Annotated in this window: 207 protein-coding genes and 2 pseudogenes (1 of these 209 only partly in view); 114 read left to right on the top strand and 95 right to left on the bottom strand. The window is 59.6% G+C overall.

What is annotated here, in order from left to right:
* Positions 1-353: 353 nt before the first annotated feature.
* Both ACP7D9_RS00005 and ACP7D9_RS00010 read right to left on the bottom strand, forming a co-directional pair.
* On the bottom strand, positions 354-1,577 hold the full coding sequence (locus tag ACP7D9_RS00005) for a CaiB/BaiF CoA transferase family protein (protein ID WP_426155574.1): 1,224 nt from the start codon (positions 1,575-1,577) through the stop codon (positions 354-356).
* Positions 1,578-1,588: 11 nt separating this feature from the next.
* Positions 1,589-2,770: an acyl-CoA dehydrogenase gene (locus tag ACP7D9_RS00010; protein ID WP_426154894.1), complete on the bottom strand. Its 1,182-nt coding sequence runs from the start codon at positions 2,768-2,770 to the stop codon at positions 1,589-1,591.
* Between the two features lie 158 nt (positions 2,771-2,928).
* On the opposite strand from ACP7D9_RS00010, the gene ACP7D9_RS00015 reads away from it, so the two are divergent.
* The 10 genes from ACP7D9_RS00015 (at position 2,929) to ACP7D9_RS00060 (ending at position 12,780) form a co-directional block, all read left to right on the top strand.
* Positions 2,929-3,828 (top strand): LysR family transcriptional regulator, encoded by a 900-nt coding sequence (locus tag ACP7D9_RS00015; RefSeq protein WP_426154896.1) that lies wholly within the window; start codon positions 2,929-2,931, stop codon positions 3,826-3,828.
* Between the two features lie 435 nt (positions 3,829-4,263).
* Positions 4,264-5,385 carry a Re/Si-specific NAD(P)(+) transhydrogenase subunit alpha gene (locus ACP7D9_RS00020; RefSeq protein WP_426154898.1) on the top strand — a complete coding sequence of 374 codons (1,122 nt, stop codon included), beginning with the start codon at positions 4,264-4,266 and terminating at the stop codon, positions 5,383-5,385.
* 15 nt (positions 5,386-5,400) lie between these two features.
* Positions 5,401-5,721: an NAD(P) transhydrogenase subunit alpha gene (locus ACP7D9_RS00025; protein WP_003187417.1), complete on the top strand. Its 321-nt coding sequence runs from the start codon at positions 5,401-5,403 to the stop codon at positions 5,719-5,721.
* Complete coding sequence (locus tag ACP7D9_RS00030; RefSeq protein ID WP_426154900.1) at positions 5,721-7,154, top strand: NAD(P)(+) transhydrogenase (Re/Si-specific) subunit beta; 1,434 nt, start codon at positions 5,721-5,723, stop codon at positions 7,152-7,154. The genes ACP7D9_RS00025 and ACP7D9_RS00030 overlap by 1 nt, the downstream gene beginning before the upstream one ends.
* A gap of 214 nt (positions 7,155-7,368) precedes the next feature.
* Positions 7,369-8,862, top strand: a complete 1,494-nt coding sequence (locus ACP7D9_RS00035) for an acetyl-CoA hydrolase/transferase family protein (RefSeq protein ID WP_426154902.1) — start codon at positions 7,369-7,371, stop codon at positions 8,860-8,862.
* Positions 8,863-9,183: 321 nt separating this feature from the next.
* A complete protein-coding gene (locus ACP7D9_RS00040) occupies positions 9,184-9,399 on the top strand; it encodes a DUF1127 domain-containing protein (RefSeq protein ID WP_007911656.1) in 216 nt (71 codons plus the stop codon).
* Between the two features lie 331 nt (positions 9,400-9,730).
* Positions 9,731-10,048: a DUF2388 domain-containing protein gene (locus ACP7D9_RS00045; protein WP_426154905.1), complete on the top strand. Its 318-nt coding sequence runs from the start codon at positions 9,731-9,733 to the stop codon at positions 10,046-10,048.
* 108 nt (positions 10,049-10,156) lie between these two features.
* Positions 10,157-10,474, top strand: coding sequence for a DUF2388 domain-containing protein (locus ACP7D9_RS00050; protein ID WP_426154907.1), 318 nt, complete (start codon positions 10,157-10,159; stop codon positions 10,472-10,474).
* 27 nt (positions 10,475-10,501) lie between these two features.
* Positions 10,502-10,822 (top strand): DUF2388 domain-containing protein, encoded by a 321-nt coding sequence (locus ACP7D9_RS00055; protein WP_039757071.1) that lies wholly within the window; start codon positions 10,502-10,504, stop codon positions 10,820-10,822.
* Positions 10,819-12,780 (top strand): DUF4105 domain-containing protein, encoded by a 1,962-nt coding sequence (locus tag ACP7D9_RS00060; protein ID WP_426154909.1) that lies wholly within the window; start codon positions 10,819-10,821, stop codon positions 12,778-12,780. Before ACP7D9_RS00055 ends, ACP7D9_RS00060 begins: the two co-directional genes overlap by 4 nt.
* A gap of 57 nt (positions 12,781-12,837) precedes the next feature.
* Here the strand turns inward: ACP7D9_RS00060 and trpA are convergent, their stop codons facing one another.
* Together trpA and trpB are read right to left on the bottom strand one after the other, a co-directional pair.
* On the bottom strand, positions 12,838-13,647 hold the full coding sequence (trpA, locus tag ACP7D9_RS00065; RefSeq protein WP_426154911.1) for a tryptophan synthase subunit alpha: 810 nt from the start codon (positions 13,645-13,647) through the stop codon (positions 12,838-12,840).
* A complete protein-coding gene (gene trpB / locus ACP7D9_RS00070) occupies positions 13,647-14,879 on the bottom strand; it encodes a tryptophan synthase subunit beta (protein WP_426154913.1) in 1,233 nt (410 codons plus the stop codon). Before trpB ends, trpA begins: the two co-directional genes overlap by 1 nt.
* A 113-nt stretch (positions 14,880-14,992) precedes the next feature.
* On the opposite strand from trpB, the gene ACP7D9_RS00075 reads away from it, so the two are divergent.
* The gene (locus ACP7D9_RS00075) at positions 14,993-15,910 is read left to right on the top strand and encodes a LysR family transcriptional regulator (RefSeq protein WP_426154915.1); all 918 of its coding nucleotides are present in this window, start codon (positions 14,993-14,995) and stop codon (positions 15,908-15,910) included.
* Here the strand turns inward: ACP7D9_RS00075 and ACP7D9_RS00080 are convergent.
* The gene (locus tag ACP7D9_RS00080; RefSeq protein ID WP_039757078.1) at positions 15,883-16,209 is read right to left on the bottom strand and encodes a DUF883 family protein; all 327 of its coding nucleotides are present in this window, start codon (positions 16,207-16,209) and stop codon (positions 15,883-15,885) included. The genes ACP7D9_RS00075 and ACP7D9_RS00080 overlap by 28 nt on opposite strands.
* 166 nt (positions 16,210-16,375) lie before the next feature.
* Here ACP7D9_RS00080 and ACP7D9_RS00085 point away from each other — a divergent pair, with 166 nt between their 5' ends.
* Positions 16,376-16,591, top strand: a complete 216-nt coding sequence (locus ACP7D9_RS00085) for a dodecin (protein ID WP_039757080.1) — start codon at positions 16,376-16,378, stop codon at positions 16,589-16,591.
* Positions 16,592-16,720: 129 nt separating this feature from the next.
* On the top strand, positions 16,721-16,945 hold the full coding sequence (locus tag ACP7D9_RS00090) for a DUF1161 domain-containing protein (RefSeq protein ID WP_071173980.1): 225 nt from the start codon (positions 16,721-16,723) through the stop codon (positions 16,943-16,945).
* A 163-nt stretch (positions 16,946-17,108) separates the two neighbouring features.
* Here ACP7D9_RS00090 and ACP7D9_RS00095 read toward each other — a convergent pair whose 3' ends face one another.
* Entirely contained in the window at positions 17,109-18,110 is a 1,002-nt protein-coding gene (locus ACP7D9_RS00095) for an LLM class flavin-dependent oxidoreductase (protein WP_056791299.1), read from the bottom strand.
* A gap of 241 nt (positions 18,111-18,351) precedes the next feature.
* On the opposite strand from ACP7D9_RS00095, the gene ACP7D9_RS00100 reads away from it, so the two are divergent.
* The gene (locus ACP7D9_RS00100) at positions 18,352-18,783 is read left to right on the top strand and encodes an OsmC family protein (protein WP_101159624.1); all 432 of its coding nucleotides are present in this window, start codon (positions 18,352-18,354) and stop codon (positions 18,781-18,783) included.
* Positions 18,784-19,023: 240 nt separating this feature from the next.
* Entirely contained in the window at positions 19,024-19,263 is a 240-nt protein-coding gene (locus tag ACP7D9_RS00105) for a DUF1161 domain-containing protein (protein ID WP_101159625.1), read from the top strand.
* Between the two features lie 7 nt (positions 19,264-19,270).
* Here the strand turns inward: ACP7D9_RS00105 and ACP7D9_RS00110 are convergent, their stop codons facing one another.
* Positions 19,271-19,690 (bottom strand): hypothetical protein, encoded by a 420-nt coding sequence (locus tag ACP7D9_RS00110; protein WP_426154920.1) that lies wholly within the window; start codon positions 19,688-19,690, stop codon positions 19,271-19,273.
* A gap of 43 nt (positions 19,691-19,733) precedes the next feature.
* Positions 19,734-20,156 (bottom strand): hypothetical protein, encoded by a 423-nt coding sequence (locus ACP7D9_RS00115; protein ID WP_101159627.1) that lies wholly within the window; start codon positions 20,154-20,156, stop codon positions 19,734-19,736.
* A gap of 58 nt (positions 20,157-20,214) precedes the next feature.
* Between ACP7D9_RS00115 and ACP7D9_RS00120 the strand changes: the two genes are divergently transcribed.
* A complete protein-coding gene (locus ACP7D9_RS00120; RefSeq protein ID WP_426154922.1) occupies positions 20,215-21,291 on the top strand; it encodes an aminopeptidase in 1,077 nt (358 codons plus the stop codon).
* 97 nt (positions 21,292-21,388) lie between these two features.
* On the opposite strand, the gene ACP7D9_RS00125 is transcribed toward ACP7D9_RS00120, so the two are convergent.
* Both ACP7D9_RS00125 and ACP7D9_RS00130 read right to left on the bottom strand, forming a co-directional pair.
* On the bottom strand, positions 21,389-22,042 hold the full coding sequence (locus tag ACP7D9_RS00125) for an HAD family hydrolase (protein WP_426154924.1): 654 nt from the start codon (positions 22,040-22,042) through the stop codon (positions 21,389-21,391).
* Positions 22,043-22,070: 28 nt separating this feature from the next.
* Positions 22,071-22,616: a gamma carbonic anhydrase family protein gene (locus ACP7D9_RS00130; RefSeq protein ID WP_426154926.1), complete on the bottom strand. Its 546-nt coding sequence runs from the start codon at positions 22,614-22,616 to the stop codon at positions 22,071-22,073.
* Positions 22,617-22,678: 62 nt separating this feature from the next.
* Here ACP7D9_RS00130 and prlC point away from each other — a divergent pair, with 62 nt between their 5' ends.
* The 3 genes from prlC to ACP7D9_RS00145 all read left to right on the top strand — a co-directional run bounded on the left by prlC (position 22,679) and on the right by ACP7D9_RS00145 (position 27,158).
* On the top strand, positions 22,679-24,757 hold the full coding sequence (gene prlC / locus ACP7D9_RS00135) for an oligopeptidase A (RefSeq protein ID WP_426154928.1): 2,079 nt from the start codon (positions 22,679-22,681) through the stop codon (positions 24,755-24,757).
* Positions 24,754-25,038, top strand: coding sequence for a YheV family putative zinc ribbon protein (locus tag ACP7D9_RS00140; protein ID WP_101159631.1), 285 nt, complete (start codon positions 24,754-24,756; stop codon positions 25,036-25,038). The genes prlC and ACP7D9_RS00140 overlap by 4 nt, the downstream gene beginning before the upstream one ends.
* A gap of 92 nt (positions 25,039-25,130) precedes the next feature.
* Positions 25,131-27,158, top strand: a complete 2,028-nt coding sequence (locus tag ACP7D9_RS00145; RefSeq protein ID WP_426154929.1) for a M3 family metallopeptidase — start codon at positions 25,131-25,133, stop codon at positions 27,156-27,158.
* Positions 27,159-27,166: 8 nt separating this feature from the next.
* On the opposite strand, the gene ACP7D9_RS00150 is transcribed toward ACP7D9_RS00145, so the two are convergent.
* Positions 27,167-27,811 (bottom strand): tyrosine-protein phosphatase, encoded by a 645-nt coding sequence (locus tag ACP7D9_RS00150; RefSeq protein WP_101159633.1) that lies wholly within the window; start codon positions 27,809-27,811, stop codon positions 27,167-27,169.
* Positions 27,812-28,086: 275 nt separating this feature from the next.
* Between ACP7D9_RS00150 and ACP7D9_RS00155 the strand changes: the two genes are divergently transcribed.
* From ACP7D9_RS00155 to ACP7D9_RS00165, 3 genes are read left to right on the top strand one after another with little or no spacing between them, the layout of a single operon-like run.
* Positions 28,087-28,833, top strand: a complete 747-nt coding sequence (locus ACP7D9_RS00155) for a gluconate 2-dehydrogenase subunit 3 family protein (protein WP_101159634.1) — start codon at positions 28,087-28,089, stop codon at positions 28,831-28,833.
* 2 nt (positions 28,834-28,835) lie between these two features.
* Positions 28,836-30,620, top strand: coding sequence for a GMC family oxidoreductase (locus ACP7D9_RS00160; protein ID WP_313000529.1), 1,785 nt, complete (start codon positions 28,836-28,838; stop codon positions 30,618-30,620).
* Positions 30,621-30,632: 12 nt separating this feature from the next.
* A complete protein-coding gene (locus ACP7D9_RS00165; RefSeq protein ID WP_101159636.1) occupies positions 30,633-31,934 on the top strand; it encodes a c-type cytochrome in 1,302 nt (433 codons plus the stop codon).
* A 66-nt stretch (positions 31,935-32,000) separates the two neighbouring features.
* On the opposite strand, the gene ACP7D9_RS00170 is transcribed toward ACP7D9_RS00165, so the two are convergent.
* On the bottom strand, positions 32,001-32,303 hold the full coding sequence (locus ACP7D9_RS00170; protein ID WP_426154932.1) for a hypothetical protein: 303 nt from the start codon (positions 32,301-32,303) through the stop codon (positions 32,001-32,003).
* A gap of 246 nt (positions 32,304-32,549) precedes the next feature.
* Between ACP7D9_RS00170 and ACP7D9_RS00175 the strand changes: the two genes are divergently transcribed.
* The 3 genes from ACP7D9_RS00175 (at position 32,550) to ACP7D9_RS00185 (ending at position 36,191) form a co-directional block, all read left to right on the top strand.
* Positions 32,550-33,608, top strand: a complete 1,059-nt coding sequence (locus tag ACP7D9_RS00175; protein ID WP_313000521.1) for a PA0069 family radical SAM protein — start codon at positions 32,550-32,552, stop codon at positions 33,606-33,608.
* 237 nt (positions 33,609-33,845) lie between these two features.
* Positions 33,846-34,574: a carbonic anhydrase gene (locus tag ACP7D9_RS00180; protein WP_093096212.1), complete on the top strand. Its 729-nt coding sequence runs from the start codon at positions 33,846-33,848 to the stop codon at positions 34,572-34,574.
* Between the two features lie 90 nt (positions 34,575-34,664).
* Positions 34,665-36,191: a SulP family inorganic anion transporter gene (locus ACP7D9_RS00185; protein WP_426154934.1), complete on the top strand. Its 1,527-nt coding sequence runs from the start codon at positions 34,665-34,667 to the stop codon at positions 36,189-36,191.
* A 125-nt stretch (positions 36,192-36,316) separates the two neighbouring features.
* Here the strand turns inward: ACP7D9_RS00185 and ACP7D9_RS00190 are convergent, their stop codons facing one another.
* The gene (locus ACP7D9_RS00190; protein WP_093096227.1) at positions 36,317-36,967 is read right to left on the bottom strand and encodes a hypothetical protein; all 651 of its coding nucleotides are present in this window, start codon (positions 36,965-36,967) and stop codon (positions 36,317-36,319) included.
* A gap of 370 nt (positions 36,968-37,337) precedes the next feature.
* On the opposite strand from ACP7D9_RS00190, the gene coxB reads away from it, so the two are divergent.
* From coxB to ACP7D9_RS00210, 4 genes are all read left to right on the top strand, one after another.
* Positions 37,338-38,465, top strand: coding sequence for a cytochrome c oxidase subunit II (gene coxB, locus ACP7D9_RS00195; protein WP_101159648.1), 1,128 nt, complete (start codon positions 37,338-37,340; stop codon positions 38,463-38,465).
* An 82-nt stretch (positions 38,466-38,547) separates the two neighbouring features.
* A complete protein-coding gene (gene ctaD, locus ACP7D9_RS00200) occupies positions 38,548-40,134 on the top strand; it encodes a cytochrome c oxidase subunit I (RefSeq protein ID WP_039757110.1) in 1,587 nt (528 codons plus the stop codon).
* 129 nt (positions 40,135-40,263) lie between these two features.
* A complete protein-coding gene (locus tag ACP7D9_RS00205; RefSeq protein WP_016772328.1) occupies positions 40,264-40,815 on the top strand; it encodes a cytochrome c oxidase assembly protein in 552 nt (183 codons plus the stop codon).
* Between the two features lie 25 nt (positions 40,816-40,840).
* Positions 40,841-41,728: a cytochrome c oxidase subunit 3 gene (locus tag ACP7D9_RS00210; RefSeq protein ID WP_101159649.1), complete on the top strand. Its 888-nt coding sequence runs from the start codon at positions 40,841-40,843 to the stop codon at positions 41,726-41,728.
* Between the two features lie 9 nt (positions 41,729-41,737).
* On the opposite strand, the gene ACP7D9_RS00215 is transcribed toward ACP7D9_RS00210, so the two are convergent.
* Positions 41,738-41,941 carry a twin transmembrane helix small protein gene (locus ACP7D9_RS00215; RefSeq protein ID WP_101159650.1) on the bottom strand — a complete coding sequence of 68 codons (204 nt, stop codon included), beginning with the start codon at positions 41,939-41,941 and terminating at the stop codon, positions 41,738-41,740.
* Positions 41,942-42,011: 70 nt separating this feature from the next.
* On the opposite strand from ACP7D9_RS00215, the gene ACP7D9_RS00220 reads away from it, so the two are divergent.
* The 5 genes from ACP7D9_RS00220 to ACP7D9_RS00240 are packed head-to-tail and all read left to right on the top strand — an operon-like array spanning position 42,012 to position 45,920.
* Positions 42,012-42,752: an SURF1 family protein gene (locus ACP7D9_RS00220; RefSeq protein WP_426154938.1), complete on the top strand. Its 741-nt coding sequence runs from the start codon at positions 42,012-42,014 to the stop codon at positions 42,750-42,752.
* Positions 42,718-43,311, top strand: coding sequence for a hypothetical protein (locus ACP7D9_RS00225; RefSeq protein WP_426154940.1), 594 nt, complete (start codon positions 42,718-42,720; stop codon positions 43,309-43,311). The genes ACP7D9_RS00220 and ACP7D9_RS00225 overlap by 35 nt, the downstream gene beginning before the upstream one ends.
* A 10-nt stretch (positions 43,312-43,321) precedes the next feature.
* Positions 43,322-44,401, top strand: coding sequence for a COX15/CtaA family protein (locus ACP7D9_RS00230; protein WP_101159652.1), 1,080 nt, complete (start codon positions 43,322-43,324; stop codon positions 44,399-44,401).
* A complete protein-coding gene (cyoE, locus tag ACP7D9_RS00235) occupies positions 44,389-45,288 on the top strand; it encodes a heme o synthase (protein WP_101159653.1) in 900 nt (299 codons plus the stop codon). The genes ACP7D9_RS00230 and cyoE overlap by 13 nt, the downstream gene beginning before the upstream one ends.
* A complete protein-coding gene (locus tag ACP7D9_RS00240; protein WP_426154943.1) occupies positions 45,285-45,920 on the top strand; it encodes an SCO family protein in 636 nt (211 codons plus the stop codon). The genes cyoE and ACP7D9_RS00240 overlap by 4 nt, the downstream gene beginning before the upstream one ends.
* A 173-nt stretch (positions 45,921-46,093) precedes the next feature.
* On the opposite strand, the gene ACP7D9_RS00245 is transcribed toward ACP7D9_RS00240, so the two are convergent.
* The 3 genes from ACP7D9_RS00245 to ACP7D9_RS00255 form a co-directional block, all read right to left on the bottom strand.
* On the bottom strand, positions 46,094-46,864 hold the full coding sequence (locus ACP7D9_RS00245; protein ID WP_101159656.1) for a MetQ/NlpA family ABC transporter substrate-binding protein: 771 nt from the start codon (positions 46,862-46,864) through the stop codon (positions 46,094-46,096).
* Between the two features lie 65 nt (positions 46,865-46,929).
* On the bottom strand, positions 46,930-47,604 hold the full coding sequence (locus ACP7D9_RS00250) for a methionine ABC transporter permease (RefSeq protein ID WP_101159657.1): 675 nt from the start codon (positions 47,602-47,604) through the stop codon (positions 46,930-46,932).
* Positions 47,604-48,611, bottom strand: a complete 1,008-nt coding sequence (locus tag ACP7D9_RS00255) for a methionine ABC transporter ATP-binding protein (RefSeq protein ID WP_101159658.1) — start codon at positions 48,609-48,611, stop codon at positions 47,604-47,606. The genes ACP7D9_RS00250 and ACP7D9_RS00255 overlap by 1 nt, the downstream gene beginning before the upstream one ends.
* A gap of 262 nt (positions 48,612-48,873) precedes the next feature.
* On the opposite strand from ACP7D9_RS00255, the gene katE reads away from it, so the two are divergent.
* Complete coding sequence (katE, locus tag ACP7D9_RS00260) at positions 48,874-51,015, top strand: catalase HPII (protein ID WP_101159659.1); 2,142 nt, start codon at positions 48,874-48,876, stop codon at positions 51,013-51,015.
* A gap of 46 nt (positions 51,016-51,061) precedes the next feature.
* Here the strand turns inward: katE and ACP7D9_RS00265 are convergent, their stop codons facing one another.
* From ACP7D9_RS00265 to ACP7D9_RS00280, 4 genes are read right to left on the bottom strand one after another with little or no spacing between them, the layout of a single operon-like run.
* The gene (locus ACP7D9_RS00265) at positions 51,062-51,775 is read right to left on the bottom strand and encodes a PA5502 family lipoprotein (protein WP_101159660.1); all 714 of its coding nucleotides are present in this window, start codon (positions 51,773-51,775) and stop codon (positions 51,062-51,064) included.
* Positions 51,776-51,812: 37 nt separating this feature from the next.
* Positions 51,813-52,601 carry a zinc ABC transporter permease subunit ZnuB gene (gene znuB / locus ACP7D9_RS00270; protein ID WP_313000483.1) on the bottom strand — a complete coding sequence of 263 codons (789 nt, stop codon included), beginning with the start codon at positions 52,599-52,601 and terminating at the stop codon, positions 51,813-51,815.
* Positions 52,594-53,379 carry a zinc ABC transporter ATP-binding protein ZnuC gene (gene znuC / locus ACP7D9_RS00275; protein WP_101159662.1) on the bottom strand — a complete coding sequence of 262 codons (786 nt, stop codon included), beginning with the start codon at positions 53,377-53,379 and terminating at the stop codon, positions 52,594-52,596. Before znuC ends, znuB begins: the two co-directional genes overlap by 8 nt.
* Positions 53,379-53,861 (bottom strand): Fur family transcriptional regulator, encoded by a 483-nt coding sequence (locus ACP7D9_RS00280; protein WP_024014990.1) that lies wholly within the window; start codon positions 53,859-53,861, stop codon positions 53,379-53,381. Before ACP7D9_RS00280 ends, znuC begins: the two co-directional genes overlap by 1 nt.
* Positions 53,862-53,927: 66 nt before the next feature.
* On the opposite strand from ACP7D9_RS00280, the gene ACP7D9_RS00285 reads away from it, so the two are divergent.
* Positions 53,928-54,848: a zinc ABC transporter substrate-binding protein gene (locus tag ACP7D9_RS00285; RefSeq protein WP_426154948.1), complete on the top strand. Its 921-nt coding sequence runs from the start codon at positions 53,928-53,930 to the stop codon at positions 54,846-54,848.
* 101 nt (positions 54,849-54,949) lie between these two features.
* Here ACP7D9_RS00285 and ACP7D9_RS00290 read toward each other — a convergent pair whose 3' ends face one another.
* Positions 54,950-55,903 carry a homoserine kinase gene (locus tag ACP7D9_RS00290; protein ID WP_426154950.1) on the bottom strand — a complete coding sequence of 318 codons (954 nt, stop codon included), beginning with the start codon at positions 55,901-55,903 and terminating at the stop codon, positions 54,950-54,952.
* 53 nt (positions 55,904-55,956) lie between these two features.
* A complete protein-coding gene (locus ACP7D9_RS00295; RefSeq protein WP_101159665.1) occupies positions 55,957-56,247 on the bottom strand; it encodes a DUF2782 domain-containing protein in 291 nt (96 codons plus the stop codon).
* A gap of 74 nt (positions 56,248-56,321) precedes the next feature.
* On the opposite strand from ACP7D9_RS00295, the gene polA reads away from it, so the two are divergent.
* The gene (gene polA / locus ACP7D9_RS00300; protein ID WP_426154952.1) at positions 56,322-59,126 is read left to right on the top strand and encodes a DNA polymerase I; all 2,805 of its coding nucleotides are present in this window, start codon (positions 56,322-56,324) and stop codon (positions 59,124-59,126) included.
* Positions 59,127-59,545: 419 nt separating this feature from the next.
* On the opposite strand, the gene yihA is transcribed toward polA, so the two are convergent.
* Positions 59,546-60,190, bottom strand: a complete 645-nt coding sequence (gene yihA / locus ACP7D9_RS00305; protein WP_039757139.1) for a ribosome biogenesis GTP-binding protein YihA/YsxC — start codon at positions 60,188-60,190, stop codon at positions 59,546-59,548.
* A gap of 191 nt (positions 60,191-60,381) precedes the next feature.
* Here yihA and ACP7D9_RS00310 point away from each other — a divergent pair, with 191 nt between their 5' ends.
* From ACP7D9_RS00310 to ACP7D9_RS00340, 7 genes are all read left to right on the top strand, one after another.
* The gene (locus tag ACP7D9_RS00310) at positions 60,382-60,687 is read left to right on the top strand and encodes a c-type cytochrome (RefSeq protein ID WP_426154955.1); all 306 of its coding nucleotides are present in this window, start codon (positions 60,382-60,384) and stop codon (positions 60,685-60,687) included.
* Positions 60,688-60,717: 30 nt separating this feature from the next.
* Positions 60,718-61,329, top strand: a complete 612-nt coding sequence (locus ACP7D9_RS00315; protein ID WP_101159668.1) for a c-type cytochrome — start codon at positions 60,718-60,720, stop codon at positions 61,327-61,329.
* 199 nt (positions 61,330-61,528) lie between these two features.
* On the top strand, positions 61,529-62,170 hold the full coding sequence (locus ACP7D9_RS00320) for a thiol:disulfide interchange protein DsbA/DsbL (RefSeq protein WP_426154957.1): 642 nt from the start codon (positions 61,529-61,531) through the stop codon (positions 62,168-62,170).
* A gap of 14 nt (positions 62,171-62,184) precedes the next feature.
* A complete protein-coding gene (locus ACP7D9_RS00325) occupies positions 62,185-63,063 on the top strand; it encodes an endonuclease/exonuclease/phosphatase family protein (protein ID WP_426154959.1) in 879 nt (292 codons plus the stop codon).
* The gene (locus ACP7D9_RS00330; protein ID WP_426154961.1) at positions 63,060-65,078 is read left to right on the top strand and encodes a GGDEF domain-containing protein; all 2,019 of its coding nucleotides are present in this window, start codon (positions 63,060-63,062) and stop codon (positions 65,076-65,078) included. Before ACP7D9_RS00325 ends, ACP7D9_RS00330 begins: the two co-directional genes overlap by 4 nt.
* 102 nt (positions 65,079-65,180) lie before the next feature.
* Positions 65,181-65,963: an N-acetylmuramoyl-L-alanine amidase gene (locus ACP7D9_RS00335; protein ID WP_101159672.1), complete on the top strand. Its 783-nt coding sequence runs from the start codon at positions 65,181-65,183 to the stop codon at positions 65,961-65,963.
* Positions 65,964-66,038: 75 nt separating this feature from the next.
* Positions 66,039-67,652 carry an EAL domain-containing protein gene (locus ACP7D9_RS00340; RefSeq protein WP_426154963.1) on the top strand — a complete coding sequence of 538 codons (1,614 nt, stop codon included), beginning with the start codon at positions 66,039-66,041 and terminating at the stop codon, positions 67,650-67,652.
* On the opposite strand, the gene ACP7D9_RS00345 is transcribed toward ACP7D9_RS00340, so the two are convergent.
* Together ACP7D9_RS00345 and algB are read right to left on the bottom strand one after the other, a co-directional pair.
* On the bottom strand, positions 67,649-69,439 hold the full coding sequence (locus tag ACP7D9_RS00345) for an ATP-binding protein (RefSeq protein ID WP_397479852.1): 1,791 nt from the start codon (positions 69,437-69,439) through the stop codon (positions 67,649-67,651). The genes ACP7D9_RS00340 and ACP7D9_RS00345 overlap by 4 nt on opposite strands.
* A 10-nt stretch (positions 69,440-69,449) precedes the next feature.
* The gene (algB, locus tag ACP7D9_RS00350; protein ID WP_039757147.1) at positions 69,450-70,796 is read right to left on the bottom strand and encodes a sigma-54-dependent response regulator transcription factor AlgB; all 1,347 of its coding nucleotides are present in this window, start codon (positions 70,794-70,796) and stop codon (positions 69,450-69,452) included.
* A gap of 428 nt (positions 70,797-71,224) precedes the next feature.
* On the opposite strand from algB, the gene ACP7D9_RS00355 reads away from it, so the two are divergent.
* From ACP7D9_RS00355 to ACP7D9_RS00375, 5 genes are all read left to right on the top strand, one after another.
* Positions 71,225-71,509: a hypothetical protein gene (locus ACP7D9_RS00355; RefSeq protein ID WP_329516833.1), complete on the top strand. Its 285-nt coding sequence runs from the start codon at positions 71,225-71,227 to the stop codon at positions 71,507-71,509.
* 74 nt (positions 71,510-71,583) lie between these two features.
* Complete coding sequence (locus tag ACP7D9_RS00360) at positions 71,584-71,748, top strand: DUF1328 domain-containing protein (RefSeq protein WP_003177151.1); 165 nt, start codon at positions 71,584-71,586, stop codon at positions 71,746-71,748.
* A gap of 2 nt (positions 71,749-71,750) precedes the next feature.
* On the top strand, positions 71,751-72,215 hold the full coding sequence (locus ACP7D9_RS00365) for an inhibitor of vertebrate lysozyme family protein (protein WP_016772356.1): 465 nt from the start codon (positions 71,751-71,753) through the stop codon (positions 72,213-72,215).
* 711 nt (positions 72,216-72,926) lie between these two features.
* Complete coding sequence (gene gltP / locus ACP7D9_RS00370) at positions 72,927-74,258, top strand: glutamate/aspartate:proton symporter GltP (RefSeq protein WP_426154967.1); 1,332 nt, start codon at positions 72,927-72,929, stop codon at positions 74,256-74,258.
* A gap of 227 nt (positions 74,259-74,485) precedes the next feature.
* Positions 74,486-75,715, top strand: a complete 1,230-nt coding sequence (locus ACP7D9_RS00375) for a nucleoside recognition domain-containing protein (RefSeq protein WP_426154969.1) — start codon at positions 74,486-74,488, stop codon at positions 75,713-75,715.
* Positions 75,716-75,829: 114 nt separating this feature from the next.
* Here the strand turns inward: ACP7D9_RS00375 and ACP7D9_RS00380 are convergent, their stop codons facing one another.
* From ACP7D9_RS00380 to ACP7D9_RS00420, 9 genes are all read right to left on the bottom strand, one after another.
* Positions 75,830-76,456 (bottom strand): ABC-type transport auxiliary lipoprotein family protein, encoded by a 627-nt coding sequence (locus ACP7D9_RS00380; RefSeq protein ID WP_426154971.1) that lies wholly within the window; start codon positions 76,454-76,456, stop codon positions 75,830-75,832.
* The gene (locus tag ACP7D9_RS00385; protein WP_426154973.1) at positions 76,453-77,391 is read right to left on the bottom strand and encodes an MlaD family protein; all 939 of its coding nucleotides are present in this window, start codon (positions 77,389-77,391) and stop codon (positions 76,453-76,455) included. Before ACP7D9_RS00385 ends, ACP7D9_RS00380 begins: the two co-directional genes overlap by 4 nt.
* Before the next feature lies 1 nt (position 77,392).
* Positions 77,393-78,196: an ABC transporter ATP-binding protein gene (locus tag ACP7D9_RS00390; RefSeq protein ID WP_426154975.1), complete on the bottom strand. Its 804-nt coding sequence runs from the start codon at positions 78,194-78,196 to the stop codon at positions 77,393-77,395.
* Positions 78,193-79,341, bottom strand: coding sequence for an MlaE family lipid ABC transporter permease subunit (locus ACP7D9_RS00395; protein WP_426154977.1), 1,149 nt, complete (start codon positions 79,339-79,341; stop codon positions 78,193-78,195). The genes ACP7D9_RS00390 and ACP7D9_RS00395 overlap by 4 nt, the downstream gene beginning before the upstream one ends.
* Before the next feature lie 54 nt (positions 79,342-79,395).
* The gene (locus tag ACP7D9_RS00400; RefSeq protein WP_426154979.1) at positions 79,396-80,424 is read right to left on the bottom strand and encodes a DUF5924 family protein; all 1,029 of its coding nucleotides are present in this window, start codon (positions 80,422-80,424) and stop codon (positions 79,396-79,398) included.
* Between the two features lie 189 nt (positions 80,425-80,613).
* Positions 80,614-82,005, bottom strand: coding sequence for a M16 family metallopeptidase (locus tag ACP7D9_RS00405; protein ID WP_426154981.1), 1,392 nt, complete (start codon positions 82,003-82,005; stop codon positions 80,614-80,616).
* 107 nt (positions 82,006-82,112) lie between these two features.
* Positions 82,113-83,771: a Na/Pi cotransporter family protein gene (locus ACP7D9_RS00410; protein ID WP_101159685.1), complete on the bottom strand. Its 1,659-nt coding sequence runs from the start codon at positions 83,769-83,771 to the stop codon at positions 82,113-82,115.
* 325 nt (positions 83,772-84,096) lie between these two features.
* Complete coding sequence (locus tag ACP7D9_RS00415) at positions 84,097-84,864, bottom strand: TerC family protein (RefSeq protein WP_313000434.1); 768 nt, start codon at positions 84,862-84,864, stop codon at positions 84,097-84,099.
* Positions 84,865-84,949: 85 nt separating this feature from the next.
* A complete protein-coding gene (locus ACP7D9_RS00420; RefSeq protein ID WP_426154984.1) occupies positions 84,950-86,257 on the bottom strand; it encodes a CitMHS family transporter in 1,308 nt (435 codons plus the stop codon).
* Between the two features lie 328 nt (positions 86,258-86,585).
* On the opposite strand from ACP7D9_RS00420, the gene ACP7D9_RS00425 reads away from it, so the two are divergent.
* Entirely contained in the window at positions 86,586-86,996 is a 411-nt protein-coding gene (locus tag ACP7D9_RS00425; protein WP_101159688.1) for a GFA family protein, read from the top strand.
* On the opposite strand, the gene ACP7D9_RS00430 is transcribed toward ACP7D9_RS00425, so the two are convergent.
* A complete protein-coding gene (locus ACP7D9_RS00430) occupies positions 86,993-87,319 on the bottom strand; it encodes a DOPA 4,5-dioxygenase family protein (RefSeq protein WP_426154986.1) in 327 nt (108 codons plus the stop codon). The genes ACP7D9_RS00425 and ACP7D9_RS00430 overlap by 4 nt on opposite strands.
* Positions 87,320-87,400: 81 nt before the next feature.
* Here ACP7D9_RS00430 and ACP7D9_RS00435 point away from each other — a divergent pair, with 81 nt between their 5' ends.
* A complete protein-coding gene (locus tag ACP7D9_RS00435; protein WP_426154988.1) occupies positions 87,401-88,066 on the top strand; it encodes an NAD(P)-dependent oxidoreductase in 666 nt (221 codons plus the stop codon).
* Positions 88,067-88,124: 58 nt separating this feature from the next.
* Here ACP7D9_RS00435 and ACP7D9_RS00440 read toward each other — a convergent pair whose 3' ends face one another.
* Positions 88,125-89,075, bottom strand: coding sequence for a choline sulfate utilization transcriptional regulator (locus ACP7D9_RS00440; protein ID WP_426154990.1), 951 nt, complete (start codon positions 89,073-89,075; stop codon positions 88,125-88,127).
* A 114-nt stretch (positions 89,076-89,189) separates the two neighbouring features.
* Here ACP7D9_RS00440 and betC point away from each other — a divergent pair, with 114 nt between their 5' ends.
* The 3 genes from betC (at position 89,190) to ACP7D9_RS00455 (ending at position 93,300) form a co-directional block, all read left to right on the top strand.
* Positions 89,190-90,704: a choline-sulfatase gene (betC, locus tag ACP7D9_RS00445; RefSeq protein WP_313000423.1), complete on the top strand. Its 1,515-nt coding sequence runs from the start codon at positions 89,190-89,192 to the stop codon at positions 90,702-90,704.
* Positions 90,705-90,720: 16 nt separating this feature from the next.
* Positions 90,721-91,641 (top strand): choline ABC transporter substrate-binding protein, encoded by a 921-nt coding sequence (gene choX / locus ACP7D9_RS00450; protein ID WP_101159693.1) that lies wholly within the window; start codon positions 90,721-90,723, stop codon positions 91,639-91,641.
* 90 nt (positions 91,642-91,731) lie between these two features.
* Positions 91,732-93,300, top strand: coding sequence for a SulP family inorganic anion transporter (locus tag ACP7D9_RS00455; protein ID WP_426154993.1), 1,569 nt, complete (start codon positions 91,732-91,734; stop codon positions 93,298-93,300).
* A gap of 90 nt (positions 93,301-93,390) precedes the next feature.
* Here the strand turns inward: ACP7D9_RS00455 and aroE are convergent, their stop codons facing one another.
* Together aroE and hemF are read right to left on the bottom strand one after the other, a co-directional pair.
* The gene (gene aroE, locus ACP7D9_RS00460; protein ID WP_101159695.1) at positions 93,391-94,212 is read right to left on the bottom strand and encodes a shikimate dehydrogenase; all 822 of its coding nucleotides are present in this window, start codon (positions 94,210-94,212) and stop codon (positions 93,391-93,393) included.
* Between the two features lie 9 nt (positions 94,213-94,221).
* Positions 94,222-95,136, bottom strand: coding sequence for an oxygen-dependent coproporphyrinogen oxidase (hemF, locus tag ACP7D9_RS00465; RefSeq protein WP_101159696.1), 915 nt, complete (start codon positions 95,134-95,136; stop codon positions 94,222-94,224).
* A 150-nt stretch (positions 95,137-95,286) separates the two neighbouring features.
* Here hemF and ACP7D9_RS00470 point away from each other — a divergent pair, with 150 nt between their 5' ends.
* Positions 95,287-96,264 (top strand): NADPH:quinone reductase, encoded by a 978-nt coding sequence (locus ACP7D9_RS00470; protein WP_426154996.1) that lies wholly within the window; start codon positions 95,287-95,289, stop codon positions 96,262-96,264.
* Between the two features lie 177 nt (positions 96,265-96,441).
* Here ACP7D9_RS00470 and ACP7D9_RS00475 read toward each other — a convergent pair whose 3' ends face one another.
* The 4 genes from ACP7D9_RS00475 to ACP7D9_RS00490 form a co-directional block, all read right to left on the bottom strand.
* A complete protein-coding gene (locus ACP7D9_RS00475) occupies positions 96,442-97,113 on the bottom strand; it encodes a hypothetical protein (RefSeq protein ID WP_426154998.1) in 672 nt (223 codons plus the stop codon).
* Between the two features lie 261 nt (positions 97,114-97,374).
* Positions 97,375-97,932 carry an L-threonylcarbamoyladenylate synthase gene (locus tag ACP7D9_RS00480; protein ID WP_042608257.1) on the bottom strand — a complete coding sequence of 186 codons (558 nt, stop codon included), beginning with the start codon at positions 97,930-97,932 and terminating at the stop codon, positions 97,375-97,377.
* A gap of 55 nt (positions 97,933-97,987) precedes the next feature.
* Positions 97,988-99,085 (bottom strand): DNA-processing protein DprA, encoded by a 1,098-nt coding sequence (gene dprA, locus ACP7D9_RS00485; protein ID WP_426155000.1) that lies wholly within the window; start codon positions 99,083-99,085, stop codon positions 97,988-97,990.
* 84 nt (positions 99,086-99,169) lie between these two features.
* The gene (locus ACP7D9_RS00490) at positions 99,170-100,195 is read right to left on the bottom strand and encodes a LysM peptidoglycan-binding domain-containing protein (RefSeq protein ID WP_426155002.1); all 1,026 of its coding nucleotides are present in this window, start codon (positions 100,193-100,195) and stop codon (positions 99,170-99,172) included.
* Between the two features lie 158 nt (positions 100,196-100,353).
* Here ACP7D9_RS00490 and def point away from each other — a divergent pair, with 158 nt between their 5' ends.
* The 5 genes from def to ACP7D9_RS00515 all read left to right on the top strand — a co-directional run bounded on the left by def (position 100,354) and on the right by ACP7D9_RS00515 (position 105,048).
* Positions 100,354-100,860: a peptide deformylase gene (gene def / locus ACP7D9_RS00495; RefSeq protein WP_016772378.1), complete on the top strand. Its 507-nt coding sequence runs from the start codon at positions 100,354-100,356 to the stop codon at positions 100,858-100,860.
* A 57-nt stretch (positions 100,861-100,917) separates the two neighbouring features.
* Positions 100,918-101,877, top strand: coding sequence for a methionyl-tRNA formyltransferase (fmt, locus tag ACP7D9_RS00500; protein ID WP_426155004.1), 960 nt, complete (start codon positions 100,918-100,920; stop codon positions 101,875-101,877).
* Positions 101,874-103,184, top strand: a complete 1,311-nt coding sequence (rsmB, locus tag ACP7D9_RS00505; protein WP_426155006.1) for a 16S rRNA (cytosine(967)-C(5))-methyltransferase RsmB — start codon at positions 101,874-101,876, stop codon at positions 103,182-103,184. Before fmt ends, rsmB begins: the two co-directional genes overlap by 4 nt.
* Positions 103,185-103,206: 22 nt before the next feature.
* On the top strand, positions 103,207-104,583 hold the full coding sequence (trkA, locus tag ACP7D9_RS00510; RefSeq protein ID WP_016772381.1) for a Trk system potassium transporter TrkA: 1,377 nt from the start codon (positions 103,207-103,209) through the stop codon (positions 104,581-104,583).
* A 150-nt stretch (positions 104,584-104,733) separates the two neighbouring features.
* Positions 104,734-105,048: a tetratricopeptide repeat protein gene (locus tag ACP7D9_RS00515; RefSeq protein WP_313000383.1), complete on the top strand. Its 315-nt coding sequence runs from the start codon at positions 104,734-104,736 to the stop codon at positions 105,046-105,048.
* A 57-nt stretch (positions 105,049-105,105) separates the two neighbouring features.
* Here ACP7D9_RS00515 and ACP7D9_RS00520 read toward each other — a convergent pair whose 3' ends face one another.
* Together ACP7D9_RS00520 and tag are read right to left on the bottom strand one after the other, a co-directional pair.
* Entirely contained in the window at positions 105,106-105,993 is an 888-nt protein-coding gene (locus tag ACP7D9_RS00520; protein ID WP_016772383.1) for a lysophospholipid acyltransferase, read from the bottom strand.
* 41 nt (positions 105,994-106,034) lie between these two features.
* The gene (gene tag / locus ACP7D9_RS00525) at positions 106,035-106,592 is read right to left on the bottom strand and encodes a DNA-3-methyladenine glycosylase I (protein WP_426155009.1); all 558 of its coding nucleotides are present in this window, start codon (positions 106,590-106,592) and stop codon (positions 106,035-106,037) included.
* Between the two features lie 81 nt (positions 106,593-106,673).
* On the opposite strand from tag, the gene glyQ reads away from it, so the two are divergent.
* The 4 genes from glyQ to ACP7D9_RS00545 all read left to right on the top strand — a co-directional run bounded on the left by glyQ (position 106,674) and on the right by ACP7D9_RS00545 (position 111,085).
* The gene (glyQ, locus tag ACP7D9_RS00530; RefSeq protein WP_003187265.1) at positions 106,674-107,627 is read left to right on the top strand and encodes a glycine--tRNA ligase subunit alpha; all 954 of its coding nucleotides are present in this window, start codon (positions 106,674-106,676) and stop codon (positions 107,625-107,627) included.
* Positions 107,624-109,678: a glycine--tRNA ligase subunit beta gene (gene glyS / locus ACP7D9_RS00535; protein WP_101159709.1), complete on the top strand. Its 2,055-nt coding sequence runs from the start codon at positions 107,624-107,626 to the stop codon at positions 109,676-109,678. Before glyQ ends, glyS begins: the two co-directional genes overlap by 4 nt.
* A 4-nt stretch (positions 109,679-109,682) precedes the next feature.
* Positions 109,683-110,222, top strand: coding sequence for a D-glycero-beta-D-manno-heptose 1,7-bisphosphate 7-phosphatase (gene gmhB / locus ACP7D9_RS00540; protein ID WP_426155011.1), 540 nt, complete (start codon positions 109,683-109,685; stop codon positions 110,220-110,222).
* A gap of 83 nt (positions 110,223-110,305) precedes the next feature.
* Positions 110,306-111,085, top strand: a complete 780-nt coding sequence (locus tag ACP7D9_RS00545; RefSeq protein WP_101159711.1) for a lysophospholipid acyltransferase family protein — start codon at positions 110,306-110,308, stop codon at positions 111,083-111,085.
* A 167-nt stretch (positions 111,086-111,252) separates the two neighbouring features.
* Here ACP7D9_RS00545 and ACP7D9_RS00550 read toward each other — a convergent pair whose 3' ends face one another.
* Positions 111,253-112,788 carry an ATP-binding protein gene (locus tag ACP7D9_RS00550; RefSeq protein ID WP_426155013.1) on the bottom strand — a complete coding sequence of 512 codons (1,536 nt, stop codon included), beginning with the start codon at positions 112,786-112,788 and terminating at the stop codon, positions 111,253-111,255.
* 164 nt (positions 112,789-112,952) lie between these two features.
* Between ACP7D9_RS00550 and ACP7D9_RS00555 the strand changes: the two genes are divergently transcribed.
* Positions 112,953-113,672: a response regulator transcription factor gene (locus tag ACP7D9_RS00555; RefSeq protein ID WP_313000372.1), complete on the top strand. Its 720-nt coding sequence runs from the start codon at positions 112,953-112,955 to the stop codon at positions 113,670-113,672.
* 542 nt (positions 113,673-114,214) lie between these two features.
* On the opposite strand, the gene ACP7D9_RS00560 is transcribed toward ACP7D9_RS00555, so the two are convergent.
* From ACP7D9_RS00560 to dnaA, 16 genes are all read right to left on the bottom strand, one after another.
* Positions 114,215-115,033: an AraC family transcriptional regulator gene (locus ACP7D9_RS00560; protein ID WP_178081216.1), complete on the bottom strand. Its 819-nt coding sequence runs from the start codon at positions 115,031-115,033 to the stop codon at positions 114,215-114,217.
* A gap of 166 nt (positions 115,034-115,199) precedes the next feature.
* Positions 115,200-116,183, bottom strand: coding sequence for a quinone oxidoreductase family protein (locus ACP7D9_RS00565; protein ID WP_426155016.1), 984 nt, complete (start codon positions 116,181-116,183; stop codon positions 115,200-115,202).
* A complete protein-coding gene (locus tag ACP7D9_RS00570; protein ID WP_426155018.1) occupies positions 116,180-116,776 on the bottom strand; it encodes a LysE family transporter in 597 nt (198 codons plus the stop codon). The genes ACP7D9_RS00565 and ACP7D9_RS00570 overlap by 4 nt, the downstream gene beginning before the upstream one ends.
* A 20-nt stretch (positions 116,777-116,796) precedes the next feature.
* Positions 116,797-117,540 (bottom strand): thioesterase II family protein, encoded by a 744-nt coding sequence (locus tag ACP7D9_RS00575; protein WP_426155020.1) that lies wholly within the window; start codon positions 117,538-117,540, stop codon positions 116,797-116,799.
* The gene (locus tag ACP7D9_RS00580; protein WP_313000358.1) at positions 117,533-117,925 is read right to left on the bottom strand and encodes a cupin domain-containing protein; all 393 of its coding nucleotides are present in this window, start codon (positions 117,923-117,925) and stop codon (positions 117,533-117,535) included. Before ACP7D9_RS00580 ends, ACP7D9_RS00575 begins: the two co-directional genes overlap by 8 nt.
* A gap of 1 nt (position 117,926) precedes the next feature.
* Complete coding sequence (locus ACP7D9_RS00585) at positions 117,927-118,541, bottom strand: LysE family translocator (RefSeq protein WP_101159718.1); 615 nt, start codon at positions 118,539-118,541, stop codon at positions 117,927-117,929.
* Between the two features lie 17 nt (positions 118,542-118,558).
* Positions 118,559-119,992: a class I tRNA ligase family protein gene (locus ACP7D9_RS00590; RefSeq protein WP_157830913.1), complete on the bottom strand. Its 1,434-nt coding sequence runs from the start codon at positions 119,990-119,992 to the stop codon at positions 118,559-118,561.
* A gap of 53 nt (positions 119,993-120,045) precedes the next feature.
* Positions 120,046-120,276: an acyl carrier protein gene (locus ACP7D9_RS00595; RefSeq protein WP_101159720.1), complete on the bottom strand. Its 231-nt coding sequence runs from the start codon at positions 120,274-120,276 to the stop codon at positions 120,046-120,048.
* The gene (locus ACP7D9_RS00600; RefSeq protein ID WP_313000352.1) at positions 120,270-121,241 is read right to left on the bottom strand and encodes a chlorinating enzyme; all 972 of its coding nucleotides are present in this window, start codon (positions 121,239-121,241) and stop codon (positions 120,270-120,272) included. Before ACP7D9_RS00600 ends, ACP7D9_RS00595 begins: the two co-directional genes overlap by 7 nt.
* 37 nt (positions 121,242-121,278) lie before the next feature.
* Complete coding sequence (locus ACP7D9_RS00605; protein ID WP_426155024.1) at positions 121,279-122,829, bottom strand: amino acid adenylation domain-containing protein; 1,551 nt, start codon at positions 122,827-122,829, stop codon at positions 121,279-121,281.
* Positions 122,830-122,851: 22 nt separating this feature from the next.
* Positions 122,852-123,847 carry a 4-hydroxy-2-oxovalerate aldolase gene (dmpG, locus tag ACP7D9_RS00610; protein ID WP_313000348.1) on the bottom strand — a complete coding sequence of 332 codons (996 nt, stop codon included), beginning with the start codon at positions 123,845-123,847 and terminating at the stop codon, positions 122,852-122,854.
* Entirely contained in the window at positions 123,844-124,734 is an 891-nt protein-coding gene (locus ACP7D9_RS00615; protein ID WP_101159723.1) for an acetaldehyde dehydrogenase (acetylating), read from the bottom strand. The genes dmpG and ACP7D9_RS00615 overlap by 4 nt, the downstream gene beginning before the upstream one ends.
* Positions 124,735-125,099: 365 nt before the next feature.
* Positions 125,100-127,517, bottom strand: coding sequence for a DNA topoisomerase (ATP-hydrolyzing) subunit B (gyrB, locus tag ACP7D9_RS00620; RefSeq protein WP_024014948.1), 2,418 nt, complete (start codon positions 127,515-127,517; stop codon positions 125,100-125,102).
* Positions 127,518-127,522: 5 nt separating this feature from the next.
* Positions 127,523-128,626 (bottom strand): DNA replication/repair protein RecF, encoded by a 1,104-nt coding sequence (recF, locus tag ACP7D9_RS00625; protein ID WP_426155027.1) that lies wholly within the window; start codon positions 128,624-128,626, stop codon positions 127,523-127,525.
* A 14-nt stretch (positions 128,627-128,640) separates the two neighbouring features.
* Positions 128,641-129,744 (bottom strand): DNA polymerase III subunit beta, encoded by a 1,104-nt coding sequence (gene dnaN, locus ACP7D9_RS00630; RefSeq protein WP_016772390.1) that lies wholly within the window; start codon positions 129,742-129,744, stop codon positions 128,641-128,643.
* A gap of 39 nt (positions 129,745-129,783) precedes the next feature.
* On the bottom strand, positions 129,784-131,301 hold the full coding sequence (gene dnaA, locus ACP7D9_RS00635; protein ID WP_101159733.1) for a chromosomal replication initiator protein DnaA: 1,518 nt from the start codon (positions 131,299-131,301) through the stop codon (positions 129,784-129,786).
* A gap of 566 nt (positions 131,302-131,867) precedes the next feature.
* Between dnaA and rpmH the strand changes: the two genes are divergently transcribed.
* From rpmH to mnmE, 5 genes are all read left to right on the top strand, one after another.
* Positions 131,868-132,002 carry a 50S ribosomal protein L34 gene (gene rpmH, locus ACP7D9_RS00640; protein ID WP_003213577.1) on the top strand — a complete coding sequence of 45 codons (135 nt, stop codon included), beginning with the start codon at positions 131,868-131,870 and terminating at the stop codon, positions 132,000-132,002.
* A gap of 16 nt (positions 132,003-132,018) precedes the next feature.
* Positions 132,019-132,420, top strand: a complete 402-nt coding sequence (rnpA, locus tag ACP7D9_RS00645; protein ID WP_426155576.1) for a ribonuclease P protein component — start codon at positions 132,019-132,021, stop codon at positions 132,418-132,420.
* Positions 132,413-132,658 carry a membrane protein insertion efficiency factor YidD gene (gene yidD, locus ACP7D9_RS00650; protein WP_027901580.1) on the top strand — a complete coding sequence of 82 codons (246 nt, stop codon included), beginning with the start codon at positions 132,413-132,415 and terminating at the stop codon, positions 132,656-132,658. The genes rnpA and yidD overlap by 8 nt, the downstream gene beginning before the upstream one ends.
* Positions 132,659-132,660: 2 nt before the next feature.
* A complete protein-coding gene (gene yidC, locus ACP7D9_RS00655; RefSeq protein ID WP_426155030.1) occupies positions 132,661-134,340 on the top strand; it encodes a membrane protein insertase YidC in 1,680 nt (559 codons plus the stop codon).
* Between the two features lie 81 nt (positions 134,341-134,421).
* On the top strand, positions 134,422-135,789 hold the full coding sequence (gene mnmE, locus ACP7D9_RS00660; RefSeq protein WP_426155032.1) for a tRNA uridine-5-carboxymethylaminomethyl(34) synthesis GTPase MnmE: 1,368 nt from the start codon (positions 134,422-134,424) through the stop codon (positions 135,787-135,789).
* Positions 135,790-135,830: 41 nt separating this feature from the next.
* Here mnmE and ACP7D9_RS00665 read toward each other — a convergent pair whose 3' ends face one another.
* From ACP7D9_RS00665 to ACP7D9_RS00675, 3 genes are all read right to left on the bottom strand, one after another.
* Positions 135,831-138,266, bottom strand: a complete 2,436-nt coding sequence (locus ACP7D9_RS00665; protein WP_426155034.1) for a TonB-dependent siderophore receptor — start codon at positions 138,264-138,266, stop codon at positions 135,831-135,833.
* Positions 138,267-138,385: 119 nt separating this feature from the next.
* A complete protein-coding gene (locus ACP7D9_RS00670; protein ID WP_426155036.1) occupies positions 138,386-139,333 on the bottom strand; it encodes a FecR domain-containing protein in 948 nt (315 codons plus the stop codon).
* Positions 139,333-139,839 carry a sigma-70 family RNA polymerase sigma factor gene (locus tag ACP7D9_RS00675; protein WP_426155038.1) on the bottom strand — a complete coding sequence of 169 codons (507 nt, stop codon included), beginning with the start codon at positions 139,837-139,839 and terminating at the stop codon, positions 139,333-139,335. The genes ACP7D9_RS00670 and ACP7D9_RS00675 overlap by 1 nt, the downstream gene beginning before the upstream one ends.
* A gap of 570 nt (positions 139,840-140,409) precedes the next feature.
* Here ACP7D9_RS00675 and mnmG point away from each other — a divergent pair.
* The 16 genes from mnmG (at position 140,410) to glmS (ending at position 156,236) form a co-directional block, all read left to right on the top strand.
* The gene (gene mnmG, locus ACP7D9_RS00680; protein ID WP_101159739.1) at positions 140,410-142,308 is read left to right on the top strand and encodes a tRNA uridine-5-carboxymethylaminomethyl(34) synthesis enzyme MnmG; all 1,899 of its coding nucleotides are present in this window, start codon (positions 140,410-140,412) and stop codon (positions 142,306-142,308) included.
* The gene (gene rsmG / locus ACP7D9_RS00685; protein ID WP_426155041.1) at positions 142,305-142,949 is read left to right on the top strand and encodes a 16S rRNA (guanine(527)-N(7))-methyltransferase RsmG; all 645 of its coding nucleotides are present in this window, start codon (positions 142,305-142,307) and stop codon (positions 142,947-142,949) included. The genes mnmG and rsmG overlap by 4 nt, the downstream gene beginning before the upstream one ends.
* Positions 142,950-142,967: 18 nt before the next feature.
* Positions 142,968-143,765 carry a ParA family protein gene (locus ACP7D9_RS00690; protein ID WP_016772400.1) on the top strand — a complete coding sequence of 266 codons (798 nt, stop codon included), beginning with the start codon at positions 142,968-142,970 and terminating at the stop codon, positions 143,763-143,765.
* Between the two features lie 9 nt (positions 143,766-143,774).
* Positions 143,775-144,647, top strand: coding sequence for a ParB/RepB/Spo0J family partition protein (locus tag ACP7D9_RS00695; RefSeq protein ID WP_007960777.1), 873 nt, complete (start codon positions 143,775-143,777; stop codon positions 144,645-144,647).
* A gap of 148 nt (positions 144,648-144,795) precedes the next feature.
* Complete coding sequence (locus tag ACP7D9_RS00700; protein WP_426155044.1) at positions 144,796-145,203, top strand: F0F1 ATP synthase subunit I; 408 nt, start codon at positions 144,796-144,798, stop codon at positions 145,201-145,203.
* A gap of 16 nt (positions 145,204-145,219) precedes the next feature.
* A complete protein-coding gene (gene atpB / locus ACP7D9_RS00705; RefSeq protein ID WP_016772402.1) occupies positions 145,220-146,089 on the top strand; it encodes a F0F1 ATP synthase subunit A in 870 nt (289 codons plus the stop codon).
* A 133-nt stretch (positions 146,090-146,222) separates the two neighbouring features.
* Positions 146,223-146,480, top strand: a complete 258-nt coding sequence (atpE, locus tag ACP7D9_RS00710; protein ID WP_003097235.1) for a F0F1 ATP synthase subunit C — start codon at positions 146,223-146,225, stop codon at positions 146,478-146,480.
* Between the two features lie 58 nt (positions 146,481-146,538).
* Positions 146,539-147,009: a F0F1 ATP synthase subunit B gene (locus ACP7D9_RS00715; protein WP_016772403.1), complete on the top strand. Its 471-nt coding sequence runs from the start codon at positions 146,539-146,541 to the stop codon at positions 147,007-147,009.
* Between the two features lie 12 nt (positions 147,010-147,021).
* Positions 147,022-147,558 carry a F0F1 ATP synthase subunit delta gene (locus ACP7D9_RS00720; RefSeq protein WP_016772404.1) on the top strand — a complete coding sequence of 179 codons (537 nt, stop codon included), beginning with the start codon at positions 147,022-147,024 and terminating at the stop codon, positions 147,556-147,558.
* A 21-nt stretch (positions 147,559-147,579) separates the two neighbouring features.
* Complete coding sequence (gene atpA / locus ACP7D9_RS00725) at positions 147,580-149,124, top strand: F0F1 ATP synthase subunit alpha (RefSeq protein WP_101159741.1); 1,545 nt, start codon at positions 147,580-147,582, stop codon at positions 149,122-149,124.
* A 50-nt stretch (positions 149,125-149,174) separates the two neighbouring features.
* A complete protein-coding gene (gene atpG, locus ACP7D9_RS00730) occupies positions 149,175-150,035 on the top strand; it encodes a F0F1 ATP synthase subunit gamma (RefSeq protein WP_007911960.1) in 861 nt (286 codons plus the stop codon).
* 27 nt (positions 150,036-150,062) lie between these two features.
* A complete protein-coding gene (atpD, locus tag ACP7D9_RS00735) occupies positions 150,063-151,442 on the top strand; it encodes a F0F1 ATP synthase subunit beta (protein ID WP_039757213.1) in 1,380 nt (459 codons plus the stop codon).
* Positions 151,443-151,487: 45 nt separating this feature from the next.
* Positions 151,488-151,913, top strand: a complete 426-nt coding sequence (locus tag ACP7D9_RS00740; protein WP_016772407.1) for a F0F1 ATP synthase subunit epsilon — start codon at positions 151,488-151,490, stop codon at positions 151,911-151,913.
* Between the two features lie 116 nt (positions 151,914-152,029).
* The gene (glmU, locus tag ACP7D9_RS00745) at positions 152,030-153,397 is read left to right on the top strand and encodes a bifunctional UDP-N-acetylglucosamine diphosphorylase/glucosamine-1-phosphate N-acetyltransferase GlmU (RefSeq protein ID WP_426155048.1); all 1,368 of its coding nucleotides are present in this window, start codon (positions 152,030-152,032) and stop codon (positions 153,395-153,397) included.
* Positions 153,398-153,624: 227 nt separating this feature from the next.
* Positions 153,625-154,401 carry a DeoR/GlpR family DNA-binding transcription regulator gene (locus ACP7D9_RS00750; protein ID WP_101159744.1) on the top strand — a complete coding sequence of 259 codons (777 nt, stop codon included), beginning with the start codon at positions 153,625-153,627 and terminating at the stop codon, positions 154,399-154,401.
* A 2-nt stretch (positions 154,402-154,403) separates the two neighbouring features.
* Positions 154,404-156,236, top strand: a complete 1,833-nt coding sequence (gene glmS / locus ACP7D9_RS00755; RefSeq protein ID WP_397478710.1) for a glutamine--fructose-6-phosphate transaminase (isomerizing) — start codon at positions 154,404-154,406, stop codon at positions 156,234-156,236.
* Positions 156,237-156,383: 147 nt separating this feature from the next.
* On the opposite strand, the gene ACP7D9_RS00760 is transcribed toward glmS, so the two are convergent.
* From ACP7D9_RS00760 to ACP7D9_RS00775, 4 genes are read right to left on the bottom strand one after another with little or no spacing between them, the layout of a single operon-like run.
* Positions 156,384-157,490, bottom strand: coding sequence for a fimbrial protein (locus ACP7D9_RS00760; RefSeq protein WP_426155051.1), 1,107 nt, complete (start codon positions 157,488-157,490; stop codon positions 156,384-156,386).
* 15 nt (positions 157,491-157,505) lie between these two features.
* The gene (locus tag ACP7D9_RS00765) at positions 157,506-160,079 is read right to left on the bottom strand and encodes a fimbria/pilus outer membrane usher protein (RefSeq protein ID WP_426155053.1); all 2,574 of its coding nucleotides are present in this window, start codon (positions 160,077-160,079) and stop codon (positions 157,506-157,508) included.
* A 47-nt stretch (positions 160,080-160,126) separates the two neighbouring features.
* On the bottom strand, positions 160,127-160,867 hold the full coding sequence (locus ACP7D9_RS00770) for a fimbria/pilus periplasmic chaperone (protein WP_426155055.1): 741 nt from the start codon (positions 160,865-160,867) through the stop codon (positions 160,127-160,129).
* A 56-nt stretch (positions 160,868-160,923) separates the two neighbouring features.
* A complete protein-coding gene (locus tag ACP7D9_RS00775; RefSeq protein ID WP_426155057.1) occupies positions 160,924-161,463 on the bottom strand; it encodes a fimbrial protein in 540 nt (179 codons plus the stop codon).
* Between the two features lie 788 nt (positions 161,464-162,251).
* Here ACP7D9_RS00775 and ACP7D9_RS00780 point away from each other — a divergent pair.
* The 4 genes from ACP7D9_RS00780 (at position 162,252) to ACP7D9_RS00795 (ending at position 168,279) form a co-directional block, all read left to right on the top strand.
* Positions 162,252-162,878 carry a response regulator gene (locus ACP7D9_RS00780; RefSeq protein ID WP_426155058.1) on the top strand — a complete coding sequence of 209 codons (627 nt, stop codon included), beginning with the start codon at positions 162,252-162,254 and terminating at the stop codon, positions 162,876-162,878.
* A gap of 99 nt (positions 162,879-162,977) precedes the next feature.
* The gene (locus ACP7D9_RS00785) at positions 162,978-166,523 is read left to right on the top strand and encodes a transporter substrate-binding domain-containing protein (protein WP_426155060.1); all 3,546 of its coding nucleotides are present in this window, start codon (positions 162,978-162,980) and stop codon (positions 166,521-166,523) included.
* A gap of 98 nt (positions 166,524-166,621) precedes the next feature.
* On the top strand, positions 166,622-167,548 hold the full coding sequence (locus tag ACP7D9_RS00790) for a LysR family transcriptional regulator (RefSeq protein ID WP_426155062.1): 927 nt from the start codon (positions 166,622-166,624) through the stop codon (positions 167,546-167,548).
* A gap of 104 nt (positions 167,549-167,652) precedes the next feature.
* Positions 167,653-168,279, top strand: a complete 627-nt coding sequence (locus ACP7D9_RS00795) for a glutathione S-transferase family protein (protein ID WP_101159755.1) — start codon at positions 167,653-167,655, stop codon at positions 168,277-168,279.
* A 10-nt stretch (positions 168,280-168,289) separates the two neighbouring features.
* Here the strand turns inward: ACP7D9_RS00795 and ACP7D9_RS00800 are convergent, their stop codons facing one another.
* From ACP7D9_RS00800 to ACP7D9_RS00835, 8 genes are read right to left on the bottom strand one after another with little or no spacing between them, the layout of a single operon-like run.
* A complete protein-coding gene (locus tag ACP7D9_RS00800) occupies positions 168,290-169,420 on the bottom strand; it encodes a glycosyltransferase family 4 protein (protein ID WP_426155064.1) in 1,131 nt (376 codons plus the stop codon).
* Complete coding sequence (locus ACP7D9_RS00805) at positions 169,421-170,551, bottom strand: glycosyltransferase family 4 protein (RefSeq protein ID WP_426155066.1); 1,131 nt, start codon at positions 170,549-170,551, stop codon at positions 169,421-169,423. It lies immediately after the preceding gene.
* On the bottom strand, positions 170,535-171,911 hold the full coding sequence (locus ACP7D9_RS00810; RefSeq protein ID WP_426155068.1) for a glycosyltransferase family 4 protein: 1,377 nt from the start codon (positions 171,909-171,911) through the stop codon (positions 170,535-170,537). Before ACP7D9_RS00810 ends, ACP7D9_RS00805 begins: the two co-directional genes overlap by 17 nt.
* The gene (locus tag ACP7D9_RS00815) at positions 171,908-173,173 is read right to left on the bottom strand and encodes an ABC transporter ATP-binding protein (protein WP_426155070.1); all 1,266 of its coding nucleotides are present in this window, start codon (positions 173,171-173,173) and stop codon (positions 171,908-171,910) included. Before ACP7D9_RS00815 ends, ACP7D9_RS00810 begins: the two co-directional genes overlap by 4 nt.
* Positions 173,173-173,970: an ABC transporter permease gene (locus tag ACP7D9_RS00820; protein WP_426155072.1), complete on the bottom strand. Its 798-nt coding sequence runs from the start codon at positions 173,968-173,970 to the stop codon at positions 173,173-173,175. The genes ACP7D9_RS00815 and ACP7D9_RS00820 overlap by 1 nt, the downstream gene beginning before the upstream one ends.
* Positions 173,971-175,413, bottom strand: a complete 1,443-nt coding sequence (locus ACP7D9_RS00825) for a mannose-1-phosphate guanylyltransferase/mannose-6-phosphate isomerase (RefSeq protein WP_426155075.1) — start codon at positions 175,411-175,413, stop codon at positions 173,971-173,973. It abuts the gene before it with no gap.
* A gap of 3 nt (positions 175,414-175,416) precedes the next feature.
* Positions 175,417-176,388 (bottom strand): GDP-mannose 4,6-dehydratase, encoded by a 972-nt coding sequence (gmd, locus tag ACP7D9_RS00830; protein WP_426155077.1) that lies wholly within the window; start codon positions 176,386-176,388, stop codon positions 175,417-175,419.
* The gene (locus ACP7D9_RS00835) at positions 176,385-177,299 is read right to left on the bottom strand and encodes a GDP-mannose 4,6-dehydratase (RefSeq protein ID WP_426155079.1); all 915 of its coding nucleotides are present in this window, start codon (positions 177,297-177,299) and stop codon (positions 176,385-176,387) included. Before ACP7D9_RS00835 ends, gmd begins: the two co-directional genes overlap by 4 nt.
* Before the next feature lie 401 nt (positions 177,300-177,700).
* Between ACP7D9_RS00835 and ACP7D9_RS00840 the strand changes: the two genes are divergently transcribed.
* The 6 genes from ACP7D9_RS00840 to ACP7D9_RS00865 all read left to right on the top strand — a co-directional run bounded on the left by ACP7D9_RS00840 (position 177,701) and on the right by ACP7D9_RS00865 (position 185,848).
* Complete coding sequence (locus ACP7D9_RS00840; RefSeq protein WP_426155081.1) at positions 177,701-179,296, top strand: glycosyltransferase; 1,596 nt, start codon at positions 177,701-177,703, stop codon at positions 179,294-179,296.
* Positions 179,290-180,594 (top strand): glycosyltransferase, encoded by a 1,305-nt coding sequence (locus ACP7D9_RS00845; protein WP_426155082.1) that lies wholly within the window; start codon positions 179,290-179,292, stop codon positions 180,592-180,594. Before ACP7D9_RS00840 ends, ACP7D9_RS00845 begins: the two co-directional genes overlap by 7 nt.
* Positions 180,591-181,466: a class I SAM-dependent methyltransferase gene (locus tag ACP7D9_RS00850; protein WP_313000182.1), complete on the top strand. Its 876-nt coding sequence runs from the start codon at positions 180,591-180,593 to the stop codon at positions 181,464-181,466. Before ACP7D9_RS00845 ends, ACP7D9_RS00850 begins: the two co-directional genes overlap by 4 nt.
* Before the next feature lie 100 nt (positions 181,467-181,566).
* Entirely contained in the window at positions 181,567-182,406 is an 840-nt protein-coding gene (locus tag ACP7D9_RS00855; protein WP_101159774.1) for a class I SAM-dependent methyltransferase, read from the top strand.
* 135 nt (positions 182,407-182,541) lie between these two features.
* Positions 182,542-183,726, top strand: a complete 1,185-nt coding sequence (locus tag ACP7D9_RS00860; protein WP_426155085.1) for a DUF3142 domain-containing protein — start codon at positions 182,542-182,544, stop codon at positions 183,724-183,726.
* Entirely contained in the window at positions 183,713-185,848 is a 2,136-nt protein-coding gene (locus tag ACP7D9_RS00865; RefSeq protein WP_426155087.1) for a hypothetical protein, read from the top strand. Before ACP7D9_RS00860 ends, ACP7D9_RS00865 begins: the two co-directional genes overlap by 14 nt.
* On the opposite strand, the gene ACP7D9_RS00870 is transcribed toward ACP7D9_RS00865, so the two are convergent.
* Positions 185,845-186,474, bottom strand: a complete 630-nt coding sequence (locus tag ACP7D9_RS00870) for a LysE family translocator (RefSeq protein ID WP_426155089.1) — start codon at positions 186,472-186,474, stop codon at positions 185,845-185,847. The genes ACP7D9_RS00865 and ACP7D9_RS00870 overlap by 4 nt on opposite strands.
* Before the next feature lie 145 nt (positions 186,475-186,619).
* On the opposite strand from ACP7D9_RS00870, the gene ACP7D9_RS00875 reads away from it, so the two are divergent.
* A complete protein-coding gene (locus tag ACP7D9_RS00875) occupies positions 186,620-187,093 on the top strand; it encodes an Lrp/AsnC family transcriptional regulator (protein WP_397478698.1) in 474 nt (157 codons plus the stop codon).
* 100 nt (positions 187,094-187,193) lie between these two features.
* On the opposite strand, the gene lpdA is transcribed toward ACP7D9_RS00875, so the two are convergent.
* Positions 187,194-188,594 carry a dihydrolipoyl dehydrogenase gene (gene lpdA / locus ACP7D9_RS00880; protein ID WP_426155091.1) on the bottom strand — a complete coding sequence of 467 codons (1,401 nt, stop codon included), beginning with the start codon at positions 188,592-188,594 and terminating at the stop codon, positions 187,194-187,196.
* A gap of 202 nt (positions 188,595-188,796) precedes the next feature.
* Here lpdA and hflK (ACP7D9_RS00885) point away from each other — a divergent pair, with 202 nt between their 5' ends.
* The 5 genes from hflK (ACP7D9_RS00885) (at position 188,797) to cfaB (ending at position 196,112) form a co-directional block, all read left to right on the top strand.
* Positions 188,797-190,758 (top strand): protease modulator HflK, encoded by a 1,962-nt coding sequence (gene hflK / locus ACP7D9_RS00885; RefSeq protein WP_426155093.1) that lies wholly within the window; start codon positions 188,797-188,799, stop codon positions 190,756-190,758.
* Positions 190,755-191,795 (top strand): protease modulator HflC, encoded by a 1,041-nt coding sequence (gene hflC, locus ACP7D9_RS00890; protein ID WP_426155095.1) that lies wholly within the window; start codon positions 190,755-190,757, stop codon positions 191,793-191,795. The genes hflK (ACP7D9_RS00885) and hflC overlap by 4 nt, the downstream gene beginning before the upstream one ends.
* A complete protein-coding gene (gene hflK / locus ACP7D9_RS00895) occupies positions 191,792-192,841 on the top strand; it encodes a protease modulator HflK (protein ID WP_426155097.1) in 1,050 nt (349 codons plus the stop codon). The genes hflC and hflK (ACP7D9_RS00895) overlap by 4 nt, the downstream gene beginning before the upstream one ends.
* The gene (locus ACP7D9_RS00900; RefSeq protein WP_426155099.1) at positions 192,838-194,748 is read left to right on the top strand and encodes a heavy metal translocating P-type ATPase; all 1,911 of its coding nucleotides are present in this window, start codon (positions 192,838-192,840) and stop codon (positions 194,746-194,748) included. Before hflK (ACP7D9_RS00895) ends, ACP7D9_RS00900 begins: the two co-directional genes overlap by 4 nt.
* 176 nt (positions 194,749-194,924) lie before the next feature.
* Positions 194,925-196,112 carry a C17 cyclopropane fatty acid synthase CfaB gene (gene cfaB, locus ACP7D9_RS00905; protein ID WP_426155101.1) on the top strand — a complete coding sequence of 396 codons (1,188 nt, stop codon included), beginning with the start codon at positions 194,925-194,927 and terminating at the stop codon, positions 196,110-196,112.
* Positions 196,113-196,123: 11 nt separating this feature from the next.
* Here cfaB and cls read toward each other — a convergent pair whose 3' ends face one another.
* A complete protein-coding gene (gene cls, locus ACP7D9_RS00910; protein ID WP_426155103.1) occupies positions 196,124-197,563 on the bottom strand; it encodes a cardiolipin synthase in 1,440 nt (479 codons plus the stop codon).
* 131 nt (positions 197,564-197,694) lie between these two features.
* Here cls and ACP7D9_RS00915 point away from each other — a divergent pair, with 131 nt between their 5' ends.
* Positions 197,695-198,213: a DUF3617 domain-containing protein gene (locus tag ACP7D9_RS00915; RefSeq protein ID WP_101159795.1), complete on the top strand. Its 519-nt coding sequence runs from the start codon at positions 197,695-197,697 to the stop codon at positions 198,211-198,213.
* Positions 198,214-198,292: 79 nt separating this feature from the next.
* Here ACP7D9_RS00915 and ACP7D9_RS00920 read toward each other — a convergent pair.
* The 5 genes and pseudogenes from ACP7D9_RS00920 to ACP7D9_RS00940 form a co-directional block, all read right to left on the bottom strand.
* Positions 198,293-199,167 (bottom strand): annotated as a pseudogene (locus ACP7D9_RS00920) (metal ABC transporter substrate-binding protein).
* An 11-nt stretch (positions 199,168-199,178) separates the two neighbouring features.
* A complete protein-coding gene (locus ACP7D9_RS00925) occupies positions 199,179-200,048 on the bottom strand; it encodes a metal ABC transporter permease (protein ID WP_426155105.1) in 870 nt (289 codons plus the stop codon).
* Entirely contained in the window at positions 200,048-200,716 is a 669-nt protein-coding gene (locus tag ACP7D9_RS00930) for a metal ABC transporter ATP-binding protein (protein ID WP_426155107.1), read from the bottom strand. Before ACP7D9_RS00930 ends, ACP7D9_RS00925 begins: the two co-directional genes overlap by 1 nt.
* Positions 200,713-201,609, bottom strand: a complete 897-nt coding sequence (gene folE2, locus ACP7D9_RS00935) for a GTP cyclohydrolase FolE2 (RefSeq protein WP_101159805.1) — start codon at positions 201,607-201,609, stop codon at positions 200,713-200,715. Before folE2 ends, ACP7D9_RS00930 begins: the two co-directional genes overlap by 4 nt.
* 83 nt (positions 201,610-201,692) lie before the next feature.
* Positions 201,693-202,070, bottom strand: coding sequence for a glutamine synthetase (locus ACP7D9_RS00940; protein WP_426155109.1), 378 nt, complete (start codon positions 202,068-202,070; stop codon positions 201,693-201,695).
* Positions 202,071-202,244: 174 nt separating this feature from the next.
* Between ACP7D9_RS00940 and zigA the strand changes: the two genes are divergently transcribed.
* Positions 202,245-203,450 (top strand): zinc metallochaperone GTPase ZigA, encoded by a 1,206-nt coding sequence (zigA, locus tag ACP7D9_RS00945; protein WP_426155111.1) that lies wholly within the window; start codon positions 202,245-202,247, stop codon positions 203,448-203,450.
* Positions 203,450-204,100 (top strand): DUF1826 domain-containing protein, encoded by a 651-nt coding sequence (locus tag ACP7D9_RS00950; RefSeq protein WP_426155113.1) that lies wholly within the window; start codon positions 203,450-203,452, stop codon positions 204,098-204,100. Before zigA ends, ACP7D9_RS00950 begins: the two co-directional genes overlap by 1 nt.
* 4 nt (positions 204,101-204,104) lie before the next feature.
* Here the strand turns inward: ACP7D9_RS00950 and ACP7D9_RS00955 are convergent, their stop codons facing one another.
* Positions 204,105-204,461: an NADH:ubiquinone oxidoreductase gene (locus ACP7D9_RS00955; protein WP_426155115.1), complete on the bottom strand. Its 357-nt coding sequence runs from the start codon at positions 204,459-204,461 to the stop codon at positions 204,105-204,107.
* Positions 204,462-204,502: 41 nt separating this feature from the next.
* Between ACP7D9_RS00955 and ACP7D9_RS00960 the strand changes: the two genes are divergently transcribed.
* Positions 204,503-205,468: a CobW family GTP-binding protein gene (locus tag ACP7D9_RS00960; protein ID WP_426155117.1), complete on the top strand. Its 966-nt coding sequence runs from the start codon at positions 204,503-204,505 to the stop codon at positions 205,466-205,468.
* A gap of 67 nt (positions 205,469-205,535) precedes the next feature.
* Here the strand turns inward: ACP7D9_RS00960 and ACP7D9_RS00965 are convergent, their stop codons facing one another.
* Positions 205,536-205,949 carry a DUF3301 domain-containing protein gene (locus ACP7D9_RS00965; RefSeq protein ID WP_101159812.1) on the bottom strand — a complete coding sequence of 138 codons (414 nt, stop codon included), beginning with the start codon at positions 205,947-205,949 and terminating at the stop codon, positions 205,536-205,538.
* A gap of 117 nt (positions 205,950-206,066) precedes the next feature.
* On the opposite strand from ACP7D9_RS00965, the gene pdxY reads away from it, so the two are divergent.
* Positions 206,067-206,939 carry a pyridoxal kinase PdxY gene (pdxY, locus tag ACP7D9_RS00970; protein ID WP_426155119.1) on the top strand — a complete coding sequence of 291 codons (873 nt, stop codon included), beginning with the start codon at positions 206,067-206,069 and terminating at the stop codon, positions 206,937-206,939.
* A 103-nt stretch (positions 206,940-207,042) separates the two neighbouring features.
* On the opposite strand, the gene ACP7D9_RS00975 is transcribed toward pdxY, so the two are convergent.
* The gene (locus ACP7D9_RS00975) at positions 207,043-207,525 is read right to left on the bottom strand and encodes an acyl-CoA thioesterase (protein ID WP_016772447.1); all 483 of its coding nucleotides are present in this window, start codon (positions 207,523-207,525) and stop codon (positions 207,043-207,045) included.
* 278 nt (positions 207,526-207,803) lie between these two features.
* Between ACP7D9_RS00975 and ACP7D9_RS00980 the strand changes: the two genes are divergently transcribed.
* On the top strand, positions 207,804-209,567 hold the full coding sequence (locus tag ACP7D9_RS00980) for a cation:proton antiporter (RefSeq protein ID WP_426155121.1): 1,764 nt from the start codon (positions 207,804-207,806) through the stop codon (positions 209,565-209,567).
* A 22-nt stretch (positions 209,568-209,589) separates the two neighbouring features.
* On the opposite strand, the gene ACP7D9_RS00985 is transcribed toward ACP7D9_RS00980, so the two are convergent.
* The 3 genes from ACP7D9_RS00985 to uvrD all read right to left on the bottom strand — a co-directional run bounded on the left by ACP7D9_RS00985 (position 209,590) and on the right by uvrD (position 213,493).
* Complete coding sequence (locus tag ACP7D9_RS00985; RefSeq protein ID WP_003187120.1) at positions 209,590-209,997, bottom strand: SMI1/KNR4 family protein; 408 nt, start codon at positions 209,995-209,997, stop codon at positions 209,590-209,592.
* A 136-nt stretch (positions 209,998-210,133) separates the two neighbouring features.
* Positions 210,134-211,009, bottom strand: a complete 876-nt coding sequence (locus ACP7D9_RS00990; protein WP_101159827.1) for a Tim44 domain-containing protein — start codon at positions 211,007-211,009, stop codon at positions 210,134-210,136.
* A gap of 300 nt (positions 211,010-211,309) precedes the next feature.
* The gene (gene uvrD / locus ACP7D9_RS00995; RefSeq protein ID WP_426155124.1) at positions 211,310-213,493 is read right to left on the bottom strand and encodes a DNA helicase II; all 2,184 of its coding nucleotides are present in this window, start codon (positions 213,491-213,493) and stop codon (positions 211,310-211,312) included.
* Between the two features lie 257 nt (positions 213,494-213,750).
* On the opposite strand from uvrD, the gene ACP7D9_RS01000 reads away from it, so the two are divergent.
* The 3 genes from ACP7D9_RS01000 to ACP7D9_RS01010 all read left to right on the top strand — a co-directional run bounded on the left by ACP7D9_RS01000 (position 213,751) and on the right by ACP7D9_RS01010 (position 217,927).
* Positions 213,751-216,624 carry a putative bifunctional diguanylate cyclase/phosphodiesterase gene (locus ACP7D9_RS01000; protein ID WP_426155126.1) on the top strand — a complete coding sequence of 958 codons (2,874 nt, stop codon included), beginning with the start codon at positions 213,751-213,753 and terminating at the stop codon, positions 216,622-216,624.
* A gap of 127 nt (positions 216,625-216,751) precedes the next feature.
* Complete coding sequence (gene hexR, locus ACP7D9_RS01005; RefSeq protein WP_007962240.1) at positions 216,752-217,618, top strand: transcriptional regulator HexR; 867 nt, start codon at positions 216,752-216,754, stop codon at positions 217,616-217,618.
* A gap of 105 nt (positions 217,619-217,723) precedes the next feature.
* Complete coding sequence (locus ACP7D9_RS01010; RefSeq protein ID WP_313000120.1) at positions 217,724-217,927, top strand: PA3496 family putative envelope integrity protein; 204 nt, start codon at positions 217,724-217,726, stop codon at positions 217,925-217,927.
* On the opposite strand, the gene ACP7D9_RS01015 is transcribed toward ACP7D9_RS01010, so the two are convergent.
* On the bottom strand, positions 217,869-218,831 hold the full coding sequence (locus ACP7D9_RS01015) for a LysR family transcriptional regulator (protein WP_313000118.1): 963 nt from the start codon (positions 218,829-218,831) through the stop codon (positions 217,869-217,871). The genes ACP7D9_RS01010 and ACP7D9_RS01015 overlap by 59 nt on opposite strands.
* Before the next feature lie 190 nt (positions 218,832-219,021).
* On the opposite strand from ACP7D9_RS01015, the gene ACP7D9_RS01020 reads away from it, so the two are divergent.
* On the top strand, positions 219,022-220,437 hold the full coding sequence (locus tag ACP7D9_RS01020; protein WP_101159832.1) for an acetyl-CoA carboxylase biotin carboxylase subunit: 1,416 nt from the start codon (positions 219,022-219,024) through the stop codon (positions 220,435-220,437).
* An 11-nt stretch (positions 220,438-220,448) separates the two neighbouring features.
* Complete coding sequence (gene oadA / locus ACP7D9_RS01025) at positions 220,449-222,257, top strand: sodium-extruding oxaloacetate decarboxylase subunit alpha (RefSeq protein WP_397478685.1); 1,809 nt, start codon at positions 220,449-220,451, stop codon at positions 222,255-222,257.
* Positions 222,258-222,456: 199 nt separating this feature from the next.
* Here oadA and ACP7D9_RS01030 read toward each other — a convergent pair whose 3' ends face one another.
* A complete protein-coding gene (locus ACP7D9_RS01030; RefSeq protein WP_426155130.1) occupies positions 222,457-224,721 on the bottom strand; it encodes an autotransporter outer membrane beta-barrel domain-containing protein in 2,265 nt (754 codons plus the stop codon).
* Between the two features lie 301 nt (positions 224,722-225,022).
* On the opposite strand from ACP7D9_RS01030, the pseudogene ACP7D9_RS01035 reads away from it, so the two are divergent.
* Positions 225,023-225,112, top strand: a pseudogene (locus ACP7D9_RS01035) (transcriptional regulator); the annotation flags it as partial.
* Positions 225,113-225,127: 15 nt separating this feature from the next.
* Here ACP7D9_RS01035 and ACP7D9_RS01040 read toward each other — a convergent pair.
* Positions 225,128-225,964 (bottom strand): amino acid ABC transporter permease, encoded by an 837-nt coding sequence (locus tag ACP7D9_RS01040; protein ID WP_123441880.1) that lies wholly within the window; start codon positions 225,962-225,964, stop codon positions 225,128-225,130.
* Positions 225,961-226,239, bottom strand: the end of a protein-coding gene (locus ACP7D9_RS01045; RefSeq protein ID WP_426155132.1) for an ABC transporter substrate-binding protein. Its footprint extends 540 nt past the window's final position; the window shows 279 of its 819 coding nt (coding positions 541-819); its start codon lies off the right edge, out of view; its stop codon occupies positions 225,961-225,963. Before ACP7D9_RS01045 ends, ACP7D9_RS01040 begins: the two co-directional genes overlap by 4 nt.

The following is a 226,239-nucleotide window of genomic DNA, read 5'->3' on the forward strand; positions in this document are numbered from 1 at the left end:
TGCGCTTCCGATCTCTCGTTAGCGGGAGGCGAATTCTACAGCGTTAATCGCTGCTGTCAACACCTCTTTTTCTCCGCTTTCGACCGAGAAGATCGAACCGTTAAAAGAGCTACACATCACTGCTCTTTCAACTCCTTCCAGGCTTCGATGATCTGAAGCAAGCCGCTGCCGAAAACCGCATAACTCTTTGAATCTCAAGGAGTTTTCCGTTTCGACTGCGCCGGAAGTGGGGCGAATTATAGACCTCTGGAATCTGCCGTCAACCGTTAATTTCGCTTTTCTTTCAATTACTTGCGGATTGGCCAAAAAACATCCAAACAGGCGAGAAAGCTGAGCCTTCTATATAGAAGAACTTAAACGACTCCCCCTTGCTTCAGCGCCGCTACCGCACCAGCGTCAAGACCCAATACTCGCTGCAGAACCTGCTGCGTATGCTCACCTAATAAAGGAGGCGCAAAACGATACTCGACCGGAGTCTTGGATAACCGGATGGGACTGGCCACCTGAGGCACCATCCCTGCCAACGCATGCGGCAACTCGATCGCCAGGCCGCGCGCCTTCACCTGCTGATCCTCAAAGACCTGCGACAGATCATTGATCGGCCCACAAGGCACTCCCGCCTGCTCCAGCCGAGCAACCCACTCGGCCGTCGTCTTGAAGACCGTAGCCTGACGGATCAATGGAATCAACACCGCGCGATTCGCCACCCGCAATTTGTTGGTCGCAAAGCGTGGATCATCCGCCCAGTGCGGTTGTCCCGCGACTTCGGCGAATTTGCGGAACTGCCCGTCATTACCCACGGTGAGGATGAAGTCGCCATCCGCTGTAGGAAAGTCCTGATAAGGCACGATATTCGGGTGAGCATTGCCCAAGCGCTTTGGCGCATCGCCCGTTGTCAGGTAGTTCATTGCCTGATTAGCCAGACAAGCAACCTGAACATCCAGCAATGCCATGTCAATGTGCTGACCACTCCCGCCGTGATCCCGGTGAGCGAGTGCCGCCAGAATCGCCACTGTAGAATATAGCCCGGTGAGAATGTCCGTCAGTGCCACCCCGACTTTCACCGGCCCGGCGCCCTCATCCCCCTCAGGACGACCAGTGATGCTCATCAGCCCGCCCAAGCCCTGAATCATGAAGTCATAGCCGGCGCGCTTGGCGTACGGACCGGTCTGGCCGAAGCCGGTGATGGAGCAGTAGATCAGATTCGGGTTGAGCGCCTTCAGCGATTCATAGTCCAGGCCATAGGCCGCCAGACCGCCCACCTTGAAATTCTCGATGAGGATGTCCGACTTCGCCGCCAGGTCGCGCACCAGCTTCTGCCCTTCAGGGCGGGTGAAGTCGATGGTCACCGACTGCTTGTTGCGGTTGGCCGACAGATAATAAGCCGCTTCCGACGTGTTCTCGCCGTAAGCGTCTTTAAGGAAGGGAGGGCCCCAGGCCCGAGTGTCATCACCATTACCCGGGCGCTCTACCTTGATCACTTCAGCGCCAAGGTCGGCGAGGATCTGTCCGGCCCAAGGCCCGGCCAGCACTCGCGATAAATCCAGTACCCGCAGATGCGACAGCGCGCCCATGATCGGCCCTCCTATTAATAGAACGCTTGCAGACCGGTTTGCGCACGCCCGAGGATCAGCGCATGAACGTCGTGGGTACCTTCATAGGTATTCACCACTTCCAGGTTGACCAAATGACGGGCCACGCCGAACTCATCGGAGATGCCGTTGCCACCGAGCATGTCGCGCGCCATACGGGCGATGTCCAGCGACTTGCCGCAGGAGTTGCGCTTCATGATCGAAGTGATTTCGACCGCAGCGGTACCTTCATCCTTCATGCGACCCAAACGCAGGCAGCCTTGCAGCGCCAGAGTGATCTCGGTCTGCATGTCGGCAAGCTTCTTCTGTACCAGTTGAGTCGCGGCCAACGGGCGACCGAATTGCTGACGATCCAAAGTGTATTGACGCGCGGTGTGCCAGCAAAACTCGGCGGCACCCAGCGCACCCCAGGAAATGCCGTAGCGTGCCGAGTTGAGGCAGGTGAACGGACCTTTCAGGCCGCGGACATCCGGGAAGATGTTTTCTTGCGGCACGAACACGTTGTCCATGACGATCTCACCGGTGATCGAAGCGCGCAGGCCGACCTTGCCGTGAATCGCCGGAGCGCTCAGACCTTTCCAGCCTTTCTCCAGAACGAAGCCACGAATGTCGCCGGCGTCATCCTTGGCCCACACCACGAACACGTCAGCGATCGGGCTGTTGGTGATCCACATTTTTGCGCCGGTCAGGCTGTAGCCGCCATCGACCTTGCGCGCCCGAGTGATCATCGCGCCAGGATCGGAACCGTGGTTCGGCTCGGTCAGACCAAAGCAGCCGATCCATTCGCCCGAAGCCAGTTTTGGCAGGTATTTCTGTTTCTGTGCTTCGGTACCGAATTCATTGATCGGCACCATCACCAGTGAGGATTGGACACTCATCATCGAGCGGTAGCCGGAGTCGACGCGCTCGACCTCACGCGCGATCAGACCATAACTGACGTAATTCAGCCCGCTGCCACCGTATTGCTCGGGGATAGTCGCCCCGAGCAGGCCGACTTCGCCCATCTCGCGGAAGATCGCCGGGTCAGTCTTTTCATGGCGGAATGCTTCAAGGACACGCGGCGCCAGGCTCTGTTGAGCGAACTGCTCGGCGGTGTCGCGGACCATGCGCTCTTCTTCGGTGAGCTGTTGATCCAGCAGCAGGGGATCGATCCAGTTGAAGCTAGCTTTACCGCCCATGAGTATGTCCTCGCAAATCGACTGAATTAACGTGGCATTGATCCTAGGCGCGGTTGGCCGCCGCAGCAAACGAGGATTTCGCAACCTCTTGTGCTAATTTCTCACTCCGAAACGTCGCGAACAGCCTTTTACGCGGCGCATTAGTGAGGTTGACGTACATGCGCAGAAAGATACCCAGCACGGCCGCCCTGATCAGTTTCGAAGCGGCCGCTCGCCATGAGAGCTTTACGCGGGCCGCAGAAGAACTTTCCCTCACTCAAGGCGCCATTTGCCGACAGATCGCCAGCCTTGAGGACTTCCTCAGCGTTGAACTGTTCCGGCGCTCACGGCGCGGAGTAAAACTGACTGAGGCAGGACTTTCCTACAGCCGCCGGGTAGCGACTCAGCTCGATGCCGTCGAGCGCGACACGTTGTCGGTTATGGGTCAGCGAGGCGCCAATGTAATTGAACTGGCGGTAGTTCCCACGTTTGGCACGCAATGGCTGTTGCCGCGTCTGAAGGATTTCCAGCACAAGCATCCGGAAGTCACGGTGAACCTGACCAACCGCACCCGCCCGTTCCTGTTTGCCGATACGCAATTCGATGCGGCGATCTATTTCGGCGATGCCGACTGGTCCGGTACCGAGTCCCACAGGTTGATGGGCGAGAATCCGATGCCCGTGTGCAGCCCGACCCTGCTCGGCGACCAAACGCATCTGAACGCTGACGCCATCGCCGAATTACCGTTGCTGCAACAGACCACCCGCCCGTACGCCTGGCGTCAGTGGTTCGACTCGCAACAGCTAAACATCCCCCGCGACATGACAGGCCCACGCTACGAGCTATTCTCCATGCTCGCCCAAGCAGCCATGCACGACATGGGCATTGCGCTGATTCCGCCCTTCCTGATTCAGCGAGAGCTGACTGAAAAACGTTTGGTGATCGCCAATCACCAGGCGCTCTCCAGCTTCAAGGCGTATTACCTGATGATTCCTGAGCGAAAGGTCGAATCTGCATCGCTGAAAGCATTTCGTGACTGGTTGTTACAGCAGGCGAAGAGCTACAGCCTAGAAGACTAGAGGCTCTTATTGATTACTAACCCGGTAGTCAGGAATTTTAAAGCCCTACAGATATAACTATTTGTCGCCATTTCAATGCCTGTATCCGAAGGTCGTACAGACGTCCCATAAGCGGCGTAAGACGTGGCTTTGAGCCCTTCAATGGCGACACATTGCTGCCTATTCACGCCACCTATCAGAAATTTCTAAATATTCAGCCAGAATCCTTGCAGAGCACGGCCTGCAAGGGCTTCAACTGGCCGTCTGCGACATTCGGTCACGGCATGACTTGTAGTTAATTTTCCGTCACCCGTCATAATCCCTTGAAGGGCTCAAAGTTCGCCTGCAAAATGCCGCGCCCCGCCTTGATTTGGCGGGATCGTGCTGATCGGCCGCCCCAGTCGCACCATCCGTAGTGCCTGGGTTTACTCAATAAGATCACGCAGGAGATTTGACGTGCACATTGGTGTTCCTCTCGAAACCCAGACCGGTGAAACACGGGTTGCTGCAACCCCGGAAACCATCAAGAAGCTGATCAGTCAAGGCCATAAGGTCACTGTACAAAGCGGGGCTGGCGTCAAAGCCAGTGTCGTCGACAGTGCCTATGAAGCGGCCGGCGCAAGCATTGGCAGCGCCAATGACGCGTTTGGCGCCGAGCTGATTCTCAAAGTGGTCGCGCCAAGCGATGCCGAACTGACGCTGATCAAGCGCGGCACGGTGCTGGTGGGCATGCTCAACCCGTTCAACAACGAAACCATCGCCAAAATGGCCGAGTGCGGGATTACCGCGTTCGCTCTTGAAGCGGCGCCGCGCACCTCGCGGGCGCAGAGTCTTGATGTGTTGTCTTCGCAGGCGAACATCGCCGGCTACAAAGCGGTGTTGCTCGCGGCTCACTATTACCCACGCTTCATGCCGATGCTGATGACCGCTGCGGGCACCGTGAAAGCGGCGCGCGTGCTGATTCTAGGCGCGGGTGTGGCCGGCCTGCAGGCGATTGCCACGGCGAAACGTCTGGGTGCGGTGATCGAAGCGTCTGACGTACGTCCAGCGGTAAAAGAGCAGATCGAATCCCTCGGCGCCAAGTTCGTTGACGTGCCTTACGAGACCGATGAAGAACGCGAATGCGCGGTCGGTGTCGGCGGTTACGCGCGCCCGATGCCGGCGAGCTGGATGCAGCGTCAGGCCCAGGCTGTGCACGAGCGCGCCAAGCAGGCCGATATCGTCATCACCACTGCGCTGATTCCGGGCCGCAAGGCGCCGACGCTGCTCAGCGCGCAAACCGTGGCGCAGATGAAACCCGGCTCGGTGGTCATCGACCTCGCCGCCGCTCAGGGTGGCAACTGTCCGCTGACCGTGGCCAATCAGGTCGTTGTGGAAAACGGAGTGACCATCGTCGGCCCGACCAACCTCGCCGGCGAAGTGGCTGCCGATGCTTCGGCGCTGTACGCACGCAACCTGCTGGACTTCCTCAAGCTGGTGTTCACCAAGGAAGGCCAGTTCGACGTCAACCTCGAAGACGACATCGTCGCCGCGTGCCTGATGTGCCGCGACGGCCAAGTCATCCGCAAAAACGCCTAAGCAGGGATTCAGACGATGGAAGAGCTTATCTCCCCCGGTATCTACAACCTGATCATCTTCGTGCTGGCGATTTATGTCGGTTACCACGTGGTCTGGAACGTTACACCTGCGCTGCATACGCCGTTGATGGCAGTCACCAATGCCATCTCGGCGATCGTCATCGTCGGCGCGATGCTCGCCGCCGCACTGACCGTCACCCCGCTGGGTAAAACCATGGGCACCCTCGCCGTGGCACTGGCAGCGGTCAACGTGTTTGGTGGCTTCCTGGTCACCCGGCGCATGCTTGAGATGTTCAAGAAGAAAGCCCCGAAAGTAAAAGAAGAGGCGCCGAAGTAATGAGCATGAATCTCGTCACGACGCTCTACCTGATCGCGTCGATCTGCTTTATCCAGGCCCTCAAGGGCCTGTCGCACCCGACCACTTCGCGGCGCGGCAACCTGTTCGGCATGCTCGGCATGGCGCTGGCCATCATCACTACGGTTGGCCTCATCTATAAGTTGGGCGCTGAGCTTGCCACTGCCGGGATCGGTTACGTGATCGTCGGGCTGCTGGTCGGCGGCACCGCCGGTTCGATCATGGCCAAGCGCGTTGAAATGACCAAGATGCCGGAACTGGTTGCGTTCATGCACAGCATGATCGGCCTCGCTGCGGTGTTCATTGCGATTGCCGCCGTGGTTGAGCCGCAATCGCTAGGTATCGTCAAACAGCTGGGCGACGCGATTCCGGCGGGCAACCGTCTGGAGCTGTTCCTCGGTGCAGCCATCGGTGCGATCACCTTCTCCGGCTCAGTGATTGCCTTCGGCAAGCTCTCGGGCAAGTACAAATTCCGCCTGTTCCAGGGCGCACCGGTACAGTTCGCCGGTCAGCACAAGCTCAATGCGATTCTGGGCCTGGCTACGCTGGTTCTCGGCCTGACCTTCATGTTCACCGGCAACCTCACCGCGTTCGCGCTGATGCTGGCGCTGGCGTTCGTGATGGGCGTGCTGATCATCATCCCGATCGGCGGCGCCGATATGCCGGTGGTGGTGTCGATGCTCAACAGCTACTCGGGCTGGGCGGCGGCGGGGATCGGCTTCTCGCTGAACAACTCGATGCTGATCATTGCCGGCTCGCTGGTGGGTTCGAGCGGCGCGATCCTCTCGTACATCATGTGCAAGGCGATGAACCGTTCCTTCTTTAATGTATTGCTTGGCGGTTTCGGTAATACGGCCGATGCAAGTCCTGCCGGTGCGCAGGAAGCCCGCCCGGTGAAATCCGGCTCGGCGGACGACGCAACCTTCCTGCTGACCAACGCCGACACCGTGATCATCGTGCCGGGCTATGGTCTGGCGGTAGCCCGTGCGCAACACGCACTGAAGGAGCTGACCGAGAAGCTGACCCATCGCGGCGTAACCGTGAAGTACGCGATTCACCCGGTGGCCGGTCGCATGCCTGGGCACATGAACGTCCTGCTCGCCGAGGCCGAAGTGCCTTACGATCAGGTGTTCGAGATGGAAGACATCAACTCCGAGTTCGGTCAGGCCGACGTGGTGCTGGTGCTCGGTGCGAACGACGTGGTCAACCCGGCCGCGAAGAACGATCCGAAGTCGCCGATTGCCGGCATGCCGATCCTCGAGGCGTTCAAGGCCAAGACCATCATCGTCAACAAGCGCTCGATGGCCAGCGGCTACGCCGGTCTGGACAATGAACTGTTTTACCTGGACAAGACCATGATGGTCTTCGGCGACGCGAAAAAGGTCATCGAAGACATGGTCAAAGCGGTCGAGTAATTCACCCTTGCAACAGCGAACGCCCCGACTTGTCGGGGCGTTTTTGTTTGCGCAGAACAATGGACAATTTGCCGCGTTGTTGCAGATCCGGTAACGGTGTTTTACTTCAAGCCCGCGAAATAGAGGCCTCGTTTGCGACCTTGGTAGCGGGACAGGCGCCGGCCAAATTCACTAGACTGCGCATCCTGCTACTCGTTGCCCGAGATAATAATCCATGTACCGTGACCGTATTCGCCTGCCTTCGTTGTTGGATAAAGTGATGAGCGCTGCCGACGCCGCTGCTCTGATTGAGGACGGCATGACCGTCGGCATGAGCGGTTTCACCCGCGCCGGCGAAGCCAAAGCCGTTCCTCACGCACTGGCCGAGCGCGCCAAGGTCACTCCGCTGAAGATCAGCCTCATGACCGGCGCCAGCCTGGGCAACGACCTCGACAAGCAACTGACCGAGGCCGGCGTGCTGTCGCGGCGCATGCCGTTCCAGGTCGACAGCACCTTGCGCAAGGCGATCAACGCCGGCGAAGTGATGTTCATCGACCAGCATCTCTCGGAAACGGTCGAGCAGTTGCGCAACCAGCAGTTGAAGCTGCCGGACATTGCCGTCATCGAGGCAGTCGCCATCACCGAACAGGGCCATATTGTGCCAACTACTTCGGTGGGCAACTCGGCAAGCTTCGCGATCTTCGCCAAGCAGGTCATCGTCGAGATCAACCTGGCGCACAACGCCAACCTCGAAGGCCTGCACGACATCTATATCCCGACGTACCGTCCGACGCGCACGCCAATCCCGCTGGTAAAAGTCGACGATCGCATCGGCAGTACGGCGATTCCGATTCCGCCTGAAAAGATCGTTGCGATTGTCATCACCCAGCAGTCGGACTCGCCGTCCACCGTGTCAGTACCGGACGTTGATACCCACGCCATTGCTGAACACCTGATCACCTTCTTCAAGCAGGAAGTTGCGGCCGGGCGCATGACCAACAAGCTCGGCCCGCTGCAGGCCGGCATCGGCAACATTGCCAACGCGGTGATGTGTGGCTTGATCGACTCGCCGTTCGAAGACCTGACCATGTATTCCGAAGTGCTGCAGGACTCGACTTTCGACCTGATCGACGCCGGCAAGCTGAGCTTCGCCTCAGGCAGCTCGATCACCTTGTCCGAGCGGCGCAACAGCGACGTGTTCGGCAACCTGGAAAAGTACAAGGACAAGCTGATTCTAAGGCCGCAGGAGATCTCCAATCACCCCGAGGTGGTGCGCCGCCTGGGCATCATCGGCATCAACACCGCGCTGGAATTCGATATCTACGGCAACGTCAATTCCACCCATGTCTGCGGCACGCGGATGATGAACGGCATCGGCGGTTCGGGCGATTTCGCGCGCAATGCGCATCTGGCTGTATTCGTGACCAAGTCGATCGCCAAGGGTGGCGCCATTTCCAGTGTGGTGCCGATGGTCAGCCACGTCGACCATACCGAGCATGACGTCGACATTCTGGTGACCGAAGTCGGGCTGGCCGATTTGCGCGGCCTGGCGCCACGCGAGCGAGCGCGGGTGATCATCGACAACTGCGTGCACCCGGACTTTCGTCAGGCACTGAATGATTACTTCAGCGCTGCTTGCGCTGTTGGCGGTCACACCCCGCATATTTTGCGCGAAGCCCTGAGCTGGCATATGAACCTGGAAGAAACCGGGCGCATGCTTGCGGTGTAAATCACACAGATCAACACCGGCGCAAACACAATTTGCGTCGGTGGGAAGATTAGCTGAAGCATAACCGTATAAAACTGTACTACTGTACTGGTCATTTCCTACAGCAAAACCCTACTCGGACTCTCTAAAAAGGCACAATCGCACCAATAATGTGCGGACAGGTACAGTTTGCTCAATTTCGACCCGTACACCCTGCATAAACAGTTAACTGCTCGCTCACAATACAAACGAACTGTATCTACAGAGACTAGGCAAACGAGAGGATCATGGGCACCAGTCAAACCACTACCTGATCCCGCCACAAGCGGAAGGATGTCAACCATGGAACGTACACTCAGTTCCGAACTGTTCTTCGAAGACAAAGCTGTAAATACCCAGGCTTCCCTGCCTCTGCGCGTTATCGCCAACCTGATGTTGTGGCAGCGCCGCATCTCCAGCCGCCATCAATTGGCCCGTCTGGATTCGCGTTTGCTGGCTGACGCTGGCATCAGCGAAGCTCAACGCTACGAAGAGCTGAGCAAGCCGTTCTGGCGCTAAGCAGCGTCGCTGGCTCTGGTCGCAAGACCCACCGCCAGCAACCCGAATTGCACAAGCAGAACCCGTCGTGGGAAACCACGACGGGTTTTGTCGTTTCGGGCTCAAAAATTTCTCCCTACGGCGTCTTTGGTTGAACCACTACAATTTACAAAAAACTTATATCTAGCGGTACAGTTGAACGCATCCGTAGTCGCAGCGGTGGCCATCACTGGGCGAATCGCCAGAGGCAGCCTAATATCCACATAGAACGTGGCGAACGTTAAGCATCTGGCGTCTGACTCCTCAGATACCGAGCCACCTCTCACTACGGTTTATCCAAAGGAGTTTCACCATGACCCGTCTTCGTCTGCTCAGTGCCGCTGCCCTGTTGGCGGTAGCTGCCAACGCCAGCGCTACCAGCTTCATCGTGACCACCGACTCCATCGTCGGCGCGCTGAAAGCCACATCCGATGCCACTTCCGATGTGACCTCCTCGTTCCGTGACGACAAGATCGTCCTCGCTGCCCGAGACGACGCTGCCAGCTTCGTAGCCAGCGAAGGCGATATCCGTGGGGTGAAGCTGGAGAGCGCGCTCGACCACATCCGCCAACAGGCGCCCCAACTCAATGCCACCGATGCCCAATTGGCTCAGGCCATTCTGACCCTCTGATCGTTCGCTGCATTGCGGGACACGCCAGCCGTGTCCCGATGTTTCAAGGCTGGCTCTGGCCCGGGCATTTGCGCTAGCCTTCAGGCTCGTTAACAATTGTCGAGTCCCATGCGCTTTCTTCCAACTCTGCTCATCTCATCTACTTTATTCACTGCCTGCTGGGCGATGTCTGCCAACGCCTTCGATGCTTTCAATGCATCGACCCAAGGCACGGTTGTCAGCGGTTACGCCACCAGCATGGTGTCTTCTGCGCCGTTCGACCGTAAACTGCTGCTCGTCGCCCATGATGACGCGGCGGCCTTCGTCGCCAGTGACGGTGAATGGCGAGGCGCACGGCTCGAATCCGCGCTGCATTACCTGCGCAAAACCCGGCCAAAACTTCATGCCAGCGACCTTGAACTGGCAGAGGCAATTCTCGTCCAATAGTTATCCTTGTCCTTCCGGAGTCGTTCCATGCGTAGCCCGCTGATTGCTGCCGCCCTTGGCCTGTTTGTGTTGGCCGATGTGGCCCAGGCGCACACCCTGGTAGCCACCAGTAACATCATCGTTCGTGCCTCCCAGCGCACCATCGATTTCACCTCTGATACCACCACGTCGATTCGCGATTCGAAAATCATCCGCGAAGCCCACGACGACGCCGCCAGTTTCGTCGCCAGCAACGGCGACATCCGTGGTGCGCACCTCGAAGCCGCCCTCAACACCTTGCGTACTCGTGTGCCGGAAGCGCGCGACGCCAGTGATCAGGTACTCGCCGAAGCCATCCTCGCACTGTGAGGTCCGTTGGCGCCTGGCTGCTGGCCGGAGCGTTGTTGCTGCTTGGCAACAGCGCCCACGCCGGCCTGCAATTGCGGCTCAAGACCGAGGGTCTGAGCCCGGCTCAACAACAGGCCAGTCAGGCGCTGATCGATGAGGCCATGACGAAACTGCCGCCGAGCTTCATCGAGCGGCTGGATCGGCGTATCGATGTCGGCTGGACCGACGACATGCCTGCCAATGCTTACGGCCAGGCGACGCTGGTATCCGAGCTCGATCTGAATCGCAAGCTGCTCGCCGGTCTCACCGATGGCAGCGCGGCAAAAGAGAAAACCAATCGCCCCCACGGCACTGTGCGTCAGGAACTGCTCGCCACAGTGCTGCACGAAATCACTCATATCTACGACCGCGCGCGTTTATGGCCAAGTGTCGAGCGCACGTTGATCCAGCGCTGCACCCGGCGCTTCAACAGCGCCGGGCTGATCGGCATTCCCGATGAGTGCCGCGGGCAGAACGGTCGGCGTTTCACCATCAGCGACGACCCGCGCCTGCTCGACCTGGCCGGTTGGCAGCAATACGTCGGCCGCCGTGGCGAGCGCGAACAGCACAACCGCCAGATCGCGCGCAGCCCCGACCTTTACGAAATCTCCAGCCCCAAGGAATTTGTCGCGGTCAACATGGAGTACTTCCTCCTCGACCCGAGCTACGCCTGCCGCCGCCCGGCGCTGTATCGCTACTACAAGGAGCATTTCGGCTGGGCGCCAGCGGCCAAGGACACCTGCAGCAAGACCTTCGCCTTTCTCAATGCGGGCAATGACTTCGCCAAGCAGCCTCTGGGGCAAGTCGATCCGGAGCGCGTCTACGCGGTCGATTACCTGCTGGCCGAGGCCAATCAGAACTGGGTCAGCCGCTGGGGCCACAGCATGCTGCGCCTGGTCATTTGCGCGCCCGGTCGTCCTCGCGGCCCGGACTGCCGTCTCGATCTGGATCAGCACCTGGTGTTGTCCTATCGCGCCTTCGTAGGCGATGTGCAGTTGTCGAGCTGGGACGGACTGGTCGGCAAATACCCGTCGCGGCTGTTCGTGTTGCCGCTGGCGCAAGTGATCGACGAATACACCAAAACCGAATTGCGCAGCCTCGCTTCGGTGCCGCTGAACCTGTCTCGTGAGGAAATCGAAGGCGTCGTCGAACATGCTGCCGAGATGCACTGGAGCTACGACGGCAACTATTTCTTCCTGTCCAACAACTGCGCGGTAGAAGGCTTGAAACTGTTGCGCAGCGGCAGCAATAACAGCCAACTGGTCGGCCTCGACAGCATCATGCCCAACGGTTTGCTGGAAGTGCTCAAAGGCCGTGGCCTGGCCGACACCAGCGTGCTCGACGATCCGAAAGAAGCTTTGCGCCTGGGTTATCGCTTCGACTCGTTCCGCGATCGTTATCAAGCGATGTTCGACGTATTGAAGAAGCAACTGCCGATCAAGCAGACCACCGTCGAAGACTGGCTGTCACTCAGCGCTGAGCAACGCCGCGAATGGTTCGACCGCGCCGACCTGCGCACCAGTGCCGCGCTGTTGCTGCTCGAGCAGGCGAGTTTCCGCCGGCAGTTGTTGCTGGCCCAGGATGAGGTCAAGCAACGCTATCTCGGCGCCCGCGAGCTGGAAAATGGCGGCATGGACAAAGCCAACGCGACCCTGCAGGAGATCCTCGCCAACAGTGGCTTCCTCAGCCGCCCGGCGGAACTGCTCGACTCCAAAGGTTACGGACTGCCGCAGCCGAGCGAGTTTGGCCGACTGGAAGCGGAAAGCAGCCAGCGGCAGAAGAAGCTGCTGGCGCTGTCCGGCGACCTTGATAGCGAAGTGCGCAAGCTGCTCGAACCCAAGCGCGCCGCCGAGATTGCCGCCAGCGAGGCCAACGTCAAGCAGATCGGCGAGCATTTGCGCAAACTGCACAAGGCCTCGGGCGGACTGCAATTACCCTGAGCACAAAAAAGGCTTCAGAACGCTTGTTCTGAAGCCTTTTTATTTTCCTCTGCGGTCTTAGACGCGCGCTTTGCGCACGCCTTGGGACAGCGCCGAACACAGACTCAACACGCCATCGATGGCCTGCTCAGGCGTATCGGCGCTGGCGATGTGATCAATCAACGCCGAGCCCACCACCACGCCGTCAGCCAGACGCGCGATGGCCGCAGCCTGCTCCGGTGTTCGGATACCGAAACCGATGCTGATCGGCAAATCGGTATGCCGACGCAGACGTGCGACCGCTTCTTCGACGTGCTCCAGGGTCGCCGCACCGGCGCCAGTGACGCCGGCCACCGACACGTAATAGACGAAACCGGAACTGCCATTGAGCACGCGGGGCAGACGCGCGTCGTCGGTGGTCGGCGTGGTCAGGCGAATGAAATCCAGACCGGCAGCCTGCGCCGGGTCGCACAGTTCTTCGTTGTGCTCTGGCGGCATGTCGACCACGATCAGGCCATCGACGCCGGCATCCTTGGCTTCGGCGATGAAACGCTCGACGCCGAACTTATGGATCGGGTTGAAATAACCCATCAACACCAGCGGCGTGTCGCTGTTGCCTTCGCGGAACTCGCGAACCATTTGCAGGGTTTTCAGCAGATTCTGTTTGGCGCCCAGCGCCCGGATGTTGGCCAACTGGATCGCCGGGCCATCGGCCATCGGATCGGTGAACGGCATGCCCAGTTCGATCACGTCGGCGCCCGCCGCCGGCAAGCCTTTGAGAATCGCCAGCGAAGTGTCGTAGTCAGGATCACCGGCAGTGACAAAGGTCACCAAGGCGGCGCGGTTTTGTTGCTTGAGGTCGGCAAAGCGGGTTTGCAGGCGGCTCATCAGTGTGTCTCCTGCTGCGACTGTTGCATATGGTGCATCACGGTTTGCATGTCCTTGTCACCACGGCCGGAGAGGTTGACCACCATCAGGTGATCCTTCGGCAGATTCGGTGCGCGTTTGAACACTTCCGCCAGGGCGTGAGCGCTTTCAAGGGCAGGAATGATTCCCTCCAGACGGCAGCATTTGTGGAACGCTTCGAGCGCTTCGTCGTCAGTCACCGAGGTGTACTGGACGCGGCCGATGTCATGCAACCAGGCGTGTTCAGGGCCGATGCCCGGATAGTCGAGGCCGGCGGAAATCGAGTGGGCGTCGATGATCTGGCCATCGTCGTCCTGCAGCAGGAAGGTGCGGTTACCGTGCAGCACGCCCGGCACACCGCCGTTGAGACTGGCCGCGTGCTTGCCGGTTTCGATGCCGTAACCGGCGGCTTCGACGCCGATGATCTCAACGCTCTTGTCGTCGAGGAACGGGTGGAACAGGCCCATGGCGTTGGAGCCGCCGCCGATACACGCCACCAGGCTGTCCGGCAGGCGACCTTCCTGAGCCTGCAACTGATCGCGGGTTTCCTTGCCGATGACGGCCTGGAAATCGCGGACCATTGCCGGATAAGGGTGCGGGCCGGCCACGGTGCCGATCAGGTAGAAGGTGTTGTCGACGTTGGTCACCCAGTCGCGCAGGGCTTCGTTCATCGCGTCTTTCAGGGTGCCGGTACCGGCGACGACCGGGATCACTTCGGCGCCGAGCAGTTTCATGCGGAAAACGTTGGCCTGCTGGCGTTCGATGTCGGTGGTGCCCATGTAGATCACGCAGTCCAGACCGAAACGCGCAGCAACGGTGGCCGTGGCCACGCCGTGCATGCCGGCGCCGGTTTCGGCGATGATGCGCTTCTTGCCCATGCGCCGCGCCAGCAGGATCTGGCCGATGCAGTTGTTGATCTTGTGCGCGCCGGTGTGGTTCAGCTCTTCACGCTTGAGGTAGATCTTGGCGCCGCCACAGAACTCGGTCAGGCGTTCGGCGAAATACAGAGGGCTCGGACGTCCGACGTAGTCACGCTGGAAGTAGGCCAATTCTTCTTTGAATGCAGGATCTTCCTTGGCCGCTTCGTATTCGCGGGCCAGGTCGAGGATCAACGGCATCAGGGTTTCCGCTACATAACGGCCACCGAACGCACCAAAAAGGCCGTTGGCGTCAGGGCCGTTACGCAGATCAGAGGTGTTCGAAGTCTGGGTCATGGGTCGCTCCAGGTGAATTCGGCCAGAAGGCAATGACGCCCACTCTACCTCTGACGCTCTGGACTGAAAACCGATAAGATTGCCGAAACCTGTCAGGAAAACTCACAGATACCATGAACCACGACCTTCCCCCGTTGAATGCCTTGCGCGCCTTCGAGGCCACCGCCCGCCTGAACAGCGTTAGCCAGGCCGCCGAGCAGTTGCATGTCACCCACGGCGCAGTCAGCCGCCAGCTCAAGGTGCTTGAAGAACATCTCGGCATGAGCCTGTTCGTCAAGGATGGGCGCGGCTTGAAACTCACAGATGCCGGCGTGCGTCTGCGCGATGCCAGCGCTGAGGCGTTCGACCGGTTGCGCAGTGTTTGTGCGGAATTGACCCAAAGCACTGCCGATGCGCCGTTTGTGCTCGGGTGTTCCGGTAGCCTGCTGGCGCGCTGGTTTATTCCGCGCCTGGGGCGGCTGAATGCCGATCTGCCGGACTTGCGTTTGCACCTGTCTGCCGGTGAAGGCGACCTCGATCCAAGGCGCCCGGGACTGGATGCGCTGTTGCTGTTCGCCGAGCCGCCGTGGCCAGCCGATATGCAGGTCTATGAACTGGCGGCGGAACGCATTGGCCCGGTCATGAGCCCGTTGTTCAGCGGCTATCGAAAGCTGCAAGCCGCTGGCGCCGCAGAACTGCTCAACGAGCCCTTGCTGCACACGACCTCTCGCCCGCAGGCCTGGCCCAGCTGGGCGCAGGAAAACAACCTCGACGCCAAGGCGTTAAAGCTCGGGCAAGGATTCGAGCATTTGTATTATTTGCTGGAAGCGGCTGTTGCAGGTCTCGGTGTAGCAATCGCACCGGAGCCGTTGGTAATCGAAGATCTGAAGGCGGGTCGCCTGTTTGCGCCGTGGGGCTTCTGCGAAACCCCGGCGCAACTGGCGTTGTGGCTACCCAAGCGCGCCGCGGACGGGCGCGCTCGGCAACTGGCGCAGTGGCTCAAAAACGAGCTGCGCCAGCCTGATCACTCACCGCGTTTGAACAGAAAATAGGCAGCAAGCAAGCCGATTGCACCGACAGCCACGCCGGCTGTGGTCCATGGGTGTTCCTGGGCGTAGTCACGCGTGGCGATGCCGGTCTCGCGGGTTTTGACTTTGACTTCTTCATAGGCGTCGCTGAGCAGGTGACGCGAGTGCTTCAGCGCACTTTCAGCATTGCTTTTCAGCGCCTTGAGGGTCTTGCGCGACTCGTCCGAAGCATCGTCTTTCAAGCTTTCCAACGATTTGAGCAGACTCTCGATCTCGGCTTCCATGCTTTGCAACGAGGCTTTACGTAAAGAGGTGTTGGCCATGGTGGCTCTCCTGCATTGGTGATGAGTGGCGTGTGTTGGTTGGGACTTCAGCATGTCGAGAAAGTGCAGAAATTCTGAACTTCGGCAGCGTAGCGGCGCCGAAATCAACAGTGCAATTGCCTGCTAGGCTCAATTTCACACGCCATTCCAACCCAAGGAGATCGCCATGAGTGACCATCACACGTACAAGAAAGTCGAACTGGTCGGTTCGTCCACCACCAGCATCGAAGACGCCATCAACAATGCGCTGGCCGAGGCCAACAAGACCCTGCGCAATCTGGAATGGTTTGAAGTGACCGAAACCCGTGGCCACATCGAAAATGGCCAGGTGGCGCACTTTCAGGTCACGCTGAAGGTCGGCTTCAAGATTGTCGCCAGCTGAGTTTGGTCCAGTCTTCTGAACTTGCGCGCTGGCCGAGTGCCATAGGGAATGGCAAAGCGCTACAAGGTGAGCGTATCGGGTAGATGACTCGATGCCCGCCTCTTTCAATCCGACCAGGGAGTGCGACCGATGAAGAAGTTCATGTTGGCAGTAGGTTTGTTAAGCCTTGCGGGTGGTGCGTTTGCAGCCGGCAAGCCATGTGAAGAGCTGAAAAGCGAAATCGCAGCCAAGCTCGACGCCAAAGGCGTTTCCGGTTATTCGCTGGAGGTTGTCGACAAGGGCGCAGCGGCTGACGGTGACGTCGTCGGCAGTTGCGAAGGCGGCAGCAAGGACATCGTCTACAAGCGCGGTTGATTGCGCCTGAAATACAAAAGCCGACGTGGATGCGTCGGCTTTTTTGTGGGCGATGATTTTGTGGGAAGGGGCTGCGGCACGCTGCGATCTTTTGTTGTCGATTTCAAATCACAATCAAAGGATCGCAGCCTCGTTTCACTCGACAGCTCCTACAAGGTTCGCGTTACCCCTTCATAACCTGGGCCAGCAGTTCGTAGGAATGGATGCGATCGGCGTGTTCGTAAAGATCACTGGTGAAAATCAGCTCATCCGCCTGGGTCTGCTCGATCAACACTTCAAGTTTGGCGCGGATCTTCTGCGGGCCGCCGACCATCGCCAGGCCGAGGAAATCGCCCACCGCCTCGCGCTCATGGGGCAGCCACAGGCCGTCCATGGTTTTAACCGGCGGACGCTGCACCAGGCTCTGCCCACGCATCAGCGCAAGAATTCGCTGGTACACCGACGTCGCCAGGTAATCGGCTTGCTCGTCGGTATCCGCTGCCACCAACGGCACACCGAGCATCACGTACGGCTTGTCGAGCACCGCCGATGGCTTGAAGTGGTTGCGGTAGATGCGAATCGCCTCATGCATGAAGCGCGGCGCGAAGTGCGAGGCGAAGGCGTAAGGCAGGCCCCGCTCGCCGGCCAGTTGTGCACTGAACAGGCTCGAACCGAGCAGCCAGACCGGCACGTTGGTGCCGGTGCCGGGCATGGCGATCACCCGTTGTTCCGGCGTGCGCGGACCGAGGTAGCGCATCAGCTCGGCGACGTCTTCGGGAAAATCGTCAGCACTGCCCGAGCGTTCGCGGCGCAAAGCGCGGGCGGTCATCTGGTCTGAGCCGGGCGCGCGGCCCAATCCCAGGTCGATTCGTCCCGGGTACAGGCTCTCTAGGGTGCCGAACTGCTCGGCAATGACCAGCGGCGCATGGTTGGGCAGCATTACCCCGCCGGAACCGACACGAATCGTCGACGTGCCACCGGCGAGATAGCCGAGCAACACCGATGTCGCTGAACTGGCGATGCCGTCCATGTTGTGGTGTTCGGCGACCCAGAAGCGCGTGTAGCCGAATTTCTCGGCATGCTGCGCCAGATCCAGCGAGTTGCGCAGCGATTGCGCTGCGCTGCCGTTTTCGCGCACGGGCACCAGGTCGAGGGTGGAAAATTTAACGTCGGACAGTTTTTTCATGAACCTGCATCTCCGGGTGGGGAGGCAGGTTTTTCTTTGCGAACGAAAACCTGCCAAATCCATAAGCGTGTTTTATGGAATGAGGGCATATACCCGAGATTCAATAGCAGCAGCGAAATTTCCTACTAAAAAAGTCAACGATTCAGCCAGGCTGAACTTTGTTCCGCCGTCTATCCTCAGAAGCCTTGCTAGTAAAAACCGCGAAGGCGCGGCGTACCGCGCCACATTTGAGGAGGCAGACATGGCTATCGTGAAAAAGGCATCGGCGCATTGGGAAGGCGATCTGAAAACCGGTCTCGGCTCGATCTCCACCGAAACCGGCGTGCTGCGAGAAGCGCCGTACGGCTTCAAGGCGCGCTTTGAAGGCGGCAAAGGCACCAACCCCGAAGAACTGATCGGTGCGGCCCATGCCGGCTGCTTCTCCATGGCATTCTCGATGATTCTCGGCGATGCCGGCCTTAAGGCAGACAGTATCGACACCAACGCCGAAGTCACCCTCGATCAGGTTGAAGGTGGTTTTGCGATCACTGCAGTGAAGCTGATTCTCAAGGCGAAGATCCCGGGCGCGACTCAGCAGCAGTTTGAAGAGCTGAGCAACAAGGCCAAGGAAGGTTGCCCGGTTTCCAAGGTCCTGAATGCGAAGATCACCCTTGAGGCTTCGCTGGTCAGCTGATCCGACGTTTGCCGGGCTGACGCCTTCGCGAGCAGGCTCGCTCCCACAGGGGATTTGTGCACGTCGCAGATCCAGTGTGGGAGCGAGCCTGCTCGTGAAGGCAATCTCGAAACCAGCTCAGCGGCCGGCAATTAATACAAGGTGTGAGCAAAGTCAGAACCCGCTCTGTAAAACTGTGGTCGAATAATCGACAGCAGCTTCAGCGCACGCCCGTGCGCGCTGCCTCAAGGAGCTTCATCGATGAAACGTATTGGCTTGGCGATCCTTTGCAGTGCACTGGCCACGTCCGCTATCGCAGCCCCGAAGGACTGCGAAGAGCTCAGAAAGGAAATCGAAATCAAGATTCAGGCGAAGGCGATCCCCTCGTACACCCTGGAAATCATCACGGCGGAAGAGGCGAAGCAGCACGACTCGGCCATGATCGTCGGTTCTTGCGAGAACGGCACCAAACGAATCATTTATCAGAAAAACGATAGCTGAGTGTCCGTCACGGCACGCAATTGATCTGCCGCTCGTTGGCCACGATTTGACCCTGAGCATTGATCAGGCGTGCACTGGGTGTGAAGGCCAGCGATCGTGCTTCCAGACGATAACGTTGCCCAGCCTCGAAACGGTCGTAAGCGAGGGTCATGTAGCACAGCCTTTCTTGCGGATCGCTGTCCATGCCCTGACCTCCGCCGAAGATCTCGAAGTCAAAGCGAACCGTCAGTTCATGGCGACCGGGCGCGACCTGGAAAAACCGCCCGTCCGACAGGCGCTGGTTATCCAGACGTTCGGCCATCAACACCTTACCGCCGGGGCTTGGCATGGCGAAGTCGACCCAGGCCTTGTCAGGATCGGCCGCCGGCAGCGGGGTCTGGCAGCCGGCGAGCACACTGGCGGCGAGCAATGTCGTCAACTTGCGCATGATTCAATGTCCTGGAAACGAGGGTTTCCCAGCATAGCGCCGATCAGCTGCTCTGGCAGCCCGCCGGCGTGCCCTGACCGACCACCTTGCGCTGTTCGTCATAAAGCTTGGCCCAAGGCCGGAAGCCGATGCTGCCAGCCTGCAACTGATAGCGTTGGCCGGCGTTGAAATCCTTGAATTTTACGTTCAACTGGCAATCACGCCGCAACGGCTCGGCATTCGGGCCGATGTTGGTGGCCTCGACCGGAAATTGATAGCGAACTTTAAGCTCATGGCTGCCGGGCTGTACCTCGAAATAGCGTTTATCGATGGCCTGCGTGGCATCGACTTGCACGGCTTGCAGCGCCGTGTCGTGTTGGCGGGCGTCGAGATCAATCCAGGCTTGCGAGGGGTCGGGATCGGGCATTCCAAATCCGGCACAACCGGCCAGCGTCAGCAGGCCACCTGTCAGCATCAACATGCGCATAGCGGAGCTCCTTGAGGCGGGATAGTCTTGGGGCAGACTTTCCGGGGAAGTTCTTATTTTGATCAGGCCGTTTTCCAGCCTTGGGTTACTTGATCGCGTTTTTCCGATTTTGTTTCCGGGTGTGTTGCTTTTGTTGCTCAACGGTTGCGCCGGCGTCAGCTACTACAGCCAGCTCGCCAGCGGACAACTGCAACTGCTGCGCGCGCGGGAGCCGGTCGAGAAGGTCATTGCCGACCCAGGCCGCGAAGCCAAATTGCGCGCGCATCTGGCCCAATCACAGAAGGCTCGCCTGTTCGCCAGCGAGCACCTGCACCTGCCGGACAACCGAAGCTATCGCCTGTACGCCGACATTGGCCGGCCGTTCGTGGTGTGGAATGTGTTCGCCACCGAGGAGTTTTCCCTCACGCCGCAAAATCACTGCTTTCCGATTGCCGGCTGCGTGGCGTACCGCGGCTACTACAGCCAGAGCGCCGCCCGTGGCGAAGCGGCGATTCAGCGACTGGAGGGCATGGACGTATCGATCGGCGGTGTCGAGGCGTACTCGACGCTTGGCTGGTTCGATGACCCAATCCTCAACTCGATGATGGGCTGGGGCGACGAGCGGCTGGCCACGCTGATTTTTCATGAGCTGGCGCACCAGCGCTTCTATGTGAAGGACGACACCGAGTTCAACGAGTCATTTGCCACGTTTGTCGAGCAGGAAGGCACGCGGCAGTGGCGCGCGTTTCGCGGGTTGCCGGCGGAGTCGGATGCCAGGCTCAAGCAGCGTGAGCAGTTCATCAGCCTCGTTCTCGACACGCGCTCACGGCTGGAAAAACTCTATGCGCAACCATTGCCCGCCGAGCAGATGCGTGAGCGCAAAGCGGCGGAGTTCGAGCGCTTGCGCAGCGACTATCGGGTAATGCGCGACAGTCGCTGGGCCGCAGACAAGCGTTATGACGCCTGGGTCAATGCGCCGCTGAACAACGCGCGGTTGCTGCCGTTCGGGCTGTATGACCAGTGGGTGCCGGCGTTTGCGGCGTTGTTCCAGCAGGTGGGTGGGGATTGGCCGAAGTTTTATGCCGAGGTTGAACGCTTGGGGAAGTTGCCGGTTGATGAGCGCAAGTCGGCGCTCAGAGCGTTGGCAGCATCCTGATTTCGCATTGGCTGAGCCGGTCTTTTCGCGAGCACACCCGCTCCCACAGGGGGAATGCATTCCAAACGCAGGAGCGGGCTTGCTCGCGAAAGCGGACTCATCCGCGCCGCAGGAATGCCTGATGCAACGCATCCAGCGTTTCAAAGTGATAGGCCGGCGCCTCTGCACTCAACTCTTCGAAACTGCCAAAGCCATACCCCACCGCTGCGGCATCCAGGCCATTGCTGCGTGCGCCGATCAGGTCGTGCTTGCGATCGCCGATCATCAGTGTCTGCGCCGGATCCAGCCCTTCTTCCTGCAGTAAATGCGCGATCAACTCGACCTTGTTGGTCCGCGTGCCGTCCAGTTCGCTGCCGTAGATCACTTTGAAATGCCGGGCAAAATCGAAATGCCGGGCGATTTCGCGGGCAAACACCCACGGCTTGGAGGTAGCGATGTACAACTGCCGTCCCTGCCCGCTCAAGGTTTCCAGCAGCGGCGTCACGCCATCGAACACTCGATTCTCGTAGAGGCCGGTGACCTTGAAGCGCTCGCGATAGAAATTCACCGCCTCCCAGGCCTTGGCTTCGTCGAAATCGTAAAATTGCATGAACGCTTGCAGCAGCGGCGGGCCGATGAAGTGTTCCAGTTTGCTCAGATCCGGTTCGTCGATGCCGAGATTGGCCAACGCAAACTGGATGGAGCGGGTGATGCCCTCACGCGGGTCGGTCAGGGTGCCATCGAGGTCGAACAGTACGGTCTGGTAATGCATGGAAATTCCCGAGCAGGTGTAGGGCGATTCAGAGCTGGTCGTAGCCTTCGGCCAGATGCAGGTCCTTGAGCTTGACGTAGTTCGCCGCGCTGTAAGTGAAGAAGGCGTTTTCCTTGTCGGTCAGCGCCCGCACCTGTTTTACCGGGCTGCCGACATACAGGAAGCCGCTCTGCAGGCGCTTGCCCGGCGGTACCAGGCTGCCGGCGCCGATGATCACATCGTCTTCAACCACGGCGCCGTCCATGACGATGCTGCCCATGCCGATCAGCACGCGGCTGCCGACGGTGCAGCCATGCAGCATGACCTTGTGGGCGATGGTCACGTCATCGCCGATCAGCAATGGAAAACCGTGCGGGTTGAACGGGCCGGCATGGGTGATGTGCAACACGCAGCCGTCCTGCACGCTGGTGCGCGCCCCGATGCGGATACGGTGCATGTCGCCACGGATCACCGTCAGCGGCCAGACCGAGCTGTCTTCGCCAATTTCGACGTCGCCGATCACCACCGCCGAACCGTCGACGAATGCGCCTTTGCTCAAGCGGGGGGTGTGATTCTGATATTTGCGAAGGGACACGATTAGTTCTCTCTCTGTCGCCGATAGCTGCGGTGAGTGTCGATTGTAATTAAGATGGGCGCATGTTTCTTCCAGCCAAGGTGCCAACCGTGAGCGTGAACAACCCTCTTTTGCAGTCCTACGACCTGCCGCCGTTCTCCACGATCCGTGCCGAACACGTCCTGCCCGCCATCGAAACCATCCTCGCGGACAACCGCGCCGCCATCGCCGAAATCCTCAAGACTCAAGGCAAGAACCCGACCTGGGCCGGTCTGGTATTGGCGATGGACGAACTCAACGATCGCCTCGGTGCGGCGTGGAGCCCGGTCAGCCATCTCAACGCCGTGTGCAACAGCGCCGAACTGCGTGAAGCCTACGAGTCCTGCCTGCCGGCCCTGAGCGCCTACTCCACCGAGATGGGTCAGAACCGCGAACTGTTCCAGGCCTATGAAGCATTGGCCAACAGCCCGGAAGCCGCCGGTTTCGACGTCGCGCAGAAAACCATTCTAGAACACGCGCTGCGCGACTTCCGCCTGTCGGGTATCGATCTGCCGGAAGCCGAACAGAAGCGCTACGCCGAAGTGCAGAGCAAACTGTCCGAGCTGGGCAGCCGCTTCTCCAACCAACTGCTCGACGCCACTCAGGCGTGGACCAAGCACGTCACCGACGACGCCGCCCTCGCCGGCCTGACCGACTCGGCCAAGGCGCAAATGGCCGCCGCCGCGCAAGCCAAAGGCCTCGACGGCTGGCTGATCACCCTGGAATTCCCGAGCTATTACGCGGTGATGACCTATGCGCAGGACCGTGCGTTGCGTGAGGAAGTCTACGCCGCCTACTGCACCCGCGCCTCGGATCAAGGCCCGAACGCCGGCCAGAACGACAACGGCCCGGTGATGGAAGAGATCCTCGACCTGCGCCAGGAACTGGCGCAACTGCTGGGCTTCGCCAGTTTCGCCGAGCTGAGTCTGGCGACAAAAATGGCCGAATCCAGCGATCAGGTGCTGAGTTTCCTGCGTGATCTGGCCCAGCGCAGCAAGCCATTCGCCGCGCAGGATCTGCAACAGCTGCGCGCTTACGCCGCCGAACAGGGCTGCGCCGACCTGCAAAGCTGGGACAGCGGTTTCTACGGTGAAAAACTGCGCGAGCAGCGCTACAGCGTCGCCCAGGAAACCCTGCGCGCCTACTTCCCGATCGATAAAGTCCTCAGCGGTCTGTTCGCCATCGTTCAGCGCCTGTACGGCATCGAGATCGCCGAGCAGAAAGGCTTCGACACCTGGCACCCGGACGTACGCCTGTTCGAGATCAAGGAAAACGGCCAGCACGTCGGCCGCTTCTTCTTCGACCTGTACGCCCGCGCCAACAAGCGCGGCGGCGCCTGGATGGACGGCGCCCGCGATCGTCGCCGCACCGTCGACGGCGTACTGCAGAACCCGGTGGCCAATCTGGTGTGCAACTTCACCCCGGCCGACAGCGGTAAACCGGCGCTGCTGACCCACGATGAAGTGACCACGCTGTTCCACGAGTTCGGCCATGGCCTGCACCACCTGCTGACCCGCGTCGAGCACGCTGGCGTATCGGGCATCAACGGCGTGGCCTGGGACGCGGTCGAGTTGCCAAGCCAGTTCATGGAAAACTGGTGCTGGGAGCCGGAAGGCCTTGCGCTGATTTCCGGCCACTACGAGACCGGCGAGCCACTGCCGCAGGACCTGCTGGAAAAAATGCTCGCGGCGAAGAACTTCCAGTCCGGCCTGATGATGGTGCGTCAGCTGGAGTTCTCGCTGTTCGACTTCGAACTGCACGCCACCCACGGTGACGGCCGCAGCGTGGCGCAAGTACTCGAAGGCGTGCGTGACGAGGTCTCGGTCATGCGTCCACCGGCGTACAACCGCTTCCCCAACAGCTTTGCGCACATCTTCGCTGGTGGTTATGCAGCGGGCTACTACAGCTACAAGTGGGCTGAAGTGTTGTCCGCCGATGCCTTCTCGAAATTCGAGGAAGACGGTGTGCTCAACGCTGACACCGGTCGGGCGTTCCGCGAAGCGATTCTGGCGCGCGGCGGCTCGCAGGCACCGATGGTGCTGTTCGTCGACTTCCGTGGCCGTGAGCCGTCGATTGACGCGCTGTTGCGCCATAGCGGCCTGAGTGAGGATGCGGCAGCATGAGCGACGGCCCTGTGATTACCAAAAAGCGCTTTATCGCCGGGGCGGTCTGCCCGGCGTGCAGCGAGCCGGACAAGTTGATGATGTGGAATGAGGACGGCGTGCCGCACCGCGAGTGCGTGGCCTGCGGTTATTCGGACACTCTGAATGAGCAAGGGCTGTCGGTGCCCAAGGAATTGGGCACGCGGGTCAATACCAGCGCGCTCAAGCCGCCAGCGGACAAGAAAGTCCAGGCCGTGCAGTTTTTCCCCAATCCGAAACTGAAGAAAAAATCTGACGAGTAAAGTCACCGCTGCGAGGTGGTATTCCTTTACCGCCTGATCTTCGCGCCTTGACCGTAGGCTGAGTTTTTCAGCCTACGGTCAAGGAAGACGCGATGCCCCCTGCCAACCCCCTGCTGCAACGCTGGCAACTGCCGGCCTGGTCCGAGATACAAGCCGAACATCTGATCCCCGCCTTCGATGCCATCGTTGCTGACAACCAGCGGATCATCGCCGAGGTGATCGCCACGCAGACCGTCCACCCGAACTGGGATGATCTGGTGATCGCCATCGACGAAGCCGACGCACGGATCGCCGAAGCCATCGCCATCGTCGAAGTGCTCGACACGGTCAAAGGCGCTGACCCCGAATGGCTAGCGCAAAGCGCGCAGTGCAGCCTGACAGCGAAGCGCTACCGCTCGCAGAAATTTGCCAACCTGGCGCTTTATCGCACGTATCAAGGTCTGGAGCGGAGCCCGATCGCCGCTAGCTTCGATGCGTTTCGCAAGGCATCGCTGGCCAAAACCCTGCTCGGTTTCCGTCTGACAGGCATTGAATTGCCCGCCGAACAACGACAGCGGCTGGCCACGCTTACCGGCGAAATTGACCTTCAACAGCAAATATTCTTGATCAATCTGCAGCGCAGCAACGCGGCCTGGACCCGTCAGATCGACGACATTGCCACGCTTGACGGTCTGTCTGTGGAGTTCAGGGATCGATTGGCGCTCAACGCGCGTCAGGCCGGAAAAACCGGCTGGCTGCTGACGCTCGATCACAACACTTATGAATACCTGATGAAAAATGCGCGCGACCGCCGTTTGCGTGAGGCGTATTTTATCGCCTTCAATACCCGGGCCTCGGATCAGGGGCCGCATGCTGGCCGGTTTGACAACGGCCCGGTCTTGCAGAAACTGCTCGCGCTGCGCCATGAGCAAGCCCGATTGCTCGGGTTTGAGAGCTTTGCTCATTTGCGCCTTTCCCAGCAAATGGCTGCCTCACCGGTTCAGGTCGAAGCGTTCCTGAAACAGCAGATCGCGCACAATCAAGCAGCGCTGGAACAGGACACACGGGGCTTGCAGGCATTCGCCGCAACTCATGGAGTCGAAGAGTTGCAGGCCTGGGATTTCGACTATTTCGTTGAACAATGGCGCCAGCAGCATTCGGCGAGCGCACTCAAAGGCCTTCGCCAGTATTTCGCACTGGACGAAACGCTGAACCGGTTCTGCCAGTTCATCGAGCATCTGTTCGGCGTCAAACTGACCGAGCGCAAAGACCTCAGCCATTGGCACGAAACGGTGCGGCTATTGGAAGTCAGCGAATACGATCAAGTCATCGGGTTTATCTACATCGACCTCTTTCATCGCCAGGACGCACCCGACTATGCCATGACCCACACCGTGCGCGACCACCATATCAATGCAGAAGGTCGGCCGGCCCTGCCGATCGCCATCCTCCATTGCAATTTTCCGCCCATCAGCGGCGACCACCTCGGCGTGCTGGCGCACAAGGATTTGCGCGTACTGTTTCACGAGTTCGGGCATTGCCTGCAGCATGTGCTGACCCGCTCGCCTCACCATAACCTTTCGGGTATCTCGCAAATGGGCCGTGACTCAGCGGAATTCGCCGGGCAGCTGTTCGAGCAGTTCAGCCTGTCGGACGAGCTTCTTGAGTGGCTGTCCGCGCATTACCAGAACCGTGTGCCGTTGGGCCGTCCGCGGATCAAGTCAGCGCTGACAGCCCTCGCGGCGCACACCAGCCGTGGAACCGCGACGCTACTGCTTCAATCACTGCTCGATCTTGAATTGCACCGCAGCGAGGCCAATGGCCGCAACGTACAACAGTGCCTCGACACGGTGCTGCAACAGATACCGCAACTGAACCTGCCGGCCTATTGCCGGTTTGCCAACGGTTTCGATTATCTGGTCACCGGTTACGAAGCCTCGGTGTACGCCTACAAATGGTCAGGCGTGCTGGCATCCGAAGCGTTCAAGCGCGTCGAACGCGAAGGTGTGTTCAACACACAGACCGGTCGCGGACTGCGCGAAGCGTTTTTCTCCGGCGAATCGGTTTCGCTGCCGGACGCAATGGAGAAATTTCTCGGCCATCCAATACCTGCCGAACTCTTTCCAGCACGGCCGGATTAATCCGCAAGCTACTCGACGTGGGCCGACTGGAACCAGCTTTTCATGGAGCAGGTGGCGAAGGCGCTGGTGCTGCAATCACCGTTTGCCAGCGCTGTGCGCAACTTGTCGACATCCGCCTGCATCATGTAGCGAATCCCGTCCTTGAAGTGGGTGCTGTCGCCGAAACCGCCTTGGGTCATTTCGCTCAGGGCGTCCTCTTTGCTCCACCCCTGCACCACGACTCGATACATGGCCGCCATCAGCCCGCTGCGATCGGAACCGTGCTTGCAATGCATCAACACCGGGCCGCTGGCTTCGGCCGCCTGGATGGCACGCAACGTCTTGAGCACGTCGCTGTCGTCGACATGATTAGTGCGATACGGCAACTGCACTTGCCTGACCCCAGGCGTAGAAAGCCAGTCGCTGTCGGTTTCAGGCAGGAAGTTGATCACCGTGGCCACGTGCAGACTGTTCAGCAATGGCACCGCGCCTCGGTTCGGCAGGGCGCTGCGATACAGGGTCGGCGACATGCGGAACAGATTGAACTGCGCCTCGACCGGCTGCGCCCACTCGGGCGGACGAGGCGACGCCGCGTCGGCCGCCTGCGCGGCACTGCCGTACAACAGCGCAACAAACGAAAAACACAACGCGGGGAACAAGTGCACTCGAGACATGCTGGGCTGACCGATTCGGCAATCTTCATGGAAGGAGTTGCAGCTTCGCGGCTCAGCGGTCAATGCGCCGTGAGCCGGCCGTCAAAGAAATGTGAATCGTCGCCTCACGGGCTTTTTTCCGCCCAAACGGTTTTTCTTGATGCTTAGCCTGCTACCATTTGTCACATGATGTTGCAGACGTGGCGCCCATAGTCGGGCCAGAAACTCGTCATCGCGACGCACCATTCCTCGAGCCGCTCGCAGAAGCGGCTGACTTTTATGCCTGATGAGGTCCCATGTCTGATCAAGATCGAGACAACCCGCGGCGCGAGTTCTTGCGCAAATCCTTGACCCTGATTCCGGTGGTCACGCTCGCCGGTACTGGCCTGGGCAGCAGCGTGCTGCAAGCTGCACCTGAAACTGCGCCCGCCAAACCTGCGGCCCAGCCGGTTCGCGCCGAGGCCGGCGAGTACCAGCCCGGCTATTTCACCGCTGAGGAGTGGGCATTCATCAATGCCGCCGTCGCGCAATTGATCCCCAACGATGCTCAAGGCCCCGGTGCCCTCGAAGCCGGCGTGCCGGAATACATCGATCGTCAGATGAACACGCCGTACGCCGCAGGCGCGCTCTGGTACATGCAAGGCCCGTTCAATGCCGACGCTGCGCCTGAGATGGGCTGGCAGAGCAAACTGGTACCCAAAGACATTTACCGCCTCGGCATCGCCGCAACGGATCAGTGGGTTAAACAACTCAGCGGCAAAACTTTTGCCGAGCAAGACAGCGCTACCCGAGACGATCTGCTCAAACAACTCGAAGCCGGCACGCCGCAGTTCGACGCGGTACCGGCGAAGATTTTCTTCAATTTGCTGCTGCAAAACACCAAGGAAGGCTTCTTCTGCGACCCGATCCATGGTGGCAATAAAGGCATGGTCGGCTGGACCATGATCGGCTTCCCCGGCGCCCGCGCCGATTTCATGGATTGGGTGGAACGCAACGAGCAATACCCCTTCCCGGCAGTGTCGATTCGCGGCGAGAGGGCGTAAGCATGGCAACGGTAATGAAGAAAGTGGATGCAGTCATCGTCGGTTTCGGCTGGACCGGCGCGATCATGGCCAAGGAATTGACCGAAGCGGGCCTCAACGTGCTGGCGCTGGAGCGCGGGCCGATGCAGGACACCTACCCCGACGGCAACTATCCACAGGTGATCGACGAACTCACCTACAGCGTGCGCAAAAAACTCTTTCAGGACATCTCCAAAGAGACGGTGACCATTCGCCACAGCGTCAACGACATCGCCCTGCCCAACCGCCAGTTGGGCGCGTTCCTGCCCGGCAATGGCGTCGGCGGCGCCGGCCTGCACTGGTCGGGGGTGCACTTTCGAGTCGATCCGATTGAATTGCGCATGCGCAGCCATTACGAAGAACGCTACGGCAAAAGCTTCATTCCCAAGGACATGACCATCCAGGACTTCGGCGTCAGCTATGAGGAGCTGGAACCGTTTTTCGACTTCGCGGAAAAAGTCTTCGGCACCTCCGGCCAGGCCTGGACCGTGAAGGGCCAATTGGTCGGTCAGGGCAAGGGCGGCAACCCCTATGCGGCGGACCGCTCCAATCCGTTTCCGCTTGAAGCGCAGAAAAACACCGTGTCCGCACAGCTGTTCGGCAAAGCGGCTACAGAAGTCGGTTACAAACCCTACAACCTGCCTTCCGCTAATACTTCTGGGCCCTACACCAATCCCTACGGCGCACAGATGGGCCCGTGCAATTTCTGCGGTTTCTGCAGCGGCTATGTCTGCTACATGTATTCCAAGGCGTCGCCGAACGTGAACATTCTGCCGGCGCTCAAGCCGCTGCCGAATTTCGAACTGCGGCCCAATTCCCATGTACTGCGGATCAATCTCGACAGCAGCAAGAGCAAAGCCACTGGCGTGACGTATATCGACGGCCAGGGCCGCGAGATCGAGCAGCCGGCGGATCTGGTGATTCTCGGCGCCTTTCAGTTGCACAACGTGCGTCTGATGCTGCTCTCCGGGATCGGCAAACCCTACGACCCGATCAGTGGTGAAGGCGTGGTCGGGCGTAACTTCGCCTACCAGAACATGGCCACGATCAAGGCGTTCTTCGACAAGGACACCCACACCAACAATTTCATCGGCGCTGGCGGCAACGGTGTGGCGGTGGACGATTTCAACGCCGACAACTTCGACCACGGCCCGCACGGCTTTGTCGGCGGTTCGCCGATGTGGGTCAACCAGGCCGGCAGCCGACCGATTGCCGGCACCTCGAACCCGCCGGGCACACCGGCGTGGGGCAGTGCGTGGAAACGCGCCACTGCTGATTACTACACCCACCAGGTGTCGATGGACGCCCACGGCGCGCATCAATCCTACCGTGGCAACTACCTCGATCTCGACCCGGTGTACCGCGACGCCTATGGTTTGCCGCTGTTGCGCATGACCTTCGACTGGCAGGAAAACGACATCAAGATGAACCGTTTCATGGTCGAGAAAATGGGCAAGATTGCCCAAGCCATGGGCCCGAAAGCCATCGCGGTGATCGGCAAGCAAGTCGGCGACCATTTCAACACTGCCTCGTATCAGACCACCCACCTCAACGGTGGCGCGATCATGGGCACCAATCCGAAGACCAGCGCGCTGAACCGCTACTTGCAGAGCTGGGATGTGCACAACGTGTTCGTCCCGGGCGCATCGGCGTTTCCGCAGGGCCTGGGCTACAACCCGACCGGGCTGGTCGCGGCGCTGACCTACTGGTCGGCGAAAGCGATCCGCGAGCAATACCTGAAAAACCCCGGCCCGCTGGTTCAGGCTTAAGGAGCGATGACCATGAAAAATTTCGTTATCGCCACCCTCGCCCTGCTGGGCAGCACCGCAGTTTATGCGGCGCAAGCTGATCAGAATCTGATCAAGCAAGGTGAGTACCTGGCCCGCGCCGGTGACTGCGTGGCCTGCCACACGGCCAAGGGCGGCAAGCCCTTCGCCGGTGGGTTGCCGATGGAGACGCCGATCGGCACGATCTACTCGACCAACATCACCCCGGATAAAACCGGCCTCGGCGATTACAGCTTCGAGGACTTCGACCAGGCCGTGCGCCATGGCGTGGCCAAAAACGGCAGCACCTTGTACCCGGCGATGCCGTATCCGTCTTACGCACGGGTCAATCAGGCCGACATGCAAGCGCTGTATGCGTACTTCATGCACGGCGTCGAACCGGTGGCGCAGGAGAACAAGGCCAGCGACATCCCGTGGCCGTTGAGCATGCGCTGGCCGTTGATGGGCTGGCGTTGGCTGTTCGCGCCGAAAGTCGAGGATTACAAGGCCACTTCAGACGACCCGGTGATTGATCGCGGGGCGTACCTGGTTGAAGGCCTCGGCCACTGTGGCGCCTGCCACACGCCGCGCGCGCTGACCATGCAGGAAAAATCCCTGAGCGCGGCGGACGGCAGCGAATTTCTTGCCGGCAGTGCACCACTCGAAGGCTGGATCGCCAAGAGCCTGCGCGGCGATCACAAGGATGGTCTGGGCAGCTGGAGTGAAGGGCAACTGGTGCAATTCCTCAAGACCGGGCGCAGTGATCGCAGTGCGGTGTTCGGAGGCATGAGCGATGTAGTCACCCACAGCATGCAGTACATGAGCGATACCGACCTCACCGCGATTGCCCGTTATCTGAAGTCGCTGCCGGCCAATGATCCAGCGGATCAGCCGCACCAATACGACGAGAAAGTGGCCAAAGCGCTTTGGAATGGCGATGACAGCCAACGCGGCGCATCGGTGTACATCGACAACTGCGCGGCCTGTCATCGTACTGATGGCCATGGCTACACCCGAGTGTTCCCGGCGCTGGCGGGCAATCCGGTGCTACAGACGGACGATCCGACTTCGCTGATCCACATCGTGCTCAAGGGCGGAACACTGCCCGCGACGCACGCCGCACCCTCGACATTTACGATGCCCGGTTTCGCCTGGCGTCTGTCGGACCAGGAAGTGGCGGATGTGGTGAGTTTCATTCGTGGCAGCTGGGGCAACAAGGGCGCGGAAGTCAGTGCCAAGGAGGTTGCGCATCTGCGCAGTGAAGATATGCAAAACACGTCCGGGGATGATCTCGGCCAGGTCACTCAACACAACTAAAAATAAAACCCTGCATGAAATATTCATGCAGGGTTTTCATTTATGAGGTGTTAGCAATAGTTGTGCTTACGGATTAATGATTGCCACATAAGCTTTGGCCAATGCGATCAACTTTTCCTTGTCATCGCTATCAATGTCACCGTCGCCGTCGACATCTTTCTTGTCGGTACGAATGGAGAAGGTCTTACCCTTGTCGGCCGATACCGCTACGACGTAAATCGAATCGACCAGAGTCTCGGTCGATAGCTGTTGCTCTGCATCCCAGCCCAGTTCCTTGCGCGCCAGTTGCAGTGAAACAATAGTGTTGGAGTCGGTGATACTCGGCTGCATCATTTGCAGAAAAACACCGCGTTGGTTCAAATACGACATTCAATCAAATCCTTTTAATTAGTTGGCCGGAGTCTGTTGCCGGTAGTTCCAGAGCCTATATAGGGAACCTGAGATCGGCAATTAGGCATCTGTATCTTCACTTGTCGTTAATCAAGCAAAAAATATATCCGTCGCAAACTTCATCAGCCAGCGGCATGGCCATTTTCGATAGCATCGCTGAACGGTACTGGATCACAGCGCACACCCTCGGATACTGTATGCATATACAGAGCAGAGGTTCGTTCGATGATCACTCCAGTACCACCCCGCGGCCGCGGCACCGCCACCAACCCGCACAACCGCTTCGCGCCCAGTCGTTCGGTGGCCGAGGATGATGGCTGGTATCAGGAAGTGCCGCAGACGCAAAACACCGAAGTGATCATCGAAAAAGCCAAATCGATCATCAGCCGCAACACCTCGCCGGATCTGCCCTTCGACCGCTCGCTTAACCCCTATCGAGGCTGCGAGCATGGCTGCATTTATTGCTACGCACGCCCCAGTCACGCCTATTGGGACATGTCGCCGGGCCTCGACTTCGAAACCCGGCTGATTGCCAAGACCAACGCCGCCCTGATTCTTGAAGAACAGCTGAGCAAACCAGGCTATCAATGCGCGCCGATCAATCTGGGCTCCAACACCGACCCGTATCAGCCGATCGAGCGGGAATACAAAATCACCCGCCAGACCCTGAAAGTGCTGCTGCGCTATCGACACCCGGTAACCATCGTCACCAAAGGCTCGCTGATTCTGCGCGATCTCGATTTGCTCACCGAACTGGCGCAGCAACGGCTGGTGTCGGTGATGATCAGCCTGACCACCCTGGACGACGAACTGAAACGCATCCTCGAACCGCGCGCCGCTGCGCCCAAGGCGCGCCTGCGCGCAATCCGGGTGATGCGCGAAGCAGGCATTGCGGTCGGCGTGCTGTGTTCGCCGATGATTCCGATGATCAATGACAACGAGATCGAAAGCCTGCTCACCGAAGCCCACGCCGCCGGTGCGCAAAGCGCCGCATACATGATGCTGCGCCTGCCGCTGGAAGTCGCGCCGCTGTTCGAGGAGTGGTTGCAGGCGCACTATCCGCAACGCGCCGCGCATGTGCTGAGCCTGATTCGTCAGAGTCGCGGCGGCGAACTCTACGACAGCCGTTTCGGTGCGCGTATGCGCGGTGAAGGACCGTTTGCCGAACTGCTCGCACAAAGATTCGCCAAGACCATCAAAAAGCTTGGTCTGAACAAACGCGAGGGCTATAACCTCGACTGCACGGCCTTCTGTCCGCCGGGTCGCCAGATGTCGTTGATTTAGCGACAATTGGCTTTGGGTTGACGGGTTGGACTCCTTCCGCCGAAACACGCCAGTCACGTTTTTTGTGACCTGGAACACACGTTCTAGAGCGTTTCATTCAGTTTCAATTAAGTTTCGGCGGCTACCTTGTTCATCGAGTGACTGACGGGTCGGGATGACCCGGATGGTTTAAACAGCCACTGGCTTCATACCGGAATACCGGGGAAGACTCCCTGAATCCGCACAAGAGGATCAATCATGAGTGACAAGGATAAACAGTCGTTGGCTGCCTCGGCGCAAAGCCCTGAAGCGGAATCCGCCGATGCAGCACTGCGACAGATCGTTGATGGCTTTTTACGTTTTCATCATGACGTTTTTCCGCAGCAGGAAGAACTGTTCAAGAAGCTCGCCACCGCCCAGGCGCCCAAGGCGATGTTCATCACCTGCGCCGACTCGCGCATCGTTCCCGAGCTGATCACCCAGAGTTCGCCAGGCGATCTGTTCGTGACCCGTAACGTCGGCAACGTGGTTCCGCCGTACGGCCAGATGAACGGCGGCGTTTCCACCGCTATCGAGTACGCGGTACTGGCGCTGGGCGTGCAGCACATCATCATTTGCGGCCACTCCGATTGCGGCGCCATGCGGGCGGTACTCAACCCCGACAGCCTGGAAAAAATGCCGACGGTCAAAGCCTGGCTGCGCCACGCCGAAGTCGCGAAAACCATGGTGCACGACAACTGTAACTGCACCGACGAAAAAGAAAGCATGCCGATCCTCACCGAGGAAAACGTCATCGCCCAATTGCAGCACTTGCGTACCCATCCTTCGGTAGCCTCGCGCATGGCGAACGGTCATCTGTTCATCCATGGCTGGGTCTACAACATCGAAACCAGCGAAATCAAAGCTTACGACGCGGACCAGGGTCGTTTCCTGCCTCTCGACGGCAGCCATCCGATTCCTGTGGCGACGCCCAAAGCGCGCTTCTAAATCTTCCCAACAATCTGTGTGGTATGACGCCGGCCGCTGATTCAGCGGCCCGGCCTCGCCACGCCTGAAGAAAACTTCGGGAGAATCGCCATGCGTGCGGCTCAATTGAAAGCGGTGTTGCCACGGGAGCTGCTCGCTTCCGTGGTTGTGTTTCTGGTCGCCCTGCCGCTGTGCATGGGCATCGCGATTGCGTCAGGGCTGCCGCCGGCCAAGGGTCTGATCACCGGGATCATCGGCGGTCTGGTGGTCGGTTGGCTGGCGGGTTCGCCGTTGCAGGTCAGCGGGCCGGCGGCGGGGCTTGCGGTGTTGGTGTTCGAACTGGTGCGCCAGCACGGCATCGAGATGCTCGGGCCGATTCTGCTGCTCGCCGGATTTCTGCAACTGGTCGCCGGGCGCCTGAAGCTTGGCTGCTGGTTCCGCGTCACGGCGCCAGCGGTGGTCTACGGCATGCTCGCGGGCATCGGCGTGTTGATTGTGCTTTCGCAAATCCATGTGATGCTCGATGCCAAGCCGCAACCCTCCGGGCTCGACAACCTCACGGCATTTCCGTCGGCCGTGGCGCAAGCCTTGCCGTCGTTCGGCTGGCAGGCGGGTCTGCTCGGGTTGTCGACAATTGCGGTGATGTGGCTGTGGGAAAAATTCCGTCCACATTCGCTGCGTTTCGTTCCCGGTGCGTTGCTGGGTGTCGGTCTGGCAACAGCCGCGAGTCTGCTGCTGGCATTGCAGGTCAAGCGTGTTGAAGTGCCGGCGAATCTGGCCGAAGCGATCGATTGGCTCAAGCCTGCCGACCTGATGAGCCTGGCCGACCCGACGCTGCTGATTGCCGCGTTCGCCGTAGCGTTCATTGCCAGTGCCGAAACCCTGTTGTCGGCGGCAGCGGTGGATCGCATGCACAGCGGTGTGCGTTCGGACTTCGACCGTGAACTGTCGGCGCAAGGTGTCGGCAACATGCTCTGCGGCCTGGTCGGCGCGCTGCCGATGACCGGGGTGATCGTGCGCAGTTCGGCCAACGTCCAGGCCGGTGCGACCACGCGTTATTCGACAATTTTCCATGGCCTGTGGCTGCTGGCATTCGTGCTGTTGCTGTCGAGCGTGCTGCAAAGCATCCCGGTGGCGAGCCTGGCGGGCGTGCTGGTGTATACCGGTTTCAAACTGGTCGACCTCAAAGCCTTTCGTGGCCTGGGTCGATACGGGCGGATGCCGATGTTCACCTACGCTGCCACAGCGCTGGCGATCATCTTCACTGATCTGTTAACCGGCGTGCTGATCGGTTTCGGCCTGACCATGTTGAAGCTGGCACTCAAGGCTTCGCGCCTGAAAATCAGCCTGATGGACCTGCCGCAGGACGGCGAGATGGAATTGCGTCTGGTCGGTGCGGCAACCTTCCTCAAAGTGCCGGCGCTGACCCAGGTGCTGGGCAGCATTCCCCACGGCACGACGGTGCATGTGCCGCTCAACAACCTGAGCTACATCGACCACTCGTGTCTGGAACTGCTGGAAGAATGGGGCCGGGCGAATGCGGCGAAGGGTTCGAAGCTGTTGATCGAGTCGCGCGGATTGAAGCGCAGGCTGGAAGGCCGGGTGCGAACCAATACCGGGATCGGTGCGGCGGGTTGAATCTGCGGGTTGAACTCGCCCCCCTGTAGGAGCTGCCGCAGGCTGCGAACTTTTGATCTTGATTTTGAAAAACAACATCAAAAGATCGCAGCCTGCGGCAGCTCCTACATTGAACTGTGTATGACTCAGGCAGCAGGCTGATCCAGCTCAAGCCCCACACCCAACCGGCGGCTCATGCACGGCCAGCGTTTCCACGCCGCGCCGGTGTCCGGGCTGCTGAGTTTGTCACGGTAGGCTTCCACCGACTCCAGGGCAAAGCTCTCGTCGTTGAGCATCTCGTCGATCGCGTGATGCACCGCTTCGTCCAGTTGGTTGGCGAATGCCTCACCGATCAATTGATGAGCAATCAAATTGGCGACCGTCATGTCCAGGGGGATCAGTGGCTGGCCGAAATGCTTGATGTACAGGTCGTTGACCTCTTCGACAAAACGGTGCGCCAGATAGGCCTCGTCGAGCAGGCTGTCCAGGCCGACATGCCCGGCCATGATGGCCGGCGGCTGGAGGAAATACTGCTCGGCAATTTTCAGCACCGGTTTGATCTGCGATTCGATTCCCGCTTCCCTGGCGACTTCATTGGCTGCGTCCAGCAGGTCGGGTACTTCATCGATGTAGGCGGCGACAAAACGCGTCAGCACGCCGTTGGCGTCGGCTTCCGGCAACTGGATCGCCGGGTGCAGGTGAGGCAGTTTGCTTTCCAGCTGACGGGTCAGCAGGCCGGTGTCTTTTTCGTGTTGTTGGGCTTTTTGGATCTGCTCGCGCAATGCGGCGGTGTTCATGAAAACTCCAGGAAACAAGGCAATGAAATAGGGAAGACATAACTTAGCTGGCTTACGAAAAACGCTAAGACGCATTTGTCATAATTATTTCATCCTTGATGCAGCTGCGTTATATCCATTTGCCACCACTCGTCTGCATCCTTCTCCATTCGGGCACTTGAACGCAAGCGGCGGTTGTTTCAGCTCATTGACGTGCGCGGGTTGCAATTCCCGGGCGCTGTCTATACTCGCCAATGAATGGAGTTAGCTGATGACGCCCGACTGCACCCGCAGCAAGGCCCGGCGATTCAAGTTCGTAGTCTGATGCAGCCGCTCCCTTGCCGCAGGCGATACGCCGGCGGGATAACAAGAACGATAAGGGGAACCCGCAATGATGCGACATCCACATGTCTGGATGGGCCTCCTGTTGTGGTCGATATTCAGCCAGGCCAACGCCGCCTGGACAGTGAATATGGCGCCTGGAGCGACTGAAATCAGTCACGCAGTATTCGACCTGCACATGACCATTTTCTGGATTTGTGTGGTGATCGGGGTCATCGTCTTCGGCGCCATGTTCTGGTCGATGATGGTACACCGCCGCTCCACCGGCCAGGTCGCGGCGAAATTCCATGAAAGCACCGGCGTCGAGATCATGTGGACTGTCGTGCCGCTGCTGATTCTGGTGGCCATGGCCGTTCCCGCCACCGCGACGCTGATCAAGATGTACGACACCAGCGAGCCGGACATCGATATCCAGGTCACCGGTTATCAGTGGAAGTGGCACTACAAATATCTGGGCCAGGATGTCGAGTTCTTCAGCAACCTGGCCACCCCCGCCGAGCAGATCCACAACAAGCAAGCCAAGGGCGAGCATTACTTGCTCGAAGTCGACAAGCCGCTGGTGCTGCCGGTCGGCGCCAAGGTGCGCTTCCTCGTCACTTCCGCCGACGTTATTCACTCATGGTGGGTGCCGGCGTTTGCGGTCAAGCGCGATGCGATCCCCGGTTTCGTCAACGAAGCCTGGACCCGTATCGACAAGCCCGGCCTCTACCGTGGCCAGTGCGCCGAACTGTGCGGCAAGGATCACGGCTTCATGCCGATCGTGGTCGAGGTCAAGGAGCAGGCCGACTACGAAAAATGGCTCGCCGAGCGCAAGGCCGAAGCCGCGCAGCTCAAAGAGCTGACCAGCAAGGAATGGACTCTCGACGAACTCAAGGAGCGCGGCGACAAGGTCTACCACACCACTTGCGTGGCCTGTCACCAGGCTGAGGGCCAGGGCCTGCCGCCGATGTTCCCGGCGCTCAAAGGCTCGAAAATCGCTACCGGGCCGATCAAGGATCACCTGGGCATCGTCTTCCACGGTAAACCCGGCACCGCCATGGCGGCGTTCGGCAAGCAGCTGTCGGAAGTCGACATCGCGGCGGTCGTGACTTACGAACGTAACGCCTGGGGCAACAACAAGGGCGACATGGTCACGCCTAAAGAAGTGCTGGAGCTGAAACAGGCGGAAAGCCAATGAGCCGGTCAATTGCGTACTCCGTGAACCGGTCGGGGCCGCACGCCCCGGCCTGCCCCGTCCACTTTCGTGAAGGAGACCGGCCATGAGCGCTGTCATCGATGACCACGGTCATGCCGACCACGCCCACGGCCCCGCCAAAGGCCTGATGCGCTGGGTGCTGACCACCAACCACAAAGACATCGGCACGCTGTACTTGTGGTTCGCGTTCTGCATGTTCCTGCTCGGCGGCTCGTTCGCCATGGTCATTCGTGCCGAGCTGTTCCAGCCCGGCCTGCAGATCGTCCAGCCGGAATTCTTCAACCAGATGACCACCATGCATGGCCTGGTGATGGTCTTCGGTGCGGTGATGCCAGCATTCGTCGGCCTCGCCAACTGGATGATCCCGCTGATGATCGGCGCGCCGGACATGGCCCTGCCGCGGATGAACAACTTCAGTTTCTGGCTGTTGCCGGCGGCTTTTCTGCTGCTGGTATCGACGCTGTTCACCCCGGGCGGCGGGCCGAATTTCGGCTGGACCTTCTACGCGCCGCTATCGACGACCTACGCACCGGAAAGCGTGACGTTCTTCATCTTCGCCATTCACTTGATGGGCATCAGCTCGATCATGGGCGCGATCAACGTGGTCGCGACCATCCTTAACCTGCGCGCCCCCGGCATGACCCTGATGAAAATGCCGCTGTTCGTCTGGACCTGGCTGATCACCGCATTTCTGCTGATTGCAGTGATGCCGGTGCTGGCCGGGTGCGTGACGATGATGCTGATGGACATTCACTTCGGCACCAGTTTCTTCAGCGCTGCCGGCGGTGGTGACCCGGTGCTGTTTCAGCATGTGTTCTGGTTCTTCGGCCACCCCGAGGTGTACATCATGATCCTGCCGGCGTTCGGCGCGGTCAGCCAGATCATCCCGACCTTCGCGCGCAAGCCGCTGTTCGGCTACACCTCGATGGTTTACGCCACGGCGAGCATCGCGTTTCTGTCGTTTATCGTCTGGGCGCACCACATGTTTGTGGTCGGCATTCCGCTGGTGGGCGAATTGTTCTTCATGTACGCGACCATGCTGATCGCCGTGCCGACCGGGGTGAAAGTCTTCAACTGGGCCAGCACCATGTGGCAGGGCTCGATGACCTTCGAGACACCGATGCTGTTTGCCGTGGCGTTCGTGATCCTGTTTTCCATCGGCGGCTTCTCCGGGCTGATGCTGGCGATTGCCCCGGCGGACTTCCAGTACCAGGACACCTACTTCGTCGTCGCGCACTTCCACTATGTGCTGGTGCCCGGGGCGATCTTCGGCATCTTCGCCTCGGCGTATTACTGGCTGCCGAAATGGACCGGGCACATGTACGACGAAACCCTCGGCAAACTGCATTTCTGGCTGTCGTTCGTCGGCATGAACCTGACCTTCTTCCCGATGCACTTCGTGGGTCTTGCGGGCATGCCGCGACGCATTCCGGACTACAACCTGCAATTCGCCGATTTCAACATGGTCTCGTCGATCGGCGCGTTCATGTTCGGCGCCACGCAGATCTTCTTCCTCTTCATCGTCATCAAGACCATCCGTGGCGGCGCGCCGGCCCCGGCGAAACCGTGGGATGGCGCCGAAGGCCTGGAGTGGAGCGTGCCGTCACCGGCGCCGTATCACACCTTTACCACGCCGCCGGAAGTGAAATGAAACGCCTGGCTTCTGTGGGACGGGGCTTGCTCCCGAATGCCATTTTTCATTCAACAGTTGAGTTGACTGATCCGACGCATTCGCGAACAAGCCCCCTCCCACAGGGGTTCTCGATTGAGGATTGGAACCATGGCTGACTCGATCTCGCTGAAGAAACTGGTCACGCGCCTGCTGTTGGTCGTGGTGGCGATGTTCGTCTTCGGCTTCGCCCTGGTGCCGATCTATGACGTGATGTGCAAGGCCTTCGGCATCAACGGCAAGACCGGCGGCCAGTACGCGGGAGAGCAAGTGGTCGACACCTCGCGCCAGGTGCGCGTGCAGTTTCTCTCGACCAACACCGCCGACATGCCGTGGGACTTTTATCCCAAGCATGACGAACTGACCGCCAATCCCGGCGCGGTCAACGAGATGGTGTTCATCGCGCGCAACCCCACCGACAAACCGATGAGCGCGCAAGCGGTACCGAGCATCGCGCCGAGCAACGCGGCGGCGTTTTTCCACAAGACCGAATGCTTTTGTTTTACCCAGCAGGTGCTGCAACCCGGTGAACAGATCGAGATGCCCGTGCGTTTCATCGTTGACCGCGACATGCCCAAGGAAGTGAAGCACCTGACGCTGTCCTACACGCTGTTCGATATCACCGCCCGACATCCACCGGTGGCTGTTAATACCGGCGGTTGAGCGTGGCCGATAAGGAGAACAATAAATGGCAACTCATGAGCATTATTACGTCCCGGCCCAGAGCAAATGGCCGATCATCGCCACGCTCGGGATGTTCGTCACCGTGTACGGCCTCGCCACCTGGTTCAACGATCTGAAGGCGGCACGCCCGGATTCCCACGGCCCGCTGATCTTTTTCGTCGGTGGCCTGCTGCTCGCGTACATGCTGTTCGGCTGGTTCGGTGCGGTGATCAAGGAAAGTCGCGCGGGGCTTTACAGCCCGCAGCTGGACCGCTCGTTCCGCTGGGGCATGAGCTGGTTCATCTTTTCCGAAGTGATGTTCTTTGTCGCCTTCTTCGGCGCGCTGTTTTATATCCGCACGGTTTCCGCGCCGGGTCTGGCGGGCGAAGGCAGCAAGGGCGTGTCGCAAATGCTCTGGCCGAATTTCGAGTACGTCTGGCCACTGCTGAACAACCCGGACCCGAAACTGTTCCCGCCGCCCAAAGACGTTATTAGCCCGTGGGGCCTGCCGCTGATCAACACCATTCTGCTGGTCAGCTCCAGCGTGACCATCACCATCGCCCACCACGCCTTGAAGAAGGGCCATCGCGGCGCACTGAAATTGTGGCTGGCGATCACCGTGCTGCTGGGCATCGCGTTTTTGGGTTTCCAGGCCGAGGAATACATCCACGCCTACAAAGAGCTGGGGCTGACCCTCGGCTCGGGCATCTACGGCGCGACGTTCTTCATGCTCACCGGGTTCCACGGCGCCCACGTGACCATCGGCACGATCATTCTGTTCGTGATGCTGATGCGGATCATGAAGGGCCACTTCGACAACGAACACCAGTTCGGCTTCGAAGCAGCGAGCTGGTATTGGCACTTCGTCGACGTGGTGTGGATCGGTCTGTTCTTCTTCGTCTATGTGCTCTGAACGCCGACGCTACCAGGGCGCATGCGACACCAACTGGCCGCTGTAGAAACCCCAGGCCATCAAGCCGACGGTGAACACGGCCAGTGCCACCCGAACACTCAAGGCGATGACCAGCCGATGGGAGCTGCTGTCGTCCTTGACCAGGAAAAACAGGCCGCTGAACAGACTGACGACCGTGGCAATCAGCATCAGGGCGATCGCTGCTTTGAACATGGCATGACTCCGGGGGACAGGCGATGCACTTGAGTATAGCGATCGCGATGACTGACTTTATGGCGCGGCCATGAAGCACTTTCGCCCGGGCGTGATCCCCACCGTGGTGGTCGCGTTGTTGCTGCCGCTGATGGTTGCGCTGGGCTTCTGGCAACTGGGCCGGGGCGCTGAGAAAAGCGCGCTGCTGGCCAGTTATGCCGAACGTCGCGTGGCCGAACCGATGGCCAGCAGTGAACTCGCAACCAGCGCCGATCCGGCTTATCGCCGCGTGCACCTGCACGGCCAGTTCGACCCCGCCCACACGCTGTTGCTCGACAATCGCCAGCGTGGCGGCAAGGTCGGCGTCGAATTGCTGCAACCGTTTCAGGATCAACGCAGCGGCCTCTGGCTGCTGGTCAATCGCGGCTGGCTGCCATGGCCCGATCGGCGCGTGCCGCCGCAATTCACGACACCGGCCGAGGCGCTGACGCTCGACGCCTGGGTCTATGTCGCCCCCGGCGCAACGTTCCAGTTGCACGCCGATCCGGTCAGCAGTGTCTGGCCGCAAACCATCACCGCCGTCGAGCCGGGCAAATTGTGGCAAACCCTGGAGCGCGACGGTTTCGCCTTTGAGCTGCGCGCCGAACCCGGCCCGGCCAGCTATCAGACCGATTGGCCGGTAGTCGCGATGGGCCCGGAAAAACACCTCGGCTATGCCGTGCAATGGTTTGCCATGGCCACGGCCCTGCTTGGGCTTTACCTCTATTTGGGCTGGCACAACGCAAAGGAGAAACGCCATGGGAAGCGCCATGAATCCACCCAGCATGTCTGAGGCCAAACCTGCTCCCAGCCGTCGGCGCGGGCGCATTCAATTGCTGTTGATTGTGCTCGGCGTAGTCGGGCCGATGCTGCTCGCCACCGGCATGTACAAGTTGCAATTCTGGGTGCCGGAAGGACGCAGCTACCACGGCGAGCTGATCGGCAACGGCCAGACCCGCGCCGACCTTGGCGTGCAGGCCGATGAGCAGCGCTGGCAGATTCTGGTCACGGCGCCAAAGGATTGCGCAGTCGACTGCCAGCAACTGGTGTACCTGGCCCGGCAGATCCAGATCAGCCTCGGCCGCGAAGCCGGACGCGCCAGCCATGCGCTCGCCGCCGCGCAACCATTGAGCGCCGAGTACGACGGCAAACTCGATCGCGAATACCCGCAACTGCAGCGTTATCCACTGGATGCCGGCGTGTTCGCCAGGACCAACGGCGACAAAGCCTTGCCGCAGCTGTGGATCGTCGACCCGCACGGCAATCTGGTGCTGCGCTACGAGCCGAACGTGAAGGGCAAGGATCTGCTCAACGACCTGCGTCATCTGCTGAAACTGTCGAACATCGGATAAGGGCATCGTCATGGCCAAACCTGGATTTCGCCTCGCGCTGTTTGCCACCCTGCTGGCACTGATTGTGGTGCTGCTCGGCGCCTATACGCGCCTGACCCACGCAGGCCTCGGCTGCCCCGACTGGCCGGGCTGCTACGGGTTTATCAGCGTGCCGAAAAGCGAGGCGCAACTGGCCCATGCCGAACTGCATTTCCCGGATGCGCCAGTGGAGGCGCACAAGGGCTGGAACGAGATGATCCACCGCTATTTCGCCGGCACCCTCGGGTTGCTGATTTCGGTATTGGCCGGGCGCGCCTGGGTAAACCGGCGCCATCCGGGCCAACCGGTGAAACTGCCGCTGTTTCTGCTGGCGGTGGTCATCGCTCAGGCCGCATTCGGCATGTGGACGGTGACGCTCAAGCTCTGGCCGCAAGTGGTTACCGGGCATTTGCTCGGCGGCTTCGCCACGTTGAGTCTGCTGTTTCTGTTGACGCTGAGGTTGTCCGGCGTGCTGCCGGCACTGACGGTGCCCAAACGCCTGCAATATTGGGCGACGGCGGGGCTGCTGTTGGTAATCGGCCAGATTGCGCTGGGCGGCTGGGTCAGCTCCAACTACGCAGCGGTGGCCTGCATCGACTTCCCCACCTGCCACGGCCAATGGCTGCCGCCGGCGGACTTCGCCAATGGCTTTCATCTGACCCAGCACATCGGCCCGAACTATCTCGGCGGCCAACTGGACAGCGACGCGCGCACGGCGATTCATCTGACACACCGCATCGGCGCTTTGCTGGTGACAGTCGTGCTGCTCGGTCTGGCCTGGCAATTGAAGGTGGTGGGCATGACGCGTCTGGCTGGCTTGCTGCTGATCGCCCTCGCCGCGCAGATCGCCCTCGGTATCAGTAACGTGCTGTTTCATCTGCCGCTGCCAGTGGCCGTCGCCCACAACGCCGGCGGTGCGGCGCTGTTGCTGACCTTGGTACTGGTCAATTACCACGCGCGCACCAGTCTGCTGCGGGTGACCCAACCGGTGCTGGCGCGCTGGCGCTTGGGTGCGCACAAACCTGCCGTCGCGCCCATCGCATTGAAAGGGGAAACGCCATGGCGAGTCTGATCGGCGAACGTGCGACGCAAGCGCTGTGGCGCGATTATCTGGAGCTGACCAAGCCGAAAGTCGTGGTGCTGATGCTGATCACCTCGCTGGTCGGCATGTTCCTCGCCACCCGAGCGGGCGTGCCGTGGACGGTGCTGGTTTTTGGCAATCTGGGCATTGCCTTGTGCGCCGGCGGTGCGGCGGCCGTCAATCATGTGGTCGATCGGCGCATCGATGCGGTGATGGCGCGCACGCACAAACGGCCACTGGCCGAAGGCCGGGTTTCACCTGCGGCGGCGCTGACATTTGCGTTGCTGCTGGCGTTGCTCGGCCAGGCGCTGCTGCTGACGTTCACCAATCAATTGACCGCATGGCTGACCCTCGCCTCGCTGCTCGGCTACGCGGTGATCTACACCGGCTTCCTCAAACGCGCGACGCCGCAGAACATCGTCATCGGCGGCCTCGCTGGCGCCGCCCCGCCGCTGCTCGGCTGGACCGCCGCTACCGGCCATGTCAGCGCCGAACCATTGCTGCTGGTGCTGATCATCTTCGCCTGGACCCCGCCACATTTCTGGGCGCTGGCGATTCATCGCAAGGAGGAATACGCCAAGGCCGACATTCCGATGCTGCCGGTGACCCACGGCGAGCACTACACCAAAGTGCACATTCTGCTGTACACCTTCGCGCTGCTGGCGGTGAGTCTGCTGCCGTACGTGATTCACATGAGCGGCGTGCTGTATCTGGTCTGTGCGCTGGCGTTGGGCGCGAGGTTTCTGCAATGGGCCGTGGTGCTGTACCGTGGCACTCGGCCGCACGCGGCGATCAACACCTTCAAGTACTCTATTTATTACTTGTTCCTGTTGTTCATCGCCCTGCTCGTAGACCACTACTTACTGTTGAACCTATGACCCGAACCCAGAAAACCGTCTTCATCCTCGCTGCCGTGATCGCACTGATTCTCGGGCTTACCGTCAACAAGGTGCTGAGCGGCAAAGGTCAGGGCGACCCGACTGCGCTGATCGACGCCGGGATCATCCTGCTGCCACAGAGCCGCAATCTGCCGGACGTGACCATGACCGATCAGGACGGCAAACCGGTGGCGATCGATGAGTTGAAAGGCAAGTGGAGTCTGTTGTTCTTCGGCTACACCTTCTGCCCGGACATCTGCCCGACCACCCTGGCGCAACTGCGGCAGATCAAGAGTGAACTGCCGAAAGAGGCTGTGGATAAATTGCAGATCGTGCTGGTCAGCGTTGACCCCAACCGCGATACGCCGAAACAGCTGAAGCAGTATCTGGGCTACTTCGATCCGCAGTTCATTGGCCTGACGCCAACGTCGATCGAAGAGCTGCAAACAGTCGCGAATGCAGTGAGCATTCCGTTCATTCCCGCCGATACCAGCAAGCCGAATTACACCGTCGATCACAGTGGCAACCTGGCCGTGATCGGCCCGGACGGCACGCAGCGCGGGTTCATTCGGGCGCCGCTGAATAACGCCAAACTGGTGGCGCAGTTGCCGGGGATGCTTAACCGCAAGTAGTGACACCACTGATCCAGTGTGGAGCGGGCTTGCTCGCGAATGCGGTGGCTCAGATGAAGAAATGCTGGCTGATACACCGCTTTCGCGAGCAAGCCCGCTCCCACAGGGACGGTGTTTCAGGCACAAAAAAGGGGACGCTCATGGCGTCCCCTTTTTCATTGCCGCCGCCCCGATCAGAACGCCGGCAACACCGCGCCTTTGTACTTCTCGGTGATGAACTTTTTCACTTCCGGCGTGTGCAGCGCAGCCGCCAGTTTCTTCATCGCGTCGCTGTCCTTGTTGTCCGCGCGGGACACGAGGATGTTCACGTACGGCGAGTCGTTGCCTTCGATCACCAGCGCATCCTTGGACGGATCGAGCTTGGCTTCCAGCGCGTAGTTGGTGTTGATCAGCGCCAGATCGACCTGGGTCAGCACGCGCGGGATGGTCGCGGCTTCCAGCTCACGGAATTTCAGGTCTTTCGGGTTCTGCGCGATGTCCTTGATGGTCGACAGGATATTGGTCGGATCCTTCAGGGTGATCACGCCAGCCTTGGCCAGCAGCAACAGCGCACGGCCGCCGTTGGTGGCGTCGTTCGGGATCACCACGTTGGCGCCGCCCGGTAGATCCTTCAGGTCCTTGAGCTTGCTCGAGTACGCGCCCAGCGGCTCCAGGTGTACACCCGTCACGGCTACGAGATCGGTGCCCTTGGCCTTGTTGAATTCATCGAGATACGGCTGGTGCTGGAAGAAGTTGGCGTCCAGACGCTTTTCCGCGACCTGTACGTTCGGCTGAATGTAATCAGTGAAGACCTTGACCTTCAGATCCACGCCTTCTTTGGCCAGGGCCGGTTTGACGAATTCGAGGATTTCCGCGTGCGGCACCGGAGTGGCGGCAACGGTCAAGGTTTCGGCGTGGGCCGAGAATGCTGCGACGGCAGCGAAAGCAGCGATCAGTTTTTTCATTCAGCTAACTCCTTTTCCGGCGCCCGCCAGCGTGCGGCCAGCGCCTCATTGATGACCAGAACCGATTATTTGCGCGAGAAATGCACGACCAGACGATCGCCCACCATTTGCAGCACTTGCACAAGGATCAACAGCAGCACAACGGTGACGATCATCACGTCGGTCTGGAAACGCTGGTAGCCGAAACGGATCGCCAGGTCGCCCAGACCACCGGCGCCGACCACACCGGCCATCGCCGTGTAGGACACCAGTGTAATCGCTGTCACCGTAATCGCTGCGAAGATGCCCGGACGGGCTTCCGGCAGCAAGGCGTTCATGATGATCTGCCGCGTGGTCGCGCCCATCGACTGGGTGGCTTCGATGATGCCGCGATCGACCTCACGCAAGGCGGTTTCCACCAGCCGCGCGAAGAACGGCGTAGCGCCCACCACCAGCGGCGGAATCGCACCGGCCACGCCCAGCGAAGTGCCGGTGATCAGCACCGTGAACGGGATCATCACGATCAGCAGGATGATGAACGGCAGCGAACGCAGGATATTCACCGCCAGCGACATGATCGCGTACAGACCACGGTTTTCCAGCAACTGGCGCGGGCTGCAAAGAAACAGCAGCACACCCAGCGGCAAGCCGAGCAGCACGGTGAACAGCAGTGAACCGCCGAGCATCAGCATCGTGTCGCCGGTGGCCAGCCAGATTTCGTACCAGTCGATATTGGTGAAGAAACTGATCAGGTCTTCCATTAGCGCAATACCTCCATGTGAACGTCAGCGGCGGTGAAGCGGGCGAACGCCGCTTCCATGTCGCCACCGGTGACGGCGAGGGTCAATTGCCCGTAGGGAATGTCTTTGATGCGGTCGATGCGACCGGCAAGGATGCTGTAGTCGACGCCGGTTTCCCGGGCGACGGTACCGAGCAACGGCGCGTAGGTCGCTTCGCCCTGGAAGGTCAGACGCACGATCCGCCCCGGCACATGGGCGAAATCGTCACGCTGCTCGCTCTCGTCGATCTGCTCGCTTTCCTGCACGAAACGCTTGGTGGTCGGGTGCTGTGGATGCAGGAACACGTCGGCCACCGAACCCTGCTCGACGATCACCCCGGCGTCCATCACCGCGACCTGATCGCAGACGCGACGGATCACGTCCATCTCATGGGTGATCAGGACGATGGTCAGTTTCAGTTCGCGGTTGATCTCGGCCAGCAATTGCAAAACCGAGGCGGTGGTCTGCGGGTCGAGGGCGCTGGTGGCCTCGTCGCACAGCAGAATCTTTGGCTTGGTCGCCAGGGCGCGGGCGATGCCGACGCGCTGCTTCTGGCCGCCGGACAGTTGCGCCGGGTACTTTTTCGCGTGGTCGGACAGACCGACCCGCGCCAGCAACTCGGCCACGCGCTGGTTGATTTCACTGCTCGACAGCTCACCGGCCAGGGTCAGCGGCAAGGCAACGTTGTCGGCGACAGTCTTGGAGGCGAGCAGGTTGAAGTGCTGGAAGATCATCCCGACCTGCTGGCGGAAACGGCGCAGGCCGTTGGCGTCCAGTGCGGTGACTTCTTCGCCATCGACGATGATCTTGCCGCCACTGCAATCTTCCAGGCGATTGATCAGACGCAGCAGGGTACTTTTGCCCGCACCGGAATGGCCAATCAGGCCGAACACCTGACCGTTCTCGATGGCGAGACTGGTCGGGTGCAGCGCGGGAATATCCTTACCGGCGACGCGGTAAGTCTTGTGGACGTTTTGAAACTCGATCACGTAGCGAACCTTGTGGGGCGCGTTGGAAAAGGATCAGCGGTTAGCCGGGCGCGCATTTTAGCCTGTCCGTATAGAGGTTCTTAGCATTTATTTCGCAATTAACCTTCAATTTGGCAATAACGCGATCAAAGGTCAGATAAACGGAACGGCTGAAACGCTCATCAGTCACTAAGTAAGCGACTTGAAACCCTGGGTGCCGTGCCCGGGAATCACTCAAGGGTCTGCGGAAGGCATCCGGGGCCAAACGAGGAGTTTACGTCTGATGAGCATCAAAAAGCCTGCACCCGATAAAAGCGAGATGGCCGGAACCGACACCCCGGATCGCGCCAACACCAACGCCAAGCTCGAGAGTCTTGAAGAATTCCGTTCCGACGCTACCGGTCAGGCACTGCGCACCAATCAGGGTGTGAAGATCGCGGACAACCAGAACACCCTTAAGGCCGGGCCGCGCGGGCCGTCGCTGCTGGAAGACTTCATCATGCGTGAAAAGATCACGCACTTTGACCATGAGCGGATTCCAGAGCGCATCGTCCATGCCCGCGGCACCGGCGCGCACGGTTTCTTTCAGAGTTACGAGAACCATGCAGCACTGACCAAGGCTGGTTTCCTACAGGATCCGGGCAAGAAAACCCCGGTGTTCGTGCGCTTTTCCACAGTTCAGGGACCACGTGGTTCCGGCGATACCGTGCGTGACGTGCGCGGCTTTGCGGTGAAATTCTTCACCGACGAAGGCAACTTCGACCTGGTCGGCAACAACATGCCGGTGTTCTTCATTCAGGACGCGATCAAGTTTCCCGACTTCGTTCACGCGGTGAAACCCGAGCCGCACAACGAAATCCCGACCGGCGGCTCGGCCCACGATACGTTCTGGGACTTCGTCTCGCTGGTGCCGGAATCGGCGCACATGGTGATCTGGGCGATGTCCGACCGGGCGATTCCGAAAAGCCTGCGCAGCATGCAGGGCTTCGGCGTGCACACCTTCCGCCTGATCAACGCCGAGGGCAAATCACGCTTCGTCAAATTCCACTGGCGCCCTACCGCCGGCACCTGCTCGCTGGTGTGGGACGAGGCGCAGAAGCTCGCCGGTAAAGACACCGACTATCACCGACGCGACCTGTGGGAAGCGATCGAGATGGGCGACTACCCGGAATGGGAACTCGGCGTGCAGATCGTCGAAGAAGAGAACGAACACGACTTCGACTTCGACATTCTCGACCCGACCAAAATCATCCCCGAAGAAATCGTGCCGATCACGCCGCTGGGCAAAATGACCCTCAACCGCAACCCGGACAACTTCTTCGCCGAAACCGAGCAGGTCGCCTTCTGCCCGGGCCACATCGTGCCAGGCATCGACTTCTCCAACGACCCGCTGCTGCAAGGTCGGCTGTTTTCCTATACCGACACGCAGATCAGCCGACTCGGTGGGCCGAACTTCCATGAGCTGCCGATCAACCGTCCGGTGGCGCCATTCCACAACGGCCAGCGTGACGCGCAGCACCGCACCACCATCGACAAGGGCCGTGCCTCTTATGAGCCGAACTCGATCGACGGTGGCTGGCCGAAAGAAACCCCGCCGGCCGCGCAGGACGGTGGTTTCGAGAGCTATCCGGAGCGCATCGACGCAGCGAAGATCCGCCAGCGCAGCGAGTCGTTCGGCGATCATTTCTCCCAGGCTCGCTTGTTCTTCAACAGCATGAGCGAGCACGAGAAAGAGCACATCATCGCTGCCTACAGCTTCGAGCTGGGCAAGGTCGAGCGTGAGTTCATCCGTGCCCGTGAAGTGAACGAGATCCTCGCCAATATCGACTTGACCCTGGCCAAACGCGTGGCGGAGAACCTCGGTTTGCCGGCGCCAGCCAAAGGTACGGTCGAAGTGCGCAAGACTTCGCTGGAGCAATCGCCAGCGCTGAGCCAGGCCAATCTGCTGCCAGGCAATATCAAGACGCGCAAAGTGGCGATCCTCGCGGCCAACGGTGTTGATGCTGCGGCCATCGAGGCAATGAAGAAAGCACTTGAAGCCGAAGGCGCCCACGCAAAACTGCTCGGCCCGACCTCGGCGCCAGTCAAAGCCGCTGACGGCAAGGCATTGCCGGTGGATGCTTCGATGGAAGGTATGCCATCAATCGCTTTCGACGCGGTGTTCGTGCCGGGTGGCGCAGCGTCGATTACCGCGTTGAGCGGCGACGGCGTGGCGTTGCATTACCTGCTCGAGGCCTACAAGCACCTGAAAGCGATCGCGCTGCACGGCGAGGCCAAGCAATTGCAGGACCTGTTGAAGCTGGATGCGGATGCGGGGTTGGTGCAGGGCGCGGATGTGGGGGCGTTGACCAAGCCGTTCTTCGCGGCGATTGGCGAGCATCGGGTCTGGGCGCGGGAGGCTAAGGCCAAGGCGATTCCAGCGTAAAAGCAAAAGATCGTCCGAAGGCTCGGGCCGCGTTCGGACGATCTTTTTATGGTTTACGCGGACTTAAAACCATCTGCGCTGGCACTGTGCGCAGGATCTGCTTCTCGATCTGCAAATCAAAATCAGGATCGAGCTTTTTGACTCGCTTGGTCAGCAAGGTCGCCAACCACGGATAATCCGCAGTCCGTGGAGCCTGGATGCTGACGGCGCAATCGTAATTCACCACATCGGCGGCGATCGCATCGAGTTGTCGCTGCAACTTGTGAATATCACCGATGTTCAACGCAACCGTGGTGCTCTCGGCTGTCGGGTCAATGACCTTGGCTTTTGGTCTGGCTTCAGCCGCCAATAACGCCGCTTCAGCCTTCTCCAGCTCGGCCTTGCGCGCTTCGGTGATCGCACCGTTGACCCCACCGGTCAGCGCGGGCGCCTTGGGCATCAAGGCGCGGGCACGGCTCAGCGCGGTGGCCGCAGCGTTGACATCACCTTTCTGCAGGACGATCTGGCTGCGGCGCAGGTACGCCTCAGCCAGCTGCCGCTGGTATTGCTCAAGGGACTGATCATTGGGGGTTGCGGCCTGCAACGCGGCCAACTGGTCTTCGGCGGTGGCCAGTTCGCTGCTGGCCAGGCTTTGCTCCAGCTGTGCGATGGCCGTAGCCCGCGCGTCCGGGACTTCAGCCACCGGCGGCGTGCTTTGGCAGGCGCCCAGCAGCACGGAAAATGCGACAAGGAGCAGATAACGGGAGGCGAACGGCTTCATTCCTGCGACTCTCTAATTGCGCAAAAAGCGGCCAAGTCTACACCCCACGACGGGGCAGAACAAAACTCAACAGAAACAGCGCGGCTGCCGTCACCACGATAGACGGCCCCGCCGGGGTGTCCTTGAACCACGACAACGCCAGCCCGCCACACACTGCGAGCATGCCCAGCAGGCTCGCGCCCAGGGCCATCTGCTCTGGCGAACGGGCGTGACGCTGTGCCGCAGCCGCCGGGATGATCAGCAGCGAAGTAATCAGCAGCACGCCGACAATTTTCATCGCCACCGCAATCACCACCGCGATTAACAGCATCAGCGCCAAGCGCAAACCTGCCACCGGCAGGCCTTCGACCCGCGCCAGTTCTTCGTGCACGGTGACCGCCAGCAGCGGACGCCACAGCGCGACCAGCAACACCAGCACCGCTGCGGTGCCGCCAAGAATCCAGGCCAGGTCGCCCGGACTGATCGCCAGCAGATCGCCGAACAGATAGGCCATCAGGTCGATCCGCACTTCATGCATGAAGCTTAGTACCACCAGGCCGAGAGAGAGCGTGCTCGGCGCAAGAATTCCCAACAGCGTGTCGGACGCCAGTGGCTGGCGTTGTTGCAGAGTCACCAGCAACACCGCCAGCAGCAGGCAACCGACCGTCACCGCCACCGTCGGGCTGACATCCAGCAAAAAGCCCAGCGCCACGCCGAGCAATGCGGCGTGTGACAGGGTGTCGCCGAAATAGGCCATGCGCCGCCACACCACAAACGAGCCGAGTGGCCCAGCCACCAGCGCCAGCGCCAGACCTGCGAGCAGGGCATACAAAAGAAAATCAGCCATGCTTGCAGCCGTCTCCATGAACATGAGGTTGCCCGCCGAGCGGGCCCTTGACCACCGAACCATGCAGATCGTGGGCGTGGTCGTGATGGTGGTGATAGATCGCCAGGCTCGGCGCGTTCTTGCCGAACAGCTCGACGAATGCCGGATCGCCGCTGACCTGCTCGGGATGCCCGGAGCAACAGACGTGACGGTTGAGGCAGACCACCTGATCGGTGGTGCTCATCACCAGATGCAAATCGTGAGAGACCATCAGCACGCCGCAACCGTGGCGGTCGCGCAGACGCGTAATCAGGCTGTACAGCTCGGCCTGCCCGGCCACATCGACGCCCTGCACCGGCTCATCGAGCACCAGCAGCTCAGGCTCGCGCAGCAGCGCCCGAGCCAGCAGCACGCGCTGCATTTCACCGCCGGAGACGCTCTGCACGGGGCTGTCGATCACGTGTTCGGCGCCGACTTCCTTCAACGCGGCCAACGCCCGCGGGCGGTCGACGCCGGGCACCAGACGCAGAAAGCGCAGCACTGACAAGGGCAAGGTTGGATCGACATGCAATTTCTGCGGCATGTAGCCGACGCGCAGTTTCGGCTTGCGCCAGACGCTGCCGCTGTTCGGCTTCAACAGCCCGAGCACGGCGCGTACCAGCGTGGTCTTGCCGGCGCCGTTGGGGCCGATCAACGTAACAATCTGCCCCGGCTCGACGCTCAGCTCAATGTTGTCCAGCACGGTCTGCCCGGCAAACGTGACGGCGACCTGCTCCAGACGGATCAGCGCGTTGCTCATCAGGCCCCCTGGCAACCGGCGCACAGGCCAACCACTTCGACGGTCTGCGCTTCGACGATGAAACCTACGTCTTTGGCGCTGCTGATGATCGCGTCGCTGATCACTTTTTGCTCAAGTTCGATAGCGGCGTGGCACTCGCGGCAGATCAGGAACTGGCCCTGATGCGCGTGCTCCGGGTGTACGCAGCCGACGAAAGCATTGAGCGAGGAGATGCGATGAACCAGGCCGTTTTCCAGCAGGAAATCCAGCGCGCGATACACCGTGGGCGGCGCGGCGCGGCGGCCGTCCTGCTCGCTGAGCACGGCGAGGATGTCATAGGCGCCCAGCGGTTTGTGGCTTTGCCAGACCAGCTCCAGCACGCGGCGGCGCAGAGCCGTCAGGCGCAAGCCTTTCTGCGCGCATAACGTATCGGCCTCGGACAAAGCGCTGTGCACGCAATGGGAGTGGTCGTGGGGACGGCTGGCAATCGGTGTAATAGGCATGAGCGGCGACGAGATTTGCTGGAGACGTTATTATGTTACCCGTTCTCGCTTCCTTGAGTGGTCATCGTGTCCCGACTTTTTTCTGTTTTTGTCGCTTTTGTTGCCAGTTTTCTGCTGATCGGTTCGGCTCAGGCCGAGGTCAAAGTGCTCACCAGCATCAAGCCGTTGCAGTTGATTGCTGCTGCGGTGCAGGACGGCGTGGCGATTCCGGAGGTGCTGCTGCCGCCGGGCGCCTCGCCGCACAATTACGCCCTGCGCCCATCCGACGTACGGAAGGTGCAGTCGGTCGATCTGCTCTACTGGATCGGCCCGGACATGGAAGGTTTCCTGCCGCGCGTACTCGGCGGTCGCAGTCTGCCGAGCGTCGCGGTGCAGGATTTGCCGGGGCTCAAGCTGCGGCATTTCGGCGCGGACAACCATTCCCACTCCGAAGAGGCCGATGAACACGATCACGATCATCGCCCCGGCTCGCTGGATGCGCATTTGTGGCTGTCACCGGTCAACGCGCGGGTGATCGCCGACAAAATGGCCGCAGACCTCAGCGCCGCTGACCCGGCCAATGCCCAGCGTTATCAGAGCAATGCCAAAGCGTTCGATGAACGTCTGGATGCGCTGGACCAACGCTTGAAAAAGCGTCTGGCCAATGTTGAAGGCAAGCCGTACTTCGTCTTTCACGAGGCCTTTGATTATTTCGAGGACGCCTACGGCCTGAAGCACGCCGGGGTCTTCGCGGTGGCCGCCGAGGTGCAGCCGGGCGCCCAGCACGTCGCGGCGATGCGCAAGCGCTTGCAGGAAGTGGGCAAGACCTGTGTGTTCAGCGAGCCGCCGTTGCGTCCGCGTCTGGCGGAAACGCTGGTGTCCGGTTTGCCGGTGAAACTGGCCGAGCTGGATGCCTTGGGTGGTTATGCGCCGGCGACGGCTCAGGGCTACGAGCAGGTGCTGGAAAAACTCGGCAATGACCTGGCCGGGTGCCTGGAATCGTTGTAACCCCAGCACCGGCGCTGCCCCGTTCGCGAGCAAGCCCGCTCCCACATTGGATTTGTGAACGACACAGACCTCATGTGGGAGCGGGCTTGCTCGCGAAGCTTTTAAAGGGCAAAAGGCAACGGGGTGCTGACCCTCTGCCGCTGCGCCAAGCGCTGCTCAAACTCCTGCGGATCGTGAATCAACACGTCCTGCCCGGCGAACTGCTCGGCGGCGATCAGGCGTGACAGCCAGAACCGCACACAAGCGACGCGCAGCATCGTCGGCCACAATTCGGCTTCCGCCGCCGTGAACGGGCGCAGCGCCGCGTAGGCACCGAGAAACGCTCGGGCACGCGGGCCATCGATTACGCCAGCCTCATCCGAACACCAGTCGTTCAACGCGATTGCCACGTCATACAGCATCGGCCCCGAGCAAGCGTTGTAGAAGTCGATCAGCCCGGTCAGATGGGTGCCTTCGAACATGGCGTTGTCGCGAAACAGATCGGCATGAATGTTCGCCCGAGGCAGCGCGAGGATCTTGTCTTTGCGCTCAGAGATTTCATCCAGCGCGCTTTGCAGCAGCGCACGCGGCTCAACGCTCAGGTGCGAGAGAAACTCCGTACCCTCCTCCAGCATCCAGTCCAGACCACGATCGGTCTTGCGCTTGATCATGTGCTCGCCCTGAGTCGCCAGATGCAGATGCGCCTGCAATTCGCCGACCTGTGCGCAATGCTGGGCGTTGGCGACCTTGATGTGCTTGCCCGACAGGCGCGGTTGCAGCAATGCCGGTTTGCCTTTGAGTTCACGCAAGGCGACGCCGTCCGTGGTGCGCAGGGCGTAGGGCACCGGCAGATCGGCTTCGTGCAGCACGTCGAGCAAGTCGATGAAGAACGGCATCTCCTGCACCGGGCCGCGCTCGACGAGGGTCAGGACAAATTCGCCCTGCTCCAGGCTGATGAAGAAATTGGTGTTTTCGCTGCCGGCGGCGATCCCCTGGAAATCAAGCAGGCGGCCGAGCCCATAAGGGGCGAGAAAAGTTTCCAGCTCGGGCCGAGCCAGGGGAGTGAACACAGACATGTCTTAACTGCCAGTACGGGCGCCGCAACGGCGGCGCCGGGTGAATTGAAAACCTACTTCCATTCGAAGATCTTCCATGACGGGATCAGCATATCCGGCTGATCCGAGCGGATGAAATTCGCATCCGTCCCGTCGGCGCGCACCAGAAAATACGGCGGCGCACCCTTGGGCGTGACCTTGATCGCATACAGGAACCCGTTCTGACGGTACTCCTGAATGGTCTTGTCGCCCTCCGTGCGGATGGTCACCTCGGGGTCACCGCCCGGTGCATCATCCGCCGCCATCGCGGTCAGTGGTGAGACAGCGATCAACCCGACCAGCAGCAAGCGATTTAACGTACGCATGATAACCTTGTCCCTTTGTCGTCAACGGTCCCGCTATTCTAGCCCCGGACCCGCCGAAAAGGTTGATCCTGCTCATGAGCCAAGCCCCCCTCGTCCTGGTGGACGGTTCGTCTTACCTGTACCGCGCCTTTCATGCACTGCCACCACTGACCACGTCCAAAGGCCTGCCGACCGGTGCGGTCAAAGGCGTGCTCAACATGCTCAAGAGTCTGCGCAAGCAGTACCCGGACAGCCCGTTCGCCGTGGTGTTCGACGCCAAGGGCGGGACATTTCGCGATGAGATGTACGCCGAATACAAAGCCAACCGCCCGAGCATGCCAGATGACATGCGCGTGCAGATCGAGCCGCTGCACCAGAGCGTGATCGCCCTGGGTTTCCCGCTGCTGTGCGTGGACGGCGTCGAGGCCGACGACGTGATCGGCACCCTCGCCCGCAGCAGCGCGGCGGCGGACCGTCCGGTGATCATCTCCACCGGTGACAAGGACATGGCGCAACTGGTCGACGGCCACATTACCTTGGTCAACACCATGTCCGGTAGTTCGATGGATGTGGAGGGCGTGAAGGAGAAATTCGGCGTCGCTCCGGAGCAGATCATCGATTATCTGGCGCTGATGGGCGATTCGTCCGACAACATTCCGGGCGTTCCCGGCATCGGCCCGAAAACCGCGTCCGGTCTGTTGGTCGGGGTCAATGGCGGCCTGACTGAGCTGTACGCCAACCTCGACATCGTCCCGACCCTGCCGATTCGCGGCGCCAAGACCCTGCCGGCCAAGCTCGAAGAGCACAAGGAAATGGCATTCCTCTCCTACCAGTTGGCGACCATCAAGATCGACGTGCCGCTGGATATCGGCCTCGACGATCTGCAGATGGGTCCGGAAGACCCAGCCAAACTGTACGAGCTGTACACCCTGCTGGAATTCAAGAGCTGGCTCAATGATCTGGATCGCGATGCCAAGCGTCTGGAACTGAGCGCGGCAGCCGAGCCTGCGCCCGCGCAGGATCTATTCAGCGCCCCGCCAGCCGAGGCAGCCGCCGCGCCTGCTGAAGCCGCGTACGAAACTATCCTCGATCAGGCACGCTTCGACGTCTGGCTGGAAAAACTGCGCAACGCCAAACTGATCGCCTTCGACACTGAAACCACCGGTATCGACGCGCAGCAGGCGCAACTGGTCGGCCTGTCGTTCGCCGTGCAGGCCAACGAAGCCGCGTACATTCCGCTGACCCACTCCTACATCGGCGTGCCGGAGCAGCTGGATCGCGACAGCGTGTTGCGCGCGCTGAAACCGATTCTTGAAGATCCAGACAAGCTGAAAGTCGGCCAGCACGCCAAGTTCGACATGAACATCCTCGCCAACTGCGCCATCGGTGGCGATCAGAGTGAAGGCATCAACGTGCGCGGTGTCGCCTTCGACACGATGCTTGAGTCCTACGTGCTCAACTCCACCGCGACCCGCCACGACATGGACAGCCTCGCGCTGAAATACCTGGACCACACCACCGTGAGCTTCCAGGACATTGCCGGCAAAGGCGCCAAGCAGCTGACCTTCGACCAGATCGCGCTGGAACAGGCCGGGCCGTACGCCGCCGAAGACGCCGACATCACCCTGCGCCTGCATCAGGCGCTGGTAGAAAAACTCAATGCCATTCCGAGTCTGGCCAGCGTGCTGACCGATATCGAGATGCCGCTGGTGCCGGTACTGGCTCGCATCGAGCGTCAGGGCGCCTTCGTCGACGCAGAACTGCTCGGCATCCAGAGCATTGAGCTTGGCAACAAAATGGTCGCGCTGGAGCGTGAAGCCTTCGAGATTGCCGGTGAGGAATTCAACCTCGGCTCGCCGAAGCAACTGGGCGTGATTCTCTATGAAAAGCTCGGCCTGCCGGTGCTGAAGAAAACCGCCAAGGGCCAGCCGTCCACCGCCGAAGAAGTGCTGGCGAAACTCGCCGAAGACGATCACCGCTTGCCGAAGGTGCTGATGGAGCACCGCTCGATGAGCAAGCTGAAAAGCACCTACACCGATCGCTTGCCGGAGCAGATCAACCCGCGTACCGGGCGCATTCACACCTCGTATCATCAGGCCGTGGCCTCCACCGGGCGGCTGTCCTCCAGTGATCCGAACCTGCAGAACATCCCGGTGCGCACCGCTGAAGGCCGGCGCATTCGCCAGGCATTCGTCGCGCCGAAGGGCTACAAACTGCTGGCGGCGGACTACTCGCAAATCGAATTGCGGATCATGGCGCACCTGTCCCGCGACGAAGGCTTGATGAACGCTTTCCGCAACAACCTCGACGTGCACACCGCAACCGCTGCCGAAGTGTTCAAGGTCGAGCTGGATCAAGTGACCTCGGACCAGCGCCGCAGCGCCAAGGCGATCAACTTCGGCCTGATCTACGGCATGGGCGCGCAGAAGCTTGGCAAGGACATTGGCGTCGACACCAAGACCGCCAAGGCCTACATCGATACTTACTTCGCCCGTTATCCAGGCGTCCGTGAATACATGGAACGCACCCGCGCGCAGGCGGCCGATCAGGGTTACGTCGAAACTTTCTTCGGTCGTCGCCTGTACTTGCCGGAGATCAACTCGAACAAGCCACAGGAACGCGCCGCCGCAGAACGCACGGCGATCAACGCGCCGATGCAGGGCACGGCTGCGGACATCATCAAGAAAGCCATGGTCGCTGTGGACGACTGGCTGGCGACGTCAGGGCTGGATGCGCGGGTCATCCTGCAGGTACACGATGAACTGGTGCTGGAGGTTCGCGAGGATCTGGTTGAGCAGGTCAGCGCCGAGATTCGCCTGCACATGAGCGAAGCGGCGAAGCTCGATGTGCCGCTGCTGGTGGAAGTGGGTGTCGGCAACAATTGGGATGAGGCGCACTAAGACTTCAGCGTTGCCGCGACTTGCTGTCGCGGCAAGCCGCGCAGAACGGGCTTAGACCGATAAATGCCTGAAGCTATTCCAAAGCTTTTTGAAAAAAATCTGAACTAATCTGCCGATCCAACACTCAGAGGTACTGAATGGCTGGTGAAGCCCTTCGATGCTCCTATGTTGTGTTAAGTGTTGGCAGATATCTGAACCCCGCCCTAGCGGTTCGGAACTTAAACCCCGGAACTTCTCCCTCCCCAATGAAGTCCGGGGCTTTTTTTGCCAAAAAATCGGCTGTAGCGCGGCCATGCTGCGTTGAAAGCAGGTCTAACAATGCTCATTTAGGTTCCCTAAAGTCGAGCGCGACCCCGGCCGTTTTAGCCCTACTTTCGCCTTGCCTGGCCACACAACAACCAATTTTTCCCCATTCCGAATTACTCGGCTGCCGCCTCGGCGCCTTTGTCTGCCAGTTCCATCCAGTCGGCCAGTACAGTGTAGGCCTCTTCCAGGCCCATGCGTTTTGGTGCGGAGAACAACTGGATGGTGATCGAGTCGCCCCAGCCTTTGCGGATTTCCGACTGTACTTTCAGCAGAGTATTTTTTGCCGCGCCGTAGGTGAGCTTGTCGGCTTTGGTCAGCAGGATGTGCATCGGCATGCCAGCAGCGACGGCCCAGTCGAGCATCAGCAGGTCGAAGTCGGTCATTGGATGGCGGATGTCCATCATCAAAATCAGACCTTTCAAACTCTCCCGGCCACCGAGGTAAGCCTCGAGGTGGCGCTGCCAGTGTTGCTTGAGCGGGATCGGTACTTTTGCATAACCGTAGCCCGGCAGGTCGACCAGACGGCGATCATCGTCTAGCTTGAAGAAATTCAATAGCTGTGTGCGACCCGGAGTTTTCGAGGTGCGCGCCAGGCTGGCATGAGTCAGGGTGTTCAGCGCGCTGGATTTGCCGGCGTTGGAACGACCGGCAAACGCCACTTCGAAGCCTTCGTCGTCAGGGCATTGATCGACTTTGGCGGCACTGAGCATGAACGTGGACTGTTGGCACAGGCCGAGGATGGGATTCTTGAGTTGCATGGGATTTCCGATGTGGGCGGCGCCGGGATTGGGCGCGGAACGCGGTGTCGCTTCCGTTTCAGTGACGCCAGTATATAATGCCGCAGATTTTGTGTGTGCTTTGTCCCAGCGAAGGATGAAGTTCACGAGAGCGTCAGACTTTGATTGCGCATTAGAACGCAGAACGCTCTCAACCCTGAAAAGGTCGTTTTATGACGAAATGGCTGCTGGCTGCCGGAGTCTTGGTGCCGCTTTATAGCGCACAGGCTACACAGGATCCGGAAGCCGTGTACAACCGTGTTTGTGGTGCCTGTCATTCCGGCCAACTACCCATGGCGCCCAAAAGAGGCGATCAGGAAGCTTGGACGCCGAGGTTGGCGAAAGGTATGGGGACGCTGGTGCAACACGTGACCCAGGGTTTCAAGGCGATGCCGCCGCGTGGTTTGTGCATGGACTGCAGTGCCGAGGATTACCAGGCCATCATCCTGTGGATGAGCGAGAGTAAGCCCGGTCCATAACTTAACCCTTAGCCGTAGTTGGATTAGCTGATGAACAAATTGATCGTGAGTCTGCTGTTGACCGTGGGAATTTCAGGCTTCGCCCATGCTGCCGGCGATGCCGCAGCAGGCCAGGCCAAAGCTGCCGTGTGCGGGGCCTGCCATGGCCCGGACGGCAACAGCATGGCGCCGAATTTTCCGAAACTGGCAGGTCAAGGTGAACGTTACCTCGACAAGCAATTGCACGACATCAAGTCGGGCAAGCGCGTGGTGCTGGAGATGACCGGCCTGTTGACCAACCTGAATGATCAGGATCTGGCCGATATTTCCGCCTACTTCGCCAGCCAGAAAGGCAGCGTCGGTGCCGCCGATCCAAAGATCGTCGCTCGCGGTGAAGCGCTGTTCCGTGGCGGCAACCTGGAAAAAGGTCTGCCAGCCTGCACCGGCTGCCATTCGCCAAATGGTGCCGGCAACGCTGCAGCAGGCTTCCCGCATCTGGGTGGCCAGCACGCTCAATACATCGCCAAGCAACTGACCGACTTCCGCAAGGAAGACGGTGGTCGCGCCAATGACGGCGACGCGATGACCATGCGCACCATCGCACGCAAGCTGAGCGATGAAGACATCGCTGCGGTTTCCAGCTACATCCAGGGCCTGCACTGAGGCTCTGATTCGAGGGTTGAACGAGGCGCGCAACGCCTGCCACGTTAACGCTCGATTAATCCTTCGCAGCGAGTATAAAAAGGGTGGCTCAGGCCGCCCTTTTTTGTGGCCGCTGCCGTTACACTACAGCACTCATGCCCGCCAGGATCTGTGTCAAAACAGGTCGAGCGAGGCGACCCAAATTGTTCAGGAGTAAAGCATGCGTAATCTGATCATCAGCGCCGCACTCGTCGCTGCCAGCCTGTTCGGCGTCACCGCCCAGGCCGCTGAAGCCCCTGCCGCCCCTTATGTCGAACTGGCCAATCCGGTGCCGGTGGCAAAGCCTGGCAACATCGAAGTGGTCGAGCTGTTCTGGTACGGCTGCCCGCATTGCTACGCCTTTGAACCGGTGATCAATCCATGGGTTGAAAAACTGCCATCCGACGTCAATTTCGTACGCATCCCTGCCATGTTCGGTGGTCCATGGGATGCTCATGGCCAAATGTTCCTGACCCTGGAAGCCATGGGTGTCGAACATCAGGTTCACAACGCGGTATTCAACGCGATTCAGAAAGAACACAAGAAGCTCACCGACAAGAACGACATGGCTGACTTCCTCGCCACTCAAGGCGTGGACAAGGACAAGTTCCTCGCCACTTTCGACTCGTTCGCCATCAAGGGTCAGATCGTCAAGGCCCGCGAGCTGGCCAAGAAGTACGAAATCACTGGCGTGCCAACCATGATCGTCAACGGTAAATACCGCTTCGACATCGGCTCCGCCGGTGGTGCCGAGCAGGCACTGAAACTGGCTGACGACCTGGTCGCCAAAGAGCGAGCGGCAACCAAGGCGGCTGCCAACTAAGCGCGGCTTTCGCCATGCGCCGCTGGAAGTCCGAACGCATCGTTGGCCTGCATGATCCGCAGGTCAACGAGCATCACCTGGCGTCTACGGGCCTGCCCGCGGACGAGCGTCTGCGCTTGCTCAGTTTCAACATCCAGGTCGGCATCAGCACCGAGCGCTATCGCCATTACCTGACCCGCAGCTGGCAGCATCTGCTGCCGCACAACGGGCGTTCCGGCAATCTGCAGAAGATCGGTGATCTGCTTGGCGACTTCGATCTGGTCGCTCTGCAGGAGGCCGATGGCGGAAGTCTGCGCTCAGGCTACGTCAATCAGGTCGAACACCTGGCCCACCTCGGCGCCTTTCCCTACTGGTATCAACAACTCAATCGCAACCTCGGCCGACTGGCCCAGCACAGCAATGGCGTGCTCAGTCGCCTCAAGCCGTGGGCGATCGAAGATCATCCGCTGCCCGGCCCGAAAGGTCGCGGCGCGATCCTGCTGCGTTTCGGCGAAGGTCCGCAAGCGCTGGTGGTGGTGATGATGCACCTGGCCCTCGGCGCGCGGACGCGCAGCCTGCAACTGGCCTACATTCGTGACTTGATCAGCGGCTACAAGCATCAAGTGTTGATGGGCGACATGAACACCCATGCCAGCGACTTGCTCGAACATTCGCCGTTACGCGATCTCGGCCTGCTGGCCCCGCAGGTGGAAGCGACCTTCCCCAGCTGGCGCCCGCAGCGGTGCCTTGATCATATTCTGCTCAGCCCGACCCTGACTTTGGAAAAGGTCGAGGTACTGGCCCAGCCCATTTCCGATCACCTGCCGGTCGCGGTGGAAATTCGTCTGCCGGGTTCGCTCACGGCCGACGCATTGCCCGCGTTGAGCCCTGCCCCTCGCGGAACCTGTGAATGAGCGACGACGCCCAGCGCTGGAAAGAGAAGTACCTCAAAAGTATCGAACAGCAGGACAAGCTCGAACGCCGCTGGGCCGCGCGACTCGACCTGCTGCGACGCGGTCTGGTGCGCAGCACGCTGGCCGCCGAGGGCACCGACAAGGCTGTCGATCAGTGCATGAAGGAAATGCGCGAGGTAGTGCGCACCGATGACATGGACGCCGGCCTCGCCGCCCTGCTGCCGCGCCTGGAAAAAGCCGTGCTCGACTCGGAGCAGCGCCGTGAGACCCGTATCGATCAGGTCAGCACCGCGCTGACCGCGCTGGTCACCCAGCTGCAAGCGCTGCCATTGCCGCGCGAAGTTGCGCAGCCGCTGAAGAAATTCGCCAAACAACTGGACAGCCGCGTCGGTCAGGCGCGGGAAATGCCGCTGCTGCTGAGCGAACTTAGTGGCTTGCAGGGCAAGGCCTTGAGTCAGTTGGAGACGCCCGCCGAGCCGGGCCGGCCGGGCTTGTTGCAGCGTCTTTTCGGCAGTCGCGAGCCTGACGAATCCATTGCAGCGCTCGCAGACACTTCCGCCGCACCAGCGCCGCAGCCGGTCGCCACCGCGCAACCTGAACCGGAGCCAGCGCAAATGGCACCGATCGCAGACGCCGAGCCTGCAATTGCTGCGCCCGCCGCGACCGTCGAGGCGCCTGTACAGGACTCGCCCGAAGCGCAAATCGTCGCGTTCGCTACGCCTGTTGTCACCGTCGATGCCGAGCCAATGCCGCTTGAGCCCGCCGCTCCGGCCGCGCCAGACTCAGCTGCGCAACCTCTCGCTGCCCAGGCATTCAACCCGGACGAACTGAGCCATCCCGGCGATCCATCGCCGTTGATTCTCGACACTCTGCCCTTGCCCGAGCCGATCGCCCAAGCCTTGGCTGCCATCGACCCGGATCAGTCCGAGCACGACATCCTCTTCGCCCTGCCGGACTCGCCCGAGCCGTCTTACAGCTCCGTGGCCCGTCATATCGAAGACACCTTGATCGGCCTGCTCGACGACCTGACCCTGCCCGAGCGCCACCGGCCGCAAGCCGAAGCCATGCGCGAACGGCTCGAACATGGTCTCAACTGGTACGAATTGTTACCGATCCTCGACGATCTCGCAACCTTGATGCTGGCGATTACCGACAGTGGCCAGCATGAATTTGAAGCCTATCTGCAGCAGCTCAACGAACGCCTCGAAGCGTTTCAGAGCAATCTGCAAGCCGCCAGCGAAGGGCATGCCGACAACAGCTCGGCGGCGCGGGCCATGGACACTCAAATCCGTGAACAGGTCGACGGCTTGCAGAGCAGCGTCCAGCAAGCGGCCGACCTCGATGACCTCAAGCATGTGCTGGAGAATCATCTGGAAGGCCTGCTGGGAACGATGGACCAGCACCAGAAGCAGCGCGACACCCGCGAGCAGGAAGTCGCCGCCAGACTGAAAAGCCTGTCGGAGCGGGTGGCGCATATGGAACAGGAAGCCTTGGGCTTTCGCGAACACCTTGAGGAACAGCGGCAGAAAGCCCTGATCGACCCGCTGACCGGCCTGCCCAACCGTGCGGCGTGGAGTGAACGCCTCGAGCATGAAATCCAGCAATGGCAGCAGCATGGCAATACCTTGAGCCTGGCCATGCTTGACCTCGATCATTTCAAGCGCATCAACGATAATTACGGTCATCTGGCCGGCGATAAAGTCCTCAAAATCATCGCTACGGTACTGCGCAAACGCCTGCGTGGTTCGGACTTCATTGCCCGTTTCGGCGGCGAAGAATTTGTCCTGTTACTGCCAGCAACGCCGCCGGCGGTTGGCGCAAAATTGCTGGAAACCCTGCGCGCAGCGATTGAAGCCTGCCCGTTTCACTTCAAGGGTGAGCGCGTAACCATCACGGTTTCCATGGGACTCGCATCGTTCAGAACCGGAGAACATAGCGATCTTGTGCTGAAAAGAGCCGATCAAGCGCTGTATCGGGCGAAAAATGCCGGCCGCAACCGAGTGGAGCTGGGCTGAGGCAATTGTTCCATTTTGTTTAAATCCGCCCGCTGGCGGCCTCAGGTGAAATCCGTACGTTACACTGTTGCATTATCGTCTTCTGCGTACCGTCCTCTGCCTATGAAATTTTTTGCCCTTGTTGCTTCGCTGCTCGTCCTCGCTGGTTGCGCCAGCGGCCCGCGCTACAACACCAGCCATCCGTCAGCCAATTACGACAGTCGCATCCAGTTCGTTGTGGTGCATTACACCTCGGCGTCGCTGGAGCGCTCGCTGCAGTTGCTGACCCACGGCGAGGTCAGCAGCCATTACCTGATCGGCGATGACAAGGGCGGCACGATCTATAAGTTGATGGATGAAAACCAGCGCGCCTGGCACGCCGGCGAGAGTCAGTGGCAGGGCCGGACCTGGTTGAATTCCAGTTCTATCGGCATTGAAATCGTCAATCCCGGCTACAAGGACACCCCGACCGGGCGCCTGTGGTACCCCTACAGCGAAGCGCAAATCCAGTCGCTGATCACGCTGCTCAAGGACATCAGCAAACGCAACGGCATCAGCTCCCGGCACATCATTGGCCACAGCGACATCGCGCCGCTGCGCAAGCTTGATCCCGGGCCGCTGTTCCCGTGGAAGCGTCTGGCTGATGAAGGGCTGGGGCTGTGGCCGAACGAGCAAGCGGTGGCACGTCAGCAGGCAGTATTCGATAGCAGCCCGTTGCCGGAGATCGGCTGGTTCCAGGCGCAACTCGCGCGTCTGGGTTATGACACGCCGCAAACCGGTGAGCTGGACGTCGCCACGCGCCATGTCCTCGCCGCGTTCCAGATGCATTACCGCCCTGCCCGCTTCGACGGCACGCCGGATGCGCAAACTGCAGCACTTCTTCTGGTGCTCAACCAGACAAAATAATGACGCCCGCCCGACGGTCAGGGCGAAATCGCAATCAGCAGCTATAACTCATGGTAATTCTTCGGAAATCCCTTGATGGCTGCGACCCGAGAGACGCTGCGTAGCTGGTTTTATCGCCCTGTTTTTTTGGCGATGATTGCGGCTGTCCTCAGTGCCAGTCTGTTGATTGCCGGCGGCATGTTCGCGGCGATGCGCCAGATGGAAATGCGCGAGAGTCAGGAGATGAACGCCCAGGGCGAGCGCTTTCTCGCCCGTCTCGAACAATTGTTCGGCCAGTTGCGCGAAAGCCTCGACGATCTCGAAGCCCAGCCCTTGCGCGGCTGCGACGAAGAAATGATCGCGACGTTGCAGCAAGTCACCTTCAACTACCGCTTCGTCTATGAAGCCGCATATATGGACGCCTCGCGGTTCTGCTCCAATCGCCCGCATCAGGAAGGCCTGTCATTGAATCGCGCGCCGGACATCCAGGGCCCGACCTACAGTTATTGGCTGAACACCACGACCGAACCGGATGAAAACCGCGCGGCGCTGATGCTCGGCCGCGGCAATTTTCGCGTCGCCACCTCACGCGGGCATTTGACCGACATGGTCGATCTGTCGCCCGGCAGCAGCCTGCTGGTGGTGCTCAACCACGGCACTCGTGCCATCCCGGTGCTGGGCACTGAACAGGCCTGGCCACCGACCGAACCCTGGCCACCGAAAAGCCGTGATGCCCTGCAAGTGACGCAGACGCGGCTGATCTACCGCATGCCCACCAATAACCCGGAATATCAGCTGGTGCTCATTACGCCGCGCACTGGCATGCATGTCCCGGCAGTGTGGTGGTGGTTGTTGCCGGTGTGCCTGATTGCCGGGGCCATCGTCGGTTTCCTGACCTTCCTGCTGGTGCGCCAGCGCCAGTCCCTGGATGCCGAACTGCACGGGGCGATCCGCCGGGGCGAACTGCAGGTGCTGTATCAACCGATCTTCGACCTCGACAGCCGCAACTGCGTTGGCGCCGAAGCCTTGCTGCGCTGGCGGCGCCCGGACGGCACGCTGACCAGCCCCGACCTGTTCATTCCGATGGCCGAGAACACCGGACAAATCCGCCAGATGACCGACTTCGTGCTGCAGCGCCTGCTTGAGCAGTTGGGCCAGTTACTGCGCGCCAATCCGCAGCTGTACATCTCGGTGAACCTCGCTGCCTGCGATGTCATGGTGCCGCGCATCGGCCAGGTGATGGCGCGCCTGCTGGCGCTGCACCGTGTCGCCGCGCGGCAGATTGCCTTCGAAGTCACTGAACGCGGCCTCATCGATGTGGTGGTGGCGAGGGAAAATCTGCAAGCGCTGCGCGATGTCGGCCATCAAGTGCTGATCGATGATTTCGGCACGGGCTATTGCAGCCTCGCCTACCTGCAGACCCTGCCGGTGGACTGCCTGAAGATCGACAAGGCCTTTATCGATGCGCTGGGCCATGACGCGGCGAGCAGCGGCGTCGCGCCGCACATCATTCACATGGCGCAGGCGCTGGATCTGAAAGTGATTGCCGAAGGCATCGAGCTGGAATCCCAAGCGACATTGCTCAGCAGTGAAGGCGTCAAATTTGGACAGGGCTGGTTGTTCGCCCATGCGCTGAGCGCCGTGCAATTCATCGAACTGATCACTCGCGGCAGACGCCTCGCCGGACGGCGTATGGACGACGAAGCTTAAACCGCCAGCGCCATGTAGAACTGCGTGCCCTGCCCCGGCCGCGAATAAACACCCATGCGCCCGCCGTGCAACTGGACGATTTCCTTGCACAGCGCCAGCCCGAGACCGGCGCCGCCCTTCTTGCGTCCGACCTGCACGAACGGCTCGAAGATCCGCCCCTGCTGGCCGTAGGCAATGCCTTCGCCATTGTCTTCGACGCTGATGATCACCCGCTCGCCATGGCGGCGCGCCTGCAGACGGATCTGCCCGTCGCGGGCGGTGTGGCGCAGCGCATTGTCGATGAGGTTGTCGAGGACGCGATCGAGTTGCGCCTGATCCGCCTGCAACCTCGGCAATGGCCCTTGAATCTCGACATTCAGCGCTACACCTTTGGCCGCCGCCGCGTCGGCAAAACGCAGTTGCGCCTGCTCCAGCAAGTCTTCGATGGAGCATGGCGCCAGGGTGAGTTTTTGCAGACCGTTCTGGTAGCGCGAAAAATTGAGCAAGTCGTTGATCAACTGCATCAGGCGCTGCATTTCTTCGTTGACCGTATCCAGCAGGTCAGCCTCGCGCGACTCCGCCGGGAATTTCGCCCGCTCGCGAAACAACCCGAAGGCCATGTGCATGCCCGTCACCGGCGTGCGCAGCTCATGGGAAGCGCGCAAAACAAATTCGCTACGGACCCGCTCGAACGCACGTTGTTCGGTGACATCGTGCAGCACCATGACCGCGCCGAGAATATGTCCCTGGGTGTGGCTGACCGGCGTCAGGCTGTAGGTCAGCAGACGCGACTCGCCATCGACTTCGATGCTGAGATCTTCCGGCGCCCGTTCCAGCGTGCCGCCGCGCAGGACCAATTGCAGTTGTGCATCCAGCTCCGGACGACCGAGTGCAGTGCCCAGGCCCTGGCCGAGTCGGTCGTCTTCCCAGCCCAACTGGCGCTGAGCCACCGGGTTGAGGTGTTCGAGCTGGCCCTGGCGATCAATCATCAACAAACCGTCGTCGATACTGTCGAGCACCGCTTGCAAGCGCTGCTGACCGGCCAACAGTTCGTCGACATTCATCGCCTGGTGTTCGCGCAATGCCTCGGCCATCAGGCCGAAGCGCCGCGACAACAGATTCACTTCCATGGCCGTGGAAATCGGCAGGGTCACGTCATAGTTGCCCTGGCCGATGTTGTCGGCAGCTTTGGCCAGCGCTTCGATAGGCGCGCCGAAACGTCGGGCGATGCCTTGAGCGGTGACGAAACCGATGATCAGTACCGCCAGCCCGACCAGGCCAAGCAGCCCGGCAATCAGCAAGGCGCGTTCGCGGGCAGCGTGCTGGACCGCGTTGATGGTTTCCAGCGCGTGTTTGTGCTCAGCGATCAAACCATTACGCAGAATATTGAAGCGCTCGCGGAAATCCGCGCTGGTGCTGGCGTTCCTGGCCGCTTCGGCAGTCACATCGAACGAGGCAAGGAAGTGCAGGTAATCGGCCTTGGCCTGGCGGAAACCGTAAGGCTGGTCATCGCCCTCCTGCTGCTGGGCGATGCCCTGATCGAGCAGCTCGAAATAGTGTTGCTTGGACGCTTCGAACGCAACGGGATCGGGTTTTTCCGCGAGCATGATGATCAATTGATCGCCAAGGGTCTGGCGCAGCTTGAGTCCCAGATCCAGCGTGACGAAATTGCTGCGTACCAGCGCTTCCTGGGACCCGGCCATCTGCATCACGCTGACCAGCCCGAGCAGAAGCCCAAGCAAGGCCACAGTGATCAACGCAGAAATGCTCAGGAACAGGCGCGTACGCAGCTTGATCGCCAGTTTCATCGCGCACTGCTCACAGGTTGTACTGCTTGCGTTTGCGATACAGGGTCGAGGCGTCGATGCCGAGGGTTTTCGCCGCTTGGTCCAAGGTGCCGGCGGTGGCCAGCACCGCGCCAATGTGCGCTTTCTCCAGTTCATCCAGGCTCAGCGCCGCGCCAACCCGTGGCGCGTTGTTGGCCGGTTGTTCGGCCATGCCCAAGTGACTGATTTCTACGCGTTCCTGCGGGCAGATGATGCTGGCCCGCTCGACCACGTTGCGCAGTTCACGAATGTTGCCCGGCCAGCGATAGCCGAGCAGCGCTTCGCGCGCCTCATCGCTGAAGCCGCGCGCCGGGCGTGCGTACTCTTTGACGAAACGTGCGAGGAAGCGATCGGCGAGGGTCAGGATGTCTTCGGCGCGCTCGCGCAATGGCGGCAGGTGCAAAGTGATGACGTTGAGGCGATAGAGCAGGTCTTCACGGAAACGGCCGTCGCGGACCATGTCTTCGAGGTTGAGGTTGGTGGCGGCGAGGATGCGCACATCGGCGCGGCGAGTCACCGGATCGCCAACCCGCTCGTATTCCTTGTCCTGGATGAAGCGCAGCAACTTTGGTTGCAGGGTCAGAGGAAAGTCGCCGATCTCGTCGAGAAACAGCGTACCGCCGTCCGCCTGGTTGACCCGACCCAAGGTGCTTTCACTGGCACCGGTGAACGCGCCACGGCTGTGACCGAACAGCTCGCTTTCCATCAGCTCGGCAGTCAGCGACGGACAGTTGATAGTGACGCAGGACTTCTTCTCGCGTTTGCTCCAGCCGTGGATCGCACGGGCCAATTCGCCTTTACCGGTGCCGGACTCGCCGAGGATCAGAATGTTGGCGTCAGTGCTCGCCACCTGACGGGCCGTCTCCAGCACGACTTTCATCGCCGGGCTGTGGGAGTCGAGCCCGTCTTTTGGTTTGCGGATCTCGCCTTCGAGCGCTTCAAGACGCGCGGAGAGCTGGCGCACTTCCAATTGTTTGGCGGTGGCCAGACGCAATTGGTCGGGGCTGCATGGCTTGACCAGATAGTCGGCGGCACCCGCCTGGATGGCATCAACAGCGGTGTCGACCGCCGAATGGGCGGTGACGATCACCACGCGCATCCACGGCGCCTGTATGCGCATTTGCGCGAGGACGTCGAGACCGTTGTCCTCGCCCAGACGCAAATCGAGGAAGCACAGATCGAAGACCTGACGTTGCAGCAGCGCTTCGGCCTGAGCTGCACTGTTGGCCGTGGCTACCGTATAGCCTTCATCTTCGAGGCAATAACGAAACGTACGCAGGATGGCGGATTCATCGTCCACCAGCAGAATGCGGCCTTGTTGCTCAGTGGCAGATTCCATTTTTCCTACGCTCCATAGTGATTAGTCTTGGGTTAGTCCCGGAAAAATCGGGCAAGTTGCATGGTTGATTCTGAACGATACCAGCCATAGGAGGGTAGCTCTCTACTACCATAACGGCCAATTCATTGATTTCGTTGAGTTTTAAAACATTTTGCGTTTTGCAGGGCAGATCCTGCGTCCTCTTCTGACATCCGCGTACCGGTAGCAATTCCATATCATCGAAATTTCCCACGAAATAATCGTGCATTGCGCACGACCGCAGAAGAGCCATCGTGCAGGATGCGTCGCAGTAAATTTCTCATACGCATACAACCCATTGTTTTTATTGGGTTTTTTAGACTTTAAAAAACTGGCATGCAGACTGCAATACCTCACTCAGCCCGGGCAGAACAGCACTGCCCCAACCGAACAAGCGTGAGGAACACAGGATGACTCGCCCAATCGCCGCCCAAGTACGTATTTCGCCACTGCAGATCCAGCAGGGTCTGTTCGGTGTACTGGCGTTGTTGATCACCCTGATCGTCTGCCAGCAGTACATGAGCTGGGAAAACAGCCGTAAACCCGAGCCTCTGATTTCGATGCAGCACAGCACGCAAAAGCACTTCAGTGCCGTGAGCAGCAGCCAGGCCGAAAACGCTTCGATGCACATGATCGATGTCGACCAGGCGCAACCGCTGGATCAACTGCCTCGCGAAGAACGCTGGGTTTTCTAACCCGCTGAATACATTCGGACGCGCAGCGTCGGAAACCGCAAACACCCCTAAATAGAGAAGTAAGGAGAATCACCATGTTGAGCTGGGCAATTACATTCTTGATCATTGCCATCATCGCCGCCGTTCTGGGCTTCGGTGGTATCGCGGGCACCGCCACGGGTATCGCCAAGATTCTCTTTGTCGTGTTCCTGGTGATGTTCATCGCTTCCTTCTTCTTTGGCCGTCGCGGCCGAGGTTAACGATGATCGGTCTCAAGACATTGGCCGCCGCCCTGCTTCTGGGCGGCAGTGCCATGGCCATGGCGGCCAATGACGGCCAGACCCGGGTCAATGAACTGCTCGCTTCCGACGCGCAGTACCGTGAAACCTGGGAAGGCGTGATCAAAAAGGAAGAGCGCGTACCGGAATGGGTGATCAACCTGTCCGGCACCTCCGAGCAACAGATGCATGCCGTTACGGAAGATGGCGATCAATATCTGGTCGGCCCGCTCTGCGAGAGTCAGGACAAGTGCCTGAATCACCGTTTGATCGTTGCCTTCAGCTTCGACAAGGATGACGCCTACGCCATGCTGGTCGATGTGCCGGAAGGTCTGCCGCAGGACAAGTCGCCGACGCGACATGCGACCTATCGCTTCTTCGGCAAACCTGATCAGGGCATGCAGGATCTGCTGATGGAAACCCTGAAGAAAGATCCGAAGTGGTACTGATGCAGGACGCACAAGGTTTTTGAACACGAAAGCAGCGCCCGCTGCTTTTCATTGCGCCACCCGACGAGGGCGGTGCATGACCAGGGGGCCGGGACGTTCTGACTGATGCAGGGTCGGAGTGACCTACGGGTACAGGGAGTACCTGCGCAAGGGCCGGGTCAGGGTAAAAGCTGCGCCGCAGGTTCGTCGACCCCAGAGTCTGACGAACCTGCGCTGGGCTTTGAACCAGCTCGAATGTTGATCCAGCACGCCAATCCCTTCTGTGAATCGCCCACACTGCGCGCAAAATTGTTTGCGGCGTTTGCGGCGACCGTATATCGACAAAGATCGCGCTCGATCCGTGTGACTTCTAGTCTTGCGATTCAGACTTTTTCCACAAATTTCTGCCGAATTCGCCTGTGAAAAATCCATTCGGCCTACGCTGTAATGGCCGGTTCACGGCGCTTATGCCGGCTTAAATGTCACAATCGAACCGCTTGGGACGCCAGTTTCAATTGAAAAAGCTCATGCCGATTCGGCATAGGGTAGGCGTTTACGGCATTAGACGGCGCCATCTTGCATCGGAATAGTTGCGCCTTTTTTCGCCTGCCGAAGAGCCGTAACTACGCGATTCGGGGCACCTTATACGGAGGCAGATGCACAGACTTTTCCGCTGATCAGCGTTCCAGTTCCTGCATGTGCCTGAGTCAAACGCAAGTAAGGGTAAAGATAATGAAGAAGGCAAAAATCAGCCTCGCCTGGCAGATCCTCATCGGTCTGGTTCTGGGGATTGCACTGGGTGCGTTGCTCAACCACTTCAGCGCCGAGAAGGCCTGGTGGATCAGCAACGTCCTGCAACCGGCAGGCGATATCTTTATCCGTCTGATCAAGATGATCGTGATCCCGATCGTCATTTCCTCATTGATCGTCGGCATCGCTGGCGTCGGGGACGCCAAGAAGCTCGGGCGTATCGGCCTCAAAACCATCATCTACTTCGAAATTGTCACCACCATCGCCATCGTGGTCGGCCTGGTGCTGGCCAACGTGTTCCATCCGGGCACCGGCATCGACATGAGCACCCTGGGCACGGTGGATATCTCCAAGTACCAGGCAACCGCCGCCGAAGTGCAGCATGAGCATGCGTTCATCGAAACCATCCTCAACCTGATCCCGTCGAACATCTTCGCGGCCATGGCCCGCGGTGAAATGCTGCCGATCATCTTCTTCTCCGTACTGTTCGGTCTCGGTCTGTCGAGCCTGCAGTCGGACCTGCGCGAGCCGCTGGTGAAGATGTTCCAGGGCGTCTCGGAAAGCATGTTCAAAGTCACCCACATGATCATGAACTACGCCCCGATCGGCGTATTCGCACTGATCGCGGTGACCGTTGCCAACTTCGGCTTTGCGTCCCTCGTGCCGCTGGCAAAACTGGTGATTCTGGTTTACGTGGCCATCGCTTTCTTCGCCTTCGTGGTGCTGGGCCTGATCGCCAGGCTGTTCGGCTTCTCGGTGCTCAAGCTGATGCGCATCTTCAAGGATGAGCTGGTGCTGGCCTACTCCACCGCCTCCTCGGAAACCGTGCTGCCACGGGTGATCGAGAAGATGGAAGCCTACGGCGCGCCGAAAGCGATCTGCAGCTTCGTGGTGCCAACCGGTTACTCGTTCAACCTCGACGGCTCGACCCTGTATCAGTCGATCGCGGCGATCTTCATTGCCCAGCTCTACGGGATCGACCTGTCCATCAGCCAGCAATTGCTGCTGGTGCTGACCCTGATGGTCACCTCCAAAGGCATCGCCGGCGTACCGGGCGTGTCGTTCGTGGTGCTGCTGGCCACCCTGGGCAGCGTTGGCATCCCGCTGGAAGGCCTGGCGTTCATCGCCGGTGTCGATCGGATCATGGACATGGCACGTACCGCATTGAACGTGATTGGTAACGCCTTGGCGGTGCTGGTCATCGCACGCTGGGAAGGCATGTACGACGACGCCAAGGGCCAGCGCTACTGGAACTCCCTGCCGCACTGGCGCAGCAAGGAAAAACTGCCGGCGGGCGAGACCTTCAAGCAATAAAGTAAAACCTGTGGGAGCGGGCTTGCTCGCGAAGACGTCCTGTCAGAAACGTCATTCGCTGAATGACACACCGCTTTCGCGAGCAAGCCCGCTCCCACACGCGATCTGAGTCAAACCCATGATTTCATTGCCCCATCAATGGGGCACACAAACCCCGGAGCAATCCGGGGTTTGTCGTTTCTGGCGACCCCGTTATCATTCGCCGCATTCTTCGGGGGGTTTGACTGATGCTTAATGGCCTGTGGCTTGGCTTCTTCATCGTGGCAGCCGTGTCGGCACTGGCGCAGTGGCTGGTCGGCGGCAACGCCGGGATCTTCGCGGCGATGGTGGAAAGCATTTTCGCCATGGCCAAGCTCTCGGTCGAAGTCATGGTGCTGCTGTTCGGCACCCTCACCTTATGGCTGGGCTTTCTGCGCATTGCCGAAAAGGCCGGCATCGTCGAGTGGCTGGCCAAGGTCCTCGGCCCGCTGTTTCTGCGGCTGATGCCCGAAGTCCCCGCCGGCCACCCTGCCCTTGGCCTGATCACGCTGAACTTTGCCGCCAACGGTCTGGGCCTGGACAATGCCGCCACGCCGATCGGCCTGAAAGCCATGAAAGCGCTGCAGGAGCTCAATCCCAGCGCCACCATCGCCAGTAACGCGCAGATCCTGTTTCTGGTGCTCAACGCCTCGTCGCTGACCCTGCTGCCCGTGACCATTTTCATGTACCGCGCCCAGCAAGGCGCGCCGGATCCGACGCTGGTGTTCCTGCCGATCCTGCTGGCGACCAGTTGCTCGACCATCGTCGGTTTCCTCTCCGTGGCCTTCATGCAGCGTTTGCGCATCTGGGACCCGGTGGTGCTGGCCTATCTGGTCCCCGGCGCGCTGCTCCTCGGCGGCTTCATGGCCCTGCTCGGCACGCTTTCCGCGACAGCGCTGGCGGGATTGTCGTCGATCCTCGGTAATCTCACGCTGTTCGGCTTGATCATGCTGTTTCTGCTGATCGGTGCGCTGCGCAAGGTCAAGGTCTACGAGGCATTCGTCGAAGGCGCGAAAGAAGGCTTCGATGTGGCGAAGAACCTGCTGCCGTATCTGGTGGCGATGCTTTGCGCAGTGGGTGTATTGCGCGCCTCTGGTGCGCTGGACTTCGGCCTGGACGGCATCCGGCATCTGGTCGAGTGGGCCGGTTGGGACACACGCTTCGTCGATGCGCTGCCGACAGCGATGGTCAAACCGTTTTCCGGCAGCGCCGCGCGGGCGATGCTCATCGAGACCATGCAGACTTCCGGCGTCGACAGCTTCCCGGCGCTGATCGCGGCGACGGTGCAGGGCAGTACCGAAACCACGTTCTACGTGCTGGCGGTGTACTTCGGCGCGGTGGGGATTCAGCGCGCGCGGCACGCGGTGGGATGCGCGTTGCTGGCGGAGTTCGCCGGGGTAGTAGGTGCGATCGCTGTCTGCTACTGGTTCTTTGGCTAAGCAAAAAATTCCATTGTGGGAGCGGGCTTGCTCGCCAAGACGGCGTGTCCGTCACATAGCGTTGCCTGACGCTCCGCCTTCGCGAGCAAGCCCGCTCCCACAGCTTGTAGGGGATCAGCGGGACTGTGGCGCTAATGTCTGGCCTTGCTCGACCGCCCAAGCGACTACTTCGGCCGTAAGCCGATCACTGGCCTGGCCAAACCCGGCGACCACCGCCGGCACCTGCACATCGCTCAACGGCTGGTGTTCTTCAAAACGGCGGCTGGCGAGGATGCGTTGGTCGTACCCGCGCACCAGCAACGCATCGACCCGCACCACAACGCCGGCCTGCGCGCCCTGATATTCGGTCTGAAAGGCCTGCAAACTGCCGCCCAGTTCCAGATCTGCCTGAAAATTGCTGTCGTCCGTGCTCAAGAGCGTCACGCGACCATCCCGCGCAAAACCGTCGAGCAAGCGATTGCGCAGCAGCACCGGCGCCGGATCGCTCCAGCGCGAGCCCTTGTAGCTGCTGATCACATCACCTTGCGGGATCACCGCGATGCTCGGCCGGTTCAGTGCTTCGCTGGCCTGCAACTTATTCAAGCGCAGCGACCAGGACTGCGTCGCCGCCGGGCTGGCCGAGGCGGGCGCTGGCGCGGCGGGCAGGCGATAGACGTCCGAGGGTTCGGACTTGGGCAATATCGAGCACGCGCCGATCAGGGTCAGACCTGCGCCGAGCAGGGCGATTCGAGTCAACGTCATGGGGTGAATTCCTTGTTCTTGTCGCTGCCCAGCAGGTACCCGCTGGGGTTGGCCTCGAGGCGTTGGGAAATGGCGCGCAGCGAGGTCAGCGTCTCGCGCAGTTCGCGAATCGCCGGGGCCAGGCCGTTGAGGCCCTGCATGCCGTTATCCAGCGAATGCTGGTTTTTGCTGAGCAGGCCATTGATGGTCACGCTGCTTTGCTCCAGCGACTTCATCGCCTGCTCGGCGCTGCCCAACGCCTGCTTGCCCTGATCGTTGAGCAAGCCGTTGGCGTTGCGCATCAGCAGCGAGGTCTGTTCGAGCATGCTGCCGGCCTGCTTGCCGACCGTCGCCAGTTGCTGCATGGCTTGTTTGATATCGCCACGCTGGTCGTTGATGGTGCCGGTGGTCTGTTCGAGATGGGCGAGGGTCTTGCTCACGCGCTCGACGTTCTCGGCGGAGAACATGTGATTGGCGTTTTGCAGCAAGGCACTGATGCCGGTCATCAAATCGCTGCTGTCGTTGAGCAGGCGCGAGATAGGCGAGGGCGAGGCGATCAGCGTCGGCAGACTGCCGTCATGGCCGCGCAGTTTCGGGCTCTCGGGCGTGCCGCCGCTGAGCTGGATGATCGAGGTGCCGGTGATGCCGGTCAGCGCCAGTTTGGCCTGGGTGTTTTCCTTGACCGGCGTGTCGCCCGCCAGACGAATCCGCGCCAGCACCCGGCGCGGGTCTTGCGGGTCGAGGCGCAGGCTGACCACGTCGCCGACCTTGATCCCGCTGTACTGCACCGAGCTGCCCTTGGACAGGCCGCTGACCGCCTCGTTGAACACCACTTCGTAATCCTTGAACTCGGTGTCGACACTGGACTTGGCCAGGAACAGACCGAAGAGCAGGGCGCCTGCCACCACGATCACTGTGAACAGGCCGATCAACACATGATGGGCTCGGGTTTCCATGTCAGACCTCGTTGAGCAGTTTGGCGGCGTCCAGCGCCGAGCGGCCACGCGGGCCGTGGAAGTATTCGTGAATCCACGCGTCGTCGGTTTCCGAGACCTCATCAATCGGCCCGGCAACCAGTACCTTTTTCTGCGCCAGCACCGCCACCCGGTCGGTGATGGTGTAGAGCGTGTCGAGGTCGTGGGTCACCAGAAACACGCTGAGGCCGAGCGCATCGCGCAGGGTCAGAATCAACTGATCGAAGGCCGCCGCGCCAATCGGGTCGAGGCCGGCAGTGGGTTCGTCGAGAAACAGGATGTCCGGATCCAGCGCCAGGGCCCGCGCCAGGGCCGCACGCTTGATCATGCCGCCGGACAGCGACGCCGGGTACTTGTCCGCCGCCGACAACGGCAGCCCGGCCAGCGCCAGTTTCACCGCCGCCAGGTGTTCGGCGTCGTGGCGGCTGAGGCCGGCGTGTTCAATCAGGGGCAGGGCGACGTTTTCGGTCACGGTCAGCGACGAGAACAGCGCGCCTTTCTGGAACAGCACACCGAAACGGCGTTCTATCAGCGAGCGTTCATGCTCGGCCAGGTTCGGCAGGTTCTGGCCGAAGACCTTGACCATGCCTTCGCTGGGCCGATTCAGCCCGACGATGCTGCGCAGCAACACCGATTTGCCGGTGCCGGAGCCACCGACCACGGCGAGGATTTCGCCTTTGTACACGTCCAGATCAAGGTTCTCGTGCACGCTCTGCGGGCCGAAGCGATTGCACAGGCCACGGACCTCGATCACCGCCTCCGAGGGCGCGCGGGGTAAACGACTCACCAGCCCATCTCCATGAAAAACAGCGCAGCCACCGCGTCGAGCACGATCACCACGAAAATTGACTGCACCACGCTGGAAGTGGTGTGCGCACCGACCGACTCGGCGCTGCCGCTGACCTTGAAACCTTCCAGACAACCGATCGCCGCGATCAGGAAAGCGAAAATCGGCGCTTTCACCATGCCGACCAGAAAGTGCTGTACACCGATGTCCGATTGCAGCAGCGACAGGAACATCGCCGGCGAGATGTCCAGCGACACCGCGCAGACCACACCGCCGCCAACAATCCCCGAGAGCATCGCCAGAAAGGTCAGCATGGGCAGCGCCACCAGCAGCGCCAGCACCCGTGGCACCACCAGCAGCTCCATCGGGTCGAGACCGAGGGTGCGGATGGCGTCGATTTCTTCGTTGGCTTTCATCGAGCCGATCTGCGCGGTGAACGCGCTGGCGGTGCGCCCGGCCATCAGGATCGCCGTCAGCAACACGGCGAATTCGCGCAGGAACGAGAAGCCGACCAGATCCACGGTAAAAATTGTCGCGCCGAAACTGGCCAGCACCGTGGCGCCGAGAAACGCCACCACCGCGCCGACCAGAAACGTCAGCAGGGCCACGATTGGCGCGGCGTCGAGGCCGGTCTGCTCGATGTGCGCGATCATCGGCGTGATGCGCCAGCGCCTGGGCCGAAACAGGCCACGGGCGATGACTTCGAGAATCAGCCCGACGAAGCCGAGCAGTTGCAGCGTGTCGGTCCAGACCTTGTCCACCGCGCGGCCGATGCGCGTCAGCAGTTGCACGCTGACGCTGACTTCCGGCTCTTTGATCGGCACGCAGAAATCGCTCAGCGAGCGGTACACGGTTTGCAGCAAGGCGCGGTCGGCCGTCGAAAGGGTGCAATCGGGGTGTTCGGCAGACTTGCCCAGCCGTTCGGAACCGAGCAGTTCGACCAGCAACGAGGCGCCGGCGGTGTCGAGAGCGCCGAGGCCGTTCAGGTCGATCGGGGTACTGGCGTCGTATTGACCGTGGAGCTTTTCACTCAGGTGCTTGAGCGCCGTGTAATGGGCCAGCGTCCAGTCGCCGGTGACCCGCAGGCGAGCAGGACTGAGCGCGGTGTCCAGGTGGGCACTGCCGGGGGTTGGGCTGCTGGTCATAAGCTCCGTGCTTGTACGGCCGTTACGAGAGCCTACGTAATAGCACGAACCGGATTACTTTTCTTTGGCCGGTGTGCTGTCCGTAATTGCGAAACGCAGCACGCCGATCAACTGGCCATCCTCGGTCAGCACGCGCACCTGCCATTTGCCCGTCGGGTTACCGGGGAAATTCTGCTTGTGCGTCCACGCCCGGTAGCCTTCCTTGCGCCCGCCGTGAATGTCGAGGGCGATGCGGTCAACCTCTTTGCCGTTGAAGGTCCAGACGTGATAGATCCGCTCATCGAGGCCACGCGGCGCGTTGATCGCGGTGTAGGCGTAGAGCCCGCCGCTGCGGATCTGCTCGGCGCTGACGGTATCGAGGCTGGCGCCGGGGGTGCGATCCTGCAGCTGCGTGCTGATCGCCACATCGGTCATCCACAGCGTCGCCGGCGGCACCCAGGAACGCAGCGCCCAACCGACGCCACCGATGCCGACGGTAATGAACAGAATCGCCAGGGCGTTGCGCACCGTGCGGATCGGGAAGATCGACGCCAGGCTCGGGAACGACAGCAGCACGGCAATCCCCAGCGCCCATTTGAAACTCTGTGCGGTCGTCAGGTGCATGATCACCGGCAATGCGGTGAGCAGGGCGGCAAACAGCGTCAGCGTGTGCAATGCGAGAAATGCCCAGCGCCGTGGCGCCAGCCATTTGTAATACAGCGGATCGACGATCGAGATCAGTGCGGCAATGCCAAGCAGGCCGGTGAAAATCAACTGACCGCTGTTCCAGGTGGTGGTGATGAAGAAGAACGGCAGGACAAAAAACAGGCTTTCCTGATGGATCATCTGCGTCGCGTAGCGCAGCAGCGGCTGGGGGATCTCGCGTTTGAAGATCCGTGTGAACAGCCCGGTCAGGGTGTTTTCCAGCATCAGCCAGATCCAGCTGAGCAGCATGATCACCGTGATCCAGCTGGCCAGCCCCTGTTGGCGATCGACGAGGATGAAACTGCCGACCCCGGAAATGAAACCACCCGCCGCAATGACCCCGGGGTAGCGCTTGATCAGCTCGAGAATGCGCTGGACCAGGAGGGTTAATTTCGACATGTGGGCAATTCACTGCAGGGTAAGGAAATACCCCGACAGAGTAGCGTCCGCCGGGCGTTGTGGCGAGGTTGCGGGTCACATAAATCCACCACATTCCCTGTGGGAGCGGCTTGCTCGCGAATGCGGTGGATCATCCGGCAATGCAGTGACTGACCCGGCGAATTCGCGAGCAAGCCCGCTCCCACAGGGTCAGTGTTCGGCCGGTTTGCGGTGGCGATGCAGACGCCAGCCGATCACGATCAGCAGCAATACGCCGACACCACCGGCGACCAGCCACAACACCTGATCATCACTGATCAAGGGCTTCTCGATCCTGATATACCCCGGCTGCAACAGCAGCTCGCGCATGGCCTTGTTCGCCGCGTCCAGCGTCACCCCTTGCAACTCCCGAGCGGGATTGGCAAAGCGGCCATCCTGATAGTCGGCCAGCGCGCTCCAGTAATAGTCCGCCAGCGCGCTGTTGCCCTGCACGGCCCAGGCCTGATGGGCGATGGCAGCTTGCTTGATGCGGGCGAAGGTGCTCGGGTCAAGGCCGTTTTTCAGCAGGTCGGCCTTAAGGTCCGCCAGCACCTGAATGGCTTCGTCGACGTCATCGCGATCAAGGTCAGCGTTGAGGCTCATAAAGCCGACACCGCCGAACACTTCGCGCTCGGCCCACGGCCCGTACGACAGGCCGTGGTTGAGACGAATCTGCCGATACAGCGCCCAGTCGAGGTAATCCTTGAGAATGTCGAAGGTCTGGTCGTACTGATCGTCAAGCACCGGTTCCGGCACCAGCCAATGCAGCTTGGCGCTGTCGCCGATGAAGCCACGGGTGAGGGTGCGTTCATGGGCGGCGCTGGTGCGAATGTCCGGCAGCGCCCGATGCTCGCTCGGCTCGACCGGCTCCAGCTCACCCCAGGTGCGCTCCAGATAGGCCGGCAGCAGTTTGTCGAGTTCGCCGACGACGATCAGGGTCATGTTGTTCGGCGCGTACCAGGCCTTGCGCACCTTCTCCAATTGCTCCTGGGTAAGATGGCCGACTTCGGCGCGCTGCGGGCATTTCAATCCCAGTTCGACAGCCAGTTGATTGCTCGCGGTATGCCCGAGGTCCTGACGGTCGAGGAAGCGTTGCAGTTTGGTGTAATGGCCGCCGTCCTCACGCTCGACGACCCGTTTCGCCGCGTTGATCGCGTTGTCGTCGATGCGTGTCTGAGTCAACAGCGCGAGGAGCAGGTCGAGTACCTTGCGCTGGTTTTTCGCCGGGGCTTCGATGACGAACGTGGTGTCGGCATTGCTGGTGAACGCATTCCAGTCACCGCCCAGCGCCTGCATGCGCTCCTCCAGACCGCCTTCGCCAGTGGCGTCGATACCGCTGAACAGCAGGTGTTCGAGCAAATGCGGCAGCTCTTTCTCGTCGCAATCGAAATCATCGAGGCCGACGCCGACCACCAGCCGGATTGCCACATGCCCACGCTCAGTGCCGGGCTTGAGCATCAACTGCAAACCGTTGGGCAGCGCATAGCCTTCGACTTGAAAACGATCCAGGGCGAAGGCGGGCAGGGAGCCGAGCAACAGGCAGGCGAACAACAGGCAACGCATAACAGGCTTCCATACGGCTGATTTGGAGATCCGTGTCGTCAGTTGCGACCCCAATCGGCGGTCTCAAGGCTGAACCACTGTAACTGACTGACCGCAGCCTCAGACGTTCAAGGCGAATGCGTAATGTCGGCCATGTCATCCACCGCCAGCGCGCCGGTGTCCGCCGTTTCCAGCACCACATAGGCGCTGCTGCAGAACAGCGAGTTGAGCCGCTTCATGTCGGCAATCAATTCCAGATGCAACGAACTGGTCTCCAGACTCTGCACGATCTTGCGCTGCAAACGGCTGACGTGCGCGTGGGCCAGACGCCGCTCCTGCGCACGAAAACGGCGTTTCTCGCGCAACAACTGCCGCGCGCTTTCGCGGTCGCCACTGAGAAACACCGACAGGCCCAGGCGCAGATTGGCGATCAATTGCTGCTGCAGGCCGGCGAGATCTTCCAGGCCTTCCTCAGAGAACGAACGCCGCTGCGAGGTTTTCTGCTGCTGGATCTTGCGCAGCATGCGCTCGATCAGGTCGGCGGCAAGTTTCAGGTTGATCGCCAGCTCGATGATCTCAGCCCAGCGCCGACTGTCCTGCTCGCCGAGATCCTCGCGGGGCATCTGCGCCAGATAAAGCTTGATCGCGCTGTACAGTGCTTCGACATCGTCGGTCAGGCGGCGCATCTCCTGCGTGACGGCGGTCTGCTTGCCGCGCAGCACATCGAGGGAGGCGTCGAGCATGTTGTCGAGCAGATCGCCCATGCGCAGGGTTTCCCGCGCAGCATTGGCCAGCGCCAGGCTCGGCGTGACCAGTGCCGTCGGGTCGAGATGCCGCGGTTTGGCGGTGCCGTTGACCTCCGGCCGCTCCGGCAGCAACCAGGCACATAGCCGCGCCATCGGCCCGACGCTGGGCAGCAGGATCAGGCAGCGTGCGGTGTTGTAGAGCAGGTGGAAGCCGATGACCATTTCCTGGGGGCTGAAATCGAGGCTGTCGATCCAGTGCACCAGCGGGTCGAGCACCGGGATGATCAGCAGCAGACCGATCAGTTTGTACAACAGGCTGCCCAGCGCCACTTGCCGGCCGGCGGCATTCTGCATGCTGGTGCTCATGAAGGCGAGAATGCCGCTGCCGATGTTCGCGCCGATCACCAGACCGATCGCCACCGGCAGGCTGATCACCGCAGCGCCGGCCAGCGTGGCGGTCAGCAGCACGGCAGCGAGGCTGGAGTAGGAAATCATCGCGAACAGCGCGCCGACCAGGGCGTCGAGGAGGATGTCGCCGGTCAGCGAGGCGAAAATCACTTTCACCCCTTGGGCGTGAGTAATCGGCGCGGCGGCTTCAACGATCAACTGCAGAGCGAGGATGATCAGCCCCAGCCCGATCGACACCCGGCCCATCTGCCCGAGCCGCGTCTGTTTACGTGAGAGAAAGAAAATCACCCCGAGGAAGATCAGCAGCGGCGACAGCCACGACAGGTCAAACGTCAGCACCCGCGCCATCAACGCGGTACCGACATCGGCACCCAGCATGGTCGCCAGCGCCGGGGTCAGCGCCATCAGGCCCTGGCCGACAAACGAGGTGACCAGCATCGCCGTGGCGTTGCTGCTCTGCACCATCGCGGTGACGAGAATACCGGCGATGAACGCCAGCCATTTCTTCGACATGTTCTGGCCGATGACATGTCGCAAATTGGTGCCGTAAACCCGCAGGATGCCGGTTCGGACGATGTGCGTGCCCCAGATCAGCAGGGCAACGGCGGACAACAAATTGAGCAGGGTGAGCATGCAGACCCCCTGTAGTAGCAGCGCCCCAGAGGGGCAAGTGGACGGCACCGCGCGGTTTCTACGTTTTTGATACTTAAGCTGTAGTTGGCTAACGGTCTGGGCGCCAGCATTGCACAGCTAAAGAACGGAATGAAACAAAACTGTCATGAAAGCCGCTGTATCCGGCCCCGGAATTCGACACGTTTTCCCTGCGTGGCCGAAAACGACTGTGGGAGCGAGCTTGCTGGCGAAAGCGGTGGGCCAGCCAACATTGTTGTCGACTGGCACTTCGTCTTCGCGAGCAGGCTCGCTCCCACAGGTTATTGCGCTTGAGCAGACGAGCAGATTATTGGCCCGGCACATCCTTGCGCAGTTTCACCGGATCCTGCTGCTGTTTCTTTTTGGCCATCGCGCCGCGCAGTTTGATGTTGATCGCTTCCACCGCCAGCGAGAACGCCATGGCGAAGTAGACGTAGCCTTTCGGCACATGCACGTCGAACGACTCGGCGATCAGCACGGTACCGACTACCAGCAGGAACGACAGCGCGAGCATTTTCAGCGACGGGTGCTTGTCGATGAATTCGCTGATCTTGCCCGAGGCCAGCATCATCACCAGCACCGCCACGATAATCGCCGCAACCATGACCGGTACATGAGAAACCATGCCGACCGCAGTGATCACCGAGTCCAGCGAGAAGACGATATCGATGATCGCGATCTGAATGATGGTGTAGAGGAAGTTGCCGCCCTTGCCCGATGGCGCGTCGTCGCTTTCGTCTTCGCCTTCCAGCGCGTGGTACATCTCCTGCGAGCTTTTCCAGAGCAGGAACAGGCCACCGAAGAACAGGATCAGGTCACGACCGGAAATGCCCTGACCGAACACCTCGAAGAGGTCGGCGGTGAGGCGCATGACCCAAGTGATCGACAGCAGCAACAGGATCCGCGTGATCATCGCCAGGGCCAGACCGAAGATTCGGGTGCGCGCCTGCATGTGCTTGGGCATGCGGCTGACCAGAATCGAGATCATGATGATGTTATCGATGCCGAGGACGATTTCCAGGGCGGTCAGGGTAAAGAAGGCAACCCAGATTTCGGGGTTGGTCAGCCATTCCATGTGTATTCCTTTGAGCAATTGTTAAACCGAAAAAGGTCCGGGCCTCAAACCGCGAAGCCAGGACCCGAATCGGTGAGTCTTGGGCTTATAGAGTGCTGAACAGCGGGAAAGTCCCCAACAGCAGCGCAGCAATCAGAATGCAGATACACACCAGGATCGCCCATTTCAAGGTAAAACGCTGATGATCACCGAAATCGATACCAGCCAGCGCCACCAACAGATAGGTCGACGGTACCAACGGGCTCAGCAAGTGGACGGGCTGACCGACGATCGAGGCACGGGCCATTTCCACTGCAGTGATTCCATAGTGACTGGCCGCTTCGGCCAGCACCGGCAACACGCCGTAGTAGAACGCGTCGTTGGACATGAAGAAGGTGAACGGCATGCTCACCAGCGCCGTGATCACCGCCAGATACGGGCCGAGGAACTCCGGAATCACCGCCAGCAGGCTCTTCGACATCGCATCGACCATGCCAGTGCCGGACAGGATACCGGTGAAGATACCGGCCGCAAAGATCAGCCCGACCACTGCCAGCACGCTGCCGGAATGTGCGGCGACGCGATCCTTCTGCATTTGCAGGCACGGGTAGTTGACGATCATCGCAATACTGAACGCCACCATGAACAGCACCGGCAGCGGCAGCAGGCCGCCGATCAGCGTGCACATCAGGCCGAAGGTCAACGCGGCGTTGAACCAGATCAGTTTCGGACGGCGTGCGTCAGGGAATTGCGAGACGCTGATTTCGCTGTGATCGATCTCATCGCCGACCAGATGCAGCTCGCCGAGGCGGGCACGTTCACGTTTGCCGTAGAAGTAGGCAATCAGCAGGATCGCCACTACACCGACGGCCATCGCCGGAATCATCGGCACGAAAATATCCGACGGGTCGACATGCAGAGCACTCGCCGCACGGGCGGTCGGGCCGCCCCATGGGGTCATGTTCATCACGCCGCCGGCGAGAATGATCAGACCGGCCATGATTCGCGGGCTCATGCCGATGCGGCTGTACAGCGGCAGCATGGCGGCCACGCAGATCATGTAAGTGGTCGCGCCGTCACCATCAAGGGAAACGACGAGCGCCAGAACGGCGGTGCCGACCGAAACTTTCAGCGGGTCGCCCTTGACCAGTTTGAGGATCTTGCGCACGGCCGGGTCGAACAGGCCGGAGTCGATCATCAGGGCGAAATACAGAATGGCGAACATCAACATCACGCCGGTTGGCGCCAGTTTGGTGATGCCCTCTAGCATCATCGGACCGATTTTCGGCGCGAACCCACCAAACAGGGCGAACAGGATCGGGATGATGATCAGGGCGATCAGCGCGGACAGGCGCTTGGTCATGATCAGGAACATGAACGTGATGACCATGGCGAAGCCAAGGAAAGTCAGCATGGGATTACTCCAGGCGTAGCGCGGCTAATGGAATGAGCGGACCGGGCGGGATCAGCGCAGAACGGGAGGCGCGAGGCGTACGGGCGGAGTAACCAGCAGGGAGAGGGAAAAACGGCGGGTTGCAGAAGACATCAGAATCACCATTGTTGTTGTTAATTGGGCCGGGTCTGTGGAACAACCACAGGTCTTGGGCCAACCGGTCTGTTGCCGGGAGTGAGGCGATCCTAATCGGGGAAGCTTTCAGCTACCTTTCGCGATCGAAAGCGATGAATGAACGGTCAACCGGTGGGTGGCTGCAACGAGAGCCAATGAATACGGGAGAAGAGCGGTGGAGACGAACCAGACACATAACGGCGGCTGTCACTGCGCGCACATCCGCTACCGGTTCAGCGCAGCGCTGCAGGACATTGCGCATTGTCACTGTGCGATCTGCCGCAAGGTCAGCGGCGGTATCGTCACCACATGGATCACCGTGCCGGCGGCGAACTTTCAATGGCTGGCCGGAACGCCGGCACGCTATGAATCGTCCGCCAGTTGCGCGCGATACTTCTGCTCAAACTGCGGCGCGCAACTGGCATTGCTGACCTCGCTCAGCCCCGACACCATCGACGTGACCATCGCCACGCTGGATCATCCTGAAATCGCGCCGGCCGAGCGGCACATCTGGACTGACAGCCGATTGCCCTGGCTGCGTCTGGATGAGCATCTGCCGGGCGAAGCCGAAGAAACTCTCGATTAAAACACCGACAGATTCAACGGCCGCAGCGCGCCCATCCAGATGGCGTGTTCGGTGTGATCGAGCAAGTCATCGCCCGTGTCCGGGTGCAGGAATACCACCAGGCCCTTGCGGTTGAGCGCCAGCCAAGGCAGCACTTCGCCGATCAGCTCGGGGCCGAAGGCCAGTTGGCAGCTCCAGTCGGGGTGCGGGCCCACCGGGCGTTCGTGCACGCGGCCCATCTTCAGCGCAAACAGCTGCGCGGCCTGTTCGCACAAGGCCCGCGCCTGGTCGATGGTCCGCGCGTCGAAATAGACATGGGCGTGGTAGCCCTTGATCCCTTGCATCGTGTCGCCTCTCAATCGGTTCGAACCCTTGGCTGTTTCCACCGTCACAGGCCATATGGGCCAACTATAAGGAAAACAGCCATGAAAAATGCCGAAACCCCAGTGGTGAAAGTGGTGCTCTATGGTGCCATGGCCAGCCTGGGGGGTGCGTTGATGGCTGAATTGCTGCGCCGCCAACACGAAGTGATCGCCATTCTCGACGATCTCACCGCGCTCGCGCCGCGACCCGGACTGCGCACTAAAACCGGCGACTTGTTCGACGCCGAGCGGGTCAATCAGAGCGTCGCCGGCACCTCGGCGGTGATCTGTCTGCTGGACGCGCCGGGGCTGCCGTTCAGCAGCGACCATGTCGAGCGCTCGGTCACTCTCGGCCCGGTCGAACAGGTGCTGGCAGTCGACGCACTGGTCGAAGGCTTGCACCTGGCCAGCGTGCCGCGCTTGTTCCTGGTAGGCAACTTCGGTGTACTCGACGAGCCTGACAGTGACGAGCGTCTGCAACGTCACGCCGCTGAAGAAATCCTCGAGGCGGTGCAAAGCAGCGCACTGCGCTGGACCCTGGTCAATGCGCCGCATGGCGTTGCCGGATTGACCATCGAGCATTTCAGTCAGGTTGGCGGCAATCTCGAGCCGGGGCTTGCCGAACCCTTGGAGCGCTTGAACCGCGTGGCAGTGGGGATTGCCGATGAGCTGCGGCTCAATCTGCATGTGGGGCAGCATGTGAATTTTGTAGCGGCTTCAGATATTTAAAAGATCGCCTGCAGGAGCTGCCGGAGGCTCGGGCCGCGATCGGACGATCTTTTGCTCTTCACACCGCAATCGAGGGCAGGGCCAGACCGTTAAGCGATTCGGCACTGCTGGCCTGTTCCGCCATTAACCAATCAACAAACTCTTGAATCAACGCACCCCGACGTTTGCGCTGCGGCAGCACCACGTAATACCCCAGCCGCGACAGCGTGGTTTGCGCCAGCGGCCGGCACAGCAAACCCTGCATCAGCAAGTTATCCACAAGGTGGCGCCAACCAATCGCCACACCTTGCCCGCCAATCGCCGCTTGAATCAGCAACGTGTAATTGTCGAAGCGCAACTGACCCGGCGCCGGCGGCGTGGTCAGGCCAAGTTGACGGAACAGCCCGCTCCAGTCGAACCAGTTGCTGCTGTTTTCGCCGCGCAGGTGCAGCAGCGGAAATTCCAGCAGAGCCTGCGCGGGCAACGGCAATGAACGGTCCTTGAGCAGCAGCGGGCTGCACACCGGGAACACTTCTTCGCTGAACAGCCAGTGGCTCTCGCCCTGCTTGAATCGACCATCGCCAAACAGGATCGCCACGTCGATGTCGGTGCGCAGCATATTGTGGTTGCGCTCGCTCGTGACGAGGCTGACATCGATGTGCGGGTTGGCTTCGTGGAAGCGGTGCAGGCGCGGCATCAGCCAATAGGCGGCGAACGCGAAATCGGTCGCGACCTGCAGCACTTCATGTTGCTGCTGAGCGCTGATTGCGCTCAATCCTGCGTCGATGTTATGCAAACCCAAGGTAACTTGCTCGAAAAGCAGGGTACCCACCTCAGTCAGCTCAATGCCCCGGTAAATCCGATCGAAGAGGCGTGTTCCGAGTTGTTCTTCCAGGCGTTTGATCTGCTGGCTGATCGCCGGTTGTGTCGTACCAAGCTCAACCGCAGCCGCAGTGAAACTGCGATGGCGCGCCGCCGCTTCAAAGGCGCGAAGAAGATCGAGGGATAGGTCGCCGAGGGCCTCATACATAAGCTGTGCTTATCCTAGTCATTGTCTGTGGCGGGCTTTACCGAAGAAAGCGTGGGATCCATGCTCGGTTGCAGCACTCTCGCATAAATATTCAACATGGAATGCCGCGATCACATGAAGCGCAAGAACATTCTTTTCATCATGGCCGATCAAATGGCCGCGCCAATGTTGCCGTTCTACGGCCCATCGCCTGTAAAACTGCCAAACCTGTCCCGCCTCGCCGCCCAGGGCGTAGTGTTTGATGCCGCGTATTGCAACAGCCCGCTGTGCGCACCGTCGCGCTTCACTCTGGTCAGTGGTCAGCTGCCGAGCAAGATCGGCGCCTATGACAACGCCGCTGATTTTCCTGCCGATATCCCCACTTATGCGCACTACTTGCGCCGACTCGGCTACCGCACTGCGCTGTCGGGCAAGATGCACTTTTGCGGGCCGGACCAACTGCACGGTTATGAAGAACGCCTGACCAGCGATATCTATCCGGCCGATTACGGTTGGGCGGTGAACTGGGACGAGCCGCAGGTACGACCGAGCTGGTATCACAACATGTCCTCGGTGCTGCAGGCCGGGCCGTGCGTGCGTACCAATCAGCTGGATTTCGACGAAGAGGTGGTGTTCAAGGCACAGCAATATCTGTTCGATCACATCCGCGAGGATGGCGACCAGCCGTTTTGCCTGACCGTGTCGATGACTCACCCGCACGACCCGTACACAATTCCCAAGAAATTCTGGGATTTGTATGACGATGCCGATATCCCGCTGCCTACAGCCTTGAACCAGGACGAACTCGATCCGCACTCGCAACGGCTGCTCAAGGTTTACGATTTGTGGGACAAGCCGCTGCCTGTGGATAAAATCCGCGATGCCCGTCGCGCCTATTTCGGGGCTTGCAGCTATATTGACGCCAACGTCGGCAAACTGCTGGAAACGCTGGACGATACCGGGCTGATTGACGACACCATCATTGTTTTCTCCGGCGACCATGGCGACATGCTCGGCGAGAAGGGCCTCTGGTACAAAATGCACTGGTTCGAGATGGCCGCGCGGGTGCCGCTGCTGATCAGCGCACCGGGACAATTCCAGGCGGGCCGGGTCAGCGCCGCGGTTTCCACCGCCGACCTGCTGCCGACGTTCGTGGATCTGGCCGGAGGGAGCCTCGAACCGGGCTTGCCGCTGGACGGCCGCTCCTTGCTGCCGCACCTGCAAGGGCAGGGCGGGCATGACGAAGTGTTCGGCGAGTACATGGCCGAAGGCACCGTCAGCCCGTTGATGATGATTCGCCGGGGCGCCTACAAATTTATCTACAGCGAAAGCGACCCGTGCCTGCTCTTCGACGTGGTTAACGATCCGCGCGAAGAGGAAGAGCTGAGCCAGTCGCCGCAACACCGTCAGGTGTTCGAAGACTTTCTTGCTCAAGCGCGGACCAAATGGGATATCCCGGCGATCCATCGGGACGTGCTGGCCAGCCAGCGCCGACGCCGGTTCGTCGCCGATGCATTAACCATCGGCAAGCTGAAGAGCTGGGATCACCAGCCGCTGGTCGATGCCAGTCAGCAGTACATGCGCAACCACATCGACCTTGATGATCTGGAGCGCAAGGCCCGTTATCCACAACCCTGCCAAAACCAATAATGTTAAGGGGAAGTCCATGCGCAAGTTATCCACAGCTGTGACCGTTGGCCTGATCGCGTTGAGCAGCGCCTCGGCTTTTGCCGAGCAAGGCTGCGAGATCGTGAAAATGGCCGATCCGGGCTGGAGCGACATCGCCGCGACCAATGCCATCACCGGGTTTCTGCTGGACGGCATGGGCTACAAGGCCAAAGTCGATACCCTTGCGGTGCCGATCACCTTTGGCGGTTTGAAGGACGGCCAGGTTGACGTATTTCTCGGCAACTGGATGCCGGCGCAGCAGGGCTTTTATGACAAATTCGTCGCCACCGGTGATGTGACGCAATTGGCGAAAAACCTCGAAGGCACTGAATTCACCCTTGCTGTCCCCGACTATGTCTGGGAGGCGGGTGTGCATGATTTCGCTGACCTGAACAAATTCGCCGACAAGTTCGACAAGAAAATCTACGGCATCGGCTCGGGCGCCCCCGCGAACATTTCGCTGCAGGAAATCATCAAGAAGAACGACTTCGACATGGGTCAGTGGAAGCTGATCGAGTCCAGCGAACAGGCGATGCTGGCCGAAGTATCGCGGGCGGTGAAGAAACAGAAATTCGTCACCTTCCTCGGCTGGACCCCGCACCCGATGAACGTGCAACTGAAAATGCGCTATCTGAAGGGCGGCGAAAAATACTTCGGCGACACCGGCAACGTGTTCACCCTGACCCGCAAAGGCTACGCCGAGGCCTGCCCGAATGTGGGCAAGTTGCTGACCAATCTGGCGTTCACTCAGGACATGGAAAACAGCATCATGGCCGAGGTAGTGAACAAGAAAATCAGCAATGCCGCGGCGGCGAAGGCGTGGATCAAGGCGAATCCGGCGGTACTGGACAAGTGGCTCGATGGCGTGAAGACGGTGGATGGCAATGATGCACTGGTGGCGGTGAAGGCGAAGCTGTAAATGCATCCGCCGATCGTTCTAACGCTCTGCGTGGGAACGATCGGCGGGAAGGGCTGATACCCTTGTTGAAAACTCCAACCGTGAGGATCCATGGCCTTTCCCAGCCGTCATTCACTTTTTCCTTTCCTGAGCTGGTTGCCACGGCAAACCCGCGCCAGCGTCGGCAGGGACCTGATCGTCGGCCTCAGCGGTGCGATTCTCGCGTTACCCCAGTCGATTGCCTACGCCCTGATTGCCGGTCTGCCACCTGAATACGGTCTCTACGCAGCGATCATCCCGGTGATGATCGCTTGCCTGTGGGGCTCATCGTGGCATCTGATCTGCGGCCCGACGGCGGCGATTTCGATTGTGCTCTACGCCAGCGTCAGCCCCTTGGCCGTTCCGGCGTCGCAGGACTACATCACGCTGATTCTGTTGCTGACCTTCCTGGCCGGGATTTTCCAGTGGTTGCTCGGCCTGCTGCGCTTCGGCGCACTGGTGAATTTCGTCTCGCACTCGGTGGTGCTCGGTTTCACCCTCGGTGCGGCGGTGGTGATTGCCATCGGGCAATTGCCCAATCTGCTCGGGCTGGAATTGCCGGCCAGCACCACGGCGCTCGCCAGTCTGATGGATCTGGTGCGGCATCTCGGGGCTGTGGATAAGCCTTCGCTGATCCTCGGCGTCGCCACAGTCATCGTCGGCGTGGCGCTGAAAAAACTCCTGCCACGCTGGCCGACGCTGTTGATCACGCTAGTGCTGGCCAGCCTGCTGGTATGGATCTGGCCGGCGATGTTCGGCCATGTGCATCTGGTCAGCGCTTTCGTCGGTCGCTTGCCGCCTTTCAGCGCCTTGCCGCTGGATCCGGAGGTGATGCTGCGCCTGCTGCCGAGCGCCGTAGCGGTGGGCATGCTCGGGCTGGTCACCAGTCTGTCGATTGCGCGCTCGATTTCCGCCCGGTCGCAGCAGTTGCTTGATGCCAATCAGGAAGTCCGCGCGCAAGGCTTGTCGAATATTGTCGGGGCGTTCTTTTCCGGCTCGCTGTCAGCCGGATCGTTTACCCGCTCGGGATTGAGTTACGAAGCGGGTGCCTGTTCGCCACTGGCCGGGATTTTTTCTGCGGTCTGGGTAGCTTTGTTTGCGATCTTCGGCGCCGGGCTGATTTCGCATATTCCGATTCCCGCCATGGCCGGCAGCATTCTGCTGATTGCCTGGGGCCTGGTCGATCACCGAGCAATTCGGGCATTGCTGCGGGTCAGTCGTGCCGAGTTCGTGGTCATGGCGCTGACGTGCCTCGCAACGCTGCTGCTGGAACTGCAGACAGCCATTTACGCAGGCGTGCTGGCGTCGCTGTTTTTCTACCTCAAGCGCACTTCGCAACCGCGTGTGCAGCATTGGCCAGACGGTGAGGACGATGTTTTACGCGTCGGCGGTTCGATCTTTTTCGGCGCCAGCCATTACCTGCAAGTGCGCCTGCAACGGTTGCACGGAGCGCGGGTGGTAATCGAGGCACAGCAGATCAACTTCATCGATTATTCAGGGGTGGAGATGCTGCATCAGGAAGCGCGGCGTTTGTTGGGCCAGGGCCGCAGCCTGACCTTGCGCCGGGCACGGCCACAGGTCGTGGAAGAATTACGCAAGCTGGAAGGGGCGGAAAAATGCCCGATCCGCTTTGAGGATTGATCCAGGATCAGCTGAGTGGCCATTCGCGAGCAAGCGCGCTCCCACCGTGCAATGCGATCAAATGTGGGAGCGAGCTTGCTCGCGAAGCTCTTAAAGGGCTAATTGTCGGCGCAGTTCGGCGAGCACCGGAGCGGTATCCGGGCGCACGCGGCGCCATAAGTAGAACGCCTCCGCCGCCTGCTCGGCGAGCATGCCCAGACCATCCATTGCCAGCGCCGCGCCGTGCTCGGTGGCCCAGCGACAGAACGCAGTCGGTTCCTTGCCGTACATCATGTCGTAGCACAGCGTCTGGCCCGGCTCGATCAGGCTTGGCGCAATCGGCGGAACGTCACCGGTCAGGCTGGCGGAAGTAGCGTTGATGATCACGTCCACCGGTTCGCGCAACCAGTCGAAGCCACTGGCTGCTACCGGCCCCAGGTCGCAGAACAATTCGGCCAGCAGCTCAGCCTTGTCCACCGTGCGATTGGCGATGATCACTGAGGCCGGATTCTCCGCCAGCAATGGCTCCAGTGCCCCGCGCACCGCGCCGCCGGCGCCGAGCAAAAGGATGCGCTTGCCGGTCAGGCTGAACCCGGCATTGACCGTCAGATCGCGGACCAGGCCAGCGCCATCGGTGTTGTCGCCGAGGAGTGAGCCATCGTCCAGTTTGCTCAAGGTGTTCACCGCCCCAGCGCGCTGCGCGCGTGCGGTCAGGCTGTTGGCCAGACGGTAAGCCTCTTCCTTGAACGGCACCGTCACGTTGGCACCGCGCCCCTCCCGAAAGAACGCGGTGGCGCAGCCGGCAAAATCATCAAGCGGCGCCAGCAGCGTGCTGTAATCGAGGCGTTGGCTTGTCTGTTCAGCGAACAGCTGGTGAATCATCGGCGACTTGCTGTGGCCGATCGGGTTACCGAAAACGACGTAACGATCCATCACCAATCCTCAGGCCTCGGCCAGCCAGTCGCGATCCTGCAGGAAGTATTCGGTCAGGCGCGCTTCGGCGCTGCCTGGCTCGGCCTTCCAGTCATAACCCCAGCGCACTTGCGGCGGCAGCGACATCAGAATCGATTCGGTACGTCCGCCCGATTGCAGACCAAAGAGGGTGCCACGGTCGTAAACCAGGTTGAACTCGACATAGCGACCACGGCGGAACTCCTGGAATTCGCGCTGCTGTGCAGTGAAGGCATCGTTTTTGCGCCGCTGCACAATCGGCAGGTAGGCGTCGATGTAGGCGTCGCCGATGGCGCGCATGAACGCGAAACTGGTGTCGAAATCCCACTCGTTCAGATCATCGAAGAACAGACCACCAATGCCGCGCGGCTCATGACGGTGCTTGATGTGAAAGTAGGTATCGCACCAGGCCTTGTAGCGTGGATAGACATCAGCGCCGAACGGAGCACAGGCTTGCTCGGCGACGCGGTGCCAGTGGACGCAATCTTCCTCAACGCCGTAATACGGGGTCAGGTCGAAGCCGCCGCCAAACCACCAGACCGGTTCTTCGCCTTCTTTTTCAGCGATGAAAAAGCGCACGTTGGCGTGGGACGTCGGCACGTGCGGGTTGTGCGGATGGATCACCAGCGATACGCCGAGCGCCTCGAAACCACGCCCGGCCAGTTCCGGCCGATGCGCACTGGCCGAGGGTGGCAAGCCGCTGCCGAAGACGTGGGAAAAGTTGACGCCGCCCTTTTCGATCAACGTGCCGTTTTCCAGCACACGGGTGCGCCCACCACCGCCCGCCGGCCGGGTCCAGGCGTCTTCGACGAAGCATTTGCCGCCGTCTTCGGTTTCGAGCGCGGCGCAGATGCGGTCTTGCAGATCGAGCAGATAGGCCTTTACGGCGTCGGTGCGGGTCGTCATGGCTTCACCTTGAATCGGGCGGCGCCCCGGCAGGCGGGCGGCGCAAATGGGCGCGTAGCATACCATCGCAGACCGGCGCGCCGCAGTTGACGAAGATCAAGCGGGGGAGTTGGATAGAGGGCTTAGTGACGACCCAAGGAGAGCAGGCAGATGGCAAAGCGTATCCAGTTCGGTGCCCACGGCGGTCCCGAAGTGCTCGAATATGTAGATTACGAACCCGCTGCGCCCGGGCCGAATCAAGTGCGCGTGGCCAACCATGCGATCGGCCTGAATTTCATTGACACCTACTACCGTAGCGGCCTGTATGCGCCGCCCGCCTTGCCGTCTGGCCTGGGTTCGGAAGGCGCCGGCACCGTCGAGGCGGTGGGCAGCGACGTCACCCGGTTCAAGGTCGGCGATCGTGTGGCGTACGGCAGCGGCCCGCTCGGCGCCTACAGCCAGGTACATGTCCTGCCGCAAGACAATCTTGTACACCTGCCCGACGAAATCAGCTTCGAAACGGCTGCCGGGGTCATGCTCAAGGGCCTGACCGTGCAATACCTGCTGCGCCAGACCTACGAACTGAAGGGCGGCGAAACCATTCTGTTCCATGCGGCAGCGGGCGGCGTCGGCTCGCTGGCCTGCCAATGGGCCAAAGCGCTAGGCGTGAAGCTGATAGGCACCGTCAGTTCCAGGGAAAAAGCCGAACTGGCCAAGGCCAACGGCGCCTGGGCCACTATCGACTACAGCCATGAAAACGTAGCCGAGCGTGTGCTGGCTCTGACTGACGGCAAGAAAGTCCCGGTGGTGTATGACGGCGTCGGCAAGGACACCTGGCTCACGTCCCTGGACAGCGTGGCGCCACGTGGCCTGGTGGTGAGTTTCGGCAATGCCTCGGGCGCGGTCGATGGCGTCAATCTTGGCATTCTCGCCGCAAAGGGCTCGCTTTATGTCACCCGGCCGACATTGGCGACCTACGCCAACAACGCCGAGAACCTGCAGCGCATGGCTGACGAGTTGTTCGAGATGATCATCAGCGGCAAGCTGAAAGTCGACATCAGCCAGCGCCATGCATTGGCGGATGCGGCGAAAGCACAAACTGAACTGTCGGCGCGGCGAACAACCGGTTCCACAATTCTTTTGCCATAGTTCCATGTTGATACTCGGCGAACTCTTCCATGAGTTCGCCGAGTATCTTCCAGCTATATCAAGTACATCTTGCGATGAAGTTTCTTTGCCGCCGGTCTACGAGCGGCAAGCTTGCTGCGCAACTTCTTCGACTCGTACACGAGCCATTTTTCAGCCCACTCTTCAAACATTGGCGGATCAATACTGGCGGTTATGAACATCGCGGTACTCCGGCTGATGATGCACGTTCATGTTCACAGGCTGATCCAGGGCCATCAGTATTTGTCGCCACTCGGCGGACAACAGCCAATAGTCGCCACGGGCACGCTGTTCGATATGCATTGCGTGCGTAGCGATCGGGGTCAGGCCGAAACGCTGAAACAGTTGCCGCTGTGGCGATCTGCACAAGGCCGTCACCCCCTGATATCCGCGATCGATTGCCCATTGCGCGGCGGTGGCGAGCAGGCCATTGATCGACACCGGTCGATGCTGCTGGGAAAGGGTAATCAGCCGACTGAATTCGACGTGCCGCGCCAATGCCACGGTGGGAGAGACATGATGTTGCGTCAGTGAGGCCCATTCGAACGGCGCCGGAGTTGCGCGCAGCACCGCAATGAGTTGATCGCGCTGGTACAGCAAAAAGTGTGTGCTGCGTGCGGTAATCGCCAATCGGGCGTCCAGCGCCCGGGCTCTTGATGTGAGCATGTAATGCTGCAACCGCAGGCGAAACTGTCGACCGATGAAGCGTTCAAATTCCCCGGCATCCGAGCCTGCCTCAAGAATGGCCACACGATAATCGGCCTGTTGATTCTTGAGTGTCTCCTGAAAGCCCTGCAGATAATCCTTGAGGTGTAAATCCGTAATATCCATTACTTCTCCGCAGCCATTAACATTTCGAAGTTGCTTCAAGCACATTGAAAGAATGGATGCTTTTGGAGATCTCGCCACTGCACGTGTTCTGATAATCCCGTGGGAAAATTTACGAATATTTCAGACTTAACGCTTCGTCTGACGCATGAAAGAACAATGGCAACGGATAAGCCCTAAACGGATGCATGAATAAACTGCAGGCATGCGCAAACTCCTCGCCTGAACCGCCGAGGAGTGCGCAAAAAGTATAAAGAAGTGGCGTCAGTCAGGGCGAATGACGTTACCGCTGGCCAGGTCGCGGATCACGCTGGGGTTCTTGCGTCCGCCAAGGCTGCCACCCAGCACCAGGTCAACCTGCCCACGGAAATACTGTTCGACCCGCAAGCGCGTGCGTGCCGGCGGCCGCCCCTGAGGATTGGCGGATGTCGAGATCAACGGCCCGACCAGTGAGCACAAATCGCGCACCTGAGGATGATCACTGACCCGCAGTGCCACGGTGTCATGCACGCCTGTGACCCATTCCGGCAACAGATTCTGGTGTGGCACCAGCCAGGTGTTCGGCCCCGGCCAGGTGCTGGCCATGCGGTCGATCCAGTCCTGCGGGAAGTCCTCGAAAAGGAAATCGAACTGGCGGATGTTGTCAGCGACGAGGATCAGTCCTTTGCTCACCGAGCGATTCTTGATCGCCAGCAAGCGGTCCACGGCGTCTTCGTTCCACGGGTCGCAACCCAGCCCCCAGACGGCTTCGGTTGGATAGGCAATCACCGCGCCGGCGCGAACTTCACGCGCGGCTTGTTGCACACGCCAACTGTTGACCATGAAAAAACTCTCCACAAACAGGTTTCGCGCAGTTTACCGATCTTCCTTGTAAAACCTAGCGTGACCGCGCCAACCAGCGACCGTTTTCGCACACCGCACGGCCGTCGATCTCCAGCTCGGTCAGCGTCGCAAGCACTTTGGGCAGCGCCCAGCCACAGCTCGCGGCCAGGGCTTCGCTGGTGTGGGGCGCCGCGTGAAGCAGCGCAAGCAACGGATGATCATCCTGCGGCGAAGCTGTGGATAACAACGGCTGCTGCCAGCCACGCAGGGCTTCGAGAATGTGTTCGATAGTTTCCACGAGCACCGCGCCGTCGCGAATCAACTGGTGACAACCGCGGGCGCCGGGGTGATGGATCGATCCTGGAATCGCGTAAACCTCACGCCCTTGCTCGGCCGCCAGTCGCGCGGTGATCAACGAGCCGCTGGCAACACTGGCCTCGACCACCAGCACGCCAAGGGATAAGCCGCTGATGATGCGGTTGCGTCGGGGGAAGTTGCTCGGGCTCGGCCCGGCGTCCAGCGGAAACTCGGAAAGCACCGCACTGCCCGAGGCAATCATTGCCTCAGCCAGGCCTTGGTTGCGTTGTGGATAAAAATTTTCCAGGCCCGTACCAAGCACACCCACGGTCTGGCCGCCAGCGTTCAGTGCGGCCTGATGCGCAGCGGCATCAATGCCCAGCGCCAGACCACTGGTGATGACAAAGCCGGCCCCGGCCAGACTGCGGGAAAACGCCGCCGCCGTGTCCATCCAGGGACGCGAAGCGCGGCGGCTGCCGACCATCGCCAACTGCGGTTTCTCCAGAATCGACGGATCGCCGGCAACGAATAAAAGCGGCGGCGGATCGGGAATTTGCGCCAGCAATGCTGGGTAATCCGCTTGATCCCACATCAACAAATGTTGGCCGGGGCGCTCTAGCCAGCGCATTGCATGGCTGGCGCCATCGCGCACCGTCGGACAACGTCGCGCCTCGGCGCAGGCCGATGGCAACCCCAGCGAGCGCCACGCACTGGCCGGCGCACTGATGGCTTTCGACGCCGAGCCGAACGCTTCGAGCAGTTTGGCAAAACGCTTGGGGCCGATATCCGGCATGCGGTGCAGGCGCAGGCGCGCCTCCAGTTCCGCCGGGGAAATGGCCGTACTGAGCGACAACATGAATGGATCATCCTTGATCGTTCTATGCTCCGAACCATTCGGAACAAGCTGTGGATAACTCTGTTGGTAACTTGTGAAGCAAGCTTACGGATTTCGCACCTTGTCGAGCACCGCCAACGAACGCGAAGCGTTGAGCACCAGGCCGTAACTGAGTTTGTCATAGGTGCGAAACACCATCAGCAAGCCGGCACGCTCATCAGGAATTTTCAGCGGCTGGCCGGTGATCCGGTCACGCACGGTTTCGCCGGTTTTCATCACCGCCAGTACATTGCCTTCGGCCAGACCGTCGCGTTTGCCCCTGTTCAGCGTGACGACGTCCATCACGCCGATCTGGGTGACGCCACGCGGCACGTCGATAATCAGGCCGTCGATGGATCGATTCGGCGCGCTGGGCATGAACGTCGAGTTGATCGAACGTTCTTCGCCGCTGAACAAGCGGTCACCAAGCCGCACCTCCTGGGTGGTGCGCTGCAGGGCGAGGGTGGCGACATCGCCTTCGGCAGCAACGATTTCGCCACCACCGATATCGTCCGCGTTGATACCGAGGAACTCCTTGGTTTGCGGGTCGGTATACACCTTGCCTTGGCGGAAGATGCCGTACACCGGTTGCTCTGGATCGAAATGGCCGCGGGCGAAGATGCGGTCACCGGTGCCACTGAGCACCCGTTCGGCGTCGCCGGCAACGATGTATGGCGCCTTGTCGAAGTCTTCGGCCTTGTCGACGATGCGGTTGCTCAGCAGAAAACTGTTGATGGACTTCAGCGGAATGCTCGGAATCGCCTCGGCCACCGGGCTGGTGCGAATGCGTGGCGAAAGCTTGATGGTGCCGCGCGACTCGCCACGGTTGACGGTCAGTTGCGGCTGGCCATTGACGTAGCTGAGCGTCAGCGTGTCGCCGGGATAGATCAGGTTGGGGTTCTCGACCTGCGGGTTGGCCCGCCAAAGCTGTGGCCATTGCCAGGGCTCGCGCAGGTACTTGCCGGAGATGTCCCAGAGCGTGTCGCCCGAAACCACCGTGTATTGCTGTGGAAAACCATCCCTGAGTTGCACTTGCCCTTGAGCGCCGCCGGCCGCAGCCAGAAGCAGCAGGGCGAGTAGTGTTTTCCTCATGCAGTGAATCCCTTTATCATGTGCATTCGCGTGAATCGTCAGAGCCCCCGTGGCTCGCTTCTGTTTTCAGAAGCTACGCTTCACAACGGTAGCCTGCATCCTCGGACCCGCCAGGCCATCGACCCGACTTTACTCAACGTGTGCAGCAATCGAAGCCTATGGCCATTTTAAACATCCTCGAATTTCCGGACCCGCGTCTGCGCACTATCGCCAAACCAGTGGCTGTAGTGGACGACGAAGTGCGTCAGTTGGTCGACGACATGTTTGAAACAATGTATGAAGCGCCGGGCATCGGCCTCGCCGCGACCCAGGTCAACGTGCACAAACGTATCGTCGTGATGGACCTGTCCGAAGACCGTACCGAGCCACGGGTGTTCATCAACCCCGAGTTCGAACCGCTGACCGACGAGATGGACCAGTATCAGGAAGGCTGCCTCTCGGTACCGGGCTTCTACGAAAACGTCGACCGCCCGCAGAAGGTCAAAATCAAGGCGCTGGACCGCGACGGCAAGCCCTATGAGCTGATAGCCGAAGGTCTGCTCGCGGTGTGCATCCAGCACGAATGCGACCACCTCAACGGCAAATTGTTCGTCGATTACCTGTCCACGCTCAAACGCGACCGGATCAAGAAGAAACTGGAAAAGCTGCACCGCCAGAACGCTTGATGCCCCTCTTCAAAGGCTTGCTGCGGCAAGCCTTTTTCTTTTTATGAGACGCCTTTCATGACTGAGCCACTGCGCATTGTTTTTGCCGGTACCCCGGAATTCGCCGCCGAGCACCTCAAGGCTCTGCTGAGCAGCCCGTACGAGATCGTGGCGGTCTACACCCAGCCGGATCGGCCGGCCGGCCGCGGGCAAAAACTGATGCCGAGCCCGGTCAAACAACTCGCTCTGGAGAATAATATCCAGGTGTTGCAGCCGCCGACCTTGCGCAATGCCGACGCTCAGGCGGAACTGGCCGCGCTGAAACCGGACTTGATGGTGGTGGTCGCCTACGGCCTGATCCTGCCGCAAGCGGTGCTGGATATTCCGCGTCTGGGTTGCATCAACAGTCATGCGTCGCTGCTGCCACGCTGGCGCGGTGCGGCGCCGATTCAGCGCGCCGTCGAACACGGCGATGCCGAAAGCGGTGTGACCGTGATGCGCATGGAAGCCGGACTCGACACCGGGCCGATGCTGCTCAAGGTTGTCACCCCGATCAGCGCCGATGACACTGGCGGCACACTGCATGATCGCCTCGCCGAAATGGGTCCGCCCGCCGTGGTCCAGGCAATTGCCGGCCTCGCTGCGGGCACCCTGGAAGGCGAAGTGCAGAACGACGAACTCGCCACCTATGCGCACAAACTGAACAAAGATGAAGCACGCATCGACTGGAGCCGTCCGGCGGCAGAGCTGGAACGTCTGGTTCGCGCCTTCAACCCATGGCCGATCACCCACAGCACGCTCAATGGCGAAGCGTTGAAAGTGCTGGCCGCGAAAGTCGCCGACGGCACTGGCGCTCCGGGTGAAATCCTCAGCGCCAGCAAGGACGGCCTGATCGTCGCCTGCGGTGCACAAGCGCTGTGCCTGACTCGTCTGCAACTGCCCGGTGGCAAAGCGCTGAACTTCAGCGACCTGTTCAACAGCCGCCGCGAGAAATTCGCCGTCGGCAGCGTGCTGGGTGCAGCGGTGGACGCGCAATGAATCCACGTCTGGCCGCCGCCAAGGCACTCGCCGCCGTGCTCAGCGGCAAGGCTTCGCTGAACAGCTCCCTGCCCCCGCAGCTGGACAAGGTCGAGGATCGCGATCGCGGTTTCACTCAGGATCTGGCCTTTGGCAGTGCACGCTGGCAGCCACGCCTGTCGGCATTGGCAGAGAAGCTTTTGCAGAAACCGTTCAAGTCTGCCGACGCCGATGTCGAGGCGCTGCTGCTGGTCGGTCTTTACCAGTTGCTCTACACCCGCGTACCGGCTCACGCCGCCATCGGTGAGACCGTCGGTTGCGCCGACAAGCTGAAAAAACCCTGGGCCAAAGGCCTGCTCAACGCCGTGCTGCGCAATGCCCAGCGCGAAAGCGAGACGATTTTCGCCGAACTCGAACGCGACCCGGTGGTGCGCACGGCGCACCCGCGCTGGCTGCAAAAATCCCTCAAGGCGTTCTGGCCGCAGCAGTGGGAAGCCATCTGTGCAGCGAACAACGCGCATCCGCCGATGATCCTGCGGGTCAACCGCCGCCATCACAGCCGCGACGCCTACCTCGCGCTGCTGAACGATGCCGGAATCGCCGCGACACCTTGCGAATACAGCCGCGACGGCATCGTCCTCGAAGCCGCCGCCGATGTGCGCAGCCTGCCGGGTTTCGCCGAGGGCTGGATCAGTGTGCAGGACGAAGCCGCGCAACTGGCCGCCGACCTGCTCGACCTGGCGCCCGGCCAACGCGTGCTCGACGCCTGCTGCGCGCCCGGCGGCAAGACTTGCCATATCCTCGAAGCCGAACCGGCGCTGGCCGGCGTGGTGGCGGTGGATCTGGAGGCCAAGCGTCTGGTGCGGGTGAAGGAAAACCTTGAACGCCTGGGCCTGAGCGCTGAGCTGATCGCCGCCGATGGCCGCGACACGGCGAAATGGTGGGATGGCAAACCGTTCCAGCGCATCCTGCTCGATGCACCGTGCTCGGCCACCGGGGTGATCCGTCGCCATCCGGACATCAAACTGACCCGCCAGCCCGACGACATCGTCGCCCTCGCACAACTGCAAGGCGAGTTGCTCGACGCCATGTGGAAAACCCTCGAAGTCGGCGGCATCCTGCTCTACGCCACCTGCTCGACATTGCCGACGGAAAACACTGAGGTGATCGCTGCGTTCCTCGAGCGCACCCCCGGTGCCCGCGAACTGGATCTGGCCACTGCGGCCGGCATCAAACAGCCCCATGGTCGCCAACTGCTGGCCCAGCAGGGCGGCCATGACGGGTTCTACTACGCCAAGCTGATCAAGATCGCTGCCGCACGCAGCTAAACGGATTCAACGGAGTGACTGGATGAAAATCATCATCCTCGGTGCAGGACAGGTCGGCGGTTCGCTGGCCGAACATCTGGCCAGCGAGGCCAACGACATCACCGTGGTCGACACCGACGGCGAGCGCCTGCGCGACCTCGGTGACCGCCTCGACATCCGCACGGTTCAGGGCCGGGGCTCGCTGCCCTCGGTGCTGCGACAGGCCGGTGCCGACGACGCCGACATGCTGGTCGCGGTGACCAACAGCGACGAGACCAACATGGTCGCCTGTCAGGTCGCGCACACGCTGTTCCACACCCCGACCAAAATCGCCCGGGTGCGCGAAGCGTCGTACCTCAATCGCGAGGAACAGCTGTTCCAGAACGAAGCGATTCCGGTCGACGTGCTGATCAGTCCCGAGCAGGTCGTGACCAATTACATCAAGCGTCTGATCCAGCATCCCGGCGCCTTGCAGGTGATCGACTTCGCCGAAGGCGCGGCGCAGCTGGTGGCGGTGCGCGCCTATTACGGCGGGCCGCTGGTCGGCCAGCAACTGCGCCAGTTACGCGAGCACATGCCAAACGTCGAAACCCGCGTGGCGGCGATCTTCCGCCGTGACCGGCCGATCCTGCCGCAGGGCGACACGGTGATCGAGGCCGACGACGAAGTGTTCTTCATCGCCGCCCGTGAGGATATTCGCGCGGTGATGAGCGAAATGCGCCGCCTCGACGAAACCTACAAACGCATCGTCATCGCCGGTGGCGGGCAGATCGGCGAACGCCTGGCCGAGGCCATCGAAAGCCGTTATCAGGTGAAGATCATCGAGATGAGCCCGGCGCGCTGCCGCTACCTCTCCGACACCCTCGACAGCACCGTGGTGCTTCAGGGCAGCGCCTCGGACCGCGATCTGCTGCTGGAGGAGAACATCGCCGACGCCGATATCTTCCTCGCCCTGACCAACGATGACGAAGCCAACATCATGTCGTCGCTGCTGGCGAAACGGCTGGGGGCAAAGAAGGTCATGACGATCATCAACAATCCGGCTTACGTCGACCTGATTCAGGGCGGCGACATCGACATCGCCATCAGCCCGCAACTGGCGACCATCGGCACCCTGCTCGCCCACGTACGCCGAGGCGATATCGTCAGCGTGCACTCACTGCGGCGCGGCGCGGCGGAAGCGATCGAGGCGATTGCCCACGGTGATGCGAAGTCGAGCAAGGTCATCGGCAAGCCGATCGAAAAGATCGGCCTGCCGCCGGGCACTACCATCGGCGCGGTGATTCGCAACGAGAAAGTGATCATTGCCCACGACGACACGGTGATCGAAGCGGGCGACCATGTGATTCTGTTCCTTGTGGACAAGAAGCATATTCGCGATGTGGAGAAGCTGTTTCATGTGGGGTTGAGCTTTTTCTGACCTGAAAACAACGTTGCCCGAGATGGCCCCTTCGCGAGCAAGCCCGCTCCCACCTTTGGAATGCGTTGCCCTGTGGGAGCAGGCTTGCTCGCGAAAGGGGTATTGCTGAGCAAGACTCACCTCTGACACACCGCAGAAAGGAACGCGCCTATGCTCGAATCCCTAGAAAAAATGCTCGCCAAAGGTGCGGATAACGCTCTGTTGCGTTTCGGCCTGGGCAAGGGTTATCTGGACTTGGGCGAAAACGCCAGGGCTGCCGAGCATTTCCAGCACTGCGTTACGTTCGACCCGAAGTACTCAGCAGCGTGGAAGTTACTGGGCAAGGCGCAGCTGGCGCTAGGCGATCACGCCGCTGCGCGTCAGGCCTGGGAGCAGGGCCTGGAAGCGGCCCGCGCCCACGGCGACAAACAGGCCGAAAAGGAAATGACCGTGTTTCTGAAGAAGCTCGAGCGGCAGGCGCCTTGAGCTACAGACAGCGCAAGGTGACGCCGTCTGCATCAGCCGCCAACCTGTCGCAGCGGCTCAGTACCAGCGCGCTTCGCCCGGCGGACGCTTCTTGAAGCGCTTCATGCTCCACATGTATTGGCTCGGATACGCCGCCACGTAACGCTCGACCACTTTGCTCATCGCCGCGCAGGACTCGGCGGTATCGGTGCTGTACATGGCTTCGGGTGCGGCTTCGAGGATCACTTTGTAGCCCGAGCCGTCAGGCAGGCGCAGAGCATGCAGGAACACGCCGACCGCTTTGCCGCCGGCCAACATGTTCGGCACGAATTTGCTGGTCAGTGCCTGAGTGGCGAAGAAGGGCACAAAGATCCCGGCGGATTCGGCCGGCTCCGGATCGGCGGGAATGCCCACGGCACCACCTTTGCGCACTTCCTTGATCACGCTGAGAATGCCTTCCTTGGTTGACGCGGCGACCTTGTTGCCCAATTGCACGCGCTGTTTTCGCAGCAATTCATCCACCGCCTTGAGCTTCGGCGGCCGATAGAAAATGATCGGTTTGCACTGGCTGCAGTAGAAGTGGTTGAGCACTTCCCAGTTGCCCAGATGGCTGGTGATGCCCACCACGCCTTTGCCCGAGGCCAGCGCCTCTTTCAATACGTCGAGGCCTTCGACTTCGCGGACCAGGTCGATCGAGCGCTGCGCCGGCCAGATCCACGCACAGGCGCTTTCGGTCAGCGACTTGCCGATGTCTTTCAGACTCTGGCCGACCAGACGCTCGCGCTCGGCCGCATCCATCTGTGGGAAACACTTGGCGAGGTTGATCCGCACCACGTCGCGGGAGCGGTTGGGGGTTTTCCACATGATCCAGCCAATCGCCGAACCCACGGCCTGCACGGCCCGCCATGGCAGCAGGGCAAACAGCCGCAGCGCGCCTACCAGCAAGGCGCCTTTAAACTTTTCCACAGGTCACTCCTGATCTTTGTGCTGTGCGCGAGGCGGGCATTCTAACCGGCGCTGACCAGCTGCGCGTAGCGGTCGCAGTCCTGGGTGTGGTCCATGACCATGCCCGAGGCCTGCATCAGCGCGTAGCAAATGGTCGGGCCGACGAACGTGAATCCGGCTTTTTTCAGCGCTTTGCTCATCGCCAGCGCTTGGGGGGTGATCGCCGGAACTTCGCTGCGATCCTTGAAGTGATTGATGATTGGCTGGTCGCCTACAAACGACCAGAGCAACGCCACCGGATCCTCCAGCGCCAGCCACGCCTGGGCATTACGCCGCGCGGCGTTGAGCTTGAGACGATTGCGGATGATCCCCGGATCGAGCATCAGTTCGTCGATTTCGGCGTCGCTCATCTGCGCGACACGCTGCACATCGAAGCCGAACAGCACCTGGCGATACCGCTCGCGCTTGCGCAGCACAGTGATCCACGACAGCCCGGCCTGGAACCCTTCGAGCAAAAGCAACTCGAACAAACCCTGCGCATCGCGTAGCGGCGTGCCCCACTCCTGATCGTGATAGGCCATGTACAGCGGATCTTCGGTACACCAAAAGCAGCGTGGCATAAGGCTCCAGGGGGCGTGCGCAGCAACGAATCGGGTATACTCCCGCTCTTTAAATCGCAGCCCAAGAAACAGGTGAATTTCGTGAGCCAGCCTACGCCAGCCGTGCGTACCTTCCAAGACTTGATCCTCGCGCTCCAGCAATACTGGGCCGAGCAAGGTTGTGTGGTACTTCAGCCCTACGATATGGAAGTAGGCGCCGGCACTTTCCACACCGCGACCTTCCTGCGCGCCATCGGCCCGGAAACCTGGAACGCCGCGTACGTGCAGCCAAGCCGCCGTCCGACTGACGGCCGCTACGGCGAAAACCCGAACCGTCTGCAGCACTACTACCAGTTCCAGGTGGTCCTGAAGCCGAACCCGGACAACTTCCAGGAACTGTACCTGGGCTCGCTCAAGCACGTCGGCCTCGACCCGCTGGTGCACGACATCCGCTTCGTCGAAGACAACTGGGAATCGCCGACCCTCGGCGCCTGGGGTCTGGGCTGGGAAGTCTGGCTCAACGGCATGGAAGTCACCCAGTTCACTTACTTCCAGCAGGCGGGCGGCATCGAGTGCTACCCGGTAACCGGCGAGATCACCTACGGTCTCGAGCGTCTGGCGATGTACCTGCAAGGCGTGGATTCGGTCTACGACCTGGTCTGGGCTGACGGCCCGTTCGGCAAAGTCACTTACGGCGACGTGTTCCACCAGAACGAAGTGGAGCAGTCCACTTACAACTTCGAACACGCCAACGTCGACAAACTGTTCGAACTGTTCGACTTCTATGAAAGCGAAGCCAAGCGCCTGATCGAGCTTGACCAGCCGCTGCCGTTGCCGAGCTATGAAATGGTGCTGAAGGCGTCGCACACCTTCAACCTGCTGGATGCGCGCCGGGCGATCTCGGTGACTGCGCGTCAGCAATATATTCTGCGCGTGCGCACCCTGGCGCGTTCCGTTGCGCAAGCCTATCTGCTGGCTCGCGCCAAGCTGGGCTTCCCGATGGCGACCCCGGACCTGCGTGACGAAGTACTGGCCAAGCTGGAGGCTGCACAATGAGTGCGCAAGATTTTCTGGTTGAACTGGGCACCGAAGAACTGCCACCCAAAGCTCTGAACACTCTGGCTGAAGCGTTCCTCGCCGGTATCGACAAGGGCCTGCAAGCCGCCGGCCTGAGCTACGAAAGCAAAACCGTCTATGCCGCGCCACGTCGTCTGGCCGTGCTGATCACTGCGCTGGCCACTCAGCAGCCGGATCGCAGCATCAACCTCGATGGCCCGCCACGTCAGGCCGCGTTCGACGCTGACGGCAATCCGACTCAGGCTGCCCTGGGTTTTGCCAAGAAGTGCGGCGTCGAGCTGAGCGAAATCGATCAGAGCGGGCCGAAACTGCGCTACAGCCAGAACATCGCTGGCAAGCCGACCGCGAGCCTGCTGCCGACCATCGTCGAAGATTCGCTGAACGACCTGCCGATCCCGAAACGCATGCGCTGGGGTGCGCGCAAGGAAGAATTCGTGCGTCCGACCCAATGGCTGGTGATGCTGCTCGGTGATCAGGTCATCGACTGCACGATCCTTGCGCAGAAGGCTGGCCGTGATTCCCGCGGTCACCGTTTCCACCATCCGGACGCCGTACGCATCGGTTCGCCGTCGAGCTACCTCGCCGACCTGCGTGCCGCTTACGTACTGGCCGATGCCAACGAGCGTCGCGAAATCATCAGCAAGCGCACCGAAGAACTGGCGACCCGTCAGGAAGGCACCGCGATCGTGCCGCCGGCGCTGCTCGACGAAGTGACCGCGCTGGTTGAATGGCCGGTGCCGCTGGTGTGCTCCTTCGAGGAGCGTTTCCTCGACGTACCGCAGGAAGCGCTGATCACCACCATGCAGGACAACCAGAAGTACTTCTGCCTGCTGGATGCCGACGGCAAGTTGCTGCCACGTTTCATTACCGTGGCCAACATCGAGAGCAAAGACCCGCAGCAGATCATCGCCGGTAACGAGAAAGTGGTTCGCCCACGTCTGACCGACGCCGAGTTCTTCTTCAAGCAGGACAAGAAGCAGAAGCTCGAAAATTTCAACCTGCGCCTGCAGAACGTGGTGTTCCAGGAAAAACTCGGCAGCGTCTACGACAAGGCCGAACGTGTTTCCAAACTGGCCGCCTACATTGCCGCGCGCATCGGCGGCAACGCCTCGTGGGCGGCCCGCGCCGGCCTGCTGTCGAAGTGCGACCTGGCCACCGAAATGGTCGGCGAGTTCCCGGAGATGCAAGGCGTCGCCGGTTACTACTACGCCCTCAATGACGGCGAGCCGCAGGATGTCGCGCTGGCATTGAACGAGCAGTACATGCCACGCGGTGCGGGTGCCGAATTGCCGGCGACCCTGACCGGTGCAGCTGTGGCCATCGCCGACAAGCTCGACACCCTGGTCGGCATCTTCGGTATCGGCATGCTGCCAACCGGCAGCAAAGACCCGTATGCCCTGCGTCGTGCCGCGCTGGGTGTGCTGCGTATCCTGATCGAAAAGAAACTCGATCTCGACCTGAACGACGCCGTGGCTTTCGCCGTGACTGCGTTCGGCGGCAAGGTCAAGGCTGCCGGCCTCAACGAAGCCGTGCTGGAATTCATCTTCGACCGTCTGCGGGCGCGCTATGAAGACGAAGGCGTGGACGTCGCCACTTACCTGTCGGTGCGTGCTCTGAAGCCAGGCTCGGCGCTGGACTTCGACCAGCGTGTACAAGCGGTGCAGGCCTTCCGCAAATTGCCGGAAGCAGCAGCGCTGGCGGCGGTGAACAAACGTGTGTCGAACCTGCTGAGCAAAGTCGAAGGCTCGGTGCCGACCGTGGTCGAGGCCAAGTATTTCGACAACGCCAACGAGTTCTCGCTGTACTCGGCGATCCAGCAAGCGGATCAGGCGGTTCAGCCAATGGCCGCGGCGCGTCAGTACAACGAGTCGCTGGCGCGCCTGGCAGCACTGCGCGAACCGGTCGACGCGTTCTTCGACGCGGTGATGGTCAATGCCGACGACGCCAATGTGCGGGCCAACCGTTACGCGCTGCTGGCACGTCTGCGAGGTCTTTTCCTCGGCGTTGCCGACATTTCGCTGCTGGGTTGAGGGATTGCTGTTGAAGCTGCTGATTCTCGATCGAGACGGGGTGATCAATTACGACTCCGATGCCTATATCAAGTCGGTAGAGGAGTGGATTCCGCTGCCCGGCTCGATCGAAGCGATCGCGCAGTTGAGCAAGGCTGGCTGGACGGTGGCGGTGGCCACCAACCAGTCAGGCATTGCTCGTGGCTATTACGACCTCGCCACCCTCGAGGCCATGCACGCGCGCCTGCGCGAGCTGGTCGCGGAGCAGGGCGGTGAAGTTGGCTTGATCGTGTACTGCCCGCATGGCCCGGACGAAGGTTGCGATTGCCGCAAACCGAAACCCGGAATGCTCAAAGCCATTGCCACGCATTACACGGTGCCGTTGACCAACGTCTGGTTTGTGGGCGACAGCCTTGGTGACCTGGAGGCCGCCAAAGCCGTCGATTCACAGCCAGTTTTGGTGAAGACCGGAAAAGGCGAAAAGACTCAGGGCAAAACCCTGCCGGTTGGCACACTGATTTTTGACGATCTGGCGGCGATTGCCGCAGAACTTATCCACAACTAGAGTACTTCTGAATTTCCTGGCCAGGGATTGCTCGGGAGTGCGCTTGAACAGTCGGGCATTGCCCCGTAACGGTAACCGTCGCCATGTCGATACTGCGGGCCTTCAGAATTTTTCTTTTTTATCTGCTGCTGGGCACAACAGCGTTGCTGTGGTGCAGCCTGAGCTTTTTCATCGCGCCTTTTCTGTCCTTCAAGGCGCGTTATCGTTTCATCAACGTGTATTGGTGCCGTTGCGCCCTGTGGCTGACCAAGGTGTTCCTGGGCATCCGCTACGAAATCAAAGGCGCGCAAAACGTGCCAGACCGGCCCTGCGTGATTCAATCGAACCACCAAAGCACTTGGGAGACATTCTTTCTCTCCGCTTATTTCTCGCCATTGAGCCAAGTGCTCAAGCGCGAATTGCTTTATGTGCCGTTCTTTGGCTGGGCCATGGCCATGTTGCGCCCGATCGCCATCGACCGCGACAACCCCAAAGCCGCACTCAAACAAGTGGCGGCCAAAGGCGACGAGCTGCTCAAGGACAACGTCTGGGTGCTGATTTTCCCGGAAGGCACCCGAGTCCCTTACGGTACCGTCGGCAAATTCTCCCGCAGTGGCAGCGCATTGGCAGTGAATGCGGCACTTCCAGTGCTGCCGATTGCACACAATGCCGGCAAATTCTGGCCGAAAATCGGCTGGGGCAAACAGGCTGGAGTGATCACCGTAGTCATCGGCGAACCGATGTACGCCGAAGGCAGCGGGCCGCGCGCCATTGCAGATCTGAATGACCGTGTACAAGCGTGGAACGAGAAAACCCAACGCGAAATGGGCTCACTGCCCCCGGCGCCCCAGGCACCGGTCGCGAACGATCGACTGGCTGTCTGATTTTTGTGGATAACCTGTGTACGCTTTCGTCGCAATTGGCCGCAATCGCTCCATAACTTACTGATTTTTCTCTATATTTCTAAATCGAAAAGTTAGGCTGAATCCGTGCATAAGTTTTATTCGGATGTAAAAAAACCGGCTGTTATAGCCGGTTTTTTTGTGCCTCTTCATTCTGCAATCAGCGGCAAATCGATCCGGAACGTGGTGCCCGTATCAACCACGCTGTGGCACTCGATCACGCCACCATGATGATCAATAACAGCCTTGACCATCGACAGACCCAAGCCCACGCCGTCAATGCCCTGGGCCGAGGAGAAGCGTCGATACTGGCTGAACAGCTCAGGCAATTCATCGGCGGCAATTCCTTTGCCCTGATCCGTCAACTCGCAGCGCAGCCACTGCTCGTGACAACTGACCTTCAGTTGCACAATGCTGTCTGCCGGGCTGTACTTGATTGCGTTCTCCAGCAGGTTGAACAGGGCGCGCGTCAGCAAACCCTGATCGGCCAGAAGCAGCCGCTCCTGACATTCTTCATCGACCTGATTGAGCAGCTCGATGCCTTTCTGCTGTGCGATGGGCAGGGCTTGATCCAGTACGTCCAATACCAGCATCGCGAACAGCGTCGGTCGGAACTGGTAGGTTTCGGACTCGGCCCGTGCCAGCAGGACAAACCCATCGGTCAGATCCAGCGCGCGGCGAACCTGGCGCTCGATCTGCTCGAATAAAGGCGCATCGGCGCCCGCCTGGTGACGGTGGACATCGAGCAGAGCGAGGATGGCCGAATGAGGCGCGCGCAGGTCATGGGAAAGAAAGCGCAGCAGAACGCCGCGTTGTTCCTCGGCGGCACGTTCGGCACTCAAGTCCGTCAGGCTGAGCAACCAACCAATCGGCGTATCGCCGTCCACCGGCAGCAGCGCCGCTCTTTCGAGACGCAGACTGCGCTCCTTGTGATCGCGAAATTCCAGCAGCGCCAGCGTCGCCAGCGCCGGTCGCGGGGCTGTGGATAATTCCGGATAACCGAGCCGTGCCAGTTGATCGAGTACGTCATCGCCCACCAAGGGATCTTCGAACAACTCGCGCGCCTTGCGATTGCCCAGCAGGATCTTGCCCTGCGGATCGCTGATCAGCGTTGCCACCGGCAGATATTCCAGGCCATCGGCAATGAAGCGTCGGGTATCGCGGGTGCGGCTCATGGCTTGTTCGAGCGCCATGATCTGGCCCTGCAACCGGTCAGCGCCGGTGAAGCGGGTCCGGCGTCGCTCCGGGAAGACTTTCGGTTCGCTGTCCAGACGTGCCAGCTCCCAGCCGAAGTAGGTCAGCACCACACTCAGGCGCCGCCAGTTCCAGATCAGGTAACCGAACAACATGCCCAACGCCGCAGACGTGGGCGACCACCAGTAACGGATCTCGGCAAGCAGGGCGCTGCCAATCAGCGCACAGGCCATGCCGATCAAGGTCACCCACAGCGCCCAACGCGGGCGCCACAGCAATAACCCCAGCACACACGCGACCATCACCACCGACAACAGCGCGCCGAGCACCGGCGATGGATTGTGCAGATTGACCTGAGCGCGATAAGACAGCAAGGCAGTCAGCGGCAACAGCACCAGACTTATCCACAACCATTCCTGAACCAGCCGCCGGAACAGCCGCTGTACCTGGCTCGGCACACGACTTTCAGGTCGACGTTGAGGCTTATGCATGGCGCAAACGGCAGGGCAGGGTGGATGATTTCATAGGTCTCAGGTCTGAGGCTCGGACTCGAAGAATCATAGCGGACACCGACCATCGACGGGCCGCTTCTTTCATAGCGGCTGTAGAGTCGTTATTGTCGACATCCCAGCCCCAGCGACAAGGAACACCGCCGATGCGCGTTGCCATTCTGGACGACGAACCCGCCGAACTGCGCCGGGTCGAGCAGACCCTGGAGCAAATGGCCGAGGCTGGAGAACAGCCGTGGTCACTGCACAGCTTCGAGCGCGGCGAAGACTTGTTGCGCTATCTGCGCCGGGAGACGTTTGACCTGCTGATCCTCGACTGGCAACTTCCCGACCTCACAGGTCTGGCGCTGCTGCGCTGGACCCGCGAACACATGGACGCGCCACCGGCGGCGATCATGCTCACCAGCCGCGACGGCGAGAACGATATCGTTCAAGCCTTGAATGCCGGAGCGGACGACTATGTCAGCAAGCCGTTTCGCCCAAACGAGTTGAAGGCGAGGGTGGCAGCGGTATTGCGTCGGCATAGCCAGCCACGCAACGCGGCGGGAGAAGTACAGACGTTTCACGATCTGGCTTTTGACGACGCCGAGTTGACCGTCACTCGGGAAGGCAAACCGATCCTCATGACGGAGCGCGAATACCGGCTGGCGCGGTGTCTGTTCAGCAATCTGGGTCGGCCGTTGTCGCGGGACTATCTGTATGAACGCTTCTGGCCGAACGAAGAGACGACGTCCTCGCGGCCGCTGGATACGCACATCTACCGGCTGCGCAACAAGCTGGGGCTTACGGCGGATCGGGGTTGGCAGTTGCTGACGATTTATGGGTATGGGTATCGGTTGGAAAGTGTGGCAACCGGGAATGAATAAGCGGCAACGACCGGTAAGCTTATCAATCAAGGAGAAGGTTTCGAGGCACTGACTGTGCACGCCGAGATCAATCGGGCCGGACGCTTATTGGCTTGCGCCATGTGTAATAGAGAAATACCACGGCCAACAGGGTGAAGGGGACGGCAGTGACGGGAGCAAATCCTGAGACTATGTAGCCCGCTGTTCCACCTACGCCAATTGCCAATGCAAGAAAGAAGAAATCACTCTTTATATGTGAGCTTCGGATAACCCTTTTTAGCATCTTCGTTTTCCTCCGCGAAGTTATACATCGCGATACAGTGCGCGCCGCGTGAATATTGTTTTGGCAGTAGTGACGTCGCTCGACGACAAAGCCCCCCGATTACCGAAGCGTAGGAGAACTTTTAAATTCTGGTTGATTCCAGAGGAAGTGGAAGCTGTGGGGCACTGGCTGCGACTGCGACTGCAACAATTTCGCAATTTGTGCAGTCACCATTTGCGTGAGTATTCGCGAAATAACGGATCGAGAAAATCACAGTGCCCTCACACTCAGACTAACCGACTCAAATCAGATCTCTGTCCCTCGAGCGGCACCAGCGCGCAGGTGATACTCCGAATGCTTTTTTGAACTGCTTGGTCATATGGCTTTGATCAAAAAAACCTGCTTCAACCGAGGCTTCCACCAGCGACCTACCTGCAAAGATTGCGGCTTTTACTCGATCCAGTCGCCGCATTGTCAGGTAGCGGTGTGGACTTGTACCGAAGTAGACCCGATAGTCCTTGGATAAACTCCATTTGTCTCGCCCAGTACACTCGGCAAGATCATCCAGGCTGACTGGTTGCTGCAGATTATCGTTCATGTATTCACGAGCTCTATCGGCCGCCGTGAAACAACTGGCACCTGTAGCTGCACGCTCGCCACATACAGCCTGCAGCGTGGTGAAGAGTTGAAAGATAGCGTCATCTTCCTCCAGCGGATCAAGGGGGTCATCCAGCGCAGAGAGGATATTGTCAGTCGCAGCAGCGAACCGCGGATCATTTGAAATGCCCCCTTTCAGGAACGGCAGGGGCTTACCGTGCAGTACCTGTTGAGCCAGCTCTGGGGTGATATAGAGCATTCGATAACGGAACCCCGAATCGCTACCGGCATGGCCGTCATGCTCTTCATCGGGATGCAGGACAAGGGTTTCCCCTGGCAGGCTATTTCGATTTTCCCCACGATAGCGAAAGCTTTGCACGCCCGACAGCGTCCGGCCAATGGCGTAAGTGTCATGCCGATGAGGGTCAAAACCATGGGCGCTGAAAAATGCTTCCAACCGCTCGAGTTTTGAAGTGTGAGGCGAATGTCGTACCCAATCCTTTGGAGATGGAAGCTCAATCATGGCCGGTTCACCTGGCTTTTGAATATTCCTGACATAGTGCTGATCCTTAGCTGAATGGTCTAACGTCTGACGATTGGCAGGAAAACAAGCGTTTCCAGCTTTCAGAAAGCTAGCACCGCGCTGTCTTTTTTTGAAGAGCAGACTACTTCCCATCCGCAGCTTCAACCTAAGGTATGAGTACGATAGACCCCGTCGTGTTACGACTCTCCAACAACGCGTGTGCTCGCTCGGCTTCTGAAAGCGCAAAGGTAGTACCCACTCGAACCTTCATACCCTCACGCAGGCATTGGAAAAACTCTTCTGCAAGGCTTCGCAATACCGCCGAATCGCTGATGTAGTCGAACAATATGGGCCGACTGACCGTAAGTGACCCAGCGCGGGCCAGTTGCGCCAACGCCACGTTTTCAACGGGCCCTGATGAGTTGCCAAAACTGATGAGATGTCCGCATGGAGCAGTGGAGTCCAGCGAGGCCTGCCAGGTAGAGCGTCCGACTGAATCGTAGACGAATTTCGCCCCTTGAGCGCCTGTTAACTGCCGCGCCTGGTGAGCGATGTCTTCGCCAGCAAGGATCGTCGCCCAGGCTCCCGCCGAACGCGCCAATTGCGCCTTGGCTTCAGTTGAGACTACGCCTATCAGGCGGATGCCTTTGCGCTTGGCGTATTGGCATGCCAGCAAGCCCACACCGCCGGCTGCGGCATGAAAAAGAACCGTATCGCCGCTCTTCGGCTGACAGACCTTATTAAACAGGCAGATCGTTGTAAGCCCCTTCAGCAACCCGCCCGCGGCGGTTGTGAAACTGACATCGTCCGGCAGGTGAACCAGTCGAGTTTGATCTACACAGAGTTGCGTAGCATAAGCACCAAGCGACGATTGAACGTAAGCAACCCTGTCCCCGACCCGAAAGTGCGTCACATCCTCTGCGCATTCGATCACTGTACCGGCGCCCTCGGTTCCCAATCCTGAGGGCAATGCCGGAGGGGGATACAAGCCGGAGCGAAAATAGGTGTCGATAAAATTCACACCGATCGCCTGATTGCGGATTCTCACTTCTCCCGGGCACAACGGGTTGACGGTCGAAGACTGGTACTCAAGTACGGAAGGCGACCCGTGGGAATGGAAGATCACTCGTAATGCTTCATCAGTATTCATTCAAGGGCCGATAAGGTCAGGTAAATGGAAAACGAAAGCAGTGACAGCCCGATCAGCTTGGGCACGCAGAGTTGCATGGCATGGCTTGGTGCTGTCCGCACGACCTGCCCCAGCCAGGCCCAGGCAAGCCCGATCGGTACCACGATCAGGACAAAGGACAGCAGCGCCCAACTATAGAGTTGCGCCGTTCCATAAACTTCTCGTGGGAATACCACAGAGGCAAACAGGAGGGCCTTGGGATTAAGCAGCGTGGCGGTCAGCAGTGACTTTGGGCTCACTGCCGGGCGGCGGGACCCGCTCGCCATTAGCTTCGTTGTAGCAATGCGCGCAGCCAGGTAAGCGAGGTAAGCCGCGCACAGTAACTTCACGGCTGTTCCCACACCCGGGTACCGTGCGGATAACGCTATGAGTACGAACCCCCAGGCGCTGATTGCAATGCTGTAGCCCAACGCTTCAGTGGCGATCAGCGGCAAAGTTCTGGCTGGGCCGCAGGTGTAACCGGATGTCATCAGCAAAGTGTTGGTAGGGCCAGGCATCATCAAAATCAACGATGCACCTGTGGTGATGTTGAGAAACACGTGAATGAAATCCATTTCAAAGGCAATCCGTTGAGTTACAAGGCGATAAAATTTCGCAGGCTTTCCATGACCTTCGGCATGTTCTGACGAACGAAAAAGTGGTCGCCGGGAAACATTTGCTGGAAACAATTTCCCTTGGTTTTGCTGGACCATGCTTTTAAACCGGCGATCGGAACAGAAGGGTCGGCATCGCCGCCGATGGCAAGAACGGGTATCGAAACCGGATCAGCGTCAGCGAGATTGATGCTTTCTGAAAGGGCGAAGTCGCTACGCAGGGTCCTCAGGGCAATCGCACGTAAGCCCGGGTTTGCCGCAACTTCATGAGGAAGGCCTCCGAGCCCCATGATGTAGTCCATGAACTGCTCGTCAGTCATCGTTGATGAATGCAGTCGATCGGCGGGAGCTGCGGAACTTGCACACGCCGTAAGCGAGACTATCTGCGCATCGGGATAAAGAGTGTCGCAGTGAGTGGTGAATTTATGCGCGATGCCAGCTCCCAGGCTGTACCCGAACAGGTGCAATGGCAGATCAAACAGATCGCTGGCAGCCTGCATCAATGGCGGTAAAAGTTCATTGATATCGGTGATGAACGACTCGCCGAAACGTGCTTCCCGTCCCGGAAGCTGTATGGCGCAAACTTCAATTTGCGGGCCTAGTAGCGATTGCCAGTCTCTGTAGAACGAAGCGCTACCGCCGCCAAACGGAAAACAAAGCAATCGACTTTGAGCTGTCGGCTGCACGGTTCTCTGTAACCATCTGGTCGAGGATGGGCTACTCATCGTGCGCCTCGACCGGCTGCTCGAAATAGGCATTGCCATTCGCTGCGAACCAGTCGCGACGGGGCGGCGTAAACACGTCAAGGTCGACGGTGTCCTCCAGGCACTCTGCAGCGTGCGGAATATTGGCTGGAAAGTGCAGAACGTCTCCCGCGCACAAGATAGTGCTTTGTTCCATTTCCAGTCCGTAAGTGAAGCGGATTTTGCCTTTGAGGATATAAGTCATCTGTTCGTTGGGATGACTGTGATGCTTAACGATGGCGCCGGCCTTCATTGTCAGCTTGACCATCATCAATTCATTACCGCCGATGATCTGGCGGGCTATCAGGTCGCTCAACTGCTCTACCGGGACGGTGTCCCAATTGGTCACAGGCTGTTGCTTGTGCATGTCAGAGTCCTTGAGCATGAACGTAAAAGTCGTAGAGCATGAAGGCCGCGCAGATGGCCAGAGCGATGCCCATCAGTCGATTGAAGAAATTGAAGTAAGACTCCTTGGTGATTCGCTTGCCCAGCACTGCACCCAGCAACGAATAAATTCCCGGTGCGCCGGCGCCGCCCAAAGCGATCATGGTCGATACAACCGCGATGCTGATACCGGTGACATGGGCAGCCGGAAACATCACAGTCGTGATGGGCAGAACCACCATCATCCCTTTGGGATTCAACGCCTGGATCAAAAAGCCGTTCCAGAATGTCAGTGGTTTATCCGCCGCCTGTGTGTCTTCAGTTTTCCCGGGCAAAACCACTTTTGAGGTAAACACCTTGAACGCCAGGTACAAGGTGTAAAGCCCCCCGATGAGCGCCAGATAGGGCAGTACGGAACGAGAAATCAACGCTTCGCCCGTGTAACCAAAAATAAGGAACAACGCGAACATCGCGCAGCCTACGCCGATGAAAAACCCGACGGTGCGGCGAAACTGTCCGGTAAGTCCGGCGTTCAGGCCCATTACATTGACAGGGCCGGGGCTGTACATGACGCTGAACGCGTAGAGGAAGATTTCCATGTCGTGATCTCTTGTTTTCAGGCCGATTCAAGGCCAAATGTAGAAAGAATCGAGGTGTAAGCAGACTGATCAATGACTTCGTCATTAGCGACCATCTGCTTTTGCCATTGGTAGAAGGTCCGGAAGGCCGAGACGGGATCGCCCTGAGTCAGCGCGGTAGTCACTTGAGCGGGGGGCAGGGCGCCGTTCTCTCCCAAGCGAGTCGAAAGCTTCTGGCAACCATTGAGGAAGCTGTCGATCTGGTCGATTAACGCCTTGCGAATCACCAACACCTTTTCAGGTTCTTCGCCGACCAACAGCGCGAGATCCACCGCTGGATCGCCATCGCTGCGGCTACCGGCATACTCGACAGACTCGAGTAACGTTAGCGGGACAAACGCCTCCAGGCCACCCAAATCAAAGATCAGTCCGGCAAGCACGCCTATGTTTTTCTTCTGGATTGCCGCATCGACCTGAAGATGATCCGGCCGGTGTGTAACCGTGGTCACCGCAGCCTGAAAACTCGGACTGAAATCCACCCGAACGGGTAATCCTTGTGTGGCGTCCGGATGAAAAGTCCCGTATTGGGGACTCCAATACAGCTCAGCCCTGTCTGGTGAAGTTTGCTCGATTCGGGCAATCACTTCGCCAGGTATGCGTTTATCTTCATGCAACCGGGCACTACCCTTGCGCAGAAGGACGTTGATCGTGTTGTTGTGGACGTCCATCGCGGGCTTGCCATCAAGCCAACCGGTGCGGATGGCGAAACCAGCTTTCAGCACCGGCGGGGTTGGCATCGAGTGCTCATCGACCTGCGCATCAAGAGAAAGAGCAAAGCGAATCGGCAAACCGACCTGCCTGGCGAACTCAAGATCGGTCTTGTTGTGAGCAGGATTAACCAGAACGGCACCTGTACCGAAGTCGGGTTTCACCCAATCGGCGACCCACACGGACATCAGATCGCCAGTCAATGGATTGCGGACATAGGCACCGGTGAAATAATTGTCAGCATCGGGGCGTTCGGTCAGCCGTCGTGTGAACCAGTGATATTTGTGTACGGCGATGGCGCAGGCTGCCGTGCAGGAGCTCCAGTCCGTTACGAATACATCGATGGACTCTTGCGAATCGAACAGCTTCAGCGAACAAATTGCGCCTTGGGACTGACGCACACTTTTTCGAATTCGCGCGACGATCTTTTCCGACCAGAATGGAATCTGGGTCGAGATCTGCACCGCGGCATCGCTGGATGGGCCATAGAAGGCTTCGAATGAACCATCTTCGAGTGTATTGAAGTGCACTTGGCCGTTTTCCAGCAGCCGGTTCAGCTGCAGGCCCGCCTCGATCTTGTCGGCGGTGACCGGCGCGCATTGGGTTGCGCGGCTCATGAACGCGGCGAACAGCGAGCTGCGCTTGAAGCTCAAGTCGGCAGCGTCGCCGGTTTGTGGCTGCTCCAGCAATGCAAAGGTTTTCATCATCTTTTCTCCAGTTAAGCCGGTCCACGCAGCTGACGCAGACCGGCCCGGGGTTAGGCCGTTTGCTCGGTCAGCGTTGGTTGAATGGCCTTACTCAATTTGATAACCGAGGAGTTTCGGAACAGTGATTCCATGTTGATGTGAACTTTCAGATCGTCATGCAGTTGGCGTTGGATCTCGGCCATCATCAGGGAGTGACCACCTACGTCGAAGAAGTCCTCATCCACTTTCAGCTGCGGATAGTTCAGGACGTCTGCACAGATCTTGTGAATAGCGTTCAGCATGGAGTTTTCTCCTCTTTCGCAGAGAACGAGAACGCTTGCCCGCGGTTATTGGCGTTGCGAATTTTGTTGTGGTCGTAGGTGTCCTCACCGGAGACAAGCACCGTCGCGTAGTCGGCGAGGTCGAATGTTTCGCCGTGCGCGTTATACGTCTTCAGATCGGGATAAACCCGCACGTGGGTCGGAACATAGCGACCGGAAATGGCCAGGCGGGTCTGCCGTTCGGTGGTATTGTCATGAGAAGCGTGCGCGCAGGAGGCCGTGAAAATAACGCACTCGCCGGCTTGCAGTTCCATGTCCACAGGGTTCGCGCTTTCAGGGTCCCATGATGGATCGACCTTGAATTCAGAAAAGTCGTAACCGAAAAAACCGGTGTCGGTCTGGGTGTGCTGGTATTCACCGTTACGCCCCGTAGAGACGCTTTTCTTCTCGTCGTAGTAATACTTTTTATGCGAACCCGGCAGGAAACGCATACACGCAGTTTCCTTGGTTGCTGGTGTGAACGCGGTCCATACCGTCAGATCGATATAGGCATTCCAATCTGTCTGAGTCGGGACAATGAGCGGATTGCCATCGGTGTAGCTGTAGTCACGAACCTGATGCCATTCGGTACCCCGGCCGCCAGGAAACTTCGCGAACCATTCCGAGCGCCAGCACAGCAGATCGGCACCCAGAATGCCGCGAAGGTACTTCAGAATCGTTGGGTGCATGATGTGACGGGACAATTCGGGGATATCGAAATGTCGGTCATAGTTCATGTTGTTGTCGTAAAGAATGTGCGAACGATCATGGTTCGCAGCGCGTAGTGCGCGCAGGATTTCTGCCGCTTCATCCGGTTCGTAAAGTTTGATCGGACCAATGAAGCCATTCTTTTCGAAGAATTCAATATCCTTCTGAATGTCATCAGTGATCACCGCGCTTGCAGGTAATCCAGTCGTTGCAGATATTTTTTGATCCATCTGACTCATGTGATGCTTCCTTTTTTGGATGTTGCGTACGCTTGGTTCAGGCCAGGCTCAACAGAGCCTGCCGATCAATCTTGCCGTTCTGGGTAAGGGGAAACTTTTTGCACGCCACATAGCGGCGCGGATGCATGTGGCGGGGCAGAAGACGCCCGAGCCGATGACCGATATCGCGGATCGGTGGAAGTGCGTCAGCGGTCGCGACGAAGGCAGTCAGCTCGGGATCCTGGTCAGGTACGGCTTGAGTGTTCAGGACAATAGCGTCCTCGGCAGTTGGCAAGGCGTTGCGAACTCCGTTCTCGATCTCGGACAGATTCACCAGCATCCCTCGGATCTTGATCTGGTTATCCCGTCTTCCCAGACACACAGATTTGTCCTCAGACAGGTGCCGAGCGTAGTCACCGGTGAAGTACGCCCGCTGTAGGACGCCATCGATGGATATTTCCCGAAAGCGTTCTGCCTGCAGGGTCGAGTTGTTCAGATAGCCTCTGCCTACCCCAATGCCGGAGATCACGATTTGACCGATATCACCGATCGAAACCTGTCGGTCGTCGTCATCAAGTATGTCTACCCGGCAGTTACCGACGGGGCTTCCCATCGGAATGCCTTCAGCCAGATAGGACTCGTAGTTGGACATCGAATAGGACGTAGCCACATCGGTACACTCGGCGACACCATATTGGTGAATCAGCTTGCAGGCTGAGCCTTTTTTCCGCGCCCACTCCATCACCCGGGTGGCAGCCAGTGCTTCACCTCCGATGAACAAATGCCGTAGCGTCGCGAGACGATCACCCGCCTGGCCGGCCTGGATGATTACGTAGAGAGAACTTGGCGCCAGATGAATACTGCGAATCTGGTGACGCTCAATGAGGTCGACGATCTCGTACCCGTCGAACATGGCACTGCTCGTGAGTGAAATCGCCGCACCGCTGTACAGAGGCGTTACCAGGCTGCGCTGGGAAATGTCGAAACCGAATGCCGATACCAGGAGGCCGTTGGCTTCTTGGTCAAGGCGGTATTCGGCAACATGCCAACTGATCAGATTCGCCCAGCTGCGATGGGTGATCGCAACTGCTTTCGGAATACCTGTGGTGCCCGACGTGAATACGGTGTAGCAAAGATCATCTTCCTGGGCAGGCGACACCATCGCAGCGGCGCAAGGGGCTGCCGCCAGTTCCTGGCGCAAGGACTCGATCTCGACGACGGTAAGCGGCAAGTCCTGAAGCAGACCAGCGGCCTTTTCGGATGTAAAAATGAGTTTGAGGTTCGCCAACTGCTGAATCATCAAAGTCAGCCTGGAGGCGGGATTGGCGGTATCCAGTGGTACATAAGCGGCACCGCTTTTGAGAATGCCAATAATGCAGACCAGGGTTGAGACAGAGGGCTGAAGAAATATTCCGACGAGGTCTCCCGCTTGTATTCCTTGTTCACCGAGATAGCGAGCCAAAGCGCTGGTCTCGCGATCCAGTTGCGCGTAAGTCAGTGTTTCATAGGCACTGCGTACAGCAATCGCACCAGGTGTTTCAGTTGCCCAGTACGCTACCTTTTCATGAATCATGGGCGTGCGAAGACCCTGCTTATCAGTAACAGACATCGACTTAATTCCTGAAATGAAGTCAGCTGGCAGTAGAAAGTCTGGCCGCGGTCTCGACGATGATGTCTTCCTGTCCAGCCACTAACTTGCGTTGACCCAACAATTGATAGAGCTGATATTCATCCACGCTGAACTGTTCCGCGGCGCGCCTTATATGCGGAGCAAACCCTGAGAACAGTCCGTAAATTCCGCTAGCGATATTGGCCGCGCCAATGTGCGGCGTCAGGCAATCGAGATACTGTTCCGAGGTGCGCGCCAGCCTGGCGATGGATTCGAAGGAACACTGGGTCCGATAGCCCAAGCGATTCAGCACGGCGATCAAAGTCTCCAGCTGCGTATTGCCAGCCCCTGCGCCAAAGCCCTTGATGCAAGCATCCAGCAGTTGAGCACCCTCCTCGACAGCAGCGAGCGAATTTGCAACCGCCATGCCGAGGTTATTGTGCGCGTGGAAGCCAAGCTTGGTGTCGGTAAGCTCCTGTATAGCCTGAATTCGCCAGCGCACATCATCAGGGGTCAGGTAACCCGCACTGTCCATCAGGATAACGGCATCGGCACCATAGCTCGCCATGAGCGACGCCTGCTCGGCCAGCAAATCTGGTTCCGCCATATGACTCATCATCAAGACACCGTAGACGGTCTTGCCCTGATTCTTGACCGACTCGATATAGGGAGCGGTAATGTTGGCTTCCGTGCAGTGACTGGCTATACGGAAAATATCCACACCGACTTCAATAGCCATTTCAAGATCAGTCGACTTACCCAACCCGGGGATGAAGTGAATACCCAGACGTCCGTGTTGGATGGCCGATCTGGCAGTTTCAAGCATTTCCCGATCGTCAATGTTACTCAGCCCCAGAAGGGCCGAAGAACCGCCTAGTCCGTTGCCATGACCCACTTCAATTACATCGATTCCTGCAGCGTCGGCCTGCTCGGCATATAGGCGAATCTGTTCTTTGGAGAGTTGGTGGCGGACAGCATGGTTGCCATCACGCAAAGTGCAATCAGTAATGGTAATCATGCGGCGCTACGCTCCCAGCAGGCAGAGTGGAATTCGGCTACTGCAATCGCGGCACAATTGATGATGTCGAGGTTGCCGGCATAGGCGGGAAGGTAATCACCGCTACCGCGCACCGTTACACTCATTGCCAGGTGGCCTTTCGACTCGATTGGTTCCAGTACCATCTGATAGCCAGGCACGTATTGTTGAACACGAGCAACCATCTGCCTGACAGTAGCCCGCACCTTCTCGATGCATTCGTAACGGCCCTTGGCAAATACCGTCGTCTGCATGTCGATGCCAGGTTTGGCCGGATTGATGTTCAGAACTGCCTTGGTCAAACCCGCACCGCTAAAGTGTCGTAACGCTTGCTCGGTGGTCAAAATGTATTGATTAATGTTTTCCCGCGTCGCGAGTCCGGCGCTGTCCGATGCGATGGTCGAAGCAACTTCGATGTACTCCAGAGATTCGAACGATTGAGCAATCGCGTACGCCAACGGAATACTCGCCTGGCCGCCACAAGTAACCAGATTCACGTTGCGTTCACTGGCGATGCTGTCGAGGTTGATCGAAGGCACGCAAATTGCGCCGAGCTTTGCCGGGGTCATATCAATCGCCAGGAGGTTAGCCCTGCGAAATACCTGATCGTTCATTCTGTGCGATTGAGCAGACGTCGCGTCGAAAACAATATCGAGCTCAGTGGCGTGTTGGGCCAGGAACTCAATACCATCTGACGAAGTAGCGATGCCCAATTCGCGGGCCCTAGCCAAGCCTTCGCTATTGGAGCTGCGTCCGATCACCATTCTGAGATCCAGATGATGAGAGCGCATCGCCTTGTACATCAGGTCGATTCCTATGCTTCCCGATCCGATTATCGCTGCGCGCTTGCGAGGTATTACTGATTCCATTTTTGCTGACTCCTGACCTGACATCCATCCCCGTTACCTCGCTCGGGACTCTGTTCCTCAGAGTCCCTAACCCGTTTAGAAACCTTAAGCCAGCAGGTTGGGGGATTGCTTGTACGTTCTTGGGTTCAGAGAGGAAATGGAGAAGATTCATCGGCGCAGGCATCTGAGGTCATTCAGAGATGGCATTGCGTCTGGAGAAGGATGGGCGAACCGGGCCCGGAGACCGCAATTTGGAAAGCAGAGGCCAGAAGTTGAGATTACTGAAAATAAAAAAGGCCAATTCAATGAATTGGCCTTTTTGCGTTTGAGTCAGTCAATCATCTACTTGTGAAAAAGTGATCAACTGAGGTAACAACCTACACGGATCAGAAATCCAGGTTGGACACCGCCAACGCGTTGCTTTCGATGAAGTCCCGGCGAGGTTCGACCGCATCACCCATCAGGGTGTTGAAGATCTGGTCTGCACCGATGGCGTCTTCGATGGTGACTTTCAGCATGCGGCGCACGCTTGGGTCCATGGTGGTTTCCCACAGCTGATCCGGGTTCATTTCACCCAGACCTTTGTATCGCTGAATGGTGTGGCGCTTGGTACTTTCGGCCATCAGCCAGTCGAGGGCTTCCTTGAACTCAGTAACAGCTTTCTTGCGCTCGCCACGCTGGATGTACGCGCCTTCGTCGAGCAGGGTGCTCAGCTGCGCGCCCAGGGTGACCACAGTTTTGTAGTCGTTGCTGCCGAAGAAGTCGCGGTTGAAGGTGACGTAGTTCGACAGGCCGTGGGAGATCAGTTCGACCTCCGGCAGCCAGACGCCACGTTCACGGTCTTCGCGCAGGCTGGCTTTGTAGACCAGGCCGGACTTCTCGTTGGTACGCAGACGAACTTCATACTGGGCCAGCCACTCTTGCATTGCTGCATGATCGCCCAGGGTTTCCAGGCTGACGGCTGGCAGGTAGATGAAGTGCTCGGTCAACTCCTGTGGGTACAGGCGCGACAGACGCTTGAGCGTCTTCATGACCATACGGAAGTCATTCACCAGACGCTCCAGCGCTTCACCGGAAATGCCGGGGGCTTCTTCGTTCAGGTGCAGGCTCGCATCTTCCAGGGCCGACTGAGTCATGTACTCTTCCATGGCGTCGTCGTCTTTGATGTATTGCTCTTGCTTGCCTTTCTTGACCTTGTACAGCGGCGGCTGGGCAATGTAGATGTAGCCACGCTCGATCAGCTCCGGCAACTGACGGAAGAAGAAAGTCAGCAGCAGGGTGCGGATGTGCGAACCGTCGACGTCAGCGTCGGTCATGATGATGATGTTGTGATAGCGCAACTTGTCGATGTTGTACTCTTCGCGACCGATGCCGCAGCCCAGCGCGGTGATCAGCGTGCCCACTTCCTGGGAAGAGATCATCTTGTCAAAGCGAGCTTTCTCGACGTTGAGGATCTTGCCCTTCAACGGCAGGATCGCCTGGGTCTTGCGGTTACGTCCCTGCTTGGCAGAGCCGCCCGCGGAGTCACCTTCCACCAGGTACAGTTCGGACAGCGCCGGGTCTTTTTCCTGGCAGTCAGCGAGTTTGCCCGGCAGGCCGGCGATGTCCAGCGCGCCTTTGCGGCGGGTCATCTCACGAGCCTTGCGCGCCGCTTCACGGGCACGGGCGGCGTCGATCATCTTGCCGACCACCAGCTTGGCTTCGTTCGGGTTTTCCAGGAGGAAGTCGGAGAAGTATTTGCCCATTTCCTGCTCGACCGCAGTCTTCACTTCGGAAGACACCAACTTGTCTTTGGTCTGCGAGCTGAACTTCGGATCCGGCACTTTCACCGAGATGATTGCGGTCAGGCCTTCACGGGCATCGTCACCGGTGGTGGCGACTTTGTGCTTCTTCGCCAGACCTTCCTGCTCAATGTAGTTGTTCAGGTTACGCGTCAGCGCCGAGCGGAAGCCGACCAGGTGGGTGCCGCCGTCTCGCTGCGGAATGTTGTTGGTGAAACACAACAGGTTCTCGTTGAAGCTGTCGTTCCACTGCAGGGCGATTTCCACGCCGATGCCGTCTTCGCGCTGGATGTTGAAGTGGAACACCTGATTGACCGCAGTCTTGTTGGTGTTCAGGTATTCAACGAACGCACGCAGGCCGCCTTCGTATTTGAACAGCTCTTCCTTGCCGCTGCGCTCATCCTTGAGGACGATGCCGACACCGGAGTTGAGGAACGACAGTTCACGAATGCGCTTGGCGAGGATGTCCCAGCTGAAGTGAATGTTCTTGAAGGTTTCGCTGGAAGCTTTGAAGTGAATCTGGGTGCCGGTGGTTTCGCTGTCGCCAACGATGGCCATCGGTGCCTGAGGTACGCCGTGAACGTAGGTCTGTTCCCAGATCTTGCCGCTGCGGCGGACGGTCAGAACCAGCTCTTCGGACAGCGCGTTCACTACCGAAACACCTACACCGTGCAGACCGCCGGATACCTTGTAGGAGTTGTCGTCGAACTTACCGCCAGCGTGGAGGACGGTCATGATGACCTCGGCGGCGGAAACGCCTTCCTCTTTATGCACGTCTACCGGGATGCCACGACCGTTGTCTTTAACGGTGATGGATTCGTCCGGGTGGATGATGATGCTGATGTCGTCGCAATGGCCGGCGAGGGCTTCGTCGATCGAGTTGTCGACCACCTCGAACACCATGTGGTGCAGACCGCTACCATCGTCGGTGTCACCAATGTACATACCGGGACGTTTGCGTACGGCATCCAGGCCTTTCAGCACTTTAATGCTCGTTGAGTCGTACGTATTTTCTTCGCTCAATGCCTTCACTCCCGATGGTCGTGGGTCTGGGTGATACGGCCCTGTTCCACGTGGAACAAAGCGACTGGCGTTTCCGTCTGCCAGCCTTCCCTCAGTAATTCGTGATCTACACAGGTGATGAACACCTGGCAGCGTAAGTCTTCCAGCAAGCGGCACAGCGCGCGACGATGGCTCTCGTCCAGCTCGGACGGCAAGTCATCCACCAGATAAATACACTGACCGCGGCGGGCCTGGCTGACCAGGTGCCCCTGGGCAATCCGCAGCGCACAGACCACCAGCTTCTGCTGACCCCGGGACAAGATGTCCGCGGCATTGTGTGCGCCCAATCTAAGACGCAAATCAGCGCGTTGCGGTCCGGCCTGGGTGTGCCCCATCTGCTGGTCCCGTTGTACGGAACCGGCAAGTACGGCGCTCAATTCGCGGTCTTTGTCCCAGCCTCGGTAATAGCTGAGCGTCAAACCGTCGAGCTCAACCAGTTCGCTCAAGGTCTGCTCGAAGACCGGTTTCAAGGCTGTGATGTAAGCGCGGCGGTATTCATCGATTTCAGCGCTAGCCTGGCACAGTTCCCTGTCCCAAACCGCTTGCGAAACGGCGTCAAGTGTACCATGCCGCAGCCAGGAGTTTCTCTGGCGCAAGGCCTTCTGCAAACGCTGCCAGGTCCCCATGAACCGAGGCTCAACGTGGAACACACCCCAATCGAGAAACTGCCGACGAATCTTCGGCGCGCCTTCCAGCAGACGGAAGCTGTCCGGGTTGATCAACTGCAGTGGCAGGATCTCCGCCAACTGCGCAGCGCTGCGCGCGTTCTGGCCATCGATACGGATCTGGAATTCGCCCTGACGGTCTCGGGAGATCCCCAGCGCACTGTGTCCGCCCTCTGCCAATTCAACCTGACCGAATACCGTACAGGCGAGTTGCTCGTACTGGATGACCGGCAACAGGCGCGTGCTGCGAAACGAACGGGCGAGCCCCAGCAGGTGAATGGCTTCCAGAACACTGGTTTTGCCGCTGCCGTTGGCGCCGTAAAGGATGTTGATGCGGGGGGAGGGGGAGAAGGTCACCGGGTGCAGATTGCGCACCGCGGTGACCGAAACGCGACTTAACGACATTCAGGATCCGCTGATTACAGACGCATCGGCATGACAACGTAAGCCGAGTCGTCATTGTCGGACTCTTGCACCAGCGCACTGCTGTTGGAGTCAGACAGGATCAGGCGAACCTGCTCGGTGGTCATCACGCCCAGCACGTCGAGCAAATAGCTGACGTTAAAGCCGATTTCCAGCGAGCCGCCATTGTATTCAACGCCCACTTCTTCTTCCGCTTCTTCCTGCTCCGGGTTGTTGGCCTGGATCTTCAGCTGACCGCTGGCCAGTTGCAGACGGATACCACGGTACTTCTCGTTGGACAGAATCGCGGTCCGGCTGAATGCTTCACGCAGTGCCTGGCGATCGCCCAGGACCAGCTTGTCGCCACCCTTTGGCAGCACACGCTCGTAATCCGGGAATTTACCGTCGACCAGTTTCGAGGTGAACGTGAACTCGCCGGTGGTCGCACGAATGTGGTGTTGACCAAGGACAATGCTGACATTGCCATCCGGCTCGGTGAGCAGACGCGCCAGTTCGAGGATACCTTTGCGCGGCACGATCACCTGGTGCCGATCCGGCTGACCGATATCGGCCTGCATTGAACACATGGCCAGACGGTGACCGTCAGTCGCGACCGCGCGGATCACACCCGCAGAAACTTCCAGCAGCATGCCGTTGAGGTAGTAGCGCACGTCCTGCTGGGCCATGGCGAAGCTGGTGCGTTCGATCAGTCGACGCAGCTTGCTTTGCTCCAGGCTGCAGGTCAGCGAGCCCGGGCCTTCTTCGACGGTCGGGAAATCGTTGGCCGGCAGGGTCGACAGGGTGAAACGGCTGCGACCAGCCTTCACCACGAGCTTCTGCTCGTCGACTTTGATGTCGATCAGCGCATCGTTGGGCAGGCTTTTGCAGATGTCCATCAGCTTGCGCGCCGGCACCGTGATGGAGCCCGTTTCGGCAGGCTCTTCAAGTTGCACACGACCAACCAGTTCGACTTCCAGGTCGGTACCGGTCAGCGACAGTTGCTGGCCTTCGACAACCAACAGCACGTTGGAGAGTACCGGCAAGGTCTGTCGGCGCTCGACGACGCCTGCGACCAGTTGCAGGGGTTTCAACAGGGCTTCGCGTTGAATGGTGAAATGCATGGTCTAGTCCCTTGCCTTAATAAGCTGCGCTGGTGTTCATCAAGTGGTCAATGTACGCAGCAGGTTCTTGTAGTCCTCGCGGATGTCCGCGTCGGATTCCTTAAGTTCATTGATCTTGCGGCAGGCGTGCAACACGGTGGTGTGGTCGCGACCGCCAAACACATCGCCGATTTCCGGCAGGCTGTGGTTGGTCAGTTCCTTGGACAACGCCATCGCCACCTGACGCGGACGTGCAACCGAGCGCGAACGGCGCTTGGACAGCAGGTCGGAGATCTTGATCTTGTAGTATTCGGCGACGGTGCGCTGAATGTTATCCACAGAGACCAGTTTGTCCTGCAACGCCAGCAGGTCTTTCAGGGATTCGCGGATCAGCTCGATGGTGATGTCGCGGCCCATGAAGTGCGAGTGGGCGATCACGCGTTTCAGCGCGCCTTCCAGCTCACGGACGTTGGAGCGAATACGCTGGGCAATGAAGAACGCGGCGTCATGGGGCAACTCGACCTTAGCCTGATCGGCCTTTTTCATCAGGATCGCCACGCGGGTTTCCAGTTCCGGCGGCTCGACGGCAACGGTAAGGCCCCAGCCGAAGCGGGATTTCAGACGTTCTTCAAGGCCTTCGATTTCTTTCGGGTAGCGGTCACTGGTAAGAATGACCTGCTGACCACCTTCAAGCAGGGCGTTGAAGGTGTGGAAAAACTCTTCCTGAGAGCGCTCCTTGCGAGCGAAGAACTGAATATCGTCGATGAGCAAGGCGTCCACCGAACGGTAGAAGCGCTTGAATTCGTTGATCGCGTTCAGTTGCAGCGCCTTGACCATGTCGGCCACGAAACGCTCGGAATGCAGGTACACGACCTTGGCATTCGGATTCTTCTTTAATAGGTGGTTGCCCACCGCGTGCATCAAGTGGGTTTTACCCAAGCCGACGCCACCATAAAGGAACAATGGGTTGTAACCGTGCTTGGGGTTGTCCGCCACTTGCCAGGCCGCCGCACGGGCGAGCTGGTTGGATTTACCTTCTACGAAATTCTCGAAGGTGAATGTACGGTTCAGGTAACTGGTGTGCTTGAGCGCACCTTCGACCTGCACGGTGCGCTGTTCGGCGCGAACCGGGGCCTGTTGCGAAGCAGCGCCGGCCATCGGGTCGAAGCTGTCACGGGACGGCTCCTCACTGACTTCAGCAGTTTTCTGCGTGGAACGCTTGGCCGGAGCGGGCGCCGGTGCCAGGTTGTTCGTCGGCACGTTATTGGCCTGCGCCTGGGAAACCTGCGCCGCCGCCAGCGGGGCATTCGGTGCGGCACGCGGTGCGGAGCTGCGTTTGCTGCCTATTAACAAGGACAGCGCCGGCGTCGAGCCATTGCCGTGCTCATCCAGCAATTCAAGAACCCGGCCCAGGTACTTTTCGTTGACCCAGTCCAGCACGAACCGATTCGGTGCGTAGACGCGCAACTCGTCGCCTTCGGCTTCGACCTGTAGTGGACGGATCCAGGTGTTGAATTGTTGGGCAGGCAGCTCTTCGCGCAAAAGCTCTACGCACTGCTGCCAAAGTTCCACTGACACGGATATCCCCTAAGTTGAAAGCCGGTGAGGCAAAAACAAGCGGCCATTGTAGCGGCGAGCCGTTAACTTATCCACATGCAGGTAGCTCCATCGCCATCATTTATCAACGCACAGGCGTCACGAAAGGCGACCAACGGTCTGTGAATAAGCCCTGTGGATAAACACCTCTGAGGGCACTGGACAACTGGGGGCTGAACCCGGTGGATAACTGGCCTGTGGATAACAGGCCCTTTCACTCACAGCTTATCCGATAGCGCAGCACAGGCTGAACACGGTTTTCCCCTGTAGTTGTCATTCTCTGTACATCACATGGAATAAGGCCTCGTGGCGGTTATCCACAGAAGAACCCGTGCCTAGCTTTTACAAGCTTTACAGAAAAGCTTTAAATAATTCCCTTCTTTATTTTTATATCTGGCGGACAGGCTTTCGAGCTAAAACCCCACTCGGATCTATTTATAAGGAAACGCTGGTTGGAAATTGACCTGAAGGCTTGCTTTCTCTAGAATCCCCGGTCTCTTAAAACGGGGGCCATTCCGGCCCGTTGTGGACGAACCAGGTAACACGACATGAAACGTACTTTCCAACCAAGCACTATCAAACGCGCTCGTACCCACGGTTTCCGTGCTCGCATGGCTACCAAGAACGGCCGCGCAGTCCTGTCGCGTCGTCGCGCCAAAGGTCGTGCGCGTCTGGCAGTTTGATAATCCGGTACTGGAGGTGAGTCAGGACTTCAGTCGGGAAAAGCGTCTGCTTACCCCCCGGCATTTCAAGGCAGTCTTTGACTCCCCTACCGGCAAGGTTCCGGGGAAAAATCTCCTGCTCCTTGCACGCGACAACGATCTTGATCACCCCCGACTAGGGCTGGTTATCGGGAAAAAGAGCGTAAAGCTCTCCGTTGAGCGCAATCGCCTCAAACGTCTGATGCGCGAATCGTTCCGTCTGCACCAGGATTCACTGGTCGGCTGGGACATCGTTATCGTCGCGCGCAAAGGTTTGGGTGATGTAGAAAACCCCGAATTGATTCAGCATTTCGGCAAACTCTGGAAGCGTCTGGCGCGTAACAAGCCAGTTCCGGCAGTCACAACCGAAACTGTAGGGGTAGACAGTACCGATGCGTAAACTGGCCCTCGTTCCGATCCAGTTTTATCGCTATGCCATTAGTCCTTTAATGGCCAGCCACTGTCGCTTCTACCCCAGTTGTTCCTGCTACGCGTATGAAGCCATTGAAAATCATGGCCTTCTGCGCGGTGGCTGGCTGACCTTTCGTCGTTTAGGTCGCTGTCATCCGTGGAATCCCGGTGGTTATGACCCGGTTCCACCTGTCCCTACCTCCCGTTCTTCTTCGATGGCCGAGTAATCATGGATATCAAACGCACGATCCTGATCGTCGCCCTGGCAATCGTGTCCTACGTCATGGTTCTTAAATGGAACCAGGATTATGGCCAGGCTGCCCTGCCGACTCAGAATGTTGCTTCCAGTACGACTACATCCGGTTTGCCGGACACCGCCACTGGCACCAATGCCGCCAGTGACGATATTCCGCGCGCCGCCAGCGATACCAGCGCACCTGCCGAAACGCCGGTTGCCGCCAGCAAGGACCTGATTCAGGTCAAGACCGATGTGCTCGATCTGGCGATCGATCCACAAGGTGGCGACGTTGCGCAACTGACTCTGCCTCTGTATCCACGTCGTCAGGACCGTCCTGACGTGCCGTTCCAGCTGTTCGACAACGGCGGCGAACGTGTTTATCTGGCGCAAAGCGGTCTGATCGGCACCAACGGCCCGGATGCAAACCCGGCCGGTCGTCCGGTTTATTCCTCGGAGAAGAAGGTTTACCAACTGGCTGACGGTCAGGATCAACTCGTGGTTGACCTGAAATTCAGCAAGGACAGCGTCAACTACATCAAGCGTTTCACCGTCAAACGTGGCCTGTACGACGTTGCCGTTTCCTACATTGTGGATAACCAGAGCGCTCAGCCCTGGAACGGCGCGATGTTCGCTCAGCTGAAACGTGATGCAAGCGCGGATCCTTCGTCCACAACAGCTACTGGCACTGCGACTTACCTGGGCGCTGCCCTGTGGACAAGTTCGGAGCCGTACAAGAAAGTGTCCATGAAGGACATGGACAAGGCGCAGCTCAAAGAAACCGTCACCGGTGGCTGGGTCGCCTGGCTGCAACATTACTTCGTGACTGCGTGGATTCCGGCCAAGGGCGAAAACAACATCGTCCAGACCCGAAAAGACAGCAAAGGCAACTACATCATCGGTTACACCGGTCCTACGTTGACCGCTGCTCCGGGTGCCAAGGTTGAAACCAGCGCTGTGCTGTACGCCGGTCCGAAAAGTCAGGCAGTGCTGAAAGAGTTGTCCCCAGGTCTGGAATTGACCGTCGATTACGGCATTCTGTGGTTCATTGCCCAGCCTATCTTCTGGCTGCTGCAACACATCCACGCGATTGTCGGTAACTGGGGCTGGTCGATCATCTTCCTTACCATGCTGATCAAAGGGATTTTCTTCCCGCTGTCAGCGGCCAGCTACAAGTCGATGGCGCGCATGCGTGCCGTGGCGCCGAAATTGGCTGCGCTGAAAGAGCAACATGGCGATGACCGGCAGAAGATGTCGCAAGCCATGATGGAGCTGTACAAGAAAGAGAAGATCAATCCACTGGGCGGCTGCTTGCCAATCCTCGTGCAGATGCCGGTCTTCCTGTCGCTGTACTGGGTTCTGCTGGAAAGCGTGGAAATGCGCCAGGCGCCGTTCATGCTGTGGATCACTGACCTGTCGATCAAGGATCCGTTCTTCATTCTGCCGATCATCATGGGCGCAACCATGTTCATCCAGCAGCAGCTGAACCCGACTCCTCCGGATCCGATGCAGGCGAAAGTGATGAAAATGATGCCAATCATCTTCACCTTCTTCTTCCTGTGGTTCCCGGCAGGTCTGGTGCTGTACTGGGTAGTGAACAACTGCCTGTCGATTGCACAACAGTGGTACATCACGCGTAAGATCGAAGCGGCAACGAAAAAAGCCGAGGCGTAACTTGCACTGTGGATAACACCACTCAAAACGCCCCCTAGTGGGGCGTTTTGCTATCTGCCACTTTTGTCTGGATGCCGCTTTATGAGCACACCCCGTGAAACCATCGCCGCCGTCGCCACCGCCCAAGGTCGCGGCGGTGTGGGCATCGTCCGTATTTCCGGGCCGTTGGCCAATGTGGCGGCAAAAGCCATCAGCGGCCGAGAACTGAAACCGCGATACGCCCATTACGGGCCGTTTTTCAGCGACGATCAGCAGGTGCTGGATGAAGGTCTGGCACTGTATTTCCCGGGGCCGAACTCGTTCACCGGCGAAGACGTCCTGGAATTGCAGGGCCACGGTGGCCCGATCGTGCTCGACATGTTGCTCAAACGCTGCCTGGAACTGGGTTGCCGTCTGGCCCGTCCGGGTGAATTCAGCGAGCGCGCCTTTCTCAATGACAAACTCGATCTGGCCCAGGCCGAGGCCATAGCCGATTTGATCGAAGCCAGTTCTGCACAAGCGGCGCGCAATGCGTTGCGTTCATTGCAGGGTGCATTCTCGCAGCGTGTGCATAACTTGACCGAACAGCTTATCGGTCTGCGCATCTATGTCGAAGCCGCCATCGACTTCCCCGAAGAGGAAATCGACTTTCTTGCCGACGGCCATGTGCTCGGCATGCTCGACAAGGTGCGCGACGAGTTATCCACAGTCTTGCGCGAAGCCGGGCAGGGTGCGTTGTTGCGCGACGGCATGACTGTGGTGATCGCCGGTCGGCCAAATGCCGGCAAATCCAGCCTGTTGAATGCATTGGCCGGTCGCGAAGCCGCGATCGTGACCGAGATCGCTGGCACAACGCGGGATATTCTGCGCGAACATATCCACATCGACGGCATGCCACTGCATGTGGTCGACACCGCCGGTCTGCGCGATACCGATGATCATGTGGAAAAGATCGGCGTGGAACGAGCCTTGAAAGCCATTGGTGAAGCGGATCGGGTTCTGCTGGTGGTCGATGCAACCGCGCCGGAAGCACTGGACCCGTTTGCCTTGTGGCCTGAATTCCTCGAGAGCCGACCGGATCCGTCGAAAGTGACGCTGATCCGCAACAAGGCTGATCTGTCCGGCGAGATGATTGCGTTGGAAACCAGTGACGACGGTCACGTAACGATCAGTCTCAGCGCCAAGTCCGCTGAAGGTCTCGATCTGCTGCGTGACCATCTCAAGGCGTGCATGGGTTACGAGCAGACCTCGGAAAGCAGCTTCAGCGCACGCCGCCGGCATCTGGAAGCACTGCGCCACGCCAGCGCGGCGCTGGAACATGGCCGCGCCCAATTGACCGTGGCCGGGGCCGGCGAATTGCTCGCCGAGGATTTGCGCCAGGCTCAGCATTCGCTGGGGGAAATTACCGGAGCGTTCAGCTCAGATGATTTGCTGGGAAGAATCTTCTCCAGCTTCTGCATCGGCAAATAACAGAGGGGGCTGTGGATAATTATCCACAACCCTCTTTGCTGTCACCAATTGTAGGAAACCGTACCAAGCAAAGTACGATCCTCACCCCAGTAGCAGCGGCCGGCGTCGTTGCAGCCCGACACATATTCCTTATCGAACAGGTTCTTGGCGTTCAGGTCGAGACTCCAGTGTGTATCGATCTGGTAGCCAACAGCCGCGTCAACCAACGTAACGTCGCCAGCATTCAGCTTCCCGTATAGCGAAGGGGAGGTGTAAGCAAACGCGCTGTCGAAATAACGCACACCACCCGCGACGTACAAACCTTTCAGATCACCGTCGAGAAAGCGATATTTCGCCCAGGCGGAGGCTTGATTACGTGGCACTCCGGTCATTTGGTGTCCTTTGACCAGCGACGTCGGCGCATCCTTGGTGATCTTTGCATCGGTGTAGGTGTAAGCCGCCGTGACGTTGAGGTTTTGCGTCAGATTACTGTTGAGTTCCAGTTCCACACCTTTGGCGCGGCTCTCGCCCACCTGGCGATAGGTCGAGGTCGTTGCATCGAAATAGGTGTCGTCCTTCTTGCGCAGGTCATACAGCGAGGCCGTGAATGCCGTATCCCAGCCGATCGGCTCGTACTTGAGACCCACTTCATATTGACGGCTGGTGATCGGATCAAGCGGTGCGCCGGCATTGGAAATCTGCTGCACCGGCACGAATGCCGTGGAATAGCTGACATACGGCGTCATGCCGTTGTCGAACTGATACATCACGCCGCCCTGATAGGTGAACTTCTTGTCCTCGGAGCTGATGTTGCTGCCTCGCGCCACTTTGTCGCGAAAGTCACTGTCGACCCAGTCCTGGCGCCCGCCGAGCAGGAACAGCCAGTGGTCGTACTTGCTCTGAATCTGTGCATAAACGCCTTTCATCTGTTGCTCGAGCAAGGTGTTTTGCACCGCAATCGGCGTGGTCGGGTCGCGCAGATAAACCGGGTTATACACATCGATCGGCCCGACGATGCCGGCGTTCCAGTCCTGGTTGAAGGAAGTGCGATCGTAGCTGGCGCCAAACAGCACGGTGTTTTCCAGATCTCCCGCCTGGAACTTGCCTTCCAGCTGGTTATCCAGCGAATACACCATGGATTTGTTGTAGCGATCGTAGGCGGTCATGTTCAACCGTGTGCCGAAGCCGGCGTTGTTCAGATTGCCCGGCCAGGTTTCGTGGCGGGTGATGCGCGACTGCATGTAGCGCGAGTTCTGGCGGAACTGCCAGTCATCGTTGAACGAATGGCTGAACTCGTAACCGGTGCTCCAGGTTTCCCGTTCGAAAGTATTCCAGTCCGGGTCGCCGAGCATGGTGTCTTTGGCCAACTTGCCATTGGGGTTGCTCAGCAACGTGCCAGCGGCCGGCAGGCCTAGCTCCATGTTGGTGTGATCCTTCTGGTAGTTGGCCAACAGAGTCAGCGTATTGAAATCGTCGAAATTCAGCGTTAGCGAAGGCGCGATATAAATGCGGTCGTCGGGAACGTGATCGGTCTGGGTATCGGATTTGCGCCCTAGCATCACTACACGCCCGAGGACGTTGCCGCTGTCATTGAGCGGGCCGGAGACGTCGACGCCGATCTGCCGGCGATTGTTAGAGCCATAACCCAACTGCACTTCGCCGTGAGGCGAGGCAGTCGGGCGTTTGCTGACCAGATTGACCAGACCGCCCGGTGCATTTTCGCCATACAGCAGCGAAGACGGGCCACGGAACACCTCAACCCGTTCGAGTCCGTACGGCTCGGTGCTGGTGTCATAGCGATTGCCCTGCACGCGCAGTCCATCGCGCAGCAAACCGTAGCCGTAATCGGTGGCGTTGAAACCACGGATGTAAAACAAGTCTCCCGCCAGACTGTCACCGGCGGCGAACGGTGGGGCGAAGATTCCCGGCACGTAGCCGAGGACGTCGGTGAGTGTCTGAGATTTCTGATCTTTGATACGTTGCCCGGTCACCACTGACACCGAACGCGGTGTTTGCGATAGCGGTGTACTGGTTTTGGTACCGATCCGGCTGCTCTGCGCCTTGTAGCCAACGTCGGCGGCATAATCCAGATCCATTGGATTGGCCAACTGCGCGTTGATGTTGGTCGGGGCCAGTTCCAGGGAATCTCCGTTGGGCAAGGTCTGCAGAATGTAGCTGCCCGGGGCTTGGGGCACGGCCTGTAAGCCTGAGCCTTGCAACAATTGAGCGAAACCCTGTTCGACGCTGAAGTCGCCGTTCAACCCGGCGCTGCGCAAGCGACTGGTCTGCTGCGGCGAGAACGACAGAATCACATTCGCGGCAGAGGCGAACTGGCTCAGGGCATTGTCCAGCGGACCGGCGGCAACGGTGTAACGCTGGGATGCGGTTGCAGCGAAGGCACTGTGGCTGGTGACCAGACAGGTCGCTGCGCTGGCCATCATTAAGCTGTAAGCCATGCAGTGAGGAGAAAAGCGCTGACGGAACGTGGGAAGACGCATAGGTGGATGTGCCCTGAAGGTGGCGAAGAGCCGCGTTTATCGCGATTACCTGTAGGGCCGGGTCAGGGCAAAAAAAGATAACCCTCTTTGCACTTATTTTTCCCCAAGCGTTGTTTAGATCAGGTTCTGTGGCTGATCGAGACCCAGTAACGGCTGAAATAGCGGACATTGATCGGCAACGAAGCCTGAAGGTTGGCCAGCACTGCGTCGGTCGAATCAAGCCGGAACGTCCCGGAGACCCGCAAGTCCCGCGCGCGGCGATCGCAATGCAAAACACCGCTGCGATAGCGTCCCAACGCTTCGATGACATCGCCCAAGCGCGCATTCAGAACGATCAATTGACCGTTGATCCAGGCCACTTCCGATGATTGAAAAGGATGAGTCAGGCCGACATACCGACTATCGAAATCCGTGCTTTCGCCTGCTTTCAGGATGAGCGCAGCGGTGGATGACTGCGCAGGTTGAACGCTGACTCGATCTTCCAGCACGCCGACCCGGGTCGAGCTCGACATTTGATGCACCGAGAACCGGGTGCCCAATGCCTGGATTCGACCGTCGCGGGTTTGCACGTAAAACGGGCGCTGGTCGCCAAGCTTGCCGGTTTGAATGAGGATTTCGCCCGAGCGCAAGCGAATCAGGCGCTGGGCTGCGTCGAAAGCAACATCTATGGCCGAGTCGGTGTTCAGCTTGATCTGGCTGCCATCGGCGAGGCTGACGGTCCGACGCTGGCCTACACCGGTTTTATAGTCGGCCCAGACGTATCCAAGGGATGTGCGTTGTTGGACATTCCAGCCCACGAAACCTGTACCCGCTGCAAGCAGCAACAGTTTGAGTACCTGGCGCCGTGGTTGGCCACCATTGAGGGCGCGACGTTTCAGATCCTGCGGCAGCGTACCGAGGTGGCGCTGCAATTGTTCCATCTGGTTCCACGCCGCCAGATGCGCCGGATCGCTTTCTATCCACAGCTGCCAGGCTTTTTGTTCGGCAAGGCTCGGTGGCTGGGACTGCAATTGCACGTACCAGCTGGCGGCGGTTTCGAATACCTGGCGGTTGGGGGCGATGGCCATTAATGCTGCGCCATGACAACAGCACATTCAGTCAGGGCGCGGATCATGTGTTTCTTGACTGTGGTCAGCGAAACCTTCAGCTGCAGAGCGATCTGTTGATAAGTCATGCCATCCACCTGCGAGAGGATGAATATCCGCCGTGCCCGCGTGCCAAGGCCGGCCAATGCTTTATCCACAGCGACCAGCGTTTCAATAATCAGCGCCTTATCTTCTTCGCTGATGACCAGGCCTTCGGGCCGAGCCGCCAATGTCTGCAAATACGCGGTTTCGATGGAGCACCGTCGATAGCGATCGATGACCAGACCGCGTGCGATGGTCGCCAGGTAATCCCTCGGCTCTCGAATATGCGCCGCATTGCGCGCCGCCAGAATTCTCAGAAACGTGTCATGTGCCACATCGGCTGCATCGCAGGTGTTATGCAGTTTGCCCTTGAGCCAACCATACAGCCACGAATGGTGTTGCTCGTAGATTTGCTCAATCGCAGCGGTGTGGGCGGGTAGGGACATGGGGAGGAACTGGCGAGTTAATGATAATGGCTATTATTAGCCTCTGTTACCTTCTCTCACAATAGACTTTTCACTTCCTGCTATGGCTTCCCCATGCCTCACCGATCCTTCGCTGAGGCTTTTCTGCGCCTGAAAAAACCCCTTCCGGCAATTTTCTGTGGATTAAGCTCTGTGAATAACTGCCGGTAAGGTCAGTTGATAACAGGGCTCGAAAACTGAATATAACCCGCCCTGTGGATAACCATGCTGTTCATCCACAGGCTTAAACCGGTTATCCAAGGGCCTCATTGGCACCTGAACACAGGGTTTTGAAAGTCTGTACACATTGTAAAATAAGGGCTGTGGCGATCTATCCACAGAAAGCACGCTCAGTAAGAATAAACATAAAAACAAAGGTTTTATAAATTTCTCTCTTTTTTATTCTTTTAACCTCGAGTTCTCCACAGCTGGTTAAATTTTGTTCAAAGGGTTCTTTAGAAAGGGCGAAGTCCCTATACTTGCCGACCAGGTTCAGAAACCTGAGCTCAACTATTTCCTGAATGACCTACTTAAGCAGGCACGAGGTGCGTGGTGGATTTCCCTTCCCGTTTTGAAGTGATCGTCATCGGCGGCGGTCATGCCGGTACCGAGGCAGCACTGGCGTCAGCACGCATGGGCGCAAAAACCCTGTTGCTCACGCATAACGTGGAAACCCTTGGCGCCATGAGTTGCAACCCGGCCATCGGTGGTATTGGCAAAAGCCATCTGGTCAAGGAAATCGACGCCCTCGGCGGCGCGATGGCCATGGCCACCGATAAAGGCGGCATCCAGTTTCGCGTATTGAACAGCCGCAAAGGCCCGGCCGTACGGGCCACCCGTGCGCAAGCCGACCGGATTCTCTACAAGGCCGCTGTTCGCGAAATCCTCGAAAACCAACCGAACCTGTGGATATTTCAACAGGCTGCTGACGACCTGATCGTTGAGCAGGAGCAAGTCCGCGGTGTCGTCACGCAAATGGGTCTGCGTTTTTTCGCCGACTCCGTGGTGCTGACCACCGGTACGTTCCTCGGCGGACTTATCCACATTGGTCTGCAGAATTTTTCCGGTGGCCGTGCCGGCGATCCGCCGTCGATCGCGCTGGCGCACCGTTTGCGTGAACTGCCGTTGCGTGTCGGCCGTTTGAAAACCGGCACACCGCCGCGTATCGACGGCAAATCTGTGGATTTCTCGGTGATGACCGAGCAGCCAGGCGATACGCCGATCCCGGTGATGTCGTTCATGGGCAACAAGGAACAGCATCCACGGCAGGTCAGTTGCTGGATTACGCACACTAACGCTCGCACTCACGAAATCATTGCCGCGAATCTTGATCGTTCGCCGATGTATTCCGCTGCCGGTGAAATCGAAGGCGTCGGCCCGCGTTATTGCCCGTCGATCGAAGACAAGATTCACCGCTTTGCCGACAAGGAAAGCCATCAGGTGTTCATCGAGCCGGAAGGTCTGACCACCCATGAGCTGTACCCGAACGGGATATCCACAAGCTTGCCGTTTGATGTGCAGTTGCAGATCGTGCAATCGATCCGCGGCATGGAAAACGCGCACATCGTGCGTCCGGGTTATGCAATCGAGTACGACTACTTCGATCCGCGCGACTTGAAGTACAGCCTGGAAACCAAAGTCATCGGCGGTCTGTTCTTCGCCGGGCAGATCAATGGCACCACCGGTTACGAAGAAGCTGGCGCGCAAGGTCTGCTCGCCGGGGCCAACGCTGCGCTGCGTGCCAAGGGCAAAGAAGCCTGGTGTCCGCGTCGCGATGAAGCGTACATCGGCGTTCTGGTCGACGACCTGATCACCCTCGGTACCCAAGAGCCGTACCGCATGTTCACTTCACGCGCCGAGTACCGCCTGATCCTGCGCGAGGACAACGCCGACTTGCGTCTGACCGAAAAAGGTCGCGAGCTTGGTCTGGTCGATGACGCGCGTTGGGCGGCCTTCTGCAAGAAACGCGAAAGCATCGAGCTCGAAGAGCAGCGTCTGAAGAGCACCTGGGTACGGCCGAATACCCCTCAGGGCGAGGCGATTGCCGAGAAATTCGGCACGCCGCTGACCCACGAATACAACTTGCTCAACCTGTTGAGCCGTCCGGAAATCGATTACGCCGGTCTGGTCGAGGTGACCGGGCAGGGCGCTGAAGATCCACAGGTTGCCGAGCAGGTCGAAATCAAGACCAAGTACGCCGGTTACATCGATCGTCAACAGGATGAAATCGCCCGGCTGCGCGCCAGTGAAGACACCAAATTGCCTGTGGATATCGACTACACGAACATTTCCGGTCTCTCCAAGGAGATCCAGAGCAAGCTCGGCGCGACTCGCCCTGAGACGCTCGGTCAGGCTTCGCGAATTCCGGGCGTGACCCCGGCAGCCATTTCGCTGTTGATGATTCATTTGAAAAAACGCGGCGCGGGCCGTCAGTTGGAGCAAAGCGCTTGAGTGCCCAAGTCACTTCGCAACACGCCGAAGAGTTATCCACAGGAGCCCTTGAGCTCGGTATTGAGCTCACGCATACCCAGCACGAATTGCTGCTGGGTTATCTGGCCCTGTTGATCAAATGGAACCAGGCCTACAACCTCACTGCCGTGCGCGATCCGGACGAAATGGTTTCGCGTCACTTGCTCGATAGTCTGAGCGTGATGTCGTTCATCGAAAACGGCCGCTGGCTCGACGTTGGCAGTGGCGGCGGGATGCCAGGTATTCCGCTGGCGATCCTGTATCCGGGATCGCAAGTGACCTGCCTGGACAGCAATGGCAAGAAAACCCGCTTCCTGACTCAGGTCAAACTCGAACTCAAGCTGGATAACCTGCAAGTTATCCACAGTCGCGTCGAAGCGTTTCAGCCTGCCCAGCCGTTCAACGGGATCATTTCCCGGGCATTCAGCAGCATGGAAAACTTCACTAACTGGACTCGCCACCTGGGCGACGCCGATACACGCTGGCTGGCAATGAAGGGCGTTCATCCGGCCGATGAGCTGGTAGCATTGCCGGCAGATTTCAAACTCGATAGCGAACACGCCCTGGCCGTCCCCGGTTGCCAAGGCCAACGCCATCTGCTGATACTGCGCCGCACGGCATGATTGGGAACACAAGCAAGAATGGCTAAGGTATTCGCGATAGCGAACCAGAAAGGTGGTGTGGGCAAGACCACCACCTGCATCAACCTCGCAGCATCCCTGGTCGCGACCAAGCGCCGGGTGCTGTTGATCGATCTCGATCCACAAGGCAACGCCACCATGGGTAGCGGTGTGGATAAACATGGTCTGGAAAACTCGGTCTACGATCTGCTGATCGGCGAATGCGACTTGGGCCAGGCCATGCACTTCTCCGAGCACGGCGGTTACCAACTGCTCCCGGCCAACCGCGACCTGACCGCGGCCGAAGTGGTGCTGCTGGAAATGCAGATGAAGGAAAGCCGTCTGCGTAGCGCGCTGGCGCCCATCCGTGACAACTACGATTACATTCTGATCGACTGCCCACCGTCGCTGTCGATGCTCACGCTTAACGCATTGGTCGCCGCTGACGGCGTCATTATCCCCATGCAGTGCGAATATTTTGCGCTGGAAGGTTTGAGCGACCTTGTGGATAACATCAAGCGCATCGCTGAACTGCTGAATCCGAACCTGAAAGTCGAAGGCCTGCTGCGGACCATGTATGACCCGCGCCTGAGCCTGATGAACGATGTCTCGGCGCAGCTCAAGGAACACTTCGGCGATCAGCTGTACGACACGGTGATCCCGCGCAACATCCGCCTGGCCGAAGCACCGAGCTATGGCATGCCGGCGCTGGCTTACGACAAGCAATCGCGTGGCGCGCTGGCCTATCTGGCCCTGGCGGGCGAGATGGTTCGCCGTCAGCGCAAAAATTCACGTATCGCCGCTGCCCAGCCAACTTAAGGAATCCCCATGGCCGTCAAGAAACGAGGTCTCGGACGTGGACTGGATGCACTGCTGAGTGGTCCGACGGTCAGCGCGCTGGAAGAACAAGCCGCGCAGGCTGACACCCGCGAACTGCAACACCTGCCGCTGGACCTGCTGCAGCGCGGCAAATATCAGCCGCGCCGCGATATGGATCCCCAGGCACTCGAAGAACTCGCGCAGTCGATCAAGGCCCAAGGCGTGATGCAGCCGATCGTAGTACGACCGATTGGCGGTGGCCGCTTCGAGATTATCGCTGGTGAACGCCGCTGGCGCGCGAGTCAGCAGGCCGGGCAGGAAACCATCCCTGCAATGGTGCGCGATGTGCCTGATGAAACGGCCATTGCGATTGCGCTGATCGAAAACATCCAGCGTGAGGATCTCAACCCGATCGAAGAAGCAGTCGCCTTGCAGCGTTTGCAGCAGGAGTTCCAGCTGACTCAGCAGCAGGTTGCCGAGGCTGTGGGTAAGTCTCGAGTGACTGTGGCTAACCTGTTGCGACTTATTGCACTGCCTGAGGTCATCAAAACCATGCTGTCGCACGGTGATCTGGAAATGGGTCACGCACGTGCCTTGCTCGGTCTACCGGACAATCAGCAGGTCGAAGGGGCGCGACATGTTGTCGCACGAGGGCTGACTGTGCGCCAAACCGAGGCACTGGTTCGCCAGTGGTTGAGTGGCAAACCGGAGCCTGTGGAAGCTGCAAAACCCGACCCGGACATCGCCCGCCTCGAGCAGCGGCTGGCCGAGCGCCTGGGCTCTGCGGTGCAGATTCGCCACGGGAAGAAGGGCAAGGGCCAATTGGTGATTGGTTATAACTCGCTTGATGAGCTTCAAGGTGTGCTCGCGCACATCCGCTGAAACATTTCCTCATGTAGCGTGCAGTCGGAAATCACTACCTGACAGTTGAATAGGGGCAGAACCGCCCCTATACTCTGCGCGCATTTTGTCGGCACAAATTATGCCAAGTTATTGAATTCTGGCAGCCGACCATTGGAGAGCATTTGTGATGGAAACCCGCACGCCAAACCGCTTGCCTTTCCATCGCCTGGCGGTATTTCCGGTGTTGATGGCTCAATTTGTCGTTCTGCTTATTGCCGCTTTGGCGCTCTGGCAATGGCATGGAGTCGTTGCCGGGTACTCGGGACTTTGCGGAGGCCTGATAGCCTTGCTGCCCAATGTGTATTTCGCTCATAGGGCATTTCGGTTTTCCGGCGCCCGAACAGCCCAGTCCATCGTACGGTCTTTTTATGCCGGCGAGGCAGGCAAACTGATTTTGACGGCAGTGCTGTTTGCACTGGTGTTCGCAGGTGTGAAGCCACTGGCGCCAATCGCAGTATTTGGCGTGTTCGTGCTGACTCAGTCGGTCAGCTGGTTCGCTCCCCTGCTGATGAGAACAAGACTTTCGAGACCTTAGGGCGTTTGAGGCAACCATGGCAGAAACAACCGCTTCGGGCTATATCCAGCACCACTTGCAGAACCTGACTTTCGGTCAGCTACCCAACGGCGGCTGGGGCTTTGCCCACACCGCAGCAGAAGCCAAGGAAATGGGCTTCTGGGCTTTCCACGTCGATACTCTCGGCTGGTCGGTCGCGCTGGGTCTGATTTTCGTTCTCCTTTTCCGCATGGCGGCAAAGAAAGCGACGTCGGGTCAGCCGGGTGCTTTGCAGAACTTCGTTGAAGTATTGGTCGAATTCGTCGATGGCAGCGTGAAAGACAGCTTCCATGGCCGTAGCCCGGTGATTGCACCGCTGGCACTGACCATCTTCGTCTGGGTGTTTCTGATGAACGCCGTCGACCTCGTACCGGTCGACTGGATTCCTCAGTTGGCCATCCTGATCTCCGGTGATGCGCACATCCCGTTCCGCGCCGTGTCGACCACCGACCCGAACGCGACCCTGGGCATGGCGTTCTCGGTGTTTGCACTGATCATTTTCTACAGCATCAAGGTCAAGGGCATCGGCGGCTTTATCGGCGAACTCACCCTGCACCCGTTCGGCAGCAAGAACATCTTCGTTCAGGCCCTGCTGATCCCGGTGAACTTCCTGCTGGAATTCGTCACCCTGATCGCCAAGCCGATCTCTCTGGCTCTGCGTCTGTTCGGCAACATGTATGCCGGCGAGCTGGTGTTCATTCTGATCGCTGTGATGTTCGGCAGCGGCCTGCTCTGGCTGAGTGGCCTGGGCGTTGTTCTGCAGTGGGCGTGGGCAGTGTTCCACATCCTGATCATCACCCTGCAGGCGTTCATCTTCATGATGCTGACCATCGTCTACCTGTCGATGGCGCACGAAGAAAACCATTAAGACGAGTCTCGACTAGTCTGATGTCCTTCCCGGTGAAACGGGAAGGGGCTCCTGACGGGGCATCTGAAACGATTTGTTTTACCGCTTTAATCTAAAAAACCTAAACCATACGACGTAAAAGTCGGGAGGAAAGATGGAAACTGTAGTTGGTCTAACCGCTATCGCTGTTGCACTGTTGATCGGCCTGGGCGCACTGGGTACCGCAATTGGTTTCGGCCTGCTGGGCGGCAAGTTCCTGGAAGGCGCAGCGCGTCAGCCAGAAATGGTTCCAATGCTGCAAGTTAAAATGTTCATCGTTGCCGGTCTGCTCGACGCCGTAACCATGATCGGTGTTGGTATCGCTCTGTTCTTCACCTTTGCGAACCCGTTCGTTGGTCAGATCGCTGGCTGATTACTCGGATATTCCGGGTAATTTGGTGTGATGGACAACGTAACTGCGAGGTGTTGGCGTGAACATTAATGCGACCCTGATTGGCCAGTCCGTTGCGTTCCTGATTTTTGTACTGTTCTGCATGAAGTATGTATGGCCTCCGGTCATCGCTGCTCTGCACGAACGTCAAAAGAAGATCGCTGATGGTCTGGACGCTGCCAGCCGTGCAGCTCGCGACCTGGAGTTGGCCCAAGAGAAAGCGGGTCAGCAACTGCGCGAAGCGAAAGCTCAGGCAGCTGAAATCATCGAGCAAGCCAAGAAACGCGGTAACCAGATCGTCGAAGAGGCTGTTGAAAAAGCCCGTATCGACGCTGACCGTGTGAAGGTTCAGGCTCAAGCCGAGATCGAACAGGAACTGAACAGCGTCAAAGACAAGCTGCGTGCCCAAGTGGGCTTGCTGGCTGTTGGCGGCGCCGAGAAGATCCTGGGTGCCACAATCGATCAAAACGCGCACGCAGAGCTGGTTAACCAACTGGCTGCTGAAATCTAAGCGAGGGCGATCATGGCAGAACTGACCACGTTGGCCCGACCTTACGCTAAGGCGGCCTTCGAGCACGCTCAGGCCCACCAGCAACTGGCCAATTGGTCAGCCATGCTCGGCCTGGCAGCAGCGGTGTCGCAAGACGACACCCTGCAGCGCGTGCTCAAGGCCCCGCGACTGACGAGCGCAGAAAAGGCCGCCACGTTCATTGACGTGTGCGGCGACAAGTTTGATGAAAAGGCACGCAATTTCATCAACGTCGTTGCCGAAAACGACCGTCTCCTGCTTCTGCCGGAGATCGCCGCTCTGTTCGACCTGTACAAGGCCGAACAAGAGAAATCGGTAGACGTTGAAGTGACCAGTGCTTTCGCATTGAACCAAGAACAGCAAGACAAACTCGCCAAGGTTCTCAGTGCACGACTCAACCGGGAAGTGCGCCTGCAAGTTGCGGAGGACGCTGCCTTGATTGGTGGTGTCGTGATCCGCGCCGGCGACCTGGTTATCGATGGCTCGATTCGCGGCAAAATCGCGAAACTTGCCGAAGCATTGAAATCTTGAGTTTGAAGGGGCAGCAGAGCAATGCAGCAACTCAATCCTTCCGAAATAAGTGAAATTATCAAGGGCCGCATCGACAAGCTCGATGTGACCTCCCAAGCCCGTAACGAAGGCACTGTCGTCAGCGTATCTGACGGCATCGTGCGGATTCACGGTCTGGCCGACGTCATGTACGGCGAGATGATCGAGTTTCCGGGCGGCGTCTACGGTATGGCCCTCAACCTGGAGCAGGACTCCGTAGGTGCCGTGGTATTGGGCTCCTACCAGTCGCTGGCTGAAGGCATGAGCGCCAAGTGCACCGGCCGCATCCTCGAAGTTCCTGTTGGTAAGGAATTGCTGGGCCGCGTAGTCGATGCTCTGGGTAACCCTGTTGACGGCAAAGGTCCACTGGGCAACACCGAGACCGACGCGGTCGAGAAAGTTGCTCCAGGCGTGATCTGGCGTAAGTCGGTAGACCAGCCTGTACAGACTGGCTACAAGGCTGTCGATGCCATGATCCCGGTCGGCCGTGGCCAGCGTGAGCTGATCATCGGTGACCGTCAGATCGGTAAAACCGCTCTGGCGATCGACGCGATCATCAACCAGAAAGACAGCGGCATTTTCTGCGTCTACGTAGCGATCGGTCAGAAGCAATCGACCATCGCCAACGTGGTTCGCAAGCTGGAAGAAAACGGCGCACTGGCCAACACGATCATCGTGGCTGCCAGTGCTTCGGAATCTCCTGCGCTGCAATTCCTGGCACCGTACTCCGGTTGCACCATGGGTGAATTCTTCCGCGACCGCGGTGAAGACGCGCTGATCGTTTATGACGATCTGTCCAAGCAGGCAGTGGCTTACCGCCAGATCTCCCTGCTGCTGCGCCGTCCACCAGGCCGTGAAGCTTACCCAGGCGACGTGTTCTATCTCCACTCCCGTCTGCTGGAGCGCGCATCCCGCGTTTCGGAAGAATACGTAGAGAAGTTCACCAACGGCGCAGTGACCGGCAAAACCGGCTCCCTGACCGCACTGCCGATCATCGAAACCCAGGCTGGCGACGTTTCCGCGTTCGTTCCGACCAACGTGATTTCCATCACCGACGGTCAGATCTTCCTGGAATCGGCCATGTTCAACTCGGGCATCCGCCCTGCAGTGAACGCCGGTGTTTCGGTATCCCGTGTGGGTGGTGCCGCTCAGACCAAGATCATCAAGAAGCTCTCCGGTGGTATCCGTACCGCTCTGGCTCAGTACCGTGAACTGGCGGCATTCGCCCAGTTCGCTTCTGACCTGGACGAAGCGACCCGCAAGCAACTTGAGCATGGTCAGCGCGTTACCGAGCTGATGAAGCAGAAGCAATACGCACCAATGTCGATCGCTGACATGGCGCTGTCGCTGTATGCCGCTGAGCGTGGGTTCCTGACTGACATTGAAATCACCAAGGTTGGCAGCTTCGAACAAGCGCTGATTGCTTTCTTCAACCGCGATCACGCCGATTTGATGGCCAAGATCAACGTTAAAGGTGACTTCAATGACGAAATCGACGCTGGCATGAAAGCCGGTATCGAGAAGTTCAAGGCCACCCAAACCTGGTAAGCCGCAGCGGGAGCCGCGAGGCTCCCGCTTGCTAACCTGATAGGTGTTACATGGCAGGCGCAAAAGAGATTCGCAGTAAGATTGCGAGCATCAAAAGCACGCAAAAGATTACCAGCGCCATGGAAAAAGTGGCGGTCAGCAAAATGCGCAAGGCACAAATGCGCATGGCTGCTAGCCGTCCTTATGCGGAGCGTATCCGCCAGGTAATTGGGCATCTGGCCAACGCCAACCCGGAATACCGCCACCCGTTCATGATCGACCGCGAAATCAAGCGCGTCGGTTATGTCGTCGTGAGCAGTGACCGTGGTCTGTGCGGCGGCTTGAACACCAACCTGTTCAAGGCCCTGGTCAAGGACATGGCGGTAAACCGCGAAAACGGCGTCGAGATCGATCTGTGTGTAGTCGGTAGCAAGGGTGCGGCCTTTTTCCGCAACTTCGGCGGTAACGTCGTTGCAGCTATCAGCCACCTGGGTGAAGAGCCGTCGATCAATGATCTGATCGGCAGCGTCAAGGTGATGCTGGATGCCTACCTGGACGGCCGTATTGACCGCCTGTCCGTGGTGTCCAACAAGTTCATCAACACCATGACGCAACAGCCTACCGTGGAGCAGTTGATTCCACTGGTGGCAACCCCGGATCAGGATCTCAAGCACCACTGGGACTATCTCTACGAACCGGATGCCAAAGAGCTGCTTGACGGCTTGATGGTCCGTTACGTCGAGTCGCAGGTCTACCAGGCGGTGGTCGAGAACAACGCGGCTGAACAGGCTGCGCGGATGATCGCGATGAAGAACGCTACCGACAACGCCGGTGATTTGATCAGCGATTTGCAGCTGATCTACAACAAGGCGCGTCAGGCTGCGATCACCCAAGAGATCTCGGAAATCGTCGGCGGCGCTGCCGCGGTTTAACGGTTCAAATATTCAGAGGATCCAGCTATGAGTAGCGGACGTATCGTTCAAATCATCGGCGCCGTTATCGACGTGGAATTTCCACGCGACAGCGTACCGAGCATCTATAACGCGCTGACTGTACAAAGCGCGGCCGCAACCACTCTGGAAGTTCAGCAGCAGCTGGGCGACGGCGTGGTGCGTACCATTGCGATGGGTTCCACCGAGGGCTTGAAGCGCGGTCTGGAAGTCAGCGACTCTGGCGCAGCCATTTCCGTACCGGTCGGTAAAGCGACCCTGGGCCGGATCATGGACGTCCTCGGCAACCCGATCGACGAAGCTGGCCCGATCGACACCGAAGAGCGCTGGGGCATTCACCGCGCAGCTCCTTCGTTCGCCGAGCAAGCAGGCGGCAACGACCTGCTGGAAACCGGCATCAAGGTTATCGACCTGGTTTGCCCGTTCGCCAAGGGCGGTAAAGTCGGTCTGTTCGGTGGTGCCGGTGTAGGCAAAACCGTAAACATGATGGAACTGATCCGTAACATCGCCATCGAGCACAGCGGTTATTCCGTGTTCGCCGGTGTGGGTGAGCGTACTCGTGAGGGTAACGACTTCTACCACGAGATGAAGGACTCCAACGTTCTGGACAAAGTGGCACTGGTTTACGGTCAGATGAACGAGCCGCCGGGTAACCGTCTGCGCGTAGCACTGACCGGCCTGACCATGGCCGAGAAGTTCCGTGACGAAGGTAACGACGTTCTGCTGTTCGTCGACAACATCTATCGTTACACCCTGGCCGGTACTGAAGTATCCGCACTGCTGGGCCGTATGCCTTCGGCAGTAGGTTACCAGCCGACCCTGGCTGAAGAGATGGGCGTTCTGCAGGAACGTATCACTTCGACCAAGGAAGGTTCGATCACCTCGATCCAGGCGGTATACGTACCGGCGGACGACTTGACTGACCCGTCGCCAGCGACCACCTTCGCCCACTTGGACGCCACCGTCGTTCTGTCCCGTGACATCGCTTCCCTGGGTATCTACCCGGCGGTAGATCCACTGGATTCGACTTCGCGCCAGCTGGACCCGAACGTGATCGGCCAGGACCACTACGACACCGCTCGCGGCGTTCAGTACGTTCTGCAACGTTACAAAGAGCTGAAAGACATCATCGCGATCTTGGGTATGGACGAACTCTCGGAAGCCGACAAACAGTTGGTTAACCGTGCTCGTAAAATCCAGCGCTTCTTGTCCCAGCCGTTCTTCGTGGCTGAAGTCTTCACCGGTGCTTCGGGTAAATACGTTTCCCTGAAAGACACCATTGCTGGCTTCAAAGGCATCCTCAACGGTGACTACGACCACCTGCCAGAACAAGCGTTCTACATGGTTGGCGGCATCGAAGAAGCGATCGAGAAAGCCAAGAAACTGTAATCCCGGCGCCCGGCAACGGGCGCTAATTTAGGTTGAGGCAATCAGATGGCTATGACAGTCCATTGCGATATCGTCAGCGCGGAAGGGGAAATCTTTTCCGGCCTGGTCGAGATGGTGATTGCGCACGGTGCACTGGGTGATCTTGGTATCGCTCTGGGTCACGCGCCGCTGATCACTAATCTGAAGCCAGGTCCGATCCGCCTGATCAAGCAAGGCGGGGAAGCCGAGGTGTTCTACATCTCCGGTGGTTTCCTCGAGGTTCAGCCGAACATGGTCAAGGTACTTGCCGATACCGTGCAACGTGCTGCTGACCTGGATGAAGCTCAGGCGCAGGCCGCTCTCAAGGCTGCCGAGAATGCCCTGAACGAAAAAGGCGCGGACTTCGATTACGGCGCCGCTGCCACACGTCTGGCCGAGGCTGCAGCTCAGCTGCGCACCGTCCAGCAGATCCGCAAGAAGTTTGGCGGTTAATCCGTCAGCCGCTTGTTGTGCGATTGATAAAAAAGGGTAGCCTCGGCTACCCTTTTTTCTTTTCCGAATTCAAACCCCGGTCGCAGTCGCTGACCACCCAGGATTGGTAGCCAGTCATGTCTCTTGAAATCGTTATCCTCGCGGCCGGTCAAGGCACTCGTATGCGCTCGGCGCTGCCAAAGGTGCTGCACCCGATTGCCGGCAACTCCATGCTCGGCCATGTTATCCACAGCGCTCGGCAACTTGATCCACAGCGCATTCACGTCGTGATCGGTCATGGGGCCGATGTGGTGCGTGAGCGCCTGGCGGCTGATGACCTGAATTTCGTGCTGCAGGACAAGCAGCTCGGCACGGGTCATGCCACCGCTCAGGCCGTGCCGTTCATCAATGCGGACACCGTGCTGATCCTCTACGGTGACGTGCCATTGATTGAAGTCGAAACGCTGCAACGTCTGCTCAAGCATGTCGTACCGGGTCAAATGGGCTTGCTCACCGTAGAACTGGATGACCCGACCGGTTACGGCCGTATCGTGCGCGATGCCGACGGCAAGGTTGCGGCGATCGTCGAACATAAGGACGCCAGCGAAGCGCAACGTGCGATCACCGAAGGCAATACCGGCATCCTCGCCGTGCCGGCCAATCATCTGGCGGACTGGATGAGTCGCTTTTCGAACAACAACGCGCAGGGCGAGTACTACCTCACCGACGTGATCGAGATGGCTGTCAGCGACGGCTTGGTGGTGGCCACCGAACAACCCCACGACCCGATGGAAGTGCAGGGCGCCAATGATCGCAAGCAGCTTTCTGAACTGGAGCGTCATTATCAGCTGCGCGCCGGCCGTCGCCTGATGGCCCAGGGCGTGACCCTGCGTGACCCGGCGCGTTTCGATGTGCGTGGTGAAGTCAGCGTAGGCCGCGATGTGCTGATCGACATCAACGTGATTCTCGAAGGCAAGGTGATCATCGAAGACAACGTTGAGATCGGCCCGAACTGCGTAATCAAGGACAGCACCCTGCGCAAAGGTGTGGTGATCAAGGCCAACAGCCATATCGAAGGCGCCATTCTTGGCGAGGGCAGCGACGCTGGCCCTTTCGCGCGTTTGCGCCCGGGCACGGTACTCGAGGCTCGCGCCCATGTGGGTAACTTCGTTGAGCTGAAAAACGCGCACATGGGCGAGGGTGCCAAGGCTGGCCACCTGACCTACCTGGGCGATGCCGAAATCGGCGCACGCACCAACATCGGTGCCGGCACCATCACCTGCAACTACGATGGCGCCAACAAGTGGAAAACCGTGTTAGGTGCTGACGTATTTATCGGCTCGAACAACTCGCTGGTGGCGCCTGTGGATATCTCCCACGGGGCGACTACCGCAGCCGGCTCGACCATCACGCAGAATGTGGATAACGCCCAGTTGGCGGTCGGACGAGCACGTCAGAAGAACATCGACGGCTGGAAGCGGCCGGAAAAAATCAAAAAGTCCTGATTTATCCACAGCCTGACTTAGCCACGCCAATCCAATGTGGAAGCGGGCTTGCTCGCGAAAGCGTCATGTCGGTCAACATCAAAGTTGAATGATCAACCGCTTTCGCGAGCAGGCTCGCTCCCAGGCTAATTTCAAGCATTCTGAATTTTTCTCCTTGCGACTTGACGGCAACCTTTCGATAGAGTTTCATTACTTGCGTTATCTTTCGAATCGAAACTTAGGCCGCCATGTCCAAGCGCAATACTCCCCAGCGTCGCCATAACATCCTCGCCTTGCTCAACGAGCAGGGCGAAGTCAGTGTGGATGAGCTGGCCAAGCGTTTCGAAACTTCCGAAGTTACGATTCGCAAGGATCTGGCGGCGCTGGAAACCCATGGTCTGTTGCTGCGTCGCTATGGCGGTGCGATCACCATGCCGCAAGAGCTGGTCGCGGAAACCGCGCAGAGCATCTCCAAATACAAACAGGCGATTGCCCGCGCGGCGGTCAAACGCATCCGCGAACACGCACGCATCATCATCGACAGCGGCAGCACCACCGCGGCGATGATTCCCGAACTGGGCCAGCAACCTGGCCTGGTGGTGATGACCAATTCCCTGCATGTCGCCAATGCCCTGAGCGAACTCGAACACGAGCCGGTGCTATTGATGACCGGCGGTACCTGGGATCCGCATTCGGAATCCTTTCAGGGCCAGGTCGCCGAGCAGGTACTGCGTTCCTACGACTTCGATCAACTGTTCATCGGCGCCGACGGCATCGATCTGGTGCGCGGCACCACCACCTTCAATGAACTGCTCGGCCTCAGTCGAGTGATGGCCGACGTCGCGCGCGAAGTCATCGTGATGGTCGAGGCCGACAAGATCGGTCGCAAGATTCCCAACCTGGAGCTGCCCTGGAGCAGCGTCCATACCCTTATTACCGATGATCGCCTGCCGCAAGAGGCACGCGATCAGCTTCAGGCCCGTGGGATCACATTGATCTGTGCGGCTGTCAGTCAGGAGAAATAACCATGTGTGGCATTGTCGGCGCTGTAGCTGAACGTAACATTACCGCCATCCTTCTCGAGGGCCTGAAGCGCCTCGAATACCGCGGCTATGACAGCGCCGGCGTGGCGATTTATACCAACGATGAAACCCTGGAACGCATGCGCCGTCCGGGCAAGGTCAGCGAACTGGAAACCGCGTTGGCCGAGCAGCCGCTGGCCGGCCGTCTTGGTATTGCCCACACCCGTTGGGCCACCCATGGCGCGCCGTGCGAACGCAACGCTCACCCGCATTTTTCCGGTGACATCGCGGTGGTGCACAACGGCATCATCGAGAACCACGAACCCCTGCGCGAACAACTCAAAGCGCTGGGCTACGCGTTCAGCTCCGACACCGATACCGAAGTGATCGCGCACTTGCTGACCCACAAGCTCAAAGAACAACCGGACCTGACCGCCGCGCTCAAAGCGACCGTCAAGGAGCTGCACGGCGCCTACGGTCTGGCGGTGATCAATGCCCGGCAACCTGATCGTCTGGTTGCCGCGCGCAGTGGCAGCCCACTGGTGATCGGCCTGGGTCTGGGCGAGAACTTCCTCGCTTCCGACCAACTCGCTCTGCGTCAGGTCACTGACCGTTTCATGTACCTGGAAGAAGGCGATATCGCTGAAATCCGTCGCGACAGCGTGCAGATCTGGGACGTGAACGGCACCGCCGTCGAGCGCCAGACCGTGCAGTACACCGACGGCGCCGAAGCCGCTGACAAGGGCGAGTTCCGCCACTACATGCTCAAGGAAATTCACGAGCAACCGACCGTGGTCCAGCGCACTCTCGAAGGTCGCCTGAGCAGCAATCAGGTGCTGGTGCAGGCCTTTGGTCCGCAGGCCGCCGAGCTGTTCGCCAAAGTACGCAATGTGCAGATCGTCGCCTGCGGCACCAGCTATCACGCCGGCATGGTCGCGCGTTACTGGCTCGAAGAATTGGCCGGTATCCCGTGCCAGGTCGAAGTCGCCAGCGAATTCCGTTATCGCAAAGTGGTGGTGCAGCCGGACACGTTGTTCGTGACCATCTCGCAGTCCGGCGAAACCGCTGACACCCTGGCCGCATTGCGCAACGCCAAGGAGCTGGGCTTCCTCGCCAGCCTGGCCATCTGCAACGTCGGCATCAGCTCGCTGGTGCGCGAATCCGATCTGACCCTGCTGACCCAGGCCGGCCGCGAAATCGGCGTCGCTTCGACCAAAGCCTTCACCACGCAACTGGTCGGCCTGTTGCTGCTGACTTTGTCGCTGGGACAAGTACGCGGCACGTTAGCCAACGGTGTTGAAGCCACGCTGGTTGAAGAGTTGCGTCGCCTGCCGACTCGGTTGGGCGAAGCGCTGGCAATGGACAGCACCGTGGAGAAAATCGCCGAGCTGTTCGCCGAGAAAAACCACACGCTGTTCCTCGGCCGAGGCGCGCAATTCCCGGTAGCGATGGAAGGCGCCTTGAAGCTCAAGGAAATTTCTTACATCCACGCCGAAGCCTATCCGGCTGGCGAGCTCAAACACGGCCCGCTGGCGCTTGTGGATAACGACATGCCGGTGGTCACGGTCGCGCCGAACAACGAACTGCTGGAAAAGCTCAAGTCCAACCTGCAGGAGGTGCGCGCCCGTGGCGGCGAGCTGATCGTGTTCGCAGACGAGAAGGCCGCAATGACTAACGGCGAAGGCACTCACGTGGTGCAGATGCCGCATATCCACGACATCCTCTCGCCGATCCTTTACACGATCCCGCTGCAACTGCTGTCGTACTACGTCGCTGTGCTCAAGGGCACTGATGTCGACCAGCCGCGAAATCTGGCGAAATCCGTCACAGTGGAATAAGTTATCCACCGTAGGTGCACGCTGGGTCAGGCATCCGGTGTTCATCCCGAACGAGAAGTGCGACATCGCGCAATAGATGTTCCGCAATGCAAAAAGCCCCTGATATCAGGGGCTTTTGTTTTTACGGTCTTGCGGTCAGCGAATCGGTTACTGGTAATCGATTGTAAACACCACAGCACCGTTGGCAGGTCCAGGGGTCATGGTGGCGGCTGTCTGGATGTAGCGCGCTTTCAACGGAATTGCGTAACTGGCGCCTTCCGTCGTGGTTGTTACGACACCGCTTGGGCGAAGCGTTGCCAGCGGCACCGGTACCGGTACTGCGTCCCCCGTCCCTATCTGGATGCCAATGCCTGTGGCGGCTGGCAAGGTACCGCTCGGTGCGGGCGTCAGGCTGATGATGCCCTGTGCCGCGTCAATAACGCCGTCGGTGGAGTCAAGGCGGAAACGCAGGATATTGGAGGCTCGTCCTTGTTCAGTAGGGGTGTCAGTAACAGCATCAAAGATTGGGCTGCTTGGGCTCCCGGGGAACGTTCCGTGGAACGCAGGGCAATTATTCAGGCTGATCTGAAAACTCTGCCACGGTGTACCGGTGCCCACACCGGCAAACTCATTGACTGAACGGGTGCCCAGTGGAACGTTGACGTCCGGCGTGACGCAGGTGCGCGAGACAACATTCATGCTGCCGATGAAATTGACGTTTTGCAAATCCAGTGTGGTGCCTAGACTTGACCATTCCAGTTTAAGGCTTGGTAAGGATGCTCCCTGAATAGTGCCAGGCGATACATCACCGGTTTTTATAAACAACAGATCGAAGCCTAGCTGCGGCTTTTCTACACAAACAGCGGTCCCGTTGCCGCAATTCGGTGATGTTGCATTATTGGGCGCAGCGTCCCCCTCCGACCAGAGATAAACACCGATACCGGGAACTCCGGTCTCATAGACCTTTCCCTCGTACTGACCTGACCAACTCGAGGGCGGAAGTGGCGTAGACGACAACGTTCGATCACGGAGACGGGGATATGAGCCTGGGACGCATCTGATTTGTGAAAGAGTGTCGGAAGCCGTAAAAATCTGTTTGAAGAGTATTGTTCCCAACGGAACGTCTCTGCCGACGGTGATATTCGAACCGATCAACGCGACTGATCTGTTGACCGTATCGAAGCCTGGAGCGAATTCACAAGTGGCCATGGCCGTGCCGGATAGCATTGTGAAGGCCAGCCCGAGCAAGCCATTTATCTTAGTACGTGTACGCATTGTGGCCTCTTCTGATTAATGGCTGGCGCTTGGCTTGGCAGGGTTAGCGGCTGTCGCACAGATAGCGGAGGCCGACGCTGCTTGTTTCTGCGAGCGCAAGGTATTCAACGGAATCACACAGTTTTCCCCGGCTTTTTCACCAAAACGGATAATCAGTGCCTCCGCCGTTGGCTGAACCCGAGCGAACAACTGACCGCCCTGACCGACTACGCCCACCGGGTTACCTTTGTCATCGCTGACTTCAGTGCCAAATGGCAGCGGACGACCATCCGCCAGCGTGGCACGCACGAGTACCGATTCACCCTGGCGGGTTTCGAAGTTCAACTTGACCACAGCACCTGATCGTGGAGCGACTTGCTGGCTGGTCTCTTCCAGTTCTACATCCAGCGAGCTGCCGATTGGATCGAGCGCAACTTCGTTCAACTCGTAGGGGCGCAAGTAAGGGATGACTGCGTAACCATTACCATCGACTTTCAAGCCAGGGTAACCGGCCACCCTTGCGTTTTCCGCACCCGCGGCATGGACGATCCCGATGGTGTCGCCGGTATAAGGTGTAAAGGTGACGCCACCGCCATGTGCGACGATTCCTCCACTGACGCCAATCGACGCACTTTCGTATGTATCGCTCTGACTCATCGAAGCATTGAGCATCGCTTTGGAACTGGTGTAACCACCGTTCAGCGACGTGGTATTGGAACTTGTGGCACCGTCGTGGCCTACGGTCACGCCATATTGATACTGTCGCTCATCACCGGCGGTTCCGCTGAGGGTTGCCTGCTCATTCATATCGCCATTGTCGTTACGGCCAACGCGCATCGACAATTGCGGACGGTTGAGTGTCGTGCCGAATTCCAGCGGCATGCTGACCGTGAACAGGTAGTTGGTCTGCATGTCACCGGTGCCAAAACGCGCACGGTTGGCGCTAACGCCGAAATTGATCTGGCGATAATTCGTGTAGTAACCGGCCTGGTATTGAAGGTCGTTACCCCCGCGATCCCAATAATCCTGGGTAAACCCCGATAGGACCAATTGACCATAGTTACCAAGGCGCTGGTTGGCAGTAACGGAAAACCGGCTTTTCTGGCGACCAAACATCGACGTGTCCAGATTGCCCTCTTCCGCGTCGCGCAGGGTGAGCGCGTCATCGAGGTCGAGGAAGCCGCTGCTGGAAAAACGATAGGCTGCGACGGTGAAGTTACTGCCGGTACTCAGAATGTTTTTGCTGTACGACAAGCGCACGCTTTGTCCGTTTTCCGTGCCTGACTTCAAGCGAGTCTGGGCTTGGGTCATGTCGATGGCCATCGCCCCCACTGGGGTGCTGAAGGCCATACCCGCCAATATGGAGTTATAGTCATCTGTCGCTTGCACACCGGTGTACCCGGTAAAAGTATTGTTCAGACCTCGTTGATAAGTGGCCTGAAGCAACTTCTGCTGGTTATCGATGTAACCGATCCGGGTTTCACCTGCGGTGACGCTGTAACGGGACGTTCCGGGCCGCAGTAATTGACTGACAGAGGCGAACGGAACAATGAACGTCTGACTTGAGCCATCCGCTTCAAGCACCGTGACGTCCAGGTCACCGCCGTAGCCGGTTGAATACAGATCGTCGATCACAAAAGCGCCAGGCGCTACGGAGTTCTCGTAAATCAGATTGCCGTTCTGACGAATCGTCACTCGAGCGTTGGTGCGGGCAATACCGCGAACCACGGGTGCGTAACCGCGCAGAGATTGCGGCAACATCCGGTCATCGGTCGCGAGCTGAGCGCCACGGAATGACACGGTGTCGAAGATCTCACCGGACGTGTTGCTTTCACCCAGGGTCAGCTGACTACGCCAGGACGTGATGTCCCGTTGCGCGTAAGTATTGAGGGCCTCGTATTTGTGGCCGGTATCCTGATCCCAACTCGACGAACCATTGTGGCGCAGGCGCCAGTCGCCCATGTTGAAACCGCCATTGAGGCTTAAATAAGCGGAATCGTAGTTACCGCCCACATCGTTATTGGAGTGGTAGGCGTTGAAGTTGTAGCTCAGCAGGCCGGCGGTGATTCCGCGATCCCAGAGTTCAGGGCTGACATAACCGCGAGCATCACGACGAACAATGGCTTGTGGTAATGAAACATCCAGTTCCTGCGTGTTAGGGTCGAAGCGCGCAGAGGCATCGGGAATCAAGTTCGCCAGTTCAGCGCACTGCGGATTCGAGTCCAACAGGTTGTTGGCGATCGGGCTCAATTTTTCCATTTCGATGCCGATCAGTTGCATCAGCTTTCGATCAAAGCAGATCTTCGAATCGGTACCATCGGGTTTACCGACAATACGGATTTCCTGGCGGCTCATCAGCACACCGTTCACCGAGATATCGGCGCGGTACTGACCAGGAATAATCGGGTTACCCTTTTCGTAACGCGTCAGATCAATATTCGACGAACCAGGCGCAAGGAAGCTGCTGTTAAACTTAACTTCTTCGTTCGCAACAGCAAGATTTATCATCAAAGAAGAGGGTGCGCCAACCAAGAACATGGTTGTCCATGTTATTTTACCGAACACGTTTCTGGCCCACAGATCAATTCCGAGGCGAAAGTTGCCGTTCATAGTTATCTCGTAAATTAAAAAATGGACCTGAAAGACGAGCTGGACAATTACTTGTTGAGGTCTGCAGTTATCTTGTTGTAAGCGCCATAGTCATTAATGGCTTCAAATTCGATTTTGCTCAACGAAGACGGGGCACTGTTCAATTGCTTGACCGCAAAAGACCTGGTTTCTCCGGGGCCGATCATTGCCGGGGCGACTTCGTAGCGTTTACCCCCATCCACCAACGTGATACTTGCCTGGGACACGTGATAGGCCGAAGGGTTGAACGCTTTGATCGAATATCCGCCACCCGCCACAGACGGGCCTGCGCTCCACTTTACTTGAACAGGCGCCTCTGCAGGCTTGCCAGGCAAATTAGCGGGGCGGTAGAACAATTTAAGCCGCGTTCGAAAAGCCATATACATCTTGTTGTCGGCTGTTGCGACACTGTCGGTTGGCGGTATCTCCAACACGTTGAGCCAGTAAACGCTTTCCTTGTCCGCAGGCAAAGTTGCGCCCGTGAACATCAGCCGCAGGCTTTGTCCTTTATTTGGATCAATTCGTGAAACCGGGGGCGTTATGACAAACGGAGCATTGGAGTTAGTCGGGCTCGCCTTGACATCACCTGAATCAATCCAGGATTGGATAAGAACAGGCGAACCACCGTTATTGTTAAGTTTGACAGTGACCTCTTTCTGGCCTGCCGGGTATATAACCCGAGTGCCCGTGACCACTACACCTGCAACCGATTGGCCAATGGACATAAAAGCAACCATGCCCAATGCCAAGCCAAGAAGATTCTTTCTCATACACGCCCCCGTTTGAGTTTTGCGCTGCAATCAGCTGATCGCAATACCCAAAAATATCACCGATAATCGATAGCGAAAGTGACTTGGCTTGTTACGAGACCCGCAGTTGTGGTGCCGGTAGCATAATATTCGACGGCGTAAGGCATGGTGACGGCACCGGATGCATCGATGGTGTAGCGAGTGTTGCCACCTATCTGCGTGTCACTGCCGATCTGGATAGGCGAACCGGTTCCACCATCCAGCAATTGCAGTTCTACGTTGGTAGCACCATTAGCGTCAGTGTTACGCATACGTCCTGTCACCGGGTCTACTGTACTGCCCGCCTCGTAAAATGCGGTGACGCTAGTTGAAGTCTGCTGACACCCTGTCAAGCCAATCAGAAACGACGTCGCGCCCGCTGTTTGACCTGCAGCAGTAAGGAGACTGGTCGAGACCTTGGGAAGATTTTTGGTTTGTGGGCTCGCACCACCATCAATCGTGACGGTGCAGGTTTGTGCAACCAGCTGACCAGCGAAGTTAATGGTGCCATCAGAAGCCTGTACGCTTCCTACGGTTGCAACGCTCATCAAGGCCAGGGCAATTACTTTGCGATTCATATCAGTACTCATTCTTCATGGGGGACAGGGACTGGACGGAAATGGCGCTGATCGAAATGAGCGGCTTGATCCGGACAGGGCGCACATCATAGATGCAGGTGTCGGATTCAACTGTAGTTCGATTCCCTGTGTTGCGTAGGAAAATTCCCAGTGATTTTTCCAAATAGAAAATAGTAAGTCGTTGAAGTGAACTAGAGCAATTATACAAATCGAATCTCATCGGGATTTTTTATTTGGACTCAATAAGTTAGGTATTTAACAGCACCTATGCGACGACTTCACTTCGAAAATGTGACGGGTAAGAAGTTGTACAAGAACTTTGTAAAAAAATAGGTATTTCCCTCTACTTAAACACTTTGAAAAGACGGCATCATCAACCTGTTTTGAAAGCGACGTCGTTTTTGTATCGTATCCTTGGCATATAAAGGTATGTCAGGCAGGGATCGAAAAACTGTTCATAGTGCCCACCGTGCTTATGCCTTGACCCGCTAGCCGTCACGTAGCCCTTAATCGTAGGCCGGCCATTCAAATATGCTGCGCAACTGCTTTAATAGAAGAGTGAGCTTGGCTAAGCGTTATCTGGCAGGCGCTCAGGATCTGGCGAGCTGGCGTAACGTGGCTTTGAATGCCTACTGGTTGGCATGGATTTTTGCAATGGTCTTGAGAAATTTCCTAAACTCGACTGACATTCAGGTATGTTGCGACTCGACATCGGTCTGGTCCTCATTCCGATCGTCGTCCGTGCACTCAGCAACGTCTTTCGTCCACTTGTCCTGTAGGGTTTTTTTATGTTTAAAGCGATCATCGTGGACGATCATCCTTTCATTCGATCTACGGTCAGAATGCTGTTGAATCAGCAGCACTTCGATGTGGTAGCCGAGGCTGATAACGGCGCTGATGCGGTGCAGTACGCGCGCGAACACAGGCCGGATCTGATTATTCTGGATATAGCCATGCCCAAGCTTGACGGGCTGGAGGTTATTTCGCGCATCAGCGCACTGAACCTGTCCTGTAAGGTGCTTGTGCTGACTTCGCAACCCGCACCGGTTTACTCCATACGCTGCATGAGGGCCGGCGCGGCGGGGTTTCTTTCCAAGACCAATGAACTGGGCGAACTGGTAAAGGCGATCAAGATCGTGATGGACGGTTACACTTTCTTTCCCAACCTGAACAACACTTCATTGGGGCGCATCGATACCCAAGCGAGCGATCAGGTACTTATCCAGAGTTTGTCGGATCGAGAACTTACGATTCTGCAACAACTTGCCAGTGGGATGAGTAATAAAGATATCGGCGAGGCGATGCTGCTCAGCAACAAGACGGTCAGTACCTACAAAACACGGCTTATTGAAAAGCTCAACGTCAAATCGGTGGTCTACCTCGCTGATTTTGCCAAGCGCAACAATCTTATCTAGACCACTATGAACTTTAAAATCTGCCTGGCCGGTCTGTTTTTGTGCGGCGCCTTAACGGGCCTGCCTGTGTTGGCAGATCCGCAGCCTGATAGTTTGCGAGTGCTCGGCCGATCCGATGTTGCTGAGTACGCAGTATCGCTGGATGAAGTCGACTGGGGTTGGCTACGCAAAAAGGGCAAATTGTTACTCGGTGACAGCAGTCCGGATTATCCGCCCTTTGCGATCACCGGTAACGGCAATGATTATGAAGGACTGACCGCCGATTATGCGCAGTTGATCGGGCAACTGCTGCATATTGATATTGAGGTGCGGCGCTACGCCTCGCGCAGTGATCTGCTGGGTGCTCTGAAATCGGGCGAGATCGATATGATCGGTACGGCAAACGGCTTTGAGGCGGCCGATCCTGAGCTGGCGATCACGCTGCCTTACGCGGATGATAATCCCAGCCTGGTTACGCGCATTGACGAGCGTCCTGATCTTTCGCAAGACCTGGCCGGCAAGCGCGTGGCGATGCTGTATCACTATCTTTCGCCGTTGACGGTCAAGGCCTTTTACCCTGAAGCCAAATTGCAACTCTACCCTTCAACTCTGGCGGCCATCGGCGCGGTGGCGTTCGGCCAGGCCGACATTTATTTGGGCGACGCGCTCAGTTCGAACTATCTCATCAAAAAGAACTACCTGAACAATGTGCGAATCAGCGATTTTTCACAAATGGAGACGCAGCCGTTCAGCTTTGCGGTTCAGGGCGGCAATGGCCAGTTACTGCGTATCCTCAACGCGGCGTTGAAAGTCGTCCCCAGCGAAGAACGCATGCGAATTCAACACCGCTGGAGCGCTGGCGGGATTGCCATTCGCGGGCAGCACGCGCTGCACTTCAGTATTAAAGAACAGCACTGGCTGAATGCGCACCCGCGCATCGTCGTAGCGATCAACGATAACTTCGTCCCCCTGACGTTCGTCGATGAGGAGGGCAATTTTCGCGGCATCAGCGCTGACGTGCTCGCCAAGATCAGCTTGCGCACCGGGTTGCAATTCGATATCCGGCGCGTCGATTCGGTCAGTCAAATGATTGATGAAGTCACCAGTGGCAGGGCGGACATGCTGGCAGCGTTCACGCCCAGCACCGAGCGCGAAGGTGAGCTGCGTTTTACCAGGCCTTATCTGATCAACCCGTTCGTGCTCGTCACCCGACGCGGCGGCGATGGTACCGCTTTGACGTTGGACAAGATGGCCGGAAAGCGCCTGGCGCTGATTACCGGCAACTTGATGCGCCAGTACCTCATCGAGCAGTTTCCTGCTGTGCAATTGGTTCCTGCGCGCAATGCGCATGAGGCTATGGACATGGTTGCCACAGGCAAGGTCGACGGCGCACTCAACTCGCTGGTCAGTGCGCGTTTCATGATCTCGCGCCAATACCGTGACACCTTGCAGATCATCAGCACGGTCGGGACTCAGCCTGCACCTCTCGCGCTAGCGACTGATCGTGGCGCACTGGAGCTGTACTCGATTCTCGACAAGGCCTTGTTGAGCATAAGCCCGGAAGAAATGGATGAACTGACCAACCGCTGGAGTAGCGAGTTGACGGTGAATGACAGCTACTGGCTGCGCAATGGCAGCATGATCATTCGTGGCTTCGTGATCGCAAGCGTGCTGCTGCTGATGGCATTGGGCTGGATTGCTTATCTGCGACTGTTGATGCGCAAGCGCCGCCAAGCGGAACTGGCCCTCAATGATCAGGTGGAGTTCATGCGTGTGCTGATCGATGGCACGCCGCATCCTATTTATGTGCGTGATCGCGAAGGTCGCCTGATGATCTGCAACAGCGGTTATCTCCAGGTGTTCGGCGTGGCGCGTGACGCGGTCATCGGTAAAACCGTGACTCAGGGCCTGTTGATTGATGCAGTTCAGGCGCAGGGGTATCAGGATGATTACCTGCAAGTCATGAAGGACGGTAAACCGAGCATTCAAGACCGCAGTCTGACGCTCCCTGACGGACGCAATCTGACGATCTATCACTGGATGCTGCCGTACCGGGGTAATGACGGAACCGTGAACGGCATGATTGCCGGGTGGATTGATGTCAGCGAACGACTTCACCTGTTGCAGGAGCTACAAATCGCCAAGGATGCGGCCGACGGCGCCAATCGTGCCAAGACCACATTCCTGGCGTCCATGAGTCACGAAATCCGTACGCCGATGAACGCCATCATTGGCATGCTGGAATTGGCCATGAAGAAGGCCGATCAAGGTCAGACTGATCGTTTCGCGATCGAGGTGGCCTCGGGAGCAGCGCGAGATCTGCTGGATCTTATAGGCGATATCCTCGACATCGCGCGGATTGAATCCGGGCGCCTTTCGCTGGCGCCGCAACGTGCCAATCTGCGCGAACTGGTGGAATCGGTGGTGCGTATCTTTGACGGCCTGGCGCGGCAGAAGCAATTGCGCCTTCAACTGGAAATGGACGCTTTAAGCAATGTCGATGTGCTGATTGACCCGATGCGCTTCAAACAGGTGCTGTCGAATCTGTTGAGCAATGCGATCAAATTCACTGAGGTCGGTCACGTCCAGCTGGGAGTGAATGTCGACTGCAGCGACGATGAGCGTCTGCGCCTTTGCGTGCGCATCAAGGACAGTGGCCGTGGGATCTCTGAGGACGACCAGGCCAAGTTGTTCAGCCCGTTCTCCCAGGCAGGCAACCATGGGCAGTCGGCTCGCAGTGGTTCCGGTCTGGGCTTGGTGATCAGTCGCACACTCTGCGAAATGATGGGCGGAAGCCTGACGTTGTCGAGCCAGCTGGGGCAAGGTACGGAGATTGAAGTGCGCCTCAGCTTGCCGACCCTTGACCCGTTGGTTAGCACGCCGCTTGAAAACCTCGAGCCGCCGCAGGGCGGCCGGCAGAGCCTGAATATCCTGGTGATCGACGACTATCCGGCCAACCGTTTGCTACTGTCGCAACAGCTGAGCTACCTCGGCCATCGGGTCACCGACGCCGAAGACGGCGCTCGCGGTCTGCGTGCCTGGCGCAGTGGGACATTCGATGTGGTCATCACCGATTGCAACATGCCCGTCATGAACGGCTACGACCTGGCCCAGGCGATTCGTGACGATGAGGCCGCCCGAGGCGCGCCACGCTGCCTCGTGCTGGGGTTCACTGCGAATGCCTTGCCCGAGGAGAAAACGCGTTGCACCCTGGCCGGTATGGACGATTGCCTGTTCAAACCGATCAGCCTCAAGGATTTGAGTCAACGTCTCATTGCCGTTGTGCGACAGCCGCGCTCAGCTGTGGAGCTGCCGACCGGACCCTCCACTGCCGATGACATGGATCTGAGCGATCTTGAACAATTGACCCATGGCGACTCGGACTCGATCAAACTGCTGTTAAGCGACCTGGCCACCAGCAACGACGAAGACAGGGTCAAATTGCTGCGCTTGTTCACCGCGCATGATCTTCCGGGACTGTCCGATCTGGCACACAGGATTAAGGGGGGCGCGCGCATTATCAAAGCTCATTCATTGATCCAGGCGTGTGAGGCGCTTGAAATTGCCAGCGTGGGCGCCGATTCAGATGCCTTGACCGAAGCCGTGGACGTGCTGCATCAAGCAATGGATCGGCTGTCCGAGGTATTGAATGAACGTCTGGCGTAACGGATTATCACCGATCGTTGGGTGACAATTTTTGTGTTCGGCACCAGCCCCGCAATCGCAGCCTCGGCTGCGATTGTCGTATCCGCCCGAGGTATCCCATGGATCGTTTCCAGGAAATGCAGATCTTCGTTGTCGTTGCCCAGGAGCAAGGCTTCTCGGCAGCATCGCGGCGTCTGGGTTTATCGGCGGCGAGTGTCACGCGGGCGGTGGCGGCCCTGGAGCAGCATATCGGTACGCAGTTGCTGGTGCGCACCACGCGCACCGTGCATCTGACTGAAGCAGGCCAGCGATATTGTGACGATTGCCGGCGGATTCTCGCCGAAGTGCAGGAGGCCGAGGACTCGGCGGCCGGCAGCCATGCCTTGCCGCGCGGGCAGTTGACGATTACTGCGCCGGTGTTGTTCGGTGATCTGTTCGTTACGCCCGTGATGGCCGATTACCTCTGTCGCTATCCGGATGTGACGATCAATGCGCTGTTGCTGGACCGGGTCGTCAACATGGTCGAGGAGGGCATTGATGTCGCGGTGCGCATCGGTGAGCTGCCGGACAGCAATCAGCATGCGATTCGCGTCGGTGAAGTGCGGCGGGTGATCTGCGCTTCGCCGGATTTTCTCGCCAGCCATGGCCGTCCGGAGCATCCGCAGGCCTTGGCCGATCTCCCGGTGGTGGCGACGTCGGCGATCGGTCAGCAACGCAACTGGCCGTTTCTCGACGGCGGTGAAGCGCTCAGCGTGCGCACCGAACCGCGCCTGACCGTTACGGCCAATCAGTCGGCGATCACCGCCGCGCGCAGAGGCCTGGGCCTGACGCGAGTGCTGTCCTATCAAGTGGCTGACAAAGTCGCGGCGGGCGAGCTGGAAATCGTCCTCGCCGAGTTTGAATTACCGCCGTTGCCGATCCATGTGGTGTATCAGGGCGGGCGCAAGGCGCCGGCGCGAATCCGCAGTTTCGTCGACTTCGCCGTGAAGGCGCTGCGTGAGCACCCCGCCTTGAGCGCTGTGGCGTTATTGCACGAGATGAAATAATCGATTGCAGGGGCTGGTTATTCTGTTGTTCCAGCAACCCATAGATGATGACTCCATCGGCGCGCTCATCCCCGTAGCGACGTCACTTTCCAGCGGAGTCGACCATGCAAGCGATCAAACTCTACAACTTTCCCCGTTCCGGCCACGCCCACCGCGTCGAGTTGATGCTGTCGCTGCTGCAACTGCCGACGGAACTGATCTTTGTTGATCTGGCCAAGGGCGAGCACAAGCAGCCGCAGTACCTGGCGATCAACAGCTTCGGACAAGTGCCGGCGATTGATGATAACGGCGTGGTGCTGGCCGATTCCAATGCGATTCTGGTGTATCTGGCGCAAAAATATGGCAACGGTCGCTGGCTACCAACCGACCCGGTGGGCGCGGCGCATGTGCAGCGCTGGTTGTCGGCAGCGGCGGGACCGATTGCCTTTGGCCCGGCGGCGGCACGCCTGATCACCGTGTTTGGCGCGCAACTGAATGCCGAGGAAGTCATTGGCCGTGCGCATAACCTGCTCAAGGTCATGGAGCTGGAGTTGGGCAAAACGGCGTATCTGGCGGGCGAGGAGCCGAGCATCGCTGACGTGTCTGCCTACAGTTACATTGCGCATGCGCCGGAGGGCAATGTCTCGCTGGATGACTATGCCAACGTTCGCGCCTGGCTGGCGCGGATCGAAGCCTTGCCCGGTTTTGTCGCGATGCCGCGTACCGTCGCGGGGTTGCAGAAAACCGCGTGATTTCCTGCACTCAAGCGTAGGACAGCGCCTTTTCAGCCAGCAGTTCCTGATACAGCTCTGTCCACTTGCGGCCCATCTCATCGGCGGTGAACAACTGCCGGTAACGCGCTTCGGCTTTGAGACCCATTTCGGCGGCACGCGCAGGGTTTTCCCATAGCGTACGCATGGCTTCACGAAAGGCCTGTGGATTGCTCGGAGGTACCACCAGCCCGGTTTCGTTGTGAATATTGATGAAACTGGTGCCGGTGCCGATTTCGCTGGAGATCATCGGCTTGCCGTACATTGCGCCTTCGAGCAACGAAATCCCAAAGGCCTCCGAACGCAGGTGCGAAGGGAAGACGATGGCGTAGCTCAATTGCAGCAACGCGACCTTGTCCTCATCACTCAGTCGTCCAAGGAAATGGATATTGCGCAGGCCCAGCTCAGCGGCCTGTGCATGCAGTTCCTGCTCCAGCGGCCCGGCACCGACGATCACCACGGGATAATCGACGTCTTTGAGTGCATCGAGCAGGATGTGCAGCCCCTTGTAATAACGCATCACCCCGACGAAAAGAAAAAACTTATCCCCAAGCTGTTGGCGCCAGCGGTTCATCCGTTCGCTATCGGGCTGTGGATAACCTGCCTTGTTCAAACCGTAAGGAATAACCCGTGTCTTGTGTTGAAACTGCTGCAGTACATCGCTGGTGTGCAGATAGTTGGGCGAGGCGGCGACGATACGGTCCGCGTTGGCGAGGAAGCGGTTCATCAGTGGCCGATAGAGCTTGAGCAAATACTTCTGGCGAATGATGTCCGAGTGATAGGTGACCACGCTCGGCTTGTTCACGGCGCTGGCGAAATGCACCAGGTCCATGAACGGCCACGGGAAGTGATAGTTGATCACGTCGGCCTCGGCGGCCAGCTCGCGGAACTGCTTGAACACACTCCATGAAAACCCGGTCGAGGCAAACTGGATATCCAGCTTCGCCCGATACACCTGGTGTTGACCGAGTTGCACCACCGGCGGGGTCGGGTCTGCACTGAGGGTCAGCACCTGTGCATCGATGCCGTGCTGGGCACCGCTCTCGCACAACTGGAAGATGACTTGTTCGATGCCGCCGACCGAATCGGGCAGGTATGTCTTGAAGAAATGAAGAACGCGCATTCAACCTCCCATGGCCTGGCGGTAGGCACCGGCCGTAGCCTGTGCACAACGCTTCCAGGTAAAAAGCCTCGCCTGCTGCAATCCTGCTTCGCGGCAGGCCTGCCAATGCGGTGAGTCGTCAATCAAACGGCTCATTGCGTCACGCAGGCCCTCGGCATCGTCCGCTTCAATATAGTTGCCAGCCGCGCCGGCCACTTCCGGCATCGCCGAAGAGCGAGTCGTCACCACCGGCGTGCCACTGGCCATGGCTTCCAGCACCGGCAAGCCAAAACCCTCATACAGCGATGGAAATATCAGCGCCCGGGCGCCGGCCAGCAGTTGCGCCAATTGCTCATCGGGCAGATAGCCGAGCAGACACACATGGCCGCTGGCCAACGCCTGGCGCAATGGTTCGTTGAACTGCTCGCGCTGCCAGCCGGCCATGCCCGCGATCAACAAGGGAAATCGCTGGCGTACGGCGTCGGATAGCAGGGCGTGGGCCTGCAACGCCAGGCTCAGGTTCTTGCGCGGCTCAAGGGTGCCGACGCAGAGGAAATATTCCCGTGTCTGAACGGCGTGGGCCTTGAGCACACTGTCGATTTCCTCGGTTTGCCGAGGACGGAAACGTTCGGCCACGCCTAGCGGCGCCACCACGAATCGCTGCGCAGGAAGATTGAAAAAAGCCTGGGCCTCGTCAGCGATGGCCTGTGAGTCGGTCAGAATGATTCGCGCCTGTGCCACGCCTGCGGCCAGACGGCGTTCGATTTCCCTCAGCCGTGCCGGCGGCTGGGTTTGCGGGAAATGCAGGTGCGTCAGGTCATGCAGGGTGATCACGGTCGGGCCGTCGAAGGCCAGCGGCCACAGGCTCGGTTCGTGATAGAGGTCGATCCCTTGCGCGCGCCCCTGATCGAAGCGTTTCTGCTCCAGCCAGCGCCGTGCCTGATAAGCCCCGGGTATCTGCCGCAACAATGGCGTCATGCGCGAATAGCCGGGCATGGCAGCATCCGGCAAAACGCAACTCCAGCCCCAGCCGTGAAACAGGCTGATGTCCACATCCGATTCGCCACGCAAGGCGTTGACCAGCTCGGCAACGTAATGGCCGATGCCGGTGCGCGGTGCTTGCAGGATGCGAGCGTTAAGAGCAATGCGCATGCTGATGTTCCGGAGCCGGCAGCGAAGCATTGAGGTTGCGCACAATACGCTCGACCAGTTGCGCGCTCGCCTCACGCCAGCTCAGCCAGCGCCAGTGTTCAAGGCTCAGCGGTGCCGGAAAAGCGCCGGAGCGCTCCATTCCGACCACCAGGTCAGTCAGCGACTGCGGATTGGTCAAATCGAAGTAGGCCATGTACTCGCCACCAATTTCGCGGAACACCGGAATGTCGGAGGCCATTGCCGGTAACCCTCGTTGCATGGCTTCTACCAGTGGCAGACCGAAGCCTTCGACATGGGACGGAAACACCAGCGCAGTAGCGTGGGAGTAGGCGTATTCGAGGCTTTTGTCGGACAGCGTGTTGTACATGAACAAACGCCGGTTCAGTTCGGGGTGTTGGCGGATGCGATCGATCAGTGCCTCACACTTCCAGCCAATCTTGCCGACAATGCACAACCGGGCTGGCGAGCCGACGGACCAGGCGCGTTCGAACGCATCAAGCAAATAGGCGTGGTTCTTGCGCGGCTCGATGGTGCTGACCATCAGAAACACTGGTTCAGGGGTTATGAACAGCTGCAGCAAGCCGCGGTCGACTTCCGCCTCGGCTTCGCTCAGGTCCAGCTCGGAGCCCAGATGGAAGTAATCGAACCAGCGTTGGTCGACCTGATGCGAGCCGATGCGGCGCTGCATTTCCTCATGCACCTGATCGCGGATCGTCGCCGAGATCGCTACATAGCCATCGGCCGTGCGCGCGATCCAGTCAAACCAGTCGTTGAACACCTTGACCAGACCGGCATCGCAAAACTGTGGATGGGTCAGCGGGATCAAATCGTAGATAACCGAAACGATACCCACCCCGTCACGCTTGAGTTGTTCGGCGAGGGGGAAAAAGTTCGCGTGCCACGATGAGTCCAGCAGCACCAGTTGATCACCCGCCCGGTGGGCCAGCGGCACGCAGCGCTCAGGAATGTGTTTGCCCCGCAGCGCGCGTTCAAACAGGCGCATCGGCAGACTGAAACAGCCAAACGCGGTTAGCCTGCAGCCGATATACAGCACCCGTCGGGTGAAATGCGAGCGGTTGAACGGCCAGCGCCGTTCCAGTGCGCGGTGACGTAACCAGAAGGCGTTGGCCCACTCCTCGAGTTTCACCCTTACGCCGATCATGTCGAGCTTGAGCGACTTGATTGGCGCCAGGCTTTTTACCTGGTAGAGAGCACCCTCGATCATCACTACCGGGATGCATTCAATGCTTTCATCGGCGCTCGGCAGTTGCTGGATGACGTTGCGCACTACGCGTTGAATGCCCGAATTGGCGGCAGGGTGCTCGAAAACATAGGTGCATTCCACCAACAAGCGGGTCATGGCAAGCTCTCCGTGTCGGTCAACTGGGCGAGGGGCGCGCTGCTGCGGGTAATGTCGGTCTGCGCCTGCAACCAGGAGCAGCCGACGAAGTCTTCCTGGCGATTGTTGATCACGTGGAAAATCAAACCGTAGTCGCGCCACTCGAAGTTGCGGTCCAGATGCGAGTCCAGCCGGGACAGACTCAAGGCGACCGAGTAGCTGCCCTTGCCCAGTCGCATGTCAAAGGCGAAACGGAAAGTTACTCGCTCGCCCGCGCTGAGGTCGGTCACCGCTTTGTCCAGACGATGGGTATTGATGCCGTAAATCGCTTGTCCCAGGCGATCCTTGATCATGAAGCCAAGAATAAGCCGCTCGATGTCCTGGCGGATTTCAGTCTGTACTTCCAAGACCACCGGCTGACCGACCTCGGCGACCTCAAGGCTGCGGCCCTGTGCGTCGAGCAGGCGAACGTTGAGAATGCCCGCTTCGCCGGTGCCGGAAATCGTCTGCACCTGGCCATTGGCAAGCATCTCTTGCCGTACGATCTGGCCCTCACGCTGGGCGAGCATGGCGTTGTAGTAGTCCATGACTTCTTCGGGTTTGCCACGCATGGCCAGGCGGCCATTCTCCAGGAGGATGGCGCTGTCGCAGATTGACTGAATGGCCGAGCGGTCATGGGAAACGATCAGCAGGGTGGTGCCCGCCCTGCGGAAGCTACGGATGCGCTCGAAGCTCTTGTGCTGGAAATAGGCGTCGCCGACCGACAGCGCCTCGTCGACGATCAGGATGTCCGGGCGGCGCGCGGTAGCGACGCTGAATGCCAGGCGCATCTGCATGCCGCTGGAATAGGTACGCACCGGATGATCGATGGCCTCGCCGATCTCGGCGAAGCCTTCGATTTGCGGCATCAGCGCGTCGATCTCTTCGACCTGCATACCCAGCAGTTGCCCGGCCATGACGGCGTTCTGGCGACCGGTAAAGTCCGGGTGAAAACCCATGCCCAATTCCAGCAGCGCGGCCACCCGCCCCTGCAGATGGATGTGTCCGCAAGTCGGTTGGGTAGTGCCGGTGATCATCTTGAGCAAGGTGCTTTTGCCCGCGCCGTTGACGCCGACGATACCCACGGCTTCACCGGGCTGGATTTCGAAGTCGACATCACGCAGCACCCAATGCAAGTCATGCCGAGCGCGGGAGAACGGCACCAGCCATTCGAGCAAGCGGCTCCAGCGGTTCGGGTATTGCTTGTAGGCTTTGGCCAGGCCGGTGACGCGTATGTGTCCCATCAGAGTTCGTCCACCATTTCACCGACTCGCTGGCGGAACAGGCGTAGCGCCATGGCGCAGAGCAACAGTCCGATGATCAGTAACGGCAGCAGGGCAGGCCAGTGCGGCCATTGATTGTAGAGGAAGACGTTCTGATAGCTGGTCATCAGCGCGGTCATCGGGTTGAAACTGATGATGTGCTGAATGCCCGATGGCAGGATCGACAATGGATAAACGATGGGCGTGAGCCAGAACCAGAACTGCAGGCAGATACCGAACATTTGCCCGACATCGCGAAAGAACACATTGAGCATGCCCAGCAACATCCCCAGTCCGGCGGCGAAAATCACCTGCACGACCAGCAGCGGTATCAGCGCCAGCAGGGCCATGCCGGGCAGGCGGCCGCTGACCAGAAGGAAGCCGAAGAACAGGCCGAGAATGATTGCAAAGTTGATCCCGGCGTTGAGCAGAGTGATCACCGGCAAGCAGATGCGCGGGAAACTGAGTTTCTTCAGCAGGTTGGCATTTTCCAGAAACATGGTCTGGCTGCGTGTGGTGATTTCCGCGAACAGACCCCAGGTCAGCAAACCGGCGCACAGGTAGACGCTATAAGCCAGACCATCCTCCACGCCCGGCAGGCGAGCGCGCATGATCTGCGAAAAAATTACCGTATAGACAACAATCATCGACAGCGGGTTGAGCACCGTCCACAGCGCGCCGAACAGCGAGTTGCGATATCGCGACTGGAACTCGCGTTTGACGCTGCCGAGGATGAATCCCCGGTAGCTGCGCATTGAGCGGTACAAAGAAAGCAGCATTCAGACCGTCCTGCCGTATTGATCTTCGAAGCGAACGATATCGTCCTCGCCCAGGTACTCGCCGCTCTGCACTTCGATGATCACCAGATCGATCACCCCAGGATTTTCCAGGCGATGGCGGTGACCGGCAGCAATGAATGTCGATTCGTTCTTGGCGACCAGCGTGGTGCCGGAACCGTTGTTGGTGACCTTGGCCATGCCTTCGACCACCACCCAGTGCTCGTTGCGGTGATGGTGCATCTGCAGCGACAGCTTGCCACCGGGTTTGACCACAATGCGCTTGATCTTGAAACGCGGGCCTTCTTCCAGAACGGTGTAGGTGCCCCACGGTCGGCTCACCGTGCGATGCAGGCGATAGGCCTCGTGGGACTTGTCCTTGAGCTGTTTCGCCACGCGGCGGACATCCTGAGCGCGGTCGGCATGCGCGACTAATACGGCGTCGGCGGTGTCGACAATGATCAGGTTATCCACCCCCACGGTCGCTACCAGCCGGCCTTCGCTATGCACGAAGTTGTGGTGGCTGTCGATGAAGATGGCTTCGCCGCTGGCGCGGTTGTTGTCGGCGTCGGCGGGAATCAGCGCTGCGACCGCGTTCCACGAACCGATGTCGCTCCAGTCGAAACCGGCGGGCACCACAACGACTTTTTCCGAGCGCTCCATCAGCGCGTAGTCGATGGAGATGTCGGTGATTTCGGCAAACAGCGTCGGCGACAACTCCTGTTGCAGGCAGCCGACCGTTTCGACCGGCGTGCTGGCAGCCATGCAGGCGCGGGTCTGTTCCAGCAACTCGGGGGCGTGCAGTTGCAGCTCGGCGAGGAGGGTCGCGGTGGTGAAGCAGAACATCCCCGAATTCCACAGGAAGTTGCCGCTTTCCAGGTAATGCGTGGCGGTTTGCAGGTCGGGTTTCTCGACAAAGCGCTGCACCCTGGCCGCGCCTCTGGCATCCAGCGGCGCACCGGTTTCGATGTAGCCGAAGCCGGTTTCCGGGGCGGTCGGAACCACGCCGAAGGTCACCAGATAACCATCCTTGGCCAGATTGACTGCATGCTCGACCGCACTTTTCAGGGCGTCCTGATTGACGATCAGATGATCCGCCGGCATCACCACCATGATTGCGTCGTCGCCATGCAGTGCCTGCAACGACAGCGCTGCTGCCGCGATCGCCGGTGCGGTATTGCGCCCGCTCGGCTCAAGCAAAAAGTGCCCGCGATGGCGTGACACCCGGGCTGCGCAGTAGTGGTCCTTGCTCTGGAAGTAGTACTCGCGATTGGTCACCGTGACGATGTCGCCCCAGCCATCGAGCAACGCTGCCGCGCGCTGGTAGGTCTTGGCCAGCAACGACTGGCCATCGGGCAGGGTCATGAACGGCTTGGGGTGGCCCTCGCGGGACACCGGCCACAAACGGGTGCCGGCACCGCCGGACAGAATCACGGGGATGAGCATGGCCTACTCCTTGGCAACGCGTTTCATGTCCGCATCCATCATCATGCGGATCAGGGTGTCCAGGTCGGTTTTCGGTTTCCAGCCCAGCACGCGCTGGGCCTTGGCCGGGTTGCCGAGCAACACTTCGACTTCGGCCGGGCGAAAGAACGCGGGGTCGATCTTCACGTAATCACGGTAGTTGAGGCCGACGTGATCGAAGGCGATGCGGCACATTTCGCGCACCGTGGTGGTTACGCCCGTGGCGACCACGAAGTCGTCCGGTTTGTCCTGTTGCAGCATCAGCCACATGGCTTCGACGTAATCGCCGGCAAACCCCCAATCACGTTTGGCGTCAATGTTGCCCAGGGCCAGCTCCTGCTGTTTGCCCTGCTTGATGCGTGCGGCGGCATCAGTGACCTTGCGGGTGACGAACTCGATGCCGCGCAGCGGTGATTCATGGTTGAAGAGGATGCCGCTGCTGGCGTGCAGGTTGAAGCTTTCACGGTAGTTGACGGTGATCCAGTGGCCGTAGAGCTTGGCTACACCGTAAGGGCTGCGCGGGTAGAACGGCGTGTTCTCGTCCTGCTGTTCAGCTTGGATCAGACCGAACATTTCGCTGGTCGAGGCCTGATAGAAACGCGTGTGCGGGCTGAACTGGCGGATCGCTTCGAGCAGGTGCGTCACGCCCAGTCCATCGACGATGCCGGTGGTGACCGGTTGATCCCACGAAGCGGCGACAAAACTCTGTGCGGCGAGGTTATAGACTTCATCCGGTGCCGATTTGATTACCGCACGCTGCACCGAGCAGGCATCGGCCATGTCGCCGTCCAGATAGATGATATCGGCTTCGATACCCATCTCGCGCAGGCGCCAGCGTGAATCGCTGCTGCGTCGGGCGACGAGGCCATGAACCCTGTAACCCTTGTCCAGCAGCAGTCTGGCCAGATAGGCGCCGTCCTGGCCCGTGATCCCGGTAATCAGTGCACTCTTTGTCATTCTTGGCGTACTCGCATCTCCCAGTCGGACAGGATCGCCCGCAGGGATTGTTGTGTGGTGGTGGCGGGCGCCCATCCTGTGGCGTTGGCCAGTTTGGCGTGGCTGCCGCAGACGCGCCGCTGGTCGGCGCGACGCATGCGCGCCGGATCCTGCACCAGCTCTACGTCGACTTCGGCCAGATCGGCCAATTGTTCGATCAGGCTGCGAATGCTTTGCTCGCGGCCAGAGCAGATGTTGTAGACCTGCCCCGGTGTGCCGTTTTCCAGCAGTGCGAAGTAGGCGCCAATTACGTCGCTGACATCGAGAAAATCCCGTGTCACGTCGATATCGCCGACTTGCAGTTGCGGCGCTTGCAAGCCCTGTTTGATGCGGCAGATCTGCCGGGCAGCGCTGGCGATGACGAAGCTGTCTTTCTGCGCGGTGCCGATGTGATTGAACGGACGCGCAACCAGCACCGGCCAGCTTTCGCTCAGGCCCCATTGCAAGCTGAGGAACTCTGCCGAGAGTTTGCTCACTGCATACGGATTGCGCGGCAGCGGCGGTTGCTGCTCGGTGATTGGCAAATCCTGTTCGCCGACCTGGCCATAGACGTCGCCGGAGCTGACATACAGGAAAGTGCCGGCAAAGCCGCGAGCCTTGAGCGCCTGCAACAGGTTGAGTGTGCCGAAGAGATTGATGTCGAGGGTGCGGGCCGGGTCACGAAAGGCTTCCGGCACGAAGGTCTGGCCGGCCAGATGAATGACCGCATCGGGCAATTCCGGCCAGAGATCGGTGAGGCTGTCGGCGTCTGTGAGGTCGTAGGGCGAAGCGGCAGGCAGCAGCGCCCACGACGAACCCGGCGCAGCCAGACGAGACTGAATGTGTTGTCCCACGAAGCCGTTGAGGCCCGTGACGAACAGACGTTTTTTCAAACAGCGACCCCTTGGTCATGACTTGCGCCGCTTTTCCACAGGCTTTAAGGAGAGGTCTGTCAGACCGCAGGAAAAGCCTGAAAAACTATGGGCGAAGTCCGTTGTTGTAGTTATTTGCGCTCAATCTGGGCCAATTGCACGGCAATTTCAACAGGGCAAACCGTGACTGGTCAGTTCTCGTCAGCGTAGCCGGATTTATTCTTGGCGGGCGGTTCCCGGAGCCGCAATGGATGTGTTTAGAATGGCGCTCGTCGCCCTCCCAGGGTTTGCCCGAGGGCATCGCGCAGCGGGGGACGCCGACCACTAAAACAAGAACGAAGACGTGTCTGGGGAGACTGACCCATCAGTGCCCGGCCGTCATAGCATGAAGTAGCCGGGATGGCGCTTCATCGTGGGATGCCATGAATTTCATTCTCTATTCGGACGTCAACGACAGCTCCATCAGTGCCAGCCTTGGGCGCCCGGAATACAGCTATTACTTCGTGCTCAAAGCTTACCGTCCAGTGCTGGAAAGCCTTGGCCAGGTGCATGTGGTGGCGTCGCCTGATGCGGTTGATCCGTTGTATCTGCGATTGCGTCAGGCCGATCAGGAATGCCTGTTTCTTTCCTTTGCCCCGCCTCACAAGACCCCAACGGGGCTGCAATGCCCGATGGTCTGCGTGATCGCTTGGGAGTATGACTCGATTCCCAGCGAGTTCGCTGCCGGCGATGAACGCCAGGACTGGCGTCAGATGCTCGCGCGCCATGGCCGGGTGATTACCTTGTCGTCTCATACCGCGCAGGCGATCCGCCGCAGCCTCGGTGAAGATTTCCCCGTACTGGTTTTGCCAACGCCGCTGTGGGAGCGCTTTGCGCAAGTTCGACAGGATTATCCCAGTGTGCCGGTCAACCCCGGCAGCACCTTGCAAATCAAGGGGTGCATCATCGACAGCCGCACCTTGGGATTGTCCGCCGACGGCCTTATCGCGCCGATTCACAGCGAGCAGGAACTGGAAACCCGTGGTCTCGCTCAAGCGCCCGAACTGACCGTCCACCGACGGGCATTGATCACCAGACACTATTTGCGTGAATGCTACCGGGCCCTGAAGAGCCCTTCCGAGCACCGTCCTCTGTTTCTGCTCAAGCACAACCTGTTGCAGTGGTATCGCGAAGCGCTCAGCGATCTGTTGCCCGCTACCGTTCGGCACAAGCTCGCCGGCTGGCGTGCATCCTCACGCGATGTGCTGCCGGTAACGGTCTCGCAGGCACTGGACCAGGCCGACCACCCGCAGGCGTCACTGCCTCACACGGACGCACAGGTCCAGATCGACGTCAGCGGCGTGGTGTACGTCAGCGTGTTCAATCCGCAGGACGGGCGCAAGAACTGGCATCACCTGATCACTGCGTTCTGCTGGGCCATGCGTGATGTCGAGGACGCCACCCTCGTGCTGAAAATCACGCAGAACGACTTGTCGAGCTACTACGTCCACCTCATTACCTTGCTGTCACAACTGTCGCCCTTCGCCTGTCGAGTGATAGTCATGCACGGATACCTGGAAGATGACGAATTCGCCCGTCTCTATGGCGCCGCCAGCTTCTACGTCAATGCGTCGCGCTGCGAAGGTTTGTGCCTGCCATTAATGGAGTTCATGTCTTGCGCCCGGCCAGTGATTGCCCCCGACCACACCGCGATGGGCGATTACATCGACGAACGTGTCGGCTTCGTCGTCAAGTCGAGTCGCGAGCCGACCATCTGGCCCGAGGACGTGCGCATTCTTTATCGCACCTTGCGCCACCGCCCCGATTGGGGATCGTTGAAAACCGCCTACGAGAACAGTTACATCATGGCCAAGAACAATCCGCAGGCTTACCAGGCCATGGCAGCGGCGGCCAGTGAGCGCATGCGCGAATACTGCGGATTCGGTCCTGTACAGAAGCGCGTGGCGACATTTTTCGGGCTCGCGACGACCAGCGCAAACGTCCCCCTGTCGGTCAAGACCGGAGCGGGCTCATGCTGATCATCATTCATTCGGAAACCAACAAGAGCAATATTCAGCAGAACCTCGGACGGCCCGAGTACAGCTATTATTTCGTGCTGAAGGAGTTCCGCCCTGTACTGGAACGAATCGGTCAGGTGATCGAGGTCAGCCAGCCCGACGAACTGGTCGACCGTTTGTACTTCGACTGTTTGAGCCGCGGCGAGGCGTGCATTTTCCTGTCCTTTTCCCCGCCGCACCGTACCCCCATTCATTACGCCTGCCCGACCATCCCGGTTTTCGCCTGGGAGTTCAGTACCATCCCCACTGAAAGCTGGCAGGGTGAACCCCGCCATGACTGGCGCGTGGTCCTGCAGGCCTGTGGTCGGGCGATTACCCATTCGACATTCACAGTCAAAGCGGTCAGCGAGGTCATGGGAGATGACTATCCGGTGTGTGCGATTCCCGCCCCGGTGTGGGACCGTTTCGCCGAGCGCGGTGAGCATTTGCTCAGGCATCCGGTCGTAGATGGCGTAACGCTCAACCTGCACGGGCTGCTGATCGACAGTCGCAAGGCGGACCTGCGTGCCTACGGCCCACCGGCACTGCGCGAAGGTGCGCCAATACCCCTTGATGGACCGGCCGCAGATTGCCAGTTGCACCTGGAAGGCGTGGTCTACACCTCAGTGTTCAACCCTTACGACGGTCGCAAGAACTGGCAGGACATGATCAGCGCGTTCTGTGCCTCATTTCGCGAGATCAGTGATGCGACCCTGGTTCTGAAACTGACGCACCACGACATCGCCAACGCGCTGACCGACATGCTGCACCACCTGTACAAGAACCAGTTCTATAAATGCCGGATCGTGCTGATCCACGGCTATCTGGCCGATGCCGATTACGAAGCGCTTGTGCAGGCCACCAGTTACGTGGTCAACAGTTCGTACGGCGAGGGTCAGTGCTTGCCACTGATGGAATTCATGTCGTGCGGCAAGCCAGCCATTGCGCCCGTGAACACGGCGATGGCCGATTACGTGAGCCGCGACAACGCGTTCCTGGTCGACTTCACCGAGGAGCTCACGGCCTGGCCGCATGACCCGCGCGCGGCCTACCGCACCTTGCGTTACATGACTGACTGGGATTCGTTGTGTGCCGCCTACCGCGACAGCTACGAGGTGGCAAAAAACGACCCACCGCGTTATGCGGCCATGTCCGTTGCGGCGGTTCAGAGCCTGCAACGCTTCTGCAGCCAAGCCAGCACCGAGCAGCGGTTACGTGCCTTCCTCGAGTTGCCGCTGCCAGCTGCCGGCCCGCAGCCTGCGCAGGTCACGCTCGCATGATCGGGCGTCTGCTCGCTCGCTGGCTGCCCTCGCGTGCGGCATTGCCGCCGGCGCAGCCACCTGTACCCGTATCGCCCCGTGACGTCGGTCTGCATGACGCAGTACTCGACGGCTGGTTCCGGAACGACAGCGGCGAACTGCTTCAGGGGTTTGCGATAACGGCAGACGATACCGTGCTCGACGTCGGTTGCGGCGAGGGCGTGGCCACATTGTTTGCCGTGCGTCAGGGCGCTTCGGTGATTTTCACCGACAGCGAACACGATAAGGTGCGAAACCTCGCGCGTGAAGTCCAGGCGCAAAGTACAAATGCCAGCCTCGGACTGGTCAGCAACAGCCTGCCCTTACCGCTGGCCGACGGCTGTGCCAGCAAGGTCGTGTGCATGGAAGTGCTGGAACACATCGCCGAACCCGAGCCCTTCATGGCCGAGCTGGTACGCATGGGACGGCCCGGTGCGCAGTACCTGCTCAGCGTACCGGCACCGGTCGGCGAGCACCTGCAAAAAGGCATCGCGCCGGCCAGCTACTATCAATCGCCCAACCACGTGCAGATTTTCACCCCTGAGCGCTTCGCCGCGCTGGTGGAAGAGGCCGGTCTGGTGATCGAGCATCGTCGGGCCAGCGGTTTCTTCTGGGTGATGGGCATGATCTTTTTCTGGGCGGGCGAACGCGCTGCGGGACGTGATCCGGCTGGCGCGGTGCGAGATCGCATCCAGGCTCCATTCATGCCTTTGATGGAGAGCTGGGCGAAAACCTGGCAGGACTTGCTCAACCAGCCCGGCGGACTGGCGATCAAACAGATCCTCGACAGCTTTCTGCCCAAGAGCCAAGTGATCATCGCTCGCAAGCCAGTGCAGGAGGTAGACGTGCCATGAACGGCAGACTGATCTTTGAACCTGTGCGCAACCGCCGTGCCTCGCTGATGCAGGGCCTCGGTGCGTCACGATCCGCTATTCCTGTCCCTGGAGCCACTTCATGCTCAGCCTGTTGAAAAAACTCAGGGCTGCGACGCCAGCCCCGGCGCTGTCGCAGCCCGTTGCAGCGGTCGCCAGCAAGGTCGATCCATACATGCTCGGCCTGTACGATGCCAAGCTCAGTGGCTGGTTCAATCAGCAGACCAATGAGCTGTTCAAAGGCTTCGCTGTGTCAGCGGATGACACGCTGCTCGACGTAGGCTGCGGCGATGGTGGCAACGTGCATTTCTGCGGCATGCGCGGGGCGAAGATCATCATCGCCGATATCGATGCAGGCAAGGTCGACGCCACCCGGCAGCGTCTGAGCGATACGCCGGCGCGAGAGGTGGAATGTCACGTCACTGACTGCAACCCGCTGCCGATTGCCGACGCAACGGCGACACGTGTGGTATCCACCGAAGTCATCGAGCACGTCGACGATCCGGCGCAGTTTCTTGCTGAGCTGGTGCGCGTGGGCAAACCCGGCGCGATGTATTTGCTGAGTGTCCCGCATCCGAGTTCCGAGGAGTTGCAGAAAGACATCGCCGCGCCAGAGTATTTTCAGAAGCCCAATCACATACGCATCATCAGCGAAGAGCAATTCAAGGCAATGGTCACCGAGGCCGGGCTGGAGATTGTCAGTCACACCCAGTACGGCTTTTACTGGTCGATGTGGATGCTGCTGTTTTGGGAAGCGAAGGTTGATTTCAGCAATCCGGATCATCCGCTGCTCGATCACTGGGCCGAGACCTGGCAAGCGGTGCTGGATTCCCCGCGCGGAGCGCAGATCAAACAGGCGCTGGATGCGGTGGTGGCCAAGAGTCAGGTAATCATCGCGCGCAAACCTGCGGCATCCGTGTAGAAGCTGCGGCACGCTGCGATCTTTTGATCTTGATTCTTGAAGCCATGTCCAAAGATCGCAGCCTCGTTTCACTCGACAGCTCCTACAAGGGTTTTGTGTAACCTTGCGGCCTGTGGTCTCGGGGATTTTCAAGGTATGCGGTTTATTGTGGGTCTGTTTCTCGGTGTGTTGCTTGCGGGGTGCGAGCAACACGCCGCGCCAGCCCTCGACCAGCAACTCTACGTCTGGCAACGTCAATGGACGCCGGCGCATGAAGCGGCATTGCGCGACAGCCACGACGACTTCTCGACACTGCGCGTGCTGGCGTTGCAGGGTTTTGCGGGGGCGCGGTGGAGCAGGGCGCGGGTTGATCCGGCGTTGTTGACAACCGATGGCCGCCCGTTGATCGCAGTGATTCGCCTCGATGGCCAGATGCTGTCGCTGGACCAGGAGCAGGTCACCGCGCAGATTCTGCAAGTCATCGCCGATTGGCAGGCGCAGGGCCTTACGCTGAACGGTATCGAAATCGACCACGATGCCGGTAACGCACGGCTGACCGGATACGCTGGATTCCTCAAACATTTGCGCGCGGCCTTGCCGCCATCGTTGCCTTTGAGCATCACAGCGCTGCCGGCCTGGCTCGATAGCGCGCAGTTGCCAGCGCTGTTGCAAAGCGTCGACAGCAGCGTGCTGCAAGTTCACGCCGTGAGTGATCCGCGACTGGGTCTGTTCGATCACGAGCAGGCGTTGAAGTGGGCCAAGGCCTGGGCACGTGTCAGTGCCAAACCGTTCTATCTGGCGCTGCCGGCCTACGGCGTTGCGCTGTTGGAAAATGACGGCGGCGCGCCCGTGGTGGAAAGCGAAGTGCAACTTGAGCGCGGCGGTCAGCGCCGGGAATTGCTCGCCGATCCGCTGCAACTCAGCCAGCTGGCCAAGGCTTTGCGCGAAGCTCCGCCCGAGCATCTCGCCGGGCTGATCTGGTTTCGCCTGCCGCTGGCCAATGATCGTCGCGCCTGGAGCCTGACTACGTTGCGCGCCGTGGCACGCGGCGATGTGCTGAACAGCCGATTGGGTCTGTCATTCAAAGAACTGGGCGGACTTTATGACGTTCAGCTCGAAAACCGCGGCAATCTCGACAGCCCCTGGCCCGCGCGAATCACGCTAAAGGCGCAGGGTTGCGCCGGCGCCGATGCGCTCGCCGGTTACTCGTTGCAACAAAGTGCCAATCTGCTTACCTTCTCCCGCCTGCGTGACGGCCGCTTGCCGGCGGGCGGGCAGCGCGCTATCGGTTGGGCGCGTTGTGCACATATTGATCAAGGAGGTTCGCATGTTGACCCGTAACTGGCCCCGCCATCTGCTTTGCCTGAGCCTCAGCCTGCCGCTGGGTTCGGCGCTGGCCTGCGGCCCGGACTTCCCCATGCGCCTGCTCGACAATCGCGCGCAGACCCTGGCCGATCTGCCCGAAGGCAGTTTCAGTTTCGAAATCAGCCGTTTGGGTAAAACCATTGCCGGGCTGAAAATTGTCACCGCCGCGACCCATAATCCCAATGATTACGCCGAAGACAACGCGTCCGAGCTGGCGCGCGAACAGGCTGAGCAGCTTGGCCTGAGCACCGAGCAATACGCCGTGGTCAAGCGCCTGCGCGGGCTCAGCGATGCACGTCAGGCCGAGGAGCAGGGCGCCAGTCTGCCGGCGGAAATCCGTTTGTACGTCGCCGGCGCCGTGGCCTTCGCCAGCGGGGATCATCAATTGGCCACGGAGTATTTCAACAAGGTGCTGGGGCTGCCGGCAGAGCAGCGTCCGTTGCGCAGCACGTGGGCGGCTTATTCCCTGGGGCGCATCGCCTTTGCCATGAGCAACCAGGCGCACGACCGCAGCGCAGCGCTGGAGCAGGCACGCGATGCCTTCCGCCAGGCTCGGCAGTTGAGCATCGACGGCTTCAGCGATCCGCTGGAACTGGGCGTTGCCAGTCTCGGTGAAGAGGCACGCGCGTTGCGCAGCGCGGGCGACTGGAGCGCCGCCATCGAACTCTACGAAGCCCAGAACCTGCATGGCTCGGCGGTCGGCTACACGTCGCTCAAGCAACTGATGAACGAGCTGGCCGAGTTGCCCGAGGCTCAGCTGGCGGAACTGCTGCAGCAGCCAGCGGTGCAGCAACTGGTCACGGCGTGGCTGGTCAGCCGTCAGGGCTGGTCATTCGGCGAACAGCCGGCAAACCAAAAAAAGCTGGTAACGCTGTTGCAGAACAACACCCGTGGCAGCCACGACAATGCCGATCGACTGGCGGCGATGAGTTATCAGCAGGGCGACTACGCGTCTGCCAAGGCCTTTCTGGTAAACGCCGGGGACGGCGGGCTGGCCTGGTGGCTGCGGGCAAAACTGGCGGTGCGTGAGGGGGACATAACTGCCGCCGCCGCAGCGTACGCCAAAGCCGCCCAAGCCTTCCCGCAGAACGAGGACTGGGGTTATCGCCGCACACCGGACTGGGCGTTTGAAACGCTGCAGCCCAAATGCCGGGTCGAGGGCGAAAGCGCGATCCTGGCGCTGCAGCGCGGCGAATACCTGCAGGCTTTCGTGCAGTTGTATCGCAGTAACAGCATCTACTGGCTTGATGCCGCCACCGTTGCCGAACGGGTGCTGACGGTCGAGGAGCTCAAGCAGTACGTCGATGAGAATGTGCCGGCGCCGCCGCCGTTGACTCAACAGGAGCGCGATAACTACGTGCCGCTGTCGGTGGCCGCCAACCTGCGCAATCTGCTCGGTCGGCGGTTGCTGCGTGAAGGGCGTTACGAAGAAGCGATCGCTTATTTCGCCAGTGACGATTTGCAACACAAGGCCCGGCTCTATGGCGAGCAACGGCTAAAGGCCGATGCTGCGTGGTGGCCGAGCAAACGCGCCAGTGCGTTGTACAACGCCGCATGGACGGCGCGGGAGTGGGGCATGGACATCCTCGGTTATGAGATGGCGCCTGATTACGCCACATTCGGCGGCAACTACACGCTGGAGAGCACGAAGCTGGATGTCGGCCCGCTGATTTCCGCGGCGCAAGTGCAGCGCCAGCAGGCGAGCGCCGCGCAACCGGACCAGCGCTATCACTATCGTTTTGTTGCTACGTCATTGGCCAGCCGCGCGGCCGATAACCTGCCGCACACCAGTCAAGCGTTTGCCGCGGTGTTGTGCAACGCCGCCGGCTGGAACAGCAGCCTTGAAGACCAGAGTGCGCTGTATCAGCGCTACGTCAAGGAAGGTCCTTATGTGCCGTGGGCACAAGACTTCGGTAATCAATGTCCGTACCCGGACTTCGAAAATGCCGACAAGCGCTACGTCACCCAGGTCACCGATGCCGTCCGTGCGACGCTGCGACCGTACAAGTGGCCGGTGCAGATCGGCGCGGTGCTGCTGGTCGCTGCTGCTGCGCTACTGCTGATCACCCGTCGCCAGCGCAAGGTACGCAAGGCTTAAGCCTGTTGAATGAAGCTCAGGCGTACGGCGAAGCCAATCAACAGGCTGCCGAACAGCCATTGCTGAACGCGCTGAGCCGTTGGACTGTGTTGCAGCCAACGGCCCAATGCCGCACCGGTCAGGGCGACAACACTGTCGAACAGCAGGCCGACGCTGACCAGCACCAGGCCAAGTAGAGCGAACTGGCCCAGCACCGGCGTGCCATGACTGACGATGAATTGCGGCAGCAACACTGAGCAGAACAGCAAGGCCTTGGGGTTGAGCAGGTTGGTCAGCAGGCCGCGCCGGATCGCCTGCCGCCATTGATCTTCGCCGGGTAGCTGCTCTTGCGCTTGCAGGTTCGGTACGAGCGGGCTGCGAAAACATTGAATGCCGATCCACAGCAGGTACGCCGCGCCCGCGATGCGCACCACGTCAAACGTCCACGGTGCCGTTTTGAACAGCGCCGCCAGCCCCAATGCCGCCAATGCCACGTGGCAGGCGCGGGCGATCGCCAGGCCCAACGCGGTGGCCAATGCCGCGCCGCGACCCTGCCGCGCACCGGTCTGCAACAGCAGGATCATGTCTGGCCCCGGCAAAAGAAGCACCACAGCCAGCGTCAGGATAAACAGCCAGAGACTTGCCACGTCACGCCCTCGTTCGTTGTTGATGTGTGGGCGCCAGTCTAGAGCGAGAGGGCGGGGCAGGTGCTTGCGTAGTCGGCTTCAAAACAGGGCGGGTTTGGCATAACCTGCTGGTTTTCTGAGCTGTACCTATCGGGATCTGCCAAAGATGAAACTCGACACTTACGACCGCAAGATTCTCGCCGCGCTGCAACGCAACGGCCGCTTGAGCAATGTCGAGCTGGCGGAAGAAATCGGCCTGTCCGCCTCACCGTGTTTGCGGCGGGTGCGCATGCTGGAAGAGGCAGGGGTGATTCGCGGCTATCAGGCCAATCTGGATCGTGATGAAGTCGGGTTGGGGCTGACGGTGTTTGTCGGCGTCAAAGTCGAGCGGCACAACGAAGAGCGGGCCGAGGCTTTTTATGCCGCCGTCACTGCATTGCCCGAGGTTGTCTCAGCGTTTCTGGTGTCCGGGGAGTCGGATTTCCTGTTGCAGATAGTCGTGCCTGACCTGCGAGCGTATGACCGCTTTGTCAGTGGACACCTGCTCAAACTCCCGGGGGTGAGCGATATTCGCAGCAACTTTGCCATTCATACGGTGAAAGCGCCGGGTGCGTTGCCGTTAGGGCATCTGCCGCTGTAGACCGGGTAGCGCCATTGGCGAGCAGGCTCGCTCCCACAGGGGTAACGCATTCCAAAGTGGGAGCGAGCCTGCTCGCGGAGGCGGCGGCAAGGTTTGAAAGCTACATTTGCGTCGCCATCCCCTCGACATTCATCGCCGCCTGGCGCAAGGCTTCCGAACGCGTCGGATGCGGATGGCAGGTCAGTGCGATGTCCTCGGCCGACGCGCTGAACTCCATCGCCACACAAAACTCGCCGATCATCTCGCTCACGCTCGGCCCGACCAGATGCACGCCGAGCACTTCATCGGTGCGCTCGTCGGCAAGGACTTTGGCAAAGCCTTCGGTTTCGTGATTGATCTTCGCCCGGCTGTTGGCCGTGAAGGGAAACTTGCCAACCTTGTAGGCACGGCCCTCGGCCTTGAGTTGTTCTTCGGTCTGGCCGACGCTGGCCAGTTCCGGTTGGGTGTAGATGACGTTGGGGATCAGCGCGTAATTGACCTCGCCCGCCTTGCCGTGGATCTGCTCGACGCAGGCCATGGCCTCGTCTTCAGCCTTGTGCGCGAGCATCGGCCCGGAGGTGACGTCGCCGATCACCCAGACTCCGGCGGCTTCGGTGCGATGTTGTTTGTTGGCGAGCATGCCGCGTTTGTCGGTACTCAGGCCGACGTTCTCCAGCCCCAGGCCTTGGGTGTACGGCCGGCGCCCGATGGCCACCAGCACATAATCGGCTTCGATCAGCTCAGCCGTGCCGCCAGCGGCAGGCTCGACACTCAGCTGCACGCCTGTAGCAGAATGGGTGGCGCTGGTGACCTTTGAGCTCAACTTGAAGGCGATGCCCTGTTTGCTCAGCGCGCGCTGCAAGGTCTTGCCGGCCTCGGCATCGACACCGGGGCAGATGCGGTCAAGGTATTCGACCACGGTGACCTGCGCGCCGAGTCGCCGCCATACCGACCCCAGCTCCAGGCCGATCACCCCGGCACCAATGACCACGAGATGTTTGGGTACTTCACCGAGCGACAGCGCGCCAGTGGAATCGAGGATGCGCTGGTTGTCGATCTCGACGCCAGGCAGGGGAGTGGGCTCGGAGCCGGTGGCAATAATGATGTCCCTGGCGGTGAGCTCGGTCTTGTTGCCCTGGCCGTCGGTCACCGTCACTTTGCCCGGGCCGTCGATGTGGCCCCAGCCCTTGATCCAGTCGACTTTGTTCTTGCGAAACAGGAACTCGATGCCCTTGGTCAGGCCGGCGACGCTTTCGTCTTTCTGTTTCATCATCTGCGCAAGGTTCAGCGTCGGTTTGACCTCGATGCCGAGGTTGGCGAACTCCGGACCCACCGCAGCGGCGTACAGCTCTGAGGCGTGCAGCAAGGCTTTGGACGGCATGCAACCGACGTTCAGGCAGGTGCCGCCCAGCGTTGAACGCCCCTCAACGCAAGCGGCCTTGAGCCCGAGCTGGCCGGCGCGGATCGCTGCGTTATAACCGCCGGGGCCACCGCCCAGAATCACCACGTCATAGTTGCTCATGCGCTTGCTCCAGGTTGCTCGATGGGAATAGCCAAGATTAGTTGCGATAAAAATTATGCGCGTAATATGAGCGTTGCCGGACATTTCGGTCAAGGCTTCAGGCAAACGACAGCTGCGGCGTTTTTGAATAAGCGCAGTTGTGTACGAATATTTCACAGTTTCCGTTATATCGTAACGCTACGACCAATTTAGCCGGGGTGATATGCAAGTCGATCTTGAGTTGGACGCCACGCCAGTGACCGGGCTGGCGCGGTTTCAGCAGGCAGCCGCGCAGGGGCGCAAGTTGCGCCGGCTGGCTTATGGTCTCGGCGCATTGGCCGGGCTGGGCTGGATGCTGGCGTTTTTCGTCGGCCTGTTTGCGCCGCAATCGCTGTGGCTGCCGTTGTTGATCAACCAGAGTGCAGCGTTGCTGGTGCTGGTCGCCGGAGCGCAATCGGCGTGGTGGGTGGCGCAATGGCGCGCGCGGGTCATGCATCCGCCAGTTTCGCCGCCGGCAATGGTGGAGGCGGGCGTTGCAGGCGATGGCTGGTATGAAAGGTTGCTGGAGCGCTTGAGTCAGCGCAGCCGGCATCTGCTTGGACAAATCGGTGCGCCAACGTTATGGCTCGGCGGCTGGGCGTTACTGGTTCTGCTCAGTACAGAGCAGGTCTGGAATCTCACTTTACCTTCGGCGGCGTTGGGTCTTTCGGCGAACCTCGGTGCGGCATTGGCGTTGTTACTGGCGTTTGCCGTGCTGGTGGTAGAGCGGCAACTGGCGCAGGAGCCGTCGGCGCAATGGCCGGAAGCGGTGGCACTGGCGCAACTGTCCCGGGTGGTAATCATCACCCTTTTGATCAGCGCATTGTGTCTGCTGTTTGCCAGCGAAACCGCAGTCTGGCCAGTGCGCGTTGCGGTATTCAGCGCAATCCTGCCGATGTCGGTGGCCATGGAACTGCTGTTGCGCGCCGTCCTGTCAGTCTTCAGCCCGCGCCGTGAACAACTTGAGCCGACCCTGCTGGCGCGCAGTGTCATCGCCGACATGCTGCGCTGGCCGCCACAGCCGTGGCTGGCGTTGCAACACGAAATGCACAATCGGTTCGGCATCGATCTGCGCCAGGTCTGGGCCTTCAGTTATATGCGCCGGGCCTTGTTGCCGGTGTTGGCGGTGGTCGCCCTGAGCGGTTGGCTGCTGACCGGCATCCATGAAATTCCCCTGCAAGGTCGCGGGATTTACGAGCGCTTCGGTAAACCGGAACAGGTATTCGGCCCTGGTTTGCATGCCGGTTTGCCTTGGCCATTGGGGCGGGTGATCTCCGTTGAAAACGGCGTGGTCCATGAACTGGCGACCAGTGTCGGCGACAAGCCAATCGCCGTGCAGTCCGACTCCGCTGAAGGCCCGGCGCCGCTGACCGCCAACCGGTTGTGGGATGCCAGCCACGTCAATGACAAATCCCAGGTCATCGCCAGCAGCCGCGGCGCGCAACAGGGCCTGCAAATCGTCAACATGGACGTGCGCTTTGTTTATCGCATCGGTTTGAACGACGAGGCGGCACTCGCCGCGACTTACAACAGCGCCGATGTCCCGACCCTGATTCGCAGCACCGCCAGCCGCATTCTGGTTCACGATTTCGCCTCGCGCACCCTCGACGGTTTGCTGGGCGATGACAGGGCAGGGCTGGCCGAAAAAATCGGCCGCGCGGTGCAAAGCGATCTGAACCACCTGAACAGTGGCGTGGAAATTCTCGCCACAGTGGTGGAAGCGATTCATCCGCCGGCGGGCGCGGCGAATGCCTATCACAGTGTGCAAGCGGCGCAGATCGGCGCGCAGGCGTTGATCGCTCGCGAGCGCGGGGCGGCTGCGCAGGCCACTCACGAGGCGCAGTTGCAGGCGAGCACGGCGCGGGATCAGGCAACGGCCAATGCGCGGGAGATCAATGCCGCTGCACAAACGGCCGACCTGAAATTCGGCGCCGAACAGAAGGCGTTCGCCAGTGCCGGCCAGGCCTTCGTGCTGGAGCAATATCTCAGCGAGCTCAGTCAGGGCCTGAATAAAGCCAGGTTGCTGATACTCGACCATCGACTCGGCGGCAGCGCAAATGCGCCGACCATCGATCTGCGCACTTTCACTTTGCCGACTGATCCGTCCTCCCCACGCACTACCGTTCAGCCAGGAGCTACCCATTGAGCCAGTCGCCTGTTCATGATGTTCACGACCACAGCGGCCACGACCACGGCCACGGCGGGCATCACCATCATCATGGCCATCATCACCACGGCAATCCGCAAGAGGCCGGACCATTTCCGTGGCGCCGTATGGGCTGGGCCGCGTTGCTGGTGGCGTTTGCCGTGGCCGCCGCGAGTCTGGTGCAAGTGCGCTCCGGTGAAGCCACAGTCATCACCCGTTTCGGAAATCCGTCCCGGGTCTTGCTTGATCCGGGTTTGAACTGGCGGTGGCCTGCACCATTCGAAGCGGCGATCCCGGTGGATTTGCGTCTGCGGACAACCTCCAGCGGTTTGCAGGATGTCGGCACCCGCGACGGTTTGCGCATTATTGTTCAGGCTTACGTGGCGTGGCAGGTAGAGGGTGATCCTGAACAGGTGCAGCGCTTCATGCGCGCCGTGCAGAACCAGCCGGACGAAGCGGCGCGGCAGATTCGCACCTTCGTCGGCTCGGCCCTGGAGACTACGGCCAGCAGTTTCGACTTGGCCAATCTGGTCAACACCGATGCCAGCCAAGTGCACATCACCGATTTTGAAGCGCAGTTACGTCAGCAGATTGATCAACAGTTGCTCGCCACTTATGGCGTGCGCGTGGTACAGGTCGGCATCGAGCGACTGACTTTGCCTTCGGTCACACTCAGCGCCACGGTCGACCGCATGCGCGCCGAACGCGAAACTATCGCCACTGAACGCACAGCCATCGGCAAACGCGAAGCGGCGCAAATTCGTTCCGCCGCCGAGCGCGATGCGCGCATCGTTCAGGCCGATGCAACAGTTAAAGCCGCTGACATCGAAGCGCAATCTCGGGTCGAAGCGGCGCAGATTTACGGTCGCGCCTATAACAGCTCGCCGCAGCTTTACAACCTGCTGCGCTCGCTCGATACCCTGGGAACCATTGTCAGGCCGGACACTAAACTGATTCTGCGCACCGATGCCGCACCGTTCCGCGTATTGGTCGATGGCCCGCCGACTTTCGACAACAAGGCCGGATTGCAGCCATGACAGACGAAGTTCCACGTGGAACACATTCGTTGAACAGTCCTTGGATTCAGGCTGGGCGCCTGGCGTTTATCGCCCTGTATGCGGTGACGGTGTTGGCCGCTCTGGTATGGGTATTTTCGAATGTGCGGCAAATCGATCCGCAAAACCGCGCAGTGGTCATTCATTTCGGTGCGCTGGATCGCGTTCAGAATGCCGGACTGCTATGGGCGTGGCCGCAACCTTTCGAGCGGGTGGTTGTGTTGCCAGCGGCGGATCGGGTGATCGAGCGTCGGGTGGAAAATCTGTTGCGCAGCGACGAGGCGCTGAAGGCTGACCGTGTGGCCTCTTTTGCTACGCCATTGAACGATGCTCTCGCTGGGTCGGGTTATTTACTGACCGGGGACGCCGGCGTAGTGCAACTGGACGTACGCGTTTTTTACCAAGTTTGCGACCCCTACGAATTCGTGTTGCAGGGCGAACATGTGCTGCCGGCACTCGATCGGTTGGTGACGCGCAGTGCCGTGGCGCTGACCGCTGCGCGCGATCTCGACACCATTCTCGTCGCCCGCCCGGAACTGATCGGCGCCGACAATCGGGCGGCCGAGCGGCGCGAGCGGTTGCGCGGTGATCTGGTGCGAGGTATCAACGCGCGTCTCGCCGAATTGAAGGCGAGCGGGCAGGGCATCGGTATCAGCGTGTCGCGGGTCGACGTGCAATCGAGTCTGCCGGAGCCAGCGGTCAGTGCTTTCAATGCCGTTCTGACGGCCAGTCAGCAGGCGGATAAGGCCGTGGCCAACGCGCGGACCGAGGCGGAAAAACTCACGCAATCTGCCACTGAACAGGCTGACCGCACGCTGCAAGTGGCGCACGCGCAGGCGGGCGAACGCCTTGCGAAAGCCACGGCCGATACCGCCACCGTCTTGAGTCTGGGCAAATCCGTGGACTCGCAAATGCTCCTGCGTCTGTATCGCGAACGCATGCCGAAAATTCTTGGTCAGGCCGGGTCGGTCACCACTATTGACCCGAAAGACGATTCTCGATTGATCATTCAAGGAGCCAGTCAATGACGGCGACCTCTGCTGCTCCTGGTCTGTTGTCCTCAGCTGAACAACGTCGCGCCGCACGCCAATTGACCTTGGCGATGCTCGCGCTCGGGCTGCTGGGTCTGGGTTTGCTCTGGCGCTGGATGCTCCCGCAGCAAATCGGGGTCAGCCAATTGCTGCTCGGGTTCGCCTCGTTGCTGGTAGCGGTTCCAGTGATGCGTTCGGCGTGGTACAGCCTGCGTTATCCCAGCCTGCACGGCATCACCGACCAGTTGATCGCGTTGGCCATGCTCGGTGCGTGGGCGACCGGCGATCTGCTCACCGCAGCGTTGTTGCCGATCATCATGATCTTCGGCCATGTGCTCGAAGAGCGCAGTGTCATCGGCTCCCAGGAAGCGATTCATGCCCTTGGCCAATTGACACGAAGCCATGCGCGCAAGCTGCAAGCAGACGGTTCGATCATCGAGGTGGATAACAGCGCGTTAAGCGCTGGGGATATTGTCGAAGTGCGCGCCGGCGATCGGGTGCCGGCGGATGGCCAAGTGTTGTTCGGACAGGCGAGCCTCGACACTTCGTCGATTACTGGTGAATCGGTGCCGGTGGACGCTGAAGTCGGCACACTGGTGTTCGGTGGGGCCATCAACCTCGACGGAGTGCTGCGCATCGAAGTGACCCGCACCGGCGACGAATCCACGTTGGGCAAAGTCATCGCCCTGATGCAAAACGCCGAGCGCTCGAAACCGCCGATCACGCGATTGCTCGAACGTTACGCCGGTAGTTATATGGTGCTGGTGTTGCTGCTGGCAGCGGTGACCTGGTTCGTGACCAACGACGCCCAGGCAATGCTCGCGGTATTGGTGGCGGCGTGTCCGTGTGCTTTGGTGCTGTCGGCGCCGGCCACGGCAATTGCCGGCGTAGCCGTGGCTGCTCGCCATGGGATTCTGATTCGCAGCTCGGCGTTCCTTGAAGAGCTCGCCGATCTGACCTCACTGGTGGTCGACAAGACCGGCACGCTGACTTACGGCACGTTGCGTTTGCAGTCCATCGACAGCCTCGAAGCTGACGCTGCCCAAGTGCGAGCGCTGGCCGCCAGCCTCGGCGCGGCCAGCAGTCATCCGGTCAGCCGCGCACTCTCGGTGCTGGTCACTCAGCAAGCCTATTGGCCGTTGAGCGATATCCATGAACGCCAGGGCCTTGGTGTCATAGCAGTAACAGAGAAGGGCGAAGCTGCGCTCGGCCGTCCCGAATTGTTCGCGCAACTGGGCGTCTCCACGACCGCCGTGCCTGATCACGATGGCCCAATCGCCGGCCTGGCTTTGAACGGCAAATTCCTCGCCTGGCTGTTGCTCGCCGACAGCGTCAAACCCGAAGCGCGCTTTGCGTTGAGCCAGTTGCGCGAACTGGGGCTGGGCCGACAACTGCTACTGACGGGTGATCGGCAGAGTGTGGCCCGAACCCTGGCGCAAGAAGTCGGGCTGAGCGAAGTCCAGGCGCAGGCGCTGCCGCAAGACAAGCTCAATCGAGTGCTCAGGGAAATCGACAACGGCTTTCGCCCGATGGTGGTTGGCGACGGCATCAACGATTCCCTCGCACTCAAGGCCGGCGTGGTTGGCGTAGCGATGGGCGCAGGCGGCGCCGACATTGCCCTGGCGTCGGCGGACATCGTTCTGATTGGCAGCGATTTGCGTCGCCTCGCTACCTGCGTGCGTTTGAGCCGTCGGTGCCGGCGCACCTTGCAGGTCAATGTGATCATTGGTCTCGGCTGGACGCTCGCCATCGTGGTCTTCGCCGCTTTCGGGTGGCTGGGCGCGGCCGGGGCGATGATCGCGGCGTTGCTGCACAACCTGAGCACCCTGTTGGTGCTGGGCAACGCGGGACGTTTGCTGCGCTTTCAGGAGCCCTTGCTCAAGCTCGACCCCCAGGAAAAATGAAAGAAAATTCATCGAACCGCAGGCTGCGCAGGCAGTCATCTACCGTAAGGCGCGGATTATCTGCTGTTCAGCCGAGGCGCCGGTGATGGTAGACAGGGCGGATCGAATCGATAGCCTGCTATTTTTCCAGGTTGGTCTACCCTCAGATCAGACGTCTGAAACAAGGGGGATTTTCCATGCTCGCGCAACTTCCACCGGCCTTGCAGAACCTGCAGCTACCGCTTCGCCTGCGACTCTGGGACGGCCATGAGTTCAACCTGGGCCCGGCGCCAAGCGTCACCATCGTGGTCAAGGACCCGCAGATGGTCACTCAGTTTACCCACCCAAGCCTGGATGCGCTGGGTGCGGCGTTTGTCGAGGGCAAGCTGGAACTGGAGGGCTCGATCAGCGAAGTCATCCGGGTCTGCGACGAGTTGAGCAGTGCGTTGCTCGATGAAGACGAAGCCAGTCAGCCGGTGCGTGCGCATCACGACAAGGACACCGACGCCAAAGCCATTTCCTACCACTACGACTTGTCGAATGCGTTCTACCAGCTCTGGCTGGACAGCGACATGGTGTATTCCTGCGCCTATTTCGAAACCGGCAGCGAAACGCTCGAACAGGCGCAGCAAGCCAAATTCCGCCATTTGTGCCGCAAGCTGCGCTTGCAGCCGGGCGAGTATCTGCTGGATGTCGGCTGTGGTTGGGGCGGTCTGGCGCGTTTTGCGGCGCGCGAGTTCGGTGTCAAAGTGTTCGGCATCACCTTGAGTAAAGAGCAGTTGGCGCTGGCGCGGGAGCGGGTCCAAGCCGAGGGCCTGGAAGACCAGATCGAATTGCAGTTGCTCGACTATCGCGATTTACCGCAAGACGGTCGTTTCGACAAAGTGGTCAGCGTCGGCATGTTCGAACACGTCGGCCACGCCAATCTCGCCGAGTACTGCACCACCCTGTTCGGAGCAGTGAAGGAAGGCGGGCTGGTGATGAACCACGGCATCACCGCCAAGCACACGGACGGCCGTCCGGTGGGGCGCGGCGCTGGGGATTTCATCGAGAAGTACGTATTCCCCAACGGTGAATTGCCGCATCTGGCGATGATCTCTGCCGAGATCAGTGAAGCGGGTCTGGAGATTGTCGATGTAGAGAGCTTGCGACTGCACTATGCGCGAACGCTCGATCACTGGAGCGAGCGCCTGGAGGACAACCTCGAAGCGGCAGCGAAGCTGGTTCCGGAGCAAGCGCTGCGTATCTGGCGCCTGTATCTGGCCGGCTGCGCCTACGCCTTCGCCCGGGGCTGGATCAACCTGCATCAGATTCTCGCCGTGAAAGCGCACCCGGATGGCAGTCATGAACTGCCGTGGACCCGCGACGACATCTACAACCCCTGATACCCGAGGGTTCAGAGAATCGGCGAAATCAGCCGGGCGATCCGCATACCGACCTGTTGCAGGCGGTGGATTTCCCGGCTTTCTTCTTTGGCCACCTCGTCGGCCTGGGCGAAATCATCGTTGAGCATGTGTTCCACAGCGGCGGCGAACGCAGTGTCGACGGTGAGCAGCATCACTTCGAAATTGAGGCGGAACGAGCGGTTATCCAGGTTGGCACTGCCAATGGCGCTGATCTCGCTGTCGATCAACACCACTTTCTGATGCAGAAAACCCGGGCGGTAACGGAACACCCGCACCCCTGCACGCACCGCTTCAAAGGCATACAGGCTGGACGCGGCATAGACGATGCGGTGATCGGGCCGCGACGGCAACAGCAGCCGTACATCGACACCGCGCAACACCGCCAGCCTCAATGCCGCGAACACGGCTTCGTCCGGGACGAAGTAAGGGCTGGTGATCCACACTCGTTGCGTCGCCGCGTGAATGGCTTCGACGAAAAACAGCGAGCAGGTTTCGTAGGCGTCGGCCGGGCCGCTGGCGAGCAGTTGGCAAAGCACGCCATCGGCCGGGTACTCGTCTGGCAGGATCAACGGCGGCAGAGTGCGTGCGGCCCAGAACCAGTCTTCGGCAAATGACTCCTGCATGCAGGCAACCACCGGCCCGCGAACCTTTACGTGAGTGTCGCGCCATGGCGCCAGGGGCGGTTTCTCCCCCATGTATTCGTCGCCAACGTTGTGACCGCCGACAAAGCCGACCACGCCGTCGACCACGACAATTTTACGGTGGTTACGGAAGTTGACTTGAAAGCGGTTAAGCCAGCCGCTACGCGTGGCAAAGGCTTTGACCTCGACGCCAGCATCTCGCAGCGCTTGGACGTATTGATGGGGCAGGGCATGGCTGCCGATGCGGTCGTAGAGCAAGTGTATGGACACACCTTCGGCGGCTTTCTTCAGCAGCAGGTCACGCAGGCGCTGGCCGAGCCGATCGTCATGAATGATGAAGAACTGCACAAGTACCGCTTCTTTTGCTTGTTCGATGGCCGTGAAGATTGCGTCGAAGGTCGCAGCGCCGTTCACCAGCAGCTGCACCTCGTTGTTTGCCAGACACGGCATGCGCCCCAGTTTCGGCATTGCCCGCAGTGAGGCATAGGCGTTCGACGCGCGGGCGGCCAGGGCTTCCTCCACCCATGGGCGCCAGTTCAGTTCGGAAATGGCCAGGCGCATCTGTTCGTTGGCCTGGCGCCGGGCCTTGATGTAACCATCGAAGGTGCTGCGACCAAATACCAGATACGGAATAAGCGTGAGGTAGGGAATGAAGATCAGCGACAATGCCCAGGCGATTGATCCCTGCGCGGTGCGCACGGTGAGCACCGCATGAATCGCAGCGATCGAACCGAGGGTGTGTAGCAGAGCAATCAAATAACCGAAAATGTGCGGTCCGAAATAATCCATGGGGCAGCCTTGCTCCGCGAGATGCAATGCTTAACAGACCATGTTCTGCTGCGAATGTCTCTATTTAATCGGTGCATGAACCGACGCAATCGGCCGGCGTCTAACGGCCACAACTGATCAGGAGTTTCTCGATGAACGTTCGTCTGCTGGGTTTGGCGCTGGGCCTGGGTTTGGCATTGCCGGTGGTTGCGCAGGCGCAGATGCTGCAGCCGGGGTTGTGGGAAATGTCTTCGAGCAATCTGAAGGTCGATGATCAGGCCATGGATGTGCAATCGATCCTTGGCCAGATTCAGGGCCAGATCACCCCGCAGCAGCGCGCTGCGCTGGAGAAAAACGGCATCAACATCGGCGGTAAAGGCATCCGCGCCTGTTTGACGCCGCAGCAGGTGGCCACCAACGATATCCCGCTGGCCGATCCGCAATCGGGCTGCAAACAGCAGATCACCGAGCGTACCGGCAACCAATGGAAATTCCGCTTCAGTTGCCCGAAAGCCCAAGGCACCGGTGTAGCGACATTCCTCAGTGACCGCGAATTCACCACCGTCGCCAACGGCACCTTCAATGCTATCGGCATCAACCAGAAAGGCAGCCTGGAAACCCGGGCCGTATGGCTGGGTCAGGATTGCGGCAGCGTAAAACCTCGCGCATGAATCCCTCGCGCTCCCCAGCTGGAACCTATTCCAACTGTGGGAGCGAGCCTGCTCGCGAATCAATAGAACACCGCACAACTCATGGCTGACTTAACGCCTTGTACAGCGTGTTCAGGTTGTATTCGAACAACCCGGTAAAGGTGCTCGCCGGGCCACTGCCGCCAATGCATCCGAGTACAGCGTGCCGCCGATGTGCGCGCCGCTTTCATCGGCGATCTGCTTGAGCAGCCGTGCATCCTTGATGTTTTCCATGAACACTGCTTTGACGTTGGCCTGGCGAATCTGTGTGATCAGCGCAGCCACTTCGGCGGCCGATGGCTCGCGTTCGGTGGACAAACCCTGCGGCGCGATGAAGTCGATGCCGTAGGCCTGACCGAGGTAGCCGAATGCATCGTGGCTGGTAACGATCTTGCGGTTGCCCGGCGGCAGCGCTCCGAGTTTGCTTTTGGCTTCGGCGAGCAGGGCGTAGATCTGTTTGAGATAGGTTTGGCTGTTGCGCGCATAGTCAGCCTCGTTGGCCGGGTCAGCGGCGATCAGTGCCTTTGTGATATTGGCGACGTACAACTCGGCGTTCGCGAGGTTGTGCCAGGCGTGTGGATCCGGAACCGTTTCGCCATCCTCATCGAGCGAACGTGGAATCACTCCGCGACTGGCACTGATCACCGTCGCTTTGCTGTCGGTGCTGGTCACCAGGCGATCCAGCCAAGGCTCGAAACCGAGGCCGTTCTTGATGATCACTTTTGCTTTGAGCAACACCTTGGCATCGTCCGGTGTCGGCTCGTAGGTGTGCGCATCGGCATCTGCGCCGACCATGTTGGTGATCCGAACGTGCTCGCCGCCGACCCGATGAACCATGTCGGCAAGAATGCTGAAGCTGGTGACCACCGGCAGTTTTTCGGCGGCCGACAATGACATCGACAGCATCAGGCTGAACAGCACGAGTAGAGCGCGCATCGGGAAACACCTCATTGGGATGTGAGTAAAGGCGGGCGGCGCAGCAGACCGTGGACCGGTCCTAACACCACCGACAGCAGATAGCCGACCCCCGCGACCAGCACGATGGCCGGCCCGCTGGGCAGCGAGTAGTAAAACGACAGCAGCAAGCCGAGCCACACTGACAGGCAGGCCATCACGGCAGCGACGGCAATCAGTATCGGCAGACGACGACTCCAGAATCTCGACGCGGCAGCCGGAAGCATCATCAATCCCACCACCATCAGCGCGCCGATGGCCTGAAAACCGATCACCAGATTCAGCACGACGAGGGTAAGAAACACACCGTGGGCCAGAGGCCCGAGACGGCTGACTGTGCGCAAGAACAGTGGGTCCAGTGTGTCCAGCAGAAGTGGTTTGTAGATCGCCGCCATCGCCATGAGGCTGACAGCCGAGACCCACAGCATGCCGGTCAGCGTCGGCCCGTCTACCGCCAACGCTGAGCCGAACAGCAAATGCAGAAGGTCGAGGCGTTTGCCGGCAATGCCGAGAATCAGCACGCCGCTGGCGAGTGAAATCGGATAGATCGCGGCGAGGCTGGCGTCCTCTCGCAAACCCGTGCGCCGGGTGATCCAGGCTGCAAGTCCGGCCATGCTGAGGCCGGCGCCGAGGCCTCCAAGCGTCAGGGCAGGAAGACTCAGACCGGCAAACCAGAATCCCAGCGCTGCACCAGGGAGAATGCCGTGCGCGACAGCGTCGCCGATCAAACTCATACGCCTGAGAATCAGAAACACGCCCAAGGGCGCCGTGCTGCACGCCAGCACCAGGCCGCCGATCAAGGCGCGGCGCATGAATACGAATTCGCTGAACGGCTGCCAGAAATGGCCGACGGTGGCGAGCATCAGGCGACCTGCATGTGCGGTGTAGGCCGAATCAGTTCTCGGCTGGTTGCGTACACCCAGTGGCCGTTTTTGATCAGCAGCGTATGCGGAACATGTTCTCGCACCGCCGCCAAGTCATGGCAGACCATGACCAGTGTCCGGCCCTCGGCGTGCCAGTGGTGAATGTGCTGCCAGAGCAATTGCTGGCCGAGTTCGTCGAGTGCGCCGTGCGGTTCGTCCAGCAACAGCACTGGGGCATCAGCGAGGCTCAGTCGCGCGAGCAGGGCGCGTTGGAGCTCACCGCCCGACAGGGCCATCAACGGACGCTGTTCGAGTCCACTCAAATGCCAGTCTTCCAACGCGTTTTTCAGTCGCTGCGTGCGCAGTTGTGTCGATAGCCGACGGCCCCAGAAACCTGCGGCGATGAGCTCTTGGAGGTTGATTGGAAACTGGCGATCCAAATGCTGCTGTTGCGGCAGAAAGGAAATGCCGCTTTGCCGTGGAACAGCCATTTCCACCTTACCGGCTAAAGGCTTTTGCAGACCGGCGATGACCTTCAGCAGGCTGCTTTTGCCACAGCCGTTGGCGCCGATGATAGCGGTCAGGCTGGCACTTTCGAACTCAAGATTCAGGGGGGGCGTCAGCGGTTGGCCGGGTGCGCCCCAGACCAGCGATTGGCAGCGGATCATGGCTGCTCCCGTTGCCAGCTGCTCTCTGCAACGGCGTCATGGGCGTGGAGGCTCTCGGCGTGGATTACGCGAATATGGAATTGGCTGATGCCGGGCGTGCGTTGGAGGGCCAGGTTGAGACGGCGCGCGGCGTCTTCGCAGAACATCAGGTTTTGCCCATTGGCGAGAGCGAAGGCTTGCTCGTCGGGTCGCTTTACTGCGGTCTGTACTGCGGTGCCCAGTGCTGCTTCGGCGTCATTGATGATCGCTGTCAGCGGTAACTCGGCGATGAAATGGTCGAGATGCAGGTGCAGTTGCGCATAGCTGCGCTGGCTATGCGGTGTCGCTACGATTCCTTTGGTTGAGCCGAGCCATGCCAACACGTCTGCGTGTTGCAAAGACCTGTTGGCGAAATCATCGACGAATTGCTGCTGAATCAATTGCCTCGCCAAGGCTGCGGAACAGGGGCATGTCGAGGAATAAGGCACCTCGATTTTTAGTTCCACGTGGAACATCTGCTGTTTCAGGCTCGCTGAAATGGACGCCGGATAGGATTTCCAGCCGGATAGGGGGCTGACTAACGCCGGTCGTTTCAGCAATAAGTCGGTGTGAATGTTCAGATATGCGCAGGCGGATAGACCTTCGTGACTTATCAGAAAACCCTTGAGTACCTGATGCAGCAGAGCGGGAGAAAGGCTTCGCTGTTCGAGGGCTTCGAGTGCCACGTATAAACGAGACATGTGAATCCCACGCGCTTCGCCATCATCGAGACTCACGCCAGCGTCTACTTTGGCGCTGAGGCGTTGGCCTGCAAGCAATACCGGCAGGGCGATTCCATGCATTCCCACCCAATCGAGAGGCAATGCCTGGCGTGCAAATTGAGCGGCGATATCCGGGAGTGTAAGAGCATTCATAGTTGAGACCGTCGTATTGATCTCATTTTACGTTACATTATAACAATCCATTCAGCGACGCTTTTTTCATGAAGAGGTTTTCACTAGCAGCCCGTCATCCGGCTGCAAGTGAACCTTGCGCTGCTCCCTCCGGAGCTGGAGAAACGGTTGATGGTCGTCCAACCGACACGACGCGTGTAGCCAACCCAAGCCTCGCCGTCGGAGGCGATGCCGGTAAAAAAGGTCAATTGACCGAACCGACTATCGGTTTGCGCCCAGTAGCGATGGCCATTCTTTTCGAACCCCTTCAGATACAGCGTGGCACCGACCGTATAGACGCTATAGGCATTGCCGTCGGCGTCCTCGCACGCCAGCAGGTTGGCGCTGCGTGTGCAGTGCGCAGGCCCCTGAATCTGCGCTTGAGCCTGGCTCGCAAGCGTCAAACCGTAACTCAGTAGCAGATATTTCAGCGCATTGTTCATTGCGGTTTACCAAGAACGGTGGTGGGCGAATCGCTTATTTCTTGCGAGTCGAGGGAGTAGTGCGACTTGATAGTTATACTATAACATTGTTTTGGCCCCAGCCTGAGCTGCCGATTACAAACCAGCGTTCAGCACATGAAGCGCGAATCGGCCGCTATTAACGAGGATTATCCAATGTCAGCCAGATTGCCCGTCACCGTACTTTCAGGATTTCTTGGAGCCGGGAAAAGCACGCTTTTAAATTACGTACTACGTAATCGCGATGGCTTGCGCGTCGCGGTGATCGTCAACGATATGAGCGAAATCAATATTGATGGTAGCGAAGTCCAGCGTGATGTCAGCCTGAACCGTGCTGAGGAAAAGCTCATCGAGATGAGCAATGGCTGTATCTGCTGTACGTTACGAGAAGACTTGCTGGAAGAGGTCAGCAAGCTCGCCCGGGAGGGCCGTTTCGACTACTTGCTGATCGAATCCACCGGCATTTCCGAACCGCTTCCGGTTGCCGAAACCTTCACCTTCCGTGACGAACACGGGCAGAGCCTTGCCGACACTGCGCGCCTCGACACCATGGTCACGGTCGTCGACGGGGTGAACTTCCTGCGTGATTTCCAGGCTGCCGAAAGCCTCGCTTCTCGCGGCGAAATCCTCGGCGAGGAAGATGAGCGTTCCATCACCGATCTGTTGATCGAACAGATCGAATTCGCCGACGTCCTGCTGATCAGCAAAATTGACCTGATCAGCCAGCACGAGCGTGAAGAACTCAGCACCATCCTCAAGCGCCTGAATGCCCGCGCTGAAATCATTCCGATGGTGATGGGCGAAGTGCCGCTGGAGAAAATCCTCAACAGTGGCCGTTTCGATTTCGCAAAAGCCGCACAAGCGCCCGGATGGCTACGGGAATTGCGCGGTGAGCATCTCCCTGAAACACAAGAGTACGGCATCGCCTCGACGGCCTATCGAGCGCGCCGGCCATTTAACCCGCAACGCTTTTTCAACTTCATCGACCGGCCTTGGCTGAACGGAAAGCTGCTGCGCTCCAAAGGCTTCTTCTGGCTCGCCAGCAAACCCACTGACGCCGGTAGCTGGTCACAGGCCGGCGGCCTGATGCGCCATGGTTTTGCCGGTCGCTGGTGGCGTTTCGTTCCGAAGGATCAATGGCCGGAGGACCAGGAAAACGTCCAGGCGATCATGGGAAACTGGACGCCGAGCGTAGGAGATTGCCGCCAGGAACTGGTTTTCATCGGCCAGAACATCGACTTCCTGCAACTCACAGCCGAGCTGGACGCATGCCTGCTGACCGATGAAGAAATGGCAATGGGTTCAGAAGGCTGGCGCTTGCTGCCTGATCCATTTGGCCCTTGGCACGAAGAGGCTGCCTGATGCTCGCACTCAAGCCCCACCATCAACGAACCCGCCATCAACATCGGGGCCTGACGCCCGAAACATTGATGCGAATCCTTGACGAAGAAAGCAATCTCGCCGTCTGGCAACGCCAGCTACCGCTGCACATCGTCGACTTTGCGCAATGTGTGCTGTCGCTCAACGAGCCCCTGGCCGAGTCGCTTTGCCTGGAATTACCTGACGAGGACGCCGAACCGGATCTCGCCGGACTGGCTTCAGGGCTGCGTGATCTGCAAGGTTTCGAAGGTTTCATGAGCGACCTCAAATGGCTGATCAGTGCCTTCGCCTGTCTGCTCGGCGCGCGGCGGATCGGCGTGCGTCTGCGTGTACTGGACAAGGCCATGTGTCCGCGCTTCCACATCGATCACGTGCCCGTGCGCCTGATCACTACCTATGCTGGTGTTGGCAGCCAATGGCTAGAAGAAGGGGTGATGGATCGTACGCAACTTGGGCAGGCCAATGCCGAACCGCAGGATGCACGGTTGATTCACCAGCTCGGCAGTGGCGACATCGCGCTGCTCAAAGGCGAAAAGTGGCACGGCAATGAAGGCTTCGGCCTGATCCATCGTTCGCCGCAGCCGGCACCCGGTGAGCGGCGCCTGCTGCTGACCCTCGATTGGCTTGGCTGACAGTTCAGGGCTTGCGCCAGTCACCGCGGCTCTGACCTTCGCAATACGGTTTGAGATAGGCCGCATCAGTGGCCACGCCGTAATAGTGGATATCCTGGCGATAGGGCATATTGGCGACTTGCGCGTTGCTGCACACGCCGAAAGCCCCGCTCGGGCACTGGTCGACGTATTGCACTTCGACCTTCTGTCCGGCCAGCGTCGGTTGGCAGAAGCCGTCATTGAACAATTTCTGCGGTATCGTCCGGTTCTGCTGACAGACTTTGACGTCGAGTCGTTCGCCCTGTGTGTGCACCACGCAGGCTTGAGCCCATGCTTCGCTCGATAGCAGCGTCAACAGCAACGACCAGCCCCAGCTGCGCATCTTCGATCTCCTCAATAACCGTCTGCGGAAAAATGCCCGCCATGTTGCAGAACATTCCGACCCACGTCATCGCCGGCCCGTTGGGCGCTGGCAAGACCAGCCTGATTCGCCAGTTGCTGGCGCAACGTCCGGCGGCCGAACGCTGGGCAGTGTTGATCAACGAGTTCGGCCAGATCGGTCTGGACGCCGCGCTGCTGACTCGCGATGCCGATGGTATCGCACTGGGTGAGGTGGCCGGGGGCTGCCTGTGTTGCGTCAACGGTGCGCCGTTCCAGATTGGCCTTGGCCGATTGCTGCGCCAGGCCAGGCCGGATCGACTGTTTATAGAGCCGTCGGGGCTTGGCCATCCGGCGCAGTTGCTCCAGCAATTGAACGAGGCGCCGTGGCTGGGCGTGCTCGCGGTTCAGCCGTGCGTGCTGGTTCTGGATGCGCAGGCGTTGCATGCCGGTAAAGCCTTGCCGGACGCCCAGCAGCAAGCGTTGGCCGGCGCCGGGTTGTTGCTGTTGAACAAGGCTGAAAATCTTCGGGAAACGGCTCGAGACAGAATCGCCAGCCAGTTGCCGTCCGTCAGGCTGATCTGGACGCAGCAAGCCCGGCTACCTCTGAGCGAACTGCCGGGGCTGACCGTAAAAGCGAACGAAGGCGTGGATAATCTGCCGCTGCCCAAGGGAGTGGCACCGTTGCCAGCGGTCTGGAGCGATCCGAGTGTGCCGATTTGCCTGAGTCAGAGGCAGGACGGAGGCTGGAGCATCGGTTGGCGCTGGCATCCCGGGCAGGTATTTGATCAAGAACGCATCGCCGATTGGCTGGCCGCTCTCGAATGGAAGCGGGCCAAACTGGTTATCCATAGCGCGAATGGCTGGGTTTCGGCTAATGCGCTGGAGAACGCCGAGCTGGAATGGCAAGTCAGTGAATGGCGCAGAGATTCGCGGATCGAGCTGATTTTGAGTGATATTGCAGAAGTTGAAGGGCTTCAGGAGGGGCTGGCCGCTTGCCGGAAGCTTTAGAAGCAAAAGATCGCAGCCTTCGGCAGCGCCTGCAGTACCCGCATAGAGACTCGGATTTTGAGATCTCTCACGGCTTCCACTTGGTATGTTCCTGTCGCCACTGGCTCAGCTCAATGACCTCCGCCCGTGGCTTGTGCACTTCGACCACCGGCGGCGTGTCGTCGAACGGTGCCGGGTAGGGAGCCAGTTCAATCTGCGCACTGTGCGCGCCGAACTGGGTAACGGTACCGTTGTGGCGGCTTTCGCCGGTCACGGTGAACTCGAAGTTGTAGACCCGCGCCAGGCGTCGGCGGCCGTTGGCATCCTTGACCAAGCCGATTTTTTTCAGCGCGACGTTACCGTCCAGCAGCTCGACGCCAACATTGGTGCAATGCTGTTTGACCCGTTCCAGCGCACGCTCGCGCAGGCCGTGGTTGTGCCAAAGCCAGGCACCGGCGGCGGCGAACAGCATCAGCACCAAGATGTTTTCCAGGGTCAGCATCTACATCGAACTCCAAAAGATGGCGTCAGCTTAACTGCCTCGCCGGTCTGTCGTACAGGCTGTGTTTCGTCGCATACTGCGCGGCTTGAATTTCAATCGTTTTACGGAATGACCCGAATGAAACGTACGCCCCATCTGCTCGCCATCCAGTCCCACGTGGTGTTTGGCCACGCCGGCAACAGCGCTGCGGTTTTTCCGATGCAGCGCGTCGGGGTCAACGTCTGGCCGCTCAACACCGTGCAGTTTTCCAACCACACCCAGTATGGTCAGTGGGCCGGTGAAGTGCTGGCGCCGCAGCAGATTCCCGCGCTGATCGAAGGCATCGCCGCGATTGGCGAACTGGGCAACTGCGATGCTGTGCTGTCCGGCTACCTCGGCAGCGCCGCGCAGGGCCGGGAGATTCTCAGCGGTGTGGCGCGAATCAAAGCGGTCAATCCGAAGATGCTGTATCTGTGTGATCCGGTCATGGGCCATCCGGAGAAGGGCTGCAGCGTGCCCACCGAGGTCAGCGATTTCCTGCTCAATGAGGCCGCAGCCGTGGCGGACATCATGTGCCCGAATCAGCTGGAGCTGGACAGCTTTTCCGGGCGCAAGCCGCAATCGCTGTTCGATTGCCTGGCGATGGCGCGGGCGCTGCTGGCGCGCGGGCCGAAGGCAGTGCTGGTCAAGCATCTGGATTACCCGGGCAAACCGGCGGATGGCTTCGAGATGTTATTGGTGACGGCCGAGGGCAGTTGGCATTTGCGCCGTCCACTGCTGGCGTTTCCGCGTCAGCCGGTGGGCGTCGGTGACCTGACCTCCGGCCTGTTTCTGGCGCGGGTGCTGCTGGGCGATAGCCTGCTGGCCGCGTTCGAATTCACCGCTGCGGCGGTGCATGAGGTGTTGCTGGAAACCCAGGCGTGCGCCAGCTATGAGCTGCAACTGGTGCGGGCGCAGGATCGGATCGCGCATCCGCGGGTGAAATTCGAGGCTACAGCGATCAGTCTGTAATCTCGCCGTTCTTCAATAAAGATCGCAGCCTTCGGCAGCTCCTACATGGGTTTGCACTCCATAGTGCAGGTTGCCGAAGGCTGCGATCTTTTGCTTTTTAATCTCAGGCGTCGCCCTTGATCTCCTGATACCGCTTCTCCAGCTCCTGACGAATCTGTCGTCGCTGCTGCGCCTGCATGAAACGACGCTTGTCTTCGCTGTTCTGCGGTTGCAGCGGCGGCACGGCGGCCGGCTTGCGCTGGTCATCCACCGCGACCATGGTGAAGAAACAGCTGTTGGTGTGGCGCACCGAACGTTCGCGGATGTTTTCGGTGACCACTTTGATGCCGACTTCCATCGACGTGTTGCCGGTGTAGTTGACCGACGCGAGGAAGGTCACCAGTTCGCCGACATGGATGGGCTCACGGAAAATCACCTGATCCACCGACAGGGTCACCACGTAGCGGCCGGCATAACGGCTGGCGCAGGCGTAGGCCACTTCGTCGAGGTATTTGAGCAGCGTGCCGCCGTGGACATTGCCAGAGAAATTGGCCATGTCGGGGGTCATCAGTACCGTCATCGACAGCTGGGCGTTTCCGGGTTCCATAACGTTCTCACGGGTCAAGGCGGATGGCTGAAAGCACCTCTGCGGGTGCCTGGTCGCTTTTCGAAAGCACCGTTATCGGGACGCCGGGCGCAGGCTCGCCGTCACGCCGGGTTCGATCTGTTTCCTTATATTGCACCGCCTTTCAGAAAGAAATCGCGGTGTTAACCTGCAAAAGCCCTGTCTAAGGGCAATTCCTACATCAAAAGCGGATTTTTACCTTGCCTGCGCAGACGCTTCTGACGTCTGTCCGCGGCCTCGTCATTCAAGGAGCCCACACCATGCATGCCATCAGCTTCATTCAGGATCTGGCAGTGATCATGTTGGTCGCAGGTGTGGTGACCGTGCTCTTTCACCGTTTCAAGCAGCCGGTGGTACTCGGCTACATCGTTGCCGGGTTCATCATCGGCCCGCATACGCCACCGTTCGGCCTGATCCACGACGAAGAAACCATCAAGACCCTCGCCGAGCTGGGGGTGATCTTCCTGATGTTCTGCCTCGGCCTGGAATTCAGCCTGCGCAAGCTGTTCAAGGTAGGGGCGACGGCGTTCATTGCTGCGTTTCTTGAAATCATCCTGATGATCTGGATCGGTTACGAAATCGGCCGCTGGTTCGACTGGAACACCATGGATTCGCTGTTTCTCGGCGCGATTCTGGCGATTTCCTCAACCACCATCATCGTCAAAGCCTTGAACGATCTGAAGATGAAGAACGAGCGCTTCGCGCAGTTGATCTTCGGCGTACTGATTGTCGAGGACATCCTCGGCATCGGCATCATTGCGCTGCTGTCGAGCATCGCCGTCAGTGGCACGGTGAGTTCGGGGGAAGTGTTTTCCACGGTCGGCAAGTTGTCGCTGTTCATGATCGTCGCGCTGGTCATCGGCATTCTGCTGGTGCCGCGTCTGCTGGCCTATGTGGCCAGATTCGACAGCAACGAGATGTTGCTGATCACCGTGCTGGGCCTGTGTTTCGGCTTCTGCCTGCTGGTAGTCAAACTTGAATACAGCATGGTCCTTGGCGCTTTCCTCATCGGCGCAATCATGGCCGAGTCGCGGCAACTTCTGAAGATCGAACGGTTGGTCGAACCGGTGCGTGATCTGTTCAGCGCGATCTTCTTCGTCGCCATCGGGCTGATGCTCGACCCGATGATCCTGCTCGAATACGCTTGGCCGATCGCAGTGATTACCGTGGCCGTGGTGCTCGGCAAGATGCTGTCCTGCGGCCTTGGTGCGTTTATCGCCGGCAATGACGGACGTACCTCGCTGCGAGTGGGTATGGGCCTGTCACAGATCGGCGAATTTTCCTTCATCATCGCTGCGCTGGGTATGACCTTGCAGGTGACCAGCAACTTCCTCTATCCGGTCGCGGTGGCCGTGTCGGTAATCACCACGCTGTTGACGCCGTACTTGATCCGAGCCGCGGATCCGCTGTCGATCAAGCTTTCGGCCGCAGTGCCCAAGCGTCTTGGTCGGGTGCTCGGCATGTATGGCGAATGGCTGCGCAGCATTCAGCCGCAAGGCGAGGGCGCGATGCTGGCGTCGATGATCCGGCGGATTCTGTTGCAGGTCGGGGTCAATCTGGCGCTGGTGATTGCGATCTTCTTTGCCGGCGCCTATTTCGCCGAGCGCATGTCGTTATGGCTGCAGGACTGGATCGGCGATCCGAGTTGGCAGAAGGCATTGATCTGGGGTGGGGCGCTGCTGGTCTCGCTGCCGTTCCTGATTGCGGCCTATCGCAAGCTCAAGGCGTTGTCGATGCTGCTGGCAGAGATGGGCGTCAAGCCGGAAATGGCCGGGCGTCACACGCAGCGAGTGCGCCGGGTGATCGCCGAAGTGATCCCGATTCTCTCGCTGCTGGTGATTTTCCTGCTGCTGGCAGCCTTGTCGGCCAGTATCCTGCCGACCAACAAGCTGCTGATGCTGATTGCTGTTGTCGCGGCCGCCGTAGCGGCGTTGCTCTGGCGCTGGTTCATCCGCGTGCACACGCGCATGCAGGTAGCGCTGCTGGAAACCCTCGACAATCACAAGGAATCGTCGGGGCACTAACCACCCTGGGGCCTCTGGCGGATCAGCTTTCCAGCCAGACGTCCCGCGCCCAGTGCCACACCGATTCCCAGGTTTCTTCAGCAATCAATTCTTCTTCGGCCTGCCAAAGCACGACGGTGCCGTCTTCTTCGACACAGTAATAGTCATCGCCGTCCTGACAGATCGGAATCAAGCTGCGATCAACCCCTGCATCCCATGCATTGGCGGCGACATCAGGCAAGTAGGTGTGCGATTGCGGATCGGTGACGGTCACGGGTTCAAGGCTGCCATAGACCACATCGCTAACAGTCAGCAAAAATTCTCTGAAGACAAATGGAATGTCGATGAACAGTTGTTCTTCGATTTCCACCAGAAGGTCTTCGTCAGGCAATTCCAATGGAACCGGCACGGGTTCATTGGCTTCGCGCAGTTGTTCGATGATTTCTTCCACGTCCGGGATCCTCTTGCTTGAATGGCGCGGTTTATATGGGCCGGTTTATACAGTAGCTCGCTATAGATGCAACCGTGAAATGAAAAACCCCGGCCGAAGCCGGGGTTCTGTTACCGCAAGTGAAGCGCAGCAGGGATCAGCCGTTCTGGCGGATACCGGCGACCAGCCAAGGCTGGTTGTCGCCCTGTGGACGCTCCATGTTCCAGCTTTCGCTGAACACTTCGCCCTGATCGAAACGCGAGGTTTTCGACACGCCGGTGAAGGTCAGGGTGGCGATGGTCTTGTCGGCGCGATCATCGACGCCGTCCAGCTGCACTTGCAGGTTGTCGATGTAGGTCGACTGGAAGCCGTCGCCCAGGTCCGCACGCTCACGTTTGAGGAAATCAAGCATTTGCGGGGTCACGAACTCGGCGATCTTGTCCATTTCGTTGGCATCCCAGTGCTGCTGCAGCGACTGGAAGTGGCTGCGTGCGGCTTCAAGGAAGCGCTCTTCGTTGAACCAGGCCGGAGCGTTGATCACCGGGCGGGCAGCAGCCGGAGCAGCCGAACCACCGAAGATCGAGCCCATGGCCGCAGGCTTCTGTTCGAACACTTCACGCTGCATCGGCGCGCCGGCCGGAGCAAATTGCTCCTGCTGCTTGCGACGACGGGCGGCGATGAAGCGGAAGATCACGAACGCGATCAGGGCCATGATCAGGATGTCGAAGATCTGCATGCCCTGGAAGCCGTCGCCCATGAACATCGACGCGAGCAGGCCACCAGCGGCGATGCCCGCCAGTGGGCCGAGCCAGCGCGAAGCACCGCCGGCCTTGGCCGCAGCGCCAGCGGCACCGGCAGCGCCAGCGGTCGCTGCTGCACCGCCCACGCCTGGAGAAGAAGGAGCCATCTGGCTGGTCTGGTGCGTCGGCGCAGCGCCGGCGCTTTTGCCACCACCAAAGCGCTTGGCGTTGGCGTCGAGGCTCATCGTCAGGCCGATGCACAACGCCATGGCGATGCTAAGAAAACGTTTCATAAAGGGTATTCCCGTTTTGTGGAGACACGCGCGCCATGTTGCACAGCTGAAGTGTTACTGGCTAGCGAGAGAGTGTTTCGGGCTTTTGCCTGACAGGTCGCGTTCAGCTTGGCGAGGCAATCAGCCGATGTACTTTTGTCTGTAGGAAAAGGCGATAGGTTCAGAGGGATTGTGCTCGGTTCGCCGAACAACCTGTGGGAGCGAGCCTGCTCGCGAAGGCGTCGTGTCAGACAAATGAATGCCTGATGACGCACCGCTTTCGCGAGCAGGCTCGCTCCCACAGGGGTTCAGTGCAGCTCGTCAGATGGCTTCCAGCTTGGCATACCCGAGCATCAGCCACTTGCTGCCTTCGCTGAAATTCACCTGCACCCGGGCCTGAGCGCCGGAACCTTCGAAGTTGAGGATCACCCCTTCGCCGAAGATCGAGTGACGGACAGCCTGACCAAGCACAAAACCGGTTTCCGGAATCTCGCTGCCGCTGAACAGATTGCTGCCGCTCATCGACTGGTTGCCGCCGAACGGTCGGCTGACGCTGTTGGACAGACGCACTTCCTGAATCAGGCCTTTCGGCACTTCACGTACGAAACGCGACACCTTGTTGTAGGTTTCGCTGCCGTACAGGCGCCGGGTTTCCGCGTAGGTCATGACCAGATTCTGCATCGCTCGGGTGATACCCACATAGGCCAGACGCCGTTCCTCTTCAAGACGCCCCGGTTCTTCCAGGCTCATTTTGTGCGGGAACAGGCCTTCTTCCATGCCCACCAGGAACACGTAAGGGAATTCCAGACCTTTGGCGCTGTGCAGGGTCATCAGCTGAACGCTGTCTTCATGCTCGTCGGCCTGAGTGTCGCCGGCCTCCAGCGATGCGTGGCCGAGGAATGCCGCCAGTGGCGTCAGCTCTTCGTCCTCTTCGGTGTTTTCGAAGTTGCGCGCGGCGCTGACCAGTTCCTCAAGGTTTTCCACCCGGGCCTGACCTTTTTCGCCTTTTTCCGCTTCGTGGTACGCGATCAGGCCGGACTGCTCGATGACGGTCTGGGTCATCAGGTGCAGCGGCATTTCGGCGCACTTGGCGGCAAGGTTTTCGATCAGCTCGATAAACGCACCCAGTGCGCTGGCCGCGCGGCCAGTCAGGCCTTTGTTGGCAACCAGTTGGCGCATCGCTTCCCACATCGATACATCGCTGTGCCGGGCGTGCTCGCGAATCGCTTCGACAGTTTTCTCACCGATGCCGCGCGCCGGCACGTTGATCACCCGTTCCAGCGCCGCATCGTTGCCGCGACCTTCAAGCAAGCGCAGGTAGGCCATGGCTTTTTTGATTTCCGCGCGCTCGAAGAAGCGCTGCCCGCCATAGATGCGGTAAGGGATGCGCTCGCGCAGCAGGGCTTCTTCGAGCACCCGCGACTGGGCGTTGGAGCGGTACAGAATCGCGACATCGCTACGGGCCAGACCGGTTTTCAGCGCGCTTTCAATGGTTTCGACCACGTAGCGCGCTTCGTCGTGCTCGTTGAAAGCGGCATACAGGTTGATCGCTTCGCCGTCGCCGCCGTCGGTCCACAGCTCTTTGCCCAGACGCCCGGTGTTATTGGCGATGAGCGCGTTGGCGGCTTTGAGGATGCCGGCGGTGGAGCGGTAGTTCTGCTCCAGACGAATCGTCTCGGAATCCGGAAAGTCCGAAGAATACTGATGGATGTTCTCGATCTTCGCGCCACGCCAGCCGTAAATCGACTGATCGTCATCGCCGACCACCATCAGGCTGTCGCCGCCCTTGCCCAGCAGGCGCAACCAGGCGTACTGCACGGCGTTGGTGTCCTGGAACTCGTCGACCAGAATATGCCGGAAGCGCTTTTGGTAGTGCGCCAGCAGGCCCGGGTGGTCGCGCCACAGGTCGAGGGCACGCAGCAGCAGTTCGGAGAAGTCGATCACGCCAGCACGCAGGCATGCCGCCTCGTAGGCTTCGTAGATGCCGCGCATGGTGGCCAGGAACAAGTCGCCGCTGGCCTGAATGTGTTGCGGCCGCAGACCTTCGTCTTTCTGCCCGTTGATGAACCACTGCGCCTGACGCGCCGGCCAGCGTTGCTCGTCCAGACCGAGCTCGCGGATCACCCGCTTGACCAGCCGCTGCTGGTCATCGCTGTCGAGAATCTGGAAGGTCTGGCTCAGCCCCGCTTCCTGCCAGTGCGCCCGCAGCAAACGGTGCGCAAGGCCGTGGAAGGTGCCGACCCACATGCCGGCCGGGTTGATGCCCAGCAACTGCTCGATGCGGTGGCGCATCTCGGCAGCGGCCTTGTTGGTGAAGGTCACCGACAGGATGGAGTGGGGCGAGGCGTTTTCGACCTGGATCAACCAGGCGATACGGTGCACCAGCACTCGGGTTTTACCGGAACCGGCGCCGGCCAGGACCAACTGACGGCCAACGGGGGCCGCTACGGCCTGGCGTTGGGCATCGTTGAGGGAGTTCAGCAGAAGGGAGAGATCATCGCGCATCGGCGCATTCTAGGGTGCGCCGCAGGCCCGGGCAAACCGCACGTTGCATTAGCCGATGAAAGTGCTGCCGATGACGACCGGTCGGTCATTGACTGCAGGCTTTGGCCCGTCTCGCCTGAAGGCTTTCAACCAGGCCCGATGGGCAGGAAATTTCCCGGCAATTGTGATCGGCAGCAGTTTGGCAACGGGATCGGCTTGTGTATGCTCCGTCCACGTTTCGGGCGCACGCCCTCCTTATAAGAACAAGAACGTTGCCCATGACCCTCAGCGCCGAATTGTCGGGCCCCTCAGTGGAGCCCCGGCTAATCCGCAAGCACTATGCCGTCGAAATGGCGGTCGAGCGTACGCGTCTGCTGTATCAGGGCTCGCTGCTGCCCACGCTATTCATGTTGATCAACGGTCTGGTCTGCGCCGCTTTGCTCTGGAGCCCGCAGCGCTACTTCGTGGTCAGCGTCTGGCTGGTGTGGCTGCTGTCGCTGGTCGCGTTGAGGGTGATTCAGGTGGCCGCGTTCGATTCGGCGATTCCCGATCGCCAGGCCCAGCCGATCTGGTTCCGCATGTTCCTGCTCGGTTCGACCATGACCGGCCTGACCCTGGCCGGTGCCGGCATTGCGCTGGTGCCCGCCGACAATTTCATTCAACAAGCCTGGGTATTCGGCCTGATCGGTGCGGCAACGCTCTCTGCCAGTGTCGCCTATGCGGTGAGCCTGCCGGCGTTCCTGTCGTTTACCTTGCCCTGTCTGTTGCCAGCGATCGGCTACCTGTTCTGGGGTGGCGACGAGCAGTCTCGGGGCTGGGGCTGGCTGGGTTTGATCCTGCTCGGTTCGCTGAGCGTGGTGGCGTGGCAGGTCAACCGACTCATTGATCGCGGATTGCTCCGGCGCTTCCAGAATCAGCACCTGATCGAGCACTTGCAGCAAGCGCAAACGCGTAGTGAACAGCTCAATCAGGCGCTTGGCAAAGAAATCGAGCAGCGCCGCTGCGCCGAGGCCCTGTTGCGTGAAGCGCAGGCCGATCTGGAAGACCGCGTCACCCAGCGCAGTCGCGAACTGGATGCGGCCAATCAGGCCCTGAGCAAAAGCGAGGCGCGGTTGGCGCTGGCGCTGAAGGCCAGTGAGCTGGGTTTGTGGGACTGGAACCTGCAGACCGACGAAGTCCATCACACGCAGATTCAGGAGCTGTTCGGCCTCGCCCCGGAGTACGTCACGGCGCTGCTGCGCGACCTCAAACCGCGGCTGCACCCCGAAGATGTGCCGTCGCTCAAGTTCGCCCTGGTCGAGCATCTCAAGGGGCGCACCGAGGATTATCAGGTCGAATACCGCCTGCGTCACGGTGATGGCCATTGGGTGTGGATCGAAGACCGTGGCCGAGCCGTTGAGCGCAGCGCCAGCGGCCGGGTGATCCGCATGGTCGGCACCCGCCGCGACATCAGCGCCAGCAAAAGCCTCGAAGAACAGCAGCGGCTGGCGGCGACGGTGTTCGAAGCGGCCAGCGAAGGCATTGTGATTCTCGACCCGGACTACGCGCTGATTGCGATCAATCAGGCTTTCAGTCGTGTCACCGGTTACGAGACCGACGACATGCTCGGGCGCAACGTCGTCGAGTTGCCGTGCAGTCGCGATGCTCGCCGTCACTACCTGACGATCCGTCAGGCGCTGGAGCAGCACGGCAGTTGGCAGGGCGAACTCGTGGAAACCCGCAAGAACGGCGAGCTGTATCCGCAGTGGCTGCAGCTCAATGCGGTGCGCGACAGCCGCGGCAATGTCAGCCATATCGTTGGCTTCTTCGCCGATCTCTCGGCGCGGCGGGCGTCAGAAGAACGCCTGCGCTATCTGACCCATTACGACGAGCTCACTGGTCTGGCCAACCGTTCGCTGTTCCGCGAGCGCCTGCACGAAGCGCATCAACGAGTGCGACAGGGCGGGCGGCGCAGTCTGGCGTTGCTGCACATCAACCTGGATCGCTTCAAATTGCTCAATGACAGCCTCGGCCATGAAGTCGCCGATCAGTTGCTGCAGAAGATGGCGCGGCGGCTGGTCAACGCCTTGCCGGAAGCCGACACCATTGCCCGCTTGTCGGGAGACGAGTTTGCCGTGCTGTTCGATGCCTACGGCAACCTGTCGAGCCTCGCACGGGTAGCGACGCGGTTGTCAGCCAAGCTGCGTTTGCCGCTCAGTGTCGACGGGCATGAACTGGTGGTCAGCGCTTCGATGGGCATCAGCCTGTTGCCGGACAACGCGCGGGAAATCTCGGCACTGGTCAGCCAATCGAACATGGCCATGCAGCACGCCAAACATCTGGGCGGCAACAATTTCCAGTTCTACACCGAGAGCCTGCAGGCCAGCACTCTGGAGCGCTTGCAGCTGGAAAACCATTTGCGCAGGGCCATCGAAGAACAGCAACTGACGGTGTTCTACCAACCGAAACTGTGCCTGCAAACCGGTCGTCTGAATGCTGCTGAAGCGCTGGTGCGTTGGGATCATCCGAGCATGGGCCAGGTGCCGCCGGCAGATTTCATCGGCCTTGCCGAAGAGACCGGTCTGATCGGGCCGATCGGCGAATTCGTCCTGCGCCAGGCGTGCTGGCAGGCGTGCGAATGGCAGCGCCAGGGGCTGGCGCCGATCCGCGTGTCGGTCAACCTGTCGGTGCATCAACTGCGCCAGGGCAAACTGGTCAGCCTGGTGCGGCAGGTGCTGGAAGAAACCGGGCTGGCGCCGCACTGCCTGGAGCTGGAACTGACCGAAAGCCATCTGCTTGACAGCGTCGAACACATCATTGCGACGTTCCAGCAACTGCGCGATCTGGGGGTGAAGCTGGCGATCGATGATTTCGGTACCGGTTATTCCTCGCTGAGTTACCTCAAGCGCATCCCGGTGGATTACGTGAAGATCGATCAGGCGTTCATTCGCGGCTTGAGCGAGGGCAGTGCGGACGCAGCGATCACTCGCGCGATCATCGCCATGGCTCACGGGCTGGCGCTGAAAGTGGTGGCCGAGGGCGTCGAGCGCCAGGATCAGCTGGAATTTTTGCGCATGGAGCGCTGCGACGAAGTGCAGGGTTATCTGATCAGCCGACCGGTGGACGCTGCCTGTCTGGCCGGGCTTTTACGTGATCAGGAAAATCTGCGCTAGGGGCTACATGCAGCTAAGCGTGCCTGATGCCGGGACATGGAGTTACGCTTTGAGCAGGCAAAATGCCCATTCATGTAGTATAACTACAAGCTTGCTACATCCTTGCCCACAAGAAGAGTCCAGCCCCTTGAATCTGCTGCAACACATCGCCCAGTCACGTCACCTGTTACGCAAGTCGGAGCTCAAGGTCGCCGACCACGTGCTGCTTGACCCTGCGGCGGTGATGCACAGTTCCATGGCCGACCTCGCTCACAGCGTCGGCATCAGCGAGCCGACCATCGTGCGCTTTTGCCGCGCCATCGGTTGTTCCGGCTTCCAGGATCTCAAACTGAAACTGGCGCAAAGCCTGGCCGCCGGCGCCAGCTTCGGCCAGTTCGCGATCCACGAAGATGATTCCGTCGCCGACTACAGCCTGAAGATTTTCGACACCACGCTGCACACCCTGATGGAGGTACGCGAGAAACTCGACCCGGTGGAGTTGCAGCGCGCGGTGACGCTGATGTCGCAGGCGCAACGTGTCGAGTTCTACGGTTTTGGTGCCTCCGGCGCGGTGGCGGCGGATGCCCAGCACAAGTTCTTTCGTTTGCTGTTGACTGCGGCGGCGTACTCCGACCCGCACATGCAGGCGATGTCAGCGGTGACGTTGAAGCCTACCGACGTGGCGATCTGTATTTCCCAGTCGGGGCGCTCCAAGGATTTGCTGATCACCGCTAACCTCGTTCGCGAGAGTGGTGCGTCGTTGATTACCCTTTGCCCGAGCCAGACGCCGTTGGCCGAACTGTCGACCGTGAATCTGGCGATCGATGTGCACGAAGACACCGAGATTTACACGCCGCTGACCTCGCGAATCGCCCACCTGGTGGTGATCGACGTGCTGGCGATGGGCGTGGCCATGGCGCGTGGCCCGAGTCTGGTCAATCACCTGAAGAGCGTGAAGCGCAGTCTGCGCAGTCTGCGCTTGTCGCCCAAGGCTGTGAAAGCGCTGGACGATTAAGATCAAAAGATCGGACGATCTTTTGCTTTTTGACGGCGACTTTCATCAAACCGTCATCCCCCACGCCTATCTTGAAACTCCCGTACTCGCCTTGGGAGACTCGAAATGGCTCAGCCTTACGAAGAACGCAACAGCGCCGCGAAAACCCGTCGTCAGCAGGAAGATCAGCGCCGCATGGAATTTCGCCGCGCAATTGAAGATCGCTTTGAACTGCGCCAGCTTCAGGCCGAGATCGGTGATTTCCCCGAGATCACTCATTGGCAGGCAGCGTCCGCAGCTTCCCGTCGAAACGCTCAACCAACGCAATAATCTGCGCCCGCTCGCTGCGGATAAACGCCAGGAAGGCGTGCGCCACCGGTGACAGCCGCTTGGCTTTGGCTTGCACCAGGCACCAGCTGCGCATCAGCGGCAACTCTTCGACCGGCAGCTCGACCAGGCCGCCGGTCGCCAGCTCCAGGTTCAGGGCGTGGCGCGTCAACAACGCCAGGCCCAGACCCGCCAACACGCACTCGCGCTGAGCTTCGGCGGACGCCACTTCCTGGGTCTGGGTGAAGTGCACGCGCTTTTCCTTGAAGTATTCCTCGCAGGCCAGACGCGTACCCGAGCCCGGTTCGCGAATCAGCAGCGTATAAGGCTCGAGATCCTGCAAGCGCAGCGAGCCCATGTGCGCCAGCGGGTGATCCGGGCGCGCCACGGCGACAATCGGATTATTGAGAAACGGCAGAAATTCCAGGCCCATGTCCTGCGGCACCATCGACATGATCACCAGATCATCGCGGTTGTCCGAGAGACGGCGGATGACCTGACCACGGTTGACCACGGTCAGCTGTAAATTGACTTCCGGGTGTTGGCGTTTGAATGCGGCAAACAGGTGCGGCACGAAATATTTGGCGCTGGATTCCACTGCCAGTTTCAGCTGGCCCTGCAGCGAACCCTGCATGTCCGACAACTGCATATCGAGGTTTTCCAGCCGTCCGAAAATGTCCCGACTGGCGCGTTGAAGCGCTTCTGCCGCCTCGGTCATGTAGAGTTTTTTACCGACGTAGTCGAAAAGCGGCTGGCCAATCAACTCTTCAAGCTGACGAATCTGTAGGCTGACGGCCGGTTGCGTAAGGGACATTTCCTCAGCGGCGCGGCTGTAGGAGCGTAGATCGCACACCTCATTGAAGATTTGCAGTTGACGCAATGTCATACGCATCAAGGACTTACGCATATCAGTGGGGCTCGGTTGGCGAGTGAATGTTCTGACTATAAGTGTTTACTTATGCCTGTCCCAATTTTTATTCATTTTTGTTAATCCCTTGGCGGCGCTAGTGTGGGCTTGCGACTGAATTGAAACATTTGGTCACGCGTCGACCTGGGTCTAGCAGGTCGTGGTGCCACCGGCTCAAGGGAACCTCCAAGTGATAAAAAAGATCCTGATCGCCAACCGTGGTGAGATCGCCGTACGAATCGTACGAGCCTGCGCCGAAATGGGCATTCGCTCGGTTGCGATTTTCTCTGATGCCGATCGCCATGCCTTGCATGTGAAGCGTGCGGACGAGGCCCACAGCGTCGGAGCCGAGCCACTGGCCGGCTACCTCAATCCGCGCAAGCTGGTGAATCTTGCAGTGGAAACCGGCTGCGATGCACTGCACCCCGGCTACGGTTTCCTGTCGGAAAACGCCGAGCTGGCGGAAATCTGCGCCGAGCGCGGTATCAAGTTCATCGGCCCGTCGGCGGAAGTCATCCGGCGCATGGGCGACAAGACCGAAGCGCGGCGCAGCATGATCAAAGCCGGCGTACCGGTGACGCCCGGTACCGAGGGCAATGTCTGCGGCATCGAAGAAGCCTTGGTCGAAGGCGACCGCATCGGTTACCCGGTGATGCTCAAGGCCACCTCTGGTGGCGGCGGCCGCGGTATCCGTCGCTGCAACAGCCGCGAAGAACTCGAACAGAACTTCCCCCGTGTCATCTCCGAAGCCACCAAGGCGTTCGGTTCGGCGGAAGTGTTCTTGGAAAAATGCATCGTCAATCCCAAACACATCGAAGCACAGATTCTCGGTGACAGTTTTGGCAACGTCGTGCACCTGTTCGAGCGTGACTGCTCGATCCAGCGCCGCAACCAGAAGCTGATCGAGATCGCGCCGAGTCCGCAGCTCACCCCGGAGCAGCGCGCCTACATCGGCGACCTGTCGGTGCGTGCGGCCAAGGCGGTGGGGTACGAGAACGCCGGTACCGTAGAGTTCCTGCTCGCCGAGGGCGAGGTGTACTTCATGGAGATGAACACTCGCGTGCAGGTGGAACACACCATCACCGAAGAAATCACCGGCATCGATATCGTCCGCGAACAGATTCGCATCGCTTCCGGCCTGCCATTGTCGGTGAAGCAGGAAGACATTCAGCACCGTGGCTTCGCGTTGCAGTTCCGAATCAATGCCGAAGACCCGAAAAACAACTTCCTGCCGAGCTTCGGCAAGATCACCCGTTACTACGCCCCCGGCGGCCCGGGCGTGCGCACCGACACGGCGATCTACACCGGCTACACCATTCCACCGTTCTACGACTCGATGTGCCTGAAGCTGGTGGTCTGGGCGCTGACCTGGGAAGAGGCGATGGACCGTGGCTTGCGCGCGCTGGACGACATGCGTCTGCAGGGCGTGAAGACTACCGCCGCGTACTACCAGGAAATTCTGCGCAACCCGGAATTTCGTAGCGGCCAGTTCAATACCAGCTTCGTTGAAAGCCACCCGGAACTGACCAACTACTCGATCAAGCGCAAACCCGAAGAGCTGGCCCTGGCCATCGCCGCCGCCATCGCCGCCCACGCAGGCCTGTGAGGAATACAAGAATGAGCAAGAAGATTTTCGTAACAGACACCATCCTGCGCGACGCTCATCAATCGCTGCTCGCCACTCGCATGCGCACCGAAGACATGCTGCCGATCTGCGACAAGCTCGACAAGGTCGGCTACTGGTCGCTGGAATGCTGGGGCGGAGCGACCTTCGACGCCTGCGTGCGCTTCCTCAAAGAAGACCCGTGGGAGCGCCTGCGCCAACTGCGTGCTGCGCTGCCCAACACCCGTCTGCAAATGCTTTTGCGCGGGCAGAACCTGCTCGGTTATCGCCATTACAGCGACGACGTGGTTCAGGCCTTCGTCGTCAAAGCCGCAGAAAATGGCATCGACGTGTTCCGCATCTTCGATGCGATGAACGATGTGCGTAACCTGCGCGTGGCCATCGAAGCGGTGAAGGCTGCCGGCAAACATGCGCAAGGCACCATCGCCTACACCACCAGCCCGGTGCACACCATCGACGCCTTCGTTACCCAGGCCAGGCAAATGGAATCCATGGGTTGCGATTCGGTCGCGATCAAGGACATGGCCGGTCTGCTGACTCCATACGCCACCGGTGAACTGGTGCGCGCGTTGAAAGCCGAGCAATCGCTGCCGGTGTTCATCCACTCCCACGACACCGCTGGCCTGGCCGCCATGTGCCAGCTCAAAGCAATCGAGAACGGTGCCGATCACATTGATACGGCGATCTCCAGCTTCGCCTCCGGCACCAGTCATCCGGGCACCGAGTCGATGGTCGCTGCGCTCAAGGGCACCGAGTACGACACCGGCCTGAATCTGGAACTGCTCCAGGAAATCGGCCTGTACTTCTATGCCGTGCGCAAGAAGTACCACCAGTTCGAAAGCGAATTCACCGCCGTCGACACTCGTGTGCAGGTCAACCAGGTGCCGGGCGGGATGATTTCCAACCTCGCCAACCAGTTGAAAGAGCAGGGCGCCCTCAACCGCATGGGCGAAGTGCTCGCAGAAATCCCGCGCGTACGTGAAGACCTCGGCTTCCCGCCGCTGGTGACGCCGACCTCGCAGATCGTCGGCACCCAGGCGTTCTTCAACGTGCTGGCCGGCGAGCGCTACAAGACCATCACCAACGAAGTGAAGCTGTATCTGCAGGGCGGCTACGGCAAGGCACCGGGCGTGGTCAATGAAAAACTGCGGCGTCAGGCGATCGGCAGCGAAGACGTCATCGACGTGCGCCCGGCCGATCTGCTCAAGCCGGAAATGACCAAGCTGCGGGCCGATATCGGCGCTCTGGCCAAGTCTGAAGAAGACGTGCTGACTTTCGCCATGTTTCCGGACATCGGCCGCAAGTTCCTCGAAGAGCGCGCTGCCGGCACCCTTACGCCGGAAGTGCTGTTGCCGATCCCGGAAGCCGGCGCTGTGGCCTCGGCGGGCGGTGAGGGCGTACCGACCGAGTTCGTCATCGACGTCCATGGCGAAACCTACCGCGTCGACATCACAGGTGTCGGCGTCAAGGCCGAGGGCAAGCGCCACTTCTACCTGTCCATCGACGGCATGCCGGAAGAAGTGGTGTTCGAACCGCTCAATGAATTTGTCGGCGGTGGCAGCAGCAAACGCAAGCAGGCCTCGGCGCCGGGCCACGTCAGCACCACTATGCCGGGCAACATCGTCGATGTGCTGGTCAAGGAGGGCGACACCGTCAAGGCCGGCCAGGCTGTATTGATCACCGAAGCGATGAAGATGGAAACCGAAGTCCAGGCTGCGATTGCCGGCAAGGTCGCCGCGATACATGTGGCCAAGGGTGACCGGGTGAATCCGGGTGAAATTCTGATCGAGATCGAAGGCTGAGATAACAGCCGCGATCAACCGCTTTAAACCTCGGGGGGGCATGTGCTCCCCTTTTTTTTGCCTGTTTTTTCCCGACCTTGTCAGGCACACATGGGGGAGCGAGCCTGCTCGCGAATACGTCGGATCAGCCAACATCATCTGCGAGCGATCCACCGCTTTTGCGAGCAGGCTCGCTCCCTCAGGGGGCGTGCTTAATCCATCAGAACGCCATGCGCCACTGACCCGACACGCCATACGTTCGGCTGTCGTCGCCCAGCTCACCCGTTAAGCCCACGCCCAGTGTGTGCGCCGCCGAAAGTCCAAGATCCAGCCCTGCATCCAGCGACAGACTGTCCCGATCCAGTGTCGCGCCATTCACTTCGAAACGCTTGCCGCCGTTGCGCAGTTGCTGGCCGGTGCCGCTGTCGATTTCGCCGAAAGTGTGTTTCCAGCCTGCACTCAACCGTGGGGTCAAATGCATGCCGTTATCCAGCGTATTGATCCGCGCAAGCCGCAGGCCAAAGGTGCTGCTGAAATTGTCGCGGGTCTGGCCGTAGATTTTCAGCGCCGCATCGCCGCCTTTTTCGTTGTAGCTGTCGCGCTGATAACGCTGATAGCCGAGGCTGGCGAAGGGTTCGAGGGTCACGCTATCCCGGCCCAGGTTAAACCCGGCTTCGGCGAACGCCTGTTGAGTATTGGCGTCGTAGTTGCCCTTGAGACGATCGCTGAAACCCTTGAATGCTACCCGCCGTGTGCTGCTGCCGTCATGGCCGGCGTAGGTCGCGCCCAGGCGCAAAGACAGCGGGCCGTCTTGACGCACGGCGTATGCGCCAAGATGCCAGCTATCGAGGTCGCCGTCGTACTGGCGGGCATCGAGGTTCGTCTGCGATTTGCCGCCGAGCACGCCGACATGCCAGTGCTCGTCGAGTCGCCAGTCAGCGCCCATGACCAGCCCTTGAGTGGCATGTTGAAGGAGGCCGTCGGCGTCGCGGTCAATCTTGCCGCCGTGGCCCAGCGCCTGAATCCACAGCCGCCCGGAGTCTTCGCTGCCGGAGGTCTGATGAGGTGAACTGCGCGAGCCGGAGGTCGAGGCGGAATGGTTGTCCAGCTGCCGCATCGCCGAGAGCATGCTCGCACTGACCGGCGTGACGCTGCTCAGAGTGGCTTTGGCGAGGTTGGCATTGCTGCCGGCGGCGAGTTGGTCGAGCGCGATGGGGGCGGTGGCTTTATCGCTGGTCAGCAGTGCGGCGACGGCCGTGTTGGACGACTGCACTGAGGCAGCACTGTTGGTGCTGATCTCGGGAGCTGGCATGGGAGGCTTTGGACTATCGATGCTTTGCGCAATCGAACGAGCGTTACGCGTTCGGCCAAGGTCAGCGAAACCCGCAGCGTTGCGCACGTAGTGCAGCTTCACGGCGTTTGGCTCATAGGAGAGTGTTGGCTTCATATAGGCCAGATTGGTGGTGATCGCACCGAACTCGCCATCAATGACGTTTGCAGACAACAGCCGATACTCATTGGTACGAGCGTAGTCGCCCGGTACGCCGTAAATCTCGACACGGGCACCTTCCAGTCTCGCAGTGCCATGCACATGAACGGGATCTGATCCGCCGTCGGCAGACACGCCGTAAGAAAACACAGCGTCCCGGTTAAACGTCAGATCGCCTTTTATATGGGGAGAGCCGTGTTGCCGGCTGGCAAGCAGTGTTCCTGCAACGTACAGGCCCGTCACGTGGCCATGACCGCCAAACACTGCTCCGGGGTCGACATCGACACCATTGATCGATGCGTAGTTGAGCAGCACTGCGCCAGCTTTGACGTCAGCATCACCCTCGAAAGCGTGACGCAGGGTCCACTGCCCACGTGCGATTCGCATGGCCGAGAAATTGCGCGTTTCGCCGATCTCGCCGCCCTCTGCGGCATTGAACAACAGCCCGTTCGCACCTTCGCCACCGTCCAGGCGACCGTCCCAACGGGCGCCCTTGTTGACGACCAGCAAGTCATCGCCATCGCCCAATTGCAGGGAAACGCCGCCGATGTTCTCGAGCGGGCTCGAGGCAAAAGAGCGATGTGTCGTGATCGCAAACATGTCACGTTCAAACGGATGAACGAGATCGAATTCCTCATCGCCGGTTTCCTCCACCACGAACTCGGGAAATTCCAACCCTTCATAAAATGCCGGACTGAAATCCTCGATCGCAGCCGACGCGTGTGCGGCATCGATCAAAAGTGCGTCAGCGGCCTGCCCGGGCGACGGAGGAGTGTGCTCCAGCGGGCCGATGAATTCCTTGATCGCAAACAAGTCATCCGGATCCGCTTTCGGCGTGGGTGTTTTCTTCTTTCGAGGCTTGGCGGTTTTGTCTTCGCTGACTTCCACGAGCACCTGGGTATCAGGTTGCGGTTCTACGGACGCCTCGGCAGATCCGATCGTTAGCGCGATCGCCAACGCGAGGTGATGGGGGCGGTATTTGTGTAGGGCAGGCATCGAGTTCAACCTCCTTGTATGGAAGGCCCAACTCTATTGCTGCCTTGAACAAAGCGATGTCGGTCGGTTCCTGATGCTGCGCAGGCGACGTCGGATCGTTCTGTAGAAAAACTCTCATCAGGCTGCGCAAACAATTCTTTTGCGCAGCATCGCCGGTTCTTTTTCCTACGGCCGATATGGGTCACAGCGACATACGTCGGTGCCCCATCTGCATGGTTTTACGTCGATTGAAGCCCCAGCGGCTCCCGTCTGCATTTTGTTGCAGTTTAATGACCAAAACTGTCATCACGCTGCATTGATCGGTAATCAGACAATGAAATCGCTGAACGCGGTGTTCCGCCCATTTGGCATGAAAACGGGCGTTGTGCGAATACGCCGGGACAACGCTTGAAATCTTCGCGCCTGTTCAGCCACGCCGCACGTACGCCTTGCCGTAATGGCGCTCCATTCTTGCCTGAATCAACTCCAGCCCGATCGACAGCAGCCAGTAGATGATCGCCGCCGTGGTGAGCATTTCGATGTAGCGATAGCTTGAGCGGCCGTACGACTGGGCGAGAAACATCACTTCCCACACGCCCATCACCGAGATCAGCGACGAGTCCTTGAGCATCGAGATGAACTGATTGGTGGTCGGTGGAATGATCGTGCGCATGGCCTGGGGCAGGGTGATGCGCCAGAAAATCACGCTTTCGCGCAGGCCCAGCGCCAGCGATGCTTCGCGTTGGCCGTGATCGACGCCGAGGATCCCGGCGCGGAAGATTTCGCTCAGGTAGGCGCCGTAGTTCAGCGACAGGGCAATGATGCCGGCGACGATGGCGCCGGGGACGATGCCCAGTTGCGGCAGGCCGAGGTAGATCAGCAGGATCTGGATCAGCAGCGGCGTGCCACGAAAGAACGAGGTGTAGAAACTGGCGATGCCAAACGCCACGGCGCTGTTCGACAGGCGCGCCAGCGCGGTGATGAAACCCAGCAGCGACGAGGCGATGATTGAGCAGGCGCAGAGAAACAGCGTCAGCGCTGCGCCTTGCAGGAAGCCGTTGGGCGCCAGCTTCAGGCCAACGAGGTTGGGTAGCTTGTCGAGGATGATCGCGAACTTCAGGTCGAAGCTCAGAAAGAATCCGGCGAATAGGCAGAACAGCGCCGCCCACGTCAGGTACAGGCGCGTACGGAATCCGAAAAGCTTTTGCAGGCGTGTTTCAGCCACCGGTTGCGGTGGCTGTGGCGGGGTTGGAAAGGAAGTCATTGGCTGATATCGGCGCCGATCCATTTCTGCGACAGCTTGCTCAGGGTGCCGTCCTGTTTCAGCTGGGCGAATACCTCACGCACCTTGGCGTCCCATTGCGAGTCACCTTTTTCGATGGCCACTGAGTTCGGTTCCGAGTACAGCGGTTCGCCGGCCAGTTTGAAGCGCGGGTCCTGGCTCAGACGCGGCTGCGCGGTGACCAGATTGGTGAGGATCGCATCCAGGCGCACGCCGGCCCCCAGGCCCAGATCCTGAAAGGCGACGTTGTCGGTGTC

The organism is Pseudomonas sp. TSRC2-2, assembly GCF_049897785.1.
In the GTDB taxonomy this organism is placed as follows: domain Bacteria; phylum Pseudomonadota; class Gammaproteobacteria; order Pseudomonadales; family Pseudomonadaceae; genus Aquipseudomonas.

What these genes read in the sequence shown, in the direction of transcription:
- ACP7D9_RS00975 (WP_016772447.1), bottom strand. Translation starts at nt 207,525, where the DNA reads ATGGAACCCGGAAACGCCCAGCTGTCGATGACGGTACTGATGACCCCC.
- oadA (WP_397478685.1), top strand. Translation starts at nt 220,449, where the DNA reads ATGAGCAAGAAGATTTTCGTAACAGACACCATCCTGCGCGACGCTCAT.
- ACP7D9_RS00800 (WP_426155064.1), bottom strand. Translation starts at nt 169,420, where the DNA reads ATGCGCGTTCTTCATTTCTTCAAGACATACCTGCCCGATTCGGTCGGC.
- zigA (WP_426155111.1), top strand. Translation starts at nt 202,245, where the DNA reads ATGTCAGCCAGATTGCCCGTCACCGTACTTTCAGGATTTCTTGGAGCC.
- ACP7D9_RS00175 (WP_313000521.1), top strand. Translation starts at nt 32,550, where the DNA reads ATGATCACTCCAGTACCACCCCGCGGCCGCGGCACCGCCACCAACCCG.
- ACP7D9_RS00855 (WP_101159774.1), top strand. Translation starts at nt 181,567, where the DNA reads ATGCTCAGCCTGTTGAAAAAACTCAGGGCTGCGACGCCAGCCCCGGCG.
- atpB (WP_016772402.1), top strand. Translation starts at nt 145,220, where the DNA reads ATGGCAGAAACAACCGCTTCGGGCTATATCCAGCACCACTTGCAGAAC.
- ACP7D9_RS00075 (WP_426154915.1), top strand. Translation starts at nt 14,993, where the DNA reads ATGAACCACGACCTTCCCCCGTTGAATGCCTTGCGCGCCTTCGAGGCC.
- ACP7D9_RS00140 (WP_101159631.1), top strand. Translation starts at nt 24,754, where the DNA reads ATGAGCGACGGCCCTGTGATTACCAAAAAGCGCTTTATCGCCGGGGCG.
- ACP7D9_RS00085 (WP_039757080.1), top strand. Translation starts at nt 16,376, where the DNA reads ATGAGTGACCATCACACGTACAAGAAAGTCGAACTGGTCGGTTCGTCC.
- ACP7D9_RS00665 (WP_426155034.1), bottom strand. Translation starts at nt 138,266, where the DNA reads ATGCGTCTTCCCACGTTCCGTCAGCGCTTTTCTCCTCACTGCATGGCT.
- ACP7D9_RS00290 (WP_426154950.1), bottom strand. Translation starts at nt 55,903, where the DNA reads ATGTCTGTGTTCACTCCCCTGGCTCGGCCCGAGCTGGAAACTTTTCTC.
- ACP7D9_RS00770 (WP_426155055.1), bottom strand. Translation starts at nt 160,867, where the DNA reads ATGAGAAAGAATCTTCTTGGCTTGGCATTGGGCATGGTTGCTTTTATG.
- ACP7D9_RS00215 (WP_101159650.1), bottom strand. Translation starts at nt 41,941, where the DNA reads ATGTTCAAAGCAGCGATCGCCCTGATGCTGATTGCCACGGTCGTCAGT.
- fmt (WP_426155004.1), top strand. Translation starts at nt 100,918, where the DNA reads ATGACTGAGCCACTGCGCATTGTTTTTGCCGGTACCCCGGAATTCGCC.
- ACP7D9_RS00280 (WP_024014990.1), bottom strand. Translation starts at nt 53,861, where the DNA reads ATGCCTATTACACCGATTGCCAGCCGTCCCCACGACCACTCCCATTGC.
- ACP7D9_RS00555 (WP_313000372.1), top strand. Translation starts at nt 112,953, where the DNA reads ATGCGCGTTGCCATTCTGGACGACGAACCCGCCGAACTGCGCCGGGTC.
- ACP7D9_RS00415 (WP_313000434.1), bottom strand. Translation starts at nt 84,864, where the DNA reads ATGGAATGGCTGACCAACCCCGAAATCTGGGTTGCCTTCTTTACCCTG.
- ACP7D9_RS00025 (WP_003187417.1), top strand. Translation starts at nt 5,401, where the DNA reads ATGGAAGAGCTTATCTCCCCCGGTATCTACAACCTGATCATCTTCGTG.
- ACP7D9_RS00825 (WP_426155075.1), bottom strand. Translation starts at nt 175,413, where the DNA reads ATGCTCATCCCCGTGATTCTGTCCGGCGGTGCCGGCACCCGTTTGTGG.
- ACP7D9_RS00765 (WP_426155053.1), bottom strand. Translation starts at nt 160,079, where the DNA reads ATGAACGGCAACTTTCGCCTCGGAATTGATCTGTGGGCCAGAAACGTG.
- cls (WP_426155103.1), bottom strand. Translation starts at nt 197,563, where the DNA reads ATGGATTATTTCGGACCGCACATTTTCGGTTATTTGATTGCTCTGCTA.
- trpB (WP_426154913.1), bottom strand. Translation starts at nt 14,879, where the DNA reads ATGACCCAGACTTCGAACACCTCTGATCTGCGTAACGGCCCTGACGCC.
- ACP7D9_RS00860 (WP_426155085.1), top strand. Translation starts at nt 182,542, where the DNA reads ATGCGGTTTATTGTGGGTCTGTTTCTCGGTGTGTTGCTTGCGGGGTGC.
- ACP7D9_RS00395 (WP_426154977.1), bottom strand. Translation starts at nt 79,341, where the DNA reads ATGACCAGCAGCCCAACCCCCGGCAGTGCCCACCTGGACACCGCGCTC.
- ACP7D9_RS01000 (WP_426155126.1), top strand. Translation starts at nt 213,751, where the DNA reads ATGACCCTCAGCGCCGAATTGTCGGGCCCCTCAGTGGAGCCCCGGCTA.
- ACP7D9_RS00990 (WP_101159827.1), bottom strand. Translation starts at nt 211,009, where the DNA reads ATGAAACGTTTTCTTAGCATCGCCATGGCGTTGTGCATCGGCCTGACG.
- ACP7D9_RS00250 (WP_101159657.1), bottom strand. Translation starts at nt 47,604, where the DNA reads ATGGAAGACCTGATCAGTTTCTTCACCAATATCGACTGGTACGAAATC.
- ACP7D9_RS00580 (WP_313000358.1), bottom strand. Translation starts at nt 117,925, where the DNA reads ATGCACAAGCAACAGCCTGTGACCAATTGGGACACCGTCCCGGTAGAG.
- ACP7D9_RS00675 (WP_426155038.1), bottom strand. Translation starts at nt 139,839, where the DNA reads ATGTCCCTACCCGCCCACACCGCTGCGATTGAGCAAATCTACGAGCAA.
- ACP7D9_RS00550 (WP_426155013.1), bottom strand. Translation starts at nt 112,788, where the DNA reads ATGCATAAGCCTCAACGTCGACCTGAAAGTCGTGTGCCGAGCCAGGTA.
- ACP7D9_RS00955 (WP_426155115.1), bottom strand. Translation starts at nt 204,461, where the DNA reads ATGCGCAGCTGGGGCTGGTCGTTGCTGTTGACGCTGCTATCGAGCGAA.
- polA (WP_426154952.1), top strand. Translation starts at nt 56,322, where the DNA reads ATGAGCCAAGCCCCCCTCGTCCTGGTGGACGGTTCGTCTTACCTGTAC.
- glyS (WP_101159709.1), top strand. Translation starts at nt 107,624, where the DNA reads ATGAGTGCGCAAGATTTTCTGGTTGAACTGGGCACCGAAGAACTGCCA.
- glmS (WP_397478710.1), top strand. Translation starts at nt 154,404, where the DNA reads ATGTGTGGCATTGTCGGCGCTGTAGCTGAACGTAACATTACCGCCATC.
- lpdA (WP_426155091.1), bottom strand. Translation starts at nt 188,594, where the DNA reads ATGAGCAACTATGACGTGGTGATTCTGGGCGGTGGCCCCGGCGGTTAT.
- ACP7D9_RS00595 (WP_101159720.1), bottom strand. Translation starts at nt 120,276, where the DNA reads ATGCTGAACGCTATTCACAAGATCTGTGCAGACGTCCTGAACTATCCG.
- ACP7D9_RS01010 (WP_313000120.1), top strand. Translation starts at nt 217,724, where the DNA reads ATGGCTCAGCCTTACGAAGAACGCAACAGCGCCGCGAAAACCCGTCGT.
- ACP7D9_RS00345 (WP_397479852.1), bottom strand. Translation starts at nt 69,439, where the DNA reads ATGAAACTGGCGATCAAGCTGCGTACGCGCCTGTTCCTGAGCATTTCT.
- ACP7D9_RS00965 (WP_101159812.1), bottom strand. Translation starts at nt 205,949, where the DNA reads ATGCTGACCCTGGAAAACATCTTGGTGCTGATGCTGTTCGCCGCCGCC.
- ACP7D9_RS00805 (WP_426155066.1), bottom strand. Translation starts at nt 170,551, where the DNA reads ATGCGCATTGCTCTTAACGCTCGCATCCTGCAAGCACCGCGCACCGGC.
- ACP7D9_RS00980 (WP_426155121.1), top strand. Translation starts at nt 207,804, where the DNA reads ATGCATGCCATCAGCTTCATTCAGGATCTGGCAGTGATCATGTTGGTC.
- recF (WP_426155027.1), bottom strand. Translation starts at nt 128,626, where the DNA reads ATGTCGTTAAGTCGCGTTTCGGTCACCGCGGTGCGCAATCTGCACCCG.
- ACP7D9_RS00440 (WP_426154990.1), bottom strand. Translation starts at nt 89,075, where the DNA reads ATGTATGAGGCCCTCGGCGACCTATCCCTCGATCTTCTTCGCGCCTTT.
- ACP7D9_RS01015 (WP_313000118.1), bottom strand. Translation starts at nt 218,831, where the DNA reads ATGCGTAAGTCCTTGATGCGTATGACATTGCGTCAACTGCAAATCTTC.
- ACP7D9_RS00615 (WP_101159723.1), bottom strand. Translation starts at nt 124,734, where the DNA reads ATGGAATCAGTAATACCTCGCAAGCGCGCAGCGATAATCGGATCGGGA.
- ACP7D9_RS00240 (WP_426154943.1), top strand. Translation starts at nt 45,285, where the DNA reads ATGACCCGAACCCAGAAAACCGTCTTCATCCTCGCTGCCGTGATCGCA.
- aroE (WP_101159695.1), bottom strand. Translation starts at nt 94,212, where the DNA reads ATGGATCGTTACGTCGTTTTCGGTAACCCGATCGGCCACAGCAAGTCG.
- ACP7D9_RS00475 (WP_426154998.1), bottom strand. Translation starts at nt 97,113, where the DNA reads ATGGATATTACGGATTTACACCTCAAGGATTATCTGCAGGGCTTTCAG.
- dnaN (WP_016772390.1), bottom strand. Translation starts at nt 129,744, where the DNA reads ATGCATTTCACCATTCAACGCGAAGCCCTGTTGAAACCCCTGCAACTG.
- ACP7D9_RS00340 (WP_426154963.1), top strand. Translation starts at nt 66,039, where the DNA reads ATGGCTGCGACCCGAGAGACGCTGCGTAGCTGGTTTTATCGCCCTGTT.
- ACP7D9_RS00145 (WP_426154929.1), top strand. Translation starts at nt 25,131, where the DNA reads ATGCCCCCTGCCAACCCCCTGCTGCAACGCTGGCAACTGCCGGCCTGG.
- ACP7D9_RS00155 (WP_101159634.1), top strand. Translation starts at nt 28,087, where the DNA reads ATGTCTGATCAAGATCGAGACAACCCGCGGCGCGAGTTCTTGCGCAAA.
- yidD (WP_027901580.1), top strand. Translation starts at nt 132,413, where the DNA reads ATGCGTAAACTGGCCCTCGTTCCGATCCAGTTTTATCGCTATGCCATT.
- ACP7D9_RS00780 (WP_426155058.1), top strand. Translation starts at nt 162,252, where the DNA reads ATGTTTAAAGCGATCATCGTGGACGATCATCCTTTCATTCGATCTACG.
- atpG (WP_007911960.1), top strand. Translation starts at nt 149,175, where the DNA reads ATGGCAGGCGCAAAAGAGATTCGCAGTAAGATTGCGAGCATCAAAAGC.
- ACP7D9_RS00385 (WP_426154973.1), bottom strand. Translation starts at nt 77,391, where the DNA reads ATGGAAACCCGAGCCCATCATGTGTTGATCGGCCTGTTCACAGTGATC.
- ACP7D9_RS00605 (WP_426155024.1), bottom strand. Translation starts at nt 122,829, where the DNA reads ATGTCTGTTACTGATAAGCAGGGTCTTCGCACGCCCATGATTCATGAA.
- hflK (WP_426155097.1), top strand. Translation starts at nt 191,792, where the DNA reads ATGACAGACGAAGTTCCACGTGGAACACATTCGTTGAACAGTCCTTGG.
- ACP7D9_RS00695 (WP_007960777.1), top strand. Translation starts at nt 143,775, where the DNA reads ATGGCCGTCAAGAAACGAGGTCTCGGACGTGGACTGGATGCACTGCTG.
- ACP7D9_RS00125 (WP_426154924.1), bottom strand. Translation starts at nt 22,042, where the DNA reads ATGCATTACCAGACCGTACTGTTCGACCTCGATGGCACCCTGACCGAC.
- znuB (WP_313000483.1), bottom strand. Translation starts at nt 52,601, where the DNA reads ATGGCTGATTTTCTTTTGTATGCCCTGCTCGCAGGTCTGGCGCTGGCG.
- ACP7D9_RS00480 (WP_042608257.1), bottom strand. Translation starts at nt 97,932, where the DNA reads ATGGTCAACAGTTGGCGTGTGCAACAAGCCGCGCGTGAAGTTCGCGCC.
- ACP7D9_RS00045 (WP_426154905.1), top strand. Translation starts at nt 9,731, where the DNA reads ATGACCCGTCTTCGTCTGCTCAGTGCCGCTGCCCTGTTGGCGGTAGCT.
- rsmB (WP_426155006.1), top strand. Translation starts at nt 101,874, where the DNA reads ATGAATCCACGTCTGGCCGCCGCCAAGGCACTCGCCGCCGTGCTCAGC.
- ACP7D9_RS00015 (WP_426154896.1), top strand. Translation starts at nt 2,929, where the DNA reads ATGCGCAGAAAGATACCCAGCACGGCCGCCCTGATCAGTTTCGAAGCG.
- ACP7D9_RS00380 (WP_426154971.1), bottom strand. Translation starts at nt 76,456, where the DNA reads ATGACGTTGACTCGAATCGCCCTGCTCGGCGCAGGTCTGACCCTGATC.
- ACP7D9_RS00090 (WP_071173980.1), top strand. Translation starts at nt 16,721, where the DNA reads ATGAAGAAGTTCATGTTGGCAGTAGGTTTGTTAAGCCTTGCGGGTGGT.
- ACP7D9_RS00035 (WP_426154902.1), top strand. Translation starts at nt 7,369, where the DNA reads ATGTACCGTGACCGTATTCGCCTGCCTTCGTTGTTGGATAAAGTGATG.
- ACP7D9_RS00845 (WP_426155082.1), top strand. Translation starts at nt 179,290, where the DNA reads ATGCTGATCATCATTCATTCGGAAACCAACAAGAGCAATATTCAGCAG.
- ACP7D9_RS00055 (WP_039757071.1), top strand. Translation starts at nt 10,502, where the DNA reads ATGCGTAGCCCGCTGATTGCTGCCGCCCTTGGCCTGTTTGTGTTGGCC.
- ACP7D9_RS00315 (WP_101159668.1), top strand. Translation starts at nt 60,718, where the DNA reads ATGAACAAATTGATCGTGAGTCTGCTGTTGACCGTGGGAATTTCAGGC.
- ACP7D9_RS00165 (WP_101159636.1), top strand. Translation starts at nt 30,633, where the DNA reads ATGAAAAATTTCGTTATCGCCACCCTCGCCCTGCTGGGCAGCACCGCA.
- ACP7D9_RS00185 (WP_426154934.1), top strand. Translation starts at nt 34,665, where the DNA reads ATGCGTGCGGCTCAATTGAAAGCGGTGTTGCCACGGGAGCTGCTCGCT.
- ACP7D9_RS00095 (WP_056791299.1), bottom strand. Translation starts at nt 18,110, where the DNA reads ATGAAAAAACTGTCCGACGTTAAATTTTCCACCCTCGACCTGGTGCCC.
- ACP7D9_RS00160 (WP_313000529.1), top strand. Translation starts at nt 28,836, where the DNA reads ATGGCAACGGTAATGAAGAAAGTGGATGCAGTCATCGTCGGTTTCGGC.
- ACP7D9_RS00245 (WP_101159656.1), bottom strand. Translation starts at nt 46,864, where the DNA reads ATGAAAAAACTGATCGCTGCTTTCGCTGCCGTCGCAGCATTCTCGGCC.
- ACP7D9_RS00400 (WP_426154979.1), bottom strand. Translation starts at nt 80,424, where the DNA reads ATGTCGAAATTAACCCTCCTGGTCCAGCGCATTCTCGAGCTGATCAAG.
- glmU (WP_426155048.1), top strand. Translation starts at nt 152,030, where the DNA reads ATGTCTCTTGAAATCGTTATCCTCGCGGCCGGTCAAGGCACTCGTATG.
- dmpG (WP_313000348.1), bottom strand. Translation starts at nt 123,847, where the DNA reads ATGATTACCATTACTGATTGCACTTTGCGTGATGGCAACCATGCTGTC.
- ACP7D9_RS00700 (WP_426155044.1), top strand. Translation starts at nt 144,796, where the DNA reads ATGGAAACCCGCACGCCAAACCGCTTGCCTTTCCATCGCCTGGCGGTA.
- ACP7D9_RS00170 (WP_426154932.1), bottom strand. Translation starts at nt 32,303, where the DNA reads ATGTCGTATTTGAACCAACGCGGTGTTTTTCTGCAAATGATGCAGCCG.
- yihA (WP_039757139.1), bottom strand. Translation starts at nt 60,190, where the DNA reads ATGCAACTCAAGAATCCCATCCTCGGCCTGTGCCAACAGTCCACGTTC.
- ACP7D9_RS00320 (WP_426154957.1), top strand. Translation starts at nt 61,529, where the DNA reads ATGCGTAATCTGATCATCAGCGCCGCACTCGTCGCTGCCAGCCTGTTC.
- ACP7D9_RS00750 (WP_101159744.1), top strand. Translation starts at nt 153,625, where the DNA reads ATGTCCAAGCGCAATACTCCCCAGCGTCGCCATAACATCCTCGCCTTG.
- ACP7D9_RS00205 (WP_016772328.1), top strand. Translation starts at nt 40,264, where the DNA reads ATGGCTGACTCGATCTCGCTGAAGAAACTGGTCACGCGCCTGCTGTTG.
- ACP7D9_RS00420 (WP_426154984.1), bottom strand. Translation starts at nt 86,257, where the DNA reads ATGCTGACTTTCCTTGGCTTCGCCATGGTCATCACGTTCATGTTCCTG.
- ACP7D9_RS00545 (WP_101159711.1), top strand. Translation starts at nt 110,306, where the DNA reads ATGTCGATACTGCGGGCCTTCAGAATTTTTCTTTTTTATCTGCTGCTG.
- rpmH (WP_003213577.1), top strand. Translation starts at nt 131,868, where the DNA reads ATGAAACGTACTTTCCAACCAAGCACTATCAAACGCGCTCGTACCCAC.
- ctaD (WP_039757110.1), top strand. Translation starts at nt 38,548, where the DNA reads ATGAGCGCTGTCATCGATGACCACGGTCATGCCGACCACGCCCACGGC.
- ACP7D9_RS00310 (WP_426154955.1), top strand. Translation starts at nt 60,382, where the DNA reads ATGACGAAATGGCTGCTGGCTGCCGGAGTCTTGGTGCCGCTTTATAGC.
- ACP7D9_RS00760 (WP_426155051.1), bottom strand. Translation starts at nt 157,490, where the DNA reads ATGCGTACACGTACTAAGATAAATGGCTTGCTCGGGCTGGCCTTCACA.
- ACP7D9_RS00355 (WP_329516833.1), top strand. Translation starts at nt 71,225, where the DNA reads ATGACTCGCCCAATCGCCGCCCAAGTACGTATTTCGCCACTGCAGATC.
- trkA (WP_016772381.1), top strand. Translation starts at nt 103,207, where the DNA reads ATGAAAATCATCATCCTCGGTGCAGGACAGGTCGGCGGTTCGCTGGCC.
- algB (WP_039757147.1), bottom strand. Translation starts at nt 70,796, where the DNA reads ATGGAATCTGCCACTGAGCAACAAGGCCGCATTCTGCTGGTGGACGAT.
- ACP7D9_RS00010 (WP_426154894.1), bottom strand. Translation starts at nt 2,770, where the DNA reads ATGGGCGGTAAAGCTAGCTTCAACTGGATCGATCCCCTGCTGCTGGAT.
- ACP7D9_RS00600 (WP_313000352.1), bottom strand. Translation starts at nt 121,241, where the DNA reads ATGAGTCAGATGGATCAAAAAATATCTGCAACGACTGGATTACCTGCA.
- ACP7D9_RS01040 (WP_123441880.1), bottom strand. Translation starts at nt 225,964, where the DNA reads ATGACTTCCTTTCCAACCCCGCCACAGCCACCGCAACCGGTGGCTGAA.
- dprA (WP_426155000.1), bottom strand. Translation starts at nt 99,085, where the DNA reads ATGTTGTCGCTCAGTACGGCCATTTCCCCGGCGGAACTGGAGGCGCGC.
- ACP7D9_RS00850 (WP_313000182.1), top strand. Translation starts at nt 180,591, where the DNA reads ATGATCGGGCGTCTGCTCGCTCGCTGGCTGCCCTCGCGTGCGGCATTG.
- ACP7D9_RS00325 (WP_426154959.1), top strand. Translation starts at nt 62,185, where the DNA reads ATGCGCCGCTGGAAGTCCGAACGCATCGTTGGCCTGCATGATCCGCAG.
- ACP7D9_RS00590 (WP_157830913.1), bottom strand. Translation starts at nt 119,992, where the DNA reads ATGAAAACCTTTGCATTGCTGGAGCAGCCACAAACCGGCGACGCTGCC.
- gmd (WP_426155077.1), bottom strand. Translation starts at nt 176,388, where the DNA reads ATGACAAAGAGTGCACTGATTACCGGGATCACGGGCCAGGACGGCGCC.
- trpA (WP_426154911.1), bottom strand. Translation starts at nt 13,647, where the DNA reads ATGAGCCGCCTGCAAACCCGCTTTGCCGACCTCAAGCAACAAAACCGC.
- yidC (WP_426155030.1), top strand. Translation starts at nt 132,661, where the DNA reads ATGGATATCAAACGCACGATCCTGATCGTCGCCCTGGCAATCGTGTCC.
- ACP7D9_RS00820 (WP_426155072.1), bottom strand. Translation starts at nt 173,970, where the DNA reads ATGCTGCTTTCTTTGTACCGCTCAATGCGCAGCTACCGGGGATTCATC.
- tag (WP_426155009.1), bottom strand. Translation starts at nt 106,592, where the DNA reads ATGCCACGCTGCTTTTGGTGTACCGAAGATCCGCTGTACATGGCCTAT.
- ACP7D9_RS00815 (WP_426155070.1), bottom strand. Translation starts at nt 173,173, where the DNA reads ATGGGACACATACGCGTCACCGGCCTGGCCAAAGCCTACAAGCAATAC.
- ACP7D9_RS00030 (WP_426154900.1), top strand. Translation starts at nt 5,721, where the DNA reads ATGAGCATGAATCTCGTCACGACGCTCTACCTGATCGCGTCGATCTGC.
- katE (WP_101159659.1), top strand. Translation starts at nt 48,874, where the DNA reads ATGAGCATCAAAAAGCCTGCACCCGATAAAAGCGAGATGGCCGGAACC.
- ACP7D9_RS00110 (WP_426154920.1), bottom strand. Translation starts at nt 19,690, where the DNA reads ATGCGCAAGTTGACGACATTGCTCGCCGCCAGTGTGCTCGCCGGCTGC.
- ACP7D9_RS00950 (WP_426155113.1), top strand. Translation starts at nt 203,450, where the DNA reads ATGCTCGCACTCAAGCCCCACCATCAACGAACCCGCCATCAACATCGG.
- ACP7D9_RS00190 (WP_093096227.1), bottom strand. Translation starts at nt 36,967, where the DNA reads ATGAACACCGCCGCATTGCGCGAGCAGATCCAAAAAGCCCAACAACAC.
- ACP7D9_RS00050 (WP_426154907.1), top strand. Translation starts at nt 10,157, where the DNA reads ATGCGCTTTCTTCCAACTCTGCTCATCTCATCTACTTTATTCACTGCC.
- ACP7D9_RS00670 (WP_426155036.1), bottom strand. Translation starts at nt 139,333, where the DNA reads ATGGCCATCGCCCCCAACCGCCAGGTATTCGAAACCGCCGCCAGCTGG.
- ACP7D9_RS00585 (WP_101159718.1), bottom strand. Translation starts at nt 118,541, where the DNA reads ATGGAAATCTTCCTCTACGCGTTCAGCGTCATGTACAGCCCCGGCCCT.
- folE2 (WP_101159805.1), bottom strand. Translation starts at nt 201,609, where the DNA reads ATGAATGCTCTTACACTCCCGGATATCGCCGCTCAATTTGCACGCCAG.
- ACP7D9_RS00470 (WP_426154996.1), top strand. Translation starts at nt 95,287, where the DNA reads ATGGCAAAGCGTATCCAGTTCGGTGCCCACGGCGGTCCCGAAGTGCTC.
- ACP7D9_RS00875 (WP_397478698.1), top strand. Translation starts at nt 186,620, where the DNA reads ATGAAACTCGACACTTACGACCGCAAGATTCTCGCCGCGCTGCAACGC.
- ACP7D9_RS00720 (WP_016772404.1), top strand. Translation starts at nt 147,022, where the DNA reads ATGGCAGAACTGACCACGTTGGCCCGACCTTACGCTAAGGCGGCCTTC.
- choX (WP_101159693.1), top strand. Translation starts at nt 90,721, where the DNA reads ATGCGCAAGTTATCCACAGCTGTGACCGTTGGCCTGATCGCGTTGAGC.
- ACP7D9_RS00915 (WP_101159795.1), top strand. Translation starts at nt 197,695, where the DNA reads ATGAACGTTCGTCTGCTGGGTTTGGCGCTGGGCCTGGGTTTGGCATTG.
- ACP7D9_RS00150 (WP_101159633.1), bottom strand. Translation starts at nt 27,811, where the DNA reads ATGTCTCGAGTGCACTTGTTCCCCGCGTTGTGTTTTTCGTTTGTTGCG.
- ACP7D9_RS00430 (WP_426154986.1), bottom strand. Translation starts at nt 87,319, where the DNA reads ATGCAAGGGATCAAGGGCTACCACGCCCATGTCTATTTCGACGCGCGG.
- ACP7D9_RS00115 (WP_101159627.1), bottom strand. Translation starts at nt 20,156, where the DNA reads ATGCGCATGTTGATGCTGACAGGTGGCCTGCTGACGCTGGCCGGTTGT.
- ACP7D9_RS00220 (WP_426154938.1), top strand. Translation starts at nt 42,012, where the DNA reads ATGAAGCACTTTCGCCCGGGCGTGATCCCCACCGTGGTGGTCGCGTTG.
- ACP7D9_RS00865 (WP_426155087.1), top strand. Translation starts at nt 183,713, where the DNA reads ATGTTGACCCGTAACTGGCCCCGCCATCTGCTTTGCCTGAGCCTCAGC.
- ACP7D9_RS00210 (WP_101159649.1), top strand. Translation starts at nt 40,841, where the DNA reads ATGGCAACTCATGAGCATTATTACGTCCCGGCCCAGAGCAAATGGCCG.
- ACP7D9_RS00105 (WP_101159625.1), top strand. Translation starts at nt 19,024, where the DNA reads ATGAAACGTATTGGCTTGGCGATCCTTTGCAGTGCACTGGCCACGTCC.
- ACP7D9_RS01030 (WP_426155130.1), bottom strand. Translation starts at nt 224,721, where the DNA reads ATGCCTGCCCTACACAAATACCGCCCCCATCACCTCGCGTTGGCGATC.
- ACP7D9_RS00515 (WP_313000383.1), top strand. Translation starts at nt 104,734, where the DNA reads ATGCTCGAATCCCTAGAAAAAATGCTCGCCAAAGGTGCGGATAACGCT.
- ACP7D9_RS00180 (WP_093096212.1), top strand. Translation starts at nt 33,846, where the DNA reads ATGAGTGACAAGGATAAACAGTCGTTGGCTGCCTCGGCGCAAAGCCCT.
- hemF (WP_101159696.1), bottom strand. Translation starts at nt 95,136, where the DNA reads ATGACGACCCGCACCGACGCCGTAAAGGCCTATCTGCTCGATCTGCAA.
- ACP7D9_RS00080 (WP_039757078.1), bottom strand. Translation starts at nt 16,209, where the DNA reads ATGGCCAACACCTCTTTACGTAAAGCCTCGTTGCAAAGCATGGAAGCC.
- ACP7D9_RS00930 (WP_426155107.1), bottom strand. Translation starts at nt 200,716, where the DNA reads ATGATCCGCTGCCAATCGCTGGTCTGGGGCGCACCCGGCCAACCGCTG.
- ACP7D9_RS00490 (WP_426155002.1), bottom strand. Translation starts at nt 100,195, where the DNA reads ATGAGGAAAACACTACTCGCCCTGCTGCTTCTGGCTGCGGCCGGCGGC.
- ACP7D9_RS00100 (WP_101159624.1), top strand. Translation starts at nt 18,352, where the DNA reads ATGGCTATCGTGAAAAAGGCATCGGCGCATTGGGAAGGCGATCTGAAA.
- atpE (WP_003097235.1), top strand. Translation starts at nt 146,223, where the DNA reads ATGGAAACTGTAGTTGGTCTAACCGCTATCGCTGTTGCACTGTTGATC.
- cfaB (WP_426155101.1), top strand. Translation starts at nt 194,925, where the DNA reads ATGCTCGCGCAACTTCCACCGGCCTTGCAGAACCTGCAGCTACCGCTT.
- uvrD (WP_426155124.1), bottom strand. Translation starts at nt 213,493, where the DNA reads ATGCGCGATGATCTCTCCCTTCTGCTGAACTCCCTCAACGATGCCCAA.
- hflK (WP_426155093.1), top strand. Translation starts at nt 188,797, where the DNA reads ATGCAAGTCGATCTTGAGTTGGACGCCACGCCAGTGACCGGGCTGGCG.
- atpA (WP_101159741.1), top strand. Translation starts at nt 147,580, where the DNA reads ATGCAGCAACTCAATCCTTCCGAAATAAGTGAAATTATCAAGGGCCGC.
- ACP7D9_RS00560 (WP_178081216.1), bottom strand. Translation starts at nt 115,033, where the DNA reads ATGATTGAGCTTCCATCTCCAAAGGATTGGGTACGACATTCGCCTCAC.
- ACP7D9_RS00225 (WP_426154940.1), top strand. Translation starts at nt 42,718, where the DNA reads ATGGGAAGCGCCATGAATCCACCCAGCATGTCTGAGGCCAAACCTGCT.
- cyoE (WP_101159653.1), top strand. Translation starts at nt 44,389, where the DNA reads ATGGCGAGTCTGATCGGCGAACGTGCGACGCAAGCGCTGTGGCGCGAT.
- ACP7D9_RS00455 (WP_426154993.1), top strand. Translation starts at nt 91,732, where the DNA reads ATGGCCTTTCCCAGCCGTCATTCACTTTTTCCTTTCCTGAGCTGGTTG.
- mnmE (WP_426155032.1), top strand. Translation starts at nt 134,422, where the DNA reads ATGAGCACACCCCGTGAAACCATCGCCGCCGTCGCCACCGCCCAAGGT.
- ACP7D9_RS00810 (WP_426155068.1), bottom strand. Translation starts at nt 171,911, where the DNA reads ATGACCCGCTTGTTGGTGGAATGCACCTATGTTTTCGAGCACCCTGCC.
- ACP7D9_RS00795 (WP_101159755.1), top strand. Translation starts at nt 167,653, where the DNA reads ATGCAAGCGATCAAACTCTACAACTTTCCCCGTTCCGGCCACGCCCAC.
- ACP7D9_RS00410 (WP_101159685.1), bottom strand. Translation starts at nt 83,771, where the DNA reads ATGCTCACCCTGCTCAATTTGTTGTCCGCCGTTGCCCTGCTGATCTGG.
- ACP7D9_RS00375 (WP_426154969.1), top strand. Translation starts at nt 74,486, where the DNA reads ATGCTTAATGGCCTGTGGCTTGGCTTCTTCATCGTGGCAGCCGTGTCG.
- ACP7D9_RS00295 (WP_101159665.1), bottom strand. Translation starts at nt 56,247, where the DNA reads ATGCGTACGTTAAATCGCTTGCTGCTGGTCGGGTTGATCGCTGTCTCA.
- ACP7D9_RS00040 (WP_007911656.1), top strand. Translation starts at nt 9,184, where the DNA reads ATGGAACGTACACTCAGTTCCGAACTGTTCTTCGAAGACAAAGCTGTA.
- ACP7D9_RS00230 (WP_101159652.1), top strand. Translation starts at nt 43,322, where the DNA reads ATGGCCAAACCTGGATTTCGCCTCGCGCTGTTTGCCACCCTGCTGGCA.
- atpD (WP_039757213.1), top strand. Translation starts at nt 150,063, where the DNA reads ATGAGTAGCGGACGTATCGTTCAAATCATCGGCGCCGTTATCGACGTG.
- ACP7D9_RS00690 (WP_016772400.1), top strand. Translation starts at nt 142,968, where the DNA reads ATGGCTAAGGTATTCGCGATAGCGAACCAGAAAGGTGGTGTGGGCAAG.
- znuC (WP_101159662.1), bottom strand. Translation starts at nt 53,379, where the DNA reads ATGAGCAACGCGCTGATCCGTCTGGAGCAGGTCGCCGTCACGTTTGCC.
- ACP7D9_RS00775 (WP_426155057.1), bottom strand. Translation starts at nt 161,463, where the DNA reads ATGAATCGCAAAGTAATTGCCCTGGCCTTGATGAGCGTTGCAACCGTA.
- betC (WP_313000423.1), top strand. Translation starts at nt 89,190, where the DNA reads ATGAAGCGCAAGAACATTCTTTTCATCATGGCCGATCAAATGGCCGCG.
- ACP7D9_RS00360 (WP_003177151.1), top strand. Translation starts at nt 71,584, where the DNA reads ATGTTGAGCTGGGCAATTACATTCTTGATCATTGCCATCATCGCCGCC.
- ACP7D9_RS00925 (WP_426155105.1), bottom strand. Translation starts at nt 200,048, where the DNA reads ATGCTCGCCACCGTCGGCCATTTCTGGCAGCCGTTCAGCGAATTCGTA.
- ACP7D9_RS00575 (WP_426155020.1), bottom strand. Translation starts at nt 117,540, where the DNA reads ATGAGTAGCCCATCCTCGACCAGATGGTTACAGAGAACCGTGCAGCCG.
- ACP7D9_RS00365 (WP_016772356.1), top strand. Translation starts at nt 71,751, where the DNA reads ATGATCGGTCTCAAGACATTGGCCGCCGCCCTGCTTCTGGGCGGCAGT.
- ACP7D9_RS00840 (WP_426155081.1), top strand. Translation starts at nt 177,701, where the DNA reads ATGAATTTCATTCTCTATTCGGACGTCAACGACAGCTCCATCAGTGCC.
- ACP7D9_RS00435 (WP_426154988.1), top strand. Translation starts at nt 87,401, where the DNA reads ATGAAAAATGCCGAAACCCCAGTGGTGAAAGTGGTGCTCTATGGTGCC.
- ACP7D9_RS00960 (WP_426155117.1), top strand. Translation starts at nt 204,503, where the DNA reads ATGTTGCAGAACATTCCGACCCACGTCATCGCCGGCCCGTTGGGCGCT.
- ACP7D9_RS00940 (WP_426155109.1), bottom strand. Translation starts at nt 202,070, where the DNA reads ATGAACAATGCGCTGAAATATCTGCTACTGAGTTACGGTTTGACGCTT.
- prlC (WP_426154928.1), top strand. Translation starts at nt 22,679, where the DNA reads ATGTTTCTTCCAGCCAAGGTGCCAACCGTGAGCGTGAACAACCCTCTT.
- ACP7D9_RS00330 (WP_426154961.1), top strand. Translation starts at nt 63,060, where the DNA reads ATGAGCGACGACGCCCAGCGCTGGAAAGAGAAGTACCTCAAAAGTATC.
- ACP7D9_RS00335 (WP_101159672.1), top strand. Translation starts at nt 65,181, where the DNA reads ATGAAATTTTTTGCCCTTGTTGCTTCGCTGCTCGTCCTCGCTGGTTGC.
- ACP7D9_RS00405 (WP_426154981.1), bottom strand. Translation starts at nt 82,005, where the DNA reads ATGCGTTGCCTGTTGTTCGCCTGCCTGTTGCTCGGCTCCCTGCCCGCC.
- coxB (WP_101159648.1), top strand. Translation starts at nt 37,338, where the DNA reads ATGATGCGACATCCACATGTCTGGATGGGCCTCCTGTTGTGGTCGATA.
- ACP7D9_RS00265 (WP_101159660.1), bottom strand. Translation starts at nt 51,775, where the DNA reads ATGAAGCCGTTCGCCTCCCGTTATCTGCTCCTTGTCGCATTTTCCGTG.
- ACP7D9_RS00570 (WP_426155018.1), bottom strand. Translation starts at nt 116,776, where the DNA reads ATGGATTTCATTCACGTGTTTCTCAACATCACCACAGGTGCATCGTTG.
- pdxY (WP_426155119.1), top strand. Translation starts at nt 206,067, where the DNA reads ATGAAACGTACGCCCCATCTGCTCGCCATCCAGTCCCACGTGGTGTTT.
- gltP (WP_426154967.1), top strand. Translation starts at nt 72,927, where the DNA reads ATGAAGAAGGCAAAAATCAGCCTCGCCTGGCAGATCCTCATCGGTCTG.
- def (WP_016772378.1), top strand. Translation starts at nt 100,354, where the DNA reads ATGGCCATTTTAAACATCCTCGAATTTCCGGACCCGCGTCTGCGCACT.
- ACP7D9_RS00790 (WP_426155062.1), top strand. Translation starts at nt 166,622, where the DNA reads ATGGATCGTTTCCAGGAAATGCAGATCTTCGTTGTCGTTGCCCAGGAG.
- ACP7D9_RS00565 (WP_426155016.1), bottom strand. Translation starts at nt 116,183, where the DNA reads ATGAATACTGATGAAGCATTACGAGTGATCTTCCATTCCCACGGGTCG.
- ACP7D9_RS00740 (WP_016772407.1), top strand. Translation starts at nt 151,488, where the DNA reads ATGGCTATGACAGTCCATTGCGATATCGTCAGCGCGGAAGGGGAAATC.
- ACP7D9_RS00900 (WP_426155099.1), top strand. Translation starts at nt 192,838, where the DNA reads ATGACGGCGACCTCTGCTGCTCCTGGTCTGTTGTCCTCAGCTGAACAA.